The sequence below is a fragment of the Bacillus sp. SJS genome, from assembly GCF_000732485.2.
Taxonomy (GTDB): Bacteria; Bacillota; Bacilli; order Bacillales; family Bacillaceae; genus Metabacillus_B; species Metabacillus_B sediminis.
The window spans coordinates 1-230,686 of the sequence record NZ_JAQV02000031.1; the positions used below are offsets into that span (position 1 = coordinate 1).

Here is a 230,686-nt window from a genome sequence, read left to right on the forward strand (position 1 = left end):
AATAGAATATGGAGAATAGGGCTCGAAGGCAAAGAGTAAAACCGGAAAGGAAAATCCACGCGCCTCCTCTGTGCTAGTCGCATTTAGATGAACGCACGTGCCGAGTTTGTGGCAAGGTCCTTTATACGGAAAGATAAAATGTGAGAACCCACGAATATCAGAGTGCTAACCGCCGTTGAAATTTTTGCCTTCGTGCCGTGTCCTTCCTGTCTTTTCCATAAAAAAGTAGGAGGTAATTAAACCGCTGTTTGTCGAAATACCGCAAAAAAAAAGAAGCCAAAATGAGCTTCTCTTCTTAAACATGGTCAAAAATAGTACCTAACCGAAGAATGAGTGGAGGCCTTGACAGTTTCGTTCATATCAGGAGGCTCACCGCCCGCCCCGCTGGTCGCCTGCAACGGAAATCAACAGCAAAGTTTAACAGAGCTTAAGAATAAAGAGAATCTCGGCAGGAAGTACGGAAAGGTAAACGGCTGCCCTGCTGATATCTTAAGCTGAAATCAATTGGAAGAGCGGTCGTTAAATATCAGAACATTAAGAATTAAATGGGAATTTGCAAGCGCTTACTCGTATGTGCATCATATAAATACTCGGTTATTAGAGGATTTTTGCCGTCTTGACACTATTTGCGGTCATGTTACGATAGGTAACGTTAATTAATTATACGAACAAAATGCGAACAGTGAAAACAGCGTAAATACACCGTAAGAGAAATGGATCGTAATCCGCTTTACCTTAAAAAAATCCATTCAATAAAATCTTGTTAAAAGTTGATTTAATTAGGTGCAAACAGGGGGTCAATATTATGAAGGAAATAAAAATTGCATTTATAGGGGCAGGATCTATGGCTGAAGCCATGATATCGGGCATAACGGAATCACGCACAGTAAAAAGGGAAAATATTTACGTAACAAATAGAAGCAATCGTGAAAGAAGAGAAGAGCTAGTTCTAAAATACGGAATACAAGCCATGCATACAGAAGAACTGCCATATGAAGAAATGGATGCATTTATCCTGGCTATGAAGCCTAAGGATGCAGAAAAAGCTATGAAGCCGCTCAAAGAAAAAATTCAGCCGGAACAAACCATTTTGTCGGTTCTCGCGGGAATATCCAATCAGTTTATTGAAGCATGCCTTCACGGCGGACAGCAGGTAATCAGAGTGATGCCAAATACATCGAGCATGATAGGAGAGTCAGCCACAGCGTTATCGCCAAGTCCGAATGTTTCAATGGAAAACGTTTGGATGGCGGAGGAATTAATGGCATCTATTGGAAAGGTATTTGTAATAAAAGAAACCCAGATGGATTTATTTACCGGAATTGCAGGCAGCGGTCCCGCTTACTTCTATTATTTAATGGAAAGCATTGAAAAAACAGCAGAAGAAAATGGAATGGACCCTGAAATGGCCAGGAAAGCAGGAGCCCAGACAATTTTAGGGGCAGCGAAAATGATGATGAGCAGGGAGGAAACACCGGCACAGCTTAGGGAAAACGTTACGTCTCCAAATGGAACCACAGCAGCCGGACTTGAAGCCTTTAAATTTAACGGAGGCGGCCATGCTATCGCACAAGCGATTTTATCAGCCGCTGAACGGTCTAAAGAAATGAGTGAACAATTAGAGGAAGCGATTTTGGTTAAGTAATCATAGGAGTGATCACAGTTGACTAATAAAAAACGCATTGTCATTAAAATTGGAAGCAGCTCTTTAACCAGTCTTCACGGAGAAATCAGCAGAAGGAAGCTGAAAAGAATTGTAGAGGAAGTTGTGGAATTAAAGGAAGAAGGACACGAAGTTCTCCTCGTATCTTCAGGAGCAGTAGCGGCAGGATATCGCAAGCTTGGCTGTGTAGACCGGCCGACGGCATTAACAGAGAAGCAGGCAGCAGCATCCATTGGTCAGGGCCTGCTGATGGAGGCGTACTCGGAATACTTCCTGTCCCATGGATATGTGGCTTCCCAAATTCTCATAACGAGAAGTGACTTTTCTGATGAGAAAAGATATATGAATGCGCGAAATACATTAAAAATTCTGCTGGATCGAGGCATTGTTCCGATAGTAAATGAGAATGATACAGTCACAATTGACCGGTTGAAGTTCGGAGACAATGACACTCTCTCCGCTAAGGTGGCAGGGTTAGTGGATGCAGATCAGCTCATCATCATGTCGGATATAGACGGATTATATGATAGTGATCCCAGGAAAAATCCGCATGCAGAACTTCTATTAAATGTGCATGAAATCACATCCGAGATTGAGGATTCTGCCGGTGATCCAGGGACCGGTGTAGGAACAGGCGGGATGAAGTCTAAAATTGAAGCATTTAAAATCACGATGGCTTCAGGAATCCCGGCTTTTCTAGGGAAATCGGGAATAAAAGGATTGATTGGGGATGCAGTCAGCGGTACTGCTAAAGGAACCTATTTTAATCCAAGCATGGCAGGTGACGGTTTGGATCACCGCAAGCAATGGATTGCCTTTAATTCAGGACCAGAGGGAAGCGTAACCGTCAATGATAAAGCAAAAACCGCTATAGTAGAGCATTCAGGTGAACTGCATGCTCAGCACGTCTTAAACGTATCAGGCCGATTTAAGCATGGTGCCGTTGTGAGACTTAAAGATGATCGGGGAGAGGAAATAGGACTCGGTATCGTCAACTATTCATCTGAACAGCTTTCAAATTTCCGAGGCTTGGATGTAACAGGAATGGATGGGAATGCAAAAGCAATAGTGGACAGCGAAGGCTTAGTCTGCCGGCTGGATTTTCCTATGCCAGCGGGCGTATAATCTGATGGGAGGAATTGGATGACTTTATTAATGGAAAGTCAAACAGTAGAGGACCAGGCGATTAAGGCAAAAAAAGCAGCAAATGTTTTAAAGATGCTGGATACGAAAACGAAAGACCGTGCTTTGGAAAAACTCGCTGATGAATTAGAAGCTAACATCCCGTACATTCTAGACGAAAATGCAAAAGATCTTGAGGCGGGAAGAAAAAAAGGGTACGACGAAGCGTATATGGACCGTTTAAAATTGAGTGAATCAAGAATCAAAGAACTTTCCGGCGGGCTTAGAAAGCTTATCGATCTTGAAGATCCTGCAGGTATAATACAGGAAAAGTGGGAGCTTGATAACGGACTGTCGGCTGAAAAAGTTTCCGTTCCTTTAGGAGTAATCGGGATGATTTATGAAGCCAGACCAAACGTAACAGCCGATGCTGCAGGGCTTGCGCTTAAATCAGGCAATGCGATTGTGCTAAAAGGTGGTTCCTCTGCTCTTTACTCCAATCAAGCGATTGTAAATATTCTGCATCAGGGATTATCCAAAACGGACATTCCGGAAGACGCAGTCCAGTTTATTTCAAGCACAGACCGTAAAGCAGCACAGGAGCTATTTACAATGAAAGAATACATTGATGTTCTCATTCCGCGCGGAGGCGGAGCATTGATCCATGCGGTCGTGGAAAATGCTACTGTACCTGTGCTGGAGACAGGAGTCGGCAATTGCCACATTTATGTCGACAAACACGCAGATAGTGAAAAAGCATTATCCATTATCGTGAATGCTAAGACAGACCGTCCTGCTGTTTGTAACGCTGCTGAGACGATCATTGTTCATAAAGAATGGCTCTCTGCTAATAAAGACATATTGAATGAGACACTTAAGAGAAATAAGATTAAAGTTCATGCTGATCAAGCGGCAATGAATGTTTTGGATGGAGCCGCCGCAGCCGGAGAGCCGGACTGGGCAGATGAATATTTAAGCTTGGATGTTGCAGTGAAAACAGCTGAAAATATGGAGGATGCGATTCATCATATTGACCGGTATGGAACGAAGCATTCCGAAGCAATCATTACAGAGGATGCAGATTCCGCCGAAGAATTTCTTAACAGGGTGGACGCAGCGGCTGTTTATCACAACGCTTCAACACGGTTCACTGATGGGAGTGCATTAGGCTTTGGAGCAGAGATCGGCATCTCGACACAAAAGCTCCATGCAAGAGGTCCGATGGGTCTTCCGGCATTAACTACGACAAAGCTCAAGCTTAAAGGGAATGGTCAAATCAGATAGCATCCGCCAGCCGGTTCCATTTTCGGAGCCGGCTATTTTAAATGGTTGCTGTTCTTAAATCGTTTTTTTGAACGAAAACGATTTGGTCCATTGGCTTAATTTTCCTCTACGCTGACAGCGGGCAGCCCGCAGCACAGAACAAATTCCAATCTCAGCAGCCAAGTTAAACAGTGCTTCAAAATAAAGCAAAGTCATGACGAACGAGCATAATACGTGTAAGATAGATATGCAGCAAGGAAGATTGAAGATAAAGGAGACATACATAATGAAACTGATTGCAATTGACTTAGACGGAACGCTGCTTTCATCGCAGCTGGAGATTTCTGATGTGAATCGAAATGCACTATTAAAAGCGCAGGAAGAGCATCATGTCATGATTTGTTCCGGCAGGGCACCAGAAGATATTCAGGCAGTTTTAAAGGAATTTAATTTGCAATGTGATCTTGCCGGGAGCAATGGGACAGTTGTTTATTCGAAAGGAAAACTCCTATCGAGGGTATCGATCAGCGAAAGTGCAGTCAAGGAATCGGCAGCTTTGCTTGATAAAAAGAATGTACCGTATAAAATTTATACGAGCGAAGGCATCTACGTCCTGAACAGCTGGGCTGAACGGACAACCGCCGCATTAGAAGCACTGGATGGCAAGCATTCCATATCAGAAGCTGAATATAAAAGAATTACGGAACAGCCAAAAGCGGATGGAGCTGTAAAGCTCTTTGATTCTGTTGAAGAATTATTGAACAAAGAAGGACTGTCTATTCAAAAATTCTTTATCTTAACCCTTGATCAAGCTTTAAAGGAGGAGCTGCTCCCAGCCCTTGAGAGCATCGACGGTATTGCCCCGACTTCTTCTGGTCCGAATAACCTTGAAATCATGAATCCAGACGGCCATAAAGGGCAGGGACTTCAAATTATGGCTTCCCATTTAGGTATTAAAATGGAGGACACGGTTGCGATAGGAGATAATTTCAATGACGTCCCTATGATGGAAGCTGCGGGATTATCCATTGCTATGGGAAATGCAGATCCGGATGTGAAGAAACTTTGTGACAGAGAAACTCTTACCAATAATCAAGATGGTGTAGCACACGCCATCACTCATTACATAATGGGCTGAATGGGAGAGAGCGGCGATGAACATGGCATTCAATATCAAACCAATAGACCGGCTTTCGGGTGAAAAAGCAAGCGAGCATATTAATCAGCTAACAAAACCCCTTGGAAGTTTAGGAAGGCTTGAAAGTCTGGCTGTTCAGCTTGCAGAAATAACAGCCAATCCGTTTCCTTCCGTTTGTCCGCCCGGCGTCCTTGTTTTCGCAGCCGACCATGGCATTACAGAAGAAGGAGTTTCTGCATTTCCTTCAGACGTTACGGCGCTTATGGCTGTAAATTTCAGCAGCGGAGGGGCAGCCATTAACGTTTTCGCAAGAATGATTGAAGCTCAGATGACGGTAGTTGACATAGGGATAAAAGGACATCAGGTTTTCCCGGGAGTTCAAGCTTGTAAAATCCGTATGGGAACAGCTAACTTTGTCAGAGAAAAAGCCATGTCTGAATACGAGGCTGAGCAGGCAATCTCGACCGGCAGGGAGCAGGCTGCGGCAATGATCCAATCAGGCGTGAAGTGCCTCATCCCAGGAGAAATGGGGATTGGGAACACCACCTCGTCAAGTGCTCTTCTTGCTGCCATCACAGGCCTTGATGTTCACGCCATTACAGGCTATGGAACGGGGATTGAAGAAAAGAAGAAAGCTCGCAAATCCGAGCTAATCACCATTGCCCTTGAAAAGCACCGTCCCGATAAAGAAAATGCCCTTGAATTGCTCTCAGCAGTAGGGGGACTTGAAATCGCCGGAATGTGCGGAGCAATCCTTTCAGCAGCTGAACACAGGATCCCAATCCTTTTGGACGGATTCATCTGCACGGCGGCAGCGTGTCTTGCCGTTCTCATTTCTCCGAATGTCCGTGACTATTTAATTGCAGGCCATTTATCGGAAGAACCAGGACACAAGAAAGCACTCGAGTGGCTCGGTCTGGAACCTCTTTTAAAGCTCCAGCTTAGGCTTGGGGAGGGAAGCGGCGCAGCGCTTGCCTACCCAATTGTAAAGGGAGCAGCAAAAATGCTCTGTGAAATGGCAACTTTTGAACAAGCAGGAATAAAATAAGTCAATAAATCTTGAAACTGCCGGACTTGTTCCGGCAGTTTTTTTTGTGGAATTTAATATAAAATCATTATGTAAATTAAAACAAATAGAATCATGTTCTAAATAATCAATTAGATGTCTTTTCCAATGAACATTGTTCTAAAAGAAAAAGCATGGCTATATTAAAGCATAATGTAAATTTTTAAAACCCTGAAGCTTGGAGCGGAAAGCAAATGCCTGCAGTTAAGTTTAATTGAATAAATAACCAACAAAAACCATTCTAAATAAACTATGTTCTAAATAATCACTCTAAAACTAAAAACCGTAATAAAATGTAAAAAGAAGCATTTTAAAAAATGGGAAAGGGAAATCATGTTCTATTAGCGAAAGGAGTAGTATGCTTTCAATAGGAGGGGACAGAATGAAAGAATCAAGAAACAGCAGCGGTTTCCTGCTTAAACAGCGGGCATTTCTTAAATTATATATGATCACACTGACAGACCAGAAAAGGCTTTATGGGCTTAAGCTGCTGGATAATATGAGAGATGAATTCAGAAGATTTGGCTATAAGCCGAATCATTCTGAAGTATATAAAGCTCTTCATGAATTAATTGATGATGGCGTATTAAAGCAGGTGAAGAAAAAGAAAGAGGGAATGAAGCTTCAGGAAGTTGTATTCTACGAATTTCGGGATTTTGACGCTGCGATGCTCTATAAAAAGCAGCTTAAGGTTGAACTTGAGCGATGTCAAGGGCTAATTGAAAAGGCGATTAAAGATAATTTTTAAAAACAAACGGGCGATTCATTGAGAATCGCCCGTTTTTGCTTGTTCCTGATTTTTTTCACTGTTAAACTTTTTAGCTCTTTTTTTCATGGAATTAACCATGTAACCGCCTTTAAATGATCTCAATTCATAGGAAGTCATAAACGCCTTCGGTTCAATTTCTTCTACAATTTCCATAAGTTCCTGCTCTCTTGATCGTTTGGAAACAATATCCAAACGGTAGCGCATGGAGTTTAAGCCTTGTCCGGTGAAAACCGTAACTCCGAAGCCGGCGTTTCTTAGCGCATGAACTAATTCGTCAGAACGCTCATTAAGATTAACGTGGTGGGTAACATAGCCGATTGCCAGCCTGTTTTCAAGTTTGCCGCCTAAATACAGCCCAACGCTGAAGCCCAGAACATAGGCAATAATGTTATAAATATTAGAAAGGTCCTGAAAAACAATTCCAAGTGCCACGATGTAAATCGCAGCTTCCATTAATCCAACGCCAGCGGCAGCTCTCGTTTGATTTTTAACTAAAAAGATCGTCCGAAGAGTAAGGATTGGAACATATAAAATCTGCAGGACGAAAATCAAAAGCGGCTGTAAAAGCAAAAAGAAAACCCCATTTCTGTAGAAGTACATTTATGCAATAAGGACAGTATAGTATGTTTGCCTGTACATGAAAAGACAATTTTAGAATTTGTATTTAATCATTATGTTCCCCTGATTTAACATTGAAAACCATTTGAGAATAAAAAGGGTAGCAGGATAGGGAGCGGGGAAGGTTAATAGGGGTTTAACAGGCAAATGAAGGAGAGGATTTTCATGGGTGATGCAGCGATTCAAAGACCGAAGGGGAAAAATACGAGATGGGCGATTTCCTCCCTCTTATGCAGCATAATTATCCTTAATTATTTTGACCGGGTTGCGATCGCGGTCGCGGCGCCTGAGCTGCAGGACAGCTTCAACCTGTCCGCTACAGAGATTGGTATTGTTTTTTCCATATATAATTATGCTTATACGATGATGCAGCTGCCTATAGGAACAATGCTCGATAAATGGGGAGTATCATGGATTACAAGAATCGGTATGGCGGTATGGAGCATATTAACCATCATTTTCGCATTTATAAGCGGAAAGCTGCTCCTTTACCTATTAAGGTTCTTAACTGGAATCATGAGCGCTTCTGCTTTTCCGGCTGCTTCTAAAGCCACGGCAAACTGGTTTCCATATCATGAACGGGGTCTGGCAAATTCTTTATTTGATTCCGCCGCAAAATTTTCGAATGTACTTGGAGGACCGCTAGTTGCTTTATTAATTACATTTTATGACTGGCGCACTGCCTTTTTGGTTTTAGGAATCATAAATGTCATCTTCACACTTATTTTTTGGAGCTATTACGACGAGCCTGGCAGACATAAAACCATTTCAGAAGAAGAAATCAATTATATTCAAAAATATGGAGCAAATACTTCAGATATCCCGGTTCACCGGGCAAAAGACGTATGGAAAAAGCTTTTTACCAGCAGAAAGGTATGGGGAGTCACCATTGGTTTTACCGGATACGGGTATACATTTAATCTTTTATTGCTATGGCTCCCTACTTATTTTAAAGAAGAATTCCAGGTTGACCTCTTATCGTCCTCTTTGCTGACCGCTATTCCATGGCTAATTGCTTCTATAACGGGAGTAGCGGTGGGAGGATGGCTCGTTGACCGGCTGATTCAAAAAGGGCACAAATCGAATCGGGTTTACAAAGGTATCATTATAATCGGAATGCTGATTGGTTTTTCATTTCTTGGCGCCATTTTTCCCAGCAATCCGATTCTCTCCATGGTATTTATCTCCATTGGCCTTGCCGGAATATCTGCCACGGCACCAATCGGATGGACAATTGCATCCAAAATTTCTCCACCGGGTGCACAGGGGCAGACAAGCTCTATCGTTAACTTCTCGAATAATTTATTCGGAGGAATCATAGCGGCTGCCCTTACCGGATACCTTGTAGATAAAACCGGGTCGTTTCATTTATCTTTCATGATTGCAGGAGCGGTTCTTGCAATCGGACTGTTCTTTTATACGATTGTCCTGGGAGATATAAAAACGGTTGAATTTGGTAAAACGGAAAAAGAGAGCAAGTGAAGCCATTGGGAGGCCATTATGGAATTGGCGATTTTGTGCTGAACAAACGTTAACAGCATATATATAAGGACAGGTCTTACTCTGGAGGTATCGTGTTGCGAGAGGGATTTGTCTTTAAGTTATATGCATTAGCGGCAGTTGCTTTTTGGGGGATTTCTTTTGTCTCCAGTAAATCCTTGCTTCAGAACCTGGATCCTTATACAATCGTGGCGTCAAGATTCGGACTGGCTTCTTTACTTCTTGGACTGGCAGGTGCCGTTTTTAATATCCCTTTAGCTATCAGATTGAAACATTTACCCCAGCTTGTAATCCTCGGTGTTTCCGGTGTGTTCATTCATCAGTGGATTCAAGTGCTGGCTCTTCAATACATTGATGCCGTTTCCGCTGGCTGGCTGATTGCCTGTTCCCCTGTTTTTACCGTCATCCTATCGGCCGCACTTTTAGGGGAGAACATGACGAAAAGCAAAGGGTTCGGAATGGCTGCAGCCCTCGCAGGTGTACTTTTTGTCGCTTCCAGTGAGGGATTTAAAGCTTCATCTAATGCAGGTGTTGCATTAATGGTGCTCAGTACACTTAATTGGGCAATTTACTCCATCTTATTAAAAAAGTTATTTGTGCCTTACCCAATAATCACGATTGCGTTTTACACAAGTGTCATTGGTTCTCTGCTGATGCTTCCGTTTACGATAAGAAATGGGGGCTGGCATGCTTTAGTTACAATGCCTGATCATCAATGGGCGCACCTTCTTTTTCTGGCAATCTTTGTTTCTGCAGCCGCCTATTGGTTTTGGGGAAAGGCGTTATCAAGGATGAATGCCTCAAGCGTGGCAGCTTTTCTGTATATTGAGCCTCTATTTACCTTGGCTGCAGGAGCAGTCCTCCTGCAAGAGAGAATGGCAGTTTCAGCACTAATAGGAGGGGCTATGATTCTATTTGGTGTCTATTGGATGAATAAGAAACTGCCAGCTTGAATATAACCAGATACTTTCCTGCTTTTTCTCTGTTCATGTATAATTTAGTAACGGGATTAAAAGAGGAGGTATCCAATGAAATTTTTAGTTGTTGGAGCAGGAGCTGTGGGGGGATATTTTGGAGGAAGACTCGCCGAAAATGAACAGGATGTAACGTTTCTTGTACGGGAAAAACGGAATCGGCAGCTTGCTGAAACAGGCCTGATTATAAAAAGCGTTCATGGTGATTTCAGCTTTCAGCCAGAAACCATAACAAGCGGAGATCTGGGAACATACGATGTGATCCTTCTTAGCACAAAAGCCTACCAACTTGATCAGGCAATATCCGATATTGCACCGTACGTTCGGGAAAATACGGTCATTATACCGATGCTGAACGGGATGAATCATATACATAAGCTGAAAGAGCGGTTTTCTGATCATCAGGTTCTAGGGGGTCTGTGTTTCATAGAGTCTGATCTATCACCGGAAGGTTTCATTATTCAGACCAGCCAGACCCACCGTTTCGTTTTTGGAGAATGGGATGGGAGCATGACGGAAAGGGCCCGGAATGTCGAGCATGCATTTAATGGAAGCAAAAGTGATTCAAAAGCAAGCCGCTTAATTGTGCAGGATATGTGGGAGAAATACCTCTTTATCGCAGCTATGTCCAGTGTAACCACACTTTTCAGACAGCCGATTGGGCCAATTAGAGAAGTGCCTGAATCAAGAGAATTTCTAGCAAGGCTGTTTAAAGAATTGGAATCTGTAATGAGACAGGCAAATGCACCTCTGTCAGAACAAATTACAGAGAAACATATGCAAACAATTGATCAGATGAGTTATACAATGAAATCTTCTATGCAAAGAGACATGGAAAAACACGGGAATGTTGAAGCAGGACATCTGCAGGGATATCTTTATAATATGGCGAACGAGACAGGTATTTCAGTACCGAATTTGCATGCTGTTTACTCAAATTTAAGGTTATATGAAAAATCCAGGGAATCCTCGTTTTAAGCTGCTTCACATTGTGGTAATGAACAGGTATAGGAGGAGATATTTTGAAGCATGTCGTGTTCTATGATGCGCAATGTCCATTATGTTTTCATTTGAAAAAATTCCTTTCCTCATTAGACTGGCAATGCAAAATCAAATGGTCTTCTGTACAAACGATAGAAGAAACTCCCTTTGCATTCCTGAGAGATCGTCCTTTACTTGAAAAAATCCATATGATTACAAGAGATGAAGAGGTCTTAGCCGGAGCGCATGCATTAAGGGAGATTTTTCTTGCCATGCCGCTTACAAGGCCGCTTGGAATCATTATGTATATTCCATTCGTGATAAAAGCAGCAGAGATTATTTACTCACAAGTTTCTACGAGCCGGTTCAAGTGGTTCGGCCGATACAGCCAGCCCCGGTATGAATGATTTGAAAAGTGAAGCTGGACGATTCAGTCACTGATATGATTAAGCTGAATCGTGACACAGCTTCTTTTTTCTTTTTTTTCCTCTTTCTATCTTAAGCCTAATAGTTTAGTTTTTTGGTGAAAATGGTACTATATACACATGTGTCATTTCTCTTAAGTGGTAAAATCTATAGGTGTTCATTCCAAAATTTATTTGATTCATCCAAGGAATGGATTTAATTTTCTCTTATTATTAGGATCTATTAAAGCCTGATGTTGATTACTGGAACCTGTTAATTGGAGTGGAAAGCGCGAGACTTGATCTTTTGAACAGCGGGACAGGTGAGTCCACGCACTCGCGAAGCGAAGGGGAGGCTCACCGCCCGCACAAGGATATGGGACCGAGTGCTAATTGCAGTCAACAGCCAAGTTTTAAAGCTTTTTATTAAAATATGAAACATTTTCCATGGTTTAAACGTTTTATAGGGGAGCAAGAAATAAATAGTGAATTGGGAGAGAGAGCAATTGTTAAAACAATCAGCCATTGTGTTAGGACTATTGTATGCTGGAGGATGTGCAGCAGCAGGGGGGGGCACAGTGGAAGTAACTAAGCCAGAAGATTTAATGACAAAAGAGACCGTTCTTGAAGCGAAAGATTTCAGCCGCAAAGTGGAGTTAATTGATTCCAGAACAAATGATGTTCTTTATACGTATGATTCCTCGAATGGTGATATAGATGCCGATTCAATCGCAGATGATCTAGCAAAGAAAATTGATCAGCCTATGGTGCCGGCAAAGTTAGGTGCTAACGGACAATTTTCAGCCGGGCAGAAAAGAGTGGTCCTGGATGAAGAAAAAACATCCGGCATGCTTCAAAATTTAAGTGCTTACGAAAGCCGAATTACGCTTCCGATTGAAGAAAGTGTACCGAATGTGAAAGCAGAAGATATCAGCGGGATTACGAATCAGGTAATCGGTGAGTACAAAACAGATTTTAATCCTGCAGTTAAAGGCCGGGTCCATAATATTAAATTGTCATCAAACGCGATTAATAACATTGTACTTGGTCCTGGAGACCGCTTTTACTACAATTTAATCGTTGGCGAAAGAACGGAAGCAAGAGGCTTTCAAAAAGCTCTTGAAATCGTAAATAAAGAGTTTGTAGAAGGGGTTGGAGGAGGAATCTGCCAGACATCTTCGACACTTTATAACGCAGTAGAAAATGCAGGACTCGAAATTATTGAGCTGCATCACCATTCCAAACAGGTTGGATATGTACCGAAAGACAAGGATGCGACGGTTTCGTGGGGCGGACCGGATTTCAAATTTGAAAACAGCAAGGATTTTCCTGTCTTGATCCGTTCGACAGTTGATGAAGTAAATGGGGCCATGACCATTCAAATATTAAGTGCAGTAAAGACGGTAAAAAGCTAATAACAAAGAAAGAACCCGCTAAATTAAATAAGCGGGTTCTTTCTTTGTTTCATTCGGAAACAGCCGGTTTACTTCCTGGATGATGTCCTTTCAATTCCTTTTTTAAGAGAAGTTGGTTCAAGCATCACGGATATCCATAATCACTTCGCTTCCGAAATGATCGTCAAAGAGGACAGTCAGCAGTTTCTCTGCGGCAAAAGAAGGCGAATAAAGCTTTCCTTCTTCCTTTAATTTTATAAATCGGTTCTGCTGCGGAAATTTGCCTTCTTCTAAACTGCGTATGTGCTCCTGCATACTCGTATCAACGACACCCGGAGCAATGGAAACACATTTAATCCCATTTGTTCTATGTTTTTGTTCTTCAGCGATACAGCGTGAAAAATGATCTAGCCCGGCTTTAGAAGAGCAATAGCTGCTCCAGCCTTCATAGGTTTTCCTGGCTGCTCCTGAGGAAATATTCATAATTCTTTTTTCTGCAGGGATATCAGCCGTTCTCTTAATAAATTCGGAAGTTAATACCATAGGAGCAATAAGGTTAACCGAGATATTCTGTACCATTTCACCTGCTGATGCAAGCTCTGCTGGCACAACGGGCTGAACAGTACCGGCATTATTCAGTAAATAGATGCCTTGCAGATTCTCAAAACGAAAGGAAGAGAAAATATGTTCCATAAGATCTGGAATCGATTCTGCTTTTGATAAATCTGCTTGAATTTCTAAGAAAGGGGCCTTTTTCTCTTCAGCTTTCTGCTGGAGAAATTCACTCCTTGATCTTGATAGACAGATAACGTGATGTGCTGTATTCAGCAATTGAGAGGCCAGCTCTTCCCCAAGACCTCTTGATGTACCTGTAATGATAAAAGTTTTCATGAGAATGCCTCCAGGCTGTTATGATAAAATGATAATCATACAATTGCTAACACTATATCGCATAAAAAGGAGCGAATGCCAGTGTTTGTTCATAAAAACTTGCCAGTTGGAAAAATGGTTTTTATCGGAGACAGTATTACAGATTCCGGCCGGAAGTCCGATCCTGAGAACCTGGGTCATGGATATGTGCGGTTAATAAGAGATTATTATGTATTAGAAGGGCTGGGCTCCAAAATCGAGGTATGCAACAGGGGAATTAGCGGCAATCGAGTGACGGATCTTGCATCACGCTGGGAAAAGGATGTTATTAATGAAAAGCCCGATTTTCTTACAATTTCTATTGGGATAAATGACGTCTGGAGACAGCTTGATCAGCCAGGTATGAAACAGGTGATGCCAGATGATTTCAGAAGAATCTATGAGCAAATTTTAGACGAAGCAGCAGCAAAAACAAAAGCTCGTTTAATTTTAATGGAGCCTACAGTAATTGAAGAAGATCTTCAATCTGAAGGGAATAGGAAGCTCATTCCATACATAAATACGGTAAAAGACCTTGCATTGAAGTTCAATGCAATTTTAGTTCCGGCCCATCAGGCGTTTACTGAAGTGCTTCACGTCAATGAGAGAGTCCCTTTAACAACAGATGGAGTGCATATGACTTCCACCGGTAATCTGCTAATGGCTAAATCGTGGATTGAATCGGTTAGTCAAGTTATATAATAAAAAGGTTAAGTTATAAATCCTGGTGTTGAATTTTGACACCTTTTGATCGGAGCGGAAAGCGAATGCCTGCTAACTGCAATTAACAGCCAAGTTTACCAGATAATAAAAAACGGGAAGTCCGATTTGACAGCTTCCCGTTGAAGTTTGAACATACTATTGTGGTATAACCCTGATTTCATCATGATCGAGACTGTCCGTCCCATTTTCAAAAATAAGTTTCGTGACAAACTTGTAGGTCGTCTTTTCATCCGTCAAAGGTAATTGCTCCGGCAATCTGCATTTAAAAGAGATGGCCCTATTTTCTTCTGCCATCACTGTGGAAGCAGTGTATATACAGTTGTTTAGGATATGAGTTTCTTTTCCATTCAGGGTTTGAACAAGATCGGATTCAATTCTTTTTAATTTTTGTTCAATGGTTCCCCCATAAATATCGTAGCGACCATTAATGACGTCACCCTGTTTATAGATTTCGCTGTCTAGTACTAAATCAATTTTAGCTGCGCCAATCCCAAGACGGGACATCCATTTTCTCAATAGCATATTGTCAACCTCTCCATTTTCATTCGATATGATGTATACGAGGCAGTGATCATAAAGGTTTCGTCTTTTTTTGCATTTCTAGTCTGTCTACCAACAGAATATCAAATTCTCTATTCATGATAAACCGAACGTTTTGTGACAAAAACTGAAGCAAATAAACGACATCATCTCCGTTAAATCCATGTGTGATGTTACACGAATAATCTAATATAGTTTGCGTAATTAAGAGGAGGGGCCGCTATGATCAGCATTACAGCTTATATGAATGTAAAACCGGGGTACCGGGAAGAGTTTCTTGAAAAAGTACAGCAGGTAATTGAACATACAAGAGAAGAAGAGGGAAATGTCAGTTACCGCCTATATGAAGAAACAGGCAATTCCAATCAATTTGTGATGCTCGAGCAATGGAAGGATCAGCACGCCATAGACGTTCACAATCAATCTGACCACTTCCAGACTTTTTTCGCAGCAGCTAAAAAAATACTTGCTGAACCTCTCACATTAAAGCGATTTATTAATGATGATGATTAACACTAGCCCGATCCTTCTTGGATCGGGTAATATTATGGCGTCATATTTACAGACCACTGGTCGGTTTTTGTAATAATGAGGGGAGGGATGTCATGAAACAGCTTGCGAGACGTATTCGATCAGAGCAAAAGATTACAGAATCGGCTAAACAGCTTATTGCAGAAAAAGGGTGTCATCAGACAACATTTGCTGAATTAATGAAGATAACGGGCCTGTCAAAAGGTGCAATTTATCATTACGTGTCAAGCAAAGACGATTTGATGGCAAAGGTTCTGCAAAACCTTTTGGCAGAAAGCAATGACCGTTTTTTTTACAAGCTGTCTGAAGGCCAAAAATCAATGCTGGATCCAGCAGACGTATTGGCGGAACAGATCAGGGTGATGGAAGATGCAGAACAGATTATCGGAAAGATTTTTGTCTATTTGGTTTCTCGCACAGATCATCAAACTGCACGGGATGCCCTTGATGATTTTTATGACAGTCTCTATCAATTCGCATTGCTATGGATTCGTTCCGGTCAGCAAAATGGGACAATCCCAATTGAGCTCAATCCTTCGAAGGCGGCGGAGTTGTATATGCTGCTGCTTGACGGCTTCAGGCTGAGGTCCACTCTTTATCAATCCGACTTTACACTCAACTCTGATGAACTTTCTGCGGTTTTGAGCCAGCTTTTCAGCAGGAAGGATTTGTTATCATCGTCCAGTTAAGCATATAAGGAGCAAGTCTGGCCAAAACTTGATACGATGGTTTCAAGTTTAAGGAGATGAAGGAGGATTTGAAATGGCTGAAGTACAGTTGCGTGAAGACTTTAAAGAATATTTGGAGCAGTTCAAGAAAAATACTCCTAAAGAAACACGGGAGAAAATGGAGCAAGCGATTCGGGAGCTTGAGAATTCTCAAGAAGGAAAGGGCCTTCAGGTTGGTGATCAAATTCCTGATTTCGTTCTGCCGGATGCGAATGGCAAGGAAATCAGTATAACGGATATCCTGAAAAAAGGACCTGCTGTTATCACATTTTACAGAGGCGGATGGTGTCCATATTGCAATATGGAGCTTAAAGCGTATCAATCCATTTTGGATGAGATTCATAATGCGGGAGCTGAGCTTGTAGCCATCAGTCCGGAAAGTCCTGATGCATCACTCAGCACGAAAGAAAAAAATGACCTGTCCTTTCATGTTTTAAGTGATCAAGGAAATAGGACGGCACAGGACTTTAATCTTGTTTACCGTATGCCCGAGTATTTAATTGAAATTTATAAGGAAAAGGGATTGGATATTCCCGGACACAATGGAGATGAATCCTGGAGTATTCCTGTATCCGCTACCTTCATTGCCGACCAAAACGGAAACATTATCTATGAATATACGAAAGCCGATTACAAAGATCGGGCTGAGCCTTCTGAAATTCTTGCTCAATTAAAACAGATCAATTACTAAATAACGAAGCTGTCTTTACTTTTTGAATATGGACGCTTTATAGTGAGGCTGGTGTATGGCATGAATGAGAAAAAACAAGCAGGTGAATATGCTGCAGGCTTCATAAAAGACGGAATGACGATTGGATTAGGGACAGGCAGTACAGTATATTATGCATTGGCGAAAATCGGTGAATTTATTGAACAGGGAATGACACTTAAAGGTGTCGCTACTTCCACTGCCACTGCGAGGATTGCTAACAGCATGCACATCCCTTTAATCGATTTGAATGACACAGAAAAAATTGATCTGACAATTGACGGCGCTGATGAAATTGATCCTAAATTCAATGGGATTAAAGGGGGAGGAGGCGCTCTTCTCCGTGAAAAGCTTGTCGCAAATGCTTCGGATAAAATCATTTGGGTGGCGGGCCACACGAAATTGGTACAAAAGCTGGGGAAATTCCCTCTGCCTGTGGAAGTCCTATCGTTTGGTTCAAACCATACGGGACGGCTTCTTGAAAAGGAACATTTACATCCGATCCTGCGCAAAACCAAGACTGGAGAGACATTTTATACAGATAGCGGAAATGTCATATATGATTTGCATTTGGATGAGATTGCAGAGCCAGGAAAGCTGGCTGAAAGGCTAAAACAATTTACTGGCGTTGTGGAGCACGGGCTTTTCCTTGCACACCCGAATGTAGTGATTACGGGAACAGGCGGAAGTGTGGTCATCCGTGAGAATAAAAAATAAGGAGATTTGGCATGAAAGCATTAGTGTTCGAAGAATTTGGAGGACCAGAGGTATTAACGTATAAAGAGATTGACAAGCCTGTTTTAAAGACCGATGAAATTTTGGTCCGCATTGAAGCTGCTGGCTTAAACTTTGCAGATGTGTATAGAAGAAAAGGGAATTATCATTTGGCAGGCAAGCCGCCTTACATTCTCGGTTATGAGGGAGCGGGTATTGTTGAGGATGCAGGGAATCATTCCGGAATCAAACCGGGTGACAGAATTGCGTTTGCAGATGTTCCTTATGCAAATGCCGAATATGTTGCGGTCCCTGTTGATAAGGCGATCCCGATCCATGACGGTATCACATCCGACATAGCCGCATCTGTCCTTTTGCAGGGATTGACCGCACAATACTTAACGAGAGACAGCTATCAGGTAAAAGAGGGGGATGTAATTCTCGTTCATGCTGCAGCCGGCGGTGTCGGCCAAATTTTGGTTCAAATCATTAAAATGATGGGTGGAAAAGTGATTGGCTTAACCTCTTCTGCAGAAAAAAGAGAGGCCGCGTTAAAAGCAGGGGCAGATGAAGTATTTCTATATCATGAAAATTGGACGGAGAAAACGATGGCCTATACAAATGGAATAGGTGCAGATGCCGTATATGAGTCTGTCGGCTCCACCCTAAATGAAAGTTTCGCTGCCATCCGAATTGGCGGGACGGTCATTTTTTATGGAATGGCCGGCGGTGATCCTCTTCCTGTTGATCCGAGGATGCTGATGGATCAATCCAAGACCCTGACAGGCGGAGATTTATGGAATGTCCTCACTTCAAAAGAAGAACGCGTAAATCGTTCCTCAGAGCTCTTTAATTGGATACTAGATGGGCATATCCGCATTCAGCCTCCGCTTTCATTTCCAATGGAAAAAGGTGCAGATGCTCATAGACTTCTTGAGAGCCGCAAAAGCACCGGTAAAATTTTACTTAAACCATAATAATTGAAACCCTCCCAATCATTTACATAAAACATGGAAAAAGTGGTACAATCAGGATTGAGGGAGGGGTTTTCATGCCTGAAAAAAGAACCGAAAAAAGAGCCGCTAAAGGAAGGCTGTCCATCATTGCGATTTCGGCAGCATCACTAGGTTTAGCAGGGACTTTATTCTTTTATTTGTACGGGGAGCCTGTTCAAAATCAGGAGCAGCATGCAAAAGCAGCAACCGATCAAAAGGGTTCAGCTTTCCATTATTTTTCGGCTAGCAGGGAATGGGATGATGCCGCATTTCAGCAGGTCCTTCATTACATGTCCCATCAAAAAATAGCTGCTCATAATAATGAAAAATGGGGAGCCATTAAAATTACAGAAAATCGAATTGGAACTTTAGCTGACCTTTTAGATAAACATTATACCGAGCTGGAGCATGCAGATGTTTATAAAGATATTTTGTCGCGCTGGGAATACGGTGATTTCTCTCATGCTGTATTGGATCACAACTCCATTTGGACTATCCAGGGAGGGACCATTGGAAAGGCAACCCGTCTGCTGTCTGCTGAAGAAGAGGAAAAATATATTAAAGATGAAAACTTAAAATAGCTCGTAAATCCATTCAGGGGTACGTTCAAGCATTCTTTCCCAGAACGGTATTTGATCATACATGTCTTCCGTAAGGATGCGGCTGGAGGAGAAATCCTTTCGCAGCTCCTTTTTTGTTTCTGCAATAAATGATTTGGAATAGAAGAAACAGTTCGCTTCATCATTTATAAAAAGGCTCCGTTTATCCCAGTTGGCTGTGCCGATGTCCGCCACATAATCATCAATAACCATGACTTTTCCGTGAAAAAATCCTTTGCGGTATAAATAGATGACAGCCCCATTTTCGAGAAGCTTCTTCGTTCTTGGATAGCTTGGCGGTTTCGTATACCAGTAGTCAGGCTTATCAGGTATCAGCAGTTCAATCTTAACCCCTCGTTTTAATGAGGCGAGCAAGGACTTCATCAGCTCATCAGTTGGTATAAAATAGGGAGTAGCAATCATAATGCTGCTTTTGGCATTATGGATCATGCCTATTAATTTCTTTTCCAGATCATCACCAGTTGAGAAAACAAATTGGTAGCGGTCAGAGCCTGTACTATGGGTTTTTGAGATGGGAGGCTGAATGGTTTTTCCCGTGTCTTCCTTCCAGTCTTTTAAAAACTGTTTTGTTATTTCTTCAGAGCCAGAGCCCGTCAGCCGAACGTGATAATCTCTCCAATACCCAAACCTTTGATCATTTCCAAGATACTCTTCCCCGATATTAAATCCGCCAATATACGATAACCTTCCATCGATTACAGCGATTTTACGGTGATTGCGGTGATTTAAGCGATAAAAAAAATGCTGGTAGGAAAGCGGCCTGCTATTGGCATACTGCGCGCCGCTTTTTTCAAGTTCTCGGATCATCAATTTTGTGATGTCATTTCCGCCGATTGCATCAACTGAAAGTTTCACATCAACACCTTGCTCCGCTTTTTTTTGAAGAAGAGCAAAAAATTCTTTGCTTACGGCATCATCCCGGATGATAAAGAAGTGGATATAAATAAAGCTCTGCGCCTCCTCAATGTCTTTATAAAGAGAACGAATCAGGGTTTTTCCGTCAGTAAAAAGACTCGCATCTCCGGTTGAAATAGGAGACGCGAGAATCGGATGCTGCCTATTATAGGATTCTGCCCCTGATTTCACATCGTTTACGGCTGTATAGGCAATGCCGGTTAAAGCGGCGGCAGATACGAATAGAATGATTATGATTTTCTTCAGCACACAGAAAACTCCCCGCCTAAGCGATTCCTTAGTCGATCCATTTAAAAAGGAATTGAAACCCGCATCAAGGTTTTACATTTTAGGGTTAGTATGTCACCTGATTTAATCTGCATGCGCGTTACTCATTATAAAAATAGCTCTGCAAGTCTTGAAAAGGAGTGCTTTTTCTGGTCAAAAGAATAGACATTCGTCAAAATCATGATTTCATCCGTTTCGTACCGATCGGATAACTCGTTCATTGCTTTCTTCACCTTATCAGGTCCGCCAATGATCATTCTCTTTCGATTGATTGCCATTCTTTCACGGTCTGCCGCAGATCGAACCACTGACTTGGCTTCTTCAATGCTTGGTACCCGGCTGTCAAGTCCTTTTTCTACTCGGAGAAGCCATAAATCCTGACTATATGCAAGTTCCTCAGCGTGATCATCGTCTTTCCCGCAAATGACGAAAACGGCTGCCAGAGACTGAGGGGATGCGGAAAATAGAGAAGGGACAAAATGTTCCCGATAATCCCGGAAAGCTTCCCGTCCTCTATCCGGCTTAATAAAATGGCCGAACACATAATTCAAACCAAGCTCTGCTGTTTGCCGTGCACTGTTTTCCCCCAGTCCCAGAATCCAAACCGGGGGGATGGATTCGGGAAGAGGAGCAGCCTTGATTCCATGGAATGGATGGTCTGATGGTAATGAATCGGTTATATAATAAATAAGATCCTTCAGCTTCCTTGGAAATTCACTCAAGTCTCTTGCCGCACCATCCAAAAGCGCCTCTCTAACCTTTCGTGTGCCTCCGGGTGAGCGGCCGACGCCAAGATCAATTCTTCCGGGGAATACAGCTTCAAGCTGCCGGAAGTTTTCTGCTGCTTTGTAGGGACTGTATTGAGGAAGAAGCACGCCGCCTGAGCCCACTCTGATCCTTGAGGTTATGGAAGCGATATACGACATCAGAATTTCTGGAGAAGTGCTGGCAAGTCCCCTTGTCCCGTGATGTTCCGCAAACCAGTATCTGGTGTATCCGAGGAATTCTGCATGCTGAGCAAGCTCAGCTGTCTGCTGTAATGTTTCGGTAATGCTCATGTTTTTAGAAACCGGAACCTGGTCGAGTATGCTAAGTTTCATAAATGGTTCATTTCCTTCAACTTGTTTTTTACAGGATGCCACAACAGAAAGTCTTTACGCAATCGGAACGCATTCATTGTTTCTCTTTTTTCTTAACAGGGAATGGTATATGGAGTATTTTAAAGGAGGCTTATCATGCAGACTATTTCATCTTTTCTTTTGACTAAGGAGGATATGACGAATCCCGAAGTTGTGCCTCAATGGGTGATCGATGAATATCAAACCTTTCATGGCGTAGTTACAGACGCAACTTTTCCTTGCTATTTCGGAATGAAAGCCGAAAAAAAGGGAGAACTGCGGTATGCATACATAACAAGAGAGGATTGGTCAAACCTTCCTAAGGCCGTTGAGCAGTTTTTGACCCTCTTTAAAGAACCACCTTATACACGCCACGGTCTATTTGTTTTTATGGAACCTGAAACAGAGGAAGGGGAACTTGATTTATACAGGAAACGTTTTTGGGACATTTTGCAGTACCTTCATGAACAGGATCCGAAGCCATGGCCGGTGGATGCACCTAAGGATCCAGATCATCATTTATGGGATTTTCATTTTAATGGAGAGCCATTTTTCATTTTTGGAAATGCGCCTGCTTACAAGCAGCGGAAAACGAGGCACCTTGGAAACAGCCTCGTATTGGGTTTTCAGCCAAGAATGATCTTTGAAGGTCTTGAAGGAACGGAAAAGGGAGGCATCATGTCCAGGGAAAAGGTGAGAGAAAGAGTAGAGAAGTGGGATCAGCTTCCGACACATCCTGACATTAGCCATTACGGTGATGTCGATCATAATGAGTGGAAACAGTATTTCATTGGAGATGATATTGAACCGATTAGGGGGAAATGCCCTTTTTCTCATAAATAACGGATTACTGAACCAGCAGACTGCATGCTGGTTTTTTTGTTTGGGTCTATTGTAATAATTTGGGGATGGAATGAAATAATGGTAGAATGGTAGAGAGAATATTCGTTATGAAGAAAGGGAGAGGTATCTGTGGGTGTAAGCTTGAGAAAAGGGCAGAAAGTGGATTTAACTAAGACAAACCCTGGTCTTTCTAAAATCGCAGTCGGTTTAGGATGGGACATTAATCAGATGGGGGGCTCTGCATTTGATTTAGATGCATCAGTCTTTCTGCTTGGGGAAAATGGAAAGGTCCCTTCAGATAACGACTTTATTTTTTATAATAATCCAAACGGTGCGTCTGGCTCCGTTCTTTATTGCGGAGATAACCGGACTGGCGCAGGAATGCAGGATGATGAACTAATCCGTATCGATCTAAATCGCGTCCCGCATAATTTTCAAAAAATAGCATTTACGATAACGATTCATGACGCTGCTGAAAAAAGACAGAACTTTGGTAAAATTTCTAATGCCTATGTCCGCATTTTCAGTGAAGATACAGGGATGGAGTTCATCCGCTATCAGCTTGGCCATGAGTTCTCAGTGGAAACAGCGATCGTTGCAGCTGAGCTTTACAGACATCAAAATGAATGGAAATTCAATGCAATTGGAAGCGGATTTGGCGGCGGGCTATCAGCGCTATGCAGAAATTTTGGAGTGACCGTAGATGATGAACCGGCTACTCAGAACCATCCTCAAGGATCAGAATACATACAGCCGAACCATCCGCCGCAGGGATCAATCCAGCAGAGCTACCAGCAGCAGAATGATTTTAGCCAAAACAGAGGCTATTCTTCCGGCGTTTATCAAGAGACACCGGGTATCAGTTCAAATCCATACCAGCAGGGGAATCCATCTGCACAGACATATAATGGAGCACAGGGCTACGAAATGAATCAGCTATCTTCCTACGCAGGAGGTCAGGTTCAAACTGCAGGCAGGACCACTTCTTGTCCAAGATGCCAATCCCAAAATGTGTCAGCCGGCAAGAAAGGCTTTGGAATCGGTAAAGCAGCATTAGGCGGGCTCGTCCTTGGACCGGTCGGATTGCTGGGGGGATTTATCGGCGGCGGCAAGGTTCAATTCAATTGTAATCAGTGCACATACAAATGGTCTCCGGATCAGAAGGATTTTGCAGCATGGGCGAATGAGCAGAAGCGGAATGCACAAGAGCTGCTGCAGCGCTTTAAAAGCCAGGATGTTATGGATGCGATTGTAGCAGGATGTGCATTGGTAAGTTTGGCAGATGGGCATATTTCTTCAGCAGAGCGGCAAAAGGTAAACGAGTTTTTTAATAATAGCCAGGAACTGCGTGTGTTTGATACAGCGAAAGTGAATCAGCGTTTTAACCATTTTGTGATGAATCTTGAAAGAGATTGGATGACTGGGCACGCAGAAGCAATGAGAGCTCTTGGAAATGTAAGAAGCAAACCTGAAGTGGGAAGGCTTGTTGTGCGTTACTGTGTCGCAATCGGTTTTGCAGATGGAAACTTTGATCCTTCAGAAAAACAGGCAGTAGCAGATATTTGCAGAGAGCTTGGCTTGAATCCATCAGAATTTTTATCGTGAATATCTTGACCTGAAAACCAGGTTGATTAAAGGAGAGGTATGGTTGAAGAAAATTTTTTCTTTCTGCTGTCTCTTTTTATTGATATGGCTTGTTTCCTGTTCGAGTCGCAGTGATAAGTCTGCAGAAGCTCCCCAGACGGATGCAAATGCCGGCAAGAAGGCGGAAATAATTGCTGAAAATCTCGATGTCCCATGGTCCATCAATAAGAGCGGAGACACTATTTTTCTATCTGAAAGAACAGGATCGATTGTCAAAATCGAGAATAAGAAGCAGATGAGAATGAAAGTAGAGCTAAAGGAGCCTCTGGCAAAGGTGCCGGAAGCGGGGCTATTAGGCTTTGTCCTTCACCCCGAATTTAATGAGAATGGGAAAGCATTTGCTTACTACACTTACGAAAAGCAGGGAATGATCCTGAATCGCATTGTTAATCTAGTGCTTGAGGGCGATTTCTGGAAAGAGGATGAAACTCTTTTAGACAGCATACCCGGCGGGCAGTTTCATCAGGGCGGCAGATTAAAAGTCGGCCCGGACGGCAAGCTTTATGCTTCCACGGGAGATGCTACAAAGGAAGAGATGGCCCAGAATCCGGATCTGATTGGCGGAAAGATCCTCCGATTGAATTTGGACGGCTCGATCCCGGGTGATAATCCTTTTGACAACTCATATGTTTACAGCTATGGACACCGAAATCCTCAAGGTCTTTCATGGAGTGAAGATCATGTCCTTTACAGCACAGAACATGGACCTGATGGATACGATGAAATTAACCGGATCGAACCGGGTAAAAATTATGGCTGGCCTACTATTACAGGAAGCCAGAAGAAAGCCGGAATAACAGCTCCCCTTATTCATTCTGGAAAGCCTTCTTGGGCTCCATCAGGTTCAGCTTATTCAGCCGGAACTCTTTATTTCGGTGCACTGGGCGGTGAAAGTGTAAAATCCTATTCAATTCGCTCCGGAAAATTAAGAACGGCCATCCATGGATATGGGCGAATCCGGGATGTGCTGATCGATGGAGATACGATGTATTTTGCCACCAACAATACGGATGGGCGGGGAGTTCCGTTTAAGAAGGATGATAAACTTTACAAATTGAACGTAAATCAAATCTCTGATTGAAGATTAATTCATGGTGTCTCCATAAGAAAACGGACCGCTTAAAGCATAATGGGTTCGGTTTTCGAGTACAAAAACTTAATTCGCACACTAATAAGCAGTCCAATTTGAAACTAAATCGGACTGCTTCTTTTTTTGTTGAATACTAAGGTTTTCTGTGACATTGTGGGTGTTTTAGCACCTAAATTCACACCCCTTTTAGGAGAGTGACTAAAATTCTCGTCAGTGTGATAATTCTTATGCTAATCGCTATGCGAATTGATGTGTAAAAAATTGTAATTTGTTTTTGGATATTTATGTTTAAAGAGGAGCTTATTCAACAAACGTAGCAGGATTGTTGAATAAGGAATTTGAATAAAATAGGACTATGCGTATAAGGGATGGGTAGATTGTAATAACTTCTGGACGAAATGAAATGATAAAAGCTTTAAAATTAATTGTTATCCCATTGTTAAGAGAAAAAGGATTTAAAGGTTCTTTTTCACATTTTCTGCGAGTTTTAGAAACCCGTATTGATCTCATTTCTTTTTTCTTGGCTCTGTTAAAGCCTGGTGTTGATTTTTATAACCTGTTGATTGGAGTGGAAGGCGTGAGACTCCTGCGGGAGCAGCGGGACAGGTGAGACCCCGCAGCCGCGAAGCGGCGAGGAGGCTCAGCGCCCGCCCCGCGGAAAGCGAACGCCTGCAGCGGAAATCAACAGCCAAATTTAACAGAGCTTTTTTCTTTGATAAATATAGTGGTGGTTTTATTGTTGAAATAGGAGCGTCACCAGTCAATGGTTTTACCATCAAATGAGGACCGCATTTTCCCCCTAATAAAGTAAACACTACTCACCACGTACCTTGTACTCGTCTTGAACCAACTGAAGACCACGACTCTTATAGATATGACGAAGAACCTGTTCAACATTAAATTTATGAAGTCTTAGCATATGAGGTTGGTTCCTCTTTTACCTAAAGCTGAAGAGTGTGGAATTCAGATAAATTAGCTCGTATTATAAAGAAAAAGACCAAACAACAAGGTGACATAAATTTTGATTAAACATATATCCCGTTATTAAGCTATCGGGTGCGATTCTGCATCAAAAGTTGTGCTTTTTATTAGTAAAATTGTAGCTGTACATTGGAGGTGTATGGATGAAAATAAGAATAGTTACTAAAGAAGAATATAGTTTTATTGAAGACTTTGTATATGAGATATTCAAAAATACCAATTATTCGGACGGAGTAGCTGAAAAAGCTTTAGTAAGAGAGATCCGAGAAAAACACTATTACATTCCCCTGCTTGATTTAGTTGTTGAGGAAAGAGGTGTGATTATAGGACACTGTATCCTCTCAAAACTTCCAATTAGTAATAAGTATGAAAATGAGATATTGATGTTATCACCAGTTTCAGTAGCAATTAATCATCAACGTCAGGGTGTAGGTAAGTATATGTTGGAGGAAGGAATTAAATTGGCTGCAAAAATGGGATATAAGGGAATAATTGTTGAAGGAGATTATCGTTACTATCAACGCTTTGGATTTAGAACATCAACTGAATTCGGAATATATGCATCAAAAAAAAATCTTCCACCTTCTGAGGAGAATTTGATGGCTATGGAGTTGTGTGAAAATGGTATGGAAAACATTTCAGGTGAAGTGGATTATTCAATTTATGATGCCTTGAGACATTGATAGGTAAGTTCGCATGTTACTCTTTAAGTTTTAGTATCCTTTGAACTAAAGGATGTTTTCTTTCAGCAATGATCTTCCGCAATCGGGTGCTAATCTTCAACAAAGTAATACGGTGAAAAAAGCTCGAAGCGTAATGACTCCGAGCTTTTTTGTGTACTAATTTCACCGCTAAAAGGTCTGCTAATTCAGCTGCGAATTACACTGATAATTAGAATTTTGCACTTTAAAACCGATCCCATTACTTAAAGCAAGGCCGTTTTTTTATGGGCTGGCAGGCTGAACTTGGTTTGCAGCATCATCGGTTTCGTCATCATCTATCAAGGCTTCAGGCAGGCCTGAATATTTGGCCCAATAGAAGATCCCAAGTGATCCTATTGCAATCAGGATCAGGTCGAGCGGGTTTGATAGTATTCCAAGTCCTCCTCCGAAAGATCCGGTATAAGAGAAAACCAGCATCATGACATAGTATCCGATCAGCCACCAAGACGATTTAAGCTGCTGAGCCAAACTGACTTCACGGGTTGGAACATATTTAGAAAATAACAGATAAACAACAAACATGACGAGCTGCGATGCAAGAAGCCATGAGATCGTTGTCCAGCCTGACCAATACACAATATAAGAGGCAAAAATGAATGAAAGAGGGGCTATCACACTCATTCCTCTAAGCTTAAAGGGCTTCTCAAGATTTTTGGCGTTTACTCTGAAAGTGGCGGATGAGATCGGTGCAATCGCATAGGACAGGATTAATGCGACAGAACACACGTTGACTAGCGCATTCCAGGAAGGAAACGGAAGAGTCCAAAAAACGGAAAGACCGAATGACAGCCACAGTGATGATCTTGGGATACCTGTTTTTTGATCGATTTTTGAAAAGGTTTTAAATAGTGTTCCGTTTCTTGACCATGCATACACGAGGCGTGCCGTGGTATTCATAAAGATATTCCCGTTGCCTCCCGGTGACAATATGGCGTCAAATACAACAAGGAAAGCAAGCCATCCCAGTCCGAGAACGACAGCAATATCTTTAAATGGCAATGCAAACTCTTTTTGAATGTTCTCCCAGCCGGAAGACAGCATGTCCGTTGGAATCGCACCAATAAACAGAACCTGCAGGGCTGTATATATGGCTGCTGATAAAATGATGCATAAAAACAATGCAATCGGAATATTTCGCTGCGGATTTTTCACTTCGCTTGCGACCGATACAATTGGATGCAGGCCGAGATAGGCGAACATGACTCCCCCAGTAGATATGGCTGCCTGAATCCCGGTAAATCCTGAAGGAGCAAATCCAGCTGCCGAGAGGTTTGCAGATTTAAAGTAGAAAATAAGCACAGTGATAATGGTTAATGGAACGAAATACTTAAAAATTGAAATGATAATATTGGATTTGGCAAATGTTTTTACACTCCAATAATTTAATAAAAAGAAGAGACACAGCAATCCGAATTGAAGCAGCCATCCAGCAACAGTTGGAGATTCTGAACCATTAACCGTTAAACCTGGAAACCAAAAGGCAACATACTGTCTTACAGCCGTTACTTCAATGGAAATGAGACTTGTATACGCAATAATGGTAATGAAAGAAATCATATAACCGACCAGGTGCCCATGCGAATAAACCGGATACCGAATAATCCCACCCGTCCTTGGCAAAGCTGCTCCAAGCTCGGCATATACAAATCCAATCAGTAAAATGATGACTCCTCCGATTATCCAGGAGAAACTTCCGGCAGGGCCTGCTTTGGAAGCGACATTGCTTACTGCAAACAGCCAGGCAGACCCAAAGATTGCTCCAAGTCCTATTAGTGTTAAATCAAGCAAAGAGATGGTTTTCTTAAATTTTCCCTGATCCGCCATGCAAATCCTCCTCATAACAGCATATCTTTCTTTTATTGTGTTCTTATATAAGCATATATATCCTTTTAAAAATGGATAAAACAAAAACCGCATGCTGTGTCACATGCGGTTCTATCTGGTATTTGGATTTTTTAGCATAGGATAGGAACAGGCTAGAGTGTATGGGGGATCATTAGGCTTTGGATTTATATAAATGACTGACGGCTTTTAAGATGAACATCTTTTCTTTGACCGAGAGCATTTTCCAGCTCCCTGCTCGAATAACCATTCTGCTCCCTCCTTAAAATCGGATTGTTATCTATTAAATACCGTCTTTTGCAATGAATAAAACCTTTAAACACTCTGCAAATTCCGCTAATCCTTTTGCTGTTTGTGAAAAATATGAATATTTTTTGTATTTAATTGATGAGTAGAGGGGCATTTCGTCTAGTTCATGCAAGACTTTGGTCTCAAAACCTGACTGGATATAGGTGAATATGACGAAATAAAAATTAATCTTTTTTATTTTTTTCCAAAGGATCCAGTTCTTTTGAAAATTCGGTTCCAAAAGCTGCATGTCCCGTACGGATGGATCTTCTCTCTGCAATCTGCATCCGTTCAAGTAAAAAGAGGTGTACGAATACCTCTCCAGCTGTAAAGATGACAGCTGAGATCCCGCTTCCCCACGCAATTTGCAGATAGTTTTCATACAAAACAGAACCAAAAATCCACACCCCAAGGTAAACAGTGAAAAATTCGACTATGTACGCTGATCGGTGTCCCAATGCAGGCAGTACGACTCTGTCTCCAAGCAAATAGGTAGCAAGGGCTGCAAATAAACTAAAAGAAAGAATATCTGTTATGTTCGCATCAAAGAATAAATCCAGACCAATAGCAAAGGCAATGGCTGCGATAATAAATTTAACGGCAATGACAGCAAGCTGATTCATTTTTCTCACTCCTTTTACTAAAGTTTTGTCACAATTGGGAGCAAACATACATGATTGGCCGGCTGTGTGCAAATTATTCGAGTTTTTAAAGGACATATAGTAAAGTTGTCCTTATGATTTGATACTATAAGAAACCCTTCCATATATAAGGAATCGTAAACAAGGAGGAATACGCGTGTTTAAACGGAATTACGCAGATGAAAAGAATAAACAGCTGCATGAAATTAAGCTTTCTGTCCTGGACCTTGCACCTATCGTTTCTGGAAGCCATGCAGGGGAAGCTTTGGGCAACTCGCTGGATTTGGCGCAGCATGCAGAAAAATGGGGATACAACCGCTATTGGCTTGCTGAGCATCACAATATGAGAGGGATTGCCAGTTCAGCGACAGCAGTCGTGATTGGTCATATCGCTCAGGGAACTTCAACCATCCGGGTCGGCTCAGGCGGCATTATGCTCCCTAACCACGCTCCGCTTGTCATTGCTGAGCAATTTGGAACACTCGAGTCACTCTTTCCGGGACGAATCGACCTTGGATTGGGAAGAGCACCCGGAACCGATCAGCTGACAGCACAGGCCTTAAGAAGAGAGCTAAAGGGGAGCGCAGAGGATTTTCCTGAACAAGTGGAGGAGCTGAGAGCATACTTCAATCCGACAGAATACAGCCATGTAAAAGCGATTCCCGGTGAAGGTTTAAATATTCCGGTCTGGCTGCTTGGATCAAGCGGCTTCAGTGCCCATCTTGCCGGTCAGCTTGGATTGCCATTTGCGTTCGCCAGCCATTTTTCACCGGATCATACGACTGAAGCCTTAAGAATCTACAGGAATCATTTCCGTCCTTCCGACGTTCTGGATGAACCGTATGCTATGGTTGGAATGAATGTAGTAGCGGCCGACAGCGAGGCACAGGCGCAGTATTTGTCTACTTCCATGAAACAGCAATTTCTCAATCTTGTCAGGGGCCGTCCGGGCCAATTGAATCCTCCGGTGGATGATATGGATGATTTGTGGAATGAATATGAAAAAGCGTCCATTCAGCAAACACTGCGTGCTTCAGCAATCGGTGATCCTGGTCAAGTGAAGGCGAAGCTTCAAAGCTTTTTAAACGAAACCCAGGCAGACGAGATGATGATTACGGCTAACATTTTTGACCATCAGGCACGTTTGCGCTCTTATGAAATTGTTTCACAGCTAATGAAATAACCATCAGTGAAGGAGATCAACTTATGGAATGCAAAATAAACAGAAATGCAGCAAAAGTGCTGAAAAGAATGCTTGAAAGTGAAGAAGGACAAGGGAAAATGATACGGGTGTTCATCACGGAAATGCACGGGGACCATGCCCATTATGATGTGAAACTTGATACACCGACTGAACATGATGAAATTGTGAAAACAGATAAAGATATAGACATCCTAATGGACAGCCGTGAAGAATTTTTGGACGGAGTATGGATCCAGTTTTTCTTCGTCCCTCAGGAACGATTTGAAATCATCAATAAAAACAAAGGATGGCATAACCATCATTAACCAATAAAGGAGAGTTCTTTTATAAAGAACTCTCTTTTTTATCAGGAATAGGAGTGATTGTCATGATTATTAATATAAATGAACGGTCAATTGAAGGAACAAACTTCATCCATGAGGAAGTGAATGGATCCCATTTAATCAGCTTCCATTTTAGAGTGAAAAGCGGGGAGGATTATCATGAAACAACAACCTTGCTTTACAAAAATGATTTCGATGTGAAAGTGCCGGAAAAAGACCTGTCATTTCAAGCCGTGATCAAACAATATTCAACCTCTGCTGTAAATTTATATGAAGAGAACGCAGTAGGAGATTATTTTCTTGAATTGATAGAGAAAAAGGCCGGGAAGTGACCCCGGCCTTTTTAATATCCAAATTCATGAGCAATCAGCTTATAAGAATGGAGCTTGTCGGCTTCTTTGTGAGTAATGGAGATGATCATCAATTCATCCGAATCATAGTCTGATGCAAGTTTTTCCAGTTTCGCCTTCACCTCAGGCGGGCTGCCGATAATCTGCAGGGTTTTCATTTTTTCTAGCTGTTCTTTTTCTTCCTGAGTAAGCACATAGGCCTCAGCTTCTTCGAGAGAAGGGACCCCCTTCCTGCCTTCACCCTTCGCAAGCATCATTTGCCACACTTGGTTGCTTAAAGCAATTTTCTCTGCCTCCTCCCGGGTTTCTGCACATATTACAGCAGCAGCCAGTAGTACTTCAGGTTTTGATTTATGACCGCTTGCATGGAAAGCATCCTTGTACGATTGGATGATTTCCGGATCTGTACCTCCCATGAACTGTCCAAATACATAACCTGTTCCGCCTTCCGCTGCCATCTTTGCACTCTTCCTGCTCGTTCCCAGTACAAAAACATCCGGAGGAACGGGAGGCAGCGGGGCAGGCTGAATCGTTGAAAACATATGGTTTTCTGGAAAGTCTCCTCTAATAAAATGCAGAAGATCGTTATAAATATCAGGAAGCTGTCTAACATTTTCAAGGAAATTTCCGGACAGGGCTATGGACGCTTCAGCAGAGCCTCCCGGCGATCTTCCAATACCGAGATCAATACGGTCAGGAAAAAGAGTAGAGAGAAGATTAAAGGTTTCTGCCACTTTAAAAGGTTTGTAATGAGGCAATAAAACCGCTCCGGCACCGAGCCGGATCGTCTTCGTTTTCCCTCCTATGTATCCAAGCATGACCTCAGGGGCCGAACTCGTCAGCCCGGTGAAATCATGGTGCTCGGCAATCCAATATCTTTTATATCCCAATCCTTCGCCATATTGGGCTAAGCGAAGGGATGCTTCCAGTGCATCTTTCGGTGTTTTTCCGGACGATAGGGGAGATTGGTCTAAAATACTGAGTTTCATTGCAAACCTTCTTTCTGAAAACCTAGTTGATCATTTAATCTTACATCAGCTTATTTTTAATACAAAGTTTCTGCTTTTAAATGGTTAAAATTAGAAAATCATGTTATGACATAGTCTTAGAGGTGTTCATTTGGAAATAGATAACGTCTAAAAAAAATATACCCCCATGACAGAAACCGCATTCTATATTCTCCTTTCTTTAACAAAGCCCAGGCATGGTTATGGGATTGTAAAACATGTAGAAGAAATGACAAACGCTAGAATCCGTCTTGGTTCCGGAACCGTTTATGGAACTCTGACAAAGATGCAAAAGGATGGGGTCATTACCTTATTTGCGGATGAAGACAGAAAAACGGTGTACGAAGTGACTGACACTGGAAAAATACTGATGGCAGCTGAAATCAAACGGCTAAAGGAGCTGCATCAAAATGCCATAAATCATGAGGAGAAATTCGAATGAAAAAGGTATGGAGACCGTTTTGGAGCTATGATATTCAGAAGACAGAACAGATGATTTCAGAATTGGGTCAAGAGGGTTATTTACTTGTCCGCATGAACCGATGGACAAGGTGTTTCTTTTTCGAGAAAGGGATGCCGACAGCCCTTTCCTGCCAGATTGGATATAGTCGTTTAAAAAACGAGACCCTTTCTGAAGGGCTAATGGAAGACGGATGGAGAAAAGGAGTTCAATCCGGCCGCTGGTATATAGCTGTTAATGAAAAACAGCCTATGCTGCTAAAGACTTTTCCTTCCCGTGAAGGGATCATCAAACGAAGCCTGCAGTGTAAATACCTCTTCGCCAGTATCCTGATTTATTTATCCGTCATTGCTATTTTCATCGCATCTATGTTTAGTGTTTCTTTTTTCCAAAATACTTCTGTAGAGGTGGAGGAGAGTCCTCTTTGGTTCATCCCCATAACAGCTGGGGCATTAGCAATCATACTTGGTATGTTTTCTGTTTACTCTTTTCTTAAGCTAAATAAATTGATAAAAAGTTTCAGTGAAAACCAGGATCCTTCAAAGCGTAATGAAGCATTTAGCAAAGAGAGAGAAAAACATCTGATTAATGAAAGAGAACTAATAGTTAAAAGAAAAATTGGCTGGATGTATGCTCCTGATCAACTTGAGAAATGGCTTGAGGAAAAGGAGAGGAAAGGATTCCATCTATATCGTGTAAGCAGGACAGGAACTGTTTTTTACTTTAAGAAGGGCAATCCCCGTCAAGTTCGCTATTGTGCCGACTATCAAAACATTTCGAACGAACAATACTATGAAATGCACAGGGATGCAGGTTGGAAAAGCGTATTTACCTCCAAATCGTCTTTGCAAAAATGGACTATATGGAGCAGAGCATATGGTGCACTTGAGGAAAGGCCCAACTTATACAGTGATAAGATTCACCGGTTAAAGCATGCACGGAAAATCGTTTTTTCTTATAGTCTTTTGTTTCTGCCTATTACGTTGGTTTATTTATTGAATTTAAGTATTTTTATTTCAAACGGGTCTAATTTCGGGTTTAGGGGATTAAATGCGTTGAATACCGTGATGTATACCATCTGTATTTTTATGTTCGGTTCCTTTGTTTTGAGAACATGGCTTTATTATGGACGGTTGAAAAAAAGTTCTGCAGGTCAAAGCCATCAGTAAAAGCCAAAGTAAACCCAATCCAATATGGATTGGGTTTACATCTATTCTTTTGACAAGCTCCTCCAAAAATAAAAAACAGCATAAGCCTCCCACGGTGACCAAGGTAAAAAGATTTCTTCCATTTCCTCTCTCGAAAGTTTTCTCTCTTTAAATCCTGCGTTCTGCAAAGCTTTGTTAAGAGCCGCATCTCCAAAAGGAAAGCTCGAGGATATCCTGAGGCATCTCATCATACAATAGTTTGCTGTCCATGGACCGATCCCCCGGATGGACAAAAGTTTTTCTTCTATTCCCTTTACATTCCGATCTCTCAGAAGGTTTTCTTTCGTTATCTTTCCATCTGCAATCAGTTTGGCGATCCCGATCACATACTCTGCTTTTTTTCCTGTAAATTGAAGCTCCCGCAGGTTCTCTGCGGAAAGAGAAGCTATGGTTTCCGGAGCAGGAAAGGTCCAAAAAGCCTGTTCAGCCCATACATGCTTCTCACCGTATGCTTCAACCAATCTTTTCTTCAGTGTATAGGCAAAAGCCAGATTGATTTGCTGTCCGATGACAGCCCAGGTCAATGCTTCGAACAAATCAGGGACCCCGATTATCCGAAGACCCTCAAATTTCCGAGTGAGAGAACCAAGAATTGGATCGTTATTTGCTATCTGATAAAAAGGGTCGAGATCTGTAGTGAGATCGAGCCAGTCGGCGGTATATTCGGCAGCCTTACGATGCATGCTCTCGCTTTTATCTGAACCATCCACTATTTTGAGCTCAAGAAAAGAATGACCGCTTTCCTTTATCCTGACAAGAATTTTCTGCTGGTCAATAACGAGAACCTTATAGATTTCTCCGCTAACAACTTGATGAAGGCATTCCTGGGTAGACCTGGTTAAGTAATGAAGCGTTTCTTTGTAGCTGAAATATTTCGGCACCTGGATGATCATGGATTCAGACTCGGCGCTAAAATTGAAAACGGGCATGTCCTTTGATGCTGAAATCATGATAATCCTCCAATCGGAGAAGGCGTTCTTTCATATGGAGTCCGCCCCTGAATCCTGTTAAGGTATTATTGGATCCAATAACCCGATGGCAGGGCACTGCGATCGGAACGGGGTTAGCGCCATTTGCTGTTCCGGCTGCCCGGACTGCCTTTTTATTTCCGGCAGCTTCTGCAAGCTGGGAATAGCTGCGGACAGCTCCATAAGGGATGTTTAACAATGCGTTCCATATAGCCTTTTGAAAAATGGTTCCGTATAAATCGATAGGAAACTGAAATCCTTTTCGATCCCCGTTTAAATATTCCATAAGCTCTTGAATGTAGACAGCTGTTTCTTTTGGGTTATGTTCTAATTTTGAACCCGGAATTTTTAAAGCAACCCAGTCTTCTAAAGTTTCAAAAGATTCTCCCGGCCATGTCAGTCTGCAAACGTCATAATCGGTCGCAGCAACATAAAAAGGGAGAGGGTTGAAAGTTTCATGTGAAAATTGACTCCAGTAAACAGGCACGATTTCATTCATTTTAAACGTTCCCCTTCTGCCGCCATTTTTTCTCTGTATTCCTGAGGGGTGCAGCCTGCTATTTTTTTAAACACAGATGAAAAATGCGGTGGATTTGAAAATCCTGTCTCAGCTGCAACTTCAGCGATGGCTTTTTGATCTGCCAGCAATAGCTTTTTTGCCTCGCTCATTCTGTAATTCATCAAATATTTGGATGGGGTCAAACCTGTGACACGTTTAAATACTCGCAGGAGATGATACGGACTTATGGCTAATTGCAGGGCCATGGTGTTTAATGTTAATGCTTCTCTATATTGATGGTGAATGAGCTCCTTTAATTTTTCAGCCAGTTCTGCATCAGGACCATGCAAGCCTGAAACCTCAGGCTTGCACCGTTTGCACGCCCGGAATCCTGCATCGATTGCTTCCTGGATGCTTCTGTACACCCTGACATTTTCTCTTTTAGGTGTCTTCGAACGGCAGGAGGGCCGGCAGAAGATTTTGGTTGAGGTGATTCCGACATAGTATAAGCCATCATATTTCGCAGTTCTGCTTAAAATCGTTTCATAGATTGCTTCAAACAGCTCCTGTTCTTTCACACTCATCACTCCTTTATAGGAAAATTATAAACCAATAGAAGGAAGCCGATAACGATTTATGAATAGGTAAGCAAGAATATGACAGCAATAGACTTCCAAAAAAGGGGTCTCCCATCCTTTAGAATAATGATAATATGAAAGGGACGTCATACTTTGATGGAGAAGGAAAAATGAATCTATTCGGAAACAATCAGGAGGATTTTCCTTTTGCTATGTTCGGCAGCAGTCATATTGCTGCTTTGGCTGTGCTTCTCGTTTTATTGATTGTTTTATATGTTTTTAGATCAGTGCTTAAAGAAAAAAAGATGAAACCCTTAGAGATTGGCTTAGCTGTCAGCTTAGCTGCGGTTGAACTTCTTTATCACGTTTGGCTGATTGTTAATAACAATTGGGAAGTAAGACATGCACTTCCGCTCGAGCTTTGCAATATCAGTTTTATTCTGACTGTATTGCTGCTGCTTACAGGGAGCCGTCTTGTGTATGAAATCCTGCTGTTTATCGGATTAATGGGAGCGTCTCAGGCTTTGCTGACTCCGGTGCTCTCAATCGATTTTCCGCATTTCCGTTTTTTTCATTTTTTCTATACGCATACGTGGATTATCGCCGTTCCGCTCTACTATACATGGGTGAAGGGGTATCGCCCTACCATTTATTCGGTTTTAAAAACGGTTGTATTTCTAAATATCCTGCTTCCGCTCGTTCTTTTTGTAAACAGCTATACGGGAGGAAATTATATGTTCCTTGACCATAAGCCGTCCAGCGGAAGTTTGCTCGATCTGCTTGGACCCTATCCCTGGTATATTCTTTCTCTCGAAGGAATAGCCGCCGGTATGGGACTCGTGCTTTGGCTGATTTTTAGAGAGAAAACGGGGGCTGAAGGAAAACGTGCAGAGGCAGGGTCATTCGATTAGATGAATAACCTCTAATCCAAAAAGGGTTAGGTATGGCTAATAAAGAATTTGATGGTAACGACTTGATTTATTGAAGGTAGATCAAGTTTGAAATGCTTGTTAAATATTAAAATAATAGTATGAGTCATTTTTCTCCCTTTTCAATTACCGGATATAAGGCGGAGCAACAGCCAATATAAAAAGATTGGGGACTAAAAAATATGAAACAATCGGGGACGCTATACTTTTTCTGTGGAAAAATGGGCGCAGGAAAATCAACTAAATCCAAACAATTGGCGATAGATAAGCATGCGGTACTGTTGTCAGAGGATGAATGGCTTTCGTCTCTTTATCCCAATCAGATCGTCTCATTTGAGGATTATCTGAAATATTCAGCGCAGCTCAAGCCATTGGTGAAAAAGCATGTCCAAAACATTTTAAGTGTCGGTACAGATGTCATAATGGATTTTCCAGCCAATACTCAAAAACTGCGAAAGTGGTTTTTGGATATTGCGGCAGAAGTCAACGCAAGCCATCAGCTAATTTTCCTTAATCTAACGAACGAGCAATGCTTGCGTCAAATTGCAAAAAGACGTAAAGAAGAACCCGAGAGAACAGCATTTGACACGGAAGCGGTGTTTATCAATGTTACTAAATATTTTGAAGCACCGGAAGCATCAGAGGGTTTAAATATTTTAGAGTTTAGCGGAAAAGAATAACCAGAAGTTCATAGAACCAGAAATAATGTTAAAAAACGCAGAGGATCAAGCAGCCTCTGCGTTTTTCTGTCTGATTTTATTGTCGTAAACTATGCAATTTACCTTTATAGAAGCTTTGTAAATTCGGTTTTCTATTTCACGACTAAATTACTTAGGCTATTTCCAATGGGATCCGTTTAAGAGCGGATATAATCGCCGCTCTTTCCACCTGTTTTTTTCAGCAGGGAGGTTTCCTTAATAACCATGCTTTTATCAACCGCTTTGCACATATCATAAAAAGTCAGCGCAGCAATGGATACTGCGGTCAAGGCTTCCATTTCAACGCCCGTTTTACCGTCGCACTTTACTTCTGCATGCATAATAAGCTCATAGCCTTCCTTGCTTTTCATATATTGAAAGTCAAAGTCGGTGCCCTGCAGCTGAATAGGGTGGCACATCGGAATAATCTCCGCTGTTTTCTTTGCGCCCATAATCCCGGCAATCTGAGCCACCTGCAGCGGATCGCCTTTTTTTATGGATCCCGCTTGTATCGCTTCATAGAGTTCAGGGGATAAAGTAATGACAGCTTGAGCAACTGCCGTGCGGTTTGAGCTGTCCTTATCTGATATATCCACCATTTTTGGTCTTCCTGATTCGTTCCAATGCGTGAAAGAACTCATAAAGCTTTCCTCCTAATAATCCTTATTCCAGTCCTTGGCATGATTAATGTTAATAAAAGCAGGATCATCCTCAGGAAATGGAATCGTTAATACATGTAAATCATTCAGAAGATGCTCAAGCTTGTGTTCATCAGCTGCCAGCATTTTCTCTTGATTTTCAATGGTTCTTTTATGATACAGGGCCATTAACGGCTGTATGCGTCCGCCCTGAACCGGTACGACCGCATCTGCTTCAGAATCATTGGCAAAACCAATCATTTCATCCACAAATTCTGCTGTGACAAAAGGGATATCGCATGACAGAATGAAAAACCAATCTGGATCATCCATCCGGCTCATTACATTATGGATGGCATACAAGGGCCCTTGATAGGAAGAAGACTCTTCCTCAACAATCAGCCGGACATCCTCACGCTTAAACTGTCCGACAAGCTCTTCATTCGTCGAAATCACAAGAGGGGAGAGGTGATTTTGTTTTAATGCATCCAAACTATGTTCATAGAAAGGTTTACCATTATGCAGCTCGAACATTTTCGGTTTGCCAAATCTTGAAGACCTGCCGCCCGCGAGAACTACGCCAGCCATTTTCATAGACGGTTTAACTCCTCTGTGAAGTGCTGAATGGATGGAAGAATGAGCTTTGACATTCCGAGTTTTACTGCGTTTTCTGAGCCGGGCAGTACATATACAGCACGGCCGTTTATGCTTCCCGCGGCAGCTCTGCTGAACATGGCCTTTGCACCGATTTCTTCGTAGCTCAGATTCCTGAAAAGCTCCCCAAATCCCGGCATTTCCTTGTGAAACAAATCAGATACGGCTTCATATGTAACATCTCTTGGACTGAATCCTGTTCCCCCTGTAATAATAATAGCCTGGATGCCAGAACGTTCGCACCAGCCAACTATTGCAGCGCGGATTGATAAAACGTCATCATTAACAATTGTATAATCCTCAACAGGATGTCCATTCGCCTCTAAAATTTCCCGGATGGCTGCTCCGCTTATGTCATTTTCTTTTGTACGTGTATCGCTTACGGTCAATATGGCCGTTTGCACCGAAATCGACTGATTATGCCTATGCACGTCAATCTGCACTCTCCTTCTGTAAATCACTATATATCCACTTTAGCAGACTTAGGGAAGAATTACATCTAAAGCCCTTTGCCGCCAATGCTGCTTCATCTGTTCTTCTTTTTTCGCTTATCGATTTCTTCTGTCACAACAAATGCAAGGTCTTCATTACCAAATAAGGAAAGCACTCCAAGCAGCGTATCGTCTTCAATGACTCCTGCTTCTTCCTTAGAAACAGTCAATTCCAAAGCATCTTTTAACGCCTGATTATCCGCTTGCTGCGGATAGGCGGCTATATACAATTCTTCAGGATTGAGATCGTGATTAACGCACCATTGAGCAAAAACAAGAATCATCATTTTTTCTTCATTTTGATAGTTTTGAATAATTTGGTTTTCTAATTCTTTATTACTCAATGCTTTCACTTCCTTCACTCTTCATCGCTTTATTCAAAGAATAGAGCTGCAAGTCTATTTCAAGGTGTTCATTAAGTGCCAGATTCGCTAGCTGTGAACCGAGGTATGGACCCATCGTCAAACCGGAAGCACCTAATCCATTTGCGGCTAGCAGGCCTTTCCATTTAGGCACGGCTCCTATAACCGGCAGGAAGTCTTCGGTAAAGGGCCGAAAACCAACCCGCCCTTCAAGAAAGCGGCCATCGCTCAAACCAGGAGCGGTTTCCGTTGCTTTACTGAGAACTTCATGAATGCCGCCTGCTGTTAAACGGGTATCGAAGACATCGGTGTTTTCATGAGTGGCACCAGCCACAATTCGCCCGCCGTCAAAAGCAAGAATATATTGCGTGCCCGGCGGCATGACAACCGGCCATTGATCAGTCTGCTCACCAGGAAGCTCCAAATGGACAATTTGTGCTTTTTGAAAATGAACCTGAAAGGATATGCCTAATGGTTTAAACAGGGAGGAAGCCCAGGCTCCCGCACATACAATCACCTGATCTGATCTATAGGAATGCCCATTTACAATCGCTCCGGTAACAGCATGATCCTGATGCATAAGGGAAGCATCGCCTGCAATAACTTTGGCACCGTGTTTTTTGGCAGCGCTCAGCAAAGCATCCCTTATTCCGCGCCCGTCCACCCGGGCAGCTCCGCTTACATGGAGACCATAGTATTCATTGCCAAGAGGAGGGAAGAGCTCTGAGATTTGCGATGGGTTCATCCGAGTCAGCTCTCCGATTTCAGGGGCATCCTCTTTTCGTTTCAGCGCACGTTTTTCCATCGCCGCTATTTTTTCTTCATCTTGATGGATGCTGATGGCACCGACTTTTGAATAGCCTGTATCTGTTTCTCCATCAGCTTCAAGCCCCGCAATCAGTTCCGGATAATAGCGGGCGCCGCTTTTGGCCAATTTGTACCAGGCCTGATTTCTGCGCTGTGAAAGCCAGGGACAGACTATACCTGCAGCGGCTCCTGTTGCCTGACCTTCATCGAGCCGGTCAATAATGACAACCTCTGCTCCTTTTTTAACTAAGTGATATGCGGTGGAAGCACCTAAAATGCCAGCCCCTATTATGATAAATCTCTTCATCTTCTGCACCCTTTTATGAAATCGTGTAATAGTAGGTTCATTTTTCGTACTTGCTATTATACCATTAGCTATTCCGCTCTCCTAAAACTTCTTTCAAAAAACCGAGTTCTAAACAGCACAATTGCATACCCCATAAGGGTATGGTATATTAAGGGCAGATAGCAGGGGGTGGAACGATGGAAGAAGAACAAATTCACGCAGGCGAAAAGGAAGCTGAGCACTGTGCAAGCTCCGGCCGGAAAAGCCATCATTCGGAATTAATGAAAAAGAATTTAACGTCCCGTCTTAACCGAGTTGAGGGGCAGGTACGGGGAATTAAAAGACTGATTGAAGAAGATACGTACTGTGATGATGTCATTACCCAAATCGCCGCCACTCAGGCTGCTTTAAATAGTGTAGGAAAGCTATTGCTCGAAGGCCACATGAAAACGTGCGTAGCAGAACGGATCCAGGCTGGAGACGAAGAGGTTCTGGATGAAGTGCTCTTAACGATTGGAAAGCTAATGAAAAAAGGATAAGGGGAGATTATTGTGATAACCACTCTAACAGTTAAAGGAATGAGCTGCGGACATTGTGTAAAGGCAGTTGAAGATAGCGTAGGAAAGCTTGGCGGGGTGTCCTCTGTAAAAGTCTATTTAAATGAAGGAAAAGCTGAAGTAACTTATACACCTGAAAAGGTAAGTCTGGAAGAAATCATCGAAACGATTGATGATCAAGGATATGAGGCAGCAGAATAAGACAGGGAGTACGTGCTATTGTCTAAGTAGCGCGTCTCTTTTCAGAAAAAATATACCCCTATAAGGTATAGGAGGCGGGAAATCTTGAGCAGGCAATTGAAAGAAACAAATATTGGAATCAGCGGAATGACATGCGCTGCCTGTGCAGCCCGTATTGAGAAAGGCCTTAAAAAACTGGATGGAATAGAGGAAGCGAATGTAAATCTTGCGCTTGAACGATCTTCTATTCAATACGATGCAAAAACAGTCAGCCTCTCTGAAATACATGCAAAAATTAAAGATCTTGGATATGAACCAGAAGGGATAAAAGATGCCTTTTCTATTACAGGAATGACCTGTTCCGCCTGCGCAGCCAGGATTGAGAAAGGACTGAATAAAACGCATGGAGTTTATAAAGCATCCGTGAATCTGGCCACGGAAAGTGCTTCGGTCGAATATAATCCTGCTGATACTGGACCAAAGGAAATTATTAACAGGATTGAAAAACTGGGATATGGGGCCGCAGTGAAGAAGGAAGATAAGGAGGCAGGGGACCGGCGATTAAAAGAAATTCAAAACCAGCAGGGGAAATTCTTGTTTTCTATGATTCTGTCCATTCCGCTGCTTTGGGCAATGGTCAGCCATTTTTCTTTTACATCCTTTATTTATTTGCCCGATATGCTGATGAACCCTTGGGTTCAGCTTGCGTTCGCTACACCCGTTCAATTTATTGCCGGTGGGCAATTTTATAAAGGCGCTTACCATGCATTAAGAAATAAAGGCGCCAATATGGACGTTCTGGTGGCCTTGGGTACTTCCACAGCTTATTTATACAGCCTGTTCATAACGTTTAAATCAATCAGTTTACAGGAACATATACAAGGGCTTTATTTTGAAACAAGCGCCATTCTCATTACCCTCATCCTGCTTGGGAAAATGCTTGAAACGCAAGCAAAAGGCCGGTCATCCGAATCAATCAAAAAACTGATGGGGCTGCAGGCCAAAACAGCTTCCGTTTACCGGGATGGGCAGGAGATGACGGTTCCGCTTGAAGAAGTTGTAAAAGGGGATCTTGTTTTCGTTAAACCGGGAGAAAAAATTCCGGTTGACGGTGAGATTATCGAAGGCCGAACGGCAATAGATGAGTCCATGCTCACAGGGGAAAGCATCCCCTCAGATAAAGCAGCCGGGGATTCAGTATTCGGTTCGACGATAAACAAGAACGGATTCATTAAGTTCCGCGCTGCCAAAGTAGGAAAAGAGACGGCTCTCGCGCAAATTATTAAAGTGGTGGAGGAAGCTCAAAGCTCAAAAGCACCTATCCAAAGGCTTGCAGATCAAATTTCCGGTGTATTTGTTCCGGTAGTATTAGGATTGGCTTTTCTCACATTTTTAGTTTGGATCGTCTGGATTAACCCTGGTGAATTTACTTCTGCCCTGGAAAAGCTGATTGCGGTCCTTGTAATCGCCTGTCCATGTGCTCTTGGTCTTGCGACTCCAACCTCCATTATGGCCGGTTCAGGGCGCGCGGCAGAATACGGGATTTTGTTTAAGGGCGGAGAACATTTAGAAGCTGCGCACAGGATTGATACCGTTTTATTAGATAAGACGGGAACAGTAACGAACGGTACTCCTGTTTTGACCGATGTAAACATCATTTCGGAAAATGAAAATCAAGTTTTATCCATTCTTGCTTCAGCAGAGAATCAGTCAGAGCACCCGCTGGCAAAAGCCATTACAGATGGAATCAAAGAACGGGGAATTCCTTTAGCAGAGGTTCAGGAATTTGAAACGATTCCAGGGTATGGAATCCGTTCAGCTGTGAACGGAGATATCGTTTTGGCTGGAACAAGAAAACTTATGGAAGAAAATGGTATAGAAATCTCTCAGGCAATCCCTTTAATGAAGAAATTAGAAGGGGAGGGCAAGACCGCCATGCTGATTGGCATTAACGGTACGTATGCAGGGCTGATTTCAGTTGCAGATACGATCAAAGCAAATTCAGCAGAAGCAGTGAAGAGATTGAAGGACATGAATGTAAGGGTAATCATGGTTACCGGAGATAACGAGAGAACTGCCAAGACTATTGCCGCTCAGGCAGGAATCGATGAAGTGATTGCAGAGGTATTGCCGGAAGAAAAAGCTGCGGCTGTGAAAAGACTTCAGAAAGAAGGCAAACGGGTGGCCATGGTGGGAGACGGAATAAACGATGCACCTGCCCTTGCTTCAGCTGATATCGGCATGGCAATCGGCACCGGAACAGATGTGGCGATGGAGGCAGCCGATATCACCCTCATACGAGGGGATTTGAACAGGATTGCTGATGCCTTATTCATGAGCCGAAAAACGATCCGCAATATTAAACAAAACCTGTTCTGGGCATTTGGCTATAACGTAATTGGAATTCCTATCGCTGCAGCAGGCTTCCTTGCTCCATGGCTTGCAGGTGCAGCAATGGCATTTAGCTCAGTTTCAGTCGTTCTTAATGCACTTCGACTCCAGCGAGTAAAGCTAAAATAAGGGAGGCAGATTATGTCGATCATAACAAAATGGGTTGTGGCAGCCGTTTTGATTGCGGGAGCAGTAACCGGTGTGTATCTTATGGTGCAAGCTGCTTCGGGTAAACCTGAGGGGAGAAATCACTCTCATCAAGAGGCCAATCCTCATTCAAGTCACGATAACCTTAACGTCCACTCAAAAGAAATTCAAGCGGCAGTTACGTTTCAGGATAATCGCATTGTAATCAGGTTAAAAGACAATGAAGGGAAACCATTTGACAAACTAAAGGTCAATCACGAAAAAATCATGCACCTCATTGTAGTAAGTGATGATTTGAAGAAATATCACCATATTCATCCCGTCAAAACGGCAGATGGCACATTTGAGGCAGAACAAAAGCTTTCTGACGGAAACTACAAGGCATTTGTGGATATCAGCCCTGAAAATGCGGAGTATGAGGTGAAGCCGCTAGGATTCCATATCGGTACTTTAAATGGAGTGAAAATCCCATCGCTGCAGCCGGAAAACTCATATAAAAAGACTGCAGGGGACTATACGGCTGAGATGAATCCCCATGAACTGAAAAGCCAGGAACCGGTTACGCTTGCATTTTCATTTAACAAAGGGGAGCCGGAACCATATCTTGGCGCTGCAGGACATGTCGTCATTCTGGATGAAAAAGGGGAAAAGTACGTACATGTTCACCCGGCTTCTGAAAAAGAGACAAAGTTTGAAACGCAATTTGAGAAACCGGGGATATATAAGATTTGGGCAGAATTCAAGTTTGAAGGGAAGGTTCATGTTTTCCCTTATACAGTTAAGGTGGAAGACTGATAGAGAAAAAGCAAGAAGCTGGAAAACTTCTTGCTTTTTCTTTTTGTTTATTCTCAGTATGAACACAGTTAGTTCTTTTGTTGACGTATGAAATGTTCAGCAAGGCTTCTAAACATTTCTCCGGGAAGAGATTCTTCTTGATAAAGTCCTTCAGTCAGTCTGTCATCAGGCTGTCCAAAAGGTATTCTTGCGATGACTTCCGTTTGCAGCTGTCTGGCAAGCATTTCTCCGCCATCTTTCCCAAACAAATATCTTTTCGTGCCATCTGATTCTTCCAGGTAGGCCATGTTTTCTACAACTCCGGCGATTTCATGCTTCGTATGCTGAGCCATGATTCCAGCTCTTGATGCTACTAAAGAAGCGACCACATGAGGAGTGGTAACGATAACTTCCTTGGCCTGCGGGATCATCGCCGCTACATCGATGGCCACATCACCGGTTCCGGGCGGAAGATCAAGGAGCAAGTAGTCAAGTTCCCCCCAATGGGTGTTTACCAGGAAATTTTTAATCCATTTATTCAGCATGGGACCGCGCCACATCACAGGGTTGTTTCCATTCGCAAAGAAGGCCATGGACATGATTTTAATACCATAGCTTTCTACCGGGATTGCGGTCTGATCAATCATTGTAGGTTTATCCTGTACTTGCAGCATAGCGGGAATGCTGAATCCGTAAATGTCTGCATCAAGAATGCCGACTTTTTTCCCCATTTTAGCCAGTGCAGCTGCAAGGTTGATCGTAACGGTAGATTTTCCGACTCCGCCTTTCCCGCTCGTAATGGTAAGGAAGGTAACCCCTGAATCCGGGCGGAGCATGGCTGGCATGCCGTTATCAGCTGTCGTTTCTTTTTTTAGAGATTGCGTTAATGCTGCTCTTTCATCGGCAGTCATCGATCCGAATTCGATCGTAACCTTGGATGCGCCAATTTTGTAAAGGGCATTTTCGATGTCTTCCTGAATTTTCGACTTTAATGGACAGCCTGAAATCGTTAAAACGACTTGCAGCTGGATATGGTTTCCCTCCAGCCGCACATTCCTTATCATGTTTAACTCTACTAAGCTTTTATTCAATTCAGGATCGTTTACATGCTTTAAAGCATTCAGAATTTGTTCATTTGTCATTTTTGATCAGTCCTTACTGAGTCAGATTCTATATTGGAGACTGCTGTAAACAAGAATAATAATGGCAGGTTTTCGCATGCATGAGCAGGGCAAAGGAGAGGATTCGCTGCGCTACACGCCTGAAGACTCTCATCTGTCCCGCTGCTTCCTCGCGGGTAGTCCATCATTTGTCAGACAAAATTGTCAAACAATCTGAGAAATCCATCACTTGTCAGACAAAATCTGGACTCTCACGCCGCCATTGAAAAAGACTGAAAAGAAGCTCAAGGCGTCTTTTCAGTCAGTAAGTTATTTCTCTTTCAGATCTTTTCCCATTCCACGGAGGAAATGGAGGCCGAAGCCGATTGCTCTATTAATATCAGGATCGCTCAGTGTTTTTAATAAATCCATGACGGTTACCTTTTTTTCAGATTCTAAGTATTTGCTTCCTGCATCCATACCGGCAACAGCACTGTTTAATAGCTTGGAAGTTTGTTCGGGATCTGCTTTCATCAATGCTCCAGTTGCACCGAGCAAGGTATTGAGAAGGTTGGTAACTGGTTTGCGTGAAACCTGTCCAAGAGCTATTTTTGCAATTTCGTCTTTGGCTAGAAGCATATGGTCCGCTGCGTCAAGAACGCCGATGCTGTTCAGCTCACTTGCTATTTCCAGCATTTTTGCCAAAGCTGTTTCATTTTCAGCGAGCAGTGTTTTTAAATCATTAAGCTTTTGCTGTTTAACTTCTTCCTCGCTTAATTGAGGTTTTCTGATTTCTGTAATAGGAGCTGCCAATGGTATTCCCTCCTTATTTGTCCGTAGTCAGATGAACATAGCCTGGGCGAGCCCATTTTCGTTCTGCTTCAACTCCGTTTTGAGGATAGCGTTTTTTATTTCTTGGATTTGTGCTTGGCAATGGCATCTCGCGTTTTTCTCCCAGCACTTCCATCCTTACTTTTGTCTGTTTATAGGCAGGCGTATTGGTTTCTGTATCATAAATCGGCCCTGTTAAGAAGTTGACTGCTGTCTCTTTATCGACTGAATTCATCGGAAGGTAGATTTCTTTTCCTTTAACCCGATCCGTGATCAGGACACTCAATTTTACGGCTCCAAATGGAGAAACGAGGCGAACCACTGAACCATCCTCCACTCCGCGCTCTTTAGCTAGGGCAGGAGAGACCTCTACAAATACCTGCGGGACCTTAGCTTGAATTCCTTTGGATTTGTTCGTCATATTTCCTTCATGGAAATGCTCGAGCATCCGGCCATTGTTGATATTCAAGTCATACTCATCAGGGAACTCAGCAGGTGTCACCCAGTCAGAAAGGGCAAACCGCGCTTTTTTGTCCGGGAAGTTGAAGCCGTCTGTATAAAGAAGCGGCGTACTTTTCCCATCAAAGCTGCCCCACAGGAAGCTGTTCCAGCCTTCAAGCACTTCGTAGCTTGCATCGCCGAACAATGGAGACAGGGAAGCCATTTCAGCGAAAATATCGCTTGGGTGCGTGTAATGCCAGTTTGCGCCTAGACGGTTGGCAATTTCTTGGACAATCCACCAATCCGGCTTGGAGTCGCCAAGTGTTGGCAGGGCTTGATACAATCTTTGAACCCTACGCTCCGTGTTGGTGAACGTTCCATCTTTCTCTAAAGAAGGCGCCGCAGGCAGAACAACATCTGCGTATTGGGCTGTTCTGGAAAGGAAGATGTCCTGAACAACAAAGAACTCAAGGCTTGAAAGAATTTCATCAACATGATTGGAATCGGCATCTACCAGTGCCATATCTTCTCCAACCAAGTACATAGCTTTCATTTTGCCGGCACCAATGGACCCCAGCATTTCAATGTTATTCAATCCAGGGGTACTGCTGATTTTCACACCGTACGCTTCTTCAAATTTTGCGCGGGCAGCTTCATCGGTTACGTGCTGATAGCCTGGAAGCCAGCCTGGCAGCGTACCCATGTCACAAGCGCCTTGAACGTTGTTATGTCCGCGAAGAGGGTAGGCGCCGGCACCAGGACGGCGATAATTTCCTGTTGCAAGCAATAGATTGGAGATAGCAGCAGAAGTATGGGAACCGCCGGTATTTTGTGTGACGCCCATTCCCCAAAGCACGCATGTGCCGTCAGCATCGCGAATCATTTCGGCAATTTCAATCATCTGTTCCTTCGTAATGCCCGTCCATTTCTCAGCATACTCAAGCGTGTAACGTTCAAGTACTTCCTTGTACTCATCAAAGAAATTCACATTTTCATCAATAAAGTGCTGATCGTGCCAGCCTTGATCCATCATGTATTTCGTTACCGCCATAATCCACACTTGATCCGTTCCTTGTTTCGGGCTGATAAACAAATCGGATCGTTCAGCCATCTCGTTTTTCCGCAGGTCAGAAACGATTAGCTTCTGGCCATGAAGTTTATGGGCGCGTTTAACCCGTGTTGCAAGAACCGGATGTCCTTCAGCCGGATTGGCGCCGACGATGATGACGAGGCCTGCTTTCGCAATATCCTTGATGGTACCTGCGTCTCCGCCCATTCCTACTGTACGGAATAATCCGTCTGTGGCAGGGGATTGGCAGTAGCGGGAGCAGTTGTCCACGTTGTTCGTTTCAAAAACCTGACGGGCAAGTTTCTGGATTACGTAGTTTTCTTCGTTCGTAATTTTGGAAGATGAAATCAGACCTACGGAGCCTTCCCCGTGCTTTTCTTTAATCGTTCCAAGTCTGCTTGCGACGAGGTCAAGGGCTTCCTTCCAGCTTGCTTCTACGAACGCGCCGTTTTTTCGGATAAGCGGTTTCGTAATACGCTCTTCGGAGTTCACGAAATCCCATCCGAATTTCCCTTTGACACAAGTAGAAATGGCATTAACCGGTGCATCATCAACGGGTTGCACCTTGAGTATTTTACGGTCCTTCGTCCAAACTTCAAATGCACAGCCGACTCCGCAGAAGGTGCAGACCGTTTTGGTTTTCTTTGTGCGAGTGTCTCTCATCGCAGCTTCTGCTTCCGAAATAGCGAAAATTCCGCTGTATCCGGGCTCAACCTCTTTTACGAGATCAATCATAGGACTGAGCATATCGCTTTTAAGTCCTGTCATGAAACCGGCTTCGCCGAGCATTGATTTTTCCATGAGCGCATTACATGGACAGACTGTTACACATTGTCCGCAGCTGACGCAGGATGAATCATTGATGGCTGCACCATCATCCCAAATGACGCGGGGACGGTCTGCCTCCCAGTCAATGGAGAGGGTCTCATTCACCTGCAGATTTTGACACACTTCCACACACTGTCCGCAGGCGATGCATTGGTTAGCATCATAGCGGTAAAATGGATGGGACATATCCACGTCATCCAGATCGACTTTAGGTGTATACGGATATTTTTGATGCTCGATTTCCATGAATTCAGCCGTGTTATGCAGCTTGCAATTTCCGTTGTTGTTATCGCATACGGTGCAGTAGAGCAGGTGATTTTCCAGAATACGGTCCATCGCTTCTGTCTGGGCTGACTTTGCTGCACTTGAATCCAATTCAATATTCATACCGTCAGATGCACAGGTTGCACATGACCGGACAAGCTGGCCGTCCACTTCCACGATGCACGTATCACACGTCTGGATTGGATCCACTTCAGGCACATAGCAAATCTGCGGATGCTGAATCTGCTGTTCGTTTAAGATTTCAAGAATGGAAGTCCCCGGATTGGCTTCGTATTCGCTTCCATTAATTTTTACACTAATCTTCGAATCACTCATTATTTTGCCCCTTCCTGAATTTGGACATAAAAAAACCACCATGATTGCATGAGTCCAATTATTGGACAGCACACAATACATGGTGGAATAATTTATTAGCAGATCTTGCTAAAGAACCAGTCCAAGCCATTTCGTTATCATAGGCGATAAAAACACAGCAGCGCACTACTGCATCTCCATCAATATGGCTATTATAGACCCATTTTTCAAAAGATACAATACACCTTGAAACAATCGGGGGCTCCAATGCAAGGCTCTTTTATTTTTTGAATCTTTGATTTATGATAGACCAATTGATAAAGTTTGCTAGAGAAATAGAGGAGATGGATTCATGCCAAATGTCATTCATGAATTTAACGATATGATCAGAAAGCTTCGCAAGGAATTATTCGGGAAGGGGCCTGAACGGATTCACACCGTTTTTATAGAGAACATGGCGGTATCAACCCTTTATGGAAATCTGACTCCAACCGAACTGTTTCTATCCAAAACACAGGAAGGCAAGGACATGATTCATGCAGCCAGAACAAAAATGATTCAGGATGTATATTCAGCAAGTCCTCCTGAAGGGATGGAAGAACTAATGGGGGCAAAGCTTGTGCATTTATTCTCCGACATAAAAGTGGAAGAAAATATGGCAGTATCTGTATTTGTTTTTGATAAGAATATTATGTAAACCAAGGAGGGTTTCCTATTGGAGCCAATCCAGATAAAAAGAGAGATTATCCGGGTTTCAAATGGCAGATCAGAGTGCCTGGAGGATACAGTGGTTACCGAATTTCCAGTAACGGTGAAAGTGAATGGAAAAGAACTTGTGACAATGGTCTGCACTCCGGAATACGTGGAAGACATGGTTGCCGGTTTTTTGGCATCTGAGGGTGTAATTCGCAAGTATGATGACATTAAAGAGATTTGGATGCAGGAAAAAGAAGGGTATGTTCATGTGAAAACAGACCATATAAATCCCTATTATGAAAACTTTCAAAGTAAGCGCTATATTACTTCCTGCTGCGGGATGAGCAGACAGGGATTTGTCTTTGTCAACGACGCACTTACCGCCAAAAAAATGGACGGAGTCCGGGTAAAAGTAACCCCAGCAGATTGTTTCAGACTGATGGAAGACATGCAGAAATCTGCTCAAACATTCCAAAATACAGGCGGGGTGCATAATGCTGCATTATGTGATGTAAATGGAATGATTTTAAGCAGAATGGATATCGGGCGTCATAATGCCCTTGATAAAATATATGGTTATTGCTTGAAAAACAAAATATCGATTGAAGACAAGATCATTGTATTCAGCGGCCGCATCTCTTCAGAAATTCTGCTGAAGGTTGCAAAAATCGGCTGTGAGATGGTTCTCTCCAAATCAGCACCGACAGAGCTTGCGCTAAAGCTTGCTGATGAACTGGGCATTACGGCAGCAGGCTTTATCCGAAATGAGTCAATGAATATCTATACGCACCCTGAACGGATCAAGCTGGATGAACAATGACTTGGAAGGAGAGGGAACAGCTATGAAAAACAGTGTAACCGATACACTTCAGCGTCCGCTCCGGGATTTGCGCCTTTCTGTAACGGACCGCTGCAATTTTCGGTGCAGGTATTGCATGCCTGAAGAAATATTCGGTCCGGATTATTCGTTTTTATCCTCGGATCATATCTTATCCTTTGACGAAATGGAGCGGTTGACAAAGCTTTTCGCTTCGCTTGGAGTGGAGAAAGTCAGAATAACAGGCGGCGAACCGCTTTTAAGAAAAAATCTTCCCGGGCTGATCGAACGTCTTGCAGTCATTGACGGGATAAAGGACATCGCGATTACTACAAATGGATCTCTCTTGAAAAAGCAGGCTGGAGCATTAAAGCAAGCTGGTTTGCACCGGGTGACTGTAAGCCTTGATTCACTTGATGAAGAAAGATTCAGCAGCTTAAACGGGAATAGAAGCAGTGTAAAAAGGGTACTGGAGGGTATTGAGGCTGCAGCAGATGCAGGCCTTCAAGTGAAAATTAATATGGTTGTACAAAAAGGGAAGAACGACCAGGATATCATTCCCATGGCAAGATATTTTAAAGAAAAGCAGCACATTCTGCGGTTTATCGAATATATGGATGTGGGAAATACGAACGGCTGGAAAATGGACGAGGTTTACTCCAAGCAGGAGATTCTGAATAGAATCGGACAAGTCATGCCAATCGAGCCTCTTTCACCGAATTATACAGGGGAAGTGGCAACTCGATACCGGTACTTGGACGATGGACAGGAAATCGGTGTGATCTCGTCGGTTACAGATTCATTTTGCTCTGCCTGTTCGAGAGCGAGAGTATCTGCTGAAGGGAAACTCTATACGTGTCTTTTTGCGGCGGACGGGTTTGATCTGCGAAATCAGCTGAGGTCAGAAAAAAGTGACCAGGAGCTTCTCGATATCCTTTCCTCCATTTGGAATCACCGGAAAGACCGGTATTCGGATGAACGCAGGGAGGGAAAAACCTCCGGATCAAAAGTAGAAATGTCCCATATTGGCGGCTGACTGAATAATGCTGTATAGCTTTCTCATCATTTTTTTGATAGGATATGATTGTTTGAGCAATAATGGAAGATATGCAAGACCTGCATATTTTTTATTATGGGAAAAATGATGAATGATTTTGCTGTATGGGATTGCAGCAGGATTTGGCAGCATTCTTAAAGCCCCTTCTTTGAACGGGCTATATGAGTGCTGCCTTTTTATTTGAAGATGGGAGAGAGTAGAATGGCATATCTTAAGCCGCAGCAGATTGCAGAAAAAACGATTGAAGCAGGGGTTAACAAAATCAGGCTGCCAATGCCTGTATTATGGATTCTTGGATTTCTCGGGGGAGCTTTTATCTCATTTGGGTTCCTGCTCGATATCCGTGTAATCGGAAATCTTCCGGCTGAATGGGGAAGCTTTGCGTCCTTGCTCGGAGGAGCTGTTTTCCCGGTAGGTTTGATGCTGATTGTCCTTGCCGGCGGGGAACTAATCACAGGGAACATCATGTCTGTATCCATGGCGTTTTACGCGAAAAAGGTTTCCTTGAAGGATCTTGGTTTGAATTGGATTTTGGTTATCCTCGCCAATTTTCTCGGCGCCTTATTTGTTGCCTACTTTTTTGGGCACGTTGTCGGATTAACAGAGGCTGGGCCCTTTTTGGACAAAACCGTAGCGATTGCCGGAGCGAAACTTGATGAGTCCTTTGGTCAAACCCTCGTTTCCGCCATTGGATGCAACTGGCTTGTATGTCTGGCTATCTGGCTGTCAACAGGAGCAGAGGACGTCGGGGGAAAAATTTTAGGAATCTGGTTTCCAATCATGGCCTTTGTTGCCATCGGCTTTCAGCACGTTGTCGCGAATATGTTCCTGATTCCGGCTGCTATATTCGCAGGACACTTTACTTGGATGGATTACTTCAGTAATTTTGTTCCTACTTTAATAGGAAATATAATAGGCGGTGCTGTATTTGTAGGAATGGCTTACTTTACGGCTTATTACAAGCAAAAAATGGATTCATCGGTTCCATCAAGAAAGGCCTCATAAGAAAAAAAAACAGGACTGACTAGGAGACTAGTCGGTCCTCGTTTTCAATTTAAAAAGCAAAAGGGGGGCATGGAACATGGACGATCGCTATTCAAGACAGCATTTGTTCGCACCTATAGGAAAACATGGTCAGGATCAGATCAGCAGCAAACATGTGCTGATTGTTGGAACCGGAGCTCTCGGAAGCGCAGCGGCTGAAATGCTTGCCAGAGCAGGTATCGGGAAGCTTACATTGATTGATCGTGATTATGTAGAATGGAGTAATCTTCAGCGCCAGCAATTGTATGAAGAAAAGGATGCCAGAGAAAAAATGCCTAAGGCCCTTGCAGCAAAAAACAGGCTGGCCCGGATCAACACTGATGTTCATGTAGAAGCATATGTAGAAGATGCTGCACCTGGAAATTTGGAACCGCTGCTTCATGACATTGATTTGATCATTGATGCAGCTGATAACTTTGATATCCGTTTCGTGTTAAATGATTTATCCCATAAGTTCCGTATTCCATGGATCTATGGTTCCTGTGTTGGGAGTTATGGCGTGACCTGCACCATTCTTCCCGGAAAAACCCCATGTCTTAAATGTTTGCTGGAGCGGATGCCTCCATCAGGAGCAACGTGTGACACAGTCGGGATTATCAGCCCTGCAGTACAAATCACGGCAGCCTATCAGACAGCAGAAGCCATGAAGATCCTGGTAGAAGATATGGATCACCTAAGAGAGACGTTTATTAGTTTTGATTTATGGAATAATCAGCATTTTTCCATTAAATTTGATAAAGTAAAGAAAGAGAATTGCCCGACCTGCGGATCAAATCCTTCATACCCGCATTTAAAATTTGAGAATCAGACCAAATCAGAATTGCTTTGCGGAAGGAATACGGTTCAGATCCGTCCGCCAGAACCCATTTATCATAACCTCGATGAGCTTGAAAAACGGCTGAGTGTTCATGGAAAGATTGAACGGAATCCGTTCCTATTATCCTGCACGCTACAAGGGCACAGACTGGTGATATTCCAGGATGGCCGTGTCTTCATACATGGGACAAACAGTATACAGGAAGCGAAAAAATTGTATTATCAAATCCTTGGTTAGGAGGATCCGTGATGATTGAAAAACGAACCCCGATTCCTGTAGGGGATGCAGTAAATAGAGTAATGAAGTTTGCGGGAACCGGAAAGATTGAATCGGTTCCGCTCCAACAGGCATACGGCCGGTTTCTGGCGGTGGATTTGATTGCAGACCATGATATTCCGGCCTTTGACCGCTCCCCCTACGATGGTTTTGCGATCAGATCAGAGGATACCCTAGGAAAAAAAAGGGTAATGCTTCAGGTTGCCGGCGAGATTGGTGCAGGTTCGCTGCATACAAAACCGGCAGAGCCTTTTGAAGCGGTCAGGATCATGACGGGAGCTGCCATACCGAAAGGATTCGATGCGGTTGTCATGCTTGAATTAGTCAAAGAACATACGATAGAGGGAAAGAAACTTATTGAACTGAACCGTGCCTATAATAAAGGTGACAATGTATCCTTCAAGGGTGAGGATACACAGGAAGGAACGGTTCTGGTCAAAAAAGGAACGGTAATTAATGCCGGGATATCAGCCTTGCTTGCTGCGTTTGGCTATCATCAAGTTCCTGTATCCGTAAAACCGGTAATTGGGGTTATTGCTACAGGAAGTGAGCTGCTGGAAGTGGAGGAAGCGCTTGAGCCCGGGAAAATCCGCAACAGCAATGCTTATATGATTCTTTCACAAATTGAAAGGGCTGGCGCAAAAGCTCTTTATTTTGGAAAGCTTAAAGATGATTTTGATTCCTGCTATAAAACCATCCAAAAAGCGATGGAGCAGGTGGATTTACTGATCACCACAGGCGGAGTGTCAGTAGGGGATTATGATTACCTTCCAGCCATTTATGAAAAACTTAATGCCGCTGTCCTTTTTAACAAGGTCGCCATGAGGCCGGGCAGTGTAACAACGGTAGCGGAGGTCAACGGGAAGCTTCTATTTGGTCTGTCCGGTAATCCGTCAGCCTGCTATGTTGGATTCGAGCTTTTTGTCCGTCCGGTCATCAGAAAAGCGCAGGGAAATAAGCAGCCCCACCTTAAGAAAGTAAAAGCGGTTTTAGGAGCCGATTTCAAAAAAGCGAATCCTTTCATGCGCTTTGTACGCGCGTACATAGGCTATGAAGAGGATGGACGAATTTCCGTCACACCATCCGGATTCAACAAATCCAGCGCGGTTTCCTCTCTGGCTGATGCAGATGCGTTTATTTTACTTCCGGGGGGAACGAGAGGCTATGAAAAGGGCATGCTCGTGGATGCTCTTTTATTAAATGATGTGTCGGGGAGTGAATGGCCATGGGAAAACATTGTGCCATCCTACAGATAACAGGCTATCAGAACAGCGGGAAAACGACACTAATGAAAAAGCTGATAGCCCGGGCAGCAGACCAGGGGCTGGCAGCCGGTTCACTCAAGCATCATGGACACGGCGGAACCCCGGATCTTCCTCTAAAAGACAGCACCGGGCATTTTAAAGCTGGTGCCATTGTAGCAGGTGCCGAGGGTGAAGGAACTCTTCAGCTATCTGTAAGACTAGAAAATCATAGACTAGATCGATTGATTGAGCTTTATTCTTTTTTTGATCTGGATGTATTATTCATTGAAGGCTATAAGAAAGACCCGTTTCCAAAGGTTCTGTTAATAAGCAAAGAGGAGGATTTCCCTCTTTTTCATGAACTCCAGGGCATTATGTGTGTCATTTCAAACCGCTCTATACAAAAAGAGCATTTTCCCGGTGTAAAGCATTTTTTCATAGATGAAGAAGATTTGTATCTTGATTTTTTAATGAAAGAAGTGGCAAAACAAAATGGAAGAGACGTTATTTAGCTTAACGGAAGAACAGATTAAAACAGAGGAATTGATTCAAAAGGTCTCGAGAAGAGAAGCAGGAGCCATCACAACTTTTATTGGAACGGTCCGAGAGCTAACCAATGGGAAAAGAACACTTCATCTGGAGTATCAGGCATACGAACCGATGGCTGTCAAAATGCTTTCGCAGATTGGCGAGGAAGTCATTCAAAAATGGCCGGATGCCAAAATTGCGATTACTCACCGGATCGGGCGCCTTGAAATCTCAGATATTGCGGTGGTTATTACTGTATCCTCCCCGCACAGAAAAACAGCATACACAGCAAATGAATATGCCATTGAGCGGATTAAACAGATTGTGCCGATTTGGAAGAAAGAATTCTGGGAAGACGGGACGATGTGGGTCGGGGACCAGCTTGAAAAACAGGCATATTCAGAGGGAAAGCCGCCGGAGGGAGGAAACGCGCTATGATTAAGGTTTTACTGTTTGCAGCAAATAGAGAAAGCATAGGCAAGGAACAGGTTGAAGTGGAAAAATCGAATATTTCGGTAAGTGATTTAAAGAAAGTACTGGAATCCGAGTATCCAGGATCCTCATTTCAGCATGCCATGGCAGCAATCAATGAAAGTTTTGTTCCAGATGATGAGATTGTGAAAGCAGGGGACACAGTCGCTTTTATTCCGCCAGTTAGCGGTGGCTGACAACTTTAGATAAAAGACAAGGGTGAATACATATGAAAACATTCATGCTGATGGCATCAATGGCGGCCATAATTGCGTTGAGCGGATGCTCTTCTTCTGCTGAAAAAGGCAAAACTGAATTGACGGTTTCCGCAGCAGCCAGTTTAAAGGATGTCCTGACCGAGCTTCAAAAGGATTTCAATAAGAAGCATCCAAGCATTCAGGTTTCCTTTAATTATGGCGGGTCGGGAGCGCTCCAGCAGCAGATTTCTCAGGGTGCCCCTGCCGACTTGTTTTTTTCAGCTGCTGAAGATAAGTTCGATGTGCTGCAAGAGGAAGGGAAAATCGATAAACAGCATGCAACCGACTTAGTTGGAAACGAAATTGTCCTCATCACGAGCAAGGATTCTAAAATCGGTGCATTCCAAAATCTGGATCAGTTAAAAGGAACTTTTGCTATGGGAACACCGGAATCTGTACCTGCCGGACACTATGCGAAAGAAACCTTATCAAATCTCGATCTATGGGACAGCCTCAAAGAAAAAGTTGTTTACGGTAAAGATGTGAGACAAGTCTTAAATTATGTTGAAACAGGAAATGCGGAGGCGGGGATCGTTTATAAAACGGATGCTTCTGCATCTAAAAATGTGAAGGTCGCAGCCGTTCCTCCTGAGGGATCCCATTCTGCCATCATTTATCCGCTTGGAATTTTGAAAGAAACCCGCCATCCAGAAGAAGCGGAGAAGCTTTATACGTATCTGACAAGCAAGCAAGCAATGAAAACCTTTCAAAAATATGGATTTTTGAAGGCTGAGCAAACGTAATGGACAGTTCTTTTTGGGAACCAATCCGCCTTTCTATTGAGATCGCCCTTATCTCAACTTTATTCGTTGGTTTTACAGGAATACTTGCCGCCGTCATAATGGCAAGGAAATTCTTTCGTGGAAAGGTCATCATCGAAACCCTCCTATTGCTTCCGCTCGTTCTTCCGCCATCTGTAGTTGGCTTTCTGCTGATTGTTATTTTTGGCAGCAGAAGCCCGGTTGGACAAGCAATTATTTCCTTATTCGGTTCTCCTATTATGTTTACTTGGTGGGCAGGAGTGATTGCTTCCGCAGTTGTGGCATTTCCTCTCATGTACCAGTCTGCTAAAACAGGACTGGAATCAATTGATCCGGATATTGAGGACGCGGCGAAAGTGGATGGTGCCAGCCAAGGCAGGGTGCTTTTGCATATCTCCCTTCCTTTGGCAGCAGGCTCGATTGTAACTGGCTTATTACTAAGCTTTGCGAGAGCTCTGGGTGAATTTGGAGCAACCTTAATGTTTGCAGGTAATATTCCGGGAAAGACACAAACCGTTCCGACTGCTATCTATATGGCAATTGACTCAGGAGATATGGAGCTCGCCTGGATGTGGGTGCTCTCTATTATTGGAATCTCTTTTTTCATGCTGACAGCTGTATCCATTACCAGAAGCAGAATCCGCTAATTGGCTGATTTCAGGAGGGTGCTCTTGGCATACCGGTCTGCTGTGCTACGGGTAAGAGCCTTAAACACGTGTTGGTAAGTTCTAATTGGAATTGGAGCCAACAAAAAAAGAGCACCTTTTCTTTAAGAAAAAATGCTCTCTGATCGTACTCATTTTCATATATAGTTCTTCTGGCTTTAAGGCACCAGTACTGTATCGATTACGTGAATAACCCCATTAGATGCCTCTACATCCGGATTTACAACAGTGGCATTATTCACCTTTACAGGATCAAGCGATATCGTTACGTCTTTGCCTGCAAGGGTTTTTACCTTCATTCCGTTTTTGAGGTCACTCGACAATACTTTTCCTTGAACGACATGATAAAGCAGAATATCTTTTAAGTCTTTTCTGTTTAATAGTTCTTCTGCAGTAATGTTCAAATCCTTCAGCAGCTTTTCAAACGCCTGATCTGTTGGAGCAAATACAGTATACGGACCAGTACCTTTAAGCGTTTCAACTAATCCTGCTTTTTCAAGGGCGGCAGCAAGTATTTTAAATTCTCCTGCTTCTGCTGCCGTATCAACAATATCCTTATTCCCTTTTGTATTCTCTAGCGCTAAAATGCCGGGCGAGCATGAAAGGACCATTATAAAAATCAGAAAAAACCCAATAATTATCTTCTTTTTCATTTGAAATCCTCCTTTTATCATCAACTTTAGCTTGTAGAGAACTTACCCTCGACCTATCGAATTGTAAGCACCAAAAGTATTATTTATCATTTCGTTATTTTTATTCCAATTGATTAAAAGGATTTTTGACATGCTTTTTTTCGTGCAATCTTTTCTAATCGGATTCAAGTACGCTTGCTGGTAAGGGAGTGGATAAGTAGCGGATGTTATGAGATAATACAAAAGTTAAAGAAACAAACTATTCAACAGAAGCAGGAAGTGAATTACGATGATAAAAATCAGTATGCCATCACCAGACTTGGTGTTAAGAAAAAATGATCAAAAAGGAAATCCCGGAGAAATAGACATTATCAGCAAATACGGGTTTACCGACTACCTGAAAATCCCAAGGGACAAAGGCGGAGTTTTCATGTTTTACAACCTAAATGATGAATTGCTATTTGTCGGTAAAGCAAGAAAGCTAAGACTGCGCATCAAAAAACATTTTGAAGACAACGTTTCAGCTGTTAAGGATCACCGTGACGAGATTGCTGAAATTGCCATCTGCTATGTAGAGGATCCGGTTGAGCGCGAGATCTATGAGACGTATGCCATCAACAAGGAAAAGGCAAAATACAACGTAGATAAGGTTTTCTTTAATTAAAATCGCAGCCATTTTTAGGAGGAAAGCCCATGGATAAGATTGAAGTTGGAGATGTTTTGCTGATGGAGGATGAGAACGGCGAGGACCAGGAGCTAGAGGTGCTTGCAACAGCCGAAATCGAAGGAAAACAATACGCAGCTGTCAGTTTTTCTGAAGAAATTGAAAAAGAAACGACTGAAGAAATCGAATTGTTCTTTTTGAGAGTAGAAGAAGATGGGGAACTGTCCGAGATCGAAAGCGACGAGGAATTCGAAGTCGTAACATCTGCGTTTGAAAGCCAAATAGGATAACATCTTAAAAGAGGGGGCAACCCCTCTTTTATCAATTAAAGGATGAGATGCATTGGAAACAACTGAAACCTATGTCTACACTTATACATATAGCCGTGAAGAAGAATCGCTGTGCATGCTGGAATTGAGATCGCTTTTCGGTGAGGAAGTCCCAGGGCACTTATTTAAAAGCAATCGAAATATTTCAATAGGAAGAAGTCCTTTTATCAGGGAAAAGATTGATGTTTTATACGAGGGGAAATCACTCGAGGAAATTAAAGAACAAATTCAGGCCATCAAGCTTGGGGAAGAAACATTTAAAATAATCTGTGTAAAACAGAGCCTGCTCGCCGGCGGTATGCCGATTGATTACGAAAAACGAAGAAATATCGAGTATGATCTCGGTCACAGTATTGATGCCGAGGCGGATGTACGCAAGCCCGATCATACATACGGACTTGCTGCTATTGGAGACAGGTGGTATTTTGGGACGTATGAGCGCAGTGAGGCTATGTGGCTGAAGCATCTTAAAAAGCCCCGTCAATACTCCACCGCTCTAAGTACGAGAGTTGCAAGAGCTCTCGTAAACATTGCGGTCCCGGATCCTGAAGGGCTTTCGGTTATTGATCCATGCTGCGGAATCGGGAATGTACTGGTAGAGGCTCTATCCATGGGTGTGCATATCACGGGCAGAGACATTAATCCCTTAGCTGTTACCGGTGCCAGAGAAAATATTGCCCACTTCGGATTTGAAGCAGATGTAACCATCGGCCCGATTGAAGAAGCATCAGACCACTATGATGTAGCGATTATCGATCTTCCTTATAATCTTTATACACATATTACAGTGGAAGACCAGATTTCAATCATTAAGAATGCGAAGCGGATTGCAGATAAATGTGTGTTTGTTACGATTGATCCGATCGATGATTATATAAAAGAAGCAGGTTTAGAGATTGTGGATCGCGGTCTGGCGGTGAAGAGCCGGTTTTCCAGAGAGATTCTGGTTTGCAGATAGAAACAGTTGCAAAATATGCAGCTGTTTTTTTTTCGTCATTTAGTTCAAAAGAATGAAACTTACTATATCCTCTGCGACTATAGTTCTGACTCCTCCTGTATCTTCAAAATCCTACAAATTTTTCAATGCCGGTTTAGTAGAATAATAGCCACTGGAAGAAATAGGAGGGAGAGATGAGGGGTTGAAAAAAGCAATTCGTATTCTTGGCTGTTCAGTACTATCTGTTTCTATGCTAATGGGTGCTAGCCCGCCTGGCAATGGAGGCGTTCAAAACGTTTTGGTGAGGGATGGGATGACTCAGCCGATTTTTTCTATGGAAGAGGCCATTACGGAAACTGTTTTCGTCGAGGTTCCGCTTGACAGTGACAAAGATGGAAAAAGGGACAGAGTCCATGCTGATATTATCCGTCCTAAGGAAACAGAAAAAGGACTGAAGGTACCGGTCATTTTTGAAATGAGCCCTTACAGGGCAGGTTTGAACGATGTGCCTGTCTATGACGTGGACCATGAGCTGAATGCAGGGAAAAAGAGCGGCGTGATGTCAAAATTGGAAGCACCAAAAGCTGCTGATTTTCCGGGCTATTATGACAATTATTTTGTTCCAAGAGGATATGCGGTCATTTTGGCGGAAAGCATTGGGACAGGTCAGTCTACAGGCTGCCCTTCAACTGGGGATTATCGGGAGATCCTTGGCACCAAGGCGGTCATTGACTGGCTGAATGGAACCGCAGATGCTTTTGATGCCAGAGGAAATAAAATCAATGCCGACTGGACTACAGGGAAAGTCGGAATGACGGGTGTTTCCTATAATGGAACTCTTCCAAATGCAGTGGCCGCAACAGGTGTTAAAGGACTTAAAACGATTGTTCCTGTTGCAGCGATTTCCAGCTGGTATGATTATTACCGCAGCAATGGCGCGGTAACCGCTCCTGGAGGCTATCAGGGTGAAGATACAGACAATATGGCAGAGGCTATTTTGACCAGAGAGGATCCAGAGGTTTGCCGTCCTGTAATGGAAGAGCTTACAGAAGGGCAGGACCGGGAATCGGGAGATTATAATGCGTTTTGGAAAGCGCGTGATTATGCAAGCAAAGCTCACAACGTGAGAGCGAGTGTCCTCGTCGTGCACGGATTAAATGACTGGAACGTTAAAACGAAGCAGTTTGCCCAGTGGTGGGAAGCGCTCGGCACTTACCATGTTCCGAGAAAGCTATGGCTCCATCAGGGAGGCCATGCTAATCCTTATTCCTTTAGAAAAGATGAATGGCTCACAACACTTAACAAATGGTTTGATTATTGGCTTTATGATGTAAAAAATGATGTGATGAAACAGCCGATGGTTGATATTCAGCGCGAGGACAAGAGCTGGCATACCGAATCCAAATGGCCTGCAAAGAACACCTCAGACACGAAGCTGTATTTTTCAAAACAAGCTGAAGGTGCAGGATTGATTGGATTACAGACATCTAAAAACGAGAATTCCATTCAAACCATTTTGGATGACGCGATGAAAAAAGCGGAGGAACTTGCTGAAAATCCGAATGAGGAAAATGAAAACCGGCTTGCCTTTATGACGGGGGAGCTGAATAAACCGCTGCGGATCAGCGGTACACCGAAGATTACGATTCAAGCATCGCTAAGTAAGCCTGCTGCGAACCTCACTGCTTTACTAGTGGATTATGGACCTGACAATCAGGCAAATATCGTAACAAGAGGGTGGATGGATCCGCAGAACGTTCAATCGTCCTCAAAATCCAAGACTTTGATTCCTGGAAAATCCTATTCATTCAGCTGGAGCATGCAGCCGGATGATTATGTATTTGAAAAGGGGCACAAGCTAGGCATTGTCATTCTCTCTAGTGATTATGAATATACAATCAGACCAAAAGCAGGCACGAAGATTGAAGTGAATATGTCTAAGAGCCATCTGATTTTACCAGTTAAAAAAGGGGGAACAGGATTGTAATTTCGACGAAAGGACTGGCAAAGGGTGAATATAACTCCAATGCCGGTCCTTTATGCTTTTTGATAAGGATAAAAAGTGTGGATTGTCCAATGTTTTGAAAGCTAATCGACCAAAACTAAAACAAAATTTCACTTTAATTAAAAAATAATCGAAATAAATATTTAAATCAGCGTATAATCATGATAGGAAATGAATATTCAGAATACTAACGGTTCAAATCAGGAGGTAACAAGTTCGATGGAAAAGCCTTTAAGACAACTAACGACTGAAAAACGCAATGAGCTTTCGATGAATATTGATACTGCGAATACAGCAGATGTATTAAAAATCATGAATGCTGAGGATAAGAAGGTTGCAGAAGCCGTCGAAAACGTTTTACCCGAGATCAGCAAAGCAGTAGAGTGTGCAGTGGATTCCTTTTTGAAGGGGGGAAGGCTGATTTACACCGGAGCTGGAACAAGCGGAAGGCTAGGAATTCTTGATGCGGTTGAATGTCCGCCAACGTTCCGTACATCACCAGAACAGGTAAGGGCTGTGATGGCAGGCGGGGAAGGAGCTTTTCTGAAGGCAGTGGAGGGTGCAGAGGATTCTCCGGAAGAAGGAAGAAAGGATCTTATGTCTCTTAATCTCACAGCAGCGGATACCGTTATTGGCATCGCAGCAAGCGGGAGAACGCCATATGTAGCCGGTGCTCTTGAATATGCCAGCGAAACGGGTGCCCATACGATTGCGCTATCTTGCAATGAAGACGCTTTCATTAGCGGATATGCTGAGCATCGGATTGAAGTGATTGTCGGACCCGAAGTGCTGACTGGATCAACAAGGCTAAAAGCAGCTACTGCACACAAAATGATTTTGAATATGATTTCTACCGCTTCAATGATCAGAATCGGGAAGGTGTACGAAAACCTGATGGTCGATGTGAACGTGAGCAATCACAAGCTTAAAGAGAGAGCGATTTCAATTATTGAAACCGTCACCTCGGTGCCCTACGAAACGGCAAAATCAATGCTTGAATCAGCCGATCTGCAAGTCAAAAAGGCGATTGTGATGATTAAAACCAATTCAGATGCTGAATCGGCACAGAAGCTGCTGGATCTGTCAGGAGGAAACGCCAGAAAAGCAATTACAGCATTTGCTGAAAAGGATCTTTCTTCATGACGAAAGGCGGTTTATCCATTATTCAGCAAACGATTGAACGTCTTCCGGAATCGGAGAGGAAGATCGCACAATATATCCTCGACAATCCGCATGAAGCCGTAAACAGTACCGTAAGCCAAATCAGTGTTTCATCAAAAGCAAGCGGGGCTGCTGTCGTGAGATTATGCAAATCGCTCGGATTAAAAGGCTTCCAGGATTTAAAGCTTCGAATTGCCGGAGATCTTCTGAGGCCTGCCGAGCAGGGCTACCGTGATATTGAACCGGAGGAGCCGCTCTATTCAATCGCCATGAAAACAGCAAGTAACAGCATTCAGGCGATTACGGATACGTCTGAAATTCTGAATTACGATGAGCTGGAGAAAGCAGTTCAGCTCCTGACAGAAGCGAAAACTGTCCATTTTTATGGAGTGGGAGCCTCAGGGATTGTAGCTGCGGATGCCCAGCAAAAACTGCTTAGGATCAATAAAAATGCCACCGCCTTTGCAGATTTGCATTTAGTTGCCACTTTGATTGCCAATGCGGATCAGAACGATGTGGTATTTGCGGTTTCTTATTCAGGAGAAACATCTGAAATTCTGCGAATCTTAAAACTCGCGAATGAAAAGGGGGTGAGGACGATTGGCCTTACACACTTCGGCCAATCCAGAATGACAGCATTATGCGATGTATGCCTTTATACATCAAGTTCGAACGAAGCACCTTTTAGAAGTGCAGCGACTTCCTCAAGGCTGTCCCAGCTCTACTTGATTGATGTCCTCTTTTTAGGGATGGCAGCCAATCAATACGGTGAAACAGTTCAGTATATTGATCATACGAGAGAAGCCATTCGTTCAATTACCAAAAAAGAAAAATAGAACAACTTCATTGGGGGAGGGTTTTTGATGGGTAAAATGGATAAATCCAGTGTACTGGCAGCAGAAATTCTGGAGAAATTGGGAGGCAAGCATAACGTTATCTCCTATGCTCACTGCATGACACGACTCAGAGTAAAGGTTCAGAATGATTCTCTGGTAGACAGAGAAGGGATAAAAAGGATAGATGGCGTTTTCGGCCTTGTAGAAGAGGATACCTTTCAAATTATTGTCGGTCCCGGCACCGTAAATCAAGTTTCAGAGCAATTTGGGAGACTGACAGGTGAACGTGAGGAGCTGGATCTAAAGAAAGCAGCTGCATCGAACAAAGCTGAGATTAATAAAAAGAACGCAACTCCATTCAAACAGTTTCTCAGAAAAATTTCCAATATCTTCATTCCGCTGATTCCAGCACTTGTTGCTTCCGGACTCATAACTGGTATTTCCAAAGCCATTATTCAGGCTGGCTGGCTGGATGAAAAATCGCAAACGGCACTTATATTAACTGCAATTGGAAGCGGTTTATTTGCTTACCTTGGGATTCTTGTCGGTCACAATGCAGCCAAGGAGTTTGGCGGATCCCCGGCACTCGGAGCTCTCGCAGGTATTTTGATCATTAACCCGGCAATAGCAGGCATTTCCCTCTTTGGTGAGAATTTGCTGCCTGGCCGCGGAGGTCTCGTTGGGGTCTTATTTGCCGCTATCTTTATAGCGATTGTAGAGCAAAGAGTCCGCAAATTTGTTCCGAAGTCACTCGATATTATCATTACCCCGACCATTGCATTGCTCGTAACCGGATTGGTTACGTACATTGTGTTCATGCCTGTAGGAGGCTGGATTTCTGAAGGCATCACAAAAGGATTGCTCACTGTGTTAGATGTAGGAGGTCCTGGAGCAGGATTCGTTCTAGGCGCCACATTCCTGCCGCTCGTCGTTACCGGTCTTCATCAAGGGCTGACTCCCGTTCATTTGGAATTGATCAGTTCAATTGGCGATGATCCGCTTCTTCCAATTCTTGCAATGGGTGGAGCTGGCCAAGTAGGTGCTGCATTTGCTATTTTTGCTAAAACAAAGAAAAAACGTTTGAAACGGGCGATTGGCGGAGGTCTTCCTGCAGGGATGCTTGGAATCGGCGAACCCTTAATTTTCGGTGTAACCCTTCCACTAGGCAGGCCATTCCTTACCGCATGTCTAGGAGCTGGAGTAGGTGGAGCATTTCAGGCGTACTTTAATGTAGCGACAACAAGCATTGGCGTTTCCGGGCTGCCCCTCGCCTTTCTGATTCCGCTTAACGAAATCGTGCTTTACTTGATTGGGCTGCTGATTTCTTATGCTGCGGGATTCCTTATCACTTATTTCTTTGGGTTTAAGGATGAAATGGCAAGTGAATTCGCATGATTGGGATATCCTTCTATCTGCATGATGAATGTCCAGAAGAACGAATCAGGGAAGCGGGGAGACTGGGGGTAAAGCAGGCCTTTACCTCCCTGCACATCCCGGAGGATAAGGGAGATCTCGCAGGAAAAGCGAAACAGCTTCTTCAAACAGCCAAGGAAGCAGGTGTTCAGGTTTTTGCAGATGTATCTGCAGGAACTCCTGCCAAGCTTGGTGCAGCCTCGATATATGATCTGAAAGATCTTGGGGTAAACGGACTTCGGCTTGATGATGGATTTGGATTAGAAGAAATGGCGGAGATCAGCCATGAGTTTTCGATTGCCATCAATGCCAGTATTCTTTTTGAAAGGGAGCTTATGGATCTGCTTTCCTGCGGGGTCCTGCCAGAGTCCCTTTTAGCATGGCACAATTTTTATCCTCGGAGAGAGACTGGGCTGGATGATTCTTTTTATAAAAAGCAAAACCTCCTTTTTAAACAATACGGGATTCCAACCGCTGCCTTCATACCTGGCAGAGGAGAAAAGCGGGGACCATTATTTGAAGGCTTGCCGACATTGGAAAAACACCGTGCGGCAAATCCTCTGCATGCAGCAATTGAGCTGGATCAAATGGACACAGATCATATTTATATCGGAGATGCCGATTTTGGGGGAGAGCTTCTGGAGGATCTCTTGCTTTACTCAAAGGAAAACACAATAAAACTTAGAATCTCATCAACTCTCAATTTGAATGAGAAGTATGAGGTAAGACCGGATCTTTCAAGGGATGTCATTCGTTTGCTGCACACAAGAACAAACCGATCTATACCTCCGCTGCCAGCCGGACCAAGAAGCAAAGGGGCCATTACGATGGATAACGATTTATACGGCAGATACCGCGGAGAAGTTCAGATTGTTAAACACGACTTGCCTGGGGATGAACGGGTCAATATTATCGGCAGAATTTCAGCTTCAGAGCAGCCGCTGCTTGAGCTGATTCAGCCCGGACAGACTCTGCTGCTAATAAAAGACTCATAGAATAAGTGACAAGGGGATGGGGAAATTGAAACGAAAAACAATAGGTTCTTTGCTGACGATTGCAATGATTGCACCGGCCGCTGTTCCTGCACAGGCGCTGAACACACCTCCACACACGATACAGGCGCAGGCGCATCAAAAAGCCTCTACACTTAAACAGGTAAAGAGACCGGAAGAAGCCGGTTTTTCCTCATTTGGACTAAAGAAGGTGGACAAGCTGATTCAGGATGAAATCATCCAGGGTTTCCCAGGGGCCGCTCTCATTGTTATTAAAGACGGCAAAATCGTGAAAAACGAAGCCTATGGCTATAAAAAGAAATATACCGGTCTTGCACTTTTAGAGCGACCGGAAAAGATGAAACGGGATACCTTGTTTGACCTTGCTTCCAATACGAAAATGTATGCGGCGAATTTCGCCCTGCAGCGGCTTGTATCGGAAGGGAAGATTAATCTGGAGGACAAAATTCAAACGTATATACCGGAATTCCGTGATCAGGAAACCGATGTGATCAAAGGGAAGAATACTTTAAGGATCATCGATGTCCTGCATCACACAGCCGGATTTCCGCCTGACCCGCAATACCACAACCCGAACGTATCCAAAAACCTATTCTCGCAGGACCGGGATCTGACCATCAAAATGATTTCGAGAACACCGCTGACCTATCAGCCCGGAACAAAAAACATCTATAGTGATGTTGACTATATGCTGCTTGGGACCATTATTGAGAAAGTAACCGGAAAACAGCTTGATGAATATGTGGAAAAACACTTATACAAGCCTCTTGGACTGAAAAACACCGTTTTCAATCCTCTTCTAAAGGGATTCAAACCGAAGGATGCTGCAGCAACAGAGCTTATGGGGAATACGCGCGATGGTGTAATTGATTTTCCGAATATTCGTAAATATACCCTTCAGGGTGAAGTGCATGATGAAAAAGCATTTTATTCAATGGGAGGGGTGTCAGGGCATGCCGGGCTGTTTTCCAATACCCGGGATATGGCAGTTCTGCTTCAAACCATGCTCAATGGCGGAAGCTACGGCAATCAGCAGCTATTCAGCCAAAAAACAGCCAAAGAATTTGTCCAGCCATCTCCAATGAATCCCACATACGGACTAGGGTGGAGATTGAATGGCAATGAAAGCATGGAGTGGATGTTCGGACCCTATGCGAGTGACACAGCTTTTGGCCATACAGGTTGGACAGGTACCGTTACAATCCTTGATCCAAAGTACAATCTGGGAATAGTTCTCCTAACAAATAAAAAGCATTCACCGCTCGCGGACCCTGCTAGCGATTCAAACACTTTCCAAGGAGACCAGTTTCAGACTGGAAAATATGGAAGTGTCGTAACAGCTGTCTATGAAGCGATGCTGAAAAAGTAACAGGATTCCTAACTCTTTTAGAAAGCGCTTACTTAAAGCGTTCTATGTAAATACTAAACCTAACAAGGAGGACTTTATGAAGAAAACCCATCTTTTAACGTATGGTTTGGTCTCCGCTCTCATGTTAACTGCATTTTCAGGATTGAAGCCTGATGCAAAAGTAAAAGCAGACAATGTCAGCACTCCTTCAGCCGCGGAACAAATAGTGGATGGAATGTCTCTTGAAGAAAAGGTCGGCCAAATGCTGATGCCTGATTTCCGCAACTGGCAGAAGCAAGGGGAAAGCAAAATGACCGGCTTAACCGAAATGAATGATGAAGTCGGAAGCATCATTGAGAAGTACCATCTTGGCGGCGTCATTTTATTTGCCGAAAATGTAGTGGATACTGAGCAGACTGTAAGACTTGCAGATGGTCTTCAAAATGCGAGCAAGAACATCCCGCTTTTTGTCACGATTGATCAGGAAGGCGGCATTGTGACAAGACTGCAATCGGGAACGAATCTGCCAGGAAACATGGCACTCGGTGCAGGGAGAAGCTTGAAAAATGCCTATAACACAGGATCAATCGTCGGGAAAGAGCTTCATTCCCTGGGCATCAACGTCAATTTTGCTCCATCTCTGGATGTAAATAACAATCCCGGCAATCCAGTTATCGGGGTCCGCTCCTTTGGCAGCAGCCCTGAGCTGGTTGCTTCCCTCGGCCTTCAGACAATCAAAGGCCTGCAGGATCAGAACATGGCTACGACGGCAAAGCATTTCCCGGGACACGGGGATACAGCAGTTGATTCCCATTACGGTCTTCCGATGGTCACACATGATAAAGAACGATTAAAAAAAGTAGAATTGTATCCTTTTCAAAAAGCGATCGATGCCAACGTCGATATGATTATGACTGCACATGTTCAATTCCCTGCGATTGACGATACCACATACAAAAGCAAAAAGGACGGCCAGCAGATTATGGTTCCTGCGACGCTATCACGCAAAGTGCTGACAGATCTGCTAAGAGATGAAATGGGCTTTAAGGGAGTCGTTGTTACTGACGCACTGAACATGAAAGCCATCGCTGATAACTTTGGCCAAAAAGAAGCGGTGATCCTCGCCATTAAATCCGGCGTGGACATTGCTCTGATGCCAGCACCGGTTACGTCTATTGCAACAGAAAAGAATTTGACAGAAGTATATAACGGGGTCATAGATGCAGTAAAATCCGGAGATATTCCAATGAGTGAGATCGATGATTCCGTTGAACGGATTCTCGATTTGAAAATGAAGCGCGGCATCTATCAGCCTGAAGGTTCGAACCAGGAAGATGCACTGGAAGCCAGGATTGCCAATGCCAAAAAAATGGTCGGCAGCATGAAGCATTACCATTTAGAAAAGAAAATGGCATTAGACGCGGTGACACTTCTGAAAAATGAGGACGAAACCCTGCCGTTTAAACCGAAAAAGAACGAAAAAGTCCTGATCCTTGCACCATTTGAAGATCAGGCGGAAGCAATGAGAAGGTCCATTCACGAGCTGTACTCCAAACAGAGAATAAACAAAGTACAAGTGGAAAGTCTGATTTTTTCCGGAAAAGTATTTGATCAAGAAACCGCTGAGAAAATTGATGAAGCGGATTTTATCATTACCGGTTCCTATGTCGTGAAAAATGATCCGGCCGTTAATGATGGGGTTATTGATGATACGGTGAAAGATTCAAGCAAATGGGCAACTGTCTTTCCGAGAGCGGTTATGAACTACTCTCTGAAAAACAGCAAGAAATTTGTCCTGATGAGCCTGCGGAATCCTTACGATGCCGCTAATTTTGAAGAAGCGAAAGCGGTCTTGGCTGTTTACGGATTTAAAGGATATACAGACGGCCGGTTCCGTCAGCCGAACATTCCAGCGGGAATTGAAACGATCTTCGGATTATCTGAGCCTAAAGGAAAACTGCCGGTCGGCATTCCTTCCGTTACGCATCCAAATGACATTCTTTATCCATACGGATACGGTTTAAAATTCAATGGAAAACCACTAAAATAAGCAAACGGGAGAGGACTCGCTTATGAAAAAAATACTATTCGCCCTGATTGCCGGAATACTGGCAATCGGGATGGCTACATCGGTGGATGCTTCCCTTTTCGGACATAAAAAAGAGAAGAAGGTGCATACTGGCGCCGAGCTGCTGCTGAAGGAACAAAAAAGCCTGATTAAAGGGAAGCGTGTAGGCCTGATAACAAATCCTACCGGAGTAGACCGGAATCTTACAAGCGTTGTCGATCTGCTTGCACAGGATAAAGACATTAAGCTGACCGCTCTTTTTGGTCCTGAGCATGGGGTGCGGGGAGATGCGCAGGCTGGCCAGTATGTGGAGTATTACATCGATGAAAAGACAGGAGTGCCGGTATACAGCCTTTATGGGCAAACGAAAAAGCCAACACAAGAGATGCTCAAAAACGTGGATGTGCTGGTTTTTGATATTCAGGATGTCGGCTCCCGCTACTACACATACATTTACACGATGGCTTATGCGATGGAAGCGGCGAAAGAAAACAACATTCCGTTTATCGTTTTGGACCGGCCGAACCCGCTTGGCGGAATTCAAACAGACGGACCTGTTCTTGAACCGGCTTTCTCTTCATTTGTAGGAAAATACCCGATTCCTTTAAAACACGGGATGACGGTTGGAGAACTGGCAAAGCTCTTTAACAGTGAATTTACAATCGGTGCTGACCTGAAAGTAGTGAAAATGAAGGGCTGGAAGAGAAGCATGGACTTTGATGATACCCATCTTCCATTCGTCATGCCGTCACCGAACATGCCGACACTTGAAACCGCCATCGTTTACCCGGCAACCGGCATGATTGAAGGGACCAATCTTTCAGAAGGGAGGGGAACTACGAAACCGTTTGAACTGGTTGGTGCGCCGTTTATTAACAGCGATAAACTGGCTGGAAAACTGAACAGCTTGAAGCTGCCGGGTGTATCGTTTAGAGCAGCATCTTTCAATCCTACGTTTTCGAAGCACACGGGCAAGCTTTCACACGGGGTACAGCTCTACGTGACTGACCGGAAGAAGTTTAAAGCAGTCAAAACAGGCTTATCCATCGTGAAAACTGTAAAAGACATGTATCCGAATGAATTTCAGTTTTTAGCAGCCGATAATTTTAATCTTCTGCTTGGAAACAGCTGGGTGAAGGAAATGCTGTTAAACGGAGCTTCCGTTGAAGAGATCGAGAAGAAGTATGAAGAGGAAAGAACAAAATTCTTGGATATTCGGGAGAAATATATGCTGTATTAAATAGGAGGACTCCTTAACGGGGTCCTCTCTAATGAAGGATATTGTCATGAAAGCAGCGTTTATTCTTAACATGCAGATTTTATGGCGATTTTCTCTCTTTTATATTTGAAAATTTCTAAACTTTTTGTTTATCCAATTAAAGAAGGAATATCCTATGATTAATCCAATGAAGTTTAGAACTACATCATCAATATCAATTCCTCTACTACCCAGTTTTAAGTAAAATAGAAAAAACTGGCCAACTTCTATTGCAATGGGGAGAAGCAAACTAATAAAAAATATTTTTTTCCAATTTATTTTTTTTGAATATAAAGGTAAAAGAAAGCCTAAAGGAAGAGTGAGTAAAATATTACCAATTAAGTTTGTGATTACGACTTTTGTAGGTATAGATGAATTTAATGCAGACCTTATATATTCGATAATTGTTTTAAAAGGTATAAAATTAATCGAAAGATAATTAAATTGAGGAGCAGGAATGATCCAAACAAAATATAATAAATAAATAATATAAGTAATAAAAACGATACGAATACATTCTATCTTCCACTTAATTCTGAACTTTTGAATAAGCATTAAACGCAATATTACATAGGTTAAAAGTAATGGAACAACAAAGATGTATAAAGGTTCTAATAATCTTATCATAGATGATACCTCAATATTATTTATTAACAAATTATTTATTAACAAAGGAGCATGGTTCTTAAAAAATCATACTCCTTTTTAGAAGGGTTAGCAATTACTTATTGATTTATAGTACCCGAGCCTTTTACTCTGCTTGCATATCCAGTATCGTCATTTTTATCAACATTAACTGTGTATGTACCACTGCTAACAGTGCCGAACGATTTAGTGTAGCTAGAACCATCTGCCAACATTTGAGCACTGTATTTAGTGAACAAGCTTTTATAAATTTGAACAGTATAACGGGACTTTTTAGATTGTACATCCCCTGCAGAATTATACGTATTTCCTTTTGCGGTTGTAGATGTAGATTTATTAGCTAATGAATGTTCTTTGCTGCCACTTACACTTGAAGAGATATCAAAGGAATATGTCCCGCTATAAGCACTAACGATGCTTGGAATAGCTATTCCTAAAGCCAAGGTACTTGCGGCAATAATTTTTTTACTTTTTTTCAATATAATTTCCTCCTAATCCATATTTTGTATTACAATAATAAACAAGTATTTTCAACATTTTTTTAAATGATGAATCATAATCTACTAATGGGGGTCTATTCTTTGACAACTGGAATATTAAAAGCCACTGGAATTACAAAAAAATATAGTCAGGTCCATAAAAATGTACTAGAATCAACGAGTTTCTCTATTGAGGCAGGTTCTATCCATGTAATTGAAGGTAAGAGCGGATCAGGTAAATCCACTTTTTTAAGCATAATTGGCGGTATGGAATATCCTTCCAGCGGAAAGGTCTATTATAAGAATGAATCTTTATACGATTTATCTGACTCTAAGCAAGCTGTTATAAGAGGAAAAAAATTTGGTTTTATTTTTCAATCATTTCAATTAATTCCTGAGTTAACTGCATGGGAAAATATAACACTTCCATTAATGTTAATGAAGCGTACGGATAGATTTGAAGAAAGAGTAAAGGAGCTAGCAGTTGAGTTGGGAATCAGCTCGCAATTAGATAAGCGACCAAGCTTTTTATCTGGGGGGGAACAGCAAAGAGTGGCTATAGCAAGAGCATTAATTACTGAACCGGAGATAATATTTGCAGATGAACCTACGGGGAATTTGGACCAAACCACTACAAGAAGTATCATAAAATTATTTACTAAATTGAATAAGGAAAAAAAGTTATCTATAGTCATCGTTACTCATGAAAAAAATCTTTTTGAGGCTCCTCATCAATTATACACCATGAAAAATGGGGTTTTAGAGGGGATAGACAAAAATGTTTGAATTAGCTTTTAAATTGTTACTCTCAAGGAAAAAGTGGCTCTTTTTAATGATAATTACCTTAGCTATTATAATTTCCTCGACTCTTTCTATATTCACAGCATCAGAAGCCATAAGAGATGGTCTCTTAAATAAAGGGTATTCCCAATATGGAAAACATAGTGGGGGACTAGTAGAGGTGAAAGCATCAAAAGAGGAGTTAAAAGGAAAAGTACAAATGATTGGATCTTACAATTTAGTAGATTCTTATCCTTTGAATAATAAAGGGAAATTAGCGACTATAGGATGGATGGATAAAGATGCTATAAACCTCGCTAATTTAAGTCTCTTGGAAGGACGTTTCCCTAAAGGAAAAGGTGAAGTTGCTATTGAATCAGCTTATTTAAATCTAATTCATAGCAATTGGGCAATCGGAGACACAATAACCTTACAGGGGAAAAATAAAAAATGGACAGTTAAGTTAGTTGGTGTTATTTCTAATTATTCCTCGAAATGGTATGTGCCTATTCATTTAGACCAAGGAGTAAATGCATTCCCTAATATTTTTATAAGCAATACTGAGTCGGAAATTAGTTTAAATCATAACTTTTTAATTAATATGGGGAATGATAAAAAGAAGTCAATGGCAAAAATGGAGGAACTTTTAGCAGAGTATAAAAATAATGGGTTTGTAAATAACAAGTTATTTCTGGACGGACTTAGGGATTATGATACTATTAGATATTTATCCATTTCATTCCAAGTAATACTTTTACTGATTTCTATTTTTTCTTTAGTAAGTATGTTTACCTACTACAATAAGCTGCAGTTACAAAAAATGGGGATTTTAAGAGCGATTGGTTTTAAAGTTAATAACTTATTTCTTATTTATATATACGAAGTTACTATTCTGTTTTTTACGAGTCTAGCCATATCTTTTCCAATTCTACCCCTTTTTAAATCGCTTATTATAAAAATGACCTATACAGGCAGTTCGACAGCCCCATTTACTTCCTTTTTTACATATGCTTTTATCATTACTTTTCTTTTACTATTATTTTTATTAGTATTGTCAATTTTTTGTTATTCATTATTTCGTGCCAAACACAATTCTGTAAAAACTTTAATGTCAGGTATTACAAGATCGCCTGTTAATCATGCTTTTTTAAAAAGCAAAATAAGGTTATTCGCAATAAAACAACTGGCTAGACAATTGTTTTTGTATCCAAAAGAATTCATTTTCACTGTGTGCGTCCTAACTTTTTCAATTTTAACGCTTTTGTTTTCCATAGTTTTACAGAAAGAATCTGATGGAATTTGGGATGCAGAGGAATATTATTATTTAAGTGCTCAAGAAATTTATGGCTTCGACACTGTTGATAATCTTCCTGTTCTCTTAAAACAAGGTTTAACTTTTTCAGATGAAGATGCAAAAAAGATAGCCCAGATCTCTGGAGTTAAACATCTAGAAAAAAACCCCTTTATGGTGGATGTTGTCCCTTTAATTAAATCAAATCAGATGACTCCCTCAATTATTAATTGGATTCAAAAATACGGCGTTGACATAAAATATGGCGATAAACAGATAGTGCCGAATGTTAGATATGAGGTTGTAGACAAGCAAGCATTCGAAATGATTTATCCAAAAGGGGATTATGAAAAGTTCAAAGGTAAAGTTATGTTATTTATTCCTAATACTGATGGTAATCAAGATAATCTAAAAATGCTTAAAGGTGAAAAAATAAGTTTTGTTAAATTAAAGAAAGAAAAAGGCAGTATACAAGAAAATGAAAAACAATTTGTTGTGTATGATGTAATAAATCAACCCCTTGTTAAAAAAATTAGCGGATTAAAGAATATAGAATATGACAATTTTACAATATTAATTGATAAAGAAAGTTTTGAGGAATATAAGTTTTTTAATGGCTATTTCGAATTTAAAATCTATTTAGACAAGAACTTAACTAATAATGACTTTAAGAAAATAGACAGTCATATTAATCAACTAATTGCGACTGTACCGGGTAGTTTTTTTCAAAATATACCAGAGTTTATTCAAAAGGATACCCAAATTACATCACTGCTTAGTTTTCTTGGAAAATTTGCTTTTATTATTGCGTCTGTTTTATCTATTTTAAGCATGACTATAGTTGTTTTTAGTAAATATCAACTTCAAAAGAAAGAATGGGGAATTTATTTGTCAATGGGAATGTCTAAGAAAACAATTTATTACTTTTTAACGCTTGAAATGCTCATATATTTGTTATTGTCAATAATACTAAGCTTTGTTATTTATATATCAATATTATATTCAGCTAATTTGGTTTACCCCGTATCCTCATATTTTATTTATTTTTTCAATTCAATTATGTTTGTATTACTTCTGATAGTTATTGGAAGTTCCATTATGTACGGGAAAATTGTTAAGAAATCCATATCTTCAATGTTAAGAGAGGTGGAATAGGATCATAATAAGAATGTAAGCTTGCTTATTAATACCAGCTGCCTTAATATGCTGCTCTCTTATTCCACAAACGGGTGTATATGGCAGGTGCATTACGCGTTAGCGTTCATATTGAATTTTTTAATAATTTTATAGTCTCTTTATCATTTTACCCGGCAACCGGCATGATTGAAGGGACCAATCTTTCAGAAGGGAGGGGAACTACGAAACCGTTTGAACTGGTTGGTGCGCCGTTTATTAACAGCGATAAACTGGCTGGAAAACTGAACAGCTTGAAGCTGCCGGGTGTATCGTTTAGAGCAGCATCTTTCACTCCGACATTTTCAAAACACAGCGGCAAGCTTTCACATGGGGTACAGCTCTACGTAACCGACCGGAAGAAGTTTAAAGCAGTCAAAACAGGCTTATCCATCGTGAAAACTGTAAAAGACATGTACCCGGAAGATTTTCAGTTTTTCGCAGCGGACAATTTTAACCTTTTGCTCGGAAACAGATGGGTGAAGGATATGCTGGTAGAGGGAGCATCCGTTGAAGAGATTGAAAAGAAATATGAAGAAGAAAGAACGAGATTTATGGATATTCGGGAGAAGTATTTGCTGTATTAAACTGGAGGACTCCTTACCGGGGTCTTTTTTTCATAGGTCTGCTTCACCTTTATATGGCAAAATCCCTAACACACACAGAAAAATTTTTCATACCGATTGACAGACAGAAACGCCTAGACATAGAATGAAAGAAGATATTAGTTAATAGTGAAAATTCAGAAAAAATGAGGTTACCTATGACTCTGGAAGCTCAAATTGGAAAATACGCTTTGCTTCTGGCATCCCTGACCGATGAGGAATTGGCACTGCTTAAGCCATCATTTCATAAAATAAGGTATTGTCAGGGCAAAGTGGGATCGATGAATATGCAGAAAGTCATCGCGGCAGTTGAGACCGCCGCAAAACGGAACGAACTCATTCTTGATAACTGCTACCGGGAAACTCATGCGCTTTATCATGCTGTTTTAGAAGGGATTGAAGGGGTTACCCGGGGTCAGCCTTCCATTGGCGAGATGAGCCGGACGGTAGGATTGCGGTTTGCCATTGTAAGGGGCAGGCCATATGCAGAGGAATCAGAAGGAGAATGGATTGCGGTCGCATTTTATGGAACGATCGGCGCCCCTATAAAAGGGCTCGAACATGAAACAGCTGGTCTAGGAATTAATCATATATGAAGAAACATTGCCTATAGTTCATAAGTCATGAGGAGGCGATGATGGTGTTTTGCATGCCATTGTCGTCTCTTTTTTTATTTAGGAGGGATGAAGATGGTGGTTTTAACGGGTGAAACGTTAACTCTTGATGACATCAGGAAAATCTGCTTCGAAGGGGAACGAATCGTTCTCAAGCCGGAAAGCATGCGTAAAGTAGAACAAAGCAGAGAAGCAGTTTTGAAAATTGTCTCAGATAAAAAGACGGTTTATGGAATCAATACGGGATTCGGCAAATTCAGTGATGTTGTGATTGGTGAGGATGATGTCAATGAGCTGCAGCTGAACTTAATTCGCTCGCATGCATGCGGGGTGGGAGATCCGTTTCCGGAGCAGGTTTCAAGAGCGATGGTCCTCCTGCGATTAAATGCACTGTTAAAGGGTTTTTCGGGAATCCGTCCCATTTTGGCAGAGCTGCTCGCTGAACTGCTCAATCAGCACATTCATCCAGTCATTCCGCAGCAGGGATCTTTAGGCGCTTCAGGCGATCTTGCACCGCTCTCCCATCTAGCCCTTGTCCTAATTGGAGAAGGCAAGGTTTTTTATTCTGGAAACGTATGTAAAGCTTCTGAAGCCTTTCAGCATACAGGCCTTTCACCGCTTATATTGGAAGCGAAAGAAGGTCTCGCATTAATTAATGGAACCCAGGCGATGACCGCAATGGGGGTGATCAGCTATCTGGAGGCAGAACAGCTTGCCCTGCAAAGCGAAATGATCGCATCGCTTACAATGGAGGGTCTGGAAGGGATTATGGATGCCTTTCACCCTGCCATCCATGAAGCTAGAGGATTTCCGCAGCAATCAGCCGTTGCGGAACGGATGAGAAACACGTTAGCTGGAAGCAAATTAGTGACAAGGCAGGGAGAAAAAAGGGTTCAGGACGCTTATTCATTAAGATGTATCCCCCAGGTGCACGGAGCTTCCTGGCAGGCTCTGGATTATGTGAAAGAAAAACTTGAAGTTGAAATCAACGCAGCAACCGATAATCCATTGATTTTTGACGGCGGCCAAACGGTGATATCGGGAGGTAATTTCCATGGGCAGCCCATTGCCCTTGCTATGGATTTTATGAAAATAGCGATGGCGGAGTTTGCGAGTATTTCAGAGCGGAGAATCGAACGGCTCGTGAATCCTCAGCTCAATGATTTGCCCGCCTTTTTAAGTGCTCAGCCCGGACTTCAATCAGGTGCGATGATTATGCAGTATTGTGCTGCCTCGCTTGTCTCGGAAAACAAAACACTGGCCCATCCGGCAAGTGTGGACTCCATCCCGTCATCAGCGAATCAGGAAGACCATGTCAGCATGGGAACCATTGCTGCCCGCCACTGCTTCAGCATCATTCAGAATGTACGGAGAGTGCTTGCCATCGAGTGCATTTGTGCGCTTCAAGCCGTTCAATACCGGGGGATTGAACAAATGGCGGACGCTACACGTGCTTTTTATGATGAAGCAAGAAAAATTGTCCCTTCTATTACGCAAGACCGGGTATTTTCGGAAGATATAGAAAACATGACGGAATGGCTAAAAAAAAATAAAGCCGGATGGACAGCTTTAAACGAAGGAAGGGAGCTTGAGAGATGGATACAAAACGCGTAATCCGTGCCAAAAAAGGGCTCGAACTGGAATGCAAGGGATGGGAGCAGGAAGCAGCCTTAAGGATGCTTTATAACAACCTCGATCCGGATGTCGCTGAAAAACCGGAGGATCTCGTCGTTTACGGAGGAATAGGGAAAGCAGCCCGCAACTGGGAATCGTTTGACGCGATTGTTCACACGCTCAGAAGATTGGAAAATGATGAAACGATGCTCGTCCAATCCGGTAAACCTGTAGCCGTTTTTAAAACACATGCTGCAGCACCAAGAGTCCTGCTGTCAAACTCCGTAATCGTCCCAAAATGGGCAAATTGGGACCACTTCCACGAACTCGATCAAAAGGGACTGATGATGTACGGGCAAATGACAGCAGGAAGCTGGATTTATATTGGAACGCAAGGAATTCTTCAGGGAACGTATGAAACCTTCGCTGAAGTTGCCCGCCAGCACTTTGGGGGCTCACTTAAAGGTACGCTCACCTTAACAGCGGGCCTTGGCGGAATGGGCGGAGCACAGCCCCTTGCCGTAACGATGAACGGAGGTGTCTGCCTGGCGGTTGAGGCGGATCCGGAACGTATTAAAAAGAGGATTTATACTGCCTATTGCGATAAAATGACATCCAGTTTAGATGAGGCAGTAGAATGGGCCATGGAAGCCAAAAAGAAAGGAGAGGCTTTATCCATTGGAGTTGTGGGAAATGCAGCAAGCCTTCACCACGAGCTTTTAAAGCGAAACATCCATATTGATATTGTCACAGACCAAACCTCTGCACATGATCCGATCAATGGCTACATCCCGGAGAATCTCACTCTGGAAGCAGCAGCTGAATTAAGAAAGACCCATCCGAAGGAATATGAAAAACAAGCTTCGAAGTCGATGGCTAAGCAGGTTGAAGCGATGCTTGAATTCCAGCGGAGAGGAGCCGTAGTATTCGACTATGGAAATAATATCCGGCAAATTGCAAAGGATGAAGGAGTCAGCAATGCCTTTGATTTTCCAGGCTTCGTTCCTGCCTATATCCGTCCCTTGTTTTGTGAAGGAAAAGGTCCATTCCGCTGGGCTGCTCTTTCTGGTGATCCTGAGGATATTTACCGGACGGATGCCCTCATAAAAGAATTGTTCCCGGAAAACAAACCGCTTCTCCGCTGGATTGATATGGCACAGGAAAAGGTGGCATTTCAGGGGATTCCTTCGCGAATTTGCTGGCTTGGCTATGGAGAGCGAATGAAAATGGGGCTTGCCATCAATGATCTTGTCCGGAGCGGGGAATTAAAAGCACCCATCGTGATAGGCCGTGATCATTTGGATTGCGGATCCGTTGCTTCGCCAAATCGCGAGACAGAAGCGATGAAGGATGGGAGTGACGCAGTGGGAGACTGGGCGATTTTAAATGCTCTGATCAATGTTGCGGCAGGCGGTTCATGGATTTCGGTTCATCACGGAGGCGGTGTTGGAATGGGCTATTCTCTGCATGCGGGTATGGTTGCTGTGGCAGATGGCACCGGGCTTGCGGAAGAGAGACTTCGGCGGGTTCTTACTACAGATCCGGGGATGGGCATTGTCCGCCATGCTGATGCAGGGTATGACAAAGCTATTGAAGCTGCAAAGGAAAAAGGGCTGGATATTCCGATGATCCATCATGCAAAGGGGTGACCACGATGACACATGACCTGATTCTATTTAACATTGGACAATTGCTTCTGCCTGAAAGTAACGGAAAGCCATTGAAAGGAGAGGACATGAACAGGCTTCGTGTCGTAAACAGCGCAGCTATTGCCGTAAAAGATGGTCTTGTAACCTGGATTGGCTCTACTGAAGAAGCCGAAAGATTGCTTGCTCATGAAAAAAGGAATGCAAAGGGAAAAGTCGTCTCACCCGGTCTTGTGGATCCGCATACTCATCTCGTATTTGGAGGGAGCAGGGAAAATGAGCTCGCGATGAAGCAAGCTGGCGTTTCCTACTTGGAAATCCTTGCGAAGGGGGGAGGAATCCTCTCAACAGTCCACGCAACAAAAAACGCATCCGCAAAAGTACTATTTGATAAAGCCGCTTTTCATTTGGAACGAATGATTTCATTTGGCGTTACAGCCATTGAAGCAAAAAGCGGCTACGGCTTGGATGATGAAACCGAGTTGAAGCAGCTGAGGGTAATCAAACAGCTTCACAACAGCTACCCGATTCGCCTAGTACCTACGTTTCTGGGGCCTCACGCCGTTCCTGCTGAATATAAAGGAAGGGAGGACATGTTTCTTGAGAAGATGATTCAGCTTCTGGATGTCATAAAAGAAGAAAAGCTCGCCAAATTTGCAGATATCTTTTGTGAAACGGGAGTGTTCACAATTGACCAGTCGAGACAATTTTTAATGAAAGCGAAGGAAAAAGGATTTGGTTTGAAAATTCATGCCGACGAAATCGACCCGTTAGGCGGGACGGAGCTTGCGGTATCATTACGTTCAGCCAGTGCTGACCACCTTGTTGCCGCCTCAGATGAAGGCATCGCTTGCTTGGCTGATAGTGATACGGTAGCCGTCCTGCTTCCCGGAACCACCTTTTATTTAGGAAAGGATCATTACGCCCGAGCCCGAAAAATGATAGATGAAGGGACAGCTGTCGCCCTCGCGACTGATTTTAATCCTGGAAGCTGCGTAACGGAAAATCTTCAAATGATCATGTCGCTTGCTGCCCTTAAGCTAAAAATGACAGCAGAGGAAATTTGGAATGCGGTGACCGTTAACGCCGCTTATGCTATTGGCCTTGGTGGAAATGCAGGAATAATAGAAGCAGGAAAACGAGCTGATTTCGTCATCTGGGATGTCCCGAATTATCACTATATCCCTTATCATTTTGGAGTAAATCATGCAGAAAGTGTATATACCGAAGGAAAGAAAAGATGGGAGAAGGTGCGCCGTGGATCCATTCAGCTTTCTTCAGCCAGGGAAGGCCGCAATCTTTAAAGATCGGTTTGTTACAAAAGTAAATGAAACCATCATTCCTTATAAGGAGGGGATGACAGGGGATACAGGTCTGATCGGGATGCCGTATTCTAAGTCTTCCATTTCGTTGTCACAAGCGTCCGACGCTCCTCAAGCAATCCGGTCCTGCATGAGTCTATACTCTACTTTTTCAGGGGAACGAAACAGGGATTACCGCAATCACAAAATACTCGATTTTGGAGATGTTTTGACTCACCCTACCAATCTGCCGGAAAGCTTAAAAAGAATCTATGTAAGCGTTAAGGAAATGATCAACAAGAAGTCATGCTCCCGGTACATTTTGCTGGGCGGCGATCATGGGGTAAGCTATCCGGCCATCCGGGCTTTTAAGGAATTCTTCGGTACAATAGGCATCATCCAATTTGATGCCCACCATGATGTACGGAACCTTGAGGATGGAGGGAGGACGAATGGTACGCCATTCAGAAGTCTGATAGAAGAAGGAGTCATTGAAGGGGAGAATTTGGTTCAAATCGGCATCCGGGATTTTTCCAATGCAGCGGTTTATAACGAGTATATAAAGGATAACAATGTCTCTGTCTATACGATGGGGGATATCGATCGGACCGGGATTCTCCCTATCGTTGAAAAAGAGGCAGACAGGCTAGCGGAAAAAGTGGACGTTATCTACCTTTCTCTCGATATGGATGCCGTGGATCAGGCGTTTGCTCCCGGCTGTCCGGCCATTGGCCCGGGGGGATTAACGAGCAGGGAGCTTCTTTCAGCCGTTTCTGCCGCCGCAAAGCATGAGAAAGTAAAGGCATTGGATATCGTAGAAATTGATCCTTCTAAAGATTTCAGGGATATGACGAGCCGGCTTGCTGTTCATGCAATGATGAGATTTATGTATTCATAACGCAGCAGGAGTTTGCCGGGACCCCAAAACACAAAAGGCTCAGATTGCTTAAGCAGCCTATCTGAGCCTTTGTCCTTTCATCATTCATTTATATGCTTGCTGCGCATTCCGTAGTAAACTGGAAGACCCAGAGCCGTTAACGCTAATCCGCATAATGCGAGCACGGGCTGCGTTAAAAGGGTATTGATAACGATGAACAGTCCTCCAAGGATGGCAATAACCGGCAGCAAGGGATAGAGCGGCACTTTGTAAGGACGCACAAGTTTTGGCTCCCGCTTGCGCAGGATCACGACCGCCGCAAATGTCATCGTATAGAATATCCAAATCACAAAAATGAGCATGTCTGTCAGCGTGTTGAATCCGCCAATAAACATCATGATAATGGCGATAACAAGAATAAAAATTCCAGAATTATAAGGAACCCTGCTTTTGTCAGAAAGCTTAGCAAACCATTTGCTGAACGGCAGCTTATTTTCCATAGCCATCGCATATGGGACACGCATTCCTGTCATCACATATCCGTTGATGGAACCAAAAACGGATATAAGGATGCCGATGCTGACGAGTTTTCCGCCCATAGAACCGAATATGAGCTGTGCCGCGTCTGAAGCAGGTGTATCCGTACCAGCAAGGGAAGATGCAGACATCACCATTAAAAAGGCAACATTGATCAGCAAATAAATAGCCATAACCGCGGATAAGCCCAAAATGATGGCTTTCGGTAAATCCTTCTTCGGATTCCGCATTTCCCCTGCGATATTTCCAACGAGAATCCACCCATCATAAGCAAACATCGTAGCAAGCAAACCCGCTCCAAGTGCCGTTAAAAAAGAGGATTGCTCCGGTCCGGGTTCAACAGGAAACAATTGGAAGGGCGCGCTTCCTTCATGCAGCAGACCAAAAATAATGATGAGCGCTAAAGGAATTAATTTGCAAATCGTGGCCACGGTTTGAATTCCTCCGGCAGCCTTTGCTCCAAGAAAATTCAGCAGGGTTAAAAAGATGGCGGTTGCGGCTGCAATCCCAACAATCAGCATTTTATGATCATTTGCAGCCAGGCCAAACAAACTGACGGTTTGAGTTCCAAAGATGATAGCCAATGCCGCAATATTTGCGGGAAAATAAATGACCGTTTGAGCCCACCCAAGCAAAAAGGCTGTTAAGTTGCCGTATGTACGCTTTAAATAGGCCATCATCCCGCCAGTTTCCGGAATGGCTGCAGAAAGTTCCGCTGCTGTCAGTCCGGCACAAATGGTCAGTACGCCGCCAATAAACCAGGCAAGTAATCCTAAGCTTGCCGAGCCGGTTGAACTATAAACCGCTGTCGGCTTAAAAAACACGCCGGCTCCAATCACAGTTCCTATCACTGTCGTTAAAGCGGCAAGAAAACCAATTTCCTTCTTTAACTGATGCTGCAATGTAACCACTCCTATTTTCGTCTCTAATGGATTATTTTGTGAAAATAATCACAAAAACATTCAAAAAAAATAAAAATTTTTATTATTTCAACATTCCTAATGGGGATAAGCAATGCGTGTCAAATTTTAGCACAACTAAGAAGATGAAACAATGAAAATTTAAACAGGAAAAAAATATGAAAAAAAAGCGCTCTGTTTATAATGATTTTTTGGTATAATTCACCAGAATAAACTCAAAGCAGGAGGAACATCATGATCTTTAAAAAACAAAGACAAAAGTTGGAACAGCCCGAATCGATCAGAGAAGAGAAAGAACTTATAACAATCAATCCAAACATTGAAACAATGAAACAAATACAAATGATAGACCTGAAAGACGAAGATTTGCAAGTCATTAGAAGCTTGCGTCAAGCTGCAGAAACGAATATATCTGAAATCGTTGACAGATTCTATAAAACTTTAGGGCATCAAAAGTCATTGCTCACTATTATCGAGGATCACAGCTCAATAGAACGATTAAAAAAAACACTCAAACAGCATATTATCGAAATATTTGAAGGAGAGATCACGGACACTTATATCGAAAAAAGAGTGCGCATCGCTCATGTACATGTCAAAATCGGATTAGAATCAAAATGGTATATGTGTGCGTTTCAGGATCTATTTTTATCTATCATCAGCTTAATTGAGCAGACGGATCTGGAGAATGATGATAAGCTGAAAGCCGTAAAGGCTGTATCAAAGATTCTAAATCTTGAGCAGCAATTAGTGCTGGAGGCTTATGATGCTGAAACGGCAAGATTGAAACAGCAAGCAGAAGAAGAAAAAAAGCTGATTAGAGAAAATGTTTCCAGCGCCTCTCAAAATCTGGCGGCTATTTCAGAAGAAACCAATGCAGCCTTCCAGCAGCTGGAATCTCAGGCGAAAGCTATCGTATCCCTTGCAAACAGCGCTGCTGACCTATCTGCGCTGACGGAGGAAAGGGCGGCCTTTGGAAAAGAGCAGCTAAACAAGCAGAATTCAAATATGGTAAACATACAAAGTTCAGTTGAAGACATATCGCAGGATACAGCAGTGCTTTTGGACATCTCGAAAAGAATGCAGGAAATCGTTGCAATCGTTACAGGCATTGCAGATCAGACTAATTTGCTTTCACTGAATGCAGCGATAGAAGCTGCGAGAGCCGGGGAGCAGGGGAAGGGGTTTGCGGTTGTGGCAGGAGAAGTCCGCAAGCTTTCTGAGCAGACCAAAAAATCAGTCGAGAATGTTTCTGCTTTAATTATGAATACTAATTCACAAACTGAAAAGCTTACCCAATCACTTGGGAAAATAACGGCAGCGGTTCAAACAGGCAATACCAGCATGAAAGAAACGAAAAATCACTTTGAACAGATTTTAACTGCGATGGCGGAAACTAAGCTGCAAAATGATAAGATTGAAATTGAATTAACCAGCTTCAATGAAGTGGTTCTGGATCTGGGGAAAGCATTTCATGAGGTTGCTTTCTCAGCGGACAGGCTTACCAGTATTACTCAGGAAATGGACTAAGCTGCAGGAAAGAAAGTGAACCCTTCTTCGTTTTATTCTCATGATTTGATCTGTAAAAAGAGGTGTCTGCAACGAAGCAGACACCTCTTTTCATTATCTCTGACCTTGCCTAGCTTTCACGCACAAATACAGCAAGGCCGAAAACACCGAGTCTTTCACTTGTAATCTGCTCAAAGCCATTTGATCGCAGACATTCTGCCGCATCCCGATAGCGCATACCATTTTGAAGCAAACGCTGGCAAGGCTTAGCGCTTCCAATTACAGAAGCTTCAACAATGGTCCGCGGTGCACGGCGGTCCAATGGATTTCGCTGCCATAGAATCGTTACAGAGTCAGGAGGCTTTGGTATTGATACACTTTGATTGCCTATCATTATCACCTCTTTTCATTCCATCTATTTTAGTAAATGAAAGAACAGGGAGGTTGCTTGTACAGGAGCTTATTTTTTAAAAAAATGGCGATGTAACCGCCGCAATTAATGGATTCACACTTGTTCATGAAGCGGAATGCGGGAGAACCCTCTTAAGAAGCTGGATTGGTACACCAGCAGCGGGTATGAACCCCAAGCTAAACAAAGGTAAAGATAAAAAAGACTGCGGGCAATGGAACACCCCGCATCATTCGTGAATCGCTGTGGCGGTATTGCTCTTTCTCCATGAACTAAAAAGATAGTCCTTTTTTTGAAAGAAGTGGAGACCAGTCACCCCATATAGCCGTTATTAGACGGTTCATTCCATAATGCCGGCATGAAGAATGGTTACCTTTACATTAACGTCAATTGGCATTTTGTCATATTGCTGATCCCATTCCTTTTTTGAAAAAGACCGGTTTTGCATCGCTTTCCGTTTCAGCCCAATTGGATCAACTTGGTTTTCCTTAAACGATTGAATCAGCTGCTTTATTTTGGTTCTGACTTTTTTATCTGTCGCTAATTCAATTCTGCGCATAACATCCTTGTTTGTCATTCTAAGCCCGCCGCCCTCTGAAATTCTTCCTTTTACCTCCAGATTGAGTTCGGCATAATAATGAGCCCCTTTTTTCTTTATTTTTAGATCAGGTTTTGAAAAAAGGTTTTCGATTGAAAGATTCTTTCCTTTATAGCTGACTTCAAAAATTCCCTTCTCGATTTTGTCGCTTGTCATTTTTAAATAATAGGCATCTTCAGCACTGATTTTCTGTACCAGCTTGTCCGCTTTAAAAATACCAATACCCGTAATAATGAGCTTGCTGTCAAATTGACGGACAATCGGCATAAAAGCATCCAGTCCTTTTCCGTAATAACGGTATAAAAAACCATGCAGATTGGTTTTTGGAAGGGATTGCTCCATACTTTGCTGAATCAGATCAAAAATATAATTAGATGTGGGGATGGTGGTGCTGTAGTTTGCTTTGATGATTTCCTGCGCACTTTTTTCAGCAAGCGCCAAATAGATATCCCGTCCAATTTCAGGATCCCGCTGTAAGTTATCAAGAAGCGCGGCAATTCCATGCTCAGCCAGGGTCTCGCTAAATAAAACCACTCCCACACGCCCGATCACGATCGGTTTTGTTGTTTCATTTTGAAGCTTCTGCCGGATTTGTTTGCTTGTGTGGCCTGAAGCTGAAAAGGATTCATCTGAGGGAAGGGATTGCTGGCCATGTGGAATAGAAGTGGAACCTCCCGTACCAAGGATGACATCGTCATCAACATAATCATATCCAATCGTTTTAATGAGCTGCAGTTCTTCTAAAATTTGCTGTTGTGGAATGCACCCGCTCAAAGCCAGAGCAGATGAAAACAAGATAAGGACTGTCTTTTTCATTGAGCTCTTCCTTTTTTTATAAATAGATGACATAGATACAAAAAGGGAATATACACATAGGCGATATAAAATCCTGCTGTATTGGCATAGAAATTTAGCTGATCAATCTGTGGACGCTCGGTAATCATAATAGACAGCGCTAAGATGACGATGGCCACTCCTCTCAGCGAGATCCGCTGCGTCATGAATGTGAACCGGTTTAATGCTCTGCTTGCTGCCCAAAGACCGAGTGCGATATTTGAGATAACAACAAACAGCCAGGCCGCGATGCCTATATACTCAAAACGTTCGATGATAACCAGGTCAACAATTTTCCAAAGCGTTAAAGTAGACCAGATCGTGGTCCGAAGCTGATCCTGATCAAAATACACAAAGGAAGTAAATATGGTAAGCAAATAAACGCCTATTGTTACCAGGATACTATAGTAAGCCCATTTTTCCGATTTGGGGCCGTTTTTAATAAAAGGATAGAAAATCAAAATCATTTCATAGCCTAAATAATTGAGCGTCATCGTTTGTGAGGCTTCCAGAATATCCGGAATGGAATGCGAAAAAATTGGAAGAAGGTTCCCGATATGGGCTTCTTTCAGCGGGAAATACTTGACGAATAGGAGCGGAATGGAGTAAATCACACTTAAAAAGCAAATTCCGGTTACGACCCTGAATCCGTTCGTAACAAACGAATAGGCCAAAAGCAAGATTAAGACGACAAAAATCCAATGGTACGTTTCTGGAAACATCCAAACTTGAATAACCTCTACATATGTCCTCAAATTCAGAAGGACTAAAAGTGAGGCATAACCGACAAAAAGAGTATTCAGAAGATTCCCTGCGTATTTGCCAAAAATCCGATGGTGAATGGAGATGATATCGTTACCTTCTTTTGTCAATATTCGATAGCACAGCCACATGACCCCCATGATCGATAGCCCCGAAAGGATAACCGATATCCACGCATCATGTCCTGCTGACTTGGCCACATACCGCTCGAAGCCCAGGACTGCGACGCCTATTTGCTGAGAGTGAATGAGATAGAAAACAAAAAAAGGGGAGACTTGTTTGTTTTCAGGCAGAGATAGGGTGTTCACCAAAAGCTCCCTCCTTTATGTTTCTTCTATATCAGGCTTTCTTCGCTTTGGCGGCGGCTCAAACCTGAATGGATTTGGTGACCGCATTTGCTGCGGCTTCTTTCCCTGCATCCGAAACGGCAGCCTGAAAAGGGAATCCTTTAAATCGCGCCATCTGGCGGGATAAACAGGGGCAATATAGGGCCTGCCAAAAGAGGAAAGACTGAGAATGTGGCTGATAAAAAATCCAAAGCATACGAAAACCCCGAAAATTCCCCACAGCTGTCCGCAAACAATAAACGGGAAACGAATAAGGCGGATCGTATTTCCCATTTGATAGATCGGAGTGGTAAAGGAAGCTAATGCGGCCAGTGCTACAATAATAAGCAGGACATTACTCGTCAGCCCCGCTTCGACTGCTGCCGTTCCAATCACGATACCGCCGACGATCCCGATGGTCTGTCCGATTTTTTGCGGAAGCCTGGCTCCTGCTTCACGCAAAAGCTCAATGGTCAGTTCTAAAATAATGGCCTCTATAATCGGAGGAAAAGGAATTCCGCTTCTTGAAGCAATGAGCGGATCAAGCAGATTGGATGGAATCATTTCGTAGTGATAGGTTAAAACCGCGACATACAAGGAAGTGGAAACAACTGAAAAAAACACGGCAAAAAGCCGGATGAGCCGAAATACGGAAGCTACTGGCCATGGAAGAAAATAATCTTCAAAAGCAGAAAAAAATTCGATTAAGGTGGTAGGGCTTAACAGGGCATGAGGCGAGCCATCAACGAATACGGCGATTTTCCCCTCTGCCACCTCGCTTGATACCCGGTCTGGTCTTTCAGTATCCATCATTTGCGGAAATGGTGACGTGCTGTTGTTGGATATAAGCTGTAAAATAAACGAGCTATCTGCTATTTGATCAAATTGTATATTCTTTATATGGGTAAGGATGGTTTCTGCATTGGCGGGATTTGCAGCATCCTCCAAATAAACAACCGCAACACGTGTTTTAGAAATTGTGCCGACCTTTGTTTCCTGAATGATTAGCTTCCTTGTGGGCATTCTTTTGCGAATCAAATTCAGGTTCGAGTCAATCGCTTCCACAAAAGCTTCTTTAGGTCCGACCACACTGTATTCTACTTCGGGCTGGCCAATCGGTCTTTTTTCAATTAATGGAGCAGCTGTCAAAAGCGCTTCGGATGACTCTTTTCCTGGAAGAATCAACACGTGACCTCGTACAAGGAATTCTTCAGCTTCATCAGGATTATCCGTAATTTTTGAATCATCAATCGGAAGGTTTGACTTCAGCTTATACAAAGAATGGTTATGATTAGAATTCTGAACGATTGGCAAAATGAGTTGATGCAGGGTTTTTTTATTCGTAATGGATTGATAGTAGTGGATGCTGAATGAAGTGCCGTTAATCTCCTCTGAAACGAAATCAGAGGACTTTCTGCAGCTATCCAGCAAATCGGCAATCGTTCGAATTTGATGATTTGCATGAGCGGAATTTTGCTGTGATTGGGTTTCCATATAATCTCCTTCTAAAGGCTGCTGCTCCGTTTAGCTTGCAGAAAAAGAAGGGGAATTATGCAAAACATGACAATTTTATGGGTTTCCTCTTTATTTGACATAATACCCAAGCAGGTATAATATATGCTTACTTCATTTCCTTCAAATGAGGAGAAACAAGGAGGAGAAATTAATGGAATATGATAAAAATACATTAAACCGTCTGAAAAGAATTGAGGGACAGCTCAAAGGGGTCATTGGCATGATGGAACAGGGGAAAGACTGCCGGGAAATCGTCACTCAGCTGTCAGCTGCGAGGAACGCAATTGACCGGACAATGGGAGTAATCGTCAGTCAAAATCTGGAGGAATGCGTCAGGGAAAACATCGCGAAAGGTGAATCAACGGACCATTTAGTGAAACAGGCTGTAGAATTATTAGTTAAAAGCAGGTAAAGACTTTGAGGTTGACAAAACAAAAGCAATTTTGTATTGTTATACCCACAGGGGTACCTTACCTGTTTATTTTTTTGCAAAAAATATACCCCTACAGGTATATTTTTTATTAATCAATATCTTTTTTTTGAGTTTTTATATACCTATAGGGGTAATTAAAAAAGGAGGCAATAATATGTCTGAACGAAAAAAAACAACCATTATCCTTTTCAGCGGTGATTACGATAAGGCAATGGCTGCTTACATTATTGCAAATGGAGCAGCCGTCTATGATCATGAGGTTACCATCTTTCATACATTCTGGGGGCTGAATGCATTAAGGAAAGATGAACCTTACCACGGCAAGAAAGGCGTTTTTGAAAAGATGTTTGCTAAAATGATGCCCCGCGGTGCTGACAAGATGGGGATTTCAAAGATGAACTTTGCAGGCATTGGACCTAAAATGATCAAGCATGTCATAAAGAAGCATCATGCCATGACCCTTCCTCAGCTGATTGACATGGCACAGGAACAGAATATTAAACTGATTGCATGCACCATGACGATGGATTTGCTCGGACTTCAGCAGGGAGAACTGCTTGAAAATATTGAGTATGCCGGTGTCGCTGCCTACCTTGGGGATGCAGAAAATGGACATGTAAATCTTTTTATTTAAATAGAGGAGGTATGAAAATGAATTCGATTAAATCAGATGTGGTATTGGATGCAAAAGGGCTTGCGTGCCCAATGCCGATTGTTAAAACGAAAAAGGCGATGGCTAGTCTTTTGTCAGGACAAGTACTGGAAGTACAGGCAACAGATAAAGGGTCCAAAGCAGATTTGAAGGCATGGGCAGAGAGCGCAGGCCATCAATATATCGGTACGGTAGCAAACAGAGATGTATTAAAGCATTTTCTCAGGAAGTCCGCTGATGAGGAAGCGAAAAATCGATTCTCCAGAACGATCCATAACGAGGAACTTCTGCTTAAACTCAATCCAAATTCCGATGCGGTCGTTTTGGATGTCAGGGAGGAAGCAGAATTTGCATTCAGCCACATACCCAATGCGGTATCTATACCCCTGGGGGAATTAAAAGAACGGGTAAGTGAACTTGACCATAAAGCAGCCATTTATGTTGTTTGCCGAACCGGCAGCAGGAGTGATCTGGCCGCGCAGCAGCTCGAATCAGCAGGTTTTCAAAACGTATATAATGTCGTCCCGGGCATGAGCAAGTGGACTGGGGAGACAACAGGGCTATAAAAAAATTTTTGTTCACAAATACGGTAGGGGGTATTATATATATGTCATACATTCCACTAACAGCTAAAGAAGTTGCGAAAAAAGTAATCCGAAAAGATTCGCTTTTTATCTTAGACGTTCGAAATCAAAACGATTTTAGTGATTGGAAAATCGAAGGTGAAAACTTCGAGTACCTAAATGTGCCTTACTTTGATCTATTAGATGGCATTGAAGGAATTCTGGAAAAACTGCCAAAAGATAAGGATGTGCTTGTCGTTTGTGCAAAAGAAGGATCCTCTGTCATGGTAGCAGATATGCTTGCTGATGCGGGAAGAGATGTGTTTTATCTGGAAGGAGGCATGAAGGCATGGAGCGAGCACTTGGAACCGGTAAAAGCTGGTGACTTGCTGGGGGTAGGAGAAATTTATCAATTTGTACGCCTCGGCAAAGGGTGCCTCTCCTATATGATTCTGTCAAACGGTGAGGCGGCTGTTATTGACGCAACGAGGATGACAGATGTTTTCACAGAGTTTGCGAGGCAGGCAGGTGCCGAAATCAAGCATGTATTTGATACTCATCTTCATGCAGATCACATATCCGGCGGCAGGAAAATTGCTGAAAAAACGAATGCGGCATACTGGCTCCCTCCCAAGGATGCAGAGAAAGCTGCGTTTTCGTATCACCCACTTAAGGATGGTATGAAAATCAAAATTGGCAGCACGGAGATGAGTATTGAGGCCATGTACACACCTGGCCATACCATTGGTTCCACATCCTTTATTATTGACGGCATGTATCTATTATCGGGTGATATCCTCTTTATCGATTCAATCGGCAGACCGGACTTGGCAGGTCTTGCAGAGGATTGGGTCAGCGACTTAAGAGAGTCTTTGTATACCCGGTATGGAAAGCTTTCTGAAGACCTGCTAGTCCTGCCAGCCCACTTTATGCAGATCAGTGAATTAAACAAAGATGGATCTGTTGGAAAAAAGCTAGGAACATTAAAGGAAAAAAATCATGGTTTGAATATCCGTGATGAGAAGGAGTTCAGAGAACTTGTTACAGAAAACCTTCCTCCTCAGCCGAACGCCTATCAGGAAATACGCGAAATGAACATGGGTAGAATCAGCCCGGATGAAGAAACGCAGCGGGACATGGAAATGGGACCGAACCGCTGTGCCGTTAGATAATGGATAGAAAAAAAGGAGAGATAATTTCATGAATTCACATAAAGTGCTTGATGCAAAAGGGCTCGCTTGTCCAATGCCGATCGTGAAAACAAAAAAAGCGATGAATGATTTAGAGAAGGGTCAGATTTTAGAGGTTCACGCTACCGATAAAGGGGCAAAAGCGGATCTCGCTGCCTGGACTGCATCAGGCGGACATGAATTATTGGAAACAGCCGCTGAAGGAGAAGTTCTAAAGTTTTGGATTCAAAAAGGATAAAGAAGAGAGGGACCTGAAAGGGTTCCTCATTTCTTAGGGAGGAACCAAACATGGAATTTATCCTTGTTATTTTTCTAATTGGAATGGCGGGAGCCTTTATTTCTGGAATGCTCGGAATTGGGGGATCTATTATTAATTATCCAATGCTTCTCCTCATCCCTCCACTTATTGGAGTTCACGGCTTCACGGCACATGAGGTATCGGGAGTCAGTGCCATACAGGTGATGGCTGCATCCATTGCAGCGGTATGGTCCTATAAAAAAGGCAGCTATTTGCATAAGCCGCTAATTGCTTATATGGGAAGCGGCATCCTTGCCGGAAGCTTATTGGGGAGCTTTTTATCTATTTACATGTCAGAAAACGGAGTCAATATGATTTACGGCGTCCTAGCTTTAATTGCAGCCTTAATGATGTTTATTTCCAAAAAAGAGGGGAATGATTTGAAAGTAGATGAAGTGGATTTTCATAAGGGGATCGCTGTTGGTTTATCGATACTTACAGGGATTGGCAGCGGGATTGTGGGTGCTGGCGGAGCCTTTCTTCTTGTGCCGATTATGCTGTCTGTGCTGAAAATACCGATTCGGGTTACGATTGCTTCCTCTTTGGCCGTAACGTTTATTTCTTCCGACGGAACCACTGCAGGCAAAATGGTCACTGGACAAATTGATTACTTTCCGGCTTCCATACTTGTGATTGCAAGTTTGCTTGCCGCACCGCTTGGAGTAAAAGCAGGCCAAAAGATTTCGGCTAAATATCTTCAAGCAGCCCTGGCCATCCTTATAACCGCTGCGGCTATTAAGATATGGTCCGGACTTTTTTAAAATATAGAAAGAGAGCCATACTATTGGAAAAGGGAGCTGAATGAATGAAAACGACCATAACATGGGACGGGAACCTTGCGTTTGGCGGTCTATCGCCATCCGGACATGAAATTAAGATGGATGCAGGACAGGAAACAGGCGGAGTAAACAGCGGGCCGAGGCCAACAGAGCTGCTGCTCCACGCAGTAGCCGGCTGTACAGGAATTGATATCGTCCTGATTTTGAAAAAAATGCGTCTGGAGCCTGTTAATTTTCAAATGGACGTTGAAGGTACACGAGCTGATGAGCATCCGAAAAGATTTACGGACCTTCACATCCATTACGCCTTTGAAGGAGAGCTTCCGGAAGAAAAAGTGGCTCATGCCATTCAGTTATCTAAAGATAAATATTGTTCCGTTTCCCATTCCCTTAATGCAAATCTTTCTGTTAGCTACTCCATTAATGGAAAACGAGGAAGCAAAGAATTATAAGAACATTTGTTCTTGTGACGAAAAAAGGGCATTTAAATAAAAAAACAGTCTCTCACTGGACCGGAGAGACTGTTTTTTCGTTATTTTTTAAAAATGCCAAACGGTTTTCCGACCGGCAGAAACTCTCGTCCAAAATGAGGGTTTAATACTGCAGCAGCGGATCCGTAAAAGGACACAAGTGCGATCAGCATTTCGGAAACTGCAGCAAGCATATGTGTCGCTTCATGCATGACTCCAAAAGTGCTTAAAGATAACCCAATAAATAAGAAATCAATAAGAACGAAAATAGTAAATAGCACTTTGTGGGTTTCCATAGCCCCGACCGTCATGAATAAACTAAAAATCAAATACCCGATAAAAGCCATTCCAAGCTGCTTTGAATCAACCCCGGCAGCCAGTTCTTCCCCGAAAACACCAAGCTGCATAAGCCATGAACCAGCAACACCGAGCCAAAACAGGCCAAATGCTCCGAATGCCGTTGAACCGAAAGTGTTGTTGTGCTTTGCATCCTGAACGCAGGCAAACAACTGAGCAAATCCTCCAAGGAATATTGCCCAAGGGATAATAAAGGAAAGTCCTTCCGTTAACCCGAGTTTTTGTGATGAAGCGACTAGTGTTACCATAGCGAGTCCAAAAAGACCAATTGCCGAAGGATCGGCCGTTGAAATTTTTACTTGCTGCACATTCTGATTGTTCAAGATGAACCTCCTAAAAATTAATACATACTTGAACAAAATACAGGATTCAAAGAGGGGTGTCAATTTAATTTTGAAAGAACGGAAATAGTAATCGTTTACATCTTGCTCTTGCTTACAATTATAGAGATTCTTCCTCATTTGCCATCCAAAAAAACAATTGGGTTTAATCCGATGATAAAAAAGAACCAATTAGAACCCTGGATTTACTATTTTTAGAATTTTTAGATATTTTACTCTTTTACATCTTAAACACTAAATTTTTTCTCCCCTCTTTTTTTCAGGCTTCTAGAGCTCCTCGACAATTAAATAGTGGAATCGGACCAAAATTTGGCATGATTTTTGCATGTTTTAAGATTGAAAGTGAAAGGAGCAAGTAAAATTTTAATGATGGGGAGCTGGAGAAATGAACAAATTTGTGAAGTCGTGTTTAGCGGGATGCTTACTAGCTTTATCTGTGCAAGGGATATCTGCGCAGGCCGCAGCGGGTGACTATTCGTATTACAGCTATGGAAACACCGGCAACGTATCCGCTGTCACTTCGTATGGAATTAACCTGATGGGCGGCGGTACAGATGTTGATGAAGCCATGCTATGGATGGCCAGGAAAGCCAATCGTGGAGACTTTGTGGTGATCCGGACTTCTGGAACAGACGGCTATAACCAGTATTTATACGATTTGGCCCAAACCAATAACGCCAAGCTGGATTCGGTTGAAACGATCCTTCTGAATAACCGCTATGCTTCTTCCGATTCATTTGTTTTAGATAAAGTCAGCAAAGCGGAAGCGGTATTTTTCGCAGGAGGAGATCAGTTCAATTATACGGATTTCATCAAGAACACTCCGCTGGAAGACGTGATCAATCAGCTTATCCAAAAAAATGTTCCGATAGGCGGAACAAGTGCAGGACTTGCTATCCAAGGTGAGTTTATCTATGACGCTAAGAACGGTTCGGTCTATTCAGATGAAGCACTGAACAATCCGAATAACCGCTACATGACGTTCACACGTGATTTCCTGGCGAATCGTTATTTAACAAGCACCATAACTGATTCACACTTTGAACAGAGAGACCGTATGGGAAGATTTATTGGATTTTTATCAAGAAATGTATCAGACGGATGGACGAGTCAGGCAAAAGGCATTGCGGTTAATGAACAAACGGCTTTGCTAGTAGAAAGTGACGGTACAGCAAAGGTTGTGGCACAGCCAGGCGGAACGAAGCAATCTGTTTATGCAGCGAGAACGTCCTCTGCTCCTTCAAGCGGCTATGGAAATGCTTTAACCATCAGGGACGTGAACGTCATCAAACTGCGGCCGGGCAATACGTTTAATTTGCAGACATGGTCAAGTTCCAATGGATATTCTTATAAGCTGTCTTCTCAAAACGGAGTCTTAACATCTTCGAGCGGTTCACTATACGGAAACTAAAGAATAAGGGGGACGTGTCATGAAAAAAAGGTTCAGCCTGTTTGCTGCCGCCTGTTTATTCGCATCAACAATGAGTTTTCCGGCAGCGAATGCAAGTCAAATCGTGAGCAATTCGATTAAAGGAAGTCTTGTTATTACCGGCGGGTCTCTAGGGAGCAGCAATGCAGCCGTCTATCAATCATTTATTAAACTGGCAGGCGGAGAAAACCAGGCAAAAATCGGGATTGTTCCAGCAGCAAGCGGGAAGCTGAAATCTTCGAAAGACTTCAAAGCGGACCTAGAGAAATATGGGGTAAAGTCAGAAAACATTGAGGTTCTTCCCCTGTCCAATCACGATTTCAGCGATACGGATTTTGATGAACTCAAATGGAAGAACAATGTGAATAACAAAGAACTGGCAGATCAAATCAAAAACTTTACAGCGATTTGGTTTGTTGGCGGCGATCAGCTTCGCATTACCGAGACATTAACAGATAAGAAGGGGAAAAATTCAAGCGTACTTGATGCGATTTGGACGATGTATAAAAAAGGCGGTGTCATAGGAGGAACAAGCGCCGGGGCGGCCATTATGAGTGATGTCATGATTACGGGCGGTGATAGCCTCGGAGGATTGAAGGGAGAATTTACAGAGAAAGATGAGCCCCTTCAAAATAAAGAATATGAAAAAGTTTACATTGAAAGAGGACTCGGATTTTTTCCATATGGAATCGTCGATCAGCACTTTGATGAAAGAGCAAGACTTGGCCGGCTTGCGGCTGCCGCTGTTAAATACGAAAAACGGAAGGACCTGTATAACTCGTATGGAATTGATGAAGATACTGCCCTGATTGTTCATAACCGGGAGAAAAAAGCAGAGATTGTGGGACGAGGCGGCGTAACCGTCATTGACACAAGCAAAGCAAAGCCTGCAAGCAAAAAAGTTCATCCGGTTAAAAATGTTTCCGTCAGCTTTCTATCACCAGGAGACCAAATTAATCTTCAAACGAAGGAAATGACCATCAATCCGGATAAAGACGCGACGAAAGGCTATGAATACTATGAGTTCAAACCTTTGGATGCCACAGGATTATTGACGCCATATGGAAGATTAAAGCCGTATCTGGCCTATTCTCTAACGGATAATTCATCCACTCAATCTGTAAAAAGCTATTTGTATGACAGCAAAGGGAAAGGCTACGCCTTAACTTTCAGTAAAACAGCATCAACAAATGGATACTGGGGCTACCAGGACGGTCAGAAAGATGATTATTCCATCACCAATGTAAAGCTTGATGCCGTTCCGGTTTCGGTCAAGTTTAAGAAAGATAAAACGGCCTTTAAAAACTATAAACCATCAAATTTCAAGGTTCCAGACAAAGTAAACCGCGGAGATATTTCAGGTAATCTCGTTATAGCTGGAGGTGCACTCGGTTCAAGCAATGAAGCCGTTTATAAGAAGTTCTTAGATCTTGCCGGAGGAAATTCAAAAGCGAAAATCGGGATTATTCCTGCTGCGAGCGGAAGCTTAAGTTCTTCGAATGCCTTTAAAAAGGATTTAATCAAATACGGGGTCAAAGAAGATCAAATGAAGATCCTTCCTATTTCCTCCCACGATTTTAAAGGAACAGCAGAAGATGAATCCAAGTGGGAGGAAAACAGGAACAGTGATGAAACAGCCGCAGCTATAAAAGAACTCAATGCCATTTGGTTTGTCGGAGGTGATCAAACGTCCATCACAGAAGCGTTATTCAATCCGGATCAGACGGAATCCAAAGCCTTATCTGCTATATGGGACATATATAAAAAGGGAGCTGTTTTAGGCGGAACGAGTGCCGGGGCAGCGATCATGAGCGACGTCATGCTTGCAGGCGGAGGCAGCCTGGATACCCTATCAAAAGGATTTACTGATACGTACAACGGAATGGAACAGCAGGAGGGAGGTCCCGCATATTTGGAGAGAGGCCTCGGCTTTTTCCAAAATGGGATCATTGATCAGCACTTTGACAATAAATCGAGACTTGGCAGACTGATTGCAACAGCGTATGACAAAGGGGACCGAAGCCAGCTTTCCTATGGAATTGATGAAGATACGGCTATGGTGGTCAATAATAAAGAACAAAAAGTGGAAGTTGTTGGACGGGCTGGATTAACAGTCGTTGATTTATCGAAAGCAGAGAAGAAAAAAGGCCATTTTAAGAACATTGCCATCTCGGCGCTTGCAGAGGGGGATTCGGTGGATTTGAAACAAAAGACATTTGCCATCAGCCCGCATAAAGACTCAACCAAAGGCTATGAATACGGGGATTTCAAAGCCGCTCCCCATTCAGGAGTCCTTACTCCGCACGGCACTTTAAAGAACTATCTGTCCTACAATCTGGTGGATAACAGCGGGGAGAATATAGTAAAAAGCTATGCATTCCATCAAGGAAAAGGAGTCGAACTGGTCTTCCGTAAAACAGAAACTACGGACGGGTTCTGGGGATACAAAGATGGAGGAAAGGACGATTATTCGGTAACCAATGTAGTACTGGATATACATCCTGTTTCTGTTCGATTGAAGTAACGATTATGAGAATCAATCCTTAGCGGGATTGATTTTTTTTGCGAGCCAAGCATTGTATAGGCTAAATCCATATTGGCCGGTATTAAGAGACCTTTGAGTGAGTAAGACGGCTAATTTCAGAGCTATAATGAGGAGAATCCACCTTCCGCCCTTGGAGCCACGTTTGTTTCAGCATCAGTGTATTTCTTTTGGGAATTGGTACTCAAAGCTTAAAGATACGGACTTCTGCTATAATTCAGGAAAAGATTAAACTATTAGGTAATAGGAGCGAAAAGGGGGTATGGGAGATGAAGATTCATAGAATGGATCATGTAGGAGTAATCGTCAATGATCTATCAGCTGCCAAGGAATTCTTTCTCGATTTAGGTCTTGAAGTGCAAGGGGAATGGAAATCGGATGGAGAGTGGATGGGGTTACATGACGTTAAAGCAGGATGTATAGGGCTGGGGACGCCCGACGGTCAGGCATGGATAGAGCTAATCAAATACAATACACCATCAAATCAGCCGCCTCTTGCAAATACTCAGGGTATCCTGCACATTGCGTTTGCTGTGGAAGATATTGAAGCCGTTGTGGGCAGATTGAAAAAGAAAGGAACGGAATTCATCAAAGAAATTCAAAACTATGAAGATAGATATAAGTTATGCTACTGTCGCGGACCTGAGGGGATTATTGTAGAGCTGGCGGAGCGAATTAAATGAAATGCCGCTTTTAATTGCTTATACACAAATCATACTGGAGGGGAAAACACCGGCTGCTTTTCAAGTACCGGTGTTTTCTCATCTTCTTTTCCGTTGTAAGCGGTTTATAAAAATAGTAAAATTTGAACAGATTTTTTTCAAACTGTACTAAAGCAATGTTAAACTTATTCATAGAATCACCTTTTTGCAGAAAGCTATCGCTCTTATGACGAAAAACCGTACATAAAATGTAAGGAGGAGTTACTTGTGGTATACCAAGCAGCGGAAAACCGCTATGAAAAAATGAAATATAACAGATGCGGCCAATCAGGTCTGCTCCTGCCAGCCATTTCCCTTGGACTGTGGCATAATTTCGGAGGCGTTGATCCATTTGAAAATGGCCGGGCGATGCTGAGAAGAGCATTTGACTTAGGGATTACCCATTTCGACCTTGCCAACAATTATGGTCCCCCGGCTGGATCTGCTGAAGAGATGTTTGGAAGCGTTTTTAAAACAGACTTTGCCCCATACCGGGATGAAATGATCATCTCAACTAAAGCGGGATACTACATGTGGCCTGGCCCTTATGGAGAATGGGGATCTAAGAAATATTTAACAGCAAGCATTGATCAAAGCTTAAAACGGATGGGCCTTGATTATGTCGATATCTTTTACTCCCACCGTCCGGATCCGAACACGCCGCTTGAGGAAACGATGGGTGCCCTTGATTCGATTGTGAAGCAAGGAAAAGCGCTGTATGCAGGCATCTCCAGCTACAGTGCAGAAGAAACAGCCGAAGCAGTAAACATTATGAATAGACTTGGAACCCCCATCTTGATTCATCAGCCGAGTTATTCCATGCTGAACCGCTGGATTGAGGACGGACTTCAGGATGTACTGCATGACAATGGAGTCGGGTCTATTGCATTTTGCCCTTTGGCACAGGGACTGCTGACGAAGAAATATTTAGAAGGCATTCCGGCTGATTCAAGAGCTGCCAAACCGAGCGGGGCGTTAGGGGAAGAAGCAGTAACGGATACCGTGATTGAAAGTGTAAAAGAACTGAATGCACTTGCTGCTGAACGCGGACAAAGCCTTGCGCAGATGGCTTTGGCATGGGTCCTTCGCGGCGGGAAAGTGACTTCTGCTTTAATTGGAGCAAGCAGGGTTAGCCAAATTGAAGAAAATGTGGCCGCACTGGAGAATTTAGATTTTACAGATGAAGAATTAACGAAGATTGATTCGATTTTGTTAAAAAGCGAATGAATTTTGTTCTAAATGGAACAGCAGGCATATTCAAGCCTGCTGTTATTTTGTTTGTATAAAGCAGATGTAATGTGAAGAAAAGATTACCTACTAAAGGAAATTATCTGAAAGTCCAGAAAAAGGATCAGAATAATAGTGAGTGAATTGATAAAGTAATATATTTTACAAACTACCTTGACAATCACAGTAGTGTGGCATATCATGCAAATATGGAGGTGATTGTATGAGCGAAAAGAAAATCACATCCGACTTGCTGCGGGGACATACGGATACGATGATTTTACGGCTTTTGAACGAAGCTGACCGCTACGGCTATGAGATCGTCAAGCTGATTGCAGAGCGATCGGGTGGTGAGTATGAACTAAAAGAGGCTACGATGTATTCAAGCGTCCGGCGCCTTGAGGCGGACGGTGATATCGAGTGGTATTGGGGCAATGAATCTCAGGGGGGACGGCGGAAATATTTTAAAATTACCGAGAAGGGCAAGGCGGCTTATGACCGGAACAAAAGCAACTGGGAGTATGCAAAACGCGTACTTGAAAACTTATTATAGGAGGCTTGAAGGGATGAATGAGAAACTGAACAACTATTTGGACGGTGTTTTCGCGCCGTATGATGGGGTAAAGAGTGTGACTGAATTGAGGGAAGATCTGCTTTCTGATTTGCAGGAGCGGTTCCGCGATCTTAAAGCCGAGGGCAAGGACGATGAGACAGCGTTTCAGATTACCATTGACAGCATCGGCGATATTGAAGAAACGGTTCAGGATGTAGCTAACCTAACCCGGTCGCTAGAAAGGCAGGTTGTAACAAACTTTAGCGCGAGTAACCTGTCAAAGAGTGATTTTGCGGGCGTTACCGCTCATAAAGGGCAATTTAACGGCAGTGCGCTTCATGGTTCAAATTTTTCTGGCGCAGATCTAACCGGCAGCTCGTTTAAAGGCAGCGATGTTCGTGAAGCAAATTTTGATGGCGCAAATCTGACCGACTGCAGCCTCTCCGCCCTGGACCTTAGGGATTCAAGTTTTAAAAGATCAATCCTTGTACGCACAAACATCAGTAAATCTGGACTTAACGGAGTAATATTCAAAGATGTAACCATGACCGATGTGATATTGTCCATGACCGACCTGAGAAAAACAACCTTTGAAAACTGTATCTTTGACGGGGTGGACTTCAAACAATCGGATCTGCGGGGTCTGAGTTTTGACGGGCAAACGTTTATCGGGGTCAATTTTGGCAAGGCGGCGGTAAACGATGTTTCGTTTAAAGGAGCGACACTTAGGAACGTATCTTTTCTTCCGGGTTTTACATTGACTAAGAAATATTACCGTGCCATTAAAACCATCTGCTTTGAAGGCGCTATGATGGATAAGTTGACCTATGCTTCACTCAAAGGGATAGAGGCTGATTTGTCAAAGGTTACAGTCAGATAAGGAGGGGTAAATATGCAAAACAATTCCATCCAAGTAAGAGGACTGAAAAAGTCTTATAGACAGCTTGAAGTTTTGCAAGGCGTAGATTTCGAGGTGGAAAAGGGCAGTATTTTCGCCCTGCTTGGCTCCAATGGTGCAGGTAAAACAACAGTAGTCAAAATCCTCACTACGCTGCTCACACATGACAGCGGAAGCGCCACAGTAAACGGATTTGATGTTGCGCTAAACCCCGAAAATGTTCGGCAGGGGATCAGTCTTACTGGTCAATTTGCCGCCGTTGACGAGATTTTAACAGGACGGGAAAACCTGATCATGATTGCCAAGCTGCGTTACCTCACAAATCCGCGCCAGATTTCGGAAGACTTGCTTAAGCGCTTCAGTCTCTCAGACGCGGCCGACCGCAGGGTCTCAACCTATTCGGGGGGGATGCGCCGCAGGCTTGACATCGCCTTGAGCTTAATTGGAAATCCCGAAATCATTTTCCTCGACGAACCAACGACCGGACTTGATCCTGAGGCGCGCCTCGAAGTGTGGAAGATTGTCAAGGAGCTTGCCGAAGCCGGCACGACGGTATTCCTAACCACGCAGTATTTGGAGGAGGCAGAGCAGATTGCAAACCGAATTGCCATCCTTCACGAGGGAAGGATTATCGCCAGTGGAAATCTCTCAGAGTTAAAAGCACGGTTCCCGGCAGCAAAGGTAGAGTATGTTGAAAAACAGCCGACATTAGAGGAAATCTTTCTCGCAATCACCGGCAAAAAGGAGGAAGTGTAAATGGAGGGGCTAAAGAAACATTTTTTCAGTGATTTAGGTGTGATGCTAGGACGCTCCTTGCGCCATATTTCCCGCAGCGTGGACACCATTATTTCAGTCACCATCATGCCGATTGCGTTATTATTGCTTTTCGTTTATGTGTTTGGCGGTGCCATTCAAACCGGCTCGGACAATTATGTCAATTACCTTCTGCCCGGTATTTTACTGATTGCTATTGCCAGCGGCATATCCTACACGGCTTTCCGCCTGTTTACCGATGTCCAGCGGGGCATATTCGAGCGGTTTCATACGATGCCGATATCACGTTCCACACTCCTATGGGGGCATGTACTAACCTCGCTTGTATCCAACGCTCTTTCGGTTTTCGTTATTATACTTGTTGCATTCATAATGGGATTTCGATCACCAGCGGGAATCCTCTCATGGCTTGCAGTAGCAGGCATCCTTGCGCTGTTTACCCTTGCATTAACATGGGTGGCAGCGATTGCCGGACTGTCCGCAAAATCAGTCGATGGTGCAAGCGCCTTTTCCTACCCAATTATTTTCCTTCCTTTTATCAGCTCAGCGTTTGTGCCGACTGAGTCGATGCCGCCAATCGTTCGCGCATTTGCCGAAAACCAGCCTGTCACCTCAATCGTGGAAGCGATTCGTGCTCTGCTTTCTAATCAGCCGGTGGGCAATGATATATGGGTCGCCCTTGCATGGTGCGCCGGAATTTTGCTGGCAGCCTATTTCTTTGCAATGAGAGTGTACAAAAAACGAGTGTGAAATTGATTTAAGAAGCAACAAGCTATGCAAGCTCAGCTTTTTATAAAATTTAAATATGGATTAAGGAAAACGCCAAGCCGGGAGACATAATTATAGGTTTGGCGTTCATTTTTGTTATAAGATCCTAATGGGAGTGAAGGTTACTCACTAACCCCCATGCCATGAGGAACGTGTCAGTTTTCGCTGCAAAACATAAAAAAAGCCTGTGTTCTTAAGGTCAATCCTAAGAAATCAGGCTTTTTACTGTAATTAAGCTATTTCATATATGCGCGCTTCCTGCAAAAGACATATTTTCATCATAGAGAGCATAGGGAAAACACATTGATAAACAGGAGAAACTATGGTAGATTTAAAGGGATATATCATCAAAATTATTTTAGAGTAAATTATCCCTATAATAATTATATATTATAATTCACTTTCCAGTCAACCCCTATTTTTAGAAAAGGAGTGTTTGGTATGAATATGGATATTCGCCAGGAGCAAGAACGGGTGAACCGTGTAATGGAAACCATAACAGATCAAATGAATCGATTGGAGGGCGAAATTTCGAGGCGCCGGAAGGAAGTAGTGGATATCCGCAAGCACTTTTGGGATGAAATTAAGGTGAATCTTGATACGTTTGACGATTATCTTGAGACCATTATCGGTTTGAGACAAGAGGCTCAAGCTTTATCCGTTAGCCAAAGCACCCACAAGCATGCATCTAAAAGGTTATCTGCGCTGCAGCGTATGAAGGAAATTCCATATTTCGGGCGGATTGATTTTATGGAAGAAGGTACTTCACCTGCGGAACGAATTTATATCGGCATTTCTACACTCACGGATACAAGCGGAGAACATTTCCTTATTTACGATTGGAGAGCACCCATCTCAAGTGTCTACTACGATTGCGCGCCAGGACCTGCCGCGTACGCTACACCTGGAGGTGACATAAAGGGAGTACTTGAGAAAAAGTGGCAATACCTCATTCGCGGCGGCACGATTGAATCGATGTTCGATACAAGTCTGACAATTGGTGACGAAATTTTACAGCAAGTGCTCGGTAAAGGTACTGACAAACAAATGCATAGTATAGTAGCTACCATTCAACAAGAGCAAAACCGGATCATTCGGCATGATCGCGGGAGGATGCTTATCGTACACGGCGCTGCAGGAAGCGGTAAGACATCAGCTGCTCTGCAGAGGATTGCGTACCTGCTTTATAAATATAGAGAAATGCTAAATGCCGATCAAATCATTCTTTTTTCACCAAATTCGATGTTTAATAGCTACGTATCGAATGTATTGCCGGAGCTCGGGGAAGAGAATATGCAGCAGGCTACCTTCCAGGAATACTTGGACTACCGTCTGGAAAGGGAATTTCAAATAGAAAACCCATATGATCAGCTGGAATACGTTCTGACTGCAGCGGATAACCCGTTGTACAAAACGAGGATATCAGGAATCCGGTTCAAGGCTGCTGCTCATTTTTATGAGGCCATTCAATTATACAGGGAGTCGCTCGAGTCATCAGGAATGATTTTTAAAGAGATAATTTTCAGAGGGAAGCCGCTAACTACTGCAAAACAAATCGAAGAAAGGTTTTATACAAGCGACTCCACGCTTCGTTTTCACAACAGGCTTGAGAAATTGAAGGATTGGCTCATGAAGCAAATAGATGAAGCCGAGAATCATGAACAGATGAAGCCATGGGTTCAGGAGGAAATCGAACTGCTTAGCAACGAGGAGTATCATAAGGCGTATACCTATTTAGCCAAAAAGCGGGGCTATACAGGCGAGTCTATTCATGATTATGAGATGGAGCCTAAATTGCTGGCCCGCTTAATTGTCCGTCAGAAGTTAAAGCCTTTGCGAAAACGGATTAAGGCTTTTCGTTTCGTTAACATCAAGGAAATCTATAAACATTTTTTTACCGATCCGAGCAAGATCAACCAATGGATGGATGGGGAGGCACCAGAAGAATGGGCGGATATTTGCCAATTGACAGTGAGAATGCTGAATGAAAATAGACTATTATACGAGGATGCTACTCCATATTTGCTATTGAAAGAGCTCATTCAAGGCTTTCAGACGAACATTTCAATTAAACATGTCATTGTCGATGAGGCGCAGGATTATTCTCCATTTCAGTTTGAGTTTATTAAACGATTATTTCCTTCAGCAAGAATGACTGTACTAGGTGATTTTAATCAAGCCATATTCACTCACGCAAACGAAATGACTGGTTTTCAAACGCTTACCAGCTTATATGGCCCTGATGAAACCTTTGCGATCAATTTAACCCGCAGCTACAGATCCACGAAACCAATCGTCGAATTTACACGCACACTCGTACCGAACGGCGAAGAAATTACTCCTTTTGAACGCGATGGCGGGAAACCGGAATTGACCCAAGTATCCAATCCATCCGATTTACATCGCTCCATAGCTTCCAAAATTGCAGAATTGCGGAAACAAAAACGCGGCACTATAGCGGTTATTTGCAAATCTGCCGCTGAAAGTGCAGCTGCATACGAGTCTTTGAACGGGATAGATGGAATTAAGCTTATGAAGAGCGGGTCGATGGACTATGAGCAAGGCGTTATCGTGATCCCGGCGTATTTAGCAAAAGGAATCGAATTTGACGCGGTTATTATTTATAACGCTTCAGCGGACGTATATGGGGATGAGAGCCTGCGGAGACTGTTTTATACCGCATGCACCAGGGCAATGCATGATTTGCAGCTGTACAGTGTTGGCGAACCGAGTCCATTTCTATGCGATTTTAAGCCAAAATAATAATAATGCAACGCGAAATAAGAACGGATATAAAGGGGAATTTCCTTTTATATTCGTTTTTATCTTGTAAAAGAAGATCGGAGTAGCAAGAACTTCAATTCAAAGCAAAATAATGGAAAATAAGAACGTTTGTTCGTATAATAAGGAGGTAGAAGTATTTACTATTGGGGGATGATAGTAGATGGGAAATGAGAAAAAGCGCAGAAATGGCAGAAAGAGAACAATGGAAATTGAAGATATGATTAAACTATATCAGGAAGGGAAGGGTACTAAAGAAATAGCAGAGGCAGCAAACGTTTCCCAAGGCTATGTCCGGCTGATTTTCAGATAGCATAATGTGACTTTAAGGCCTTTCGGACATTGGCACAGAAAATACCTGTTGAACGAACACTATTTTAAAACATGGTCTAACAACATGGCTTACATACTGGGATTTTTCTACGCAGATGGCTTTATTGCAAGTGCGCAGCAAACAGTCAGCTTTGCTCAAAAAGATAAAACGATACTGGAGCAGATTAAAAAGGAAATGCAATCAGATCAAGTTTTATACCAAAACAAGCAAACCGGCGTGTTTATGCTGAATTTGAACAGCAAAATTATGAAGGATGGTTTGATTCAGTTATTTGGTATTTCATCTAAAAAGTCGGTTGAAGCAACTTTTCCCAAAGTTCCTGAGAAATATTTAAACCATTTTATAAGAGGAAATTTTTATGGCAATGGAAAAACAAACTATAAGGGTTATTTTGCAAGGTAAGAATTAGCTGCAGAATAAAGCAAAGGATCTAAGATTAAATAAGAAATAAGTATAGCGGAGAAGATAGAAGACAGGGCTGCAATTATGATCTCATTATTCAACTTTATCAGTTTACATAATATATCTTCTAGTCAGTTCTATAAATAATTCATTTTTTGTCTCAATACCCAAGTATACTTAAGATAATGAGACAAAACGAAATTTCAAACCCAATTTTTTATCCAGTTCAATATCAATCAGTATCTTTTTTTACTATCTGTTTATAATTAAATCTGTCTTCGATTAATTCTTTAATTTTTATCTGCTTATTAATCGTCTGAAATGTCCTGCAGCCATCCATTAGGATCATACAGATTTTCTCGCTGAGCCGCTTTAATCTGGAAATTCCCTTCAGTAAATCTTCCAGTTTAATGACAATATCACCATTTAAAAAATTTCCGTTTTAGTATCCAGCTATATAACCCTATATGAAATTTTCAACCTGCAGTTTGCTATATATAAATGTTCCCGCTTTTTTCCTTATTAATGCTCCAGGATTCTGAATTGCATGTGCCGGAATTAAGCACAGCTGTCAGATCTACAGCCGTTTAGGATCCCAAAGTGTAAATCCGGTAAAAAGGCCAGCCATTTCAATTGCTGATCTTTTCATGTAATTCTCAGAGCTTTTTCATCATTTTAAACACATAATTATATATTGTTGGAAGACGTTTATCAGCGTTCTCCTTCCTCTTCTCTTGCCATGTAAGATATGAAAACTTCTAAATTTGCTGCAAACTATAGGAAAAAGCCTGCAGAAATATTAAAAATTCCTGCAGGCTTTTTTATTTGATTCAGCTCATCACTGGCATAGTATTCTCTTGCTTAAGCTCTTCCAGTTTACGGCGAATATCGTCTTCGCTCAGGTTGTGTGCCTCTACATAAAGGTTACGCGGGTGTACAAGGCATTCCTCAGAGCAGCTGCGGTAATGCTTTTCTTCATTTTCTACGGAAGCTAATATTTGCTTGTTGCAGACTGGGTTTGCACAATTTGTATATCTTTCACATGGTTCGCCTGTAAAATAGTCTTTGCCGACGATGACATGCTCTTTGCGGTTAACCGGAACACTGATGCGTTCATCGAAAACATAGCATTGTCCATCCCACAGGTCGCCTTGAACTTCAGCGTCCTTGCCGTATGTGACAATTCCTCCGTGAAGCTGGGCAACATCCTCAAAGCCTTCTTTCAAAAGGAAACCGGAGAACTTTTCACAGCGAATTCCGCCTGTGCAATAGGTAAGGATTTTTTTGCCTTCCAGAAGCTCCTTATTTTCGCGAATCCAATCAGGAAGCTCACGGAAAGCGTGAATATCAGGCTTTATTGCGCCTCTAAAATGTCCCAGATCATATTCATAATCGTTCCGTGCATCAAGAACAATGGTATCTTCCTGCTGTAATGCCTCATGGAACTCTTTAGGACTGTAATACTTCCCGGTAATTTCTTTAGGATTCACATCATCCTCAAGACGCAGCGTCACCAATTCCTTTCTCGGGCGAACGTGCATCTTTTTGAATGCATGCTGATCGGCTTCATCGATTTTAAAAACCATATCCGCAAAACGGGCATCGTTTTTCATTGCATTCATATAGGCTTCCGTTTGCTCGAATGAGCCGGAAACCGTTCCGTTGATTCCCTCATTTGCTACAAGAATACGGCCTTTAAGCTCCAGCTCCTTGCAGAATGCCAAATGGCTTGCAGCGAACTCTTCAGGGTCTTCTATTGTTACATAGTTGTAATACAGCAATACTCTGTATGGTTTGGTTGACATATATTATCACCTGTCTATTTATATTTGCAAGATATAAATGCTCGAGGTCAGTTTATCTTAGCAACAGTATATTCTAAAGGTTTTTTTCTCTTTTATCAAGTTTTTTTCTATTCTGAAAAAGAAATATGACGGAATCCCTGTCGGTTCTAGTCCTCTTTGTAAACAAGCTGGGCTCTTTTGTTAAAAAACAGCTTTGTCCCAAGCTGGATGAAAAGAATCACGCACAGTGCCGTACTGCCCGTAATGCTTAACAAAACAACAATTTGGTACTCAATAGCAACAAGAGGACTTGCACCTGCAAGAATTTGTCCAGTCATCATGCCTGGTAGAAAGACAATTCCCATTCCGAGCATGTTGTTCAATGTGGGCAAAATAGCGGAATCAAATGCAGAATTGACAATCGATTTCGAAGCATCCTCAGGCTTAGCTCCGAGCATCAGCGCTCCTTCTACATAATTCTTTTGTTTCCTCATGCCTTCTGTCATGTTCTTCACCCCTAATGTAATTCCAGTCATGGAGTTTCCGATGATCATTCCCGCTATCGGAATGAAGTAACGCGGTTCATACCATGGTTCAAAGTGAACCACGACAAAATTGAAGAACAGAAGGCTTGCAATGGATCCTGAAAACATGGAAATGGCGATAACGGATTTCATTTTTTTGGATAAGTATTCATCGATTTGCCGGTAGATATTAATAATAGCGAAGGTTTCCATAATCAAAACAATCAGAATGGATATAAACGGATTTGGTTTTTCAAATATGTATGTGAGGATGTAGCCTACTAAAATTAGCTGCACAGACATTCTTGTAGTGGCTATAATAATTTTCCACTCTCGTCTGATTCCTCTTCTCTTCACAATGGCAAGAAGCAGTACAATAAACCCGTACGCAGCAATGAGTCTCCATAAGTCGATATTTATCATGTTATCCTTCATTTGTCTTGTCCCTTTTTTGCTTTTTTAATGTGATGATGGCATCACTGTATTTCTCTGCAATTTCATTAGAATGGGTGACCATAATGACTGTCTTTCCTTTTACGGCTTCTAGAAACGTCCGAACTATTTCATCCTCGGTGCCTTCATCCAAAGCGGAAGTAGGCTCATCCAGCAGAAAGCACTCAGGTTCCATTAAATACACGCGAGCCAGCGCAAGCCTTTGTTTCTCTCCGCCTGATAAATCTTCAGCGGATTGATCCAGTTCCTTATCCAGTTTTACAAGCGCTAAGACATTTTTAAGTGCATCCGTTGAAGCGGGCATTTTTTCAGAAAAGATTCTTCCAATCTGCAGATTGTCCTCAACCGATCCTTCAAAAATAACAGGCTGCTGGGCAAGCATGACCACTTCCCTTCGATGGGTTATGGCGTTTACCTCACTAAAGTCACTGTTCTTATATTGAATTCTCCCGCTGTCGGGTGATAGAAGAATATTCAGCATTTTCAGCAGAGTAGATTTTCCCGCGCCGCTTTCTCCAATAATGCTTGTTACCTTTCCTTCTTCCATCTCCATATGGCTGATGGACAGTATGTCTTTATATACAAGATTTGAAATCTGAAACATTCCGTGACCTTCTTTCTTCCCGCTCTTTCTGCTTATTCTAAAGCATTTTTCCACTCTTTTGCGAAAGATAAACTAAAAGAGCGCTGTTTTATCATAACAGCGCTCTTCAGTCTTTACTTATCCAGTCGATTTTCATTCCATGCTTCAATGTTTTTCAAGCCCGCCACTGACTTTTCTGTAAATACCGGTTCGATTCCTTCTCTGCGCTGTTTCAGATAATGATTCATCACCTTTACCGCAATTCCAGCGAGCAGAGTAATGGCTACCAGGTTAACGATTGCCATCGTGCCCATAAATACATCAGCAAGATCCCAAACAATCTTGAAGCCTGAAACGGATCCAAAAACGACCATAATAAGAACAGCTATTCTGTAAACCAAAAGCCAGTTCTTGTTTGTATTCATGAATTCAATATTCGTTTCACCGTAATAATAATTCCCAATTATTGAGCTGTAAGCAAATAAGAAAATACTGACTGCAACGAAAATCTGCGCCCATCCTCCAATATGATGGCTCAATGCTGCTTGTGTAAGCTGAATGCCTTCCAAGTCTGCATTTGGTGTCAAATCATAAAGAAGAATCATGAATGCTGTTGCGCTGCAAACCATTATCGTATCAAAAAATACACCAAGGGATTGAATAAAGCCCTGTTTTGCCGGATGAGATACATGTGCGGTGGCTGCCGCATTAGGTGCGCTCCCCATCCCCGCTTCGTTGGAAAACAATCCGCGTTTAATTCCTTGCATCATTGCTGCACCAATAGCTCCGCCTGCTGCAGAGTCTAAGCCTAATGCAGAAGAGAAAATATGCCCGATGACTGCAGGCACCTGTGTAATGTTTATGATTACGACGAACAGTGCGACTAAAATATACAGTCCTGCCATAACCGGTACGATCAGCTGAGTAGCAGCCACAATTCGCTTTAGTCCCCCAAAAATGATAAACGCTGTGATGATAACCAAAACACCGGCCATGACCGATTTGTTTACATTAAATGCGGATTCGAATGCAAGAGAGATTGTGTTCGCTTGGACGGCATTAAAGATAAGTCCGAAACATAGTGTGATCAAAATGGCAAACAGAATGCCCATCCATCTCTGCCCAAGGGCCCTCTCCATGTAGTAGGCTGGACCGCCGCGGTACTGATCCCCGTCTTTCACTTTATAAACCTGAGCAAGCGTGCTTTCAACGAATGCAGTTGCCATTCCAATTAGCGCTATAAGCCACATCCAGAAAACCGCTCCAGGACCGCCTAATGCGATGGCAATAGCTACACCGGCAATGTTCCCTGTTCCTACCCGTGAAGCGGCACTTATAAAGAATGCCTGCAAAGAAGAAACTCCTTTGCCTCCTTCGCCTGAAGTCATGTTTTTATCACCCAGCAGTTTAATCATTTCTCCAAAATGGCGAAATTGAACAAACTTTGTACGAATGGTAAAAAATATTCCTAATATGATGAGCATATAAATTAATAATTTACTCCACAGTAAATCAAGATACCCATAAAATAATCCGTTGATAAATTCCATATAAAGCCTCCAATATGTATTATCATGTCAGAAAACCTAACATGACCTGATTTATTATATCAAATGAATAAGCATTGTCCAGATTTTTTTTCTTTCCAACCCTCTTGTATCATGCTAGAATACCCATATTAGGAGGTGATGGGACGCCATGTTTCGTTATACGGTTATTCTTTTCATGTTTACCCTATCAGCACTCCTCATGACAAATGTTCACTTTCAACATAGTGACGGAGCTTCACATAAAATGATTGAAGAAGGATCCATTCAGATTAGTGAGCCAGACCTGCATGCGGCAGATCATGATAAGGTTATTCCGTATCCGGTTCATTCTTATTCATTATTAGCTGCTCAAGTTGTTTTGCTGACCAGTTTAATGATCCTTTCAATAAAAAGGAAAAGTCAGCTGCAGTATTTTCTCATGGCTGTCTTCTATCAGTCTTCTTACTTTCGAACATTCGCGCGCATTCATGCATAGGCAAAAATCTATGTAAAGGGGGCAAACCGAATGTTCTGGTTAAGAGCAATCATGGTTTCCGGATTTTCTTTAACAGCTGCCACTCTGCTGTTTTATCAAGGAAACGAAATCATTCACGCGTTTATGAATCTATTTACAGACAAATAATCATTACAGAGAGAGCGGCACGTTAAACGTGCTGCTTTTCTTTTTCCTTAAAGCTCTGTAAAATCCGCTCCGCTCTCTTCCGATTCACACCGAAGTCTGAATACCCCATTCTCGATGAGGATTTGATGTGAACCTTTTTGTTTTCGGCATCAAACCAAATTTCTACATCGTCCTTAAACCTTAGCCATTTCGTTTGGAAAATACAGCGGATGTAAACCGTATCCTCTTCTTCAATCGACACCCTGTCCATGGATAGCAATAGCTCCTTCATAATTGACATAGCTTCTCCTTCTGTAGAGGAGTATGAAGCTGGATGGATGTGCAGGGGCTTTTCCTGATTAAAAGTAGAAACGCAGTTTTTTGAGTTTTTCTTGCACGCATGAATTCGATTCATATCGTTCCCTCCCTATCGTTCTTCTCCATTTATTCCCTTGCGGCAGAGGAAGGAAACTTCAGCCAAAAGAAAAGCCTGAGATTCAGTCTCTCAGGCATTCGGTATCTATTCTGTTATCCAGCCGTTCGTCCAAATTTCTGTAACGGTGCCGGCTTCGTGCTCATCCACAGCGAACGAACCGTTGCTGTAGCGGTCATTGTTGCGGTAAGAGCTGGATCGCACAGACTCAACAAGTCCTTTTGCGGTTTTGAGGTAAATCATCACATCTTTATTCGTCAGGAAGGATCCCATCAGGCGATGAGGATTCTTCTTAAGCTCTCTCAGCATAATCAGGCCGCGCTTAGCCCGTGACGACCGCTCAAATTCTGCAGTCAGGTCCATTCGTTTTACAGCGCCTCTCTGGGTCACAACAAGAATGGATGGAGCTGTATTCTTCTCAAAAATCTGACCGCTGATTACATAATCGTCCGGCTTCAGGCTGATTCCTTTCACTCCCGCTGCCCTCGCACCTACTAAACTAACTTCCTCTTCGCCAAACCACAGACCGTATCCCACGTGTGTGGTGAGGAATATCTCGGATTGGCCATCGGTTAAGTGCAGATCAATCAGCTCATCATCTTCTTTTAAGTTAAGGGCGACGAGCGGTTTTGAATATCGCTGCGCCTTATAAGCCGTAAGCTCTGTTCTTTTCACCATGCCGTTCTTCGTGATGAACAGCAAATATTGATGTTCCGTGAATTCTTTAACCGGTATCGCTTTCAATATGCATTCGTTCCGGTCAATTGGAATGATATTGGCGATATGCTGCCCCATGTCCTTCCAGCGGATATCAGGAAGAGAATGAACCGGACAATACAGGTAGCTGCCTTTGTTTGTAAAGAGAAGCAGAACATCCTTTGTATTCATCTCAAGCTGGGAGATCAGCCTGTCTTTTTCCTTCATTCCGAATTCCTGGCTTCTTGATGCGGAGAAGGAACGCTGGCTCGTCCGTTTGATATAGCCATCCTTTGTCACGGTGACGATCACATCTTCAGACGCAACCATTACTTCAAGATTGATTTTAATCTCTTCAATTTCTGCTTCAATAATCGATCTGCGATCATCGTGATAGGTTTTCTTTAGTTTTTTCAAATCGGTCTTGATTACTTGAAATAGCGTTTTTTCATTGTTCAGAATTCCTTCAAGCTCAAGGATTTTGCGGTCAAGCTCACTCGCTTCTTCCCGAAGAGCGGTAATGTCGGTATTGGTCAGACGGTATAGCTGCAAGGTTACAATGGCTTCTGCCTGAGGCTCGGTAAAGCCGAAGGAAGCAATCAGGTTTTCTTTTGCATTCTTTTTATCTGTTGATGCACGGATAACCGAAATGACCTGATCCAGGATGGAAAGAGCCTTTATAAGGCCATCCACGATGTGGTGGCGCTCTTTTGCTTTCCTCAGCTCATAAACAGACCGGTTCGTAATGACTTCCTTCTGATGGGCGATGTAGGCATCCAGGATGGAGGGAAGCGTCATCAGTGTCGGTCTTCTTCCCGCGATGGCGACCATATTAAAATTATAAGGAATTTGCAGATCGCTGTTTTTGTAAAGATAATTCAGGACGCCGGCAGCATTGGCGTCTTTTTTTAGTTCAACAACAACACGCAGTCCGGTACGGTCGGTTTCATCGCGAACCTCAGAGATGCCTTCCACTTTCCGTTCAATCCGGAATTCATCCATTTTCTTAACGAGATTCGCTTTGTTAACCTCGTAAGGAATCTCAGTGATGACAATTTGCTGACGGCCGCCCTTAAGGTTCTCTATTTCTGCTTTACTGCGGATGATGATTTTGCCTTTTCCTGTTTCATAGGCTTTTTTAATACCCTCAATCCCCTGGATGATCCCGCCTGTAGGAAAATCCGGTCCTTTAATGACTTCCATCAGATCGTCAACGGTGCACTCTGGATGATCAATGCGTTTAATGACAGCATCAATGACTTCCCCTAGGTGATGAGGAGGTATTTCTGTCGCATAGCCAGCTGAGATCCCAGTTGAACCGTTAACAAGAAGGTTCGGATATTTCGCAGGAAGAACGACGGGTTCTGCGCTTGTATCATCAAAGTTCGGAATAAATTCTACTGTTTCTTTATCAATATCTCTTAAGAGCTCAGAAGCGATAGCAGAAAGACGGGCTTCTGTATAACGCATCGCTGCAGGCGGGTCACCGTCCACACTTCCGTTGTTTCCGTGCATTTCCACTAACAGGTTCCGCACTTTCCAGTCCTGGCTCATCCGCACCATGGCCTCATATACGGAGGAGTCTCCATGCGGATGGTAGTTCCCGATAACATTACCGACCGTTTTAGCCGATTTTCTAAAGCCTTTTTCCTGGGTGTTTCCTTCTGCATACATCGCATAAAGAATCCTTCTTTGCACCGGCTTTAAACCATCTCGGGCATCCGGCAGGGCACGATCCTGAATAATGTATTTGCTGTAACGTCCGAAACGGTCGCCTAATACTTCTTCTAATGGCAAGTCATGAAATTTTTCTGTTTGTGCCATAGATTAATCCTCCTCTGCGACCGACAAATTTTCATTTTCCAAAATGTTGCTTTCATCTTCCAGGCCAAACGCAACATTGCGCTCAATCCATTTTCTTCGCGGCTCCACCTTGTCACCCATTAACGTTGTAACACGGCGCTCGGCTCTTGCTGCATCATCAATTCTCACCCTGATGAGGGTCCGTGTTTCAGGGTTCATCGTCGTTTCCCACAGCTGATCAGCGTTCATTTCTCCAAGACCTTTATAACGCTGGATGATGGTTCCGCGGCCGACTTTTTTTTGAACCACTTTAAGCTCTTCATCTGACCAGGCGTATTCTGCTATTTCTTTTCTGCCGGTGCCTTTGCTCACCTTGTAAAGCGGAGGAAGAGCGATAAAAACCTTCCCGGCTTCTATAAGCGGCTTCATATACCGGTAGAAAAAGGTGAGAAGAAGCACTTGAATATGCGCTCCGTCTGTATCGGCATCCGTCATAATGACCACTTTATCGTAATTAATGTCTTCAACCATAAATTCGGCACCGACGCCGCCTCCTATGGCATGAATAATGGTATTGATTTCTTCGTTCTTAAATATATCCTGAAGCTTTGCCTTTTCCGTATTGATGACTTTTCCTCTTAAAGGAAGGACAGCCTGGAACTTCCGGTCCCGTCCCTGCTTCGCAGAGCCGCCGGCTGAATCTCCCTCCACGAGGTAAAGCTCATTCCTCTGCGGATTTCGGGACTGTGCTGGTGTCAATTTTCCGCTTAAATTCGTTTCAGAACGCTTTCTTTTCTTTCCGCTTCTTGCCTCTTCCCGGGCTTTACGGGCTGCTTCCCTTGCCTGGTACGCTTTAATGGATTTACGGACGAGCAGGGTGCTCGTTTCCGGATTTTCCTCAAAGAAGTAGGCCAGATGCTCAGAAACAATGGCATCAACAGCTGATCTTGCTTCGCTCGTACCAAGCTTGCCCTTCGTTTGTCCTTCAAATTGCAAAAGCTCTTCCGGAATTCTGACAGAAACAATTGCGGATAATCCCTCGCGAATGTCAGACCCTTCCAGGTTCTTATCCTTCTCTTTTAAGAGTCCTGCTTTTCTAGCATATTCATTGAATGCCCGGGTCATGGCAGTCTTGGCTCCTGCTTCGTGTGTGCCGCCGTCTTTTGTGCGGACATTGTTGACAAATGAGAGAATATTTTCGGAATATCCATCGTTAAACTGGAATGCAAACTCCGCTTCAATCCCGTTTTGAGTGCCCTCGAAGGACACCACCGGATTGAGAGAGTCTTTCTCTTCATTCAGGTATTCAACAAAGGCTTCAATTCCGGTTTCGTAAAAATACGTTTCCTCCAGCTGATCCCGCTCATCTTTCAGCTGAATTTTAAACCCTTTCAGCAAAAAAGCAGATTCTCTTAAGCGTTCGCTTAGAGTTTCAAAATTATAGACCGTTGCACTGAATATGATCGGGTCCGGCTTAAAGTGGATTGTCGTACCGGTTTTATTCGTTTTCCCCTTTTTCTCCAGGGTCGTGACAGGCTTGCCGCCGTTTTCAAAACGCTGCTCATAAATAAAACCGTCCCGGCAAATGGTGACAGTCAGCCATTCAGACAGAGCGTTCACAACGGATGCCCCTACACCGTGAAGTCCGCCGCTCGTTTTATAGCCTCCCTGGCCAAACTTACCGCCGGCATGAAGAACGGTTAAAATGACCTCCGGGGTGGGTTTCCCCATTTTGTGCATACCGGTAGGCATTCCCCGTCCTTTATCTTTAACGGAAATGCTATTATCCTTGTGGATGATGACAGTGATTTCATCTCCATAGCCTGCAAGGGCCTCATCCACTGAGTTATCTACGATTTCATAAACAAGATGATGAAGCCCTCTGCTGTCGGTGCTTCCAATATACATTCCCGGCCGTTTTCTGACTGCATCCAGCCCTTCCAGCACTTGTATAGCATCATCGTTGTAGTCAAATTGCTGCTTAACCAAAGACTTGAACTCCTTTCAACCATCCGCTATCTTTCTCTCTTCACGAGAACGTGTGTTTCTATATTGTATCGCATGATCCGCTCTTTAGACAAGGTATGCCCTCCTGAGCATGGATCAACGCTTTATTTCATCCCTTTATTAATTAGAAAAATTTACATGAAAGGAATGTGTCCAAGCACTATTTTATCTTTTCCGCTGTATTTCGCAAACCTAAATTTGTCAGGAGCAGTGAATTTTCTTGAAAAAGCGATGAAAATGGATCTGTTTTATGAGGGAAATTGCTGCAGTTTTTCATGCTGAATGCAGGAAAAGGGAAAAAATGTGAGTAATGAGAAAGAAGGCCGCTCCATTGGAGAAGCGGGACTTCGTTATTTCGTCAGAGCATGTTCGACTTTAATGCAGCGGTCCATGATGACCGTGCAGCCTTTTTCCTTCAGCTTATGGTATGTCTCTTCATGAGCAACACCAAGCTGGGCCCAGAAGACCTTTGCATCAATCTGCAAAAATTCCTCTGCAACCCCAGGCAGAAATTCAGATCTTCGGAATACGTTCACGATATCTACCGGTCCTTCAATGCTTTTCAGATCAGGTACCGCTTTTACGCCAAGAGCTTCATCAATTGTGGGGTTAACCGGAATAATTTCATAGCCGGCTGCTTGCATTGCTTTGCTGACCATATAGGAGGTTCGGTTGGGGTCTGAGGAAAGCCCTACAACTGCAATTCGTTTGCTTGATTGTAATATTTTGCGAATCTCGTCTCTTGAAGGATTTTCAATCATGTATGCTCACTCCTTTTCTTATATTGTATAGAAGATTCAAGACTTTAAGCAAACGTAAGGTGAAAGAGATTTTCACTGGATGCTAGTTGAATAGCGCTTGTCATGATAAACTATAAATAATTACAGTAAGAATTAAAGGAGTCCGGAAGTTCATGATTATTGCGCTTATTATCATTATTGCTTATTTGCTTGGTTCCATTCCTTCTGGTCTCATTGTTGGAAAAGCCGGATACGGGATAGATATCCGGGAGCATGGGAGCGGGAACCTCGGCGGAACCAATACGTTCAGGACGCTTGGCGTAAAAGCGGGCTTGATTGTGACCCTCTCAGATATTTTAAAAGGAACAGCCGCCGCTTCCGTTCCTCTATGGTTCGGGAGTGAATTTCACCCGCTGCTTGCCGGAATTTTCGCTGTCATAGGACATATGTTTCCGGTATTCGCGAAATTCAAAGGCGGAAAAGCGGTAGCGACTTCAGGCGGGGTCCTCCTGTTCTACGCACCCGTTCTCTTTATCACGATGCTCGCCTTTTTCTTTATTCTTCTGCTGCTGACAAAGTATGTATCCCTGTCCTCCATGCTTTCAGGACTGTATGCTGTTGTCTTTTCTATTGTTTTAGGAGATGTATGGCTAATTGCGATCACGTGTGTCATGACCTTTTTCGTCATCTATAGACATCGGGCAAACATTAGCCGAATCCGAAATGGCACAGAGCCTAAAGTCCGTTTCGGAAAAAAAGCAGTGTAGCCTTAAGCTGTCCTTCAATGGGACAGCTTTTTTCTGCTCTTTTATTTCCATCGATGTTCCGATATGATGAAACTAGAAATATTCAGAAATCTAACAAAGATAAGGAATAACGGCCATGAAAAAAATACTAATAACCTGCTTGTTTATACTTGTTTGCATGACGGTATCTGCGTTCTTGTTATGGAACCGAAAAAGTGAGAAGCCGCGCCAAATTACGAAACAGCCCTCCAATCATTTATCTATTTCCTATAAGCCTTATAAAGCAGAAGCCACCCTTTCTGCTGCAGGTGATTTTCTTCTTCACAGCCAAGTCTATACAGACGCCCTAACTGGTAAAAATAAATACAATTTTAACTCGATGCTTGAAGAGATTCGTCCCTTCTTTAAAAATACAGATCTCGCATATATTAATCAGGAATCCATCCTTGGAGGTGCTTCACTCGGTTTGTCCTCCTACCCTTCGTTCAATTCGCCCTATGAAGCTGGAGACGCTCTAATAAATGCGGGAATCGATATCGTGAATATGGCGAACAATCATGCACTCGATAAAGGTCCTGCAGGCATCTATAATGCGATTGCATACTATGAGAAAAAGGGGCTCCCTTACATTGGAGCCTATAAAAATTCAAGAGATTCCCTTACTCCGAGAGTCATTAATAAAAATGGAATTAAATTTGGATTTGCAGGCTATACATATGGTACAAATGGAATTCCAGTTCCTTCAGGAAAGCGCTTCCTTGTTAATTTGATAGATGTTGAAAAAATGAAGAGGGAGACGAAAGAAATAAAATCTTTATCTGATTTTGCCATTATCAGCGTACATTGGGGAGTGGAATATCAGCGGTTTCCGAATGAGGAGCAAAAGCGGATTGCGGCGATCCTGGCTGACGCAGGTGCAGATGTCGTTATTGGACACCATCCTCATGTCCTGCAGCCGATGGAATGGATTGAGAACGAGAACGGGCATCGAACGCTCGTTGTTTACTCCTTAGGGAACTTTCTGTCCGGTCAGCAGGGAGAATATAAAGATATCGGCGGTATTGTCCAAATTCCATTTACAAAAGAATCTACAGGTACATCTGTAAAGATATTCGTAGGGGATCCTGAATTCATTCCCACCATTGTAACCAGCAAGAACAAGAAACAATATCGGGTGAAGGTATTGAAAAGAGTCAACCCAAAGCTCAACCGTTCCATTGAAAATCACGTGCTCACGCCTCTTAAAACAAACAAATGAGCCTGGCAAAGGGCTCATTTTTATTGAATCAATTCATTTTTGAATGCATAAATGACCGCTTGGGTACGATCATGGACCTCCAGCTTGCTTAAAATATTGCTCACATGGACCTTTACTGTTTTCAAAGCAATGTATAACTCATCTGCCATTTCCTGATTGGATTTCCCCTGAGCCATTAAAAGCAAAATTTCCATTTCCCTTGCTGTCAGCTCATCATGAAGGTGCGAGCCTTGGGGCTGCCTCATTCTCTGCATCATTTTTCCGGTTACCTCCGGTTCAAGGATGGACTGCCCCTTATACGTTTCGCGGATGGCTCTCGCAATTTCGCTCGCCTTTGAGGTTTTAAGCATGTAGCTTGCAGCACCAGCCTGAAGAGCGGGGTAAACTTTTTCATCGTCCAGAAAGCTCGTTACGATAATGACCTTTGCCTCTGGCCAATCTCCGATAATTTTACGGGTTGCTTCAATCCCGTCCATTTCCTTCATAACAAGATCCATTAAAATGATGTCAGGCTTTAGTTTAAGGGCAAGTTCGTGAGCTTGGAGCCCATCCTCTGCCTCCCCTACAATTTCAATATCCGCCTGAGCGTTTAAATAAGAAGAAACCCCAATTCGGACCATTTCATGATCATCTGCAAATAAAACGCGTATCACAACGTCTCTCCTCCCGTTTCCTGTTCAATCAGCGGAATTCGTACTTCTATCCGTGTTCCTTTGTTCGGCAGACTGATAATTTTAACAAGTCCCCCGAGCTCTGCTGCCCTTTCTTTAATATTCTGCAAGCCGTAGGAGCCGGTTTTTGCCTGCTCTACATCAAAGCCGATCCCGTCATCGGTTATCCTTAAGATGGCCATCTGCTCCCTTCTGATAAGCAGCACATCAAACTGTTCCGCTTTCGCATGCCTTAGTGTATTGGAAACAGACTCCTGCAGGATCCTGAATAAATGATCCTCCACCCCTTTAGGGAGTTTGAAAGATTCCAGTTTCCATGTCACCGTCATTGGAACTTTATGTATGAGCTCTGAAAGAAGTTCCTCTATTCCTTCTTTTAAAGTTTTTCCCTTCAAGGCAACGGGACGGAGATGCAGGAGCAGCGCCCTCATTTCAAGCTGGGATTGATGGATCATTTGCTCTGTCAGCTTCATTTGCTTTCGGGTCAATTCCGGGCTGCTTTCCCCCTCATTGATTGCCGACATCAGCATGGAGGCGGCAAATAGCTGCTGACTTACGGAGTCATGCAGTTCCCGGGCCAATCTTTGTCGCTCCAGGGAAACCATCGCCTGTACCTGTTTTTCATGATCAACAGCTTTTTCATTGGCAGACTTTTGAAAGATTTTTATTTGTTCCGTTTGCTGCTTGTTCAGCCTGCCCAGTCCATCCCATATTTGCTGCAGCTCAGGTAATGAAGGCTTCTCAAATTCGGCGTTTGGATGTTTCCCGCTCTGGAGTTCCTGCAAATATAAGTTCATCATGTGAAGCTGTCTTTTCAGGCCGAATCCTGAAAAAAGTCCATAGCAGGCACCAGCCAGCATGCAAAGCAGCAGTGCGAACAAGATAAATGGAAGGTCTCCAATTTCTCTTTCCCACAGACTGGACCAATTATCGGGAGGGAACGTCATAAACCAGACGCTGAATAAGGCGATAAACAGAATGAGGGAAAGAATGACTCCTGAAAAAATATGGCGGAGCAGTGTGCTCATTTGCGTCTCACCTCGATATCCCCAACAAGGAAAGAGGTGTAAATCTTAAGTTTTTCCTTGGCATCCTTATAAGCCTCTGTTTCAAGAAAAATCGTTTTATTCATCTTTCTGGACTCTTTGTAATCCAGGACGTTTACCGCTCCTGCCATGACAGAATGTTTCAGAGAAACTTCTAATTCATAGGGAATATAAATTTGAACATTTCCAATAAACCCGCGGATAAAAATGACGGCCTCCCCTTTTGGAAGCACCGTATTGGATAAATCAATCACGGTGTCGCCAATACCTGTTTGAATGTTAACGTCCTGCCATTCATAAATGTCTTCAGGTGTCTGCTGCCTTCCAAAAAGAATATTACTGAAAAGCGGCTTCTCCATGACAATACCCTCAACCGGATCCTTATCAAGCCGGATTGCGCTCTCAGGTACTATCATCTGAGGTTTTTTCTGGCTCTGTACATACTGGTAAATGGCATATCCGAGCATCGCCAAAACTAAAAATTTAAAAGCAAAGGTATTCAGGAGAGTTAAGGTAAAGGAGATAATTCCAAACCAAAAGAGTAATTTCCCTTTTGAACGGGGCATTTTTTTTCGCCCGAAGTAGATGCATCCAATGGTGATGACTAGAAAAAAGACAGATCCTCCATCATGAAATGTGAACTCCAGCACTAAAAGGGCGATCCCGATAAGCAGGAATAAGTTAATGGTTTCGGTTTTTAGTTTGTCAAAAATGGCGATCGCCTCCTTATTGTGAAAAAGGCGCAGTACTGCGCCTTTTTAGGATACCACGTTTATTTAGGATGGAGAATTCGTTTTTTGTAAGTTGAATCCTTTTTCAAGTGCCTCCGTTTTAGCATCAATTGTACTTCTGTAGTAGTTGGTTTGAACCTGGTATTCAAGGCGGTCGATATATCGTTCCATTTCTTCAAAACGGCTGGATGAAGCCATTGATTCTTCTGAAGACTTCAGCACTTTATTCATTTTCGACTGAGCCCTTGCTGTGTTTTCCCTGCCCATTAATTCCATTCTTCGTAAATTCATATCCTTAAGTTTATGTTTCATTTCTTCGTATCTTTGTTCAAGCTGTTCAAGCTGAGCGGATGTCTCCCGTAAGGAATTAGTTAGACGCTGCTCCCGGTCCGTATACTGCTCATATTCTTTTTCAGCAAATTGCTTTAGCTCTGATTCCCCTGCCTGATCAGCGACTTCCGCCTGGTGTTTCCTTTTAGCCGCCATACGGGTCGCTTCTTGAAGCTCTCTTTTAAATTCGTCTTTCAGCTTATATTGCCTTTCAACAAGCCCTCTTACTTTTTCCGTTTCTTTCTCGCATTCTCTTAAGTATTGATTGAGCATAGCAATTGGATTTTTCTCCTCTTTTTGATCAAGGATTTCATGCAGATCAGCTGTAATGCTTTCTTTTAATCTTGTGAACAAATTTGACATGTTTTTTTCCAGCCCTTCTTATTTGGATTTATTGATTTCAGACCATTGACGTTCAAAGTTGACAAAAGGATCATCTGAACGGTTTTCACGTTCCTGCTGCTTTCCTTTTAAGCTTTTAACAATCTTGATGAATGCGTACAATGCAGCCAGGCCGATAATCGCCGGAAAATTCGAAAGCGATGCACTCAAAGCAATGAGACCTCCTATTGCCCAGATGATTTTCTTACCCGTAGAATCTGTTTTCATAAATCCTTTAAATGCAAAGTACAATATAGCGGCGCTAATCGCCAAACCGATGATATGCCCTGTATTGGCAAGCAGTATTATACCTGCTATAAAGGCAGCCGCTATCAATCCCGCTCTTTTCATTTTTTCATCTCCCTTCATGTATCTAGCTTACCTTCCCTGCCGTTTTTCTATAATGATCCCTGGCCATATTTTAGTGTAAGACTTGAGGCGTAGCCCGAGTTAGACCTTGGCTGATTGCTGTTATTACTGGTTGTTTTTTTATTATTATGATTATTTAGAACATAGTTTTTTTAGACATTCTAAAGGTGAATTGCTCCTGAAAATCTTCACTGTAGAAAAGGGTAGAAATTTCTTAAAGTGACTTACCGGACTGCCGTTTACCATATTTTTTAGCAAATCCGTTTATGCGCTGCAGTTCAACGGGTTAAGGAATAACGGTTTATAAAAGACTTGTATTAAGCCATCTCCTTTTGTACTAAGAAGAAAAGCCTTCTTCCATTTGGAAGAAGGCTTTGTTCAGCTGTTTTTTAGTTTTGTATAAACAACAAGCCGTTCAAGGTGTGTTTTTTTGCGTTTGTCAAACGTTCCGGTGCACGTAATCAGATTGAGTCTGGGCTCATTCGTCCGGCCGAAAATGGATTGAATCGGTGCACGTTCATAAGGGTATGATTCAACCTTTTCAACAACAAACGTGCGGCTTTCTCCATTTGCATCCAAAACGGCTAATTCATCTCCGCTTTTCAGTTTTTTTAAATTGAAAAATACGGCTGGTCCCGTTTTGTTATCGACATGGCCGGCTATGACGGCATTGCCGGATGCACCAGGACGTGCCCCTTGCTTATACCATGCTGCATTCTGATCATCCTTTGGAACATCCATTGTTCCATCGCTTAAAAGGCCGGCTTTCTCAACCTTTGCATTGATTCCCAGTGCAGGAATTGATAGGGTTACGGGCGTTAAGCCTTCCTCAGGCTTTCGAACAGGTGCTTGAGAGCTTGAGGAAGCCTTCAAAGATTTAGTTTCAATCGGTATGGTTTTACCCGGCTGAGGCATTCCTTCTTTTTCCTGAACTCCGCTGCATCCAGCCAGGAAAAGAATCAGAGCAATGTTACTGAGTGCTTTTTTTCTTACCATAAATAACAAGAGCTCCTAAACCCGCGGCTGCTGCAAAAATGGCCCAAGGTGCAGCGGAATGCTCATTTTCTGATGTTCCCCCCATACCAGTTTTCGGCATTCCGGCAGGCATCATTGGATCTTCCAGGACGATGGCATCAAGTGCCGGATCCTTTTTAGCAAAACCTACAGCCAGAACGGTATACGTCATGTTCTCCTTCAATTCTGTCCCAGCCAGGTCAAGAACGGAATCCTTTGAACCCGCTGCTCTTACTTCCAGATCATAGCTTCCTGGATCAACTTCCATATAATCTGTTACTCCTTTAAATTCTGCTCCCGGGAAAAGTACATCCCCATCTTTAACAGCAACATCTACTGCAGGTGCATCAGGAGAAAAATGGCCTACCCGGATTTTAGATTTGCCATCCGTAACCATTGTATCGTCATTCAAAATTTTCAGTTCAAGATTATCAAGTGTGTTAATAGCTGCAGCTGTATACATTTTTCCTGCTTCAACAGTCAGATCAGAGGTGATGACCGGTTTTCCCTCTTCCACAGTTCCTGCTGCGAAAATTTCGACTTTATGGTTTCCGGCAGGCAAAGCCATAAAATCCGTTGCATCCTTGAATTTTGCTCCTTCAACTACTGTGTTTCCATCTACTGTTACATCAACCGCCGGTGCATCAGGCGAAGCATGTACAATCCGAACCATCGCATTTTTTGATTCCGCTGCCAGTACTGAAGTCCCCATTAGTGCAAATACCATGATAATGACCATCATCGCTAATTTTTTCAACTAGAATCTCTCCTTTTATTTTGGTGTAGTCCGGAAATTAATTGCAACGGCCCTCCTCTCTATTATTTATGTACAAATCTTATACAATACTTGTACGTTTAGTCAAAACATAACATGCTTTGACAGCACATTCCGATTATTACTGATTTTTTATTATTAATTGATTATTTAGAACATAGTTTTTTTTAAAAATGTTTTACACTGCATCCTTATTTAACTAGTTATTTAGAACATTGTTTTGTATGAATGAATCATTTTCGGAGGCTTTGATCGATGAATGGTTAGCCAATCAGGCTAAAATTAGCTTATAATAAATGAATATCACATAAAGGAGTGCTGGCATGAAAATCAAAGTGAATAAAGAAGCAGCTAAATGGTACCAAGATGAACTGCGTTTACAGGCTGGAGACTCCGTTCGGTTCTTTGTCCGCTACGGCGGTTCAAGCACCATACAAAAAGGATTTAGTCTTGGAGTAGCAAAAGAGGATATAGAAGATGCTGGTGCATCCATAAAAGCTGAAGGAATTGAATTTTTCGTCAGCGAACGGGATTTATGGTACTTTGACGGAAATGATCTGCTGGTCGAATTTGATGCTGAAAGGAAGGAACCTGTTTTTGACTACGAAAAAGCCGCAGACTAACTGCGGCTTTTCATTTCAACTTAAATTTTTGTATGGTTTCGTCCATACCGTAATGTTTTAGCACGTTTAGCTGTGTTCTGCCCATTAAATCAAAATGAGGGTAATCACTTCGGCGGTCAATCCATTCTGCTTGTAAGCCAAATTGTTTTCCCCACTCTGCAAGTTTGGTCAGATCACTGCAACCTGCTTTCGTCACGGAATGGGAAGCCGGAAACCGGTCATCATACCAAAAATGAGTCAAAAAGGCGATTTCTTTCCTTAATACAGCTTCCTTCCAAATTTTCAGTTCACTTCTTTTAATTCCAAAAGCCATTAACGTTCACTTCTTCGAGCCCTTTTATAGGCTTCATCCCAGTCCGGAAAGAATTTTCTAATGTTAATAGGCCTGAATGATTCCTTCTTGACGCATACATGAGAGGACGTTGCTTTTATTGCAAGCTCCCCATCGGGAGTGAACATTTCATATCCGTAAACCACTTTAACACCGCTATATTCTTGAACCCATGTATGTATGATTGCCTTTTGGCCGTATTTTAGAGGTTTCTTATATTCGATATTTATATCAATGACAGGGGAAAGAATTCCTTCTTCTTCCATGGCTGCATAGGAGAACCCTAAATCTTCTATAAGTTTTGTGCGTCCGATCTCCATCCAGACTAAGTAGTTGGCGTGATAAACAATTCCCATTTGATCCGTTTCTGAATAGCGTACTTCCACTTCTGTTTTTGATGTGAACATCGTTTTCTCTCCTCACTGCTGCTGACTGATTGCCTGTTTATTCTATCATGACAGCGAATCTTGAACAAAAAATGAAGCTTGATGTGCATTTAGCACATTGTTTTATTAATAAAAATAAAGAACCGGCAATTGCCGATTCTTTATTTTTTACTTTGTCTCATACCCATTTTCACGTGCCTGGGCTTCGTCCTGAATTTCGGTTCTCATCGCAGCAATCGAATCTTCTCTGCGTTTGTTCTTTTCTTCAATCTCCCTGCGGTCTTTCTCATTCGCCATAGCGAGAGAGTCATGTGATTTTTCAATATTTTGTATGGTGTTCTGAACCATATCCTGCAGCTTTTCTACGTTATCTGAACGGTCATCCGGATTTGATTTGTAGCCCATTGCTCTCACCCTCCGCATTTGTATTGTCATTATTCCCCTTTTGTTTGAATAACCTGGGGATGCTGGCCTGATTTATCCTGCATTTGCTTGCCTTTGTTTCCTCCGAACCCTCTTGACTTTGTGCCAATGTGATCGGGATTAAATTGTTTTGATTTATTGTTGGAATTGGTCATAAAAATAGCCTCCTTCCGATTATTATCTTTTCCGGCTGAAGGCACTTTCATGAATTTATTTTTCTGTAAAACGCTGTTCAAGCTTATCTTCAATTTTATCTAGGAATGCTTCATCTTTTAATAGTTCTTTTTTGTTTTCCATCACAAGTTCCTCGAATGACAGCTTTTTGACTTTTCTCAAAAGCTTACACCTCCATATGTATTAGCGACAGTATAGCCGATTTACTCGCCGCCTATACGTGGAGGGATTCAAGACTGGACAAAATTTTTGAGGGTTTTATAATCCACCATGCTTCTTTGGACTTTCTGAATGACCCCTTTCTCATCCAAAAAATAGGTGGTCGGGTAGCTGAATACTTTATATTGTGTCAGCACATCTGCTTCAGGATCCATTAGAACAGGAAATTGCATCTTTTGATCCTCAACAAATTTTTTAACAGAGCTCTCGTTGGCTTCAGAAACGGTATAATTAACGGCCAGGATGACAACATCCTTATCGTATTCAGCTGAAATTTCCTTCAATTCAGGAATTTCTTTTTTGCATGGCGGGCACCAGGTTGCCCAAAAATTGAGAATGACTTTTTTTCCTTTATAATCGGAAAGCTGAACGCTGCCTCCATCAAGCTGAGGCAATGTGAATTCAGGAGCTGTATTCCCCTTCTCAAGTCCTACTGGCGGTTCTTTTGGCCATAGCGCCTGCCAAACAGCGAAAAGGATTAAAACCGCTAATATGGACAGCGCTGCAATGCGTTTCATCATGGCTTTTCCCCTCTTCGTCCCATTTATCTTTTATATGTATGCATTTATTTTACTTCATAATCCGTAAAAAGGACAATCCGCAGGAACAGAAAAAGACAGCCAATTGGCTGCCTTTTTACGTTTAATTTATGCTTTCAGCTTGCCGCGAAGGACCATTGGAAGAATCCCGCCGTGGCGATAGTAATCAATTTCAACTTCACTGTCAAAACGGACAAGTGCTTCGAATTCAATGGAGTTTCCTGCTTCATCTGTCGCACGCACTTTTACGTGATCGCGAGGTTTAACGGATTCTCCAATTGATACTTCAAATACTTCTTTCCCAGTTAAGCCAAGTGAATCAGCGCTGTCTCCTTCTTTAAATTGAAGAGGAAGAACGCCCATTAGCACAAGGTTGCTTCTGTGGATCCGCTCGTAGCTTTCCGCGATCACTGTCTTGATTCCAAGAAGCGTTGTTCCTTTTGCAGCCCAGTCACGGGAGCTTCCCATACCGTAATCCTTGCCTCCGATGACCATGAGGCCGGTTCCATCCTGCTTGTATTTCATGCAAGCCTCATAGATGGATGTTACTTCGCCTGTCGGCCAGTAAGTTGTATAACCGCCTTCTGTGCCTGGAGCGATTTGATTGCGGATCCGGATGTTTGCAAACGTTCCGCGCATCATTACCTCGTGGTTGCCTCGGCGTGAACCGTAGGAGTTAAAGTCTCTTGGTGAAACGCCTTTTTCCTGTAAATAACGTCCTGCCGGCGTATCCTTGCCGATTGAGCCAGCCGGGGAAATATGATCCGTTGTAACAGAATCTCCGAACTTACCTACAACTCTCAGAGCTGTCAGCGGTTTAACAGTGCCAGGCTCTGGAGACATTCCCTCAAAGAATGTAGGAGCTTGAATATACGTAGAATTTTCATCCCACACATACTGTGCTTCATCTGTTGTTTCAATTTCATTCCAGCGGGCATTATCGTCAAATACGCGGTTGTATTCTTTACGGAATAGCTCCGGTGTAACAGTTTTTGCCACGACTTCTTTAATTTCTTCTGAAGTTGGCCAGATATCGCTGAAGAAAACGTCGTTTCCATCCTTGTCTTTACCTAATGAATCATTTTGCAGGTCAACGTTAACCGTTCCTGCAAGTGCGTAGGCAACGACTAGCGGAGGAGATGCCAGGTAGTTTCCTTTTACTAATGGATGGATCCGTCCTTCAAAGTTACGGTTTCCGGAAAGAACAGATGTAATTAACAGATCAGCATCTGCAACAGCCGTTTCGATCTCCTCTGCCAGAGGACCGGAATTTCCGATACAAGTCGTACAGCCATAACCAACTGTGTTAAAGCCAAGCTTCTCAAGGTAAGGCATTAGGCCGGAATTATCAAGGTAGCCCGTCACAACTTTTGATCCCGGTGCAAGAGATGTTTTGACATAAGCAGGCACCTGCAAGCCTTTTTCGACGGCTTTTTTCGCCACTAAGCCTGCACCAATCAATACATACGGATTGGAAGTATTCGTACAGCTTGTGATAGCAGCAATTGCAATCGCACCCGTTTTCATAACCGTTTCTTCTCCGCTTGCAAGTTTAACGGTTACTTCTTTGTCCATATCCTTTGCCTCAAGACCAAAACCTTGATTTCCGAAAGGAGCGGACAGGTGGGAATGGAATGTTTCTTTCATTTGGGAAAGAGGAATCAAATCCTGCGGACGCTTTGGACCGGAAAGATTTGCTTCAATTCCGCCAAGATCGATTTCTACAACATCTGTGAAAATCGGATCTGCTTTATCTGGTGTATAGAAAAGATCATTTTCTTTGGAATAAGTTTCAACTAAATCAATTTGATCTTCATCGCGGCCTGTCAAACGAAGATAGTTAAGCGTTTCTCCGTCAACCGGGAAGAATCCGCAGGTTGCACCGTATTCAGGCGCCATGTTTGCAATTGTTGCACGGTCAGCAAGTGGAAGTTCCGGTACACCCGGGCCGTAGAATTCTACGAATTTCCCTACCACACCTTTTTGGCGAAGAACTTGTGTTACTTTTAGCGCTAAATCAGTAGCCGTTGTTCCTGATGGCAATTTGCCGGTTAATTTTACACCGATTACTTCAGGCACAGGGAAGTAAGATGGCTGGCCGAGCATTCCTGCTTCTGCCTCAATTCCGCCTACACCCCATCCAAGTACACCGATTCCGTTAATCATCGTTGTATGGGAATCCGTACCGACTAAGGAATCCGGATAAGCAACTGTTTCTGAATCCTTTTCTGCCGCGTGGACAACGTTTGCCAGATACTCAAGGTTTACCTGATGGACGATACCTGTTGCTGGCGGTACAGCGCGGTAATTATCAAATGCTTTTTTAGCCCAGCTCAAAAACTTGTAGCGTTCTGCGTTGCGCTGGAATTCAAGCTCCATATTGAATTGAAGTGAATCTTCTGTTCCCGCTTTATCAACTTGAACAGAGTGATCGATAACAAGATCTACTGTAATTTCAGGATTGATTTTGTCAGGGTCGCCGCCCATTTCAGCCATTGCTTTACGAAGGGATGCTAAATCTACAACCGCAGGAACTCCTGTAAAATCCTGAAGGATGACGCGGGAAGGCTTGAAAGGAACATCGATATCCTGCTGTTCGCTTGTTCCCCATTTTGCAAGGTTTTCAACGTGTTCTTTCTTAATAACATGTCCGTCTACCTGTCTTAGCACAGATTCCAGAAGAACCTTAATGGAATAAGGCAATTTTGTAACCTGCCCGATTCCTGCCTCTTCAAGCGCTTTCAAAGAGTAGTAATGATACGTCTTGCCTTTTAAGTCGAAGGTTTTACGTGCTTGAAATACATCTTGATTATTCAACTGCTGCTGTTCCGTCATGTGTTACTCCCCCTTAAAGCTGTTATCGACTCTACGTGTCGAAAACGGTTACCATGAACCGTTACAAACTTCACAATTCAATCTTAATACAACTTTATACATAAGTAAATATCAATGATGTTATTGAAGATTATAAGAATTTCTTATAGATGTGATCATTCATTATTTTCGCACAATATAAAATTTTGTGCTTCATGATTGACTCCCGAATGGTTCTGCTTTCTAAAAGCTTTAGGAAACAAAATCAATAGACATGGTTAACAGAACCAAAAAAAACCACGGCCGCGGCTGTGGTTTTTTAATCATTATTTTTCATCCTCTTCATTCATTCCCTGAACAATCTGGTTTATATCCTTTTGAAATGTCTCCAGCTGGCTGCGCTGATGCTCAGAAGCAACCTCCAGTGCATTTTGGATTTGTTGGTTCGTCTCATTGATTTCCTCTTTTAAATGGTTAAGCTCTGAACCATAATCCTTGCTCTCTGAATTTAATGTTTCGAAATGACTCTTTGTTTCCGTGGCCTCCTGCTGTGCTGCCTGGAATGCCTGCTGTTTATTCTTATGGTATGGCATCATCATTACTCCTTTATCTGGCTTTTTTTCTTCCCCTATCTTTTCCTTTGGCGTTAAATGTATGCACGTATACTCCATCGAACCAAGCAAAAGCTAACAGGAAAGGAGGAGATTCATTTGACCAATAAAAACACAGGCAAAGATATGAGAAAAAATGCTCCTAAGGGAGATCAGCCGGGACAGCCTGAACCGCTTAGCGGCTCTAAAAAAGTAAAAAACAGAAACCATTCCCGCCAGAAGCATAATAGCGGACACGATATGTAATTTTCTTACCCTCCACTTGGGCTTATTCATTCACTAAAAACCTGCTGCTGAATAAAAATAGTGAAAGGCATCTTTTGGAGGGTATGATTAAAATGAATGATCCAAAACGGTCCGGCGCCTCTGATTTTAAAGGACTGGATCAATGGCTCGCTCAGTTTTTAGATGATCCTTTTTCAAGTGGATTTGATGGTTCATTCCGCACCGATGTTTATGAAACAAGCGACCAGTACATTATCGAAGCTGATTTAACCGGACTTCCATTAGAAAAGATTTCTGTTTTAAAAGGGAACAGCAGCCTCACAATCAAAACACTGTCTTCTAAAAAAGAAGCAATGGTTTTTCTTCCATTCTGCCTGGATAAAAGAAAGATGACTGCTTTATACGCCAATGGGATCCTAGAGATCATGATTCTGAAAGAAGAACAGCAACTACCGGCATCCTCAAATAATAAGCTAATCATCATCCCTGAACAGAGATAGCCATCTCTGATTTTTTTTGTTTAAAAAATGATCCTCAGAGGCATGCGCCCTTGGCAGCACTTAAATGCACCCGCTTGTTACATATAGACAAGCGCTTATACATTCCGCTCAGCCTGTACATATACTGCTAAAAACAGGAGCGATCAAAACTTGGGTGTGTATATAAAAAGTCTCGTCATTAATGAAATATCCGGAGGAGTGGTTCATTTCGGAAATGCGGTAAACGTTGGACCGATTACTGCTTCAAAATCGGTGGAAGGCAGCGGGAGCGGTTCTGCTGATGATTCCTCTCAGTCCCCTGCAGCCCAAATGTCCTCAAACGGTTCCCTATCCGCTACTGCCACAATGAATACAGGTTTAAACGCTCAGCGGCAAAGCCGTTCTAATTGAATCGCCATAAGCATATCCTCTTTGAAAAAGAAATGGGGTTTTCATTATGGCATACAGGGGTTCGAAGGGCTGGTACATTTCAGAGCTTAAGAAGGCAGGAATTACGAAGCATCCAATCGACCGAAAGAAACTTGAATCGTATAAAACATATGTAATCAGAAAGATCTGGCTTACTGCGCTTAATGGAAATGAAAAAGCTTGACCTCTTCCCATTCGTTTTCATGTATAATAAAAGCATAAATGGAAACAGTTGGGGTGAACAGGATGCTTGACGGCTGGTTTCAATGGTTTATCGTGTTTTGGGTATTTTTCCTGATTGCGATGCTCTCGATTGGCGGATATTTTATGTTCAGAAAGTTTTTAAAACGCCTGCCGAAAGAGGACGGAAAATCAATTTTGGACTGGCAGGATCATTATATTCAAAAATCCCGCCATCTGTGGGATCAAAGTCAAAAGGACCTGCTAGAGGAATTAGTTTCACCTGTACCGGAACTTTTCAGAGATGTGGCCAGGGAGAAAATCGCCGGCAAAATCGGCGAGCTTGCCTTACAAGAAAAAGCACCAATCATTACACAGGATCACGTCATAAGAGGCTATATACTGGCTACACCTAAGAGGGACCATAAGTTTCTGATTAAGCATCTAAAACAAAAGCAAATCGATTATCAGATGTATAAGACGATGTTTTAAATGATTAAAGCTGCACCCTGCAGGGTACAGCTTTTTTACGTGGCTTGTGTATTTGGCGGATTGATCTGATTTTGGATTTTTTTAAAAGACATATACATGGCAATTCTCCAAGGCACAATCATTCCAAATGCAAGCAGCCAGAACATTCCGCTAAGAGCACCGACATCAATAGAAAGGCTCAAAAATGACTTTAACCCAACACGGAGTGCCAGCAAACCAATTAAAATAAAAGCAAATGCCTTCGATCGCTTTAAATAAATTTCATTGTCGCGAATTTCAAACTTGCTCGTTTTAATGAGAAATATTGAAAAAAACATTCCCGCTAGAATGGCCTCCCAAAATTCTGCAAGCGTTACATGGAAAAACGGAAAAATAAACATCAAGGCACCTGTACTCATGAATAATGGCGGAAGGATAATTTTCTTAGCTGATGCAGGCTTCCTTGAAGCGCGCATTCTTACTACTAATACGATCGTTCCCATTACAACCGCCATTATCGTAGAAATGACTAATAAATCCATGGTTCATCATCCCTCATATTTTGATTCTTCTATTATAAACCAATTTACTCAAAGTTAACATATGACAAAGGCTTGCCGGACATGCTAGTATTTCAAGAAATGAAAAAACCATTTAGATTCATTCTAAATGGCAATGTATAGGTTAGCCCAGTACCCGCTCTACCGCTTCAAGAACCCGGCTGGAGTCGAAGGGCTTAATAATAAAATCTTTGGCTCCCGCTTCAATCGCCTCTACAACCATTTTCTGCTGGCCCATAGCAGAACACATGATTACTTTTGCGGCCGGAAACTCACTCATAATCTCTTTTAATGCATCCAGCCCATTTTTCTCAGGCATTGTAATATCAAGTGTTACAAGATCCGGGAGCAGTGCCTTATATTGACTGACCGCTTCAATGCCATTTTCGGCTTCCCCTGCTATGGTGTGACTTGCTCCTTCAAGTACATTAGTCAATGTAACTCTCATAAATTTGGCATCATCAACGATCAGAATCCTCGCCATGTTACCCCTCCCTAAAATGCTTCGCCTTCATCTGTAATCTATTATAACAGAAAGAAGAGGAAAAAGTAGTAAATTTGACTTATTTTTAAAATTTTTATAGGTCTAAAATCCTGTAAAACCTGTCAATTTTGTAAAATAGTTGATAATAGCCGCCATACCATCGAAGAATAGGAGCAATCCCATTGCAACCATAATCCCGCCCCCTGCTTTCATAAATACGGCAGTATGCTTTGAAATCCAATGCATCTTTCCGATAAAAAAAGCTAAAACAAAAAAAGGGACAGAAAAACCAAGCGTATAGCTAATCATATACAGAAGCGCTGATTCCGGCTGTGAACCGGCTAAGGTCATCACCGCTGTCAAAATCGGACCGACACATGGAGACCATCCAGCAGCAAATCCAAGCCCAATCAAAATTGACCCCGCATACCCTGCAGGCCGATGCTTGAACTGCAGTCTCCGCTCTTTCATAAGGAATTTTGGAGATAAAACTCCAAGCGTGACAAACCCCATAAAGACAATCAATATCGCTCCCAGCTGCCGAAGTAAATCCTGATAGTTAATAAAAAAACTCCCAATCATGGACGTACTGAACCCAAGTGCCACAAAGATAATGGAAAAACCCAGCAAGAAAAAGCCTGTATGAAGCATGCTCTGTGTTCGGTGCATTCCCTGCTCCGATTTCAAATCCTGAACAGAAACTCCCGTTATGTATGATAAAAACGCCGGATAAACCGGCAGGCAGCAAGGTGAAACAAAAGAAAGGAACCCCGCTCCAAATGAAAGCATCGCATTTACATCTGCCATCCTCATCCTTCTCTCTTCAATACCTTTTTTTAAATGTACCACATCCGGAATGAATACGAATAAATATTTCATTTTATGTCATTCATATGTCAATTTTCTTACACTTAATTCGACTTGGTTTTAGGATGCTATTAAAAAGCTTATAATCAATGATGACAATTCCATCAAAACCTATAACTTTTTTCCAAACAAAATGCAGCAGTTTACATAGAAAGGATACATCGCAGTGACGAAGAAGGATATGCTTAAAGAAATCGAACGCAAACGAGAAGAACTGAATGAAATCGTCTGTAAAAACGGAATGAGTTCAACGGTCACCATTCAATACAGCCAGGAACTTGATAAAATGCTGTATGAGTATCAGCAGATTATCCTCCCTCAAAACAATCAGCGTTATATGCATTAACAGGGAAAGGGAGTGGCGCAACAGGGCGGTCATTCCCTTTTTTAAAGCAGGTTTTCCCCTACCTAATATCTTCCGGTTTTTTTCTGATCCCATAAAACTTTACAATTCCTGCGCTGGTAACTTCCTTTGCGTATACCCGGACTGTGTTGCTATTGACTGTAATGAAATCCGATAGCATCATAAGCTGAGCGATTTCTAGATCAACCTTATCATGGAATGCGTCATTTTCATCGATAATCATTTCAATCCTTACCTGCGGCATATTAAAAACCTCCTCCTTCATCTACTATTCGCCAACTAAACGGAAGGACCTTTAAGTTTTCAATTCTGCATTTTGAAGGTGGACGCTTTCCGAAAAAATGTTGCCGATATCACTACTCACACAAGCAAATCACTTCTAAAATCTGTTGGCTGTCCACCTCTGCTCTGATATCTGGCCAATATAAAAAACCGCCTTCTACTGGTTTGATGGCCAGCATAGAAGCGGTTCGGTGTTTGATTGATGAAAGATCAAGCATACATTAGTCAAATTTCAGATGAATGGCTCACTCTGCATGACAAATCTGCAAAATGCCAGGAGTGACTATCGTTAAAGCACTATAAACACCAGCTGAAATACCTTATTTAATCTGCTGACTGTTCATCGCTTTCATCATTTGATTGATTTTTTTCTGGGATGGTTTCATTCCCATTTGCATCATCATCATACGAAGCATTTGTTCATTGATTGGCGGATTCTTTTTCAAATAGCTCATCATGTATCTGCGAGCAATAAAGAAGCCCAGCGCCACGCCGCCCAAAAGAGCAACTATGATCAGTGTTATGCCTAGCCATAAAGCCATGGTAGTTCCTCCTTCAAGTTCTCTCGTTTACAGTCTACTAAACCCTTCGATATTATACAATAATTCCTGCATAATTTCTGCTTTTTTAGACAAATTTTCTTTCAGATATCGGGTTCAGCCATCCATATCGCTGGGATTGGAAGTCCATCGCGAGAAAACAGGGGTCCATTTTCCTAAGAATTTCAAAAAATATCGTCTCCGCTTCATAGCTGCCTTGAGCATCGATTTCCAAATATCGGTCTTTTACAAGCAATGTTGCCTGTCCGGCCTCACCATTAAGAATGATTCTGTGCAAGTGGCCTAACTGCCGGTAGCCTTTTCTCATCATTAAGAACCCGGTTAGCAGCTGATGAATTTTTTTGGCCGGGATTGCTTTAGAAATATATTGTACCTGGCGATCCAACAGGTCGTACGAACCGTCATGAATGCTTGTCCATTGAAAATTTTGAATTAGGTTAAAAATCTTCGACTCTTTGCCGAAATAATGGCTTGCGAATTCTTCTTCTATTAAATAAACATAGTAATGCCTCATCCTGAACCCCTCCTGCCGCTGCACGCTCTTTATCTTTATTATACGGAATGACGCATGATGAAGAGTGTCTTAATGCGGAGAGAGGATTCACTATTTATGTCGAATCAAAGTTCGCCAAATGAAAGGGAGCCTGCACGATGCAGGCTCCCTTACTGGTTATTTATTTAGCAATGCTTTAACGCGTGCTACGATATTTTCAGGAGTGAAGCCAAACTCTTTCATAATCGTTTCTCCTGGTGCAGATGCACCGAAACGGTTAATTCCAAGAACGTCACCTTCATCACCCGTGTACCTTTCCCATCCAAGCGGAGAAGCCACTTCAATCGCCAAGCGCTTTTTAACATCCTTAGGAAGGACGGATCGCTTGTAATCTTCAGTTTGTTCTTCAAAACGTTTCCAGGAAGGCATGCTCACAACAGAAGCATCGATTCCCTCTTTAAGAAGCGCTTTTTGGGATTCGACTGCAAGACCCACTTCAGAACCGGAAGCAAGCAGGATAGCATCCGCCATTTCTTTTTGTGAAGGTGATACAACATAAGCACCTTTCTCCACACCAGTGCCGGACAATTCTGCAGAGTGCTCGAGCGTCGGAAGATCCTGTCTTGATAATACAAGAGCGGTCGGACTGGTTTTGGATGTTACAGCGAGCTTCCATGCAGCAGCCGTTTCATTTCCATCCGCTGGTCTGATCACATCAAGATTCGGCATCGCTCTTAATGAAGCCAGCTGTTCAATCGGTTCATGAGTAGGTCCGTCTTCCCCTACAGCAATGCTGTCATGAGTGAATACGAATGTTACAGGCAGGTTCATTAAGGAAGCCAGGCGGATAGCAGGACGCATGTAATCGGAGAATACGAAGAACGTTCCTCCAAATACTTTTAATCCCCCGTGTAAAGCCATACCGTTTAGTGCCGCACCCATAGCAAATTCTCTTACGCCGAACCAGATATTGCGTCCGCTGTAATTGGCGGCAGTAAAATCTTCTACGCTTTTGATTGTCGTTTTATTGGATCCGGCTAAGTCCGCTGACCCGCCGAACAGATTAGGAACATTTTTCGCAATGGCATTCAGCACTTCACCAGAAGACGCTCTGGAAGCAAGTCCTTTTCCTGTCTCATATACAGGAATATCTGCATCCCATCCTTCAGGAAGTTCGCCATTAATTGCGCGTGTAAGCTCCTCAGCAAGTTCAGGGTACTCATTTTTGTAGCTTTCAAATAGGGCATTCCACTCGTTTTCAGCTTTTTTGCCATCCTCTTTGATTGTTTTCGCAAAGTGTTCATATACTTCGTCAGGCACATGGAAATCTTTATCGAATGTCCACTTGTAAGCATCTTTAGTGAGCTTTGTTTCTTCTGCTCCAAGGGGTGCCCCGTGGACGCCTGAAGTACCGGCGCGGTTCGGTGAACCAAATCCGATCGTTGTTTTGACTTCAATCAGGGTTGGCTGATCTTCATTTTGCTTCGCTGCAGCAATAGCCCGGCCGATTTCATCTGTATCGTTTCCGTCTTCGACACGGATCACCTGCCAATTCATTGCTTCAAAACGCTGCTGAACATTTTCGCTGAATGAACGGTCAAGATCGCCATCAAGAGAAATATCGTTTGAATCATAAAGAACAACCAGGCGGCCAAGCTTCAAGTGACCTGCAAAAGAAGCAGCCTCAGATGAGATTCCTTCCATTAAATCTCCGTCGCCGCAAATCGCAAATGTATGGTGATCGACTACATTAAAAGAGTCTTTATTGTATGTATGTGCTAGGTGACGTTCTGCCATAGCCATTCCTACCGCCATTGCTATTCCTTGGCCAAGCGGTCCAGTCGTTGCATCTACACCAGCTGTATGTCCGTATTCAGGATGTCCTGGAGTTTTGCTTCCCCATTGACGGAAAGATTTCAAATCCTCCATAGAAACATCATAGCCTGAAAGGTGAAGCATGCTGTAAAGAAGCATAGAGCCATGCCCGGCAGAAAGAACAAAACGGTCACGGTTGAACCAGTTTGGATTCTCTGGATTTTGTTTCATATAATCTGTCCACAGTTTGTAAGCCATCGGGGCAGATCCCATAGGCATTCCCGGATGTCCGGAGTTTGCTTTCTCAATTGCATCAATAGATAGAGTCCGGATTGTAGCAATGGACAATGAGTCAATAGTAGATAATGTCATTATAGACCATCCTTTCGTTTGAACAATTTACCCTCTTATCATATCCGTCCAGCTCAAATAGTACAACCAATAGGCCTGTTTATATTAAACAGGCCAGTTTCGAACTTTTAATGAAGTCCTTTATTCTTCTCATTTTTCAATTTTTGAGGGGTTACGTCATTCCCCTCCGGATCGACCACGGTCACATTTTTCAAAGTGTTCTTCATGGAACTTCTAAAGGTTTTCAGGTACTCTTCCCGCAAAGCCTTTTGCTCCTGCTGTTCCTGTTCTGTTAACCCTTCAGCTTTGGATTTTTTTGAAAGAGCATTAATTCGATCAATTTTTTCTTTAGAAAGCATAATCATTCTCCTTTTTAAGCCTGTATAACTCCTGTACGTTTCGTGATCGAAGACTTTTTCCTATCATTCTGCTGTTATGAAATTAATATGATGGCTGTTTACTGCTGCAGAATGCCCACCATCCTTAGAAAGGGAAATTTACAGAGCACCTGTCCAAAAAAAACATGTTCTTATATAATGGGCTTCACTTCGTACGTAACTTACGGATAATGTTAGATAGTGCAATCGTACAAAAAAGAGCAAAAAAAGGCAACTAAACAGATTATTAGGTCTGTTCAGCTGCCTTTTTCTCTTCCATGTATTCCTGGAACCTTCTATGTACTGTCGCTTTTGAAACCGAATAGCCGAAGCCTCTCAGCGTGGCTGCTATATCTGCAAACGTGAGCTTACTATTCCTTAAACGAACGATTTCCTCGATAGGAACTTCAATTTTATCTTTTCTTCCTCCGGAGACAAGATCGGTTAAGTTATGCTGCGGCCGATATCCCTTTTCAACCGCACGCTTCATTCCGCGCCTAATTTTCATATTATGGATCTTCCTCTGATATTCTTCGACAATGCTGACAATTTCAAGAACCATTGTATCCGCTTCTGACAGCTGCAGTTCGCCCTGCTGTGCGATTGTAAACACTTTCACCTGTTCTTTGTATATACAGTGGAGAATGGCCATTCTGGCGCTTCCCCTCCCAAGTCTCGTTTCATCCTGGATCAGAATTGCTTTTGCATCTTCTTTTTTTATCGTGTCAAGAAGCTCGAGAATTCCTTCCCTCTCAATCTCATAGCCGCTTGCCTTCTCCATGATGATCCGGACGGGTTCCATTCCGTTTTGAACCGCTAAAGAAGTCAGTTCTTCCTCCTGTCTGAGAAGAGAAGTTTCCTGTTCGTCTTTTGCTGTACTGACTCTGCAATAAATAACCGCCTTCAAGTAAACACCTACTCTTCTGAAGCAATAATATGGGTTTCATGTTTGTAAAGATCATTCTTTTTCACTGGAATAAAAACGGTGTCACCAGGTTTAATTACAATAGTAGATAAATTATTTTCCTTATCCACCCATTCCACAAACTCTGTCTGAGACATTCCGTGCTTGTCCTTCAGTGTTTCTGCCAAATCCCATAGTGTATCTCCTTCTCGGATTTCTATTTTAGCATATTCATCCAGTGTTTTGCCGCTTCCCGTACCGGCTGCTGCAAATAAAATACCCCCGACAAGAACGAAAAATGATGCTATGAGTGCAAATGTGCTTTTTGACATGTTAACCCCTCCAGAATGTTTGTTCGCTTTTTGATATTTTTATTATAATACGAACAAACGTTTTGGGTCAAGCGTTTTTCGAACTTATGTTTGTATTTTCAGGTAAATGATGCTATAATCACTATAAATTACTTACTCTGAGGTGCTAAGGATGAGCAAACTATCAAAAAGGCAACAGGACATTCTTGAATTTATTAAACAGGAAGTCAAAAGCAAAGGGTATCCGCCTTCCGTCCGTGAAATTGGCCTTGCTGTCGGTCTGGCATCCAGCTCTACCGTACATGGCCATCTTGCCAGACTTGAAAACAAAGGCCTTATACGCCGAGATCCTACAAAGCCAAGGGCTATCGAAATTTTAAATGAAGATCTTGGAATGGAAATTCCGAGAAACGAAGTGATTAACGTTCCGATTATCGGGAAGGTTACGGCAGGGCTGCCGATTACTGCTGTGGAAAATATTGAAGAATACTTTCCGCTCCCTGAACGGCTTGCTTCACCTGATGACCAGGTTTTTATGCTTGAGATTGTCGGGAACAGTATGATTGAAGCGGGAATATTAGACGGAGACCTTGTTGTAGTAAGACAGCAGCAATCCGCTAATAACGGTGATATTGTCGTTGCCATGACCGAGGATGATGAAGCCACAGTAAAACGCTTTTTTAAAGAAAAAGATTATATCAGGCTGCAGCCGGAAAACTCATCAATGGAACCCATTATTTTAAGGAACGTGTCCATACTTGGCAAAGTGATTGGAGTATACCGTACAGTGCATTAACGAGCTTGTTCAACTGGACAAGCTTTTTTTCATTCAGATTATAATGATAGAATAAAGGCTGTATAATGTGCTATACAATCAGCATCTGGAGGAACCATTTATGTCCGACAATCAAAAGGAGCTTCAATTAGATGAAGCCAGCAGTCAATTTATTTTTCCCTTCTCTTTAAAACATACAAATGTGATGAAGATCCAGCAGCAGCTGGAGAATAGCGGTTACCGCTTCTTCCATCTGGACGCAAAAGAAACAGAAAATGCATATTACGGTCCCGGGCAGTCCGTTTCCCATGATAATATGGACCAATACTTTTTGCCGTTTATTGAAAACCTGTTATTTGTTCATGAGCCGGCAAAAGAATCGCTCAGCCGGTTTTCAAAGTCTGTTCAATCACCAATCCGGTTATTATTCGGTGAGGATCAGCGTTCATATGAAGCAGAAGTCCTTTCTGCTGATATTTTTATCTGCCCTTTTGAAATTGGTATGATCTCGATTCGGACCCGGTTTACTCAGTCTCCCCTAAAGCTTTCTGAAGTGATGGACTTTCAAAATCAGTTCCGTGTTCTGGATCCAAAGCTTGTTGAAAAGAAAAATCTTAGGGTCATGACTAAAAATTCATCCTATGACAGCATTCAGGATTACATATTTAAAGAAGTCGCACCCGGCATTGTCCCTTTTATCGAAACAGGAGTGAACAAGTCCTCTTATTTCGGGAGTCTTCCGTATTTCGTGGATGAAAGAATGTATATTGTCAGTACGCTGGTCACACGTGAGAATCACGTGACAAATGAACATCTCTTCCGATCGGGGCAGGTAAATGGTTATGATTCAAAAGGAAATCCGTTTATTTCCGCTAATAACCCAGAGTACATAGATCATTACGCAAAGACCCACACTTACAGCAGGTGGGCTCCTCAGACAAACTATGTAATCAGCGATCATGCCTTTACATGCCTTACCCAGCAGGGCGAACATGTACCCATAATTAAGTCTGAAATGTTTGGCCAGCATTATTACAACTTGCTCCTTCACTTCTTTTACAAAATGGTTCTGCTTAAACTTTCCTATCAATACTCGCTGCTGTACAGACGGAATAAAACGAATGAGATTGAACAGCTAATTCAAACGATTACCGAGTTTTCCGGCAAATATCATTTTAAGGAAATAAGCAGCCGCACAGAAGGACAGGAATTGGCTTTCTTAATGAATAATGTGTTTCATATTTCGACCTTATATGACGAAGTAAAAAAAACGCTCGACAGCTTGTTCAGAAACCAGGAGAAAATTTCAGCTAAACGAAATAATTATTTATTGTTCATTTTAACGACATACACGGTTATTTCCGGAATTTATGGGATGAATCTTGTGATAGAGGACTGGAAAGGAAAAATCGATTGGAGATTGATGACTCAATACTCGGTTTTTGAGTATATTGCGTTTGGAGTAGCCATTAGCGGAATCCTAATGGGAATTGGCTTGGGTGCAGGAGCGATTTTCAGTCTTGGCAGAAACTTTTTTAACCGCAAAAAACGATGACTCCAATCCCGGGGTCATCGTTTTTCTGTTTTCTTCTCAATTGTGAAAGTTTGTTCCATCTGTTGTTGCAGAAATAATTCCCGCACGGACAACATAATCTCCGAAGTGTTCCCCATCTTCCCGTTCTTTGGCATAACGAGGCAAGATCTCACGAAGATCATTCAGTATTTCTTCTTCTCCAATGTTTTCTTTGTACATTTTGCTTAAGCGGCTGCCATCGAAGGCTGCTCCAAGATACATATTATATTTCCCCGGAGCTTTGCCAATAAATCCAATCTCCCCGAGGGCATGCCTGGCACAGCCGTTCGGGCAGCCAGTCATGCGGATTGTTATTTCTTCATTGCGCAAACCGTTTTCATCAACAATCCGCTCAATTTTATCGATTAAGACCGGCAAATAGCGCTCCGCTTCCGCCATTGCAAGGCCGCATGTAGGCAGGGCCACACACGCCATTGAACTTCGACGGAGTGCGGAATAATGCTTGCCGTCCGTTAAACCGTATTCGGCTATTAACTGATCGATTTGCTTTTTCATCTTTTGCGGAACATTTGCAATGATTACGTTTTGGTTAGCGGTTAGCCTAAAGTCTCCTGAATGCACTTTCGCAATTTCACGAAGGCCAGTCATAAGCTTATAATCTTCGAAATCGGCTACACGCCCGCCTTCTACAAACAGAGTATAGTGCCATTTGCCCTTGACCCCTTTTACCCATCCGTAGCGGTCGCCGTTGTGATCAAAATGGTAAGGTTTTGCATCCTGCAGGGTCCAGCCCAATCGGTTCTCTAGTTCTTCTTTCACTGCTTCAAGTCCAAGACGGTCTACCGTGTACTTAAAGCGGGCATTTTTCCGTTCTGAGCGATTTCCATAATCCCGCTGGATCGTGATAATTTTTTCAGCCAGCTCTACTATTTGATCAGGTGTGCAGAAGCCAATTGTTTTTCCCAGCTGAGGATAGGTTTCTTTATCGCCATGGGACATTCCCATCCCTCCGCCAATCAGGACATTGAATCCAAGAAGCTTCTCCTCTTCAACAATCGCGACAAACCCCAGATCCTGTGAATACACATCGATATCATTGGACGGCGGAACCGCAATTCCGATTTTAAATTTACGGGGCAGATAAAGAGGACCATACATTGGTTCAGCTTCTTCTGCCGTGCCCGCTACCTTCTCTTCATCAAGCCAAAGCTCATGATACGCTCGTGTACGTGGAAGGAGATGTTCACTTAATTTTTTGGACCATTCGTAAACCTCTGTATGAATCTCAGATTGTTCAGGATTCGGATTGCACATGACATTCCGGTTTACATCACCGCAAGCAGCAATCGTATCCATCAGAAATGCATGGATATCCTGAATCGTTTTTTTCATATTCCATTTTAATACTCCGTGCATTTGAAAGGTCATGCGCGTGGTCAGCTTCAAAGTGCCATTGCCGTTCCTTTGAGCCAGGTCGTCCATGACAAGCCACTGAGCGGGAGTAGCAACTCCGCCCGGCAGACGGACACGGAGCATAAATTGATAGGCCGGCTCCAATTTCTGTTTTTGGCGTTCATTGCGGAGATCCCTGTCATCCTGCAGGTAGCTGCCGTGAAATTTCATTAAGCGGTTATCATCATCCGAAATTCCTGCACTGATCGGTTCAAGCATTGATTCCGCAAGGGTTCCGCGCAAATAGTTGCTATCATCCTTAATACGCTCCACATCGCTCGGAGTTCCTTCCGGTGCTTTTAATATTCGATTGCCCATGTGAAAAACTCCTTTCCTAATAAACATCCCGCTGATATCTTTTATCCTGCTGCATTTGAGCCAAATACTCTTCTGCTTTTTCCTGACTCAAACCGCCTTCCTTTTGAATGATTTCCAGTAGTGCATTATGGACATCATGCGCCATATTCCTTTCATCACCGCAAACATAAACAGCAGCACCTTCCTGCAGCCAATTGAACAGTTCCCGGCTCCGCTCAAGCATACGGTGCTGAACATACACTTTTTCCTTTGTGTCTCTTGAAAATGCCACATCCATTTTTGTTAATAGACCATCTTTCATCCATTTTTGCCACTCTGTCTGGTAAAGGAAGTCTGTTACAAAATGCTGATCTCCAAAGAAAAGCCATGATTTCCCTTCTGCTTCTTTCTCTTCCCGCTCCTGCATAAACGATCGGAATGGGGCAATTCCTGTCCCTGGACCTACCATAATGATCGGTGTTTCGGGATTGGCGGGCAGCTTAAAGTTTTGATTGGGCTGGATATATACCGGCAAGCTGTCTCCCGGCTGAAGCCTTTCCGCACAAAGAATGGAGCATACTCCGTTTCGTGCGCGTCCATGAGACTCATAGCGCACAGCCCCGATTGTTACGTGAACCTCATCCGGGTTGGCCGCCAAGCTGCTTGCAATAGAATAAAGTCGTGCAGGAATTTTTCGAAGGACGGAGAGAATCTCTTGTGCCGGAACAGCCCACGGTCCAAAATCACGCAGCAGATCCAGCAAATCACGTCCTGTAAGGTACTCTTTTAGTTCCGCTTCCCGGCCAGGTGAAAGCAGTTCTTTTAAATCCTGACATCCTGTAATTTGTGCAGCTTGCTCAAGCAGCGGCTTCGTTAGGACGGTTATTTCATAGAAAGAAGTGAGCGCATCCTTTAATGAACGCACATCCCCCTGTTTGTTTACTGTAACCATTTCATCCGGTGCCCAGTTCATTTCGCTGATAATCAAATCTGCCAGAGCAGGATCATTATTAGGGTAAATCCCAAGACTGTCCCCCGGTTCAAAGGAAAGACCGGAGCCCTCGAGTGATAATTCAATGTGCGTCGTTTCCTTATTGGACCCCCGTCCGTTTAAATTTATACTTTCAAGAATTTCCGCATGAAATGGATTCGTTCTTGAATAATTCGTTACTGCAGCCGGTGTAGCAGCTGAAGAATCCGGCACTGAGGCATCACTTCCCTGCAATCCTAAAAGACCATTAATGACCCCTTCCAGCCATTCAGCTGCAGGCTCATCATAATCCAGATCGCAGTCCACTCTTGGATGCAGTCTTTTGCCGCCCAGCTCTTCCAGCTTGCTGTCAAATTCCTTTCCTGTCTGGCAAAAGAATTCGTAAGAACTGTCACCCAGGGATAGAACGGAATAGTTCAAATCCTCAAGCTTCGGTGCGCGTTTCCCATGAAGAAATTCATGGAGTGACAGCGCATTATCCGGCGGATCGCCTTCACCATGTGTGCTGACCACAATCAGAAGGTTTTGAATTTTTTTTAGCTGATTTGGTTTGAAATCGTTCATGGAAGCTACGGTTACTTCAAAACCCTTCTCCTTTAAGGTCTTGCCCCCCGCTTGCGCCAATCCCTGCGCATTCCCCGTCTGGGATCCATAAAGGATGGTCACGTTTTTGGAGATGGTCTGGACAGCAGCCTGAGCTGGAACTTCAGCTGCAGCAGCCCCTGGAGTACTGGCAGCTGAAGCCGCAAGATAGCCTGAAATCCAGTTTTTTTGTGAATCAGTTAATGTTGGCAATAGCTGGTTCAGGAGATCTGCCTGCTTTTGATCAAAAGGGCTGTTTGTTACTTGAATATGCAATGAACCCACCTCATCATTTCATCATATTTCGATTATACCTATGTATTAAGTCGGTTTTTCACTTAAAATAAACCAGCACGCTTTTTACCTTGGTTAGCAGTATAAATATCTTATCTAATTTTACAGAAAATTAGAGCATTAGTAAAATATTTTTAAATAATCGGAGTTATTAATATTGTTAATAGTAAAAGTTCTATTCCTCTCGTCTAATTGAACCATCCTTTTTCAACAATTAGAACGGTAATTGCAGCAATCAAAAACCCCTCACAGCATTATGCCGTAAGGGGTTTTTGAGTAAATTAGCGCTGAAGAAGGCTTCCTTCATAGCTTTTTACATCAAGTGGTGCCGTTAAAAACTCTTTTGCTTTCCCTACAAACCCAACAAAATGGGCACTTTCTCCATGGGTTTTCACAGCAGCCATATCTTCCCAGACTTCTACCATTGTATAAGCGTGCTCCTGATCCAGATTTTTCATCAGACGATAAGAGATGCATCCATTTTCTGCCTGTGAAGCTTTCACCAATGTTTCAATTTCTTCAAGAAAAGCCGCTTCTTTATCCGGTCTAACTTGAAATCCTGCATGTGTAATAATCATTTTTTTTTCCTCTTTTCATTTAATTTTTTCTAAGCAAGAATGGCGGTTATCTCCACTCCGTGATCTTTTCAATCGGTAAACGCACTGATTGGTAGCCCTGATCTGCCGCTTTCCCAATGGAAAGAAGCATAACTGGATAGTAACGCTCTTTATCCATTCCGAATACATCGGCAATTTGATCCTTTTCATAACCGCCGATTGGATTCGTATCGTAGCCGTGTGCACGTGCAGCAAGCATCAGCTGCATTGAAACAAGGCCGGCATCAATCAAATTCATTTCCTTTAGTGATTCAAACGAGCTTGCTTCAAAAAACCCTTTAATCTGCGCTACTTGTCTGTCTCTCACCTCAGCAGGCATATGTCCCTCAGCTACTGCTTTATCGTAAATTTCATCCATATATTCATCACTCTTCATATCAGCGAAAACAGCGATCATTGCAGCAGATGTCTCGGTTTGCACCTGATTAAACTTCGCTAGCGGAGCAAGCTTCTTCTTGCCTTCTTCTGAATCAATGACCATAAAACGCCATGGCTGCATATTTACAGATGATGGAGCGAGCGTTGCTTCTGTCAGAATCTCCGTCATTTCCTCCCGGCTGATTTTCACTGATGGATCGTAATTGCGAATGGAACGGCGTCCGGTGATAATTTCTTTAAAATCGTTCATTTTAGTCATGATTTATTTCTCCTTTATGAGGGGTCTAGTTGATTTTCATTCATTAGTATTTCATATTCTCTACATTTTCTTGAATCCGGGTAAGCATTTCTAAAAGAAGCGTTCGTTCCTCCGTATTAAAACCATGTAAGACATCCGAAACAAACCGCTGTTTTTCTTCTTTATATGCGGCGATTTTCCCGCGCCCTTCTTCGGTCAGGCGTACATATGTGAAACGATTGTCTTCAGGATTTTTCCGGCGGATGATCGTACCCTTTTCTTCAAGCTGCTTCAAATGCCTGGTTACAGCAGCATTGTCTATATTTACTTTTTTTTGCAGTGTGCTCTGATTAATTTCCTCTGTTTCATACAGTTTTAGCAAAAGCTCCAATCGGGACTGGCTGACTCCTGTACATGCTTCGAATTTCGGATTTGTCCGTTTGTTGATTTCATATAATCGGAAAACAATCTCTTCATCTTGGGCTCGCAAGTTGGACAAACGCATCCCCCTCCTTTCACGCAATGAATATAATTGACCTATCAAATATAAGATGATATTTATAATGAAGTCAAGAAATTAACCTGGCCATATTTAACTCACTATTGTGGTGAAACTTATAATTGATAAGTCAACTATTGAGCTATCAACTATATTAAATCATCGATACATTGATGTCAAATTATTCGTTCCGTATGCATGAAACATTAACTTTTTTATCGGAATACCCTCCTTTTATTCAAAGCTTTGTTAACTTAGCTGTTGATTTCCGCTGCAGGTGTTTGCTTCAATCAACAGGTGTCAAAAAATCAACACCATGCTTTAACATAGCCTTATTCAATAGAAAAAGGCTTCTTAGGAAGCCCCTTTTTTAGATTATCCTTGATGCGCGCCTTCTTTTAGTTCTTGCACAGAAACCGCTCTCGCTTCCTTACTTGAGCGGGCTGCCGCTTCGTTCATCAGAGTTAAATTCAGCACATCGTCTTTTGTAATCGCCGGACTTTTTTTCCCTTCGATATCCATTACCCATTGTTCCATCGGCATAGGAAGAGGTTTCGGAAGATCATCAGGGGTAATCCACTCTCCTTGTGTTAAGGAGGCACTAATCATGCGGACCTTGTTATCTTCTATAAGAAGAGCTCCGTCTGTTCCGTATAGTTCCAGCTGGAACGGGCTTGCTGCTGAAATAAACCCTGTTTCAATGATTCCTAGAGCACCTGATTCATACTCTACCGTCACAGCGGCATTATCATCCACTCCAAGCCCAAGAGTATGAAGGAGCTTAGCAGAAACGGACACAGCGCTTCCAGCTAAACGGTATGTCAAATAAATGGGGTGTGCACCAAGATCAATTAGCGCTCCTCCGCCGCATTGTTCTTCGCTGAAGAAGTGCGAGGGCAGCCAGCCGGATGGTTTCCCGGGAATAGATATTGCTCCATCATGCGCCAGTCTGCACCGAATGGATGTTAACCTTCCAAGCCAGCCTTTCTCGACTGCCTGCTCTGCATATAAAAAGTAATCTGCCGAGAGTCTGGGAAGCGAAACCATAAGTTTTACGTTTGCTTTCTCCACCGACTCAAAAATCTCTTCGCAATCCCGCAAGGAAACGGCTAAAACTTTTTCAGAGAAAATATGCTTTCCGTATCCCGCAGCAGCCATGATGACTTCTTTATGCATGGTTGTCGGAGTACTAACGATCACTGCATCAATATCGCTTCTTTTCAAAACAGAATCTAAATCGGCTTCAAACGGAACACCAAGCTCCTCTGCCCACTTCATACCCCTCTCCTCTTCTTCGTCCCAAACGGCTTTAATTGAAATGGACTCATTAATCAGTGCCTCTTTCGCATAATCATCAGCATGCACATGCCATCTGCTAAGCATTGCAACATTCAGCATTTTATTCACTCCCGTAATCGTCATTTTTTACAGCCTTTGTACATGATCTTTGCTAAATTTTACACTTGAGTGTATCTAAAACTTTAATTCTCTGTGGAGCGGCTGCTCAAGGCAACTATGGCGCTGATTATCACTGCCCAGTCATCACTGTGAATTTCATGTCCGGTGCCTTCAAGTGCAATAAATTCAGCATTCGGAATGGCCTTCGCAAGCGCCAGGCCATGCTCAATCGGAAGCGCGGGATCCTTTGTTCCGTGTATAACCACTGCAGGTGCCGTTATCTCACCCATTTTGTCAAAGTAATGAATACCGCCCTGCAGCAAGGCATAATTAAATCGGCTTGCAATTTGTCTGGCCCGTTTTAATTCCTTATCGGCCAGTTTTTCCATTCGATTTCTCTCAAAAGGCTTAGAACCTGATAAGGTTTTCCAGCCTCCTGCAAGGTAGTCGATAGCTGCTTGCCGGTCGTTCCAATCAATGGAACTGCTGCTGGAATGATAATCTAAGATGCGCTGATCCATCTCAGGCAGCTTTTCCTGTTCCTTTCCAAACACACTGGAAGCAATTGCTGTGAGTGATAGAATCCGTTCAGGATATCGCAGAGCAAGAATTTGCCCAATCATACCGCCAAGCGACATTCCAGCAATATGAGCCTTTTCAATGGAATAAGCATCCAGTACACCTGCTGCGTCATCTGCCAGGTCCGTAATCGTATAATTTGACGTTCCTGGCTCGTAAACCGTTGATTTTCCTAAATCACGATTATCATACCGAATGACGAATCTTCCTCGTCCGGCTAGCTGAAGGCAAAAATCTTCATCCCACCAATCCATGGATGTCATGGCTCCCATAATAAGAAGCACCGCCGGGTCATTTTGGTTACCAAAACTCTCTGTACATATTTCTATATCTCGAACATCTACTATTTGTTCACTCATTGTTATCCCTCCGTGTTTTATCATCACATCGCCGGTTTTTGGGCGCAGATCAATAAACTCTAGTTCGGAGTAGTTGGCCTGCACCATCAATTATCTATGTTTGATCCACTTGATAATCATGACAAGGCCTCCTTTTATAGGATGTTAAGGGTTTCATACCCATTTCCACTATATCACAATCTGCAAAAGTCAGTTTCTAAATTCTTCTATATTAGTAATGATCGTTTTTAATAAGAAAGAGATCATGTAAACGATTACGAAAAGGACTGCAGACTCGCCTGCATGGGCAATGATAATAAAAAGCCCCCTGATACCGAAGTATCAAGAGGCCTCCTGATTAATACATGCTCATATATTGTTCGCGTTCCCAAGGGTGGACTTGTGTGCGGAACATATCCCATTCGATTTCTTTCGCTTCGATGAAATGTTCGAACAAGTGGCTTCCCAGAGCTTTCACGATTGTATCATCCGTTTTAAGGTTTTCAAGCGCTCCAGCCAGTGTGGAAGGAAGATCCACGATGCCGTTTTCAAGGCGCTCTTCTTTGTTCATGACATAGATGTTGCGGTCAATCGGTTTAGGCGGAGTCAGGCTGTTTTTAATTCCGTCCAATCCTGCTGCCAGAAGAACAGCCATAGCCAGGTATGGGTTTGCTGCCGGATCTACGCTGCGTACCTCTACACGGGTAGAGATTCCGCGGGATGCCGGAATACGGATCAGCGGGCTTCGGTTGCGTGCGGACCATGCAACATAGCAAGGAGCTTCATAGCCTGGTACAAGGCGCTTGTAAGAGTTCACAGTCGGGTTTGTAACAGCTGTAAAGTTAGGCGCATGCTTGATAATTCCAGCGATGAATTGACGAGCTGTATCGCTCATCTGCAAATCTCCATTTTCGTCGAAGAACGCATTCTTCCCTTCTTTGAATAGAGAAAGGTTGCAGTGCATTCCAGAGCCGTTTACACCGAACAGCGGTTTAGGCATGAATGTCGCATGCAAACCGTGTTTGCGCGCAATTGTTTTTACGACTAATTTGAACGTTTGGATATCATCACATGCTTTTACAGCACTTGCATATTTAAAATCGATTTCATGCTGCCCGGGTGCTACTTCGTGGTGGGAAGCTTCGATTTCGAATCCCATTTCTTCCAGCTCAAGCACGATATCACGGCGGCAGTTTTCACCAAGATCTGTAGGAGCAAGGTCGAAGTATCCGCCTTTATCATTCAATTCAAGAGTCGGTTCGCCTTTTTCATCCAATTTGAAGAGGAAAAATTCAGGTTCAGGTCCAAGGTTGAAATCCGTAAAGCCCAGCTCTTCCATTTCGCCAAGGATCCGCTTAAGATTTGCACGAGGATCTCCATCAAATGGAGTGCCATCCGGATTATAAATATCACAGATAAAGCGGGCAACTTTTCCTTTTTCAGAAGTCCACGGGAAAATGACGAACGTATCAAGATCCGGGTATAGATACATATCGGATTCCTCGATGCGCACAAATCCTTCAATAGAAGATCCGTCAAACATCATTTTGTTATCAAGCGCTTTTTCAAGCTGGCTTGCCGGGATTTCTACATTCTTAATTGTGCCCAGGATATCCGTGAATTGAAGACGGATATACTTTACGTTGTTTTCGTTTACTAACTTAACGATGTCTTCCTTGGTATACTTTGACATAATCATTTCCTCCCAATTCAAATGCAAATTTATAGTAACAAAAAATGGTGCTCACAGAATTAATGAAAGAACCTGGACATGTCTCCCTGACGCAAATTCGGTCTGTTGAAGTTTCCTCCCTGTGCCATTTCGGCTTTAAGGAGCTTCCTCAGCTCTTCGTCAGTTAAATCAGGCTTCTCTGCTTTAACAGGTTCTGCCTGCGGGACTGCCGGAATTTCTTTCCTGGAAAATATTTGTTTAATGCCCGCGAGATTTACGCGCTGCTCAATGAGGCTTTTAATCTCTAAAAGCTGATCTACATCATTGAACGAGAACATCCGGCGATTGCCTTCTGTCCGGGCAGGGAAAATCAATTCATGCTCCTCATAGTAACGGATTTGTCTTGCAGACAATTCCGTCAGCTGCATGACAATCCCTATAGGAAACAAAGGCATTGAGCGTCTTATGTTATCACCCATTCCTTTTCCTCCTTACTGTTTCATAAGGCTATTATACGCAATGTTATATTATGTGTCAAGAATATGTAAGGAAATATGACATTAGGATTCTTTTACCCTATCGAACTGCCAATATACGGTTTTTCTCTGGGTCTATTGAAGAAGCCTAATCAGCAGCTATTGCCGTTCGCTCTTCACCCTCGGCGCTTGCATTGATCCCGCAAACCAAAAAAAGAGCGGAATATCCGCTCTCTCAAAAGGCAATTAACTTTTTCTCCAGCAAAAAATCTAATGCCGAGCAAACTGCGATCTTCACATGAGAATAAGTCAGTCCGCCTTGCACATAGGCCGTATAGGGAGACCTGAGCGGGCCATCAGCCGACAATTCGATGCTTGCTCCTTGAATAAAGGTCCCAGCCGCCATAATGACATCATCCTCATAGCCAGGCATATAGCTTGGATACGGGGTAACATGAGAATTGATGGGAGAAGCAAATTGGATAGCCTGACAAAAAGCAATCATTTTGTCAGGATCGTCAAATTGAACAGACTGGATTAAGTCTGTCCGAACCGCATCCCATGATGGCGATGTTTTTAATCCCGCTTTTTCCAGAACAGCTGCAGTAAATACAGCTCCCTTCAGAGCTTGCCCGGCAACGTGAGGAGCAAGGAAAAAGCCCTGGTACATTTCCTGAAGACTGTAAAGGGAAGCACCAGCTTCTGCTCCGATGCCCGGTGAAGTCATTCTGAAAGAACAGGCTTCAACAAGCGGTTTTTTCCCCGTTATGTAGCCCCCTGTCTTGGCAAGGCCTCCTCCGGGATTTTTAATAAGGGAGCCAGCCATTAAATCAGCCCCAACGTGGCAAGGCTCAAGCTCTTCAATAAATTCCCCGTAGCAATTGTCTACAAAAACAACCAGCTCCGGATTGATGGCTTTCACAAATTCAATCATTTCCTTGATTTCTGAAATGGTAAAGGATGGACGGCTGGCATAGCCTTTTGATCTTTGAATGCCGATCATTTTTGTCTTTCCGGAAATTGCGCTTTTCAACGCCTCAAAATCAGGTGTGCCGTCTTCCTTTAAATCCACGTGCTGATAATCGATTCCAAATTCCTTTAAAGAACCAATCCCTTCGCCCCTGATTCCGACGATTTCTTCAAGCGTATCATACGGCCGTCCGGTCATATAAATCAATTCATCCCCGGGACGGAGCACTCCAAACAAAGCAATGGAAATAGCATGCGTTCCGGAAATAATTTGAGGACGGACAAGTGCCGCCTCTCCGCCGAACACATCTGCGTATATTTTTTCAAGGGTGTCCCGTCCGTTATCATCGTATCCATAACCGGTAGACGGAATAAAATGAGAATCACTAACTTTGTGCGCCTGATAGCTTTGCAGGACCCGGTATTGATTCGCTTCTATTCGTTCATCAATGCTCTTAAGCACATCTGCGATTTGAGCTTCTGTTTCCCTAATTAGCGGAGAAAGCTTCTCCCCGTGTTTTAATTGCTTCAGCATTTACCATTCATCCTCATCTGCTAATTCTTTTGATGGAAGCTTAGAATCTCCTTCTTGAGCATATCCGCTGATTTCATAAGCTTCTTTTTCTTCATTAAATGAAAAGGACTGTACAATTGTATCGCGCTTCAGCTGAGAGATCAGTCTTCCCTCGTCTGGAGGCAGCTCCATTGAGTACGGAACCATTTCATTTTTTACCTGTTCCTCAATTTTCATTTTCAAGTCATCAAGATCCTGTTTATTCAATGCGCTTATCACGATATATGGATCGGCTGTATTTGGTGTGAATTCAGGCAGGATTTTATCTTTTTTATTATAAATTGTCAGTCTTGGAATGGAGCTCGCTTCCAGCTCCTCAAGGAGTTTGAAAACGGTTTTCTCATGATTGATGCTGTCCTCGCTGGATGTATCGACTACATGCAAAATTAAATCGGCTTCTTTCGCCTCCTCCAAGGTGGATCTGAAGGCAGCAACAAGTGTAGTCGGCAAATCCTGTATGAACCCCACCGTGTCTGTTAAAAGGGCTTGATAGCCGCTCGGCAGCCCCATTTTTCGGGTCATCGGATCAAGCGTAGCGAAAAGCAGATTCTCTTCAAAGCTATCGGATTCAGTCAGCCTGTTAAACAACGTGGATTTCCCGGCATTCGTATATCCGACCAGTGCGATTTGAAACGCCTGATTACGTTTGCGGCGCTCACGGTAACGGGCTCTGTGGCTAATGACCGTTTTCAGCTGCTGTTTGATTTCTACCATTCGTTTATTAATGTGGCGCCGGTCTGTTTCGAGCTGTGTTTCACCAGGTCCTCTTGCTCCGATTCCGCCGCCCTGCCTTGATAAATGAATACCTTGTCCGGAAAGCCTTGGAAGCAGATAATCAAGCTGGGCAAGCTCAACTTGCAGCTTTCCTTCCCTTGTCTGTGCGCGCTGTGCAAAGATATCCAAAATCAGCTGGGTCCGGTCAATTACCTTTATTTCAAGCTCTTTTTGAAGGTTGCGGATTTGACTTGGCGATAGCTCCCCGTTAAAGATCACCACATCAGGTTCAAGTTCTTCTGTAAGGGATTTTAATTCCTCAAGCTTTCCTTTTCCTATGCAGGTTGCGGGGTGAAGACGGTCCCGTTTCTGGGAAATGTCCGCTAAAACGCTGCCCTGTGCTGTTTTTATAAGGGATTTAAGTTCCTCTAAAGAATAATAAAATTGTTCGTCCGATACAAATGGAAGCTGGCATCCGACGACAATTGCCTGTTCAGGCTGTGTTTTTGAAAGATCACTCAATCTGCATTCCTGCCTTTTCCTGTTTCTAATGATAAAATCTATCATACCATTTTTTGATTGTATTTGAAAAAAAATCATTGATTTTAAAGGAAACACCGCTTAAAATCTATACGGTTGCACTATGGTTTAAGGAGAAGTTTATATGACGTGGGAAGTATTAAGTATTATTGGCACGGTTGCCTTTGCGATCAGCGGCGCAATTGTTGCCATGGAAGAAGAGTATGACATTTTAGGTGTTTATATATTAGGCATTGTCACAGCCTTTGGCGGAGGAGCCATCCGGAACCTTTTGATCGGTGTCCCGGTTTCAGCCCTTTGGGAGCAGGGCCTTTATTTTCAAATCGCTCTCTTTTCCATCACACTGGTTTTTGTTTTTCCGCAATTTCTAATGAAGCATTGGAATCGCTGGGGCAATTTTACGGATGCAATTGGATTATCAGCATTCGCCATCCAGGGTGCCCTGTATGCTGCGAAGATGGAGCATCCTCTTAGCGCCATCGTTGTAGCGGCCGTTCTTACAGGAAGCGGCGGCGGGATTGTCCGCGATATGCTAGCCAGAAGAAAGCCTCTCGTTCTCAGGGCAGAAATTTATGCGGCATGGGCGATCATTGGCGGATTTGTTATCGGACTCGGCTGGGCCCGCTCCCCATTTGAATTGTATACACTGTTTGTTTTTATAACCCTTTTCAGAATTTTTTCCTATATGTTTCACTGGAAGCTCCCATCCCGAAGTATTTATGGGGAGAAAACTCATTTAGAACAATAAAAAAAGCGCATTGGCTGCGCTTTTTTTGTTTATTCTTTCATACCTGAAGTAGCCATTCCTTTCACAAATTGCTTCTGGAAAATGAGGAATACAATCAAAATTGGAATCATGGTCACGACAGACATGGCAAGCAGGCTTCCCCAGTCAACTCTGAATTCCCCTATGAAATTTGCCAAGGCAAGCTGAATGGTGTATTTAGATGGATCACTGATGACAATAAGCGGCCAGATAAAGTCGTCCCATCTCCACATGAAGGAGAAAATCGTCAGGACAGCAATTACAGGCTTTGCAATCGGCACGATGATCGTCCAAAAAATTCTCCATTCTCCGGCTCCATCCATTCTTGCCGCTTCCAGCAGATCATCCGGTACCGTCAGCAAATATTGACGGATCAGGAACACTCCCATAGGAGTAGCAGCGGGAGGAATAATCAGCCCAAGCAGATTATTATAAAGCCCGAGCTTGCTAATCACCGTAAAGATCGGAGTCATGATGACCTCTATTGGAATCATCAATGTAGAAAGGAATAAAAACAAAATGAGTGTATCTCCTTTAAAGCGAAACTTGGAGAGCGCATACCCAGCCATTGTATTGATCAGCAATGTCAGGATTGTGGCGGATACCGCTACAATGGCACTGTTAATAAAATACAGTCCGAAATTCCCTTTGCTGAAGGCAGCCGTAAAATTTTCAAATGAAAGCGAATCAGGCAAAAACTTCGGCGGCCATGAATACAAATCGATCGGCCCCTTAACAGAAGAAATAAAAATCCACAGTACGGGGGCAATGAAGATTAAGGCAAGTAGGATCAAGGCAAGATATGTAAAAAAACCTGCTTTCTGTGTCAATCGATTTTCCCTCCTTCTGCCCATTTAAATTGGATCAGCGTGAAAATACCAATCAGCAGGAACAAGATAACCGACATGGCACTTGCATAGCCGACTTCACTTTTCGTAAATCCGAACTCAAAAATATATTGAACAATCAGGGTTGTTTCCTTTGCAGGTCCGCCTCCTGTAAGGGAAAAGATGAGCGGATATGCCTTTACCGATTCTACGATCAGCAGCATAAAAACAAGAAGGCTTGTAGGCTTTAAGAGCGGGAGTGTAATTTTCCAGAACAGCTGGCTTCTGTTTGCTCCGTCGATCTGTGCAGCTTCATAGTAGGAAGCTGGAATGCTTTGCAGCCCGGCAATAAAGATGACCATAAAGAATCCGACACGGGCCCATACAGTCGCTATTACAATGGTAATCTTCGCTATAACCGGATCCGACAGCCATTTAATCGGTGGAAGGCCGCCTGCTTCAAGCAGATACGTAATCACTCCAAAGCTGTCTCCAAATATCCATTTCCAGGACAGGCCGACGATGATGAAAGAAATCATGGTCGGCCAGAAGATAATGGCTCTGAAAAGACCTCGCGCCTTCATTTCCTTAATCATCAGCATGGCGATCCCCAGGGAAATCGCGAAAACGAGCGGTACGACAAGCGCTGCGTAGATTAGCGTATTCAGCATGATTTTCCAGAATTCTGCGTTATTAAACAATCGGATATAGTTTTCCAGGCCTGTAAACTTCATATCTGATACGCCATTATAGCTTGTAAACGAATAAACAAGTCCCATTAAAGCAGGAATGATTATGAATATTAGGAAAATTAACAGATTTGGAAGAACAAATAAATAAGGAGCAAGCTTCTTTTTTCTTTGCGCTTTTTTCATCGTCTCTACGTTCGTTTTTTTTATTGCCATCGGCATGGCCTTTGATTTTTCTACTACCATTATTCAGCACCCTCCTCTATGGCTGTTATTTGTTTTGTTCTATGGTGTCATCGAAGATTTTAGCCACTTCATCGAGAGCCTCCCTTGGAGTGGATTCTCCTTTTAGAGCTTTCGCAATGCCGGTTGTTAAATCCCCGGCATTTTTATTCATGACCTGCTGATTTGACCAGTCTTTTGCTGCCTGTGGAGAAGTGTTTTTAAACTCATCCGTAAACACATCAAACATATGATCATCGAGCGGATAATTCAGTTCTTTGTTATCTTTTCTGGCACTTAGGAATAAAGACTTTTCAATATACTCTGCATTTACTTCCTTAGTTGATAAATATTGAATGAATTTAGCGGTCTCTTTCTCAACTCCGGTATTCTTTAAGCCCATTACATACTTTCCTCCTGGAACGGAAGACCGCTTCTCATCTTTTGGCAAATAAGTCACACCCCATTTAAAATGGGTAATGTCCTTATAGCTGCCCATCATCCAGTTTCCCGCTAAATGGACCGCGACTGTACCTGAGCGGAACAGGTTATTCGGGTTCTCGCCGCCAAGCCATACGGAATCCGGGATAAGGCCTTCCTTATGCATGTTCCTGAAGTCAGTTAGCGCTCTTACAGATGCGGGGCTGTTTACCGCTGCCTTTGTCAAATTTTCATTAAACAAGCTGCCGCCGTACTCATACATCATGGTCGACCAGCGGTGTCCTGATGAATCCCAGACCATCGGATAGCGTGCGTCCCCTTTTTCTTTTACCTTTTTTAAAGCTGCAGTGAACTCATCCCACGTCCAAATTTCCTCCGGAGTCTGCGGAACCTTTACTCCCGCTTTTCTAAAAAGATCCTTGTTGTAATACATTCCATTGGCTGTTACATCCATGGGGGCTGCAATAATTTTTCCATCAATGACATAAAAAGGTTTGATGGAATCCTCAAACTGACTGATGAATTTCTCCTGATCTCCTACATAATCAGTTAAATCAATTGCATAATCAGCAAATTCATATGTATCATTTATCCGAACCAATGCCGGCGGTTTTCCGCCTGCTATCATTGTTTTTAATTTCGTTTTAACATCCTTGAAGGCAATTTCCACCAGATTGATGTCAACATCCGGATTCTGCTTTTCATATTTTTTGATAATTTCCTTCATGACTTCTCCTTCTCCGCCATCAGAGAACCACATGAAATCAAGCTTTACTTTTCCTTCTCCTGATTGACCGCATCCGGCAAGCGAGAGCACGATTGCAATGATGATGATTTTCGCAGCGCTGCCCCAGTTTCTCTTGATCAAAGAGCTCCCTCCTATCTGTTTAAATATTCCGACTTCAATATCCGTCAATTGCTTAAAGGCGCAAATCCCCCTTGAAACATTTACCCCTTTTTATAAAAATAAAACCTATTAATCTCCATTTTTTTCACTATTTCGACTTTATCAGGAAACTAGAGCAAGCGCCTTTGCTCCGCCAAATGCTTCTCATCCATTCACAGCGCATAGTAAAACCGCAACAGAACCATAATAAAAAGCCGCTCAAAGCGGCTTCTCTTCCCGAACGATCAAATCCTGAGCTTTAATCGTTATCAATTCATCCCGATTGTATTTATCAGCCATTAACAATCTCATAGCCTGCGCTCTAATTGATTTTTCGATGATATTCCTTATAAACCGGCCGTTGCTGAATTTTGATGGCTGTGTCATGCTCTTAACGGACATTAAATGATCTCTCAACTTCCATTCCGCTTCCCGGCTCCATACATATTCCCTCTCCTCAATCATTCTTTTGGAAATATCCATCAGCTGGTCAACTGAATAGTCAGGAAAATCAATAACGAGCGGAAATCTGGAATGCAAACCGGGATTGATTGCAAGAAATTGATCCATTTCTTTGGAATAACCGGCAAGAATGAGGATAAATTCATGCTGTTTGTCTTCCATGTGCTTGACGAGGGTGTCTATTGCTTCTTTACCGAAATCCTTCTCTCCACCCCTTGCGAGGGAGTAAGCCTCATCGATAAATAAAATCCCGCCAAGCGACCTCTTAATTAATTCTCTCGTTTTTTGAGCGGTGTGCCCGATATATTCTCCTACTAGGTCCGCCCTCTCTGCTTCAATCAAATGCCCTTTGGAAAGCACGTTCATTTGACAGAACAGCTTTCCGATCAGCCGGGCGACCGTAGTCTTTCCAGTTCCCGGATTCCCTTTGAACATCATATGAAGCGCCTGTTTTCCTGCTTTTAGCCCTTGTTCCTCACGCTTTTGGCTGACAAAGATCCAGGCGTAAATTTCTTTTATATTCCGCTTCATTTCTTCCATACCTACAAGTGTGCCCATTTCCTCTTCAATCTGCCTGAGAATGGCGTGCTTAAAATCCGTTTTAGGCAGAACGAGTTCATAGCCCTTGCCTTCCGATTCCTTGCCTGCTTTCGTCTGGCCATTTAGGATAATATTGATTTGTCCGTTATTTTTATAAGTAACTGCCTGATCCATGAGAGTCACCTCAGCTTTCTATGTTACTATACGCCCGGAACGGCTCTGCCGTGACAAATGCCTATTATTGTTCACGCATGAACCGCAGGACTCCCCCTGTTTTTTTCATTTTTTTTTGAAAACGCCTGATCTTCTTATATGTATTCATCAACGGGTCATGTACAACCACTGGAAATAGGCAAAATAAAAACCGCATACACTGCTGTATGCGGCCCATTTGAATCACTGATTATTCCGTTTCAAGCTGAATGTTCTTTTGCGGTGCAAACGTTGAAATTGCATGCTTATAAATCAACTGCTGCTTGCCTTCAGTCTCAAGCAGTACAGTAAAATTATCGAATCCTTTTACCAGCCCTCTCAGCTGGAATCCGTTAAGAAGGAAAACAGTGACAAAAATTCCGTCCTTGCGCAGCTGGTTCAAAAATTGGTCCTGAATATTGATTGCTTGTTTCATGATATGTCCTCCTCATTTCTCTATATGGTTACTATTCGATTAAAGATGAAGCTTTCCTGCTATATATGTAAAAATTTCGTCAAGCTTCTGTTCGGATTGGGCCAAAGGAGTCATATCGTACCATTTGACGTCCATTCGATTCCGGAACCATGTAAGCTGGCGTTTTGCATATCTCCTCGAGTTTTGCTTTAGCTGCTCAACAGCTTCTTCTAAAGAGATTTCACCATCAAGATACCGGTAGATTTCTTTATATCCAATCGCTTGAACAGCCTGTCCTGTTTTCAATCCATCTTGGTACAGGCCTGTCACTTCCTCAAGCAGTCCTTCATCAAGCATCTTATCAACCCGCTGGTTAATTCGATAGTACAGGGTTTCACGGTCCATCGTCAACCCTATAATTGCAGATTGATAATGTTCCGCCCGGTACTCACTTTCCAGCTGGTCTGTCATGGTTTTCCCTGAGGCATGAAAAATTTCTAAAGCTCTGATCACTCTTCTCTGATTGTTCGGATGGATGCGTTCAGCCGATTCAGGGTCCGCTTCTATTAGAAGCGAGTGGATATACTCTGCCCCTTTTTCCTCTGCCATATTTTCCATGCGAAGACGGAATTCAGGGTCTGAAGGCTGCTCTGAAAATTGATAATCATACAGCAGTGACTGGATGTATAACCCAGTTCCGCCAGCCACAATCGGCATTTTCCCTCTTGAAGCAATATCTTCAATACTGGCTCTCGCAAGCTTCTGAAAATCCGCAGCTGAAAAGCTCTCGTCCGGATTTTTTATATCGATCAGATGATGGGGGATGCCCTCCATCTCATTCTGGCGTATTTTGGCGGTCCCAATATCCATTCCTTTATATATCTGCATCGAATCGCCGCTGATAATCTCTCCATTCAGCTTATGGGCAGCTTCGAGGCTAAGTTTCGTTTTTCCGACTCCAGTTGGTCCAATAATGACGATTACTTTTTGTTTTTCCTGCATTTATATATCACTCTCTCAGTATCTGCACGTGCATTCTCAAAGCTAGTATAGCATGAATCCCAATCTGATACGTAACCATTATGGCCATAACGGATTCCATCTATACCAAGCCGGCTGATCGACACCGACCGGATTCCCTGTCATTCCATCAAATAAATGAAAGTGGCGTTCAATACCGCCTTCAGCATACTGCACGCCTCCGGTAGTCATGCCTGGAGGTTTATTATAATTGAAGTACGTTCTGCCCGACATACTATGGTAGTGCGTTCCATCCGGCAGCGGGATGGCTGGCCCGGTTTTGCCGTAGAAACGGTGATAGTGCCCTTCATCAAATGAACTGATCCCGCTGAAAAAATGAAAATGCCCATCAAAAGCGTTTCCATTCACCGGCTTTGTAAAACCATCCATTACATGCGTATGGCCCTCACTTTCAGACGTTACGATCAAAAACACATGACTGTGAGACGGAAAATCCGGCGGAGCAAAAACCACCCTCATTTATAACCTTCCTCCTCTGTTCACTTTCTTTCAGGTTATACAGAGGAGGGATGCGCGGTGACGGAGAATTCACATAATCCGCTTAAACATTTTTTCCATTTCATACGTGGTAAAGTGGACAATGACCGGTCTTCCATGCGGACATGTAAAAGGATCTTCCGTCCTTCTTAATTCCTCCAGAAGAGCTGTCATTTCATCAAGCCTTAAGTAGCGGTTTGCTTTAATGGAGGCTTTGCAGCTCATTAAAATTGCCGCTTCCTCCCTCAGTTTTTTGACGTCCGGCTTTTTAAGGTCCAGAACTTGCTGAATCATTTCTTCAATGACGAATTGCTCTCTGCCCGAAGGAAACCACTGAGGATGCGAACGGACAATATAGCTGCTCCCGCCGAAAGGCTCAAGAAACACTCCCACTTCAGCAAGAGCATTTAATGACTCCCCGATCCGCAGCGCCTCATCATGGGAATAATGCAGGGTAATCGGCACGAGCAGCTCCTGCACTTCCTTCTCCATGCTCCCAACTTTTTCACGAAAATATTCATATTTTATCCGTTCCTGGGCCGCATGCTGATCGATCATATAAAGACCTGTTTCGTTCTGGGCGAGAATATACGTCCCATGCATCTGGCCAATTGGATACATCGGCGGAACTCTCGGCTCTACTCTGGAGCTTTCTTCATGAGTCTTCTTATCAGGAAGAATTTTTTCATGGACTGTTTCTTTTACCATTGAGGTAAAATCATGGTCAGTTTCAGGCAATGTCTCAGGCTCAGCCGCCCTCTCCTCCAGAACCTGCTGCTCTTCCATTTGAATGGGAGTTCGAGGTGTTTTTTCAGCAGATCTGTAGGATTCATCAAATGATATAATCTGCTGCTCATCCATTCTCGGCGCCGGCTTTGCTTTATGAGGCTGCGATTCGGGAATGAGTGTTTTTTTGCGGAAAGCCGCTTTTATCCCCTCGGCCACAAGCTCATACAGCTCCGCTTCCTTGCTTAGCCTTACCTCCATTTTAGAAGGATGAACATTAACATCAACGAGCAGGGGATCCATCGTAATAGTTAGAAACGCAATCGGATACCGGCCAATTGGGAGAAGCGTATGGTAGCCCTCCATGATGGCTTTTGCCAGCGCGTAATTTTTAATATACCTGCCATTAATGATCGTTGAAATGTAATTTCTTGATGCCCTTGTCACTTCTGGAAGGGCTAAATAGCCTGTCACTTGAAAATCAAGGGATTCCAGTGAAATCGGCACCATTTTCTTCGCGATCGATAATCCGTAAATGGAGGCAATCACCTGCCGGACATCTCCGTTTCCATTCGTATGGAGAATGGTTTTGCCATTGTGGGTGAGCCTGAAAGAAACGAATGCATTGGCCATCGCCAGACGGTTTACTGTATCCGTAATATTACCGAGCTCGGTATGGACGGTTTTCATATATTTGAGACGGGCAGGTGTGTTAAAGAACAGGTTGGAGACCGTAATATCGGTTCCCTTTCGGCTTGAAGAAGCCTCATGCTGCTCTACTTTTCCCCCTGTAAGTTTTAAATATGATCCCTCATCCTGTCCATTGCTTGTTTTCATCTCCACATGGGAAACAGAAGCAATACTCGGAAGGGCTTCTCCTCTGAAGCCCAATGTCCGGATGCGGAACAAATCATTTTCATCCTTAATTTTGCTCGTTGCATGGCGGTGAAAAGCGTTTAAGCAATCCTCAGGCTCCATTCCGTCTCCATTATCAATAATCCGGATAGAGCCAAGCCCCGCTTCTTCAATGTCAATCTCGATGACCGAACTGTTTGCGTCAATGGCGTTTTCCACCAGCTCCTTGACAACAGAAGCAGGACGCTCCACTACTTCACCAGCCGCTATTTTGTTGCTGAGCTGATCATCAAGCAGGACGATTTTGCCCATGTTGGATCAACTCCTTTCTTTTTTATCTTGCGTTTTTTTGAAGTTCAAACAGTTTATTCATCGCTTCGAGCGGTGTCATTTCCAGGATGTTTAAATTGAGCAGGGCATCTCTAAGCACCCTGTCTGCCGTTTCCTCTTTTTTCTGCTTTTTAACAGGCTTGTCAGACGTGAAAAAGGACAGCTGTGCCTCTTCTTCCTGAACAGCAGACTGCTTTTCAGGCTCCCTCGTTTCCACTTGAGTCTTCGGCTGATTTTCGAGCTTTTCTAAAATCTGCTGAGCTCTTTTAATGAGATCAGGAGGCAGTTCCGCAAGCTCAGCAACATGAATTCCATAGCTCCGGTCGGCTGCGCCTTCAGAAATCTTATGGAGGAAAACAACCTTGCCATTACGCTCAACTGCTCTGACATGGACATTGGCTAGCAATTTCAGAGGCTGATCTAAAACCGTTAGCTCATGATAATGAGTGGAAAACAGCGTCTTCGCTCCAATGTTGTCATGAATATATTCAATCATTGCCTGCGCAAGAGCCATTCCATCATATGTCGATGTACCGCGGCCGATTTCATCAAACAAAATAAGGCTGTTTTTCGTTGCATGCACAATCGCGTTTCTCGCTTCCAGCATTTCTACCATAAATGTACTTTGACCTGAGATCAGATCATCTGCTGCCCCGATTCTTGTGAAAATCTGGTCAAAAATCGGCAGCACCGCTTTTTCTGCTGGAACGAAACACCCAATCTGGGCAAGAATTGCCGTTAATGCTACCTGCCTCATGTAGGTGCTCTTACCGGACATATTGGGACCGGTAATCAGCAGCATGCTTCTGCCGCTGGCATCACCCATCCGGCAATCGTTGGGCACATATTCCTGAGACTGCAAAACCTTCTCAACAACCGGATGACGGCCCCCTGTCACTTCAAGCCTGTCATCAGAAAAAGAAGGCTTAATATAGCGGCGTTTATCACTGACCGTTGCAAAGCATTGCAGAACATCCAGTTCGCTCATGCATTTAGCGAGTGTCTGCAATCTCGGAATAAACGTTCGCACCTGTTCCCTAAGCTCATTAAAAAGCTGGTATTCAAGCTCTGCCATGTTTTCTTCCGCTTCTAAAATGAGTGCCTCTTTTTCTTTTAAATCCGGAGTAATAAACCGTTCTGCATTGGTCAGCGTCTGCTTGCGTTCGTATAGACCTTCAGGCAAATGCTGCAGATTGGCTCTCGTAATCTCGATATAATAGCCAAATACCCGGTTGAATCCCACTTTCAAAGAACGAATCCCTGTTCTTTCTCTTTCACTCGCTTCCAGCTCGGCAATCCAGGTTTTCCCGTTTTTACTTGCATCACGGTACTGATCGAGCTGTGCGCTGAATCCTTCTTTCATCATGTTCCCCTCTTTAACAGAGACTGGCGGCTGCTCAACAAGAGCCTGCTCCAGCAGGTCCTTTAGCTCATCACAAGGATCAATGCGTTCTGCCAGTTTATTGGAATATGAATGGTCCAGGGATTGAACGAGAGCTGCAAGCATCGGAACTTGCTGCAGCGATTTTTTCAGCTGAATCATGTCTCTTGCATTTACATTCCCGAAAGCTACTCTTCCGGCCAGACGTTCTAAATCGTATACTTCCTTCAAGCCTTCTCTAATATCTTCACGCTCAAAAAACCTTTCCAAAAGAACCTGAACCATTTCATGCCGCTCTTCAATCTTTTGCCTGTCAATAAGCGGTCTGTCAATCCATTGCTTCAGCAAACGCCCGCCCATGGCCGTTTTCGTTTCATCCAGAAGCCACAGCAATGAACCTTTTCTACCGCTGCTGCGGATCGTCTCCGTCAGCTCAAGATTCCTCTTGGAATATAAATCCATTTTAAGGAAATTCTTCAGCTCATATTGACGGACAGCCTGTAAATGATCCAGGCTCCTCTTTTGAGTCCGGATAATATAATGATAAAGCCTCGCGAAGGACCTCTGCAGGTTGAGATCGTGAATCCGGGCGAAAAGATCTCCTGGAATCTGTGCCGGCGAATCATTTGTTTCAACGGATACAGCCACATTGCACCGGTCTTTCATCAACTTTATATACTGCTCAGGCAGAGTGCTTTCAATCACAGCCTCCTTAGCTCCAAGCGAATACATTTCATTAAGCGCCTCATCAAACCGGCTCGCCATCGTTACACTGTTTTCACCAGTCGTTAAATCGGTTACTGCAAATCCAAAGCCATCCTCGAGCTCCGTCAGACTAACAAGGAAATTGTTCTCTTTCTCTGAAACGCCTTTGCCGTCCATAACCGTCCCGGGTGTGATCAGCTGTACAACTTCTCTCCGGACGACACCTTTTGCCTGTTTAGGGTCTTCCGTTTGCTCGCATATTGCCACTTTATAGCCTTTAGCAATCAGCTGTTCTATGTAATTCGGAGCAGAGTGATGGGGAACACCGCACATTGGAATTCTGTCACTGCTCCCGCCGTCCCTGCTCGTTAATGTTATTTCAAGCTCCTGAGAAGCACGAATGGCATCCTCAAAAAACATTTCGTAAAAATCACCTAATCTAAAAAATAAAAAGGCATCCTCGTAATCTGCCTTAATTGTTAAATATTGCTGCATCATTGGCGTGTAAGTAGCCATCTAAATCCCCCATTGCCTAATCCTAATCAAAAACAATCTTAATTATAACACACTGAGCCACCCCCAATACATGGATAAGAACTGTTAAAAAGGATCAGAACAAAAGCGCTGGAGATGGACGAAGATTCACTCAGCTAAAACTATCCTTACCAACAAAAAAACTAGGAAGGACACCCTCCTAGTCTTTTACTCTTCTGCTTCTCCAGCTAAAAACTCCGGATTCAAATCTTCAAATTCATCCTCTAAATCCTCTTCCCACTCATCATCCTCGCAGCCGTCAGGATGAACAGCCACACATACCTTCGTCTCACCGATTACTTCAGCCAGCACTTCCCGTTCAGCCTGAACAATAATCTTATTGCCATTTGGAGAGATGGTTACTTCCAGGCAGTTCGGCTGCTGAAGAACCTTTGCACATACTTCATGCTCATCATCAATAAAATGGTTATCTCTGTATTTTAGTTTTACAACGTCCACATATCTGACCCGCTCAGTCACAACTTCTGTCTTGGTGTTATCATCGTATGAATACCAAACGTTAATGTCATAAGTACCTTCAACCTCGACTGTTTTACCAACTTTATGGGGTTCATATTTATGGTTGATAATCCAGCCGCCCAAAATACTTGTAGGTCTTTGAGACGGGGAGATCGTGTGCGTGCATTGTGTGAACTTTCGTCCTTTCGCAACAACCGCTTTTGTGATAATTTCTCTGAATTCAGACATTCAAGCATACCCTCCTCAATCAATATTCGTTCCATCGTATGCTGGGCTAATATTGATATTGCTTTAATTTACACGAACCCGCAGACAAGGGTCTGCTTAGTCCATGACGTTCCTATTTCATATGTATGCATGAGCCCAAAAAAATGTGCCTTTTTTTTAAAAGCGGAAGCAGCAACTAGTAAGGAGGTTCTGCTAAAGACGCGGCCTCCTGCCGCAACGCAGAACTGACCTGCATCGTGCAGGCCTCTGTGAGAGACGGTGGAGCTGGAACTGACAAAGTCGCCCTTTGACTTTGACTGGGCCAGTGAAGCGGCCGAACAGCTAGCCGCTGGAGCTGGATAGAGAAACGGAGTGCAGAGAACATAGTTATGTATGGGCCTGAAAAGCGGAGGGCGCTTGTTTAGGACTGAGAGATGGTGGAGGTGTATAGGGGGACTATAATTAGGAGGTGCACCATAACCGGCGAATGACGCATTAGATGGATGAAAATATTAGACGGATCAAGTCAGCAATTATCCTTAATTAGTCAGCAATTATCCTCAATTTGTCAGCAATTGCCCTCAGCTAGTCAGCAACTCTGCCTGTTTACTTCACAATTATACCAAGTCACCCCTCACAAACACTCTGCGAAGCCCATTTAACCTCTTTTGTATCCTATGCACCTTTACCTGAATTGTTCTTTATGAGATTTTGATTGTTACCATTCAAAAAGGAAAAATAAATAGATAAAAAAAAGACTGCCGGTTCTCACGGCAGTCTCCTCATCATTATTCCATTCAGCAGCTTCCACCCGGACTGTTTTTCAGCTTGGATCCCGTTTCGCCGGTTAGCAAGTCGCCGTCTGTGCTTTCAATGATTTTATCCGTTACCTGATTAGAAATCGTATTTGCCACAAGCTGAAGTAAATCGTTCACTTCAATTTGTGAATCCTGGAATTCCTGGATGATTGGCAGCTGATCCAGTTCTTCCTGGATGCTGTCAATCTTGTCTTCTATTTGCTTTAATGCTTCAGTTTTTCCGTAATGCTGGAAATTGACAGCCTGTTTTTGCAGGCTTTTTATGCTTGCGATCATACTGCGCACTTTTTCGTTTTCATTAAGCTGTGCCTCGGCTCTTTTGAAAAAATCGACTTCCTCTGTTTCGGAAATCATTTGTGCAAGTTCCTTTGCCCGGGATACAATATCATCCTTTGAATAACGTGTCATCTTCCGTTCACCTCTATAGCTTCTTCTGCCATCTCACCGTCCAGCGACCATGTTTTGGCTTTCGTAACTTTTACTTTTACGATTTGGCCAATAATTTCTCTAGGTCCCCGGAAGTTGACGAGCTTGCTTTTTTCTGTGTAGCCGGCTAATACATCAGGGTTATTTTTGCTTTCCCCCTCAACTAATACTTCGACAACATGCCCTTCATATTCCTGCATTTTCTTGGCAGAAATTTCATTTACTAGGCTATTCAGACGCTGAAGACGGTCTTTTTTCACACGCATCGGGACATTATCCTGCATCTTGGCAGCAGGTGTGCCTTCGCGCGGAGAATAAATATAGGTGTAGGCCGCATCAAACTGGATTTCTCTATAGATGGACAGCGTTTCTTCAAATTGTTCCTCAGTTTCATTTGGAAAACCGACAATGATGTCTGTTGTTAAAGTTGCATTTGGCATCGCTGTTTTTATCTTTTTCACAAGCTCGATATAATGTTCGCGAGAGTATTTGCGGGCCATGAGCTTCAGCACATCTGAGCTTCCTGACTGGATCGGCAAATGAATATGATCGAGAAGATTTCCGCCTTTTGCAAGAACTTCAATCAGCCTGTCATCAAAGTCACGCGGATGGCTTGTTGTAAAGCGGATTCTTGGGATATCGATTTTATGAAGTTCATTCATTAAATCTCCCAGCCCGTAATCCAGGTCCGAAAAGTCTTTGCCATATGCATTGACATTCTGTCCAAGGAGTGTAATTTCTTTATAACCCTGTGCTGCAAGCTGGCGAACTTCCTGGATAATTTCCTCAGGACGGCGGCTTCGTTCTTTTCCGCGCGTATAGGGAACGATACAGTACGTGCAAAACTTATCACAGCCGTACATAATGTTCACCCATCCCTTAATGGCACCTTTCCTGACTCGCGGAAGGTTTTCAATTACATCTCCTTCTTTAGACCAAACCTCAATGACCATTTCTTTGGACATATACGCTTCCTTCAGGATGTGAGGAAGGCGGTGGATGTTATGCGTTCCAAAGATCATATCGATATGAGGATGCTTTTGCAGTATTTTATTAACAACGGACTCCTCTTGGGACATGCATCCGCATACTCCAACGAGCAGACCAGGCTTGTTAAGTTTTAATGGTTTTAGATGACCGATTTCACCGAACACTTTATTTTCAGCATTTTCACGGATAGCGCAAGTATTCAAGAGAATAACATCCGCATCCTCAGTGGAATTTGTCGCTTCATATCCGAGTGCAGTAAAAATACCCGCCATCACTTCTGTATCATGTTCATTCATTTGGCAGCCGTATGTACGGATATAAAATTTCTTTCCGCTTCCCATCCCTCTGAATTCCTCTGAGATCGAAAAATCATTTTTATATTGAATGTCTTCTTTGCCCCGTTTTTTTGCATCCTTTAAGGAAGGTGGCATATAGACCGCTTGAAAATATTTGCTGTAGTCTTTTTCAGTTTTGTTCGTTTCAGGCGTAACCTGGTTATTTTCATCACGCTGTTTTTCATTCATGGAGAGTGCTCCTTTCAAATGCCGCTTTTATCTGTTGTATCAGCCAACGACTGATTACATTAAAAACAAGTTATCAATACTAAAGTATAACTTCTAACTGGTGTGCATACAATAGAAGCCGCTTTAAATACAGAAAAAAAAGAGAGGATCGCTCCCCTCTCCCGCTTAAAGAATGTTCAATTCTTTTGCCGCTTTTTCAAAGAGATTCAAAGCTTCCTGAAGCTCTTCCCTTGAATGCTGAGCCGTTACGATTGTCCTTACGCGGGCTTGGCCTTTTGAAACGGTCGGAAAGGCGATACCTTGTGCAAATACACCGTATTCAAGCAGCTTATCAGAAAACTGATGACATTTCTTTTCGTCTCCAACAATTACAGGAGTAACCGGTGTTTCGCTTTTGCCTGTGTCAAAGCCGAGTTTCGTTAATCCATCTTTAAAGAACGTTGTATTATCCCAAAGCTTTTCAATGAGTTCCGGTTCTTCTAGAAGCACATTGATCGCTTCGATGCAGGCTGCTGTCACAGCAGGGGGATGCGATGTACTGAATAAAAACGGACGGCCTTTATGGATGAGGTAGTCAATCAGTGTTTGCGTACTGGCTACATAGCCTCCAAGCACTCCGATCGCTTTACTTAATGTTCCAACCTGAATGTGAACGCGGCCATCCAGTCCAAAATGGTTAACGGTTCCTCTCCCATTCTCTCCAAGAACACCTGAAGCATGTGCGTCATCAACCATGATCAGTGCATCATATTTTTCTGCGAGTTCAACGATTTGAGGAAGCGGAGCAATATTGCCGTCCATCGAGAATACACCGTCCGTTACAATGAGACGGACACGGTAATCCTCAGATTCTCTCAGTGCACGCTCAAGATCCTCCATATCGACATGCTTGTATACTTTGCGGGCTGCTTTTGTCAGGCGGATTCCGTCTATAATGGATGCGTGGTTTAAAGCGTCCGAAATGACAACATCTTCACCTGTTAGGATGGATGACAGCACACCTTGGTTCGTCGTAAACCCGGATTGGAAAACAAGTGAGGCTTCTGTATGCTTAAATGCTGCAAGTTTTCTCTCCAGCTCTTCATGCATGGAAAACGTACCGGCAATGGTCCGGACGGAGCCTGTGCCAGCCCCGTATTTTTCAGTGGCTTCAATGGCTGCTTTACGAAGCCTTGGATGGGAGGTAAGACCAAGGTAGTTGTTGGATGAAAGCTGAATCACTTCCCTGCCGTCAATAACTACTTTTGAGCCCTGCTCCGATTGGAGCGGAATGAGTTTACGGAATGTTCCCTGTTCTTTCATTTGATCAAGTTCTGCTTGCAAATATTCAAAACCTTTCATTAAAAACCCTCCTATAAAATTATGGATGCAATACGACTTTCCCGCATTTCCCCTGGATCATCAGTTCAAAGCCTTCTTCAAATTCCTCAAGCTTCAGATGATGAGTAATCATCGGCTCCACATTTACCTGCCCGGATTTCAGCAGGCTTGAAACCTGCTGCCATGTTTCGTACATTTTACGTCCTGTGATACCTTTGACCGTTATTCCCTTAAATACAATATCATTCGTTACATCAATCTGCACAGGCTGTACAGGCAAACTTAAGATGGAAACGCGTCCTCCGTTCGTAACCATTTTAAAGCCTTGATCCATCGCAACAGGATGACCCGACATTTCGCAGACCACATCCACTCCATTGCCGTTCGTCAGCTCAAGAATTTTTTGCAAAGGATCGGTTTCCCCTGAATTAATGGCAGTCGTCGCTCCCATTGCAGCAGCGAGCTCGAGACGGTAGTTGTTTAGATCTAACGCAATGACCTGTGATGCTCCAGCAGCTTTTGCAACGCCTGCTGCCATAATGCCAATTGGTCCGCATCCGATAATGGCAACGGTTTTGCCAGCTACATCGCCAGAAAGAACAGTGTGGACCGCATTGCCCATCGGCTCCTGGATGGATGCGACATCCCAAGGCATGTCCTTCGGGTTTTTCCAAAGATTGGAGGCTGGAAGGGCCACGTATTCTGCGAAACAGCCATTCGTATCCACTCCGATAATCTTTGTTTCTTTGCATATGTGAGCATTTCCAGTTAAGCACTGCGGACATTGGCCGCATACTAAATGCGTTTCAGCAGATACGTGGTCACCAAGAACCACACTCGTCACTTTGCTTCCCACCTCAACAACTTCTCCGGAAAATTCATGGCCAAAAACATAAGGCGGTTTTACCCGGCTTTGCGACCACTGATCCCATGTATAAATGTGAACATCGGTTCCGCAGATTGAAGTCGCTTTTACTTTTATCAGAACTTCGTTTTCTTTTATTGCTGGAATATCCACCATTTGCAGCTGTGCTCCATAGCCTTCATGGTGTTTAATAAGCGCTTTCATTTTTCCATTCATGGTGAACACTCTCCCGTTCAATGAAACTGTAACTACAATGAAATTCTATCATTACAGCGAAGAGAAAGTAAAGATGTCAGTCCACTCCATACGGACACATGAACACACCTAATAAAATTTTCGATATTTTTTTTCTTTTCAAAAAGACTATTTTTAAATTAAACTGTTGATATTTGAAAAACGCGAACGATTCCTCTTTTAGTAGAGATGCAATCATAGTTCGGAGATGATTCACCTATGGATTGAAAAAAATGGATGAGGCTCACTGATGCTTTGAATGACTCCTCGTTCAAAAATTGATTCTATCGAATTGCCTCCAACCTGAATCCAAACTCCGCACCTGTTCGACCCTGCCTGACGCCATTGCAGCATGGACTTTGATTGTAGCGGAGACCACGATGACGTGAATCGGCATGAGGCGACCGGCTACACCATGGAAGACGGAAGAAGAGTGAATATTGCTTTCGTCGATCCATTGAATGAGACGCAGGTCATTTGAACGTCCTACGCCGAAAGCTCCAATTCCGCCATTTCAAAGCCTGCACCGAATAAGACTCTTCATAGCGAAGAAGACGCCGAAGAAGATGCCCGGCGTCTTTCTTTTTGAATAATAGTGCGACCTTGCTCTCCGTTAGCCTTAGCCTTGTGCCGCATCCATGTTCATATAGTTAATGGCCCACAGATGGCCGTCCAAGTCCACGAAGCCCCAATGATACATGAACCCATGATCTTCAGGATCAGCGTGTAATTTCCCGCCCAAGGAGACCGCGGTATTCACAATTTCATCGACCTTTTCCCGGCTCTCGAAGGCCAATGCGATCGTCATCTGCGCAAACTTGCTCGTATCGACGGATTCCTTCTCAGTGAGCGTATTAAAGAATGCTTGATTGATCAGCATGACCTGCTGGTTGTCGCCGATCACGATGGCTACCGAATTCTCGTTCTCAGGGAATTGCGGGTTGAGCTCGAATCCGAGTCCGGTGAAGAACGTTTTCGATTGTTCTACGTTTTTTACAGGCAGGTTGAAACTGGTGAATGCGGACGTTAATGCCATTTTCAAAACACCTCTTCATCAAATTAGTTTGTGTTCATTTATGTCTTCGTTAAATGCAACAATCAATTGGTCTAAAATGGTCTAATATCAACATTAGAGGTAAACATAGTGTTCAAAAAAAATAGCGCCTAAAAAGACGCGTTCACATAAATTCAGCAGTCAGCTGCTCAAATTGAGCCTCGCTTATTTCTAAATCAGCTTTGGAGAGCGGCTGCTTACTGTAACCGTGAATCATCTCCTGGTAAGAGGCTTTGTTCTTATCCTGATAAATCAGCCCGGTAACGAGACCGTTGTACTCCATAACCGTCTGCATGGCAGAAATTCGATTTGAAGGATCATAATTTTCGATTGTGTTCAATTTTGTTAAGTTTTCTTTAAACCAATCATACGTGTTCACTTTATTGTAGGTGACACATGGGCTGAACACATTAATGAATGAGAATCCTTTATGCTGTATTCCCTGTTCAATCAGCGCGGTTAAGTCTTTCAAATCAGTTGAAAAACTCTGTGCTACGAATGTTGCCCCGGCCGTAAGAGCAAGCTCTATTACAGAGAGCGCCGATTCAACGGATCCCTGGGGAGTGCTTTTCGTAACGAAGCCAGCTTCGCTTCGGGGAGAGGTCTGTCCCTTTGTCAGACCGTAAATCTGATTATCCATCACAATATAGGTAATATCGATGTTTCTGCGAATGGCATGAATGGTATGTCCCATCCCGATGGCAAAACCATCTCCGTCTCCTCCGGAAGCAATAACAGTCAAATTGCGGTTCGCCATTTTGACCCCCTGGGCAATTGGAAGGGAACGCCCATGGATTCCATGAAAACCAAACGAATTGATATAACCGGAAATTCGCCCAGAACATCCAATTCCCGATACAACTGCCAGCTGATCCGGCTCAAGGCCGGTATTAGCTGCCGCCCTCTGTATAGCAGCCTGTACAGAAAAATCTCCGCAGCCCGGGCACCAGTTTGGTTTTACATCATTTCGAAAATCCTTAAAGGTTGCCATTAGATCAGCTCCTTGCATTTGAAATACACTTCATTGGGAAGAAATGGATTGCCGTCGTATTTTAAGACAGACGCCAATTTATCAGCGCAGCCCGTGTTCATTTTAATAATATTGGCAAGCTGGCCGGTCGCATTGTTTTCGATGACCAGTACTTTTTTTGCAGATGCAGTTAAAGAACGAAGCTCATTGGCAGGGAAAGGATGAATCAGGCGTATATGTGCGTGATTGGCGCGGATGCCTTCCTCTTCAAAGCGCTCCATCACTTCCTCGATGACTCCCCTTGTCGAATTAAAGCCTACTAGCAGAACATCCGCCTCGGCATGCTTGATCTGTTTATGAATAGGGTTTGGGAAAAGCAGGCCTTCCATTTTACGAAGGCGTTTATCCATTTGGACCTGCCTGTTAGATGCCACTTCCGATGGTTTTCCCGTTTCATCGTGTTCAACACCTGTAACGTGGTGCAGAGCATTCTTCATGCCTGGCAGGACTCTTGGTGAAATACCGGACTCTGTAACTTCATATCTTTTAAAGTAGCCTTTTCCATCACCTTCAGGAATACTGCTTTCATTTGCAAGGGCACCCCTTCTTATTTGAACCTGCTCAAATTCAAGAGGCTCAACGGACTGTTTGCCGAGTGAGAGCTGCAGATCGGACAGGATGATGACTGGACACTGATATTCTTCGGCCAAATTAAATGCTTCTACTGTATCGTAAAAAGCTTCCTGTACCGTACTTGGCGCCATAACGATTTTTGGAATCTCCCCGTGTGTTCCATAAATCATCGCCATTAAATCAGACTGCTCCTGCTTTGTAGGAAGTCCGGTACTTGGTCCTCCTCTTTGCGTATCCACAATCACTAACGGGGTTTCTGTAATCCCCGATAATCCGATGGCTTCCATCATCAGAGATAACCCTGGACCAGCTGAAGCTGTAAACGTACGCGCGCCTGCATAATTTGCCCCAATTGACATCGTACAGGCAGCAATCTCATCTTCTGTCTGGATGACTGCTCCGCCGTATGCGGGGAGCTTTTTTATTAAATACTCCATGATTTCGGATGCAGGCGTAATGGGATAAGCAGCCATAAAACGAGCTCCGCCGGCAAGAGCACCAAGGGCAATCGCATCGTTGCCAATCATAAACATCCTTTTTTTCCGGTCTGTCTTTTCAAGATAAAGATCGGTACGATTATACTGCAGTTCCTGCTTTAAGAAGGAAGCTCCTTTTTGAATGGCGTTCATATTCATTTCAACGATTTTCTGGCCTTTGCGCCCATACGTTTCCTCCACCACTTCATAAAAGTCATCCGGACTTAAATCAAGGATGGTGCTCGTTGCTCCAATGGCGACCATATTTTTCATCAATGATGTGCCGAGTTCAGCCGCAAGTTCCGTAAAAGGAATTGCATAAAGGGTAACGGAATCCTCATCTGGGATTACCGGACTGAATTTAGTATCAGCTAATACGATGCCGCCTTTTCTTAGCTCACTGAAATTCACATCAATTGTTTCCTGATCAAAAGCTACCAATATATCGAGCTCGTCTGAAATCGCCCGTACCTGAGTTGTGCTGACCCTTATTTTATTGTTCGTGTGGCCGCCTTTTATGCGTGATGAAAAATGCCGGTAGCCATATAGATAATAGCCGAGCCGATTCAATGCAATGGAAAAAACCTCACCTGTTGATTCAATTCCTTCCCCCTGCTGTCCGCCTACTTTCCATGAAAGCTGCTTCATCATTTCCCGTGCACCCCTTTAATAAGCTTCTCCTCAATTTGTAAATATGTAGTAAACGCTTTCCATTTTAGACTGACTGGCATCATATTACAATAAGTTTTTTAATTTTTTAGAATATTTAAAAAGGAATTCTGCTCGCAAAGTTATGAAAAGCAATTCCTCTCGCCACATTAGCGGGATATCGCTTGTATATTTCATTCAGCAGGTTGTCATACTGCTCATATCCGCTAAGGCCTGGAACGGTATCACTTATTCCATCAAAGTCTGATCCCAGTCCAGCGTTCTTCTCCCCGCCTAAAGAGCAAATGTGTTCCAAATGATGCAACAGCAGGCTGATGCTTGGATTTTCACCTATAAAATCCGGAACGAAGGTAATTCCAATTGGAGCATCCCGCTTGATGAGTGCCATGATCTGGCTGTCCCGCAAATTTCTCGGATGAGGCCGCAGTGAATACGCATTCGAATGGGTCGCGGCGACATGCTCCCCTGCTTCCAAAACGTCCCAAAAGCTTCGTTCACCCAAATGAGAAACATCAATCCACGCTTTTTGCTTATTTAAGGAGTTAACGAGTGATTTTCCGAGCAGGCTTAGCCCGGCGTCTCGCTTTTCAAGAGCCCCGTCGGCAAAAAGGTTAGCATAATTCCAGGTTAGATTATAAATTCTGACCCCATGCTCCTGCAGCAAGGAAACCCGGTCCAGCTGATTTCCAATACAGTCGCAGCCCTCCAATGAGAGGATGATGCCAATTTCAGCGTTTTTAAGGTTGTCTATTTGCTCCTTTGAAGTTAAAAGCTTAAATTGCGGATATGGCTTTAAAATCAATTCGTTCAGAATGCGGATTTGAGCCAATGCTGCCCCAAACTGCTGATCAGCGGGCAGAGTCGGAGGTATATAGATAGCAAGACATTGAATTTTTGCGTGGATTTCGGTAAGTTTTTTCAGATTTGTATGAAGTCCGCTGCCATCCCAAGGATTGATTGAAGGGTCAAGCCAAAGCTTCAGCAGCATGTCGCAATGCGCATCAAAAATTTTCATTCAGCCATTCCTCCGGATGCTAAAAATAAGAGGCTGCCCGATTCACAGGCATGTCCCTGCCGCTGCCGCAAAAAGACGGGCAAAAGCGGGAATCCTGGGCCGGTCAGCCTCTATTTTATCAATCAGCGCGGTTCTACAATTAATTTAATGGCAGTCCGTTCTTCGCCATCAATCAAAATATCTGTAAAAGCCGGAATACAAATTAAATCGACTCCACTCGGGGCTACAAAACCTCTGGCAATTGCTACGGCTTTTACCGCCTGATTAAGCGCTCCCGCTCCTATGGCTTGAATCTCAGCGCCTCCGCGTTCACGCAATACTCCGGCAAGCGCTCCAGCTACGGAATTAGGATTAGACTTAGCTGAAACTTTTAATATTTCCATTACTGTTTTCCCCCTTATTCATTACCAAGGATCGTGAGCGATCATTGGAACAACCGTTGTTGGATCTTGTTCAAATCGCATCCCCTAAGACTTTGAACAAAAAATGGCTAATCATTCCATTACTACATATATTCACTAGTGTGGAGCGTTATTCCTGCCTAAACAGCTGTTTTTTCAAAAAATTCAATCAAAATAGGGGTGATCGTCATTAATCGCAATCCTTTTTATCGATTGAGCCATTCCAGTTCTGCTGTCAAGCTTAACTACAACTCCGCTTAGCTGGGTGCGGCCCTCTGCTACCTCGAATCGCGTTGGGAGACTTGTTAAAAATCTCCTGATAACCGGTTCCTGTTCCACACCGAGTATTCCATCATACGGCCCTGTCATGCCGACATCTGATATATAGGCAGTGCCTTTTGCAAGAAGGCGCTCATCAGCAGTTTGAACGTGAGTATGGGTTCCCACTACTGCAGAAACTCTTCCGTCTAAATACCAGCCCATTGCCTGCTTTTCACTCGTCGCTTCAGCGTGGAAATCGACGAAAATATACGGAGTTCTTTTTCTTGCCCGTTCAACCAGCTCGTCAGCCTTTCTGAACGGACAATCAATAGCCGGTAAAAAGGTACGGCCCTGCAGATTAATAACGGCTATTTCTTTATTACCCATTTTTTGAAAAAACATGCCATTTCCAGGTGTACCTTCAGGATAATTAGCGGGTCTGATTAGGTTCGGAGTCTTATCTATGTAATCCGTAATTTCACGTTTATCCCATGTATGGTTACCCATCGTGACTACGTTAGCTCCTGCCTGGATTAATTCATGGAAATTTTTTTCAGTCAATCCTTTTCCGTGCGCTGCATTTTCACCATTTACAATAACGGCATCTGGCTTGTAAGTAGACTTCAAGCGAGGAAGATACGTTTTAAGCATCTCTCTTCCGGGAGAACCTACGATATCTCCAATAAATAAAATATTCATATTAAACCGATTCCTTTCATGTTTGGGGTATGCCATCTATGCTTTCCGGGTTGTCTCTTTCCGCTTACTTACGCATTGAATGGTAGAACAGAGATAAAGAATAAAAGCGTCCTCCTCCGGACGCAGTGAATCTGCTGCTCATGATTTCTCTTCAAAAAGAAAAAAAATAAAGCGGCGCAATGCACCGCTTTATTTTGCCCATATGTGCAGTCATCCAAAACAAGGATACTGTGCACACTGAGACTTTATTTTGCGTATTCAACGGCTCGCGTTTCTCTGATCACTGTAACTTTAATGTGTCCAGGATAATCAAGCTCTTCTTCGATCCTCTTGCGGATATCCCGTGCCAGTCTGTGGGCTTGAAGATCATCAATCGTATCCGGCTTCACCATAATTCTGACTTCACGGCCTGCCTGGATAGCGAAGGACTTCTCTACACCTTCATACGATTCAGAGATCTCTTCAAGCTTCTCAAGTCTGCGGATATAGTTTTCAAGTGTTTCGCTGCGCGCACCTGGTCTTGCAGCAGAAAGTGCATCGGCTGCTGCTACAATCACAGCAATAATTGAAGTTGGTTCCTGGTCACCATGGTGGGATGCAATACTGTTGATAACAACAGGATGCTCCTTGTATTTTCCAGCGAGCTCCACTCCAATTTCAACGTGGCTTCCCTCTACCTCATGGTCAATTGCTTTACCGATATCATGAAGAAGTCCTGCTCGCTTAGCAAGCGTGATGTCTTCTCCAAGCTCGGCAGCCATCAGACCGGATAGATGTGCTACCTCCATTGAGTGCTTCAGTACATTTTGACCATAGCTTGTTCTGAACTTCAAACGGCCCAGAATTTTGATCAGGTCAGGATGCAATCCATGAACTCCAACTTCAAAGGTTGTTTGTTCACCGACTTCGCGGATGTACTCATCAACCTCGCGGCGGGATTTCTCAACCATTTCCTCAATCCGTGCCGGGTGGATACGTCCGTCCTGAACAAGCTTGTCCAAGGCGATTCTCGCCGTCTCCCTGCGGATTGGATCGAAACCGGAGAGAATTACTGCTTCAGGAGTATCATCGATAATTAAATCAATTCCTGTCAGGGTCTCAAGCGTACGGATGTTACGTCCTTCACGGCCAATAATACGGCCCTTCATTTCATCATTCGGAAGGTTTACAACTGATACAGTTGTTTCTGCCACATGATCGGCAGCACAGCGCTGCAGTGCAAGAGAGAGAATCTCTTTTGCCCGTTTGTCTGCTTCTTCCTTCGCACGTGTCTCACTCTCTTTAATAAGAACAGCGAGATCATGGGAAAGCTCGTTTTCAAGCTTGTCAAGAATGATTTGTCTGGCGGATTCCCTTGTTAAGCCTGATACACGTTCAAGCTCTGTTTGCTGCCTGCGAACCATCTCATCCACTTTGCTTTCCGTCTCTTCAATATGTTGTTGTCTTTCAGCCAGAGAGTTTTCCTTGCGATCCAGAACAGCTTCTCTTTTATCAAGAGAATCATCTTTTCTGTCAAGGTTTTCCTCTTTTTGCAATAACCGGTTTTCTTGTTTTTGTAGCTCGTTTCGACGATCACGAATTTCTTGTTCGGCATCTGTACGAAGCTTGTGAATTTCATCTTTTGCTTCAAGCATCGCTTCTTTCTTAGCTGCTTCAGCTTCGCGTTTTCCATCTTCAAGAATCTGCTCGGCGGCACTCTTTGCCCCGGCAATTTTCGCTTCGGCAATCGATTTGCGAACAAAATAGCCAACAACTACACCTACGATAAGGCCAAGCAAAATGGAGATGATTAGTGTTGCGTCCATTATCTCACCTCCTCTTGCTATGAACATTTCTTGCTCGAATAATGTGTCGGCACGTACATTGTTTCATTAGGTCTCAATATACTGCACAAGTTTTCTTTAGGATGATTTTAGTTAGCAGCTAAAGGCAAGCCAAATGGTTGCTTTAGCCAAAACCATCAAGGTCTTTGTTAAAAAATACTAAAAATAAAACAAAATACACAATTTCATTGTATAGTTGTGAAAAATACTTGTCAAGCCAGTCATCCTGCCCTTTTTGCCCGCTTCCTGCCGGATTGTCTGATTTTCATTTCTGAAAACAGAAAAAAAGAGGGAGAACATCCCTCTTTCCGCTGCTTTTGCATTGAATCTTACTTAATCTTCCAGTTCAAACAGTTCCTCTTCCTCTTCAGGAGGAGCTTCTGCTGTTGCATCGAGATTGTAGTGATCTCTAATTTGCTGATGGATGACAGAAGCGATGTTTGGATTTTCTTTCAAAAAGATTTTAGCATTTTCACGGCCCTGGCCAAGACGCTCTTCATTATAGGAATACCAGGATCCGCTCTTCTGAACGATATCAAGGTCCGTTCCCATATCGATAATTTCCCCTTCTCTGGAAATCCCCAAGCCATACATAATGTCTACCTCTGCCGTTCTGAACGGTGGAGCCACTTTATTTTTTACAACTTTGATTTTTGTTTTATTTCCCATTACGTCATTGCCTTGCTTAAGCTGCTCAGCACGGCGGACTTCCAGACGGACGGAAGAATAGAATTTTAACGCGCGTCCCCCGGGAGTTGTTTCAGGATTTCCGAACATAACGCCAACTTTTTCACGGATTTGGTTAATAAAGATGGCAATTGTCTTGGATTTGCTGATTGCGCCGGACAGCTTTCTTAGAGCCTGTGACATTAGACGCGCTTGAAGACCTACATGGGAGTCTCCCATTTCCCCTTCAATCTCCGCCTTTGGCACAAGGGCAGCAACTGAGTCAATGACCAGAATGTCTACTGCACCGCTTCGCACAAGCGCTTCTGCGATTTCAAGAGCCTGTTCGCCGGTATCTGGCTGCGATAGAAGAAGTTCGTCTATGTTTACGCCAAGCTTTTGCGCGTAAACGGGATCAAGAGCATGCTCAGCATCAATAAATGCAGCTTGTCCTCCCTGACGCTGAACTTCAGCGATTGCATGCAGAGCTACCGTGGTTTTACCAGAGCTCTCTGGCCCGTATGTTTCAATAATACGGCCGCGCGGATATCCGCCTATTCCCAGTGCAACATCCAGTGCGAGCGATCCGCTCGGCACAGTGGAAACTTTACGGTCCGTCTGCTCTCCAAGCTTCATAATGGAACCTTTACCAAACTGTTTTTCTATCTGTTTAAGCGCCATATCAAGGGCGGCTTGACGATCATTCATGTAACGTTCCTCCTCTAATCTTTAACCTATCATTACTATATCTCTTTTTATATCATTTGCCAAGAAAAAAGTCGAACACTTATTCGTTTTTTTGGTATATCGTGTTTGGAAATCGTTTTTTTCCTTAGGGAAAAATAGATTTTTAGGAGGCGTATTTTTAGTAAAAATGCATTTTACGCACATGGGGCAGGATGGCAAGAGCTGGTTTCCGCACAAGGGATGCCTGCTTCCCGCTCAGGGGGCGGTAAGCATACAATACTGGTTTCTGCCTTAGCAGAATTGGAGAAAACCGCAATCTGCCAAAAAGAAAAACACACAGCTCAAAGCGCTGTATGTTTTTCAAGGTGTTTCATCAGGAGCCTGCAGCCGTACTTGACGGATCTTTTTCTGATTCCGTCTCTGCTGCCGGCAAGCTTCAGTTCATGGACCTCCGTCTGAGCTTCGGAGGCGATCCCGATATAAACGGTTCCGACAGGCTGGTTATCCATCGGTTCCGGGCCAGCTACGCCTGTAAAACTGATTCCGATATCGCTCTCTGCCAGACGGCGGATGTTTTCGGCCATTTCCTTCGCACACTGCCCGCTCACTGCACCGTGGTTTTCAAGAGTTTCAGGCTTGACGTTAAGGAGGTTTTGCTTCACAGAGTTAGAGTAGCATACAATCCCGCCCTTCAGCACACTCGATGTTCCTTTAACTGTAGTGAGCTGCTCTGAGAATAATCCGCCAGTCAAGCTTTCGGCAGAAGAAATCGTGATTTTCCTCTCAATAAGACGGTCCGTCACTTCCTGAAGAAGGCTTGTGCTCTCATACCCGTAAAAATATTCGCCTACCCGTGCATTAATGGTTTGCTCCAGCTCATTCAAAAGCTGGGTTGCTGTCGTAGCCTCTTTATGTCTCGCTGTCAATCTCAGCGTTACTTCGCCATCTCCTGCCAAGGGAGCGATCGTCGGGTTAGTCTGACCGTCAATCAGGTCCTCAAGGTCTGCTTCAAGCTGTGATTCGCCAATGCCGAAATACCTGAGCACTCTGGACATGATTTTTTCCTGTTCGCCAAGCAGCTCCAATAGATAGGGCCGGGCATAATTGGAGAACATCGGCCTCATTTCAGACGGGGGCCCCGGCATGAGGATATACACAATTCCATCCGCTTCCAGAGCCATCCCCGGTGCCATTCCCGTATCATTTTTCAAAATATGCGACCCTTCAAGGACGAGTGCCTGTTTCCTGTTATTTTCAGACATCGTCCGGTTTACCTTTTTAAAATAATCCTCAATTGATGCCATGGCATCGTTATCTGTGACCAATTGGACATGTAAATGCGAGGCAATGGTTTCCTTCGTTAAATCATCTTTTGTAGGACCAAGGCCGCCCGTGAAGATAATGACGTTCGATCTGGTCTGAGCCGTTTCAATGGCTGCTTTCAGCCGGCCTGCATTATCACCGGTTACTGTATGGTAATACGTATTAAAACCCATTTCTGCAAGTTCACCGGAAATAAACTGGGCATTTGAATTGACAATTTGTCCGAGAAGAAGCTCGGATCCTACGGCAATGATTTCAGTTTTCGTATTCATAGCAAGCTCCTTTTTCTTTTATTTAGAGTTTAATAAAGCATTTTTGTTTTTAGCGAAATAATCCCAGCCTGAAATAATCGTAAAGAAGACAGCCACCCAAAGTGCAAATTGGGCAAAAGGAATATGTAATGGTTCAAACGGAAAGTTGTTAAGCAAAAGAGCAGAAATTGCGATGATTTGAGTCCATGTTTTGATTTTGCCTAACGAGTTAGCCGCCACTACTTCTCCTTCATTGGCAAGAATCAGTCTGAGCCCGGTAACTGCAAATTCTCTGCTGATAATGATAATAACCATCCAGGCAGGCGCGAGCCCCATCTCAACAAGGATAATAAGTGCTGCGGAAACAAGCAGCTTATCTGCAAGCGGGTCCAAAAACTTCCCAAGGTTTGTTACAAGATTGTACTTGCGTGCGTAATAGCCGTCGATCCAATCTGTAACGGAAGCGAGAATAAACAGCAGGGCGCCCGTGAACTGAGAAGCAGGCATTTCAGTTCCTAAAATCGACACCATTCCCCAATCGAAAGGATACAGCATGATAAACATAAACACCGGGATAAGCAAAATACGTGAAACCGTGATTTTATTAGGTAAATTCATTTTTTTCTACTCCTTCATCCGGGATCTGCATCTGGGAGATCCCATGCAAACTTTTGATAAATGGCAAGAAAAGCCATCAGGATGATGACTTTTCTGCTTTTGTATACGTAATGGTAATGGATTGAGTCATCTTTTTAGAAGGGTCTATTACGTATTTCAGAGGTTCACCGTTTACTTTAATGTCTGTATTCGGCATGTTTCCAATACGTATTTTCACTTCATTTTCATTGCTTGCATCAATTTTTTGCGATTTGCCGCTGTTCAGCACGCCGGAAAAAAAAGATTTGCCTTTGCTGTTTTTGACGCCAATCCAAGTAGATCCTTTTGCTGAGATTTCGATTTCCAGTTTCTCTGCTCCGGTTACAGCATAGGAGGAAGAAGCTGAACCCGTTTCTTTGCCGCTGATCGCTTGCTTTGGTGCAGGTGGTTCTACTTTGGCAGGTTCTGGCTCGGGAGCGGGCTTTTCTTCAGCTTTTTCATCCGTATCCTTGTTTTTCAAAGATTCATCCATCTTCACTTCTGAACTGATGGATTCTGACTTTGGCTTAGCGGGCTCTTCACTTCCGCTGCTGTTTTGATTCACCATCCAAATAACGACTGCAGCCGCAACTATAAGGAGGATAATCAGAAGTTTGGGGAGCAGGTCAATGGCTTTTGATGCACTCTCTGGCAGCTCCCTTTGCGTTTGCACCCTTGAAAGCTGGCCTGGAAGTTCATCCTGGCCGCTGTCCGGAACATCTTTTTTGTAATCTTCAAATAGCTGATCAGGATCCAATCCGACTGCTTCAGCATACTGCTTAATAAAAGCACGAACGTAAAATTGGCCAGGCATAATTTTATAATTGCCTTCTTCAATTCCAATCAGATATCTTTTTTGGATCTTCGTCATCGTTTGCAGATCGTCCAATGTTAATTGCTTTTCTTCCCTCGCTTGCTTAAGGCGATTTCCTAATTCACTCAACCGTAACACCTTCCATAATTAAAAATCAAATCCAGAAAAAGCCGACTGATCGAGCATTTGCGGCTCTTCAGCGTCTTCATATGTAATTTCTTCATCCGGGTCATTGCGAAGCTCAATGATATAATCAAAGTCTTCCAAAGTATATTCCGTATTCTGGACAAACACATCTGGGTGTTCCACAATTTTTGTTGCGGAAAGGCGCATTATTTCACGTACAAGCTGCAAATGCCGTTCTGTCCCTCTCCGGGTTGAAACAATTCCATCAATTATAAACAAATTATTGGCATCGTATTCATCAGCGATGAGCTGGCTTCGAAGCGTTTGTTTTAAAAGGGTTGAGGATACAAAAAGCCACCTTTTATTTGCGCACACACTTGAAGCTACGATCGATTCCGTTTTCCCCACTCTTGGCATACCGCGGATTCCAATCAGCTTATGGCCATCCTGCTTCATCAATTCCGCGAGGAAATCCACAAGCAAACCGAGTTCATCCCGAACAAATCGGAAGGTCTTTTTATCATCTGCATCACGCTGTATATAACGTCCGTGTCTGACGGCAAGCCGGTCCCGAAGCTTCGGCTTCCTTAATTTAGTCACAGTAATTGTATCCATTGTATGTAAAATCGATTCAAGACGTTTAATCTGGTCGTTATGTTCACATTTTAGCAGGAGTCCACGACGGGAGTCGTCAACACCATTAATTGTCACAATATTTATGGAAAGCATACCCAGCAGGGAAGAAACATCCCCCAGTAAACCAGGCCGGTTTTTCTGAATTTCATATTCCAAGTACCATTCTTCCTTTTGCAAGGAGAATCCCCCTTTCGATTGAGGCGAAATGTACCTATAAGTTTATAATAAAGCATTTTCCCGTAATAAGAAAGAATAATTCCCTAAACCTCTTAATGCAGGAAGAAGCTGGCTAAGGATCTTCCTGATAAAATAACCCTAACAGCTGATTTCCCTTCAGGAACTTCTTCTTAAACGGGATATTCTTATGGGAGGTTTCATATAACCCCGCTCTTTTAAATGAGCTCATATCGCTCCAATCTGCAAATGGAGAAAAATCAGCACCATAACCATGCCAAATAAAAAAAAGAGAGGCAGCGCCTCCCTTTTTTAGTGTGTTCCTTCAGTTCCGTTGTTGCCGACAAGCTTCACCATCATGTTCGCAATTGCATGCTGCTCTTCTTCACTTGCAACGCTCCATAAATCAGCAAGAACTTTTTCCTGATCATTTTTGGAGTCTACTTGGTTTGCAAGGTATCCGCCGATTTCATAAGCAAGTCCAGAAACCGTTTCACGGCTCATTCCGCTGTTTTCAGCATGATGAAGACGATCTCCAAGGAAATTCTTCCATGAATCCCAATTATTCAATACGGACATTGTTCATTCCTCCAGTCCAAAAAATTGATTACAAGGTTAGTTTTGCTGATTTGAATGTTTTTATGCACCATCCCCCGCTTTTTTCCTTAATCCCATCCGCCATTCACAGAGAGGATGTGACCGGTTATGTATGAAGATTTTTCTGATGCTAAAAAACAGACGGCATCTGCAATTTCTTCCGGCCTGCCGATTCTGCCAGCAGGAATGTCATCAGCCATTTCGCGCAAATCTTCTTCAGTGAAGCGGCTTAGCATGCCGGTGTCTACAGCTCCCGGAGAAACTGCGTTTACGCGGATGCCGCTTGGTGCAAGCTCCTTTGCCAGCGCTTTTACGAATGTGTTTTGACCGCCTTTAACCATTGAATATAAAACTTCGCAAGAGGCTCCTTTTTCTCCCCAAATGGATGTAATGGCAATAATGGACCCTTTTTTTGCAGAAACCATATTCGGAATTAAGGATTTAGCCAGAAGAAACGGACTTGTAACATGAAGCTGGACCTGTGCTTGAATTTCTTCATCATCCAGATCCGTTATAAGACCATAAGGAGCCGTTCCGCTGGACAGAACAAGGAGCTGAATCGGATGGGTGATTTTACCGAGCAGCCCGTTTACTCCGTCTTTTGTGGACAAATCACCCTGTACCGGCAGACAGCTGATACCTTTGTTCTCAAGCTCCTTTTTCAGGTGCTCCGTCTTGTCCTTGCTGCGGTGATAATGCAAATACAAATTCCAGCCTTCATCCGCGAGCTTGGCGGCAATTTTGGACCCTATTCCCCCGCTCGCTCCAGTAATAAGCGCATATTTCAACTCTGTTTACCTCCTTGCACAAGAATACCGGCTGATGTCAGCCGGTATTCAAAAAAAATTATTTGTCTTCCTTTTTTGGAACAACCGTAAAGACGGTCATTTGCTTTTCATCTGCGAACTGTTGTAAAAGAGCATCCGCATCCTGCTTTGTTATCTGCTCGAGAACCGGTACAACATCAAACAGGTTCATATCATTGAATGCATAGCGGGTGAATTGATTGGCAATGTACTCAGGAGAATTGACGGAACGCAGAAATGCTCCAATCCTTTTTTTGATCGCTGTATTCAGCCGTTCCTGATCCACGCCTTCTACCCTAGCCTTGAATAAAATTTCTTTTGTTTGCTTGGCAAGCTCCTCGGGCTGATCGGTGTCTCCGCCAATCATCGCAAATCCGAAGGTCTCCTCTTCCGTGTAATCATAGCTGAAGGTATCATCTATTAACCCGTTGCTGTACATGGTTTGAAAATGACTGGAGCTTTTCCCGAAGAGCACATCAAGCACCAGGTTAGCCGTCAATTCTTTTTTAAGAAGCTCTTCCCCGGATAAACCGGTCTCTTTTGCCTTGATGCCAACGAGACATTTCGAAGACTGAACGTTCATTGGAAGCTTTTCGTCCTTTTTATCCACCTCTGCTTTTTCAGAGAGTTCAGGACGCTTAATGGTTTGAGGCTCTTCAAACGTTTTCTTTTTCTGATTTTCTCTAACCTGCTTTAAAACAAGCTCAGGATCAACCGGGCCGGTAACAAAAAGCAGCATATTGCTCGGATGATAAAACGTATGGTAGCACTCATACAGCAAATCCTTCGTGATATGAGAAATAGATTCAACTGTACCGGCGATATCAATTTTCACAGGATGCTTTTCATACATGTTTTCAATTAATCCGAAATATAAACGCCAGTCCGGGTTATCATCATACATGTTGATTTCCTGTCCGATGATTCCCTTCTCTTTTTCTACTGACTTTTCTGTAAAATAAGGCTCCTGAACGAAATCAATTAACGTTTCCAGGTTTTTCTCGGCATCTGATGTGCTTGAGAACAAGTAGGCGGTTCGTGTAAACGATGTAAAGGCATTAGAGGATGCCCCTTGCTTGCCGAATTGCTGAAAAACATCCCCATCTTCTTTTTCAAAAAGCTTATGCTCAAGAAAATGCGCAATTCCATCCGGAACCTTTTTCATTTCTTCCTGTCCAAGAGGCACAAATTCGTTATCAATGGAACCATATTTGGTGGTAAAGGTTGCATAAGTCTTATTAAATCCTTTTTTGGGCAGTACATAAACATTTAATCCATTGTCCATTTTTTCGTGATACAGCTCTTCCTGAAGCTGCTCAAACTGTATAGGCTTACCCATTGTTTTGTGCCCCCTTTCCTTTAAGAAAATAAATGGTATCCAGCTCGATTTTAGAAGCTGATTCCACTACCTCTTCTTTCGTTACATGGCTGATGCCATCTAATAGCTCATCAAATGTACGTTCAGAGTTGGCTGCAACATTCTGATACAGAATTTCGCTTAGTCCATAGCTCGTATCGATGGTTTCCAAAAGCTGATTTCTGATGACGCCCTTTGTCTGATTCAAGTCATCATCCGTAAAATCGCCGTTCTTCATCGCTGCCATCTGCTCTTTAATAATGGAGACAGCCTGATCATAGTTACCCACTTCAATACCTGACATGACCATTAAGAGACCTTTATGGGATTCAACCCTTGAAGCAGCATAGTACGCAAGACTTGCTTTTTCCCTTACATTTATGAACAGCTTGGAATGAGAGAATCCGCCGAATATCCCATTGAAAACCTGAAGTGCAAAATACGAATCATCGTTATACAAGCAGTTCGTCCGGTATCCGATATTTAATTTCCCCTGCTTAACGTCTTCTTCTTCAATGACCTCTTTTTCCTCAACATGCTGCTTGCTTGCTTGTTCGGTTTCAGGATAGGCGTGGGTGTTGGCAGAGAAATCAAAATATTTCTTTACCATTTCCCCCGCAGCAGCTTCCTCAAAATCTCCAATCAGGTATAAATCAAGCTTATCTTCTTTAAGGACCTGCTGGTAATACTCATAAACATTTTCCGCAGTCAGATCATCAGCCTGATCCTTCTCTCCGTTTACATGCAGAGCGTAAGGCTCATTTTTGCACATTTCCTGCACGAGCCTAAGATTGGAATATCTCATTTTATCATCGTAAGCAGCCTGGATCCGCTGTTTAAGTGTCCGTATTTCTTCCTTTACTATTCCATCATCAAAAGCGCTGCCCTTTAATAGCGGGCGCAGCAGGATATCCGACAGAAGGCTGATCGCCTCTTCAAGCAATGGCGTTTTCTCGGATAAAAATTTTTCATTGGCTACTTCCATCCGAAACGTGATAATTTGATTTTCCCCTTTTTTAGAAAGGTCCGCGAACAGGGATGCTCCATAAAGTTCATCCAGATGATTTCGCAGTTCGCCAGTGGTACGGAACCTTTCAGTTGCCCTTTGAAGAATAAAAGGAAGAATCGCTCGTTTTGTCACATTTTCTTTTTTAAGGGGGGCCATCATCTTTAGGACGAGGGTGTTCGTTTTGTATTTATCCGTTTTTACGGTATGAACGGTGATTCCATTCAGTTTTGTTTGCTTTTCCTGAAAAAAAGACATACATTCACTCCTCAGTTTAAGGATTATCCTTTGTAGTTTAGCCTTTTTTGTTTTAAATGAGTCCATTCGTACCAGTAATTATACCAAGTAGAGGAACATTTAGGAAATGAGGAGACTTTGTCTTTAAATATACGCACGATTCGTATCGGCTTTAACTCAAATCCGTAAAAGAGCCTGCTTCCTTTGTTTAGAAATAATTTGCTCATAGCTGATTCCCGCTGCTTCCTCAAAAGACGCGCATCTCCCTCTCCAATCAGCCTATCCTTATTGTACAAAGTACCAATACCACAAAAAACAACCCCCTGGGCTGCATTTAAAATGCGTCCCAGGGGGTTATTTTCAATACAAGTCCCTCAACAGGACAATATTAAGATTCACGTTTTCCCATAAACGGCCACCAATTGGCCTTATCAAATGTCCTGACCATAACAGGAACAAAGATTGGCAGGATGACAAAGGCATACAAAATCAATCCTGTCAGTACGAGGGTTGCAATCTGCAGCAATGAAAGAACACCAGATGGCAGCATGGCAGCGAACGTACCGGCTAATATAATGGCTGCCGAAATAATGACGGTCCCCATATTGCGCATGGCAGTAATCATCGCTGATTTTACGTCCATTTCCCTATATTCATTAAAGCGGTCCATTAAGAAAATCGAATAATCAATTCCTAAAGCCATAAGTATAACAAATCCAAAGAACGGAACAGCCCAGTTGATCCCGTCATACCCGAGCAAATCTACAAAGATCCATTCTGAAATCGCACTGGATGAATAATACGTTATTAGGAGGGAGCCTACAAGGTAAACCGGCATAACAAATGATTTCAGAAGAATGATCAAAATGATCAGAATCGCTGTAATCATAAATAAAACCGTTCTGTTATAATCCGCGTCCGAAATCTGCTTTAAATCCGCATATGTGCTGGTCACACCCGAAACACCCACCGTAGCGTTCTCAAGCTTTGTGCCTTTTACAGCACGTTTCACTGCTTCTTCAACTTCATCCATTTTAGCCAAAGCATCATTTGAATATGGATTTACTTTTAAAACAACATCCATTGTTGTCAATGTTTTATCTTCTGACATATATTCATTAAATACCTGCTGAAAATCCTTATTCTTCAGAACATCATCGGGCAAATACCATCCATCTGCATTTGAACTTGATAGTCCGTCCAAGTAAGTTTCCGCCTCATTTAATCCGCCGGAAACTTGATTTAATCCGTTGACGCTGTCATTCAGGCCTTTCGTCAAAGAGCCAAGCTGTGTGGAAAACGGACTTAGACCGTTTTTCAAATCCGTCTGCCCTTCGGCAAGCATCCCCGCTCCAGCTTGCAGCTTAGGAAGCTCGCTGATGACTTTGTTTTGACCATTGGATGCAGCTTTCAGCCCATCAGATAACTTGCCTAATCCTGCTGAAAGCTGTACAAGTCCTTTTTGAAACTCTTTTTGCCCTTTATTCACTTCAGCAAGACCGGCATTCGCTTTTTTAAGTTCCGGCAAAGCTGCTTTTAGTCCTGATGACAGTTTTTCTGTCGCACCGCTTAGTCCGGTAAATCCTTTTTCCAATCCAAGCACCGTTCCATATACAAGCTGATAATCCGGGTCATTTTGAATGTTTGGATAGGCCGGATTCACAGCGAGCCTGTTCAGCGGCTCTTTCAATCCTGATAAAGCTTTCTGTGAATCTTTCACCCCTGCATCAACAGCCGTTAAACCGTCTGATAATTGACCAAGCTGTTTCCCCGCTTCTTCATAGCCTGCAAGAATGGCACTGCTTCCTTTAATCAGCTGATCCACACTGTTTTTAGCTGTATCCACTTGTTTTTTTATTTCGAGTGAACCGGCTGATCCTTGATTCATCCCATTTTCAATTTGCTTCAGTGCCGTTTCAATTTCACCGACCCCGCTCTGCAAATCCGTGGAACCTTTGATAAGCTGATCAATTCCAGAGGTAGCTTCCTTCAGTTTTGGTTCAGATCCTGACAGTTGCTTTGATGCCTCATTCAGACCCTTCCCAATTTCCTGAATTCCATCATTTCCTTTTTGGATTCCTTTGCCAAGCTCCTCAGCCTGACTGGCTACTTCTAAATCCTCAAGTTCATCTCCAAGCGGCCTTGTTGCACTTCTTACTTTATCGATGTCTTCGATTTGATCGAGGTCCCCGCTTATTTTCTCAATGGTTGCCAGATTTTCCTTATTGTTCAGGGGCTGGTCATCCTTGATAACAATCGTTGCGGGCAAAGATTCACCCGGTCCGAAGCTGTCGGAAATCATATTAAACGCCTTCACGGATTCATATTTATCTCCTATCTCATCAAGCGAATTAAAAGAAAGGCTTCCGTCATATTTGATCAGTGCAGGAGAAATGATGGCAGCAATGATAAGCAGCGCCACGATTGGCCTTTTAAAGGAGAATCGGCCTGCCCACTCCCAAGACCGGCTTTCAGCATGCTTAATATTGCCTTTAAGCGGCCAAAACAGATTATTGCCGAGCACCATCATAAAGAAAGGAACAATCGTCACTAATGCGACAATCAGGAAGGCAATTCCTACTGCCACGGCAACAGCGGACTGATACAGCTTAAATTCCGCAAATGCGATGGACGCGAAGCCTGCAAATACGGCAAGGCCGCTGAAAATAACCGTCCTTCCAGCTGTCTTGAACGTTTTAATGATTGCCTCCGTCTTTTCTTCCCCATGGCCTAATTCTTCCTTAAACCGGCTGAGAAGCAGAATGCAATAATCTGTTCCGATCCCGAACATGACGGCAACCATAAAAATCTGCGTAAATGTCGATAGCGGAAAATTGAAATACTCCACTAAGTAAGATACAACAGACTGACTTACCAAGTAAGCAACACCTACTGTTACCAGAGGGATAATCGGAGCGATCAGGGAACGGAAAACAAGAATAAGCACAACGAGGATGAAGGCAACGGTAATGTACTCCGTCTTCTTTAATCCCTCCTGTGAGCTGTCAACTACGTCTTTATCAATCAGCTCACTGCCGGTCATATAGGAGTCGACTTTATATTGCTTTAGTTCCTTTCGAATTTCACCAGCCATTTCAGGAACGGTTTTCTTGCTGTCTTCCAGTGTTACGGCAGCAAGAATCGTTTTTCCATCTGAGGACACCATTTGTTTTTCCAGTTCTTTATTATTGAAATGGCTCGTGATCGCCTGGATGTTCAGCTCTTTGCGGTTTTTTTCTAAGTCTTCCACCGCTTTTTGAATTTCGCTTATTGCTGACGAACTGAGCTTTTTGTCATCATGAAAAACCAGGGCAAGCGCCGCTCCATCCCCTTTAGACTGATCCTCAAGAAGATCACCGGCTACAGATGAAGAGTAGCCGTCAGGAACAGAAATTTGTCCTTTTTCCGCTACGAGATCTCCCATATTTGGTGCAGTCATCATAAGAACAGCTGCTGCCGCTACCCAGAATACAAGCAGAATCCATCTTAACTTGATTATTCCTCTCATTGTTCATTTCCCCGTTCTTTTTCCGCCATACTGGCTGAGATTTTTTCAAACACAGTTAAAAAAGTATCAATCTCTCCCTCGGACAGCTCAGTCAAATAACCGGAAACATATTTCTGTATTTGCTGTTCCCCTTTTTCATACACGACCCGGCCTTTTTCGGTGCTCTCCAGAAAAACGTTCCGCCGGTCCTTTTCATCGCGGATTCTTTCGACCAGTCCTTTTTGAACCAAACGTTCAATCATGGCAGAAATGGCACTTTTATTTACTCCGCACATATCCGCAAGCATGGTTGCCTGGCAATTGGGATACATGGTGATGTAACGCAGGATCTGGTACTGCTCAATAGTGATATCCTCGAGCACTTTTTCTGTGACAATAGCGGTTACTCTTTTTGCCGCAAAAAAATAAACCTCCTCATACCTATGTATAAAGGCTTTGATTTTTTCTTCATCCAATATAGTTCACCTCTTTAACCATTCACTACATAAACTATTAAAAAGGCAGGCAGGCTATTCTGTCAAGAACTAACCGGCTGTTAAATTACAAAATAAAAAACTCCCCCTTTTTAAGGGAGGAGTTTTCAAGTTAAGCCTTGTTTATGCGCAAGGCATCATGTGGTCTTCAGCTTAGCAGGCTGATTCTTGTCCTGCGGTTTTATAAAGAACAATCCAATCAAAAGGGCAAGAAAGCTAAAACCAATCGATACATAATAAATCCAGTGCTCTGATCTAGGCATGATGGCAGCATACAAAGGCGGCCCCGCTGCAACACCGATAAATCTCATGGAGCTGTAAAAGGAAGTGATCGTCCCCCTGTGCTCTTGCTCGATTCCTTCTGTAATTAAAGCATCTAAGGACGGAAGGGCTATACCAATACCAACTCCGCTAAGAACTAGAAAAACAATTAAAAAGGCAAAGCTGTGCTGAATGCGGATGGCTATAAAAGATAAAGCCAAAAGCCCCATTCCAAATGAAATAAGCATTTTCATCAAGTGCTTTTTGTTTCCGATTTTTTTCCCTGCAACATATGAACTAATGGAGAGCGCAAGGAGTGGAATAGCCAGCATAAATCCTTTAGCAACACCATCTATTCCATATTTGTTCTCCAGTGTATCGGACAGGTAAAAAAGAATGCCGAATAAAACAAGCATAATGATTCCGCCGATGGCAAAAATGGCATAGAGCCACCTTCCGCTTTTCTGAAAAATTCCTTTCACACATTGCAAAAATTCTTTGAAGGTCTGAGTTTCTTTTTCCTTCTTTGGAACTTTTACTAAAAAGAAAACAAGCAGAACTCCCGCAATGCTGAAAAACGGAATAAACCAAAAAGGCATGTACCATACAAAGCTTGCTAAAAACGCCCCAATAATCGGACTTAGCACCTTGCCGGCTGTATTGGCCGTTTCTATCAATCCAAGACCAGAACTGATTTGCTCATCATCATCAAACAGATCGCCAATTAAAGGAATGACTACAGGTGCGGCTCCGGCAGAACCGATCCCCTGAAGAATTCTGCCTGCCAATATCCACATAAACGGATTTCCAGCATTTGTGGAAGCCCAGGCAGATAACGCTCCTCCAGCCCCGGCAATGAGAAGACAAGGAACGATAACCGTTTTCCTTCCAATCCGGTCTGACAGGTATCCTGCAAGCGGGATGAGCAAAATTGCTACGATTGAATAAACCGTGATGATAAGTGAGACCTGAAAAGAGCTGATTCCCAATTCCTTCTGAATAGCCGGTAGTACCGGAATCAACATTGAATTCCCAAGTGTCATGACGAGCGGCACGGAGGAAAGTGCAAGTAAATTTAATTTGTTCGAATCTGCCATATCATTCACCCTGCTTATTTATTCGATAACAACATTGTTCCGTAAGTACGGTGTTATTATGCAACCAGGAAATGACAGGCTGAGGACGTAGAAAGACCATTGTTTGCTGCTGAAAAAGAAAAAAACGCGGCTAAAAGCTTACATCAGCCGGAGCAAGTGAACGTGGGCTTGAGTTAAAATCGAGCTAATTATGAAGGAATACGGGCCAACTGAGAAGAAATACGGGCCAATCGAAAAAAATTTCGCAAAATTTGAATGTTCAGGACCGCTGTTTTAATTAGGAGACGGGGCTCTCCTGTATTTGAGATTGGTTGCGCAAGTATGCTTTTAAGGGTACCATTTCCGGCTGCTTTCTCGCTGCACAGAATTTTTTAATAAAAAAGCTCTGTTAAAGCCTGATGTTGATTTTTTACACCTGTTGATTGGAGTGAAAGGCGCGAGACTCCGAGCTGAGAGCAGCGGGACAGGTGAGACCCCGCAGGCGCAAAGCGGAGAGGAGGCTCACCGCCCGCCCCGCTGGTCGCTGAGCGCCTGCTAACTGCAATCAAGAGCCAAGTTTAACAGAGCAAATAAAAAGAAAAAGCTGCAGAAACGCAGCTTTTATCTTTTTCCTTTAATATAAGGTGTTCCAAGTGCTTTAGGAGAGTCCGCACGGCCGATAAATCCGGCAAGCGCCAATATGGTCAATACATAAGGTGTAATGAGCAGGTACACTTCAGGGATATCCTTCAAAAATGGAATGGAGCCCCCAACGATGCTGATCCCTTGAGCCAGCCCGAAGAATAGGGCAGCTCCCATTGCACCAAGCGGATGCCATTTCCCGAATATCATCGCTGCGAGTGCCATAAAGCCCTGGCCGCTGATCGTCGCATGGCTGAAGTCTCTGGAAATGATGGTAGCATAGATTGATCCGCCGATTCCGGCAAATGCACCGGACAGAATTACTCCGATGTACCTCATTTTTGTAACGTTAATCCCCATCGTATCCGCTGCCATCGGATGTTCACCAACCGCTCTCAGTCTAAGACCGAAGGGTGTTTTGTAAATAACATACCAAACGGCTACAGAAAGGAGGATGGCAATATAAGATGTAATGTAGCCGTTGCTGAAAAACAGCGGTCCGATGACCGGAATTTTGCTTAACAGCGGAATATCAATAATATCAAAGCTTTGATTAATCCGGTCAGTTTGTCCCTTATCATACATATTTTTCACAAGGAAAAGAGTTAATCCAAGTGCAAGAAAATTAATGGCTACACCGCTGACAACCTGATCCGCGCGGAAAGTAATGGTCGCCACGGCGTGCAAAACGGCAAATAGCGCGCTCGCAATCATTGCGGCAAGCAATGAAAGCCATGGTGTCAATGAACCGAACGTCTCCGCGAACGTTAAGTTAAAGACGATTCCTGTAAATGCACCGATAACCATTAAACCTTCCAGACCAATATTTACTACACCTGACTTCTCGCTGAAAACCCCGCCTAGAGCGGTAAGAATTAGAGGGGCCGCTACGAACAGAGCGGTAGGAATGATAATTTGAAGTGCTTGAAGTAAGCTCATTTATTTCTCCCCCTTTTTAAACCGAAGCAGCAGCCACCGGATAAAATAGCTGGATGCTACAAAGAATATGATTAGTGCAATAACAATTTCTACTAGCTCATTCGGAACATTGGCTTCCAAAGGCATATTCAGTGCCCCTACCTTCAATCCTCCAAAAAGGAAAGCCGCAAAAATAACACCGATTGCTGTATTTCCGCCTAACAAAGCAACGGCGATTCCATCAAATCCAATTCCGGTAAAACCGCTTTTAACGGATGCATATTGGAACGTACCAAGTCCTTCCATTGCACCGGCAATACCAGCGAATGCACCTGAGATTACCATAGAAAGAATAATGCTTCGGTTAACATTCATTCCGGAATAATGGGCAGCATCCTGATTAAAACCAACGGCGCGAAGCTCATATCCCTTCGTTGTTCTCTCAAGCAGGAACCACATGATGAATGCTGCTGCAAGCGCGATGATAATTCCATAATGCATCCTTGAGTAGTTTGTCAGCGTCTCAAATGTTCCTGAACGGAGACTTGCTGTAGCCGCGATTTCATCTGTTGTATCGCTGCCTTTTGTTAATACAGATTGTATAATAGCATTCGTCGCATAGAGCGCAATGTAATTCATCATGATTGTGACAATAACTTCATGTACACGGAAACGCGCTTTCAGCAGGCCTGGAATGAATCCCCATAACGCACCAGCGAATGCAGCAACGATGATGGCAAGAGGAAGATGGATGATTTTAGGAAGATCAAATGCCACCCCAACCCAAACCGCCGCGAGCCAGCCCACGATTACTTGCCCTTCTACTCCGATGTTAAATAAACCAGTCTTGAAAGCAAAAGCTACAGCAAGTCCTGTCAAAATATAGGGCGTCATCAGTCTTATTGTATCCCCGATGTTATAAGGGTCGCCGAATATTCCATTCCATAATGCGCCATATCCAAGGATTGGATCATAGCCGCTGACAAGCATAACCAGAGCCCCGCTGAGCAATCCAAGAATGACTGCGATAACAGGGATGATCAAATTCATATAACGGTTGATGATTTTCATGGTGCCACACCTTCTCCCTTCAGCTTGCTTCCGGCCATCAAGAGCCCAAGCTCCTGCTCGGTTGTTTCCTCCGGTTTTACAATGGCCACAATTTTCCCTTCATAGATAACCGCAATTCTGTCACTTACATTCATGATTTCATCGAGTTCAAAGGAAACCAGCAAAATCGCCTTTCCTTTATCACGCTGTTCGATCAGTCGTTTGTGAATAAATTCAATGGCTCCGACATCAAGTCCCCTGGTTGGCTGCGCAGCAATCAAAAGATCAGGGTCCCTGTCCACTTCCCGTCCAATAATCGCCTTCTGCTGATTTCCGCCGGAAAGGGCTCTTGCTGGAGTTGATGAACTTGGAGTTCTTACATCAAACTCCTTAATAAGCTGCTCTGCTTTTTTGTAGATTTCTTTAAAATTAAGAATGCCTGACTTAGAAAAAGGCTTTTGATGGTACGTTTGAAGGACCATATTCTCTCCAATTGCAAAATCAAGCACCAGTCCATGTTTATGGCGATCCTGAGGAATATGCCCCACTCCTGATTCAGCGACTTTTCTTGGAGTTAAACGTCCAATGTCTTTGCCGTTTAAATGGATCGTGCCTGATTCGTGCTTTTTCAAACCGGTAATCGCCTCAATAAGCTCACTCTGTCCATTCCCATCCACTCCAGCTATCCCAACGATTTCTCCAGCTTTCACATCCAGTGATAACGAATCGATAGCGGTTACCATTCTTGCATCCTTAACAACCAAATCCTTGACTTCCAGAACCGTTTCCCCAGGCTTAGCAGACGTTTTATCTGTTGTAAAGAGAACTTCCCGGCCAACCATTAAGGATGCCAGTTCATTCGGATTCGTTGCAGAAACCTTAACAGTGCCAATGCCTTCACCTTTACGGATGACGGTTACCTTATGGCAAACTTCCATAATTTCTTTCAGCTTATGGGTAATCAGGATAATGGATTTTCCTTCCTTTATAAGCGCATTCATAATAGAAATCAGTTCTTTAATTTCCTGAGGTGTCAGTACAGCAGTCGGTTCGTCAAAAATCAGGATCTCCGCTCCTCTGTAGAGTGTTTTTAAGATTTCTACACGCTGCTGCATTCCCACGGAAATATCCGAAATTTTTGCAGATGGATCTACGGCAAGGCCATACCGTTCAGAAATTTCCCGAACCTGCTTTTCAGCTTCCTTTAAATTGGTTTTCCCCATTTTGGAAGGTTCGTTTCCTAGAATAATATTTTCAGTAACCGTAAAGTTATTGACAAGCATGAAATGTTGGTGTACCATTCCTATTCCGAGATCATTTGCTATATTAGGATTGGTAATATCAACTTTTTTGCCTTTGACTCTAATTTCACCTTTTTCCGGCTGATATAAGCCGAATAATACGTTCATAAGGGTCGATTTTCCTGCACCATTTTCCCCAAGCAAAGCATGTATTTCTCCCTTTTCTACTTGCAGGGTAATGTTGTTATTTGCGACAATTCCAGGAAACTCTTTGCGGATCCCAAGCATCTCAATTACATAATCCATGTTGATTCACTCCTTTTTCATGATGGACAGCTTGAATGCAGATCCCCATCTGAAAATCTATTTATCTCGCAAATGGACTTTCAGACGGAGATATACACGGTACTTTAGAAGACGCTGGCTTAAAAAAAGGCTAGAAGAAGATCTAGCCTTTTCAGCAGTCCGGTTTATTTTACAGGGGCCGTTGGAACTTTAATTTCGCCCTTGCTGATTTTTTCTTTATATTCGTCTACCTTTTTCATCACATCTTCAGAAACATTATCGCCTTTTGCTACAGAAATTGCGTCTTGATCTAAACCATAGCTGATGACTTCTCCGCCAGGGAACTCATTGTTTTTCGCTTTTTCAGCAAGGTCTTTCACTGCAACGTCTACACGTTTTACCATGGATGTAAGAGTGATGTTGAATTCTTTGCCGTCTTTAGACGTGCCTTTTCCTTCTTCGCTTTGGTCTTTATCTACACCGATTACATAAAGCTCGCGTGCTGGATCTTTTTTCTTAAGGTCGATTGCTTCTGAGAAAACACCATTTCCGGTTGCACCTGCAGCATGATAGATGATATCAGCTCCAGATCCGTACATGGAAGATGCAATTGCCTTCCCTTTATCCGCTTTGTCAAATGCACCTGCATATTGGACATCAACTGTCGCTTCAGGATTTACTGCTTTAACTCCTTCAACAAAGCCAGCTTCAAACTTACCGATTAGTTCGCCTTCCATACCTCCGACAAAACCAACCTTATTTGTTTTCGTAGTAAGACCTGCTACTACTCCAACAAGGAAGGAGCCTTCATTCTCTTTAAACACGATGCTCGCAACATTATCTTTTTCTACAACACTATCAACGATTGCAAAATTCGTTTTCTTTTGCTGATCGGCAATTTCCTCAATGGCCGGCTGAAGCTTGTAGCCGATTCCATAAATCAAGTCATACTTTTGACGCACAAGTGTGTTCAAGTTTGTAACATAGTCACCGTCATTTTTGGATTGCAGGTAGTTAAAGCCCTTGTTTCCTTTTTCCATGTTGTTGTCTTTACCGAAATCCTGTATTCCTTCCCATGCGGATTGGTTAAATGACTTATCATCTACACCGCCGACATCCGTTACCATTGCCACCGTGAAATCGCTTGCTTTTCCGCCCGTCTCGGCAGATTTATTTCCGCAAGCCCCAAGTATTGTTCCTGCTGCCAGAACAGCTGATAAAGCTAAACCCCATTTTTTCATGTTGTATTTCCCCCCGTAATTATGAATAGAATATTGCGAAACTTTTGAATGTAAAGCAGAGAGCCTGTCCTTCATCACCTCCTAAAAGTTCTAATTTCTAGTTTCTTTTTCTGACAACGTGGAAGGAAAACATATCGGCCCTAAAATAGTTTAACGAGTACAGAATTGGACGGTCCTGCAAGTCATAATGCATCTGTTTAAGGAGCAGCAGTGCAGTTTCCGGATCGCAGTTTAAAAGCGGTGAAATCTTATCGTGGTAGCCAATAGGCTCAATGGCTGTAATCGCATGGCCAATAATGCTGTCTGTCTTTTTCTCAAGAAGCTCAAACAAGGATTCACTGTCATGGGTCAAATCTTTCGGCAGAAGTTTCCCGGGAATTTTGTCCAGACAGTAGACGACCGGTTCTCCGTTCGCAGTCCGTACCCTCTCAATCTGGAAAATTTCTTCTCCTTCCGTAATTCCGAAGCGCTGTGCATCTTCTTCAGTCGGTCCCACGATAGAAGAGGATAAAAAGATGGTTCCTGGAGCTTTTCCCCCTTGCATGATCATAGCTGTTACACTGTTAAGCTGCTCAATTCCTGAACTGAACAGCGGGACTGTATTGACAAATGTCCCGACACCATGGCGTCTTATGATCACATTTTCTTCTTCCAGTATCCTAAGTGCTTCTCTAAGCGTTGCTCTGCTTACACCCAAATTCTTGGCCAGGTCAAATTCTGAAGGAAGTTTTTCCTTTTCTTTATAAGCACCTTTTTTTATATCTTCTTTTATTCGATCTATCACCTGCAAGTACAGATGCCGATTGTCTGATTTAATGCTCATGACAAGCCCCCGTTTTATAAAGATCAGACATCTGATGTTTAACCTTTACTAATCGAAAATAATATATCATGTTTCAATACATAAATAAATAAAAATTTAATAATTTTGTCGAATTTTCGTAATACTATTTACTCAAACTTAATACGGGCTAAAAAACAAGATAATATTATTATGTTAACTTGTACAGCAAGAAACAGAAGGGATTTCCCCTTCTGCTTAAGAACTCATTTCATCATGCTGTCCTTTACTTAATAAAACCTCCCGGGGTTTGCTCCCCTCATAAGGTCCCACAACGCCCCGTTCTTCCATGGCGTCTATCAGTCTTGCGGCCCTTGTATATCCGACTCGAAACCTTCTCTGCAGCATAGAAACCGATGCAGTCTGCATATCGACTACCAGCTGAACAGCTTCTTCATATAAATCATCATTCACTTCGCTTGTCGTTTCAGCAGCTTCAGTTGGAATCATATTTTCCTGATACTGAGCCTTTTGCTGGCCAATCACAAATTCTACTACTTCCTCTACTTCATGATCTGATAGAAAAGCTCCCTGAACACGTACAGGTTTGGATGCCCCGACAGGCAGGAAGAGCATGTCTCCTCTTCCAAGAAGCTTTTCTGCACCTCCCATATCCAGAATCGTACGGGAATCCGTCATTGAAGACACACTGAATGCGATCCGTGATGGAATATTTGCTTTTATTACACCAGTTATAACGTCTACAGACGGCCTTTGAGTCGCGATAATCAAATGGATTCCTGCTGCTCTAGCCATTTGGGAAAGCCTTGTTATGGAATCCTCTACATCGGAAGAAGCGACCATCATCAAGTCTGCAAGCTCATCGACAATAACCACGATATAAGGAAGCTCCGGTTGCTTTTCGCCCTCTTCTGCATTGATTCTTCTAATATTTTCATTGTAGCCTTCGATATTTCTCGTACCGGTATGAGAAAAAAGCTCATACCTTCTTTCCATCTCATTCACTACTTTTTTCAAAGCCTGGGAAGCTTTTTTCGGGTCTGTTACAACAGGTGCAAGCAGATGCGGAATGCCATTGTAGACATTAAGCTCAACCATTTTCGGGTCAATCATCATCATTTTCACTTCATGAGGCTTGGCTCTCATTAAAATGCTCGTAATAATTCCATTTATGCATACACTTTTCCCGCTTCCCGTTGATCCGGCTACGAGCAAATGCGGCATTTTATTCATTTCAGCAAGCACGGCTTCACCTGAAATATCACGGCCCAGACCTATTAGCAGCTTCGCATCAGGCCGGTCATTCACGTTATTGTCAATAACCTCGCGAAGCGAAACCATCGCAACTTCAGAATTAGGGACTTCAATGCCAATCGCCGATTTTCCGGGAATAGGCGCTTCAATCCTAATATCCTTTGCGGCAAGCGCCAATGCCAAATCATCGCTTAAATTAACAATCCGGCTGACTTTTACACCAGTATCCGGATATACTTCATATTTGGTTACTGCCGGGCCTAAATGTACCTGGGTAACCTTCGCTTTGACTCCAAAGCTTTGAAAAGTTCTTTCAAGTTTTCTGGCATTTTCATAAATGTTCTTTTTGTCAGTCTGCTGTCCATTGTGCTGAGGCTGTTTTAACAATGAGACAGGAGGCAGCTTGTAATCTTTGTTTTCGACTTCCGAAAAGCTGATTTGAATTCCCGGCACCGGTTCAGGATCCACACCCGTACCTTTCTCGAAGGCAGCTTCAGGAGGAGGTTCAGGGGCTGTCTCTTCCCTTTCAACACGATCTGCAAAGCTTGAAATAATAGGTTCTGAATCCTCATCGTACCTGCTTATCGGTTCAAAGACTTCAATTTCCGGCTCATCCGTATCTTCTTTTGACCTGCGAGTCTTCTTTTCGGCAGGCACAGAGGATTTTCTCTTTTTCTTTTTAAAGGACTTAGGAAGCTGGCGCATATCTTTGATAAAGGCCGCGAATTGCTTTTTGAAGAATGTAAAGACGGGCCCAAACAATTTAAACAAAGTTTCCTGAAGAGACTTGTCTGTAATAAGAAGAATACCAGCCACAATCATACCCGCTGCAATCAATTTGGAACCAGCTGCCGCAAAGAGGAAATAGGATGCTGCAAACAGCAGAGCTCCAATCATTCCTCCTCCCAAATCCCGTGTAATACTTTCGCCTTTGAGCTCCATTGCATAAAGCTCCCACGTATTTCTGATCACACTGGAGGAGCCTGCTTCTCCGCGTGCAAGCACGGCTTCGAATAAGGATATGTGGGTTAGCAGCAGAAGCGCTGCAGTAATTAAGTATATGCCGATCATTCTTCTTGATGAAAATGGCGGCCTTTTCTTGTACCAAAAAACATAAATACCGGCTGCTCCAAGTCCAATCAGAAAGAGGATATGCCACTCTCCGGCAAAAAACCTGAAAAACTGGACAATGGCCATTCCTGCAATCCCCAGCCTGGCCATTGCAATAATAGATGCTGCTGTCATTCCTAAACCGGCAAGCTCATACTTAAAAACTGGTCTGCCGGAACTTTTCTTTTGCTGACGCCGTTTCTTTTTTGCCATTCGATCACCTGTAATCATCTCTAAAATTGGGTTTGCAGATTTTTGTATCCGCAAACAAAAAAAATCAAACTACTTGGCTCAGAGTACAATCCCAAACCGGATTAATTGTTGGTTCAGACCCAACGAAGAAAGCAGCCTTCAAGAGGGCTGCCCATTTTGATTAGCTTCAGTATATCATAGAATGGTCTGTTTCAGACTAGAATACCACCATGGCAGAACTGATTTTTTGTCCTGGCATGCACTCACTTTTCAAGTAATGATTCGGGTTGCTGCTAAGCAGCCGGACAACTTCAAAAGAATGATCTTCACATGGCCTGACTATCATCTCGACTCCGTTGACGATAGCCATTTTTTCCTCTAAAGCGCCATTTCCGCTTTCTGCAAAAACAAGCTCATGGGGCATCATCGTATACAGAATCATTGCAGCACCTGCTCCTCTTGATCATGCCCTTTCGTTTGTTCAATCAGCTCATTCAGCTTTTTTATGGCCAAGCCCACTCCGCCCACATCATCAATCAGTCCATACTCTACAGCGTCCGTACCTACCACATTCGTACCGATGTCCCGTGTCAGGTTGCCCTTTGAAAACATAAGCTCTTTAAATTTTTCTTCAGAAATGTTGGAATGCTTCGTCACGAAATTTACAACGCGGTCTTGCATTTTATCCAGGTATTCGAATGTTTGGGGAACGCCGATCACAAGACCCGTTAGACGAACGGGATGAATCGTCATCGTTGCCGTTTCAGCAATAAACGAATGGGTGCAGGATACCGCGATTGGTACGCCAATCGAATGACCTCCCCCTAAGACAATGGATACTGTAGGTTTTGAAAGGGATCCTAGCATTTCAGCGATCGCAAGACCCGCTTCCACATCTCCTCCTACCGTATTCAAAATCACGAGAAGGCCTTCAATCTTTGGATTTTGTTCAATGGCAACGATTTGCGGAATAACGTGCTCGTATTTCGTCGTTTTATTTTGAGGCGGGAGCTGGATGTGACCCTCGATTTGACCCACAATCGTCAGGCAGTGGATATTTGTTTCCTGTGACATTTGAGGAATGTTTGTTTGGCCAAGCTGCTGTATTTTTTCGGTCAGGGAGCCTTGCTTATCATCCTGTTTTTCCGATTGCTCAGACTGATCGTTTGTGATTTTGTATTCCTGATGCTCACTTGAAAATGCCATACGGTTCTCCTGCCTTTCTGAAATATGGTCTTATTATGCAAAGAAGACAGCCATTTCATACAAAAGGCGAAAAAGAAGAAGACCGGCCGCTGCGGTCTTCTTCTTCCGTTTTAAGTTCGGTTCATTCAGCAAATTATATGTTTAAACTTCCATTATGATCGGTAAAATCATCGGGCGGCGCTTAGTGCGTTCATATAAATATTGATTCAGCGCTTCCCTGATATTCAGCTTGAGAGAAGACCATTCAATTAAATGGTCTTTCATGCATTTATCAGCAATTTCTTTTACAATCAGTGCCGATTTATCCAAAAGCTCTTCTGACTCTCTCACATAAACGAAACCTCTGGAAATGATCTCAGGTCCTGCTACTACCCGCTTATTTGCTTTATCTAACGTAACAACAACGATTAGAATTCCATCCTGTGATAGGAGCCTGCGGTCCCGAAGCACGATGTTTCCAACATCTCCAACACCCAGACCATCAATCAATACATTACCGGAAGTGACTTTAGAGCCCGTCCGGACTGAACTTTCTTTAAAATGGACGACATCCCCTTTTTCAATCAGGAGAATATCTTTTTTGTTCATTCCCACTTGCTGTGCAAGTTTGCCGTGGGCTACCTGCATTTTATACTCCCCGTTAATAGGAATGAAGTATTTAGGTTTCATTAAGTTCAGCATCAGCTTTAATTCTTCCTGATTGCCGTGTCCGGAAACATGAACTTGCTTTTGGCCGAAAACAACATTCGCCCCTGCCCGGTAAAGCAGGTCAATGGTTTTGGAAAACTCCAGTTCATGACCTGGAAGAGGTGTAGCGGCAATCATCACCGTATCTCCCTCAGAAACATTCAGCTGTTTGTGAGAATGCCTTGCCATTCTGTTTAAAGCTCCGAGCGGTTCCCCGTTTGTTCCAGTTGTTAAAATGGCAATTTTCTGACTGGGATGTTTTTCAATCTCCTGTAGAGGAATAATCAAATCTTCCTGAACATGAATATACCCTAGTTTAATGGCTGTCTGAAGAACATTCATCATGTTTTTGCCAACAATTGCAAGTTTTCGGTTATTCTCAATTGCAGCATTAATTACATGCTGAATCCGGCTGTAATTTGATGCAAAAACAGCAATGATGACCCTGCCGTCTGCATTGTACATGGCTGTAGCAATTTCGCTTCCTACCACAGATTCGGACGCACTATAACCTGGTTTTTCAGCATTTGTGCTGTCTGAAAGCAGGCATAGAACACCTTCATCTCCCAGCGCGGCCATTTTGCTGATATCTGATACATGATTGCTGGTTGGTGTCTGGTCAAACTTAAAATCTCCGGTATGTACGATCGAACCAAGGGATGTATGAACGGCTACCCCTACAGAGTCTGGTATGCTGTGGTTTGTTCGGAAAAAGGTGACGGCAGCGGAGTCAAATTCAATTTTAGAGCTGGAATCAATTTCTTTAAGCAAAGAATAGTTCTTCATTCCATACTCTTTAAGTTTTTCCACAACAAGTGCCAGGGTAAGTTTCGTTCCATATACAGGAATGGATAATTTTTGCATGACATAAAAAACACCGCCAATATTCTCTTCGTGCCCATGAGTTAAAAACATGGCTTTCACACGGCTGCGGTTTTCAATTAAATACGAAATATCCGGAATCACGACGTCAATTCCGAGCATTTCTCCTTCAGGATGCATAAGTCCGGCATCGACAATAAACAAATCCGCATCAACTTCGATGACAAACATATTTTTGCCGATTTCCCCTACGCCGCCTAAAGCGATCACTTTTATATTTTCTGTCTGTTTCAAATTCAATGTATAAATCCTCCCTGTTTTGCTCGCCCGTTCCACGTCACTTAGCATCATTATACCTGAATGGTGAAAAGGAATACAAGAAGAAAAGCCGGGACTTAAATACTCATGCAGCATAATCAGCTTTTTTGCTAATCGGGAGCAATGAAAGGCAGCAAGACTGACATCATGCTCCGCAGATTTCATTCACTGCATCAGACGTTTTATTAAAAAGAAGCTGGCAGCAGTCTGCCAGCTTCTTTTTACTTATTCAATTGCCCCATAACGTCCATTAAACTGTTTCTTTCTGATTCGGTCAGAGGAAGAATCGGCAATCTTACCGGCCCGACATCCATGCCTGAGATCTGCAATGCGGTTTTCACAGGTGCAGGACTTGGAGCAGCGAACATTTCATTCATTACCGGCAGGATACGGCGATGGATAGATGCCGCCTGCTTAACATCGCCTTGAGCGAATGCTTCAATCATCTGCTGCATTTCATTGCCAATTACATGGGATGCAACAGATACGATTCCGGTGGCACCAATCGCCATGCTTGGCAGAGTGAGACTATCGTCTCCGCAATACACATCAAAGTCATCACCCGTCTTTTCGATAACCTCAGCAATGGCTTCCAGGTCGCCGCTTGCATCTTTTACCGCAGCAATGTTCGGAATCGCAGATAACCGGATGATGGTTTCAGCTGTCATTTTAACAACCGTTCTCCCTGGAACATTATAAATCATGACCGGGAGTACTGTGCTCTCGGCAATAGCTTTAAAATGCTGGTAAATGCCTTCCTGTGAAGGTTTATTATAGTAGGGAGCGACGAGCATGACTGCATCTGCCCCTGCTTCTTCCGCCTTTTTTGTCAGTTCAATGGAAGCTCTGGTATCATTGCTCCCCGTACCTGCAATTACTGGTATTCTTCCATTAACTTCTTTAACCGTATGCTGGAACAATGCTGCTTTTTCTTCAAAAGTCAGCGTAGGGGACTCGCCTGTTGTTCCTGCTGCTACAATGGAATCCGTTCCGTTTGCAATTAAGTATTCAATAAGTTTTGATGTTTTCTTAAAATCTATATTGCCGGCAAAGTCAAATGGAGTAACCATTGCCGTTGATACTTTTCCAAAACGTGCCATGTGCATTCTCCTTCAATTGTTCTCGATTACTTTGACAGTTCAAATGCTTCGTGAAGCGTATTAACTGCGCTAATCATATTTTCTTCATTTACCAGTACCCAGATCGTTGTGTGGCTGTCGGCAGATTGAAGAATTTGAATTCCCTGTTCAGAAAGGGAGGAAACAATGGTGGCCATTACACCCGGTACACCCATAATAGATGCTCCGACAACGGAAACTTTAGCGCATTTTTTTGTTACAGTAGGATGATACCCCATTGACTCCAGGATTTCAACGGCCTTATTCGTAACCGAACCAGGTACGGTGTAGACCACTTCATTTGGTGTAATATTAAAAAAATCAACGCTGATGCTGTTCTTTGCCATGGCCTTGAATACATCCGTTTGTGTATGATATTCTCCGCGTTTTGCGGCTACTTTTATTTGACTGACGTTTGCCATGTGGGCAATTCCTGTGATAAGCTGCTCTGCTACGTCACTGCCCATTTTGCCGGCACTGTTCGCAGCGACTAATGTTCCCTCTTTGTCTGAATAAGTGGAACGGATCCTGATCGGAACTTTAGCCTGCATGGCAATTTCCACAGCACGCGGATGAATCACTTTCGCACCCTGATAAGCCAGATTGCATATTTCTGTATACGTAACATTTACAAGCGGACGTGCACTTTCAACAATTCTTGGATCTGCTGTCATAACCCCTTCTACATCCGTAAAAATATCAATGTATTCGGCATTCAGCGCAGCTCCCAGTGCTGCCGCGGATGTATCGCTTCCTCCGCGGCCAAGCGTTGTAATGTCCCCGTTCGGTGCTGCCCCCTGGAAACCGGCAACAACGGCTACATCGCTTGTTTCAAGTATTTCTTTCAATCGCGAGCAGTTCATTTCCAGAATTTTAGCGTTTGTATGATCATTATTTGTCATAAATCCTGCTTGTGCCCCAGTCAATGCGGCAGAGTTTAAGCCTCTTTTTCTAAGCATACTCGAAAAAACAACGGATGAAATGGTTTCTCCGCATGAAAGCAGTAAATCATGCTCTCTGCCCGATACATCTTCAGCTTCCCCATAAAGAAGGCTTAATAGTGTGTCCGTTGCATAAGGATCGCCGCTCCGTCCCATTGCTGAAACGACAACAACAACTTTATATCCTTGTTCCAATGCAAGGCTGATATGTTTATATGCCTGTTCACGGCCCTCATGATCCTTGACGGACGTTCCGCCAAACTTTTGAACCAGAATTTTCATCGCTTCCTACACCCCAACTGTTCAATTTCCCTTCATAAATCAACAGAAGAGAGCAGGGACAGCTGCCCAGCTCTCTTCCTTATCCATTACACAAGCTTAAGCTTAATAAGACTTTCCGCAATTTGAACGGAATTCCATGCCGCACCTTTAAGAAGGTTATCAGAAACAATCCATAGGTGAAAGCCATTTTTCTGATCCAGGTCTTTTCGGACTCTGCCTACGAATACATCATTTTTGCCAACACAATTGGCAGGCATCGGATAAATCTGTTCAGCCGGGTTATCTTCAAGCGTTATTCCTGGTGCTTCAAGGAGCAAATGATGCAGATCGGCCACAGATACATCATCTTTGCCGATTTCAATGTATACAGATTCAGAATGGCCTGTCACAACAGGAAGCCGCACACAAGTTGCAGCTACCGCAAGCTCAGGCATATTCATAATTTTTTTCGTTTCATTGATCATTTTCATTTCTTCAAATGTATAGCCGTTCTCCTGAAATTTATCAATTTGAGGAATGGCGTTGTATGCGATTTGATAGTGCTTTTTATCTCCCTTAACAGGAAGAATGGATGGCGTGTATTCCGTGCCGTCCAATATAGCACGTGTTTGATCATTCAGTTCATTGATTGCAGCTGCCCCTGCACCTGATACGGCCTGATAGGTAGATACAATCACTTTGCTCAATCCGTACGCTTTACGGATTGGCTCAAGTGCGGCAGCCATCTGTATAGTAGAACAGTTTGGATTGGCGATAATGCCCTGATGATTTTTCAGGCTCTCCTCATTGACTTCAGGAACAACGAGCGGTACGTTCGGATCCATGCGGTAAGCACTTGTATTATCTACAACGATTGCCCCTCTTTTTACTGCCTCAGGAGCTAATTCCTTTGATACGCTGCCCCCTGCACTAAAAAGCGCGATTTGAATATTTTCAAAGCTTTCCGGCTTAGCCGCTTCTACTGTATAGGATTTGCCTTTAAACGTAATGGTTGTGCCCGCCGATCGTTCAGACGACAGCAATTTTAATTCAGAAATAGGAAAATTTCGTTCCTCCAGCGTTTTCAGCATCTGCTGGCCTACGGCACCTGTTGCGCCCGTGACTGCAACACGATATCCATTTGAGCTCATTTGCCATAACCCCTTCCGCAATCCATTCATCAACTACTACCGGTTCATGTACAATTGATGTTAGATAATATTCTAACACATTGGTGTTCTCATGAACGATTTTTTTTACCCTTCTGCTGGAGTTCATTCCTATTCTTCGTCTCTGAATCTTTCAACAACAACCGGCTGTATTTGCTTATGCTCGAGAGCTGCTTCCAAAGATGGAACCAGCATATGCATTCTGGCTACCATGGAATTCGGTTTTTTCTCAGGGTTATCCTGGCCGAATGGAATAAAAAAGACATTTTTCGCTCCCATTAGCCTCATTAAATTTACACCATTCAAGCCAAGTGCATCGTTCGTTGAGATCCCAAGAAGGACTGGTTTGTTATTTCTCATCGTTGCTTTCGCTGCCATAAGTACAGGGGATTCTGTCATTGCATTTGCAAGCTTGCTCATCGTATTGCCTGTTAAAGGAGCAACAACCATACAGTCAAGCGGAATTTTCGGTCCAAGCGGTTCGGCCTTTACGATTGTATCAATCGCTTCATTTCCGGTTGCTTCCTCAATTCTTCGCACCCAGTCTTCTCCATCTCCGAATCTGGTAATCGTAGATTTTACCGTGTTTGTGATAACAGGAAGCACGTTCGCTCCCAGTTCCACAAGTTTTTGAATCTCTGGAAAGACAGCGTCATACGTGCAATGAGATCCAGTTAAACCAAAACCGATCGTTTTTCCTTTTACATTCATGAGGAGGACTCCTTTCCTTCTAATAATTGCTCGCCAAGGAGCTGCGTGAGCACATTTGCCAAAATTTGTCCCGCTGTTTTTGGAGCTACGATTCCCGGCAGACCCGGAGCAAGCATGGCTTTGATCCCGCGTTTTTCGGCAAATTTAAAATCTGTCCCTCCGGGCTTGGAGGCTAAATCAATAACAAGTGCATGCGAAGGCAATTCCGATAGTACAGCCGGAGTTAAAATCATGTGGGGAATTGTGTTAATGCAAATGTCTGATCCGGATGCCTCCTTCACAATGTGATCCAAGTGAAAAGAGGTCAATCCCATTTCTTCAATACGGGCGAGATGGGACGATTTCCTTGCACCAACTTTCACTTTTGCACCAAGAGCAGCAAAGGTGCGGGCAACGCTCATACCGACTCTCCCCAGACCAAGGACGCTCACATTGGACCCGTGAATGGTAAAATCCGTGTTTTGAATAACCATCATAATTGTCCCCTCAACAGTCGGGATCGAATTATAAATCGCCACATCATCTCTTTCCAGGAGCTGGACGTGTTTTCGATTCGCAGATTTAAGAATCTGATCCAGAAAGGCATTGCTAATGCCTGAATAGATGACAGCATTCTTAGGTGTTTTGCTCAGCCATTCCTCGCTGATGATAATTTCTTCGTTCGAAAAAACGGTATCAATTGTACCGTTTATCGTCGTCCCTGGTACAGGGAGAATGATGGCATGGATCACAGAAAAATCAATTTCGTTCATCTTCGCTTTAGCAGCTCCTGCGAACCCATGATCAAGCTGATCAAACCCTGCCATCCAGATTTTCGCTCCCAATTCGGTCAGTTTTCTTATGACTTCAAGCTGTCTTGCATCTCCGCCGATGACAGCAATATTTAAGCCGGTTAACATAAGGTCTAGTCACCTTCTTCATCTCGTTCTGGATTGAATTTCTTGCCGTTAATGGAGTCTTGTTAAACAGTATTTTTATTTAAACAGCGATCAAAAGACTTTCGCTCACATTATATGAGAATGGCAGGTGCCGGGTGAATGTTTCCTTGCAATCGGAATAACCTGCATTGATGATTGGAGGCAGCCGCATTCATTTTTTGTTTTATTTTCAAAACAACATCTTTCTTACAGTCTTTAAAGTCGCTGCATATATAAAAAGGGGTGGATGAAGAGCAAAATAAATATTTTCACACAAAAAAAAAGCGAAGACATGGTCATTCGCCTGGAGCATTTAAATTCAGTTGGGCTATTTCCGAATCCGGAACATCCAGGATAATCATATCATTCCCGATCTTACGGATATGCTGCCATGGCACTTTTACTTCTGCTCCCTGCTTCCGCATTCCGAACCACTTTTGAGACGGAATGACAAGGGCTGTAATTTGGCCTGTCTGTTCATTGATTTCTAAATCTGTTTGGCCGAGAATACCCAGTCTCTCTGCTCTTTTCACATCCACAATTTCTTTGCCGCTCATATCGCTCAGTCTCATTTTCCACCACTCCTTATTCTATATAATGCGGTCTTAATAAAAAAAATGCCTGCACATAGGGCAGGCATTTTTTTGAAAATTATTTTAGGAGGCTTTCCGGAAGCTCGCCCTCGGGACTAATCAATGAAAGGGAATAAGGTTTGCTGAAAATATCAAGAGTGAGCCTGTTTACACTTTCTTCAGTCACTTCATTTACCTTTTCAATCATTTCATCAAGAGTACGGTGTCTTCCGAGAAGCAATTCATTTTTGCCGTTTCGGCTCATGCGGCTATTTGTGCTTTCAAGGCTGAGCATCAAATTTCCTTTAATTTGCTCTTTGCTGTTCAAGAGCTCTTTCGCTGTAATACCTTCTGCCTTCAGCTTGTTCAGCGTTTCCTGAATTGTTTCATACAAAACCTCAAGCTGGCTGCTTCCAGTCCCTCCATAAATGGTCAGCATTCCATTGTCTGCATAGGAGGAATGATACGAGAATACAGAATAGGCCAGACCCTTCTGCTCTCTTACGTCCTGGAATAGGCGGCTGCTCATGCTCCCTCCAAGCACATTATTCATAACAATCAGACTGTAAACATCTTCATGTCCGATTTCGAGGCCTTCATAGCCAAGACATAGATGTGCCTGCTCTGTTTCTTTTTTGCGGGAGAGTTTTTGATTTAGGAAACCTGGTTTCTCAAACGCCTCCTGTTTATAGGAGGAGGTATAGGAACCGAATTTCTTTTCAATTTCTTCTATAAAAGCTTCGCTAATATTACCTGCAACCGAAATGACGACATTTTCAGGAATATAAAAGCGTGACATATAGTCTCTTAAAGAGTCGCCATTAAAAGAAGATAACGTTTCTTCTGTTCCAAGAATCGGATACCCAAGCGGATGACTGCCATAGGCAGCCTTGCTAAGCAAATCATGCACAAGATCATCCGGCGTATCCTCATACATCTTGATCTCTTCGAATACAACATTCTTCTCTTTCTTCAACTCTTCCTCATCAAAGGCTGAATTGAAAAACATATCAGACAAAATATCAAGAGCCATTCCCGCGTGCTCATCAAGCACCTTGGCATAGTAGCATGTGTATTCTTTTGACGTAAACGCATTTACCTGTCCGCCAATGCTGTCAAAAGCCTCCGCTATATCCCGGGCAGATCTTGTTTCTGTTCCTTTAAAAAACATATGTTCAAGAAAATGCGACACCCCATTTATTTCAGGGGTTTCGCTTCTAGAACCTGTTCCGATCCAGACACCCAGTGCTACAGATCGGACAGTTGGTATGTTCTCAAGCACAATTCTTACTCCATTTTGGCACGTATACCTTTTAATCAATGTATGTTCCTCCTATCTGCGCCTGTGCTGATTAAAGCGGCTGTTCTGACCTGGATTCATCCATTAAATCCGTTACAGTTCCTAAAGAAAGGTTCTTTCCTTTTATCTGCACAATCAGCTGATCTAATGCATCAGCTGATGACTTTGTCGGATGCATTAAAATCATGGCACCGGGATGAACCTTCTTCATCACTCGCTGAATCAGCTGCTCAGGTGCAGGGTTTTGCCAGTCAATTGTATCTACACTCCATAAAATGGTTCTCATCCCCATCGTTGAAGCGATTCGAACTGTCTCATCGCTATAACTTCCGCTTGGAGGAGCAAACCATTTCGTTTTTATGTCTGTTAACGCTTCAATAACCTCGTTTGTTTGCTGCAGCTGTACTTTTGCGCTTTCAGAAGAAAGTCTTTTCATGTCCGGATGAGTATAGGAATGGTTTCCTATTTCGTGACCGGCTTCGGAGATCATTTTAGCAAGCTTAGGATTTTCTTTCGCCCATCTGCCTTCCAGAAAAAAAGTCGCCTTCACATGTTGCTTTTCCAGTGTATCAAGCATTTCAGGAAGGTATTCATTGCCCCAGGCCACATTAATAAGAAGAGAAGCCATTGGCTTAGCCGGGTTCCCTCTATATATTGGAGATGGAGGCAAATCAGAAAGATGAATGCTTGGAGCAATCTCTTTAAAAACCAGCAGCTCTTTTTTGAACATTCCGATTTCCTTCATTTTAGCGCAGGATTCGGTTAGATCGACTTGGCGTCCATTGTAGCCAGGGGTCGCTTTCCAAATGGTATGTATTTCAGCATTTTTTGCAGGAACATTGAATTCAATTGCCCTTGTTTCAATTTCTTCACAAATTCCGTCCACTGACTTAGAGGCCTGCAAATCTGAAGACTTTAATTCCACGACGTAACTGGATATATAAGAATTTTGCATCACTCCGGCAGTGATCACCATGAGCAAAATCGTAACTGCAAATTTCATTCTGATTCCCCGCATTTACCTTTCCCCCTTTTGTATCAAACTATGTAAAAAGGGGACAAGGTAGAACAGGGTGTTCAGAATGTCCGGTATTTTCCGGTAAATAGACAAAGAAGCCAGGGCAGCCTGGCTTCTTTGGTTTACGAATTTTGTTCCTCTTTTTGTTCCTTGAGGACAGCTTTTCGCGAAAGATTGACTCGGCCCTGTTTGTCAATTTCAGTGACCTTGACCAAAATCTCATCTCCAATGGAAACCACGTCTTCTACTTTGCCGATTCGCTCTTCAGCTAGCTCGGAAATATGAACAAGACCGTCTTTTCCACTGAATATTTCTACGAAAGCACCAAATTTTTCAATGCGCTTAACCTTACCAAGATACATTTGTCCAACTTCAACTTCACGGACAAGATCCTCAATAATGCTCTTCGCTTTTTGATTCATTGCCTCGTCTACAGATGAAATGAAGACTGTACCGTCTTGCTCAATGTCAATTTTAACGCCAGTCTCTTCAATGATTTTGTTGATTTGTTTACCGCTCGGCCCAATGACATCGCGGATTTTGTCCGGGTTGATGGACATCATCAAAATCTTAGGCGCATAAGGAGATAGTTCTTTTCTTGGTTCGCTAATCGTTGCAAGCATAGAATCAAGAATCTCCATTCTTCCCTTTTTAGCCTGAAGAAGAGCTTCTTCAAGGATTTCACGAGATAATCCTTCAATTTTAATATCCATTTGCAGAGCTGTTACTCCTTTTGACGTACCAGCTACCTTAAAGTCCATGTCTCCAAGGTGATCTTCCATTCCCTGAATGTCTGTCAGGACAGAGTAATGTTCTCCGGATTTAACCAGTCCCATTGCAATACCTGCAACCGGAGCCTTGATTGGAACACCGGCATCCATCATGGCAAGTGTACTTGCACAGATGCTTGCCTGGGAAGTTGATCCATTTGACTCAAGCACTTCAGAAACTAAACGGATTGTATAAGGGAAATCCTTTTCGGACGGAATAATCGGTTCAAGCGCACGTTCACCAAGCGCTCCATGTCCAATTTCACGGCGTCCCGGCCCTCTTAGCGGTCTAGTTTCGCCTACAGAGAAGGATGGGAAGTTATAGTGATGCATAAAACGTTTAGACTCTTCAATTCCCAAACCATCAAGAATTTGAACATCGCCTAATGCTCCAAGCGTACAGATGCTCAGCGCCTGAGTCTGTCCGCGGGTGAATAGTCCGGAACCATGAGTTCTTGACAGCAGTCCGGTGCTTGATGACAGCGGTCGGATTTCATCTGGTTTGCGACCATCCGGGCGGATTTTTTCCTCTGTAATTAAACGGCGGACTTCGCCTTTTACCATTTTAGAAAGAATTTCACTTGCCTGTTTAAGCGTTTCTTCATCAGCGTCCTGCTCTTTGTAGCTCTCCATTACCCGTTTTTTAACGGTTTGGATTGCTTCTTCGCGGGCATGCTTTTCCTGAACCTGAATCGCTTGAATCATATCTGCTTCTGCAGCTTCGCGAATGCTTCTTTCAATGTCTGCATCATGAGAATAAAGCTGGATCTCAACTTTTTCTTTCGCGATTTGAGAGGCAATTTCCTCTTGGAAAGCAATGAGACGCTTGATTTCCTCATGACCGAACATAATGGCTTCAAGCATTGTTTCCTCAGGCACTTCATCTGCTCCTGCTTCAACCATGTTGATTGCATCCTTCGTTCCAGCTACAACAAGGTTGATATCGCTTTTTTCCATTTGATCAACTGTTGGATTTACGATAAATTCATTATCAATCCGTCCAACTGTTACACCGGCGATCGGGCCTTCAAATGGAATGTCAGAAATCGTAAGAGCTAAAGATGAACCGAACATGGCAGCCATTTCAGAGGAACAGTTTTGATCTACACTCATCACAATACTGATAACTTGTACATCATTTCTGAATCCATCTGCAAAAAGAGGGCGTATTGGACGGTCAATCAGACGGCTTGCCAAAATCGCTTTTTCGCTCGGTCTTCCTTCCCTTTTAATGAATCCTCCGGGAATTTTACCTACTGCATATAAACGCTCTTCGTAGTTAACAGTCAGCGGAAAGAAATCAACCGCTTTCGGCTCTTTTGAAGCAGTCGCTGTACTTAGAACAGCGGTATCACCGTAACGAATGAGAACCGCACCGTTTGCTTGCTTTGCTAGCTGGCCAGCTTCAACAGTTAATGTTCTGCCTGCCCAATCAATGGAAAAGACATGCTTATCTTGACCCATAAATGCGTGTGCTCCTCTCTAAACTCTTCATATGTATGAAATATACATTATTTATTAGTATGGACTAATTAATATGAACATATCAATGATACGTCTATATGTAAATAGCTGTATACAAAAAGAATCGGAAAGACGCAGGAGGACAGTTTCAGCATTGCGGCAGGCCGCATGTGAATGAGCTCTTCCTCTGCGCTTCCTTTTCTTTCAGTTGCATTAAAAAAGCGGGAATGCTCCCGCTTTTTCGAGATTAACGACGTAATCCCAGCTTTGTGATTAACTCGCGGTAACGAGTTACATCTTTATTACGCAGGTAAGTTAGCAAGTTACGGCGTTTCCCTACCATTTTCAATAGACCGCGACGTGAGTGGTGGTCCTTTTTGTGTGTGCGCAAGTGATCGTTCAAAGTGTTAATCTGTTCAGTAAGGATAGCAATTTGGACCTCTGGAGATCCAGTATCCGTATCATGAGTTCTGTACTCATTGATCAGATCATTTTTGCGTTCTTGTGTGATAGCCATCCTGTTCACCTCCTAATTTCTATAATCCCCAATTACCGAGCAAGCGTCGGTGACTCGACTTGCCGAGCAATGGTTTAAAAGTTACAAGCATAAGAATACTACTATTTAGGATAAAAAGCAAGCGGATTACGACTGCATATAAAAATATTCTTCAGCTGCCTGCTTATCTTTAGCAATTTGTTCGATTAATTCCTGAACAGAGCTGAATTTTTGCTCGCTTCTTAATCGTTTGTACCAATAAATCTCTGCATGTTCACCGTAAATTTCTTTGCTGAAATCAAAGATATGAACCTCTACACTGGGTTTGGGGAATTTTTCATCATGAAAAGTCGGTTTGTATCCGATGTTGCAAACACCATTGGAAAGCTGTCCGTCAACTCTTACAGCTACCGCATAAACCCCCGTTGGAGGAGTAATATATCCCTCCTGCAGGCTTATATTGGCCGTAGGGAATCCAATCGTCCTGCCCCGCTTCTCCCCATGAATCACTGTTCCTTTACCCGAATAGGCTCTGCCAAGCAATTTTGAAGCATATTCAACATTCCCGTTCCTAATTACTTCACGGATCAAGGTTGAACTGATTTTCCTGTCAAAATCCTTTAACTTTGGTACAGTTGTCTGCTCAAATTGTCCTCTAGAATGAAAGGGCATTGACTCCATAGTGCCCTTTCCGAGCTTGCCGTAGCTGAAATCAAAACCTGCTACAACATGCTGCACATTAAGTCCGATTATATACTGATCAATAAATTCCTGAGGCTCAAGCGCTGAAAATGCTTCTGAGAATTCCACAATAAACACGTAATCTGCGCCAAGTTTTTCAATCATCTCAACCTTATCTTCTAATGGAGTTATCGCTTCAGGAACCTGCTGCTTTCTCAGGACAATGGAAGGATGGGGATGAAATGTCATGACGCCCCATTTAAAGCCTTTTTCTTCCGCCTTTTCGCGAGCTGTCTGAATGACCGCCTGATGGCCTTTATGTACTCCATCAAAGTAACCAAGGGCAAGAACCGTTTCGCTTATTTCTGATTTATTTATTTGATGCGGATGCGAGATCTTGAACGTTTGCACGAAATCCTTCACCTTTTCTTATAAGCCGAAAGCTCCGGCTATCAAATGAATTAGTCAATAAAAAGTACTTTTGCCGGCTTAAAGGAAGGTTTTTCCGGGTGCTTCTGATAAATCGCCAGACAAACACCTTGTTCATCATAAACAGCCACCCTCGTGTCAGAATCAATATCCTGATGGCCTTCAGGCACCGGCAATACTGCTCCATGTTTCACTTTCTCTGCTAATGTATCATTTATCACCCATTTCGGCAAATGATTAAGCGCCTCTGAGATCGGGATTAACTGGAGTGTTTCATTAGCAAGTTTTTGCTCAATTTCGTCAAAGGTTAAGCATTGATCCAGAGTGAATCGGCCTGAGGCCGTTCGGATCAGCTCAGACATGTGTGCGGGTAAACCGAGCTTTTCGCCAATCATTACAGCAAGAGTCCGTACATACGTGCCTTTGGAGCAATGCACTCTGAATCGGAAGGATACAGTTGAATTTTGCTGTCTGATTGGAGATATTCTTTCAATAGAGTGGATGGTGATCAATCGGGATGGACGCTCCACCTCAATTCCCTTTCTTGCATATTCATATAATTTCTTCCCATTTATTTTAACTGCAGAATACATAGGGGGTATTTGTTCAATTTCTCCAATAAATTCTGTCAGAAGATCATCGATCAATTTATCCTCCGGCTTCTCATCTACTGCAGCCTTTTGCACGACTTCTCCTGAAGCATCCTCAGTAGTTGTTGAAAAACCGAGTGTTACCTCTGCTTCGTACGTTTTGCTTGAAGCGGTTAAATATTCAACAATTTTAGTCGCTCTGCCCATGCAAATCGGCAGAACCCCGGTAACATCCGGATCAAGCGTGCCTGTATGGCCTGCTTTCTTTGTCTTGAACAGTTTTCTGGCTTTATAAACACAATCATGGGAAGTTAATCCGGCCGGTTTGCGCACCAGTAATACGCCATCCATATCGCACCTGCTTTCTAGGTTATTAAAGCTTTATTTCAGCCTTTGCTGCATGAATTTACATTGGAAGTGTTTCCGTTTCCGCTCCTAATAAAAAAGAACGGCCCTTCGCACAGCCTTTCCTGCCCTGCAGGAGGCACAGCACTGTGCCTCCATGTTCGCAGAGAGGAAAGAATTCCGTGCAGGCCATCCTTTTCCGGTCAATCTTCCTTATCGGAATGATTGATTTCGTGGATCAACGTCTCAATACGATTTCCATAATCAATGGATTCATCGAACTCAAACTGAATTTCAGGTGTTTTTCTTAAGCGGATCCGCTGTCCGATTTCAGACCGGATAAAGCCCTTAGCCGTCGCCAGGCCTTTCAGCGTATTTTCACGCTGTTCTTCATCACCTAAAACAGAGATATAAACTTTAGCTATTTGCAGATCCCCGGTTACCCGGACGTCTGTTACGGTAACAAAACCGATTCTTGGATCTTTTATTTTACGGCCGATGATGTCGCTCAATTCTTTTTTCATTTGCTCACCGACACGGGTTGATCTGATACTCATATAATCACTCCATCCTTATAACCATTCATACACGGTTAAGGTTCTTTCTATTTCCGGAAAGGAGTCGATAAAGGCAAGAACCCTGTTCAGCTCCTTTTCCGTATGGGTTTTATCAGAAGAAATGGCTACAATGCCGATTTTGGCTCTTTGCCAGGAATCCTGATAATCCAACTCGGAAACGGCAACATTATATTGCTGCTTAACCCGGGTTAAAATGCGTTTCATTACAGACCGTTTGTCCTTAAGGGAAAAGGAGTCATGAATCATCCATTCACAGTGGACAAATCCGATCACTTGCGCTCGATTTCCTGCATGACGTAGGCTTCAATCACGTCGCCTTCTTTGATGTCATTATAGCCTTTAATGGTAATTCCGCACTCATAGCCTTGAGCAACTTCCTTCACATCATCTTTAAAGCGTTTCAGCACATCTACTGTACCTTCAAAAATGACAATGCCTTCGCGTATCAGGCGCATGCCGCTGTCACGGGTGATTTTTCCGTCGGTTACATAACCGCCGGCAATTGTACCGATTTTGGAAACTTTGAATGTTTGGCGCACTTCAACCTGACCGATAATTTTTTCCTCGAATTCAGGATCAAGCATTCCTTTCATTGCGGATTCAATTTCCTCAATTACTTTATAGATGATGCGGTGCAGGCGAATATCGACTTTCTCAGCATCTGCCGCTCTCTTAGCATTAGCATCAGGACGCACATTAAACCCAATTACAATTCCGTTTGAAGCAGATGCAAGCATAATATCATACTCAGTAATCGCTCCAACGCCTGTGTGAATGATTTTAACTTTAACGCCTTCCACTTCAATTTTCTGCAAAGCAGAAGCAAGTGCTTCAACAGATCCTTGAACATCGGCCTTAACAATCAGATTAATATCCTTTACATCGCCTTGTTTAATTTGTTCAAACAAATCATCCAGGCTAAGCTTGGATTTTTCGCTGCGCTGTTCAACCTGCTGTTTTTGCGAGCGGGCTTCACCAACCTGGCGTGCCTTTTTCTCGTCAGCAAATACCATAAACTGATCGCCTGCTTGCGGCACTTCATTCAGTCCGGTGATTTCAACCGGTGCAGACGGACCTACTTCTTTCACACGGCGGCCAAGGTCATTGACCATTGCACGTACACGCCCGAATGTATTTCCTACAACAATAGGATCCCCAACTTTTAATGAACCATTTTGAACTAGGAGGGTTGCAACCGATCCGCGTCCTTTATCCAGCTGTGCTTCAATAACGGTACCAGTCGCACGAAGCTTAGGGTTCGCTTTTAATTCCTCTACCTCACTGACAAGGAGGATCATTTCAAGCAAGTCATCAATTCCATCTCCCTTAAGAGCGGAAACAGGAACGAAGATGGTTTCTCCACCCCAGCTTTCAGGAACGAGACCGTGCTCCGTTAATTCCTGCATCACGCGGTCAGGATTGGCACTTGGTTTATCCATTTTATTAACGGCAACGATAATTGGAACCTCTGCTGCTTTAGCATGATTGATCGCTTCAACCGTTTGAGGCATAACCCCGTCATCTGCTGCAACAACGAGAATGGTAATATCCGTTACTTGAGCTCCGCGCGCACGCATCGTTGTGAAGGCAGCATGCCCTGGAGTATCAAGGAAGGTAATTTTTTTGCCGTTTGTTTCAATTTGATAAGCACCGATGTGCTGCGTAATTCCGCCGGCTTCGCCTGCTGTTACTTTTGTATTGCGGATGGAATCAAGAAGCGTTGTTTTACCATGGTCAACGTGTCCCATGATCGTAACAACCGGCGGACGAATTTGATGATCCTCTTCTTTATCGACTTGATCGTATCCTTCAAATTCTGTTACATCGAAGTGAATTTCCTCTTCCACTTCAACTCCGTATTCCCCTGCAATCAGTTCGATGGTATCTTTGTCAAGATCCTGGTTGATTGTAGCCATAACACCAAGCATCAAAAGTTTTTTGATGATTTCTGAAGGTTCTTTGTATAGTTTTTGAGCAAGCTCTCCAACAGTTAATGACCCTGTGAATGTAATTTTGCTTGGCAGCTCTTTTTTAGGTCTTTCTGCTTGAGGTGCTTGTGTGCGCTGATGATTGTTTCTGTTTCCGCCTTTTTTCTGGCTGCTGTTGTTATTATTTCTTCTGTTTTGGTTCATGCTGTTATTCCTTCCGCTCTGCGGTCCCTTTTTATCCCCTGGGCGCTGCTGGGAGTTTTTCCTCTGGTCGGAAGAAGGACGGCTTTGATTATTAGTAGTGGTTGATGTTTTTTTGACTGAGGCAGATTGATCGCCGCTTGATTGAGAATTAATGGCTGCATTCCCCTTCCCGGCTGATTTAGGAGCCGATCCTTGAGTTTTTGGTTTGCTGTTTGAAGCGAATTTCTGGTTTAGTTTCCCTACATGAGCATCCTCGATCATTGCCATATGATTGGAAACCTCAACATTGATATCCTTTAATGCGGAAATGACATCTTTACTTGACACATTGTGCTGTTTTGCATATTCATATACTCTCACTTTTGTCATGTGTTCACCCCCAAGATATTTAATCGAGCAAGTCCTTCAGTTTCGCAGCAAAGCCCTGTTCGGTCACTGCTACTACTACTCTTGCATCCTTGCCGATTGCATGTCCAAGCTCATACCGGCTTTCTACATGTACGACCGGAGTGTTATAGGAGCGGCATTTATCCGTCACTTTTTTTCTGGTATTGTCGGATGCATCTTTTGAGAGCAGAACCAATTTTGCCCGGTTTTGACGAACTTCTTTAATCACAAGCTCTTCACCGGAAATGACTTTTCTTGCCCGATTGGCCAATCCAAGCAGGGATTTCCATTTTTGCTGATTCATGAATGCTTGCTCTCGGCAAGCTGAATCAGCTCATCATAGATGGCATCCTCTACTTTTGTTTTAAGCTGATTGGATAGGATGTTCTTTTTTTTGGCCAATAAAATAGATTCCTTATCCAATGTAATATAAGCGCCTCTGCCGTTCTTTCTGCCGGAAGCATCTACAGAAACATCACCTTCAGAAGAACGGACCACGCGGACCATTTCCTTTTTCGGTTTCATTTCACCGGTAGCTACACATTTGCGTAAAGGAATTTTTCTTCCTGGGTTCATCCGGTTCACCTCTTACTCGTCTTGAAAATCGTCAGCAGACTCGTAGTCAGCCTCTTCTGTATTTTGTGGTTCACTCAGCAAACCAAGCTTTTCTGCATCGGTTTCGCTTTTGATGTCTATTTTCCAGTTTGTCAGCTTTGCAGCAAGTCTTGCGTTTTGACCGCGCTTGCCGATTGCGAGGGAAAGCTGGTAGTCCGGTACGATAACGGTCGTTGCTTTATCGTCTTCGTTCACCTTTACTTCAACTACTTTAGATGGACTAAGTGCATTGGCGACAAATTCAACCGGATCATTGGACCAGCGGACAATATCAATTTTCTCGCCTTTAAGTTCATTCACAATTGCCTGAACACGCTGCCCTTTAGGTCCGACACATGAGCCAACCGGATCCACTTCCGGATTTTCCGAATGAACAGAAATTTTGGAGCGGTCTCCCGCTTCGCGTGCTACGGATTTAATTTCAACTGTTCCATCGTAAATTTCCGGTACTTCGATTTCAAACAGGCGCTTCAGCAGACCCGGATGTGTCCTCGAAACAAAAATCTGCGGACCCTTTGTTGTTTTCTCAACCTTTGTGATGAAAACCTTAATTCGGTCATGAGGTTTATATTGTTCATTCGGCATCTGCTCGTTAACAGGCAGAAGAGCTTCGATTTTCCCAAGACTAACATAAATGAACTTGGAATCAATGCGCTGAACGATTCCGGTCATAATGTCTTCTTCACGGTCAATGAACTCGGAATAAATAACTCCGCGTTCTGCTTCTCTGACGCGCTGTGTCACCACTTGCTTCGCAGTCTGTGCGGCAATTCTTCCAAAATCCTTCGGAGTAACTTCCATTTCAACTATATCGCCTACTATGTAGTTTGGATGAATGGCCTGCGCTTCGCCTTCAGAAATCTCCAATCGTGCATCAAATACCTGGTCTACTACATCTTTACGGGCAAATACCCTCATAGTCCCAGTATCACGGTTTAAATCAACACGCACATTTTGGGCCTGGTTAAAATTCCGTTTATAAGCAGATATTAACGCGGCTTCAATTGCTTCAATAATAATTTCTTTGCTAATCCCTTTTTCTCTCTCAAGTATGGTAAGGGCATCTAAAAGTTCACTGCTCATTTTTCCTATTTCCCCCTTTAATCATCACCGGCCGTTTGGGAGCGGTTCGGTTAGTGGATAAAAGCATAATGGTCTTAAAAATTGAAAGAAACTGCCAATCTTGCAGCGGCCACTTTATCATACGGAATGACCACTTCTTTTTTTCGTGTTTTAACGGTAATTAATACAGTTACATTTTCTCCGTCAAAGGATTGAAGAATGCCTTCGAACACTTTTTCCCCGCCTATCGGTTCATACGTTTTCACATTCACGTTTTTTCCAACGGCTTTATGGAAGTCAGCATCCTTTTTCAAAGGACGTTCTGCACCGGGAGAAGAAACCTCGAGAAAATAATTATGAGTGATCGGGTCAATTGCATCCAGTTTCTCGCTTAACCGCTCGCTCACCATTCCGCATTCTTCAATATCTACACCTTTGTCTGAATCAATAAATACGCGAAGGAACCAGTTTTTTCCTTCTTTTACGTACTCAACATCAACTAATTCCAGATCCAGTTCTTCAAGGATTGGAACGGCTAGTTCGCTGACTGTATCTGTGACTTTTTTACTCATTCTCTTCCTCCTTGTAATTCCAGGAAAGTTTACAATAACGGAGCAAAGCGCCGCACCCTCATGTTCATTCATCAATAATTCGGGTGGAGCGAAGGTATACTCCTGTATCCTTACATAATCAATGCTCAATAACATACGTTTTTAACGCAATAAAGCGGAGTCCGTTATTGCAGCAGGAGCTTCCGCGGAATGATGCGAATGAAAGGACAGCAAATGCAGAAAACTCCAGATGCTGATTTGCAGCTCGGTCAAGTTCAGCGGCTGTTTAAAAACCCTGCCATAACAGCAGGGAGTCGAGTCGTTCAACCAATAAGTAAACACACACTGCAGCAGGAGAAAATGAACCTGGCATTGCATGAGCCGGAACAAATGTTCCTGTACCCAAAACGAAAGAGTGGGTTGCCCCACTCTCTTTGCCTCTGCTATTGCAGCATTTCCAATAAAAATATACCATAACCAGAATTTTATTGCAAATGAAGGAAGAATCCGCTTGTTATCTCTTTTTAGTTAAAACAAGGATAGCTGATTTTGATCCGGAAGAGCTTCAAGGCACCCATGGTTATCCAAATACTCAATAATGGTTTTAGAAACCCTGCCTCTTTGCTGAAGGTCTTCTTTGGATAAGAATTCTCCCTCTTCCCTTGCTTTTACAATATTCAGCGCAGCATTAGTTCCAAGTCCCGGAATTGCGTTGAATGGAGGAATCAATGTCTCCCCTTCAATTACAAATTCACTGGCATGCGATTTATACAAATCCACCTTTTGAAAAGCATAGCCTCTAGCACACATTTCGAGGCATAGCTCCATAACCGTCATAAGGTTTTTCTCTTTTGGACTTGCTTCAAGACCCTTGGCACTTATTTCTTCAAGCTTTGCTTTTATAGCAGCTGCTCCTCTGGCCATAGCATCCACATCAAAATCATCAGCTCTAACTGTAAAGTATGCAGCATAATAGAGGAGAGCGTGATGAACTTTGAAATAAGCAATCCTTACAGCCATTAGAACGTAAGCGGCGGCATGGGCTTTCGGGAACATGTATTTGATTTTCAGGCATGATTCAATATACCATTTGGGTACATTGTTCTTTCTCATTTCTTCCTCCATATCCGGAGTCAGTCCTTTTCCTTTACGGACCGACTCCATAATTTTGAAAGCAAATGACGGCTCAAGCCCCTGATAAATTAAATACACCATAATATCATCACGGCATCCGATTACTTCGCTTAAGTTGCAGATATTATTATGAATCAGCTCCTGTGCATTTCCAAGCCATACATCCGTACCATGTGATAGTCCGGAAATTTGAACAAGCTCTGAGAATGTCGTCGGTTTCGTATCTTCAAGCATTTGGCGCACAAATTTCGTTCCAAACTCAGGAATACCAAGTGTACCGGTTTTGCACATAATGTCTTCCTCAGTTACACCCAATGATGAAGTGCCGCTGAAAATTTTCATCACTTCCGGGTCATCCGTCGGGATTGTTTTCGGGTCGATTCCACTTAGATCCTGCAGCATCCGAATAACCGTCGGATCATCATGACCCAGGATATCAAGCTTGAGCAGATTATCATGAATAGAATGGAAATCAAAGTGAGTTGTTTTCCACTCAGATCCCGCTGCGTCGGCCGGGAATTGAATAGGAGAGAAATCAAAAATGTCCATATAGTCCGGGACAACAATGATTCCCCCGGGATGCTGTCCGGTTGTTCTTTTCACCCCGGTACAGCCCTGCACAAGACGGTCAATTTCTGCACCCCTGAAGTTCAGATTATGATCACCCGCATAGCCTTTTACGTAGCCGTATGCCGTTTTTTCAGCAACTGTTCCAATTGTTCCCGCCCGGAATACATTATCTTCTCCGAAAAGCACTTTTGTATAGTTATGCGCCCTCGGCTGATATTCACCTGAGAAGTTTAAATCGATATCGGGTACTTTATCTCCTTTAAAGCCCAGGAACGTTTCAAATGGAATATCATGTCCATCTTTTTTGTATGATGCACCGCATTTTTCACAATCTTTATCAGGAAGATCAAATCCTGAACCGACCGATCCATCATTGAAGAATTCAGATTGTTTGCACTCAGGACACACGTAATGCGGCGGCAGCGGATTAACCTCGGTAATTTCGGTCATCGTAGCGACGAGTGAGGATCCGACTGAGCCCCTTGATCCTACCAGGTATCCGTCATCAAGAGATTTTTTAACCAATTTGTGTGAAATAAGATAGATGACAGCAAAACCGTGGCCAATGATGCTTTTTAATTCTTTTTCAAGTCTTGCTTCAACGATCTCAGGCAGCGGTGTTCCATAAATGCTTTCAGCCATCTCGTAGCTCATCTGCCTGATTTCCTCATCTGCCCCTTCAATTTTAGGCGTAAACAAGTCATCTTTAATCGGCTTGACGTCCCCAATCATATCAGCAACGGCGTTAGGGTTCTCCACAACAATTTTTTTAGCTCTTTCTTCTCCCATAAAGGAAAAGCATTCAAGCATTTCATTGGTCGTTCTAAAATGAACATTGGGATGTTCATGACGGTTGAGAGGATTCGCTCCACCTTGGGAACTGACCAGGATTTTCCTGTAAATTTTATCTTCAGGATTCATATAGTGCACATTGCCTGTAGCTGCTACCGGCTTTCCAAGCTTGTCACCAAGGTCTGCTATTTTGGTAATGATCTCGTGCAATGCCTTTTTGTCCCGGACATACTCCAAATCGATTAAATGCTGATAAACTTCAGGAGGCTGGATTTCAAGGTAATCGTAGAACTTAGCAGTCTCCTCTACTTCTTCTGGAGATTTCTGCATCATTCCTTCAAAGACCTCTCCCTTGTCACAGCCTGATCCGACGAGTATGCCTTCACGATGCTTCTGAAGGACGGATCTTGGAATGCGCGGTACACGGTAAAAGTACTGAATATGAGATAAGGATACAAGCTTAAAGAGATTTTTCAGCCCAACCTCGTCTTTTGCCATCAATGTTGCATGGAAAGGCCTTGAGCGCTGAAACGCGTTCCCTTGTCCCATATTATCGTTTAATTGGTCATGATATTGAATTCCCTTCTCTGCAGCATCTTTCAGCATTTTCAGCATTAAGTAGCCAGTCGCTTCCGCATCATAGATCGCTCTATGGTGCTGGGTCAATTCAATATCAAACTTTTTGCAAAGCGTATTCAGCCTGTGGCTTTTGAGGTCAGGATATAAGAAGCGTCCAAGTTCGAGTGTGTCAATTACAGGATTAGCTGCTTTATCCTCTCCGAGCAGCCGGGTATAGGCTACATTTAAAAATCCCATATCGAAGCTGGCATTATGGGCAACGAGAATGTCATTCCCAGCCCACTCTTTAAACTCCTGCATGACCTCTTTTACTTCAGGAGCATTCTTGACCATGTCATCGGTTATTCCTGTTAATTCGATGGTTGTAGCCGACAGCGGATGATGAGGGTTGGCAAATCGTTCAAAGCGGTCAATAATTTCACCGCCTTTAATTTTCACCGCTGCAAGTTCGATAACTGTATCATATACCGCTGATAATCCTGTTGTCTCAACGTCAAATACGACGTACACAGCATCCTCAAGAAGGCGGTGATCATCATTGTATGCAATCGGCACTCCATCATCAACAAGATTGGCTTCAATACCGAACAGAACTTTTAAACCGTGCTTTTTCCCTGCTGAATAGGCTTCCGGGAAGGATTGGGCTACAGCATGATCAGTTATTGCAATTGCTTTATGTCCCCATTTAGCTGCTTGTTCCGCAAGACGGCTGAAAGAAGTTACCGCATCCATTTGACTCATTGGTGAATGAAGATGAAGCTCTACCCGT

230 protein-coding genes and 2 pseudogenes (1 of these 232 cut by a window edge) are annotated in these 230,686 nt (G+C 43.1%); 98 read left to right on the top strand and 134 right to left on the bottom strand.

Going from position 1 to position 230,686, the window contains the following annotated elements; all coding sequences use genetic code 11:
* Positions 1-805: 805 nt before the first annotated feature.
* The 6 genes from proC to AS29_RS17535 all read left to right on the top strand — a co-directional run bounded on the left by proC (position 806) and on the right by AS29_RS17535 (position 7,000).
* Positions 806-1,645 carry a pyrroline-5-carboxylate reductase gene (proC, locus tag AS29_RS17510; RefSeq protein WP_156505975.1) on the top strand — a complete coding sequence of 280 codons (840 nt, stop codon included), beginning with the start codon at positions 806-808 and terminating at the stop codon, positions 1,643-1,645.
* Between the two features lie 18 nt (positions 1,646-1,663).
* Positions 1,664-2,788, top strand: a complete 1,125-nt coding sequence (gene proB, locus AS29_RS17515) for a glutamate 5-kinase (RefSeq protein WP_035411285.1) — start codon at positions 1,664-1,666, stop codon at positions 2,786-2,788.
* Between the two features lie 18 nt (positions 2,789-2,806).
* On the top strand, positions 2,807-4,069 hold the full coding sequence (locus tag AS29_RS17520) for a glutamate-5-semialdehyde dehydrogenase (protein ID WP_035411288.1): 1,263 nt from the start codon (positions 2,807-2,809) through the stop codon (positions 4,067-4,069).
* Between the two features lie 265 nt (positions 4,070-4,334).
* A complete protein-coding gene (locus tag AS29_RS17525; protein ID WP_035411290.1) occupies positions 4,335-5,186 on the top strand; it encodes a Cof-type HAD-IIB family hydrolase in 852 nt (283 codons plus the stop codon).
* A gap of 22 nt (positions 5,187-5,208) precedes the next feature.
* Positions 5,209-6,234, top strand: coding sequence for a nicotinate-nucleotide--dimethylbenzimidazole phosphoribosyltransferase (gene cobT / locus AS29_RS17530; RefSeq protein ID WP_035412001.1), 1,026 nt, complete (start codon positions 5,209-5,211; stop codon positions 6,232-6,234).
* 400 nt (positions 6,235-6,634) lie between these two features.
* Positions 6,635-7,000: a helix-turn-helix transcriptional regulator gene (locus AS29_RS17535; protein ID WP_035411293.1), complete on the top strand. Its 366-nt coding sequence runs from the start codon at positions 6,635-6,637 to the stop codon at positions 6,998-7,000.
* Between the two features lie 15 nt (positions 7,001-7,015).
* Here the strand turns inward: AS29_RS17535 and AS29_RS17540 are convergent, their stop codons facing one another.
* Positions 7,016-7,591, bottom strand: coding sequence for a DUF2179 domain-containing protein (locus AS29_RS17540; protein ID WP_231889980.1), 576 nt, complete (start codon positions 7,589-7,591; stop codon positions 7,016-7,018).
* 195 nt (positions 7,592-7,786) lie between these two features.
* Here AS29_RS17540 and AS29_RS17545 point away from each other — a divergent pair, with 195 nt between their 5' ends.
* The 5 genes from AS29_RS17545 (at position 7,787) to AS29_RS17565 (ending at position 12,913) form a co-directional block, all read left to right on the top strand.
* Positions 7,787-9,121 carry an MFS transporter gene (locus AS29_RS17545; protein ID WP_442854541.1) on the top strand — a complete coding sequence of 445 codons (1,335 nt, stop codon included), beginning with the start codon at positions 7,787-7,789 and terminating at the stop codon, positions 9,119-9,121.
* A 95-nt stretch (positions 9,122-9,216) separates the two neighbouring features.
* Positions 9,217-10,092 carry a DMT family transporter gene (locus AS29_RS17550; RefSeq protein ID WP_035411300.1) on the top strand — a complete coding sequence of 292 codons (876 nt, stop codon included), beginning with the start codon at positions 9,217-9,219 and terminating at the stop codon, positions 10,090-10,092.
* 75 nt (positions 10,093-10,167) lie between these two features.
* Complete coding sequence (locus AS29_RS17555) at positions 10,168-11,091, top strand: ketopantoate reductase family protein (protein ID WP_035411303.1); 924 nt, start codon at positions 10,168-10,170, stop codon at positions 11,089-11,091.
* Positions 11,092-11,135: 44 nt separating this feature from the next.
* Complete coding sequence (locus tag AS29_RS17560; RefSeq protein ID WP_035411306.1) at positions 11,136-11,501, top strand: thiol-disulfide oxidoreductase DCC family protein; 366 nt, start codon at positions 11,136-11,138, stop codon at positions 11,499-11,501.
* Between the two features lie 575 nt (positions 11,502-12,076).
* Positions 12,077-12,913: a VanW family protein gene (locus AS29_RS17565; protein WP_156505977.1), complete on the top strand. Its 837-nt coding sequence runs from the start codon at positions 12,077-12,079 to the stop codon at positions 12,911-12,913.
* A gap of 117 nt (positions 12,914-13,030) precedes the next feature.
* On the opposite strand, the gene AS29_RS17570 is transcribed toward AS29_RS17565, so the two are convergent.
* On the bottom strand, positions 13,031-13,783 hold the full coding sequence (locus tag AS29_RS17570; protein WP_035411308.1) for a (S)-benzoin forming benzil reductase: 753 nt from the start codon (positions 13,781-13,783) through the stop codon (positions 13,031-13,033).
* A gap of 81 nt (positions 13,784-13,864) precedes the next feature.
* Between AS29_RS17570 and AS29_RS17575 the strand changes: the two genes are divergently transcribed.
* A complete protein-coding gene (locus AS29_RS17575) occupies positions 13,865-14,503 on the top strand; it encodes an SGNH/GDSL hydrolase family protein (protein WP_442854542.1) in 639 nt (212 codons plus the stop codon).
* Between the two features lie 156 nt (positions 14,504-14,659).
* Here the strand turns inward: AS29_RS17575 and AS29_RS17580 are convergent, their stop codons facing one another.
* Positions 14,660-15,046 carry a sporulation protein gene (locus tag AS29_RS17580; RefSeq protein WP_035411313.1) on the bottom strand — a complete coding sequence of 129 codons (387 nt, stop codon included), beginning with the start codon at positions 15,044-15,046 and terminating at the stop codon, positions 14,660-14,662.
* Between the two features lie 240 nt (positions 15,047-15,286).
* Here AS29_RS17580 and AS29_RS17585 point away from each other — a divergent pair, with 240 nt between their 5' ends.
* The 6 genes from AS29_RS17585 (at position 15,287) to AS29_RS17610 (ending at position 19,322) form a co-directional block, all read left to right on the top strand.
* Complete coding sequence (locus tag AS29_RS17585) at positions 15,287-15,577, top strand: putative quinol monooxygenase (protein ID WP_035411316.1); 291 nt, start codon at positions 15,287-15,289, stop codon at positions 15,575-15,577.
* 92 nt (positions 15,578-15,669) lie between these two features.
* Positions 15,670-16,284, top strand: coding sequence for a TetR/AcrR family transcriptional regulator (locus AS29_RS17590; RefSeq protein ID WP_035411319.1), 615 nt, complete (start codon positions 15,670-15,672; stop codon positions 16,282-16,284).
* A 73-nt stretch (positions 16,285-16,357) separates the two neighbouring features.
* Positions 16,358-17,014 (top strand): peroxiredoxin-like family protein, encoded by a 657-nt coding sequence (locus tag AS29_RS17595; RefSeq protein WP_035411321.1) that lies wholly within the window; start codon positions 16,358-16,360, stop codon positions 17,012-17,014.
* Positions 17,015-17,074: 60 nt separating this feature from the next.
* Positions 17,075-17,749 carry a ribose-5-phosphate isomerase RpiA gene (gene rpiA / locus AS29_RS17600; protein WP_035411323.1) on the top strand — a complete coding sequence of 225 codons (675 nt, stop codon included), beginning with the start codon at positions 17,075-17,077 and terminating at the stop codon, positions 17,747-17,749.
* 11 nt (positions 17,750-17,760) lie between these two features.
* Positions 17,761-18,723 carry a quinone oxidoreductase family protein gene (locus AS29_RS17605; RefSeq protein ID WP_035411327.1) on the top strand — a complete coding sequence of 321 codons (963 nt, stop codon included), beginning with the start codon at positions 17,761-17,763 and terminating at the stop codon, positions 18,721-18,723.
* Positions 18,724-18,797: 74 nt separating this feature from the next.
* Positions 18,798-19,322: a DUF6241 domain-containing protein gene (locus AS29_RS17610; RefSeq protein ID WP_051860805.1), complete on the top strand. Its 525-nt coding sequence runs from the start codon at positions 18,798-18,800 to the stop codon at positions 19,320-19,322.
* On the opposite strand, the gene cls is transcribed toward AS29_RS17610, so the two are convergent.
* Both cls and AS29_RS17620 read right to left on the bottom strand, forming a co-directional pair.
* Positions 19,314-20,525: a cardiolipin synthase gene (gene cls, locus AS29_RS17615; RefSeq protein WP_051860806.1), complete on the bottom strand. Its 1,212-nt coding sequence runs from the start codon at positions 20,523-20,525 to the stop codon at positions 19,314-19,316. The genes AS29_RS17610 and cls overlap by 9 nt on opposite strands.
* 125 nt (positions 20,526-20,650) lie before the next feature.
* Positions 20,651-21,643 (bottom strand): LLM class flavin-dependent oxidoreductase, encoded by a 993-nt coding sequence (locus tag AS29_RS17620; protein ID WP_035411330.1) that lies wholly within the window; start codon positions 21,641-21,643, stop codon positions 20,651-20,653.
* Between the two features lie 135 nt (positions 21,644-21,778).
* Between AS29_RS17620 and AS29_RS17625 the strand changes: the two genes are divergently transcribed.
* The 5 genes from AS29_RS17625 to AS29_RS17645 all read left to right on the top strand — a co-directional run bounded on the left by AS29_RS17625 (position 21,779) and on the right by AS29_RS17645 (position 26,902).
* Positions 21,779-22,504 (top strand): YqcI/YcgG family protein, encoded by a 726-nt coding sequence (locus AS29_RS17625; protein ID WP_035411334.1) that lies wholly within the window; start codon positions 21,779-21,781, stop codon positions 22,502-22,504.
* A 129-nt stretch (positions 22,505-22,633) separates the two neighbouring features.
* Positions 22,634-24,109, top strand: coding sequence for a TerD family protein (locus AS29_RS21940; protein WP_035411337.1), 1,476 nt, complete (start codon positions 22,634-22,636; stop codon positions 24,107-24,109).
* Positions 24,110-24,152: 43 nt separating this feature from the next.
* Positions 24,153-25,229, top strand: a complete 1,077-nt coding sequence (locus AS29_RS17635) for a PQQ-dependent sugar dehydrogenase (RefSeq protein ID WP_035411339.1) — start codon at positions 24,153-24,155, stop codon at positions 25,227-25,229.
* A gap of 412 nt (positions 25,230-25,641) precedes the next feature.
* A complete protein-coding gene (locus AS29_RS17640) occupies positions 25,642-25,848 on the top strand; it encodes a hypothetical protein (protein ID WP_035411342.1) in 207 nt (68 codons plus the stop codon).
* Positions 25,849-26,362: 514 nt separating this feature from the next.
* The gene (locus AS29_RS17645) at positions 26,363-26,902 is read left to right on the top strand and encodes a GNAT family N-acetyltransferase (protein ID WP_035411346.1); all 540 of its coding nucleotides are present in this window, start codon (positions 26,363-26,365) and stop codon (positions 26,900-26,902) included.
* 261 nt (positions 26,903-27,163) lie between these two features.
* On the opposite strand, the gene AS29_RS17650 is transcribed toward AS29_RS17645, so the two are convergent.
* Both AS29_RS17650 and AS29_RS17655 read right to left on the bottom strand, forming a co-directional pair.
* The gene (locus tag AS29_RS17650) at positions 27,164-28,765 is read right to left on the bottom strand and encodes an APC family permease (protein ID WP_035411349.1); all 1,602 of its coding nucleotides are present in this window, start codon (positions 28,763-28,765) and stop codon (positions 27,164-27,166) included.
* Positions 28,766-29,256: 491 nt separating this feature from the next.
* A complete protein-coding gene (locus AS29_RS17655; RefSeq protein ID WP_035411352.1) occupies positions 29,257-29,694 on the bottom strand; it encodes a DUF2512 family protein in 438 nt (145 codons plus the stop codon).
* 175 nt (positions 29,695-29,869) lie between these two features.
* Here AS29_RS17655 and AS29_RS17660 point away from each other — a divergent pair, with 175 nt between their 5' ends.
* From AS29_RS17660 to AS29_RS17670, 3 genes are all read left to right on the top strand, one after another.
* On the top strand, positions 29,870-30,895 hold the full coding sequence (locus AS29_RS17660; RefSeq protein ID WP_035411355.1) for an LLM class flavin-dependent oxidoreductase: 1,026 nt from the start codon (positions 29,870-29,872) through the stop codon (positions 30,893-30,895).
* 23 nt (positions 30,896-30,918) lie between these two features.
* Positions 30,919-31,221 carry a heme biosynthesis protein HemY gene (locus tag AS29_RS17665; RefSeq protein ID WP_035411357.1) on the top strand — a complete coding sequence of 101 codons (303 nt, stop codon included), beginning with the start codon at positions 30,919-30,921 and terminating at the stop codon, positions 31,219-31,221.
* 62 nt (positions 31,222-31,283) lie between these two features.
* On the top strand, positions 31,284-31,571 hold the full coding sequence (locus AS29_RS17670) for a DUF3219 family protein (protein ID WP_156505978.1): 288 nt from the start codon (positions 31,284-31,286) through the stop codon (positions 31,569-31,571).
* Between the two features lie 11 nt (positions 31,572-31,582).
* Here AS29_RS17670 and AS29_RS17675 read toward each other — a convergent pair whose 3' ends face one another.
* Positions 31,583-32,578 carry an LLM class flavin-dependent oxidoreductase gene (locus AS29_RS17675; RefSeq protein WP_035411360.1) on the bottom strand — a complete coding sequence of 332 codons (996 nt, stop codon included), beginning with the start codon at positions 32,576-32,578 and terminating at the stop codon, positions 31,583-31,585.
* Positions 32,579-32,744: 166 nt separating this feature from the next.
* On the opposite strand from AS29_RS17675, the gene AS29_RS17680 reads away from it, so the two are divergent.
* Together AS29_RS17680 and AS29_RS17685 are read left to right on the top strand one after the other, a co-directional pair.
* Entirely contained in the window at positions 32,745-33,038 is a 294-nt protein-coding gene (locus AS29_RS17680) for a PadR family transcriptional regulator (protein ID WP_051860807.1), read from the top strand.
* Positions 33,035-34,225, top strand: coding sequence for a DUF2812 domain-containing protein (locus AS29_RS17685; RefSeq protein ID WP_035411363.1), 1,191 nt, complete (start codon positions 33,035-33,037; stop codon positions 34,223-34,225). The genes AS29_RS17680 and AS29_RS17685 overlap by 4 nt, the downstream gene beginning before the upstream one ends.
* Before the next feature lie 41 nt (positions 34,226-34,266).
* Here AS29_RS17685 and AS29_RS17690 read toward each other — a convergent pair whose 3' ends face one another.
* Genes AS29_RS17690 through AS29_RS17700 form a run of 3 tightly spaced genes read right to left on the bottom strand, consistent with a single transcriptional unit; the run spans position 34,267 to position 36,309 of the window.
* Positions 34,267-35,214 (bottom strand): DNA-3-methyladenine glycosylase family protein, encoded by a 948-nt coding sequence (locus AS29_RS17690; RefSeq protein WP_051860808.1) that lies wholly within the window; start codon positions 35,212-35,214, stop codon positions 34,267-34,269.
* On the bottom strand, positions 35,174-35,731 hold the full coding sequence (locus tag AS29_RS17695; RefSeq protein WP_035411365.1) for a methylated-DNA--[protein]-cysteine S-methyltransferase: 558 nt from the start codon (positions 35,729-35,731) through the stop codon (positions 35,174-35,176). The genes AS29_RS17690 and AS29_RS17695 overlap by 41 nt, the downstream gene beginning before the upstream one ends.
* The gene (locus AS29_RS17700) at positions 35,728-36,309 is read right to left on the bottom strand and encodes a bifunctional transcriptional activator/DNA repair enzyme AdaA (RefSeq protein ID WP_051860809.1); all 582 of its coding nucleotides are present in this window, start codon (positions 36,307-36,309) and stop codon (positions 35,728-35,730) included. The genes AS29_RS17695 and AS29_RS17700 overlap by 4 nt, the downstream gene beginning before the upstream one ends.
* A 170-nt stretch (positions 36,310-36,479) precedes the next feature.
* Here AS29_RS17700 and AS29_RS17705 point away from each other — a divergent pair, with 170 nt between their 5' ends.
* On the top strand, positions 36,480-37,220 hold the full coding sequence (locus AS29_RS17705) for a YwaF family protein (protein ID WP_035412023.1): 741 nt from the start codon (positions 36,480-36,482) through the stop codon (positions 37,218-37,220).
* Between the two features lie 200 nt (positions 37,221-37,420).
* Positions 37,421-37,918 (top strand): AAA family ATPase, encoded by a 498-nt coding sequence (locus AS29_RS17710; RefSeq protein WP_035411371.1) that lies wholly within the window; start codon positions 37,421-37,423, stop codon positions 37,916-37,918.
* A 176-nt stretch (positions 37,919-38,094) separates the two neighbouring features.
* On the opposite strand, the gene moaC is transcribed toward AS29_RS17710, so the two are convergent.
* From moaC to AS29_RS17735, 5 genes are all read right to left on the bottom strand, one after another.
* Positions 38,095-38,577 carry a cyclic pyranopterin monophosphate synthase MoaC gene (gene moaC, locus AS29_RS17715; RefSeq protein WP_035411374.1) on the bottom strand — a complete coding sequence of 161 codons (483 nt, stop codon included), beginning with the start codon at positions 38,575-38,577 and terminating at the stop codon, positions 38,095-38,097.
* Between the two features lie 12 nt (positions 38,578-38,589).
* On the bottom strand, positions 38,590-39,168 hold the full coding sequence (locus tag AS29_RS17720; protein WP_035411377.1) for a molybdenum cofactor guanylyltransferase: 579 nt from the start codon (positions 39,166-39,168) through the stop codon (positions 38,590-38,592).
* Entirely contained in the window at positions 39,165-39,689 is a 525-nt protein-coding gene (locus AS29_RS17725; protein WP_442854543.1) for a MogA/MoaB family molybdenum cofactor biosynthesis protein, read from the bottom strand. Before AS29_RS17725 ends, AS29_RS17720 begins: the two co-directional genes overlap by 4 nt.
* 65 nt (positions 39,690-39,754) lie before the next feature.
* Entirely contained in the window at positions 39,755-40,063 is a 309-nt protein-coding gene (locus AS29_RS17730; RefSeq protein WP_035411383.1) for a hypothetical protein, read from the bottom strand.
* Entirely contained in the window at positions 40,056-41,195 is a 1,140-nt protein-coding gene (locus AS29_RS17735) for an NAD(P)/FAD-dependent oxidoreductase (protein ID WP_035411386.1), read from the bottom strand. Before AS29_RS17735 ends, AS29_RS17730 begins: the two co-directional genes overlap by 8 nt.
* A 176-nt stretch (positions 41,196-41,371) precedes the next feature.
* On the opposite strand from AS29_RS17735, the gene AS29_RS17740 reads away from it, so the two are divergent.
* The 4 genes from AS29_RS17740 (at position 41,372) to AS29_RS17755 (ending at position 45,244) form a co-directional block, all read left to right on the top strand.
* The gene (locus AS29_RS17740; protein ID WP_051860810.1) at positions 41,372-41,713 is read left to right on the top strand and encodes a metal-sensitive transcriptional regulator; all 342 of its coding nucleotides are present in this window, start codon (positions 41,372-41,374) and stop codon (positions 41,711-41,713) included.
* A gap of 12 nt (positions 41,714-41,725) precedes the next feature.
* Positions 41,726-41,932: a copper chaperone CopZ gene (copZ, locus tag AS29_RS17745; protein WP_442854544.1), complete on the top strand. Its 207-nt coding sequence runs from the start codon at positions 41,726-41,728 to the stop codon at positions 41,930-41,932.
* An 84-nt stretch (positions 41,933-42,016) separates the two neighbouring features.
* Positions 42,017-44,431, top strand: a complete 2,415-nt coding sequence (locus AS29_RS17750; protein WP_035411390.1) for a heavy metal translocating P-type ATPase — start codon at positions 42,017-42,019, stop codon at positions 44,429-44,431.
* A gap of 12 nt (positions 44,432-44,443) precedes the next feature.
* Positions 44,444-45,244 carry a hypothetical protein gene (locus AS29_RS17755; RefSeq protein ID WP_051860811.1) on the top strand — a complete coding sequence of 267 codons (801 nt, stop codon included), beginning with the start codon at positions 44,444-44,446 and terminating at the stop codon, positions 45,242-45,244.
* Between the two features lie 68 nt (positions 45,245-45,312).
* Here AS29_RS17755 and AS29_RS17760 read toward each other — a convergent pair whose 3' ends face one another.
* The 3 genes from AS29_RS17760 to fdhF all read right to left on the bottom strand — a co-directional run bounded on the left by AS29_RS17760 (position 45,313) and on the right by fdhF (position 50,092).
* The gene (locus AS29_RS17760; RefSeq protein WP_035411394.1) at positions 45,313-46,365 is read right to left on the bottom strand and encodes a P-loop NTPase; all 1,053 of its coding nucleotides are present in this window, start codon (positions 46,363-46,365) and stop codon (positions 45,313-45,315) included.
* Positions 46,366-46,653: 288 nt separating this feature from the next.
* Positions 46,654-47,136 (bottom strand): DUF1641 domain-containing protein, encoded by a 483-nt coding sequence (locus AS29_RS17765; RefSeq protein ID WP_035411397.1) that lies wholly within the window; start codon positions 47,134-47,136, stop codon positions 46,654-46,656.
* A 13-nt stretch (positions 47,137-47,149) separates the two neighbouring features.
* Positions 47,150-50,092 carry a formate dehydrogenase subunit alpha gene (gene fdhF, locus AS29_RS17770; RefSeq protein WP_035411401.1) on the bottom strand — a complete coding sequence of 981 codons (2,943 nt, stop codon included), beginning with the start codon at positions 50,090-50,092 and terminating at the stop codon, positions 47,150-47,152.
* A gap of 331 nt (positions 50,093-50,423) precedes the next feature.
* Between fdhF and AS29_RS17775 the strand changes: the two genes are divergently transcribed.
* From AS29_RS17775 to modB, 11 genes are all read left to right on the top strand, one after another.
* Complete coding sequence (locus AS29_RS17775; protein WP_035411404.1) at positions 50,424-50,768, top strand: DUF2294 domain-containing protein; 345 nt, start codon at positions 50,424-50,426, stop codon at positions 50,766-50,768.
* Between the two features lie 18 nt (positions 50,769-50,786).
* Positions 50,787-51,587 (top strand): formate dehydrogenase accessory sulfurtransferase FdhD, encoded by an 801-nt coding sequence (fdhD, locus tag AS29_RS17780; RefSeq protein WP_035411407.1) that lies wholly within the window; start codon positions 50,787-50,789, stop codon positions 51,585-51,587.
* Positions 51,588-51,609: 22 nt separating this feature from the next.
* Positions 51,610-52,620, top strand: coding sequence for a GTP 3',8-cyclase MoaA (moaA, locus tag AS29_RS17785; protein WP_035412035.1), 1,011 nt, complete (start codon positions 51,610-51,612; stop codon positions 52,618-52,620).
* A 222-nt stretch (positions 52,621-52,842) separates the two neighbouring features.
* The gene (locus tag AS29_RS17795; RefSeq protein WP_035411413.1) at positions 52,843-53,646 is read left to right on the top strand and encodes a formate/nitrite transporter family protein; all 804 of its coding nucleotides are present in this window, start codon (positions 52,843-52,845) and stop codon (positions 53,644-53,646) included.
* A gap of 76 nt (positions 53,647-53,722) precedes the next feature.
* Complete coding sequence (locus AS29_RS17800; RefSeq protein WP_035411416.1) at positions 53,723-54,739, top strand: MoeB/ThiF family adenylyltransferase; 1,017 nt, start codon at positions 53,723-53,725, stop codon at positions 54,737-54,739.
* 11 nt (positions 54,740-54,750) lie between these two features.
* Positions 54,751-56,034, top strand: coding sequence for a molybdopterin molybdotransferase MoeA (locus tag AS29_RS17805; protein ID WP_035411419.1), 1,284 nt, complete (start codon positions 54,751-54,753; stop codon positions 56,032-56,034).
* Positions 56,004-56,534 carry a molybdopterin-guanine dinucleotide biosynthesis protein B gene (gene mobB / locus AS29_RS17810; protein ID WP_231889981.1) on the top strand — a complete coding sequence of 177 codons (531 nt, stop codon included), beginning with the start codon at positions 56,004-56,006 and terminating at the stop codon, positions 56,532-56,534. Before AS29_RS17805 ends, mobB begins: the two co-directional genes overlap by 31 nt.
* Positions 56,515-56,988, top strand: coding sequence for a molybdenum cofactor biosynthesis protein MoaE (locus AS29_RS17815; protein WP_035411425.1), 474 nt, complete (start codon positions 56,515-56,517; stop codon positions 56,986-56,988). Before mobB ends, AS29_RS17815 begins: the two co-directional genes overlap by 20 nt.
* Positions 56,985-57,218, top strand: a complete 234-nt coding sequence (gene moaD / locus AS29_RS17820) for a molybdopterin converting factor subunit 1 (RefSeq protein ID WP_035411428.1) — start codon at positions 56,985-56,987, stop codon at positions 57,216-57,218. The genes AS29_RS17815 and moaD overlap by 4 nt, the downstream gene beginning before the upstream one ends.
* Before the next feature lie 32 nt (positions 57,219-57,250).
* Positions 57,251-58,021, top strand: a complete 771-nt coding sequence (gene modA / locus AS29_RS17825; RefSeq protein WP_035411431.1) for a molybdate ABC transporter substrate-binding protein — start codon at positions 57,251-57,253, stop codon at positions 58,019-58,021.
* Positions 58,021-58,686, top strand: a complete 666-nt coding sequence (gene modB / locus AS29_RS17830) for a molybdate ABC transporter permease subunit (RefSeq protein ID WP_035411434.1) — start codon at positions 58,021-58,023, stop codon at positions 58,684-58,686. Before modA ends, modB begins: the two co-directional genes overlap by 1 nt.
* 176 nt (positions 58,687-58,862) lie before the next feature.
* Here the strand turns inward: modB and AS29_RS17835 are convergent, their stop codons facing one another.
* Complete coding sequence (locus tag AS29_RS17835; protein ID WP_082883907.1) at positions 58,863-59,357, bottom strand: fasciclin domain-containing protein; 495 nt, start codon at positions 59,355-59,357, stop codon at positions 58,863-58,865.
* Positions 59,358-59,625: 268 nt separating this feature from the next.
* Between AS29_RS17835 and AS29_RS17840 the strand changes: the two genes are divergently transcribed.
* From AS29_RS17840 to AS29_RS17890, 11 genes are all read left to right on the top strand, one after another.
* On the top strand, positions 59,626-60,000 hold the full coding sequence (locus AS29_RS17840) for a nucleotide excision repair endonuclease (RefSeq protein ID WP_035411437.1): 375 nt from the start codon (positions 59,626-59,628) through the stop codon (positions 59,998-60,000).
* A gap of 29 nt (positions 60,001-60,029) precedes the next feature.
* Positions 60,030-60,290: a DUF1292 domain-containing protein gene (locus tag AS29_RS17845; protein ID WP_035411440.1), complete on the top strand. Its 261-nt coding sequence runs from the start codon at positions 60,030-60,032 to the stop codon at positions 60,288-60,290.
* A gap of 52 nt (positions 60,291-60,342) precedes the next feature.
* Entirely contained in the window at positions 60,343-61,287 is a 945-nt protein-coding gene (locus tag AS29_RS17850; protein ID WP_035411443.1) for a TRM11 family SAM-dependent methyltransferase, read from the top strand.
* A gap of 229 nt (positions 61,288-61,516) precedes the next feature.
* Positions 61,517-63,253, top strand: a complete 1,737-nt coding sequence (locus AS29_RS17855; RefSeq protein WP_051860825.1) for a Xaa-Pro dipeptidyl-peptidase — start codon at positions 61,517-61,519, stop codon at positions 63,251-63,253.
* A 237-nt stretch (positions 63,254-63,490) separates the two neighbouring features.
* Entirely contained in the window at positions 63,491-64,414 is a 924-nt protein-coding gene (gene murQ / locus AS29_RS17860) for an N-acetylmuramic acid 6-phosphate etherase (RefSeq protein ID WP_035411448.1), read from the top strand.
* Complete coding sequence (locus AS29_RS17865; RefSeq protein WP_035411451.1) at positions 64,411-65,268, top strand: MurR/RpiR family transcriptional regulator; 858 nt, start codon at positions 64,411-64,413, stop codon at positions 65,266-65,268. Before murQ ends, AS29_RS17865 begins: the two co-directional genes overlap by 4 nt.
* 27 nt (positions 65,269-65,295) lie before the next feature.
* Positions 65,296-66,663, top strand: a complete 1,368-nt coding sequence (locus tag AS29_RS17870; RefSeq protein ID WP_035411454.1) for a PTS transporter subunit EIIC — start codon at positions 65,296-65,298, stop codon at positions 66,661-66,663.
* Complete coding sequence (locus AS29_RS17875; RefSeq protein WP_035411458.1) at positions 66,660-67,676, top strand: MupG family TIM beta-alpha barrel fold protein; 1,017 nt, start codon at positions 66,660-66,662, stop codon at positions 67,674-67,676. Before AS29_RS17870 ends, AS29_RS17875 begins: the two co-directional genes overlap by 4 nt.
* Positions 67,677-67,701: 25 nt before the next feature.
* Complete coding sequence (gene pbp4b / locus AS29_RS17880; protein ID WP_269449405.1) at positions 67,702-69,063, top strand: penicillin binding protein PBP4B; 1,362 nt, start codon at positions 67,702-67,704, stop codon at positions 69,061-69,063.
* A 76-nt stretch (positions 69,064-69,139) separates the two neighbouring features.
* Positions 69,140-71,092, top strand: a complete 1,953-nt coding sequence (locus AS29_RS17885) for a glycoside hydrolase family 3 protein (protein ID WP_035411466.1) — start codon at positions 69,140-69,142, stop codon at positions 71,090-71,092.
* Between the two features lie 22 nt (positions 71,093-71,114).
* Entirely contained in the window at positions 71,115-72,350 is a 1,236-nt protein-coding gene (locus AS29_RS17890; protein WP_035411469.1) for an exo-beta-N-acetylmuramidase NamZ family protein, read from the top strand.
* A gap of 99 nt (positions 72,351-72,449) precedes the next feature.
* On the opposite strand, the gene AS29_RS17895 is transcribed toward AS29_RS17890, so the two are convergent.
* A complete protein-coding gene (locus AS29_RS17895; RefSeq protein WP_051860812.1) occupies positions 72,450-72,995 on the bottom strand; it encodes a VanZ family protein in 546 nt (181 codons plus the stop codon).
* 98 nt (positions 72,996-73,093) lie between these two features.
* Positions 73,094-73,492 (bottom strand): hypothetical protein, encoded by a 399-nt coding sequence (locus AS29_RS17900; RefSeq protein WP_035411471.1) that lies wholly within the window; start codon positions 73,490-73,492, stop codon positions 73,094-73,096.
* A gap of 102 nt (positions 73,493-73,594) precedes the next feature.
* On the opposite strand from AS29_RS17900, the gene AS29_RS17905 reads away from it, so the two are divergent.
* From AS29_RS17905 to hutG, 8 genes and pseudogenes are all read left to right on the top strand, one after another.
* Complete coding sequence (locus AS29_RS17905; protein ID WP_231889982.1) at positions 73,595-74,278, top strand: ABC transporter ATP-binding protein; 684 nt, start codon at positions 73,595-73,597, stop codon at positions 74,276-74,278.
* Positions 74,271-76,718 carry an ABC transporter permease gene (locus AS29_RS17910; protein ID WP_035411474.1) on the top strand — a complete coding sequence of 816 codons (2,448 nt, stop codon included), beginning with the start codon at positions 74,271-74,273 and terminating at the stop codon, positions 76,716-76,718. The genes AS29_RS17905 and AS29_RS17910 overlap by 8 nt, the downstream gene beginning before the upstream one ends.
* Positions 76,719-76,867: 149 nt before the next feature.
* Positions 76,868-77,323: pseudogene (locus tag AS29_RS17915) on the top strand (DUF1343 domain-containing protein); the annotation flags it as partial.
* A 176-nt stretch (positions 77,324-77,499) separates the two neighbouring features.
* On the top strand, positions 77,500-77,937 hold the full coding sequence (gene hutP / locus AS29_RS17920; RefSeq protein WP_035411478.1) for a hut operon transcriptional regulator HutP: 438 nt from the start codon (positions 77,500-77,502) through the stop codon (positions 77,935-77,937).
* Between the two features lie 93 nt (positions 77,938-78,030).
* The gene (hutH, locus tag AS29_RS17925; RefSeq protein WP_035411482.1) at positions 78,031-79,569 is read left to right on the top strand and encodes a histidine ammonia-lyase; all 1,539 of its coding nucleotides are present in this window, start codon (positions 78,031-78,033) and stop codon (positions 79,567-79,569) included.
* Complete coding sequence (gene hutU / locus AS29_RS17930; protein WP_035411484.1) at positions 79,551-81,218, top strand: urocanate hydratase; 1,668 nt, start codon at positions 79,551-79,553, stop codon at positions 81,216-81,218. The genes hutH and hutU overlap by 19 nt, the downstream gene beginning before the upstream one ends.
* Positions 81,219-81,223: 5 nt before the next feature.
* Entirely contained in the window at positions 81,224-82,519 is a 1,296-nt protein-coding gene (hutI, locus tag AS29_RS17935; RefSeq protein ID WP_035411487.1) for an imidazolonepropionase, read from the top strand.
* On the top strand, positions 82,473-83,414 hold the full coding sequence (hutG, locus tag AS29_RS17940) for a formimidoylglutamase (RefSeq protein WP_035411490.1): 942 nt from the start codon (positions 82,473-82,475) through the stop codon (positions 83,412-83,414). The genes hutI and hutG overlap by 47 nt, the downstream gene beginning before the upstream one ends.
* Positions 83,415-83,494: 80 nt before the next feature.
* On the opposite strand, the gene AS29_RS17945 is transcribed toward hutG, so the two are convergent.
* A complete protein-coding gene (locus tag AS29_RS17945) occupies positions 83,495-84,832 on the bottom strand; it encodes an APC family permease (RefSeq protein ID WP_035411493.1) in 1,338 nt (445 codons plus the stop codon).
* A gap of 360 nt (positions 84,833-85,192) precedes the next feature.
* On the opposite strand from AS29_RS17945, the pseudogene AS29_RS22105 reads away from it, so the two are divergent.
* Both AS29_RS22105 and AS29_RS22110 read left to right on the top strand, forming a co-directional pair.
* A pseudogene (locus tag AS29_RS22105) lies at positions 85,193-85,612 on the top strand (protoglobin domain-containing protein); the annotation flags it as partial.
* Positions 85,613-85,858: 246 nt separating this feature from the next.
* Positions 85,859-86,380 (top strand): methyl-accepting chemotaxis protein, encoded by a 522-nt coding sequence (locus AS29_RS22110; protein ID WP_442854548.1) that lies wholly within the window; start codon positions 85,859-85,861, stop codon positions 86,378-86,380.
* Between the two features lie 109 nt (positions 86,381-86,489).
* On the opposite strand, the gene AS29_RS17955 is transcribed toward AS29_RS22110, so the two are convergent.
* The 4 genes from AS29_RS17955 to AS29_RS17970 form a co-directional block, all read right to left on the bottom strand.
* Positions 86,490-86,753 carry a hypothetical protein gene (locus AS29_RS17955; RefSeq protein WP_035411499.1) on the bottom strand — a complete coding sequence of 88 codons (264 nt, stop codon included), beginning with the start codon at positions 86,751-86,753 and terminating at the stop codon, positions 86,490-86,492.
* Positions 86,754-87,108: 355 nt separating this feature from the next.
* Positions 87,109-88,182, bottom strand: coding sequence for a Ger(x)C family spore germination protein (locus tag AS29_RS17960; protein ID WP_051860814.1), 1,074 nt, complete (start codon positions 88,180-88,182; stop codon positions 87,109-87,111).
* Positions 88,179-89,270: a GerAB/ArcD/ProY family transporter gene (locus AS29_RS17965; RefSeq protein WP_197491629.1), complete on the bottom strand. Its 1,092-nt coding sequence runs from the start codon at positions 89,268-89,270 to the stop codon at positions 88,179-88,181. Before AS29_RS17965 ends, AS29_RS17960 begins: the two co-directional genes overlap by 4 nt.
* 15 nt (positions 89,271-89,285) lie before the next feature.
* Complete coding sequence (locus AS29_RS17970) at positions 89,286-90,782, bottom strand: spore germination protein (RefSeq protein ID WP_082883910.1); 1,497 nt, start codon at positions 90,780-90,782, stop codon at positions 89,286-89,288.
* A gap of 172 nt (positions 90,783-90,954) precedes the next feature.
* Between AS29_RS17970 and AS29_RS17975 the strand changes: the two genes are divergently transcribed.
* The 7 genes from AS29_RS17975 (at position 90,955) to AS29_RS18005 (ending at position 95,170) form a co-directional block, all read left to right on the top strand.
* Positions 90,955-91,215, top strand: coding sequence for a metal-sensitive transcriptional regulator (locus AS29_RS17975; RefSeq protein ID WP_035411502.1), 261 nt, complete (start codon positions 90,955-90,957; stop codon positions 91,213-91,215).
* Between the two features lie 175 nt (positions 91,216-91,390).
* On the top strand, positions 91,391-91,870 hold the full coding sequence (locus tag AS29_RS17980) for a DsrE/DsrF/DrsH-like family protein (protein ID WP_035411505.1): 480 nt from the start codon (positions 91,391-91,393) through the stop codon (positions 91,868-91,870).
* A gap of 17 nt (positions 91,871-91,887) precedes the next feature.
* Entirely contained in the window at positions 91,888-92,454 is a 567-nt protein-coding gene (locus AS29_RS17985; RefSeq protein ID WP_035411508.1) for a sulfurtransferase TusA family protein, read from the top strand.
* Positions 92,455-92,495: 41 nt separating this feature from the next.
* Positions 92,496-93,623, top strand: a complete 1,128-nt coding sequence (locus tag AS29_RS17990) for an MBL fold metallo-hydrolase (protein ID WP_035411511.1) — start codon at positions 92,496-92,498, stop codon at positions 93,621-93,623.
* 28 nt (positions 93,624-93,651) lie between these two features.
* Positions 93,652-93,879, top strand: coding sequence for a sulfurtransferase TusA family protein (locus AS29_RS17995; protein ID WP_035411514.1), 228 nt, complete (start codon positions 93,652-93,654; stop codon positions 93,877-93,879).
* Positions 93,880-93,929: 50 nt separating this feature from the next.
* Entirely contained in the window at positions 93,930-94,700 is a 771-nt protein-coding gene (locus AS29_RS18000) for a sulfite exporter TauE/SafE family protein (RefSeq protein ID WP_035411517.1), read from the top strand.
* 44 nt (positions 94,701-94,744) lie between these two features.
* Positions 94,745-95,170 (top strand): OsmC family protein, encoded by a 426-nt coding sequence (locus AS29_RS18005; RefSeq protein ID WP_035411520.1) that lies wholly within the window; start codon positions 94,745-94,747, stop codon positions 95,168-95,170.
* An 80-nt stretch (positions 95,171-95,250) separates the two neighbouring features.
* On the opposite strand, the gene AS29_RS18010 is transcribed toward AS29_RS18005, so the two are convergent.
* Positions 95,251-95,868 carry an acetate uptake transporter gene (locus AS29_RS18010; protein ID WP_035411523.1) on the bottom strand — a complete coding sequence of 206 codons (618 nt, stop codon included), beginning with the start codon at positions 95,866-95,868 and terminating at the stop codon, positions 95,251-95,253.
* A 403-nt stretch (positions 95,869-96,271) separates the two neighbouring features.
* On the opposite strand from AS29_RS18010, the gene AS29_RS18015 reads away from it, so the two are divergent.
* The 11 genes from AS29_RS18015 (at position 96,272) to AS29_RS21145 (ending at position 108,295) form a co-directional block, all read left to right on the top strand.
* A complete protein-coding gene (locus AS29_RS18015; protein ID WP_035411526.1) occupies positions 96,272-97,297 on the top strand; it encodes a cyanophycinase in 1,026 nt (341 codons plus the stop codon).
* Positions 97,298-97,316: 19 nt separating this feature from the next.
* On the top strand, positions 97,317-99,839 hold the full coding sequence (locus AS29_RS18020; RefSeq protein ID WP_035411530.1) for a cyanophycinase: 2,523 nt from the start codon (positions 97,317-97,319) through the stop codon (positions 99,837-99,839).
* Positions 99,840-100,126: 287 nt separating this feature from the next.
* Positions 100,127-100,540: a VOC family protein gene (locus AS29_RS18025; RefSeq protein WP_035411533.1), complete on the top strand. Its 414-nt coding sequence runs from the start codon at positions 100,127-100,129 to the stop codon at positions 100,538-100,540.
* Positions 100,541-100,786: 246 nt separating this feature from the next.
* Positions 100,787-101,785, top strand: coding sequence for an L-glyceraldehyde 3-phosphate reductase (gene mgrA / locus AS29_RS18030; protein WP_035411536.1), 999 nt, complete (start codon positions 100,787-100,789; stop codon positions 101,783-101,785).
* Positions 101,786-102,008: 223 nt separating this feature from the next.
* Positions 102,009-102,338 carry a PadR family transcriptional regulator gene (locus tag AS29_RS18035; RefSeq protein WP_035411539.1) on the top strand — a complete coding sequence of 110 codons (330 nt, stop codon included), beginning with the start codon at positions 102,009-102,011 and terminating at the stop codon, positions 102,336-102,338.
* Positions 102,339-102,351: 13 nt separating this feature from the next.
* Complete coding sequence (locus AS29_RS18040; RefSeq protein ID WP_035411542.1) at positions 102,352-103,218, top strand: pentapeptide repeat-containing protein; 867 nt, start codon at positions 102,352-102,354, stop codon at positions 103,216-103,218.
* Positions 103,219-103,230: 12 nt separating this feature from the next.
* The gene (locus AS29_RS18045) at positions 103,231-103,992 is read left to right on the top strand and encodes an ABC transporter ATP-binding protein (protein WP_035411544.1); all 762 of its coding nucleotides are present in this window, start codon (positions 103,231-103,233) and stop codon (positions 103,990-103,992) included.
* Entirely contained in the window at positions 103,993-104,760 is a 768-nt protein-coding gene (locus tag AS29_RS18050) for an ABC transporter permease (protein ID WP_035411547.1), read from the top strand.
* 459 nt (positions 104,761-105,219) lie between these two features.
* Positions 105,220-107,541 carry an RNA polymerase recycling motor HelD gene (gene helD / locus AS29_RS18055; protein ID WP_035411550.1) on the top strand — a complete coding sequence of 774 codons (2,322 nt, stop codon included), beginning with the start codon at positions 105,220-105,222 and terminating at the stop codon, positions 107,539-107,541.
* A gap of 181 nt (positions 107,542-107,722) precedes the next feature.
* The gene (locus AS29_RS21850; protein WP_231889983.1) at positions 107,723-107,872 is read left to right on the top strand and encodes a hypothetical protein; all 150 of its coding nucleotides are present in this window, start codon (positions 107,723-107,725) and stop codon (positions 107,870-107,872) included.
* A gap of 84 nt (positions 107,873-107,956) precedes the next feature.
* Positions 107,957-108,295, top strand: coding sequence for an LAGLIDADG family homing endonuclease (locus tag AS29_RS21145; protein ID WP_051860815.1), 339 nt, complete (start codon positions 107,957-107,959; stop codon positions 108,293-108,295).
* Between the two features lie 830 nt (positions 108,296-109,125).
* On the opposite strand, the gene trhO is transcribed toward AS29_RS21145, so the two are convergent.
* From trhO to AS29_RS18080, 4 genes are all read right to left on the bottom strand, one after another.
* Positions 109,126-110,100 (bottom strand): oxygen-dependent tRNA uridine(34) hydroxylase TrhO, encoded by a 975-nt coding sequence (trhO, locus tag AS29_RS18065; protein WP_035411553.1) that lies wholly within the window; start codon positions 110,098-110,100, stop codon positions 109,126-109,128.
* 146 nt (positions 110,101-110,246) lie between these two features.
* Entirely contained in the window at positions 110,247-111,038 is a 792-nt protein-coding gene (locus AS29_RS18070) for an ABC transporter permease (protein WP_035411556.1), read from the bottom strand.
* On the bottom strand, positions 111,028-111,660 hold the full coding sequence (locus AS29_RS18075) for an ABC transporter ATP-binding protein (RefSeq protein WP_035411558.1): 633 nt from the start codon (positions 111,658-111,660) through the stop codon (positions 111,028-111,030). The genes AS29_RS18070 and AS29_RS18075 overlap by 11 nt, the downstream gene beginning before the upstream one ends.
* Before the next feature lie 113 nt (positions 111,661-111,773).
* Positions 111,774-113,189, bottom strand: a complete 1,416-nt coding sequence (locus AS29_RS18080; protein WP_035411562.1) for an alanine/glycine:cation symporter family protein — start codon at positions 113,187-113,189, stop codon at positions 111,774-111,776.
* A 148-nt stretch (positions 113,190-113,337) separates the two neighbouring features.
* Here AS29_RS18080 and AS29_RS18085 point away from each other — a divergent pair, with 148 nt between their 5' ends.
* On the top strand, positions 113,338-113,664 hold the full coding sequence (locus AS29_RS18085; protein WP_035411565.1) for a hypothetical protein: 327 nt from the start codon (positions 113,338-113,340) through the stop codon (positions 113,662-113,664).
* Positions 113,665-113,833: 169 nt separating this feature from the next.
* Here the strand turns inward: AS29_RS18085 and AS29_RS18090 are convergent, their stop codons facing one another.
* The 4 genes from AS29_RS18090 to AS29_RS18110 all read right to left on the bottom strand — a co-directional run bounded on the left by AS29_RS18090 (position 113,834) and on the right by AS29_RS18110 (position 119,487).
* The gene (locus AS29_RS18090; RefSeq protein WP_051860816.1) at positions 113,834-114,205 is read right to left on the bottom strand and encodes a DUF1499 domain-containing protein; all 372 of its coding nucleotides are present in this window, start codon (positions 114,203-114,205) and stop codon (positions 113,834-113,836) included.
* A 105-nt stretch (positions 114,206-114,310) separates the two neighbouring features.
* Positions 114,311-116,743 carry a DNA topoisomerase IV subunit A gene (parC, locus tag AS29_RS18095; RefSeq protein WP_035411568.1) on the bottom strand — a complete coding sequence of 811 codons (2,433 nt, stop codon included), beginning with the start codon at positions 116,741-116,743 and terminating at the stop codon, positions 114,311-114,313.
* 3 nt (positions 116,744-116,746) lie between these two features.
* Positions 116,747-118,711 carry a DNA topoisomerase IV subunit B gene (gene parE / locus AS29_RS18100; RefSeq protein ID WP_035411570.1) on the bottom strand — a complete coding sequence of 655 codons (1,965 nt, stop codon included), beginning with the start codon at positions 118,709-118,711 and terminating at the stop codon, positions 116,747-116,749.
* Positions 118,712-119,079: 368 nt separating this feature from the next.
* Entirely contained in the window at positions 119,080-119,487 is a 408-nt protein-coding gene (locus AS29_RS18110; protein ID WP_066099109.1) for a CoA-binding protein, read from the bottom strand.
* A 155-nt stretch (positions 119,488-119,642) separates the two neighbouring features.
* Between AS29_RS18110 and plsY the strand changes: the two genes are divergently transcribed.
* Positions 119,643-120,236 carry a glycerol-3-phosphate 1-O-acyltransferase PlsY gene (plsY, locus tag AS29_RS18115; protein WP_035411579.1) on the top strand — a complete coding sequence of 198 codons (594 nt, stop codon included), beginning with the start codon at positions 119,643-119,645 and terminating at the stop codon, positions 120,234-120,236.
* A gap of 115 nt (positions 120,237-120,351) precedes the next feature.
* Positions 120,352-121,473, top strand: coding sequence for a CapA family protein (locus tag AS29_RS18120; protein ID WP_051860817.1), 1,122 nt, complete (start codon positions 120,352-120,354; stop codon positions 121,471-121,473).
* Between the two features lie 20 nt (positions 121,474-121,493).
* Here the strand turns inward: AS29_RS18120 and AS29_RS18125 are convergent, their stop codons facing one another.
* The 7 genes from AS29_RS18125 to AS29_RS18155 form a co-directional block, all read right to left on the bottom strand.
* Entirely contained in the window at positions 121,494-122,126 is a 633-nt protein-coding gene (locus tag AS29_RS18125; protein WP_035411583.1) for a response regulator transcription factor, read from the bottom strand.
* A complete protein-coding gene (locus AS29_RS18130; RefSeq protein WP_035411586.1) occupies positions 122,123-123,172 on the bottom strand; it encodes a sensor histidine kinase in 1,050 nt (349 codons plus the stop codon). The genes AS29_RS18125 and AS29_RS18130 overlap by 4 nt, the downstream gene beginning before the upstream one ends.
* A complete protein-coding gene (gene liaF, locus AS29_RS18135; protein WP_442854549.1) occupies positions 123,169-123,936 on the bottom strand; it encodes a cell wall-active antibiotics response protein LiaF in 768 nt (255 codons plus the stop codon). The genes AS29_RS18130 and liaF overlap by 4 nt, the downstream gene beginning before the upstream one ends.
* Positions 123,937-123,966: 30 nt before the next feature.
* Positions 123,967-124,614, bottom strand: a complete 648-nt coding sequence (locus AS29_RS18140) for a PspA/IM30 family protein (RefSeq protein WP_035411592.1) — start codon at positions 124,612-124,614, stop codon at positions 123,967-123,969.
* 18 nt (positions 124,615-124,632) lie between these two features.
* Entirely contained in the window at positions 124,633-124,983 is a 351-nt protein-coding gene (locus AS29_RS18145; RefSeq protein ID WP_035412067.1) for a lmo0954 family membrane protein, read from the bottom strand.
* Positions 124,984-125,379: 396 nt separating this feature from the next.
* Positions 125,380-125,997, bottom strand: a complete 618-nt coding sequence (locus AS29_RS18150) for a class F sortase (protein WP_035411595.1) — start codon at positions 125,995-125,997, stop codon at positions 125,380-125,382.
* Positions 125,972-126,772, bottom strand: coding sequence for a DUF4397 domain-containing protein (locus AS29_RS18155; RefSeq protein ID WP_035411598.1), 801 nt, complete (start codon positions 126,770-126,772; stop codon positions 125,972-125,974). Before AS29_RS18155 ends, AS29_RS18150 begins: the two co-directional genes overlap by 26 nt.
* A gap of 341 nt (positions 126,773-127,113) precedes the next feature.
* Here AS29_RS18155 and AS29_RS18160 point away from each other — a divergent pair, with 341 nt between their 5' ends.
* Positions 127,114-127,413 carry a HesB/YadR/YfhF family protein gene (locus tag AS29_RS18160; RefSeq protein WP_035411602.1) on the top strand — a complete coding sequence of 100 codons (300 nt, stop codon included), beginning with the start codon at positions 127,114-127,116 and terminating at the stop codon, positions 127,411-127,413.
* A 10-nt stretch (positions 127,414-127,423) separates the two neighbouring features.
* Here the strand turns inward: AS29_RS18160 and AS29_RS18165 are convergent, their stop codons facing one another.
* The 8 genes from AS29_RS18165 to AS29_RS18200 form a co-directional block, all read right to left on the bottom strand.
* On the bottom strand, positions 127,424-127,726 hold the full coding sequence (locus AS29_RS18165; RefSeq protein ID WP_035411605.1) for a hypothetical protein: 303 nt from the start codon (positions 127,724-127,726) through the stop codon (positions 127,424-127,426).
* Complete coding sequence (locus tag AS29_RS18170; RefSeq protein ID WP_035411608.1) at positions 127,726-128,151, bottom strand: YbgC/FadM family acyl-CoA thioesterase; 426 nt, start codon at positions 128,149-128,151, stop codon at positions 127,726-127,728. The genes AS29_RS18165 and AS29_RS18170 overlap by 1 nt, the downstream gene beginning before the upstream one ends.
* Positions 128,152-128,298: 147 nt before the next feature.
* Positions 128,299-128,535, bottom strand: a complete 237-nt coding sequence (gene tlp, locus AS29_RS18175; protein WP_035411609.1) for a small acid-soluble spore protein Tlp — start codon at positions 128,533-128,535, stop codon at positions 128,299-128,301.
* Between the two features lie 29 nt (positions 128,536-128,564).
* Complete coding sequence (locus AS29_RS18180; RefSeq protein WP_035411612.1) at positions 128,565-128,708, bottom strand: acid-soluble spore protein N; 144 nt, start codon at positions 128,706-128,708, stop codon at positions 128,565-128,567.
* Positions 128,709-128,763: 55 nt separating this feature from the next.
* Positions 128,764-128,889 carry an FbpB family small basic protein gene (locus tag AS29_RS18185; protein ID WP_066099097.1) on the bottom strand — a complete coding sequence of 42 codons (126 nt, stop codon included), beginning with the start codon at positions 128,887-128,889 and terminating at the stop codon, positions 128,764-128,766.
* Positions 128,890-128,957: 68 nt separating this feature from the next.
* On the bottom strand, positions 128,958-129,467 hold the full coding sequence (locus AS29_RS18190) for a peroxiredoxin family protein (protein ID WP_035411614.1): 510 nt from the start codon (positions 129,465-129,467) through the stop codon (positions 128,958-128,960).
* 126 nt (positions 129,468-129,593) lie between these two features.
* A complete protein-coding gene (gene acnA / locus AS29_RS18195; protein ID WP_035411618.1) occupies positions 129,594-132,320 on the bottom strand; it encodes an aconitate hydratase AcnA in 2,727 nt (908 codons plus the stop codon).
* A 305-nt stretch (positions 132,321-132,625) separates the two neighbouring features.
* The gene (locus AS29_RS18200; RefSeq protein ID WP_035411621.1) at positions 132,626-132,892 is read right to left on the bottom strand and encodes a hypothetical protein; all 267 of its coding nucleotides are present in this window, start codon (positions 132,890-132,892) and stop codon (positions 132,626-132,628) included.
* Between the two features lie 117 nt (positions 132,893-133,009).
* Here AS29_RS18200 and AS29_RS18205 point away from each other — a divergent pair, with 117 nt between their 5' ends.
* The 5 genes from AS29_RS18205 to AS29_RS18220 all read left to right on the top strand — a co-directional run bounded on the left by AS29_RS18205 (position 133,010) and on the right by AS29_RS18220 (position 134,715).
* Positions 133,010-133,156, top strand: a complete 147-nt coding sequence (locus AS29_RS18205) for a small acid-soluble spore protein P (RefSeq protein ID WP_066099099.1) — start codon at positions 133,010-133,012, stop codon at positions 133,154-133,156.
* A 92-nt stretch (positions 133,157-133,248) separates the two neighbouring features.
* Positions 133,249-133,635: an Hsp20/alpha crystallin family protein gene (locus tag AS29_RS18210; RefSeq protein ID WP_051860818.1), complete on the top strand. Its 387-nt coding sequence runs from the start codon at positions 133,249-133,251 to the stop codon at positions 133,633-133,635.
* Positions 133,636-133,791: 156 nt separating this feature from the next.
* Entirely contained in the window at positions 133,792-134,025 is a 234-nt protein-coding gene (locus AS29_RS18215; protein WP_231889998.1) for a spore germination protein, read from the top strand.
* 46 nt (positions 134,026-134,071) lie between these two features.
* The gene (locus tag AS29_RS21150; protein ID WP_082883912.1) at positions 134,072-134,227 is read left to right on the top strand and encodes a DUF2639 domain-containing protein; all 156 of its coding nucleotides are present in this window, start codon (positions 134,072-134,074) and stop codon (positions 134,225-134,227) included.
* Positions 134,228-134,289: 62 nt separating this feature from the next.
* On the top strand, positions 134,290-134,715 hold the full coding sequence (locus tag AS29_RS18220; RefSeq protein WP_035411628.1) for a DUF2621 domain-containing protein: 426 nt from the start codon (positions 134,290-134,292) through the stop codon (positions 134,713-134,715).
* Between the two features lie 35 nt (positions 134,716-134,750).
* Here the strand turns inward: AS29_RS18220 and AS29_RS18225 are convergent, their stop codons facing one another.
* The 3 genes from AS29_RS18225 to AS29_RS18235 all read right to left on the bottom strand — a co-directional run bounded on the left by AS29_RS18225 (position 134,751) and on the right by AS29_RS18235 (position 136,545).
* Positions 134,751-135,236 (bottom strand): CcdC family protein, encoded by a 486-nt coding sequence (locus tag AS29_RS18225; protein WP_035411630.1) that lies wholly within the window; start codon positions 135,234-135,236, stop codon positions 134,751-134,753.
* Positions 135,237-135,378: 142 nt separating this feature from the next.
* Positions 135,379-135,738 (bottom strand): response regulator, encoded by a 360-nt coding sequence (locus AS29_RS18230; RefSeq protein ID WP_035411632.1) that lies wholly within the window; start codon positions 135,736-135,738, stop codon positions 135,379-135,381.
* A gap of 102 nt (positions 135,739-135,840) precedes the next feature.
* Positions 135,841-136,545, bottom strand: coding sequence for a cytochrome c biogenesis protein CcdA (locus AS29_RS18235; RefSeq protein WP_035412074.1), 705 nt, complete (start codon positions 136,543-136,545; stop codon positions 135,841-135,843).
* A 226-nt stretch (positions 136,546-136,771) separates the two neighbouring features.
* Between AS29_RS18235 and AS29_RS18240 the strand changes: the two genes are divergently transcribed.
* The gene (locus tag AS29_RS18240; protein WP_035411635.1) at positions 136,772-136,951 is read left to right on the top strand and encodes an aspartyl-phosphate phosphatase Spo0E family protein; all 180 of its coding nucleotides are present in this window, start codon (positions 136,772-136,774) and stop codon (positions 136,949-136,951) included.
* A gap of 58 nt (positions 136,952-137,009) precedes the next feature.
* On the opposite strand, the gene AS29_RS18245 is transcribed toward AS29_RS18240, so the two are convergent.
* From AS29_RS18245 to yneA, 7 genes are all read right to left on the bottom strand, one after another.
* A complete protein-coding gene (locus AS29_RS18245) occupies positions 137,010-137,213 on the bottom strand; it encodes a hypothetical protein (RefSeq protein ID WP_035411638.1) in 204 nt (67 codons plus the stop codon).
* A 358-nt stretch (positions 137,214-137,571) separates the two neighbouring features.
* On the bottom strand, positions 137,572-137,793 hold the full coding sequence (locus AS29_RS18250) for a YneF family protein (RefSeq protein ID WP_035411641.1): 222 nt from the start codon (positions 137,791-137,793) through the stop codon (positions 137,572-137,574).
* A gap of 85 nt (positions 137,794-137,878) precedes the next feature.
* On the bottom strand, positions 137,879-138,325 hold the full coding sequence (sirA, locus tag AS29_RS18255; protein WP_035411644.1) for a sporulation inhibitor of replication protein SirA: 447 nt from the start codon (positions 138,323-138,325) through the stop codon (positions 137,879-137,881).
* 156 nt (positions 138,326-138,481) lie between these two features.
* The gene (gene tkt / locus AS29_RS18260) at positions 138,482-140,491 is read right to left on the bottom strand and encodes a transketolase (RefSeq protein ID WP_035411647.1); all 2,010 of its coding nucleotides are present in this window, start codon (positions 140,489-140,491) and stop codon (positions 138,482-138,484) included.
* Positions 140,492-140,598: 107 nt separating this feature from the next.
* Positions 140,599-140,829, bottom strand: coding sequence for a DUF896 domain-containing protein (locus tag AS29_RS18265; protein WP_035411651.1), 231 nt, complete (start codon positions 140,827-140,829; stop codon positions 140,599-140,601).
* A 265-nt stretch (positions 140,830-141,094) separates the two neighbouring features.
* Positions 141,095-141,754 carry a YneB family resolvase-like protein gene (locus AS29_RS18270; protein WP_035411654.1) on the bottom strand — a complete coding sequence of 220 codons (660 nt, stop codon included), beginning with the start codon at positions 141,752-141,754 and terminating at the stop codon, positions 141,095-141,097.
* 8 nt (positions 141,755-141,762) lie between these two features.
* Positions 141,763-142,083, bottom strand: coding sequence for a cell division suppressor protein YneA (yneA, locus tag AS29_RS18275; protein WP_035411657.1), 321 nt, complete (start codon positions 142,081-142,083; stop codon positions 141,763-141,765).
* 151 nt (positions 142,084-142,234) lie between these two features.
* On the opposite strand from yneA, the gene lexA reads away from it, so the two are divergent.
* Together lexA and AS29_RS18285 are read left to right on the top strand one after the other, a co-directional pair.
* The gene (lexA, locus tag AS29_RS18280; protein ID WP_035411659.1) at positions 142,235-142,858 is read left to right on the top strand and encodes a transcriptional repressor LexA; all 624 of its coding nucleotides are present in this window, start codon (positions 142,235-142,237) and stop codon (positions 142,856-142,858) included.
* Between the two features lie 100 nt (positions 142,859-142,958).
* Entirely contained in the window at positions 142,959-144,392 is a 1,434-nt protein-coding gene (locus AS29_RS18285) for a hypothetical protein (protein ID WP_035411661.1), read from the top strand.
* Between the two features lie 36 nt (positions 144,393-144,428).
* On the opposite strand, the gene cysI is transcribed toward AS29_RS18285, so the two are convergent.
* From cysI to hflX, 11 genes are all read right to left on the bottom strand, one after another.
* Positions 144,429-146,141: an assimilatory sulfite reductase (NADPH) hemoprotein subunit gene (gene cysI / locus AS29_RS18290; RefSeq protein ID WP_035411664.1), complete on the bottom strand. Its 1,713-nt coding sequence runs from the start codon at positions 146,139-146,141 to the stop codon at positions 144,429-144,431.
* Between the two features lie 16 nt (positions 146,142-146,157).
* On the bottom strand, positions 146,158-147,969 hold the full coding sequence (locus AS29_RS18295; RefSeq protein WP_035411667.1) for an assimilatory sulfite reductase (NADPH) flavoprotein subunit: 1,812 nt from the start codon (positions 147,967-147,969) through the stop codon (positions 146,158-146,160).
* 299 nt (positions 147,970-148,268) lie between these two features.
* Positions 148,269-148,565 carry a putative quinol monooxygenase gene (locus tag AS29_RS18300; RefSeq protein ID WP_035411670.1) on the bottom strand — a complete coding sequence of 99 codons (297 nt, stop codon included), beginning with the start codon at positions 148,563-148,565 and terminating at the stop codon, positions 148,269-148,271.
* Between the two features lie 46 nt (positions 148,566-148,611).
* On the bottom strand, positions 148,612-149,241 hold the full coding sequence (locus AS29_RS18305) for a nitroreductase family protein (RefSeq protein WP_035411672.1): 630 nt from the start codon (positions 149,239-149,241) through the stop codon (positions 148,612-148,614).
* A gap of 43 nt (positions 149,242-149,284) precedes the next feature.
* A complete protein-coding gene (locus AS29_RS18310; protein WP_035411674.1) occupies positions 149,285-149,725 on the bottom strand; it encodes a MarR family winged helix-turn-helix transcriptional regulator in 441 nt (146 codons plus the stop codon).
* 369 nt (positions 149,726-150,094) lie between these two features.
* Positions 150,095-151,117: a Gfo/Idh/MocA family protein gene (locus AS29_RS18315; RefSeq protein ID WP_035411676.1), complete on the bottom strand. Its 1,023-nt coding sequence runs from the start codon at positions 151,115-151,117 to the stop codon at positions 150,095-150,097.
* Between the two features lie 83 nt (positions 151,118-151,200).
* A complete protein-coding gene (locus tag AS29_RS18320; protein WP_035411678.1) occupies positions 151,201-152,055 on the bottom strand; it encodes an alpha/beta fold hydrolase in 855 nt (284 codons plus the stop codon).
* A 337-nt stretch (positions 152,056-152,392) separates the two neighbouring features.
* The gene (glnA, locus tag AS29_RS18325; protein ID WP_035411680.1) at positions 152,393-153,727 is read right to left on the bottom strand and encodes a type I glutamate--ammonia ligase; all 1,335 of its coding nucleotides are present in this window, start codon (positions 153,725-153,727) and stop codon (positions 152,393-152,395) included.
* 59 nt (positions 153,728-153,786) lie between these two features.
* Complete coding sequence (locus AS29_RS18330; protein WP_035411682.1) at positions 153,787-154,185, bottom strand: MerR family transcriptional regulator; 399 nt, start codon at positions 154,183-154,185, stop codon at positions 153,787-153,789.
* Positions 154,186-154,417: 232 nt separating this feature from the next.
* Positions 154,418-155,686, bottom strand: coding sequence for a methionine gamma-lyase family protein (locus AS29_RS18335; protein ID WP_035411685.1), 1,269 nt, complete (start codon positions 155,684-155,686; stop codon positions 154,418-154,420).
* Positions 155,687-156,961 (bottom strand): GTPase HflX, encoded by a 1,275-nt coding sequence (gene hflX, locus AS29_RS18340; RefSeq protein WP_035411688.1) that lies wholly within the window; start codon positions 156,959-156,961, stop codon positions 155,687-155,689.
* A 142-nt stretch (positions 156,962-157,103) separates the two neighbouring features.
* Between hflX and AS29_RS18345 the strand changes: the two genes are divergently transcribed.
* Positions 157,104-157,727 carry a trimeric intracellular cation channel family protein gene (locus tag AS29_RS18345; protein WP_035411691.1) on the top strand — a complete coding sequence of 208 codons (624 nt, stop codon included), beginning with the start codon at positions 157,104-157,106 and terminating at the stop codon, positions 157,725-157,727.
* Between the two features lie 29 nt (positions 157,728-157,756).
* Here the strand turns inward: AS29_RS18345 and AS29_RS18350 are convergent, their stop codons facing one another.
* From AS29_RS18350 to rimP, 61 genes are all read right to left on the bottom strand, one after another.
* On the bottom strand, positions 157,757-158,539 hold the full coding sequence (locus tag AS29_RS18350; protein WP_442854550.1) for a carbohydrate ABC transporter permease: 783 nt from the start codon (positions 158,537-158,539) through the stop codon (positions 157,757-157,759).
* A 32-nt stretch (positions 158,540-158,571) separates the two neighbouring features.
* Positions 158,572-159,507 carry a carbohydrate ABC transporter permease gene (locus AS29_RS18355; protein WP_231889985.1) on the bottom strand — a complete coding sequence of 312 codons (936 nt, stop codon included), beginning with the start codon at positions 159,505-159,507 and terminating at the stop codon, positions 158,572-158,574.
* Between the two features lie 25 nt (positions 159,508-159,532).
* The gene (locus AS29_RS18360) at positions 159,533-160,792 is read right to left on the bottom strand and encodes an ABC transporter substrate-binding protein (RefSeq protein WP_035411696.1); all 1,260 of its coding nucleotides are present in this window, start codon (positions 160,790-160,792) and stop codon (positions 159,533-159,535) included.
* Positions 160,793-161,029: 237 nt separating this feature from the next.
* Positions 161,030-161,986 (bottom strand): stage V sporulation protein K, encoded by a 957-nt coding sequence (gene spoVK, locus AS29_RS18365; RefSeq protein ID WP_035411699.1) that lies wholly within the window; start codon positions 161,984-161,986, stop codon positions 161,030-161,032.
* A gap of 229 nt (positions 161,987-162,215) precedes the next feature.
* A complete protein-coding gene (hfq, locus tag AS29_RS18370) occupies positions 162,216-162,440 on the bottom strand; it encodes an RNA chaperone Hfq (protein ID WP_035411703.1) in 225 nt (74 codons plus the stop codon).
* A gap of 39 nt (positions 162,441-162,479) precedes the next feature.
* Entirely contained in the window at positions 162,480-163,421 is a 942-nt protein-coding gene (gene miaA, locus AS29_RS18375; protein WP_035411705.1) for a tRNA (adenosine(37)-N6)-dimethylallyltransferase MiaA, read from the bottom strand.
* A 78-nt stretch (positions 163,422-163,499) separates the two neighbouring features.
* The gene (locus tag AS29_RS18380) at positions 163,500-163,919 is read right to left on the bottom strand and encodes a YmaF family protein (protein WP_051860820.1); all 420 of its coding nucleotides are present in this window, start codon (positions 163,917-163,919) and stop codon (positions 163,500-163,502) included.
* A 69-nt stretch (positions 163,920-163,988) separates the two neighbouring features.
* Positions 163,989-165,830: a DNA mismatch repair endonuclease MutL gene (gene mutL / locus AS29_RS18385; protein ID WP_035411707.1), complete on the bottom strand. Its 1,842-nt coding sequence runs from the start codon at positions 165,828-165,830 to the stop codon at positions 163,989-163,991.
* A gap of 22 nt (positions 165,831-165,852) precedes the next feature.
* A complete protein-coding gene (gene mutS / locus AS29_RS18390; protein ID WP_035411709.1) occupies positions 165,853-168,450 on the bottom strand; it encodes a DNA mismatch repair protein MutS in 2,598 nt (865 codons plus the stop codon).
* Positions 168,451-168,636: 186 nt separating this feature from the next.
* Positions 168,637-169,176, bottom strand: coding sequence for an outer spore coat protein CotE (locus AS29_RS18395; RefSeq protein ID WP_035411710.1), 540 nt, complete (start codon positions 169,174-169,176; stop codon positions 168,637-168,639).
* A 776-nt stretch (positions 169,177-169,952) separates the two neighbouring features.
* Entirely contained in the window at positions 169,953-170,381 is a 429-nt protein-coding gene (locus AS29_RS18400) for a RicAFT regulatory complex protein RicA family protein (protein WP_035411711.1), read from the bottom strand.
* Entirely contained in the window at positions 170,378-171,913 is a 1,536-nt protein-coding gene (miaB, locus tag AS29_RS18405) for a tRNA (N6-isopentenyl adenosine(37)-C2)-methylthiotransferase MiaB (protein ID WP_035411712.1), read from the bottom strand. The genes AS29_RS18400 and miaB overlap by 4 nt, the downstream gene beginning before the upstream one ends.
* 165 nt (positions 171,914-172,078) lie before the next feature.
* A complete protein-coding gene (locus AS29_RS18410) occupies positions 172,079-173,254 on the bottom strand; it encodes a glycine C-acetyltransferase (RefSeq protein ID WP_035411713.1) in 1,176 nt (391 codons plus the stop codon).
* A 19-nt stretch (positions 173,255-173,273) separates the two neighbouring features.
* Complete coding sequence (gene tdh, locus AS29_RS18415; RefSeq protein ID WP_035411714.1) at positions 173,274-174,314, bottom strand: L-threonine 3-dehydrogenase; 1,041 nt, start codon at positions 174,312-174,314, stop codon at positions 173,274-173,276.
* Positions 174,315-174,951: 637 nt separating this feature from the next.
* Positions 174,952-175,368: a VOC family protein gene (locus tag AS29_RS18420; RefSeq protein WP_035411715.1), complete on the bottom strand. Its 417-nt coding sequence runs from the start codon at positions 175,366-175,368 to the stop codon at positions 174,952-174,954.
* Between the two features lie 142 nt (positions 175,369-175,510).
* Positions 175,511-176,377 (bottom strand): 2-oxoacid:ferredoxin oxidoreductase subunit beta, encoded by an 867-nt coding sequence (locus AS29_RS18425; protein ID WP_035411717.1) that lies wholly within the window; start codon positions 176,375-176,377, stop codon positions 175,511-175,513.
* A complete protein-coding gene (locus AS29_RS18430; protein WP_035411719.1) occupies positions 176,377-178,116 on the bottom strand; it encodes a 2-oxoacid:acceptor oxidoreductase subunit alpha in 1,740 nt (579 codons plus the stop codon). Before AS29_RS18430 ends, AS29_RS18425 begins: the two co-directional genes overlap by 1 nt.
* 115 nt (positions 178,117-178,231) lie before the next feature.
* On the bottom strand, positions 178,232-179,149 hold the full coding sequence (locus AS29_RS18435; protein ID WP_035411722.1) for a dipeptidase: 918 nt from the start codon (positions 179,147-179,149) through the stop codon (positions 178,232-178,234).
* Between the two features lie 122 nt (positions 179,150-179,271).
* A complete protein-coding gene (gene spoVS / locus AS29_RS18440) occupies positions 179,272-179,532 on the bottom strand; it encodes a stage V sporulation protein SpoVS (protein WP_010193268.1) in 261 nt (86 codons plus the stop codon).
* A 183-nt stretch (positions 179,533-179,715) separates the two neighbouring features.
* A complete protein-coding gene (locus AS29_RS18445) occupies positions 179,716-180,510 on the bottom strand; it encodes a TIGR00282 family metallophosphoesterase (protein WP_035411726.1) in 795 nt (264 codons plus the stop codon).
* Positions 180,511-180,755: 245 nt separating this feature from the next.
* Complete coding sequence (gene rny, locus AS29_RS18450; RefSeq protein ID WP_035411728.1) at positions 180,756-182,315, bottom strand: ribonuclease Y; 1,560 nt, start codon at positions 182,313-182,315, stop codon at positions 180,756-180,758.
* A gap of 351 nt (positions 182,316-182,666) precedes the next feature.
* The gene (recA, locus tag AS29_RS18455; protein ID WP_035411730.1) at positions 182,667-183,707 is read right to left on the bottom strand and encodes a recombinase RecA; all 1,041 of its coding nucleotides are present in this window, start codon (positions 183,705-183,707) and stop codon (positions 182,667-182,669) included.
* Between the two features lie 320 nt (positions 183,708-184,027).
* Positions 184,028-185,281 (bottom strand): competence/damage-inducible protein A, encoded by a 1,254-nt coding sequence (locus AS29_RS18460; RefSeq protein ID WP_035411732.1) that lies wholly within the window; start codon positions 185,279-185,281, stop codon positions 184,028-184,030.
* Positions 185,282-185,299: 18 nt separating this feature from the next.
* Positions 185,300-185,878 (bottom strand): CDP-diacylglycerol--glycerol-3-phosphate 3-phosphatidyltransferase, encoded by a 579-nt coding sequence (gene pgsA / locus AS29_RS18465; protein ID WP_035411734.1) that lies wholly within the window; start codon positions 185,876-185,878, stop codon positions 185,300-185,302.
* 76 nt (positions 185,879-185,954) lie between these two features.
* The gene (locus tag AS29_RS18470) at positions 185,955-186,839 is read right to left on the bottom strand and encodes a helix-turn-helix domain-containing protein (RefSeq protein WP_035411736.1); all 885 of its coding nucleotides are present in this window, start codon (positions 186,837-186,839) and stop codon (positions 185,955-185,957) included.
* An 18-nt stretch (positions 186,840-186,857) separates the two neighbouring features.
* Positions 186,858-187,649, bottom strand: coding sequence for a YmfK family protein (locus AS29_RS18475; protein WP_035411739.1), 792 nt, complete (start codon positions 187,647-187,649; stop codon positions 186,858-186,860).
* 309 nt (positions 187,650-187,958) lie between these two features.
* Positions 187,959-188,225 carry a DUF3243 domain-containing protein gene (locus AS29_RS18480; protein WP_035411740.1) on the bottom strand — a complete coding sequence of 89 codons (267 nt, stop codon included), beginning with the start codon at positions 188,223-188,225 and terminating at the stop codon, positions 187,959-187,961.
* 86 nt (positions 188,226-188,311) lie between these two features.
* Entirely contained in the window at positions 188,312-189,031 is a 720-nt protein-coding gene (gene ymfI / locus AS29_RS18485) for an elongation factor P 5-aminopentanone reductase (RefSeq protein ID WP_035411742.1), read from the bottom strand.
* 58 nt (positions 189,032-189,089) lie between these two features.
* Positions 189,090-190,388: an EF-P 5-aminopentanol modification-associated protein YfmH gene (yfmH, locus tag AS29_RS18490; RefSeq protein ID WP_035411744.1), complete on the bottom strand. Its 1,299-nt coding sequence runs from the start codon at positions 190,386-190,388 to the stop codon at positions 189,090-189,092.
* Complete coding sequence (gene yfmF, locus AS29_RS18495; RefSeq protein WP_035411746.1) at positions 190,381-191,670, bottom strand: EF-P 5-aminopentanol modification-associated protein YfmF; 1,290 nt, start codon at positions 191,668-191,670, stop codon at positions 190,381-190,383. The genes yfmH and yfmF overlap by 8 nt, the downstream gene beginning before the upstream one ends.
* Before the next feature lie 367 nt (positions 191,671-192,037).
* On the bottom strand, positions 192,038-195,157 hold the full coding sequence (locus AS29_RS18505; protein WP_035411750.1) for an MMPL family transporter: 3,120 nt from the start codon (positions 195,155-195,157) through the stop codon (positions 192,038-192,040).
* A complete protein-coding gene (locus AS29_RS18510; RefSeq protein WP_035411752.1) occupies positions 195,154-195,612 on the bottom strand; it encodes a MarR family winged helix-turn-helix transcriptional regulator in 459 nt (152 codons plus the stop codon). The genes AS29_RS18505 and AS29_RS18510 overlap by 4 nt, the downstream gene beginning before the upstream one ends.
* Positions 195,613-195,767: 155 nt before the next feature.
* Positions 195,768-196,988, bottom strand: coding sequence for an MFS transporter (locus AS29_RS18515; protein ID WP_035411754.1), 1,221 nt, complete (start codon positions 196,986-196,988; stop codon positions 195,768-195,770).
* A gap of 600 nt (positions 196,989-197,588) precedes the next feature.
* Entirely contained in the window at positions 197,589-198,548 is a 960-nt protein-coding gene (locus tag AS29_RS18520; RefSeq protein ID WP_035411756.1) for an ABC transporter permease, read from the bottom strand.
* Positions 198,549-199,598 (bottom strand): ABC transporter permease, encoded by a 1,050-nt coding sequence (locus tag AS29_RS18525; protein ID WP_035411758.1) that lies wholly within the window; start codon positions 199,596-199,598, stop codon positions 198,549-198,551.
* Positions 199,595-201,124: an ABC transporter ATP-binding protein gene (locus AS29_RS18530; protein WP_035411760.1), complete on the bottom strand. Its 1,530-nt coding sequence runs from the start codon at positions 201,122-201,124 to the stop codon at positions 199,595-199,597. Before AS29_RS18530 ends, AS29_RS18525 begins: the two co-directional genes overlap by 4 nt.
* Positions 201,125-201,288: 164 nt before the next feature.
* The gene (locus AS29_RS18535; RefSeq protein ID WP_035411767.1) at positions 201,289-202,344 is read right to left on the bottom strand and encodes a BMP family lipoprotein; all 1,056 of its coding nucleotides are present in this window, start codon (positions 202,342-202,344) and stop codon (positions 201,289-201,291) included.
* Between the two features lie 97 nt (positions 202,345-202,441).
* Positions 202,442-203,167, bottom strand: a complete 726-nt coding sequence (locus AS29_RS18540) for a GntR family transcriptional regulator (RefSeq protein ID WP_035411769.1) — start codon at positions 203,165-203,167, stop codon at positions 202,442-202,444.
* A gap of 216 nt (positions 203,168-203,383) precedes the next feature.
* Positions 203,384-205,723, bottom strand: coding sequence for a DNA translocase FtsK (locus tag AS29_RS18545; protein WP_035411771.1), 2,340 nt, complete (start codon positions 205,721-205,723; stop codon positions 203,384-203,386).
* A gap of 196 nt (positions 205,724-205,919) precedes the next feature.
* Positions 205,920-206,144 carry a YlzJ-like family protein gene (locus tag AS29_RS18550; protein WP_035411774.1) on the bottom strand — a complete coding sequence of 75 codons (225 nt, stop codon included), beginning with the start codon at positions 206,142-206,144 and terminating at the stop codon, positions 205,920-205,922.
* On the bottom strand, positions 206,141-206,908 hold the full coding sequence (locus AS29_RS18555) for a ClpP family protease (protein WP_035411777.1): 768 nt from the start codon (positions 206,906-206,908) through the stop codon (positions 206,141-206,143). The genes AS29_RS18550 and AS29_RS18555 overlap by 4 nt, the downstream gene beginning before the upstream one ends.
* 141 nt (positions 206,909-207,049) lie before the next feature.
* Positions 207,050-208,717 carry a ribonuclease J gene (locus AS29_RS18560; RefSeq protein ID WP_231889986.1) on the bottom strand — a complete coding sequence of 556 codons (1,668 nt, stop codon included), beginning with the start codon at positions 208,715-208,717 and terminating at the stop codon, positions 207,050-207,052.
* A gap of 239 nt (positions 208,718-208,956) precedes the next feature.
* A complete protein-coding gene (gene dapA, locus AS29_RS18565; protein ID WP_035411779.1) occupies positions 208,957-209,835 on the bottom strand; it encodes a 4-hydroxy-tetrahydrodipicolinate synthase in 879 nt (292 codons plus the stop codon).
* A 26-nt stretch (positions 209,836-209,861) separates the two neighbouring features.
* Entirely contained in the window at positions 209,862-211,076 is a 1,215-nt protein-coding gene (gene dapG, locus AS29_RS18570) for an aspartate kinase (protein ID WP_035411782.1), read from the bottom strand.
* A gap of 86 nt (positions 211,077-211,162) precedes the next feature.
* A complete protein-coding gene (gene asd, locus AS29_RS18575) occupies positions 211,163-212,206 on the bottom strand; it encodes an aspartate-semialdehyde dehydrogenase (RefSeq protein WP_035411785.1) in 1,044 nt (347 codons plus the stop codon).
* Positions 212,207-212,335: 129 nt separating this feature from the next.
* A complete protein-coding gene (gene dpaB / locus AS29_RS18580; RefSeq protein ID WP_035411787.1) occupies positions 212,336-212,935 on the bottom strand; it encodes a dipicolinate synthase subunit B in 600 nt (199 codons plus the stop codon).
* Entirely contained in the window at positions 212,932-213,834 is a 903-nt protein-coding gene (gene dpaA / locus AS29_RS18585; protein WP_035411790.1) for a dipicolinic acid synthetase subunit A, read from the bottom strand. The genes dpaB and dpaA overlap by 4 nt, the downstream gene beginning before the upstream one ends.
* A 314-nt stretch (positions 213,835-214,148) precedes the next feature.
* Complete coding sequence (locus tag AS29_RS18590) at positions 214,149-214,424, bottom strand: YlmC/YmxH family sporulation protein (protein WP_035411793.1); 276 nt, start codon at positions 214,422-214,424, stop codon at positions 214,149-214,151.
* 79 nt (positions 214,425-214,503) lie between these two features.
* A complete protein-coding gene (locus AS29_RS18595; RefSeq protein ID WP_035411796.1) occupies positions 214,504-215,745 on the bottom strand; it encodes a M16 family metallopeptidase in 1,242 nt (413 codons plus the stop codon).
* 31 nt (positions 215,746-215,776) lie between these two features.
* Positions 215,777-216,742: a polysaccharide deacetylase family protein gene (locus AS29_RS18600; protein ID WP_035411799.1), complete on the bottom strand. Its 966-nt coding sequence runs from the start codon at positions 216,740-216,742 to the stop codon at positions 215,777-215,779.
* 122 nt (positions 216,743-216,864) lie between these two features.
* Positions 216,865-218,976 (bottom strand): polyribonucleotide nucleotidyltransferase, encoded by a 2,112-nt coding sequence (gene pnp / locus AS29_RS18605; RefSeq protein WP_035411801.1) that lies wholly within the window; start codon positions 218,974-218,976, stop codon positions 216,865-216,867.
* 247 nt (positions 218,977-219,223) lie between these two features.
* Positions 219,224-219,493 (bottom strand): 30S ribosomal protein S15, encoded by a 270-nt coding sequence (gene rpsO / locus AS29_RS18610; protein ID WP_035411804.1) that lies wholly within the window; start codon positions 219,491-219,493, stop codon positions 219,224-219,226.
* Positions 219,494-219,619: 126 nt separating this feature from the next.
* On the bottom strand, positions 219,620-220,564 hold the full coding sequence (gene ribF, locus AS29_RS18615; protein WP_035411807.1) for a bifunctional riboflavin kinase/FAD synthetase: 945 nt from the start codon (positions 220,562-220,564) through the stop codon (positions 219,620-219,622).
* A 50-nt stretch (positions 220,565-220,614) separates the two neighbouring features.
* Entirely contained in the window at positions 220,615-221,523 is a 909-nt protein-coding gene (gene truB, locus AS29_RS18620; RefSeq protein WP_035411809.1) for a tRNA pseudouridine(55) synthase TruB, read from the bottom strand.
* A 197-nt stretch (positions 221,524-221,720) separates the two neighbouring features.
* Complete coding sequence (gene rbfA / locus AS29_RS18625) at positions 221,721-222,074, bottom strand: 30S ribosome-binding factor RbfA (protein ID WP_035411812.1); 354 nt, start codon at positions 222,072-222,074, stop codon at positions 221,721-221,723.
* 15 nt (positions 222,075-222,089) lie between these two features.
* On the bottom strand, positions 222,090-222,368 hold the full coding sequence (locus AS29_RS18630) for a DUF503 domain-containing protein (protein ID WP_035411816.1): 279 nt from the start codon (positions 222,366-222,368) through the stop codon (positions 222,090-222,092).
* The gene (gene infB / locus AS29_RS18635; RefSeq protein WP_035411818.1) at positions 222,365-224,596 is read right to left on the bottom strand and encodes a translation initiation factor IF-2; all 2,232 of its coding nucleotides are present in this window, start codon (positions 224,594-224,596) and stop codon (positions 222,365-222,367) included. Before infB ends, AS29_RS18630 begins: the two co-directional genes overlap by 4 nt.
* 19 nt (positions 224,597-224,615) lie before the next feature.
* Entirely contained in the window at positions 224,616-224,918 is a 303-nt protein-coding gene (locus tag AS29_RS18640) for a YlxQ family RNA-binding protein (protein WP_035411821.1), read from the bottom strand.
* The gene (rnpM, locus tag AS29_RS18645; protein WP_035411825.1) at positions 224,915-225,190 is read right to left on the bottom strand and encodes an RNase P modulator RnpM; all 276 of its coding nucleotides are present in this window, start codon (positions 225,188-225,190) and stop codon (positions 224,915-224,917) included. Before rnpM ends, AS29_RS18640 begins: the two co-directional genes overlap by 4 nt.
* A gap of 12 nt (positions 225,191-225,202) precedes the next feature.
* Positions 225,203-226,312 carry a transcription termination factor NusA gene (gene nusA / locus AS29_RS18650; protein ID WP_035411827.1) on the bottom strand — a complete coding sequence of 370 codons (1,110 nt, stop codon included), beginning with the start codon at positions 226,310-226,312 and terminating at the stop codon, positions 225,203-225,205.
* A 74-nt stretch (positions 226,313-226,386) separates the two neighbouring features.
* Positions 226,387-226,863 carry a ribosome maturation factor RimP gene (rimP, locus tag AS29_RS18655; RefSeq protein WP_035411830.1) on the bottom strand — a complete coding sequence of 159 codons (477 nt, stop codon included), beginning with the start codon at positions 226,861-226,863 and terminating at the stop codon, positions 226,387-226,389.
* A 198-nt stretch (positions 226,864-227,061) separates the two neighbouring features.
* Between rimP and AS29_RS18660 the strand changes: the two genes are divergently transcribed.
* Complete coding sequence (locus AS29_RS18660; protein WP_156505982.1) at positions 227,062-227,319, top strand: hypothetical protein; 258 nt, start codon at positions 227,062-227,064, stop codon at positions 227,317-227,319.
* A gap of 51 nt (positions 227,320-227,370) precedes the next feature.
* Here the strand turns inward: AS29_RS18660 and AS29_RS18665 are convergent, their stop codons facing one another.
* A protein-coding gene (locus tag AS29_RS18665) for a PolC-type DNA polymerase III (protein WP_442854551.1) crosses the window boundary here: on the bottom strand, positions 227,371-230,686 show its 3' portion. It continues 992 nt past the right edge of the window; only the last 3,316 of its 4,308 coding nucleotides appear in the window; the start codon falls outside the window, past its right edge; it ends in the stop codon at positions 227,371-227,373.

Coding starts and splice junctions, on each gene's coding strand:
- proC (WP_156505975.1), top strand. CDS start 806: ATGAAGGAAATAAAAATTGCATTTATAGGGGCAGGATCTATGGCTGAA.
- AS29_RS17520 (WP_035411288.1), top strand. CDS start 2,807: ATGACTTTATTAATGGAAAGTCAAACAGTAGAGGACCAGGCGATTAAG.
- AS29_RS17525 (WP_035411290.1), top strand. CDS start 4,335: ATGAAACTGATTGCAATTGACTTAGACGGAACGCTGCTTTCATCGCAG.
- cobT (WP_035412001.1), top strand. CDS start 5,209: ATGGCATTCAATATCAAACCAATAGACCGGCTTTCGGGTGAAAAAGCA.
- AS29_RS17535 (WP_035411293.1), top strand. CDS start 6,635: ATGAAAGAATCAAGAAACAGCAGCGGTTTCCTGCTTAAACAGCGGGCA.
- AS29_RS17545 (WP_442854541.1), top strand. CDS start 7,787: ATGAAGGAGAGGATTTTCATGGGTGATGCAGCGATTCAAAGACCGAAG.
- AS29_RS17555 (WP_035411303.1), top strand. CDS start 10,168: ATGAAATTTTTAGTTGTTGGAGCAGGAGCTGTGGGGGGATATTTTGGA.
- AS29_RS17570 (WP_035411308.1), bottom strand. CDS start 13,783: ATGAAAACTTTTATCATTACAGGTACATCAAGAGGTCTTGGGGAAGAG.
- AS29_RS17580 (WP_035411313.1), bottom strand. CDS start 15,046: ATGCTATTGAGAAAATGGATGTCCCGTCTTGGGATTGGCGCAGCTAAA.
- AS29_RS17585 (WP_035411316.1), top strand. CDS start 15,287: ATGATCAGCATTACAGCTTATATGAATGTAAAACCGGGGTACCGGGAA.
- AS29_RS17590 (WP_035411319.1), top strand. CDS start 15,670: ATGAAACAGCTTGCGAGACGTATTCGATCAGAGCAAAAGATTACAGAA.
- AS29_RS17595 (WP_035411321.1), top strand. CDS start 16,358: ATGGCTGAAGTACAGTTGCGTGAAGACTTTAAAGAATATTTGGAGCAG.
- rpiA (WP_035411323.1), top strand. CDS start 17,075: ATGAATGAGAAAAAACAAGCAGGTGAATATGCTGCAGGCTTCATAAAA.
- AS29_RS17605 (WP_035411327.1), top strand. CDS start 17,761: ATGAAAGCATTAGTGTTCGAAGAATTTGGAGGACCAGAGGTATTAACG.
- AS29_RS17610 (WP_051860805.1), top strand. CDS start 18,798: ATGCCTGAAAAAAGAACCGAAAAAAGAGCCGCTAAAGGAAGGCTGTCC.
- AS29_RS17620 (WP_035411330.1), bottom strand. CDS start 21,643: ATGAAACTTAGCATACTCGACCAGGTTCCGGTTTCTAAAAACATGAGC.
- AS29_RS17625 (WP_035411334.1), top strand. CDS start 21,779: ATGCAGACTATTTCATCTTTTCTTTTGACTAAGGAGGATATGACGAAT.
- AS29_RS17640 (WP_035411342.1), top strand. CDS start 25,642: ATGATAAAAGCTTTAAAATTAATTGTTATCCCATTGTTAAGAGAAAAA.
- AS29_RS17645 (WP_035411346.1), top strand. CDS start 26,363: ATGAAAATAAGAATAGTTACTAAAGAAGAATATAGTTTTATTGAAGAC.
- AS29_RS17650 (WP_035411349.1), bottom strand. CDS start 28,765: ATGGCGGATCAGGGAAAATTTAAGAAAACCATCTCTTTGCTTGATTTA.
- AS29_RS17655 (WP_035411352.1), bottom strand. CDS start 29,694: ATGAATCAGCTTGCTGTCATTGCCGTTAAATTTATTATCGCAGCCATT.
- AS29_RS17665 (WP_035411357.1), top strand. CDS start 30,919: ATGGAATGCAAAATAAACAGAAATGCAGCAAAAGTGCTGAAAAGAATG.
- AS29_RS17670 (WP_156505978.1), top strand. CDS start 31,284: ATGATTATTAATATAAATGAACGGTCAATTGAAGGAACAAACTTCATC.
- AS29_RS17675 (WP_035411360.1), bottom strand. CDS start 32,578: ATGAAACTCAGTATTTTAGACCAATCTCCCCTATCGTCCGGAAAAACA.
- AS29_RS17680 (WP_051860807.1), top strand. CDS start 32,745: ATGACAGAAACCGCATTCTATATTCTCCTTTCTTTAACAAAGCCCAGG.
- AS29_RS17685 (WP_035411363.1), top strand. CDS start 33,035: ATGAAAAAGGTATGGAGACCGTTTTGGAGCTATGATATTCAGAAGACA.
- AS29_RS17690 (WP_051860808.1), bottom strand. CDS start 35,214: ATGATTTCAGCATCAAAGGACATGCCCGTTTTCAATTTTAGCGCCGAG.
- AS29_RS17695 (WP_035411365.1), bottom strand. CDS start 35,731: ATGAATGAAATCGTGCCTGTTTACTGGAGTCAATTTTCACATGAAACT.
- AS29_RS17705 (WP_035412023.1), top strand. CDS start 36,480: ATGAATCTATTCGGAAACAATCAGGAGGATTTTCCTTTTGCTATGTTC.
- AS29_RS17710 (WP_035411371.1), top strand. CDS start 37,421: ATGAAACAATCGGGGACGCTATACTTTTTCTGTGGAAAAATGGGCGCA.
- moaC (WP_035411374.1), bottom strand. CDS start 38,577: ATGAGTTCTTTCACGCATTGGAACGAATCAGGAAGACCAAAAATGGTG.
- AS29_RS17720 (WP_035411377.1), bottom strand. CDS start 39,168: ATGAAAATGGCTGGCGTAGTTCTCGCGGGCGGCAGGTCTTCAAGATTT.
- AS29_RS17735 (WP_035411386.1), bottom strand. CDS start 41,195: ATGAAGAGATTTATCATAATAGGGGCTGGCATTTTAGGTGCTTCCACC.
- AS29_RS17740 (WP_051860810.1), top strand. CDS start 41,372: ATGGAAGAAGAACAAATTCACGCAGGCGAAAAGGAAGCTGAGCACTGT.
- AS29_RS17755 (WP_051860811.1), top strand. CDS start 44,444: ATGTCGATCATAACAAAATGGGTTGTGGCAGCCGTTTTGATTGCGGGA.
- AS29_RS17760 (WP_035411394.1), bottom strand. CDS start 46,365: ATGACAAATGAACAAATTCTGAATGCTTTAAAGCATGTAAACGATCCT.
- fdhF (WP_035411401.1), bottom strand. CDS start 50,092: ATGAGTGATTCGAAGATTAGTGTAAAAATTAATGGAAGCGAATACGAA.
- AS29_RS17775 (WP_035411404.1), top strand. CDS start 50,424: ATGCCAAATGTCATTCATGAATTTAACGATATGATCAGAAAGCTTCGC.
- moaA (WP_035412035.1), top strand. CDS start 51,610: ATGAAAAACAGTGTAACCGATACACTTCAGCGTCCGCTCCGGGATTTG.
- AS29_RS17795 (WP_035411413.1), top strand. CDS start 52,843: ATGGCATATCTTAAGCCGCAGCAGATTGCAGAAAAAACGATTGAAGCA.
- AS29_RS17800 (WP_035411416.1), top strand. CDS start 53,723: ATGGACGATCGCTATTCAAGACAGCATTTGTTCGCACCTATAGGAAAA.
- AS29_RS17805 (WP_035411419.1), top strand. CDS start 54,751: ATGATTGAAAAACGAACCCCGATTCCTGTAGGGGATGCAGTAAATAGA.
- mobB (WP_231889981.1), top strand. CDS start 56,004: ATGGGAAAACATTGTGCCATCCTACAGATAACAGGCTATCAGAACAGC.
- AS29_RS17815 (WP_035411425.1), top strand. CDS start 56,515: ATGGAAGAGACGTTATTTAGCTTAACGGAAGAACAGATTAAAACAGAG.
- moaD (WP_035411428.1), top strand. CDS start 56,985: ATGATTAAGGTTTTACTGTTTGCAGCAAATAGAGAAAGCATAGGCAAG.
- modA (WP_035411431.1), top strand. CDS start 57,251: ATGAAAACATTCATGCTGATGGCATCAATGGCGGCCATAATTGCGTTG.
- modB (WP_035411434.1), top strand. CDS start 58,021: ATGGACAGTTCTTTTTGGGAACCAATCCGCCTTTCTATTGAGATCGCC.
- AS29_RS17835 (WP_082883907.1), bottom strand. CDS start 59,357: ATGAAAAAGAAGATAATTATTGGGTTTTTTCTGATTTTTATAATGGTC.
- AS29_RS17840 (WP_035411437.1), top strand. CDS start 59,626: ATGATAAAAATCAGTATGCCATCACCAGACTTGGTGTTAAGAAAAAAT.
- AS29_RS17845 (WP_035411440.1), top strand. CDS start 60,030: ATGGATAAGATTGAAGTTGGAGATGTTTTGCTGATGGAGGATGAGAAC.
- AS29_RS17855 (WP_051860825.1), top strand. CDS start 61,517: ATGCTAATGGGTGCTAGCCCGCCTGGCAATGGAGGCGTTCAAAACGTT.
- murQ (WP_035411448.1), top strand. CDS start 63,491: ATGGAAAAGCCTTTAAGACAACTAACGACTGAAAAACGCAATGAGCTT.
- AS29_RS17865 (WP_035411451.1), top strand. CDS start 64,411: ATGACGAAAGGCGGTTTATCCATTATTCAGCAAACGATTGAACGTCTT.
- AS29_RS17870 (WP_035411454.1), top strand. CDS start 65,296: ATGGGTAAAATGGATAAATCCAGTGTACTGGCAGCAGAAATTCTGGAG.
- AS29_RS17875 (WP_035411458.1), top strand. CDS start 66,660: ATGATTGGGATATCCTTCTATCTGCATGATGAATGTCCAGAAGAACGA.
- AS29_RS17885 (WP_035411466.1), top strand. CDS start 69,140: ATGAAGAAAACCCATCTTTTAACGTATGGTTTGGTCTCCGCTCTCATG.
- AS29_RS17890 (WP_035411469.1), top strand. CDS start 71,115: ATGAAAAAAATACTATTCGCCCTGATTGCCGGAATACTGGCAATCGGG.
- AS29_RS17895 (WP_051860812.1), bottom strand. CDS start 72,995: ATGATAAGATTATTAGAACCTTTATACATCTTTGTTGTTCCATTACTT.
- AS29_RS17910 (WP_035411474.1), top strand. CDS start 74,271: ATGTTTGAATTAGCTTTTAAATTGTTACTCTCAAGGAAAAAGTGGCTC.
- hutP (WP_035411478.1), top strand. CDS start 77,500: ATGACTCTGGAAGCTCAAATTGGAAAATACGCTTTGCTTCTGGCATCC.
- hutH (WP_035411482.1), top strand. CDS start 78,031: ATGGTGGTTTTAACGGGTGAAACGTTAACTCTTGATGACATCAGGAAA.
- hutU (WP_035411484.1), top strand. CDS start 79,551: ATGGATACAAAACGCGTAATCCGTGCCAAAAAAGGGCTCGAACTGGAA.
- hutI (WP_035411487.1), top strand. CDS start 81,224: ATGACACATGACCTGATTCTATTTAACATTGGACAATTGCTTCTGCCT.
- AS29_RS22110 (WP_442854548.1), top strand. CDS start 85,859: ATGGTAAACATACAAAGTTCAGTTGAAGACATATCGCAGGATACAGCA.
- AS29_RS17955 (WP_035411499.1), bottom strand. CDS start 86,753: ATGATAGGCAATCAAAGTGTATCAATACCAAAGCCTCCTGACTCTGTA.
- AS29_RS17960 (WP_051860814.1), bottom strand. CDS start 88,182: ATGAAAAAGACAGTCCTTATCTTGTTTTCATCTGCTCTGGCTTTGAGC.
- AS29_RS17970 (WP_082883910.1), bottom strand. CDS start 90,782: ATGGAAACCCAATCACAGCAAAATTCCGCTCATGCAAATCATCAAATT.
- AS29_RS17975 (WP_035411502.1), top strand. CDS start 90,955: ATGGAATATGATAAAAATACATTAAACCGTCTGAAAAGAATTGAGGGA.
- AS29_RS17980 (WP_035411505.1), top strand. CDS start 91,391: ATGTCTGAACGAAAAAAAACAACCATTATCCTTTTCAGCGGTGATTAC.
- AS29_RS17985 (WP_035411508.1), top strand. CDS start 91,888: ATGAATTCGATTAAATCAGATGTGGTATTGGATGCAAAAGGGCTTGCG.
- AS29_RS17990 (WP_035411511.1), top strand. CDS start 92,496: ATGTCATACATTCCACTAACAGCTAAAGAAGTTGCGAAAAAAGTAATC.
- AS29_RS17995 (WP_035411514.1), top strand. CDS start 93,652: ATGAATTCACATAAAGTGCTTGATGCAAAAGGGCTCGCTTGTCCAATG.
- AS29_RS18000 (WP_035411517.1), top strand. CDS start 93,930: ATGGAATTTATCCTTGTTATTTTTCTAATTGGAATGGCGGGAGCCTTT.
- AS29_RS18005 (WP_035411520.1), top strand. CDS start 94,745: ATGAAAACGACCATAACATGGGACGGGAACCTTGCGTTTGGCGGTCTA.
- AS29_RS18015 (WP_035411526.1), top strand. CDS start 96,272: ATGAACAAATTTGTGAAGTCGTGTTTAGCGGGATGCTTACTAGCTTTA.
- AS29_RS18020 (WP_035411530.1), top strand. CDS start 97,317: ATGAAAAAAAGGTTCAGCCTGTTTGCTGCCGCCTGTTTATTCGCATCA.
- AS29_RS18025 (WP_035411533.1), top strand. CDS start 100,127: ATGAAGATTCATAGAATGGATCATGTAGGAGTAATCGTCAATGATCTA.
- AS29_RS18035 (WP_035411539.1), top strand. CDS start 102,009: ATGAGCGAAAAGAAAATCACATCCGACTTGCTGCGGGGACATACGGAT.
- AS29_RS18040 (WP_035411542.1), top strand. CDS start 102,352: ATGAATGAGAAACTGAACAACTATTTGGACGGTGTTTTCGCGCCGTAT.
- AS29_RS18045 (WP_035411544.1), top strand. CDS start 103,231: ATGCAAAACAATTCCATCCAAGTAAGAGGACTGAAAAAGTCTTATAGA.
- AS29_RS18050 (WP_035411547.1), top strand. CDS start 103,993: ATGGAGGGGCTAAAGAAACATTTTTTCAGTGATTTAGGTGTGATGCTA.
- helD (WP_035411550.1), top strand. CDS start 105,220: ATGAATATGGATATTCGCCAGGAGCAAGAACGGGTGAACCGTGTAATG.
- AS29_RS21850 (WP_231889983.1), top strand. CDS start 107,723: ATGGGAAATGAGAAAAAGCGCAGAAATGGCAGAAAGAGAACAATGGAA.
- AS29_RS21145 (WP_051860815.1), top strand. CDS start 107,957: ATGGCTTACATACTGGGATTTTTCTACGCAGATGGCTTTATTGCAAGT.
- trhO (WP_035411553.1), bottom strand. CDS start 110,100: ATGTCAACCAAACCATACAGAGTATTGCTGTATTACAACTATGTAACA.
- AS29_RS18070 (WP_035411556.1), bottom strand. CDS start 111,038: ATGAAGGATAACATGATAAATATCGACTTATGGAGACTCATTGCTGCG.
- AS29_RS18075 (WP_035411558.1), bottom strand. CDS start 111,660: ATGTTTCAGATTTCAAATCTTGTATATAAAGACATACTGTCCATCAGC.
- AS29_RS18080 (WP_035411562.1), bottom strand. CDS start 113,189: ATGGAATTTATCAACGGATTATTTTATGGGTATCTTGATTTACTGTGG.
- AS29_RS18085 (WP_035411565.1), top strand. CDS start 113,338: ATGTTTCGTTATACGGTTATTCTTTTCATGTTTACCCTATCAGCACTC.
- AS29_RS18090 (WP_051860816.1), bottom strand. CDS start 114,205: ATGAATCGAATTCATGCGTGCAAGAAAAACTCAAAAAACTGCGTTTCT.
- parC (WP_035411568.1), bottom strand. CDS start 116,743: ATGGCACAAACAGAAAAATTTCATGACTTGCCATTAGAAGAAGTATTA.
- plsY (WP_035411579.1), top strand. CDS start 119,643: ATGATTATTGCGCTTATTATCATTATTGCTTATTTGCTTGGTTCCATT.
- AS29_RS18120 (WP_051860817.1), top strand. CDS start 120,352: ATGAAAAAAATACTAATAACCTGCTTGTTTATACTTGTTTGCATGACG.
- AS29_RS18130 (WP_035411586.1), bottom strand. CDS start 123,172: ATGAGCACACTGCTCCGCCATATTTTTTCAGGAGTCATTCTTTCCCTC.
- AS29_RS18140 (WP_035411592.1), bottom strand. CDS start 124,614: ATGTCAAATTTGTTCACAAGATTAAAAGAAAGCATTACAGCTGATCTG.
- AS29_RS18145 (WP_035412067.1), bottom strand. CDS start 124,983: ATGAAAAGAGCGGGATTGATAGCGGCTGCCTTTATAGCAGGTATAATA.
- AS29_RS18150 (WP_035411595.1), bottom strand. CDS start 125,997: ATGGTAAGAAAAAAAGCACTCAGTAACATTGCTCTGATTCTTTTCCTG.
- AS29_RS18160 (WP_035411602.1), top strand. CDS start 127,114: ATGAAAATCAAAGTGAATAAAGAAGCAGCTAAATGGTACCAAGATGAA.
- AS29_RS18165 (WP_035411605.1), bottom strand. CDS start 127,726: ATGGCTTTTGGAATTAAAAGAAGTGAACTGAAAATTTGGAAGGAAGCT.
- AS29_RS18170 (WP_035411608.1), bottom strand. CDS start 128,151: ATGTTCACATCAAAAACAGAAGTGGAAGTACGCTATTCAGAAACGGAT.
- tlp (WP_035411609.1), bottom strand. CDS start 128,535: ATGGGCTACAAATCAAATCCGGATGACCGTTCAGATAACGTAGAAAAG.
- AS29_RS18180 (WP_035411612.1), bottom strand. CDS start 128,708: ATGACCAATTCCAACAATAAATCAAAACAATTTAATCCCGATCACATT.
- AS29_RS18190 (WP_035411614.1), bottom strand. CDS start 129,467: ATGATGAAACGCATTGCAGCGCTGTCCATATTAGCGGTTTTAATCCTT.
- acnA (WP_035411618.1), bottom strand. CDS start 132,320: ATGACGGAACAGCAGCAGTTGAATAATCAAGATGTATTTCAAGCACGT.
- AS29_RS18200 (WP_035411621.1), bottom strand. CDS start 132,892: ATGCCATACCATAAGAATAAACAGCAGGCATTCCAGGCAGCACAGCAG.
- AS29_RS18210 (WP_051860818.1), top strand. CDS start 133,249: ATGAATGATCCAAAACGGTCCGGCGCCTCTGATTTTAAAGGACTGGAT.
- AS29_RS21150 (WP_082883912.1), top strand. CDS start 134,072: ATGGCATACAGGGGTTCGAAGGGCTGGTACATTTCAGAGCTTAAGAAG.
- AS29_RS18220 (WP_035411628.1), top strand. CDS start 134,290: ATGCTTGACGGCTGGTTTCAATGGTTTATCGTGTTTTGGGTATTTTTC.
- AS29_RS18225 (WP_035411630.1), bottom strand. CDS start 135,236: ATGGATTTATTAGTCATTTCTACGATAATGGCGGTTGTAATGGGAACG.
- AS29_RS18230 (WP_035411632.1), bottom strand. CDS start 135,738: ATGGCGAGGATTCTGATCGTTGATGATGCCAAATTTATGAGAGTTACA.
- AS29_RS18235 (WP_035412074.1), bottom strand. CDS start 136,545: ATGGCAGATGTAAATGCGATGCTTTCATTTGGAGCGGGGTTCCTTTCT.
- AS29_RS18245 (WP_035411638.1), bottom strand. CDS start 137,213: ATGCCGCAGGTAAGGATTGAAATGATTATCGATGAAAATGACGCATTC.
- AS29_RS18250 (WP_035411641.1), bottom strand. CDS start 137,793: ATGGCTTTATGGCTAGGCATAACACTGATCATAGTTGCTCTTTTGGGC.
- sirA (WP_035411644.1), bottom strand. CDS start 138,325: ATGAGGCATTACTATGTTTATTTAATAGAAGAAGAATTCGCAAGCCAT.
- tkt (WP_035411647.1), bottom strand. CDS start 140,491: ATGACATTATCTACTATTGACTCATTGTCCATTGCTACAATCCGGACT.
- AS29_RS18265 (WP_035411651.1), bottom strand. CDS start 140,829: ATGCTTTCTAAAGAAAAAATTGATCGAATTAATGCTCTTTCAAAAAAA.
- yneA (WP_035411657.1), bottom strand. CDS start 142,083: ATGTCAAAAAGCACATTTGCACTCATAGCATCATTTTTCGTTCTTGTC.
- lexA (WP_035411659.1), top strand. CDS start 142,235: ATGAGCAAACTATCAAAAAGGCAACAGGACATTCTTGAATTTATTAAA.
- AS29_RS18285 (WP_035411661.1), top strand. CDS start 142,959: ATGTCCGACAATCAAAAGGAGCTTCAATTAGATGAAGCCAGCAGTCAA.
- cysI (WP_035411664.1), bottom strand. CDS start 146,141: ATGGGCAATCGAATATTAAAAGCACCGGAAGGAACTCCGAGCGATGTG.
- AS29_RS18300 (WP_035411670.1), bottom strand. CDS start 148,565: ATGATTATTACACATGCAGGATTTCAAGTTAGACCGGATAAAGAAGCG.
- AS29_RS18305 (WP_035411672.1), bottom strand. CDS start 149,241: ATGACTAAAATGAACGATTTTAAAGAAATTATCACCGGACGCCGTTCC.
- AS29_RS18310 (WP_035411674.1), bottom strand. CDS start 149,725: ATGCGTTTGTCCAACTTGCGAGCCCAAGATGAAGAGATTGTTTTCCGA.
- AS29_RS18315 (WP_035411676.1), bottom strand. CDS start 151,117: ATGCTGAATGTTGCAATGCTTAGCAGATGGCATGTGCATGCTGATGAT.
- AS29_RS18320 (WP_035411678.1), bottom strand. CDS start 152,055: ATGAGTGAACAAATAGTAGATGTTCGAGATATAGAAATATGTACAGAG.
- glnA (WP_035411680.1), bottom strand. CDS start 153,727: ATGTCAAAGTATACCAAGGAAGACATCGTTAAGTTAGTAAACGAAAAC.
- AS29_RS18330 (WP_035411682.1), bottom strand. CDS start 154,185: ATGGGTGATAACATAAGACGCTCAATGCCTTTGTTTCCTATAGGGATT.
- AS29_RS18335 (WP_035411685.1), bottom strand. CDS start 155,686: ATGCTGAAGCAATTAAAACACGGGGAGAAGCTTTCTCCGCTAATTAGG.
- AS29_RS18345 (WP_035411691.1), top strand. CDS start 157,104: ATGACGTGGGAAGTATTAAGTATTATTGGCACGGTTGCCTTTGCGATC.
- AS29_RS18355 (WP_231889985.1), bottom strand. CDS start 159,507: ATGGTAGTAGAAAAATCAAAGGCCATGCCGATGGCAATAAAAAAAACG.
- spoVK (WP_035411699.1), bottom strand. CDS start 161,986: ATGGATCAGGCAGTTACTTATAAAAATAACGGACAAATCAATATTATC.
- hfq (WP_035411703.1), bottom strand. CDS start 162,440: ATGAAACAAGCAATCAATATTCAGGACCAATTTTTGAACCAGCTGCGC.
- miaA (WP_035411705.1), bottom strand. CDS start 163,421: ATGCAGGAAAAACAAAAAGTAATCGTCATTATTGGACCAACTGGAGTC.
- AS29_RS18380 (WP_051860820.1), bottom strand. CDS start 163,919: ATGAGGGTGGTTTTTGCTCCGCCGGATTTTCCGTCTCACAGTCATGTG.
- mutL (WP_035411707.1), bottom strand. CDS start 165,830: ATGGGCAAAATCGTCCTGCTTGATGATCAGCTCAGCAACAAAATAGCG.
- mutS (WP_035411709.1), bottom strand. CDS start 168,450: ATGGCTACTTACACGCCAATGATGCAGCAATATTTAACAATTAAGGCA.
- AS29_RS18395 (WP_035411710.1), bottom strand. CDS start 169,176: ATGTCTGAATTCAGAGAAATTATCACAAAAGCGGTTGTTGCGAAAGGA.
- AS29_RS18400 (WP_035411711.1), bottom strand. CDS start 170,381: ATGACACGTTATTCAAAGGATGATATTGTATCCCGGGCAAAGGAACTT.
- miaB (WP_035411712.1), bottom strand. CDS start 171,913: ATGAATGAAAAACAGCGTGATGAAAATAACCAGGTTACGCCTGAAACG.
- AS29_RS18410 (WP_035411713.1), bottom strand. CDS start 173,254: ATGAAAGGTTTTGAATATTTGCAAGCAGAACTTGATCAAATGAAAGAA.
- tdh (WP_035411714.1), bottom strand. CDS start 174,314: ATGAATGGAAAAATGAAAGCGCTTATTAAACACCATGAAGGCTATGGA.
- AS29_RS18420 (WP_035411715.1), bottom strand. CDS start 175,368: ATGGCATTAACGTCCGCATTCACCAGTTTCAACCTGCCTGTAAAAAAC.
- AS29_RS18425 (WP_035411717.1), bottom strand. CDS start 176,377: ATGGCAACCTTTAAGGATTTTCGAAATGATGTAAAACCAAACTGGTGC.
- AS29_RS18430 (WP_035411719.1), bottom strand. CDS start 178,116: ATGATGAAGCAGCTTTCATGGAAAGTAGGCGGACAGCAGGGGGAAGGA.
- AS29_RS18435 (WP_035411722.1), bottom strand. CDS start 179,149: ATGAAAATTTTTGATGCGCATTGCGACATGCTGCTGAAGCTTTGGCTT.
- spoVS (WP_010193268.1), bottom strand. CDS start 179,532: ATGGAAATATTAAAAGTTTCAGCTAAGTCTAATCCTAATTCCGTAGCT.
- AS29_RS18445 (WP_035411726.1), bottom strand. CDS start 180,510: ATGAATATTTTATTTATTGGAGATATCGTAGGTTCTCCCGGAAGAGAG.
- rny (WP_035411728.1), bottom strand. CDS start 182,315: ATGGACGCAACACTAATCATCTCCATTTTGCTTGGCCTTATCGTAGGT.
- recA (WP_035411730.1), bottom strand. CDS start 183,707: ATGAATGATCGTCAAGCCGCCCTTGATATGGCGCTTAAACAGATAGAA.
- AS29_RS18460 (WP_035411732.1), bottom strand. CDS start 185,281: ATGAATACGAAAACTGAAATCATTGCCGTAGGATCCGAGCTTCTTCTC.
- pgsA (WP_035411734.1), bottom strand. CDS start 185,878: ATGAATTTACCTAATAAAATCACGGTTTCACGTATTTTGCTTATCCCG.
- AS29_RS18480 (WP_035411740.1), bottom strand. CDS start 188,225: ATGTCCGTATTGAATAATTGGGATTCATGGAAGAATTTCCTTGGAGAT.
- yfmH (WP_035411744.1), bottom strand. CDS start 190,388: ATGGGTAAGCCTATACAGTTTGAGCAGCTTCAGGAAGAGCTGTATCAC.
- yfmF (WP_035411746.1), bottom strand. CDS start 191,670: ATGTCTTTTTTTCAGGAAAAGCAAACAAAACTGAATGGAATCACCGTT.
- AS29_RS18505 (WP_035411750.1), bottom strand. CDS start 195,157: ATGAGAGGAATAATCAAGTTAAGATGGATTCTGCTTGTATTCTGGGTA.
- AS29_RS18515 (WP_035411754.1), bottom strand. CDS start 196,988: ATGGCAGATTCGAACAAATTAAATTTACTTGCACTTTCCTCCGTGCCG.
- AS29_RS18520 (WP_035411756.1), bottom strand. CDS start 198,548: ATGAGCTTACTTCAAGCACTTCAAATTATCATTCCTACCGCTCTGTTC.
- AS29_RS18525 (WP_035411758.1), bottom strand. CDS start 199,598: ATGAAAATCATCAACCGTTATATGAATTTGATCATCCCTGTTATCGCA.
- AS29_RS18530 (WP_035411760.1), bottom strand. CDS start 201,124: ATGGATTATGTAATTGAGATGCTTGGGATCCGCAAAGAGTTTCCTGGA.
- AS29_RS18535 (WP_035411767.1), bottom strand. CDS start 202,344: ATGAAAAAATGGGGTTTAGCTTTATCAGCTGTTCTGGCAGCAGGAACA.
- AS29_RS18540 (WP_035411769.1), bottom strand. CDS start 203,167: ATGAGCATTAAATCAGACAATCGGCATCTGTACTTGCAGGTGATAGAT.
- AS29_RS18545 (WP_035411771.1), bottom strand. CDS start 205,723: ATGGCAAAAAAGAAACGGCGTCAGCAAAAGAAAAGTTCCGGCAGACCA.
- AS29_RS18550 (WP_035411774.1), bottom strand. CDS start 206,144: ATGATTCTGTATACGATGATGCCCCATGAGCTTGTTTTTGCAGAAAGC.
- AS29_RS18555 (WP_035411777.1), bottom strand. CDS start 206,908: ATGGCATTTTCAAGTGAGCATCAGGAATACAAAATCACAAACGATCAG.
- dapA (WP_035411779.1), bottom strand. CDS start 209,835: ATGGCACGTTTTGGAAAAGTATCAACGGCAATGGTTACTCCATTTGAC.
- dapG (WP_035411782.1), bottom strand. CDS start 211,076: ATGAAAATTCTGGTTCAAAAGTTTGGCGGAACGTCCGTCAAGGATCAT.
- asd (WP_035411785.1), bottom strand. CDS start 212,206: ATGAGCTCAAATGGATATCGTGTTGCAGTCACGGGCGCAACAGGTGCC.
- dpaB (WP_035411787.1), bottom strand. CDS start 212,935: ATGAATGTAAAAGGAAAAACGATCGGTTTTGGTTTAACTGGATCTCAT.
- dpaA (WP_035411790.1), bottom strand. CDS start 213,834: ATGTTAACCGGCTTAAATATTGCTGTCATCGGCGGAGATGCAAGACAG.
- AS29_RS18590 (WP_035411793.1), bottom strand. CDS start 214,424: ATGAGACTGAGCGATATGAGCGGCAAAGAAATTGTGGATGTGAAAAGA.
- AS29_RS18600 (WP_035411799.1), bottom strand. CDS start 216,742: ATGCGGGGAATCAGAATGAAATTTGCAGTTACGATTTTGCTCATGGTG.
- pnp (WP_035411801.1), bottom strand. CDS start 218,976: ATGGGTCAAGATAAGCATGTCTTTTCCATTGATTGGGCAGGCAGAACA.
- rpsO (WP_035411804.1), bottom strand. CDS start 219,493: ATGGCTATCACACAAGAACGCAAAAATGATCTGATCAATGAGTACAGA.
- truB (WP_035411809.1), bottom strand. CDS start 221,523: ATGGATGGCGTATTACTGGTGCGCAAACCGGCCGGATTAACTTCCCAT.
- rbfA (WP_035411812.1), bottom strand. CDS start 222,074: ATGAGTATCAGATCAACCCGTGTCGGTGAGCAAATGAAAAAAGAATTG.
- infB (WP_035411818.1), bottom strand. CDS start 224,596: ATGACAAAAGTGAGAGTATATGAATATGCAAAACAGCACAATGTGTCA.
- AS29_RS18640 (WP_035411821.1), bottom strand. CDS start 224,918: ATGAATCAGCAAAAATGGAAATCCCTGCTTGGATTGGCCAATCGGGCA.
- rnpM (WP_035411825.1), bottom strand. CDS start 225,190: ATGAACCCAGGAAGAAAAATTCCTTTACGCAAATGTGTAGCTACCGGT.
- nusA (WP_035411827.1), bottom strand. CDS start 226,312: ATGAGCAGTGAACTTTTAGATGCCCTTACCATACTTGAGAGAGAAAAA.
- rimP (WP_035411830.1), bottom strand. CDS start 226,863: ATGAGTAAAAAAGTCACAGATACAGTCAGCGAACTAGCCGTTCCAATC.
- AS29_RS18660 (WP_156505982.1), top strand. CDS start 227,062: ATGAAAGGACAGCAAATGCAGAAAACTCCAGATGCTGATTTGCAGCTC.